179 protein-coding genes, 35 pseudogenes and 2 riboswitches (1 of these 216 cut by a window edge) are annotated in these 230,686 nt (G+C 58.9%); of the genes and pseudogenes, 141 read left to right on the top strand and 73 right to left on the bottom strand.

What is annotated here, in order from left to right; all coding sequences use genetic code 11:
- The 8 genes in view from trbE to IVB01_RS01015 are tightly spaced (at most 51 nt apart) and all read left to right on the top strand, a layout consistent with a single transcriptional unit that may run on beyond the window.
- On the top strand, nt 1–1,884 hold the 3' portion of the coding sequence (trbE, locus tag IVB01_RS01050; RefSeq protein WP_247494203.1) for a conjugal transfer protein TrbE. Its footprint begins 549 nt before the window's first position; only the last 1,884 of its 2,433 coding nucleotides appear in the window; the start codon falls outside the window, past its left edge; it ends in the stop codon at nt 1,882–1,884.
- Complete coding sequence (trbJ, locus tag IVB01_RS01045) at nt 1,884–2,618, top strand: P-type conjugative transfer protein TrbJ (protein WP_247494202.1); 735 nt, start codon at nt 1,884–1,886, stop codon at nt 2,616–2,618. Before trbE ends, trbJ begins: the two co-directional genes overlap by 1 nt.
- Nucleotides 2,619–2,620: 2 nt before the next feature.
- Complete coding sequence (gene trbK-alt / locus IVB01_RS01040; RefSeq protein WP_247494201.1) at nt 2,621–2,992, top strand: putative entry exclusion protein TrbK-alt; 372 nt, start codon at nt 2,621–2,623, stop codon at nt 2,990–2,992.
- 3 nt (nt 2,993–2,995) lie between these two features.
- On the top strand, nt 2,996–4,228 hold the full coding sequence (gene trbL, locus IVB01_RS01035) for a P-type conjugative transfer protein TrbL (protein ID WP_247305796.1): 1,233 nt from the start codon (nt 2,996–2,998) through the stop codon (nt 4,226–4,228).
- A gap of 51 nt (nt 4,229–4,279) precedes the next feature.
- A complete protein-coding gene (trbF, locus tag IVB01_RS01030) occupies nt 4,280–4,960 on the top strand; it encodes a conjugal transfer protein TrbF (RefSeq protein WP_247278012.1) in 681 nt (226 codons plus the stop codon).
- Between the two features lies 1 nt (nt 4,961).
- Nucleotides 4,962–5,936, top strand: coding sequence for a P-type conjugative transfer protein TrbG (gene trbG, locus IVB01_RS01025; protein ID WP_247494200.1), 975 nt, complete (start codon nt 4,962–4,964; stop codon nt 5,934–5,936).
- On the top strand, nt 5,933–7,138 hold the full coding sequence (locus tag IVB01_RS01020) for a TrbI/VirB10 family protein (protein ID WP_247494199.1): 1,206 nt from the start codon (nt 5,933–5,935) through the stop codon (nt 7,136–7,138). The genes trbG and IVB01_RS01020 overlap by 4 nt, the downstream gene beginning before the upstream one ends.
- Nucleotides 7,139–7,143: 5 nt before the next feature.
- Nucleotides 7,144–7,386 carry a DUF2274 domain-containing protein gene (locus IVB01_RS01015; protein ID WP_247334032.1) on the top strand — a complete coding sequence of 81 codons (243 nt, stop codon included), beginning with the start codon at nt 7,144–7,146 and terminating at the stop codon, nt 7,384–7,386.
- A 259-nt stretch (nt 7,387–7,645) separates the two neighbouring features.
- Here the strand turns inward: IVB01_RS01015 and IVB01_RS01010 are convergent, their stop codons facing one another.
- The 3 genes from IVB01_RS01010 to IVB01_RS01000 all read right to left on the bottom strand — a co-directional run bounded on the left by IVB01_RS01010 (nt 7,646) and on the right by IVB01_RS01000 (nt 8,647).
- The gene (locus tag IVB01_RS01010; RefSeq protein WP_346659322.1) at nt 7,646–8,071 is read right to left on the bottom strand and encodes an acyl-homoserine-lactone synthase; all 426 of its coding nucleotides are present in this window, start codon (nt 8,069–8,071) and stop codon (nt 7,646–7,648) included.
- Between the two features lie 116 nt (nt 8,072–8,187).
- A complete protein-coding gene (locus IVB01_RS01005) occupies nt 8,188–8,370 on the bottom strand; it encodes a helix-turn-helix transcriptional regulator (protein WP_247334084.1) in 183 nt (60 codons plus the stop codon).
- A 145-nt stretch (nt 8,371–8,515) separates the two neighbouring features.
- The gene (locus IVB01_RS01000; protein WP_247305808.1) at nt 8,516–8,647 is read right to left on the bottom strand and encodes an autoinducer binding domain-containing protein; all 132 of its coding nucleotides are present in this window, start codon (nt 8,645–8,647) and stop codon (nt 8,516–8,518) included.
- A gap of 559 nt (nt 8,648–9,206) precedes the next feature.
- On the opposite strand from IVB01_RS01000, the gene ald reads away from it, so the two are divergent.
- Nucleotides 9,207–10,319, top strand: a complete 1,113-nt coding sequence (gene ald / locus IVB01_RS00995; RefSeq protein ID WP_247305810.1) for an alanine dehydrogenase — start codon at nt 9,207–9,209, stop codon at nt 10,317–10,319.
- 412 nt (nt 10,320–10,731) lie between these two features.
- On the opposite strand, the gene IVB01_RS00990 is transcribed toward ald, so the two are convergent.
- From IVB01_RS00990 to IVB01_RS00980, 3 genes and pseudogenes are all read right to left on the bottom strand, one after another.
- A complete protein-coding gene (locus IVB01_RS00990) occupies nt 10,732–10,863 on the bottom strand; it encodes an MFS transporter (protein WP_247334029.1) in 132 nt (43 codons plus the stop codon).
- Nucleotides 10,864–11,301: 438 nt separating this feature from the next.
- Nucleotides 11,302–11,790: pseudogene (locus IVB01_RS00985) on the bottom strand (aldehyde dehydrogenase family protein); the annotation flags it as partial.
- 424 nt (nt 11,791–12,214) lie between these two features.
- Nucleotides 12,215–12,829, bottom strand: coding sequence for a hypothetical protein (locus IVB01_RS00980; protein WP_247494214.1), 615 nt, complete (start codon nt 12,827–12,829; stop codon nt 12,215–12,217).
- A gap of 4 nt (nt 12,830–12,833) precedes the next feature.
- Here IVB01_RS00980 and IVB01_RS00975 point away from each other — a divergent pair.
- Nucleotides 12,834–13,096: pseudogene (locus tag IVB01_RS00975) on the top strand (hypothetical protein); the annotation flags it as partial.
- 270 nt (nt 13,097–13,366) lie between these two features.
- On the opposite strand, the gene IVB01_RS00970 reads toward IVB01_RS00975, so the two are convergent.
- From IVB01_RS00970 to IVB01_RS00935, 8 genes and pseudogenes are all read right to left on the bottom strand, one after another.
- On the bottom strand, nt 13,367–14,425 hold the full coding sequence (locus tag IVB01_RS00970) for an EscU/YscU/HrcU family type III secretion system export apparatus switch protein (RefSeq protein WP_247334027.1): 1,059 nt from the start codon (nt 14,423–14,425) through the stop codon (nt 13,367–13,369).
- 5 nt (nt 14,426–14,430) lie between these two features.
- Nucleotides 14,431–15,240, bottom strand: a complete 810-nt coding sequence (sctT, locus tag IVB01_RS00965; RefSeq protein ID WP_247494198.1) for a type III secretion system export apparatus subunit SctT — start codon at nt 15,238–15,240, stop codon at nt 14,431–14,433.
- Nucleotides 15,241–15,318: 78 nt separating this feature from the next.
- On the bottom strand, nt 15,319–15,579 hold the full coding sequence (gene sctS, locus IVB01_RS00960; protein WP_247305821.1) for a type III secretion system export apparatus subunit SctS: 261 nt from the start codon (nt 15,577–15,579) through the stop codon (nt 15,319–15,321).
- Complete coding sequence (gene sctR / locus IVB01_RS00955) at nt 15,576–16,238, bottom strand: type III secretion system export apparatus subunit SctR (protein ID WP_247334025.1); 663 nt, start codon at nt 16,236–16,238, stop codon at nt 15,576–15,578. Before sctR ends, sctS begins: the two co-directional genes overlap by 4 nt.
- Nucleotides 16,235–17,221: a FliM/FliN family flagellar motor switch protein gene (locus IVB01_RS35605; protein ID WP_247334023.1), complete on the bottom strand. Its 987-nt coding sequence runs from the start codon at nt 17,219–17,221 to the stop codon at nt 16,235–16,237. The genes sctR and IVB01_RS35605 overlap by 4 nt, the downstream gene beginning before the upstream one ends.
- Entirely contained in the window at nt 17,218–17,880 is a 663-nt protein-coding gene (locus tag IVB01_RS00945) for a hypothetical protein (protein WP_247494197.1), read from the bottom strand. Before IVB01_RS00945 ends, IVB01_RS35605 begins: the two co-directional genes overlap by 4 nt.
- Before the next feature lie 737 nt (nt 17,881–18,617).
- Nucleotides 18,618–18,973: pseudogene (locus tag IVB01_RS00940) on the bottom strand (IS66 family transposase zinc-finger binding domain-containing protein); the annotation flags it as partial.
- Between the two features lie 582 nt (nt 18,974–19,555).
- Nucleotides 19,556–19,927 (bottom strand): hypothetical protein, encoded by a 372-nt coding sequence (locus IVB01_RS00935; protein WP_247494196.1) that lies wholly within the window; start codon nt 19,925–19,927, stop codon nt 19,556–19,558.
- On the opposite strand from IVB01_RS00935, the pseudogene IVB01_RS00930 reads away from it, so the two are divergent.
- Both IVB01_RS00930 and IVB01_RS00925 read left to right on the top strand, forming a co-directional pair.
- Nucleotides 19,926–21,197, top strand: a pseudogene (locus IVB01_RS00930) (IS256 family transposase). The gene IVB01_RS00935 and the pseudogene IVB01_RS00930 overlap by 2 nt on opposite strands.
- Nucleotides 21,198–21,255: 58 nt before the next feature.
- Nucleotides 21,256–21,463 (top strand): annotated as a pseudogene (locus IVB01_RS00925) (transposase domain-containing protein); the annotation flags it as partial.
- Here IVB01_RS00925 and IVB01_RS00920 read toward each other — a convergent pair.
- The 6 genes from IVB01_RS00920 to IVB01_RS00895 form a co-directional block, all read right to left on the bottom strand.
- Nucleotides 21,430–23,514 carry a secretin N-terminal domain-containing protein gene (locus IVB01_RS00920; protein ID WP_247494195.1) on the bottom strand — a complete coding sequence of 695 codons (2,085 nt, stop codon included), beginning with the start codon at nt 23,512–23,514 and terminating at the stop codon, nt 21,430–21,432. The pseudogene IVB01_RS00925 and the gene IVB01_RS00920 overlap by 34 nt on opposite strands.
- A 143-nt stretch (nt 23,515–23,657) precedes the next feature.
- Nucleotides 23,658–24,191, bottom strand: a complete 534-nt coding sequence (locus IVB01_RS00915; protein WP_247494194.1) for a hypothetical protein — start codon at nt 24,189–24,191, stop codon at nt 23,658–23,660.
- A gap of 140 nt (nt 24,192–24,331) precedes the next feature.
- Nucleotides 24,332–25,432, bottom strand: coding sequence for a hypothetical protein (locus IVB01_RS00910; RefSeq protein WP_247494193.1), 1,101 nt, complete (start codon nt 25,430–25,432; stop codon nt 24,332–24,334).
- 42 nt (nt 25,433–25,474) lie between these two features.
- Nucleotides 25,475–26,458: a hypothetical protein gene (locus tag IVB01_RS00905; RefSeq protein WP_247494192.1), complete on the bottom strand. Its 984-nt coding sequence runs from the start codon at nt 26,456–26,458 to the stop codon at nt 25,475–25,477.
- A 7-nt stretch (nt 26,459–26,465) separates the two neighbouring features.
- Nucleotides 26,466–26,987: a SycD/LcrH family type III secretion system chaperone gene (locus IVB01_RS00900; protein ID WP_247390373.1), complete on the bottom strand. Its 522-nt coding sequence runs from the start codon at nt 26,985–26,987 to the stop codon at nt 26,466–26,468.
- Nucleotides 26,984–27,259 carry a hypothetical protein gene (locus IVB01_RS00895; protein ID WP_247334012.1) on the bottom strand — a complete coding sequence of 92 codons (276 nt, stop codon included), beginning with the start codon at nt 27,257–27,259 and terminating at the stop codon, nt 26,984–26,986. Before IVB01_RS00895 ends, IVB01_RS00900 begins: the two co-directional genes overlap by 4 nt.
- Nucleotides 27,260–28,098: 839 nt before the next feature.
- On the opposite strand from IVB01_RS00895, the gene IVB01_RS00890 reads away from it, so the two are divergent.
- The 7 genes from IVB01_RS00890 (at nt 28,099) to IVB01_RS00860 (ending at nt 32,857) form a co-directional block, all read left to right on the top strand.
- A complete protein-coding gene (locus tag IVB01_RS00890) occupies nt 28,099–28,479 on the top strand; it encodes a hypothetical protein (RefSeq protein WP_247334011.1) in 381 nt (126 codons plus the stop codon).
- A gap of 29 nt (nt 28,480–28,508) precedes the next feature.
- Complete coding sequence (locus IVB01_RS00885) at nt 28,509–28,946, top strand: EscI/YscI/HrpB family type III secretion system inner rod protein (protein ID WP_247494191.1); 438 nt, start codon at nt 28,509–28,511, stop codon at nt 28,944–28,946.
- Between the two features lie 6 nt (nt 28,947–28,952).
- Nucleotides 28,953–29,729 carry a type III secretion inner membrane ring lipoprotein SctJ gene (sctJ, locus tag IVB01_RS00880; protein WP_247494190.1) on the top strand — a complete coding sequence of 259 codons (777 nt, stop codon included), beginning with the start codon at nt 28,953–28,955 and terminating at the stop codon, nt 29,727–29,729.
- Nucleotides 29,726–30,451 (top strand): hypothetical protein, encoded by a 726-nt coding sequence (locus tag IVB01_RS00875; protein ID WP_247494189.1) that lies wholly within the window; start codon nt 29,726–29,728, stop codon nt 30,449–30,451. Before sctJ ends, IVB01_RS00875 begins: the two co-directional genes overlap by 4 nt.
- Complete coding sequence (locus IVB01_RS00870) at nt 30,430–31,056, top strand: FliH/SctL family protein (protein WP_247494188.1); 627 nt, start codon at nt 30,430–30,432, stop codon at nt 31,054–31,056. Before IVB01_RS00875 ends, IVB01_RS00870 begins: the two co-directional genes overlap by 22 nt.
- Before the next feature lie 68 nt (nt 31,057–31,124).
- The gene (gene sctN / locus IVB01_RS00865; protein WP_256464821.1) at nt 31,125–32,432 is read left to right on the top strand and encodes a type III secretion system ATPase SctN; all 1,308 of its coding nucleotides are present in this window, start codon (nt 31,125–31,127) and stop codon (nt 32,430–32,432) included.
- Entirely contained in the window at nt 32,420–32,857 is a 438-nt protein-coding gene (locus tag IVB01_RS00860; protein WP_346658360.1) for a YscO family type III secretion system apparatus protein, read from the top strand. The genes sctN and IVB01_RS00860 overlap by 13 nt, the downstream gene beginning before the upstream one ends.
- 1,156 nt (nt 32,858–34,013) lie before the next feature.
- Here IVB01_RS00860 and IVB01_RS00855 read toward each other — a convergent pair.
- Both IVB01_RS00855 and IVB01_RS00850 read right to left on the bottom strand, forming a co-directional pair.
- A complete protein-coding gene (locus tag IVB01_RS00855) occupies nt 34,014–34,211 on the bottom strand; it encodes a hypothetical protein (RefSeq protein WP_247494187.1) in 198 nt (65 codons plus the stop codon).
- A 75-nt stretch (nt 34,212–34,286) separates the two neighbouring features.
- Nucleotides 34,287–34,459, bottom strand: a pseudogene (locus IVB01_RS00850) (transposase); the annotation flags it as partial.
- A gap of 1,012 nt (nt 34,460–35,471) precedes the next feature.
- On the opposite strand from IVB01_RS00850, the gene sctV reads away from it, so the two are divergent.
- From sctV to IVB01_RS35595, 6 genes are all read left to right on the top strand, one after another.
- Nucleotides 35,472–37,568: a type III secretion system export apparatus subunit SctV gene (gene sctV, locus IVB01_RS00845; RefSeq protein ID WP_346659321.1), complete on the top strand. Its 2,097-nt coding sequence runs from the start codon at nt 35,472–35,474 to the stop codon at nt 37,566–37,568.
- Entirely contained in the window at nt 37,565–38,947 is a 1,383-nt protein-coding gene (locus IVB01_RS00840) for an FHA domain-containing protein (protein ID WP_247494186.1), read from the top strand. The genes sctV and IVB01_RS00840 overlap by 4 nt, the downstream gene beginning before the upstream one ends.
- A complete protein-coding gene (locus tag IVB01_RS00835; protein ID WP_247301451.1) occupies nt 38,944–39,198 on the top strand; it encodes a hypothetical protein in 255 nt (84 codons plus the stop codon). The genes IVB01_RS00840 and IVB01_RS00835 overlap by 4 nt, the downstream gene beginning before the upstream one ends.
- 243 nt (nt 39,199–39,441) lie before the next feature.
- The gene (locus IVB01_RS00830; protein ID WP_247334001.1) at nt 39,442–40,380 is read left to right on the top strand and encodes a LysR substrate-binding domain-containing protein; all 939 of its coding nucleotides are present in this window, start codon (nt 39,442–39,444) and stop codon (nt 40,378–40,380) included.
- Between the two features lie 838 nt (nt 40,381–41,218).
- On the top strand, nt 41,219–42,532 hold the full coding sequence (locus IVB01_RS35600) for a hypothetical protein (protein ID WP_346659320.1): 1,314 nt from the start codon (nt 41,219–41,221) through the stop codon (nt 42,530–42,532).
- Between the two features lie 3,149 nt (nt 42,533–45,681).
- The gene (locus IVB01_RS35595; RefSeq protein WP_346659319.1) at nt 45,682–46,713 is read left to right on the top strand and encodes a shikimate kinase; all 1,032 of its coding nucleotides are present in this window, start codon (nt 45,682–45,684) and stop codon (nt 46,711–46,713) included.
- A 249-nt stretch (nt 46,714–46,962) separates the two neighbouring features.
- Here IVB01_RS35595 and IVB01_RS35590 read toward each other — a convergent pair whose 3' ends face one another.
- A complete protein-coding gene (locus IVB01_RS35590; RefSeq protein WP_346659318.1) occupies nt 46,963–47,289 on the bottom strand; it encodes a hypothetical protein in 327 nt (108 codons plus the stop codon).
- A gap of 185 nt (nt 47,290–47,474) precedes the next feature.
- On the opposite strand from IVB01_RS35590, the gene IVB01_RS35585 reads away from it, so the two are divergent.
- Together IVB01_RS35585 and IVB01_RS35580 are read left to right on the top strand one after the other, a co-directional pair.
- Nucleotides 47,475–47,642: a hypothetical protein gene (locus IVB01_RS35585; protein WP_346659317.1), complete on the top strand. Its 168-nt coding sequence runs from the start codon at nt 47,475–47,477 to the stop codon at nt 47,640–47,642.
- A gap of 91 nt (nt 47,643–47,733) precedes the next feature.
- Entirely contained in the window at nt 47,734–47,904 is a 171-nt protein-coding gene (locus tag IVB01_RS35580; protein ID WP_346659316.1) for a hypothetical protein, read from the top strand.
- Between the two features lie 559 nt (nt 47,905–48,463).
- Here IVB01_RS35580 and IVB01_RS00810 read toward each other — a convergent pair.
- Nucleotides 48,464–49,094 (bottom strand): annotated as a pseudogene (locus tag IVB01_RS00810) (IS5 family transposase).
- A gap of 441 nt (nt 49,095–49,535) precedes the next feature.
- Between IVB01_RS00810 and IVB01_RS00805 the strand changes: the two are divergent.
- On the top strand, nt 49,536–51,836 hold the full coding sequence (locus tag IVB01_RS00805; protein ID WP_247494184.1) for a hypothetical protein: 2,301 nt from the start codon (nt 49,536–49,538) through the stop codon (nt 51,834–51,836).
- On the opposite strand, the pseudogene IVB01_RS00800 reads toward IVB01_RS00805, so the two are convergent.
- A pseudogene (locus tag IVB01_RS00800) lies at nt 51,828–52,081 on the bottom strand (transposase); the annotation flags it as partial. The gene IVB01_RS00805 and the pseudogene IVB01_RS00800 sit on opposite strands and share 9 nt — an antisense overlap.
- Before the next feature lie 65 nt (nt 52,082–52,146).
- Between IVB01_RS00800 and IVB01_RS00795 the strand changes: the two are divergent.
- The 5 genes and pseudogenes from IVB01_RS00795 to xopAG all read left to right on the top strand — a co-directional run.
- Nucleotides 52,147–52,320: pseudogene (locus tag IVB01_RS00795) on the top strand (transposase); the annotation flags it as partial.
- 323 nt (nt 52,321–52,643) lie between these two features.
- Nucleotides 52,644–53,750, top strand: a complete 1,107-nt coding sequence (locus tag IVB01_RS00790) for a phage integrase N-terminal SAM-like domain-containing protein (protein ID WP_247494183.1) — start codon at nt 52,644–52,646, stop codon at nt 53,748–53,750.
- A gap of 33 nt (nt 53,751–53,783) precedes the next feature.
- Nucleotides 53,784–54,234, top strand: a pseudogene (locus IVB01_RS00785) (IS3 family transposase); the annotation flags it as partial.
- 162 nt (nt 54,235–54,396) lie between these two features.
- A complete protein-coding gene (locus IVB01_RS00780) occupies nt 54,397–56,073 on the top strand; it encodes a trehalose-6-phosphate synthase (protein WP_247494182.1) in 1,677 nt (558 codons plus the stop codon).
- Nucleotides 56,074–56,699: 626 nt separating this feature from the next.
- Nucleotides 56,700–58,043 (top strand): XopAG/AvrGf1 family type III secretion system effector, encoded by a 1,344-nt coding sequence (gene xopAG / locus IVB01_RS00775; protein ID WP_247494181.1) that lies wholly within the window; start codon nt 56,700–56,702, stop codon nt 58,041–58,043.
- Nucleotides 58,044–58,247: 204 nt separating this feature from the next.
- Here xopAG and IVB01_RS00770 read toward each other — a convergent pair.
- Nucleotides 58,248–58,871 (bottom strand): annotated as a pseudogene (locus tag IVB01_RS00770) (ATP-binding protein); the annotation flags it as partial.
- A gap of 99 nt (nt 58,872–58,970) precedes the next feature.
- Here IVB01_RS00770 and IVB01_RS00765 point away from each other — a divergent pair.
- Nucleotides 58,971–59,210: a hypothetical protein gene (locus IVB01_RS00765; RefSeq protein WP_247494180.1), complete on the top strand. Its 240-nt coding sequence runs from the start codon at nt 58,971–58,973 to the stop codon at nt 59,208–59,210.
- Between the two features lie 200 nt (nt 59,211–59,410).
- Here the strand turns inward: IVB01_RS00765 and IVB01_RS00760 are convergent, their stop codons facing one another.
- The 3 genes and pseudogenes from IVB01_RS00760 to IVB01_RS00750 all read right to left on the bottom strand — a co-directional run bounded on the left by IVB01_RS00760 (nt 59,411) and on the right by IVB01_RS00750 (nt 62,403).
- Complete coding sequence (locus tag IVB01_RS00760; protein ID WP_247494179.1) at nt 59,411–60,310, bottom strand: bacteriophage abortive infection AbiH family protein; 900 nt, start codon at nt 60,308–60,310, stop codon at nt 59,411–59,413.
- Between the two features lie 644 nt (nt 60,311–60,954).
- Nucleotides 60,955–61,174 (bottom strand): annotated as a pseudogene (locus IVB01_RS00755) (hypothetical protein); the annotation flags it as partial.
- A gap of 1,028 nt (nt 61,175–62,202) precedes the next feature.
- Complete coding sequence (locus IVB01_RS00750) at nt 62,203–62,403, bottom strand: hypothetical protein (protein ID WP_247494178.1); 201 nt, start codon at nt 62,401–62,403, stop codon at nt 62,203–62,205.
- Nucleotides 62,404–62,609: 206 nt separating this feature from the next.
- Between IVB01_RS00750 and IVB01_RS00745 the strand changes: the two genes are divergently transcribed.
- From IVB01_RS00745 to IVB01_RS00735, 3 genes and pseudogenes are all read left to right on the top strand, one after another.
- The gene (locus IVB01_RS00745; RefSeq protein ID WP_247494177.1) at nt 62,610–62,810 is read left to right on the top strand and encodes a hypothetical protein; all 201 of its coding nucleotides are present in this window, start codon (nt 62,610–62,612) and stop codon (nt 62,808–62,810) included.
- A gap of 26 nt (nt 62,811–62,836) precedes the next feature.
- A pseudogene (locus IVB01_RS00740) lies at nt 62,837–63,079 on the top strand (hypothetical protein); the annotation flags it as partial.
- Between the two features lie 720 nt (nt 63,080–63,799).
- Nucleotides 63,800–64,407: pseudogene (locus tag IVB01_RS00735) on the top strand (transposase); the annotation flags it as partial.
- A 904-nt stretch (nt 64,408–65,311) separates the two neighbouring features.
- Here the strand turns inward: IVB01_RS00735 and groEL are convergent.
- A pseudogene (gene groEL / locus IVB01_RS00730) lies at nt 65,312–65,707 on the bottom strand (chaperonin GroEL); the annotation flags it as partial.
- A gap of 55 nt (nt 65,708–65,762) precedes the next feature.
- Between groEL and IVB01_RS00725 the strand changes: the two are divergent.
- From IVB01_RS00725 to IVB01_RS00665, 13 genes and pseudogenes are all read left to right on the top strand, one after another.
- A pseudogene (locus IVB01_RS00725) lies at nt 65,763–66,931 on the top strand (aminotransferase class V-fold PLP-dependent enzyme); the annotation flags it as partial.
- A 21-nt stretch (nt 66,932–66,952) separates the two neighbouring features.
- Nucleotides 66,953–67,144, top strand: a pseudogene (nifT, locus tag IVB01_RS00720) (putative nitrogen fixation protein NifT); the annotation flags it as partial.
- A gap of 413 nt (nt 67,145–67,557) precedes the next feature.
- A complete protein-coding gene (locus IVB01_RS00715) occupies nt 67,558–68,040 on the top strand; it encodes an SIR2 family protein (RefSeq protein WP_247494176.1) in 483 nt (160 codons plus the stop codon).
- A 519-nt stretch (nt 68,041–68,559) separates the two neighbouring features.
- Nucleotides 68,560–68,749 (top strand): annotated as a pseudogene (locus IVB01_RS00710) (nitrogenase cofactor biosynthesis protein NifB); the annotation flags it as partial.
- Between the two features lie 26 nt (nt 68,750–68,775).
- Complete coding sequence (locus IVB01_RS00705) at nt 68,776–69,000, top strand: ferredoxin (RefSeq protein WP_247494175.1); 225 nt, start codon at nt 68,776–68,778, stop codon at nt 68,998–69,000.
- Nucleotides 69,001–69,946: 946 nt separating this feature from the next.
- On the top strand, nt 69,947–70,261 hold the full coding sequence (locus tag IVB01_RS00700) for a nitrogen fixation protein NifZ (protein ID WP_247494210.1): 315 nt from the start codon (nt 69,947–69,949) through the stop codon (nt 70,259–70,261).
- Nucleotides 70,258–70,497 carry a nitrogen fixation protein NifZ gene (locus IVB01_RS00695; RefSeq protein WP_247305696.1) on the top strand — a complete coding sequence of 80 codons (240 nt, stop codon included), beginning with the start codon at nt 70,258–70,260 and terminating at the stop codon, nt 70,495–70,497. The genes IVB01_RS00700 and IVB01_RS00695 overlap by 4 nt, the downstream gene beginning before the upstream one ends.
- Nucleotides 70,498–70,512: 15 nt before the next feature.
- Nucleotides 70,513–70,866, top strand: coding sequence for a DUF3024 domain-containing protein (locus IVB01_RS00690; RefSeq protein ID WP_247305693.1), 354 nt, complete (start codon nt 70,513–70,515; stop codon nt 70,864–70,866).
- Between the two features lie 33 nt (nt 70,867–70,899).
- Nucleotides 70,900–71,169, top strand: coding sequence for a DUF6129 family protein (locus IVB01_RS00685; RefSeq protein WP_247305690.1), 270 nt, complete (start codon nt 70,900–70,902; stop codon nt 71,167–71,169).
- A 563-nt stretch (nt 71,170–71,732) separates the two neighbouring features.
- On the top strand, nt 71,733–71,951 hold the full coding sequence (locus tag IVB01_RS00680) for a hypothetical protein (RefSeq protein WP_247305687.1): 219 nt from the start codon (nt 71,733–71,735) through the stop codon (nt 71,949–71,951).
- Nucleotides 71,952–73,187: 1,236 nt separating this feature from the next.
- Nucleotides 73,188–73,391: a hypothetical protein gene (locus tag IVB01_RS00675; protein ID WP_247333645.1), complete on the top strand. Its 204-nt coding sequence runs from the start codon at nt 73,188–73,190 to the stop codon at nt 73,389–73,391.
- Nucleotides 73,392–73,614: 223 nt separating this feature from the next.
- The gene (locus tag IVB01_RS00670) at nt 73,615–73,938 is read left to right on the top strand and encodes a hypothetical protein (RefSeq protein ID WP_247494174.1); all 324 of its coding nucleotides are present in this window, start codon (nt 73,615–73,617) and stop codon (nt 73,936–73,938) included.
- Nucleotides 73,939–74,369: 431 nt separating this feature from the next.
- Entirely contained in the window at nt 74,370–74,846 is a 477-nt protein-coding gene (locus tag IVB01_RS00665) for an Lrp/AsnC family transcriptional regulator (RefSeq protein ID WP_247354789.1), read from the top strand.
- Between the two features lie 1,348 nt (nt 74,847–76,194).
- On the opposite strand, the pseudogene IVB01_RS00660 reads toward IVB01_RS00665, so the two are convergent.
- The 9 genes and pseudogenes from IVB01_RS00660 to IVB01_RS00630 all read right to left on the bottom strand — a co-directional run.
- Nucleotides 76,195–76,516, bottom strand: a pseudogene (locus tag IVB01_RS00660) (acid--CoA ligase); the annotation flags it as partial.
- A pseudogene (locus tag IVB01_RS00655) lies at nt 76,513–76,738 on the bottom strand (M20 family peptidase); the annotation flags it as partial. The pseudogenes IVB01_RS00660 and IVB01_RS00655, both read right to left, overlap by 4 nt.
- Nucleotides 76,739–76,904: 166 nt before the next feature.
- Nucleotides 76,905–77,918 (bottom strand): anthranilate phosphoribosyltransferase, encoded by a 1,014-nt coding sequence (gene trpD, locus IVB01_RS00650; RefSeq protein ID WP_247494173.1) that lies wholly within the window; start codon nt 77,916–77,918, stop codon nt 76,905–76,907.
- 999 nt (nt 77,919–78,917) lie between these two features.
- Nucleotides 78,918–79,109: a carboxyl transferase domain-containing protein gene (locus tag IVB01_RS35295; protein WP_253075143.1), complete on the bottom strand. Its 192-nt coding sequence runs from the start codon at nt 79,107–79,109 to the stop codon at nt 78,918–78,920.
- Nucleotides 79,110–79,358: 249 nt separating this feature from the next.
- Nucleotides 79,359–79,658: pseudogene (locus IVB01_RS35290) on the bottom strand (carboxyl transferase domain-containing protein); the annotation flags it as partial.
- Entirely contained in the window at nt 79,597–80,037 is a 441-nt protein-coding gene (locus IVB01_RS35285; RefSeq protein ID WP_253075142.1) for a carboxyl transferase domain-containing protein, read from the bottom strand. The pseudogene IVB01_RS35290 and the gene IVB01_RS35285, both read right to left, overlap by 62 nt.
- Before the next feature lie 32 nt (nt 80,038–80,069).
- Nucleotides 80,070–81,116, bottom strand: coding sequence for a biotin carboxylase (locus tag IVB01_RS00640; protein ID WP_346659324.1), 1,047 nt, complete (start codon nt 81,114–81,116; stop codon nt 80,070–80,072).
- On the bottom strand, nt 81,112–81,534 hold the full coding sequence (locus IVB01_RS00635; protein ID WP_247494209.1) for a biotin carboxylase N-terminal domain-containing protein: 423 nt from the start codon (nt 81,532–81,534) through the stop codon (nt 81,112–81,114). The genes IVB01_RS00640 and IVB01_RS00635 overlap by 5 nt, the downstream gene beginning before the upstream one ends.
- A gap of 1,257 nt (nt 81,535–82,791) precedes the next feature.
- Nucleotides 82,792–82,881: pseudogene (locus IVB01_RS00630) on the bottom strand (ATP-binding protein); the annotation flags it as partial.
- On the opposite strand from IVB01_RS00630, the gene IVB01_RS00625 reads away from it, so the two are divergent.
- From IVB01_RS00625 to IVB01_RS00610, 4 genes and pseudogenes are all read left to right on the top strand, one after another.
- Nucleotides 82,855–83,325: a hypothetical protein gene (locus IVB01_RS00625; RefSeq protein ID WP_247494171.1), complete on the top strand. Its 471-nt coding sequence runs from the start codon at nt 82,855–82,857 to the stop codon at nt 83,323–83,325. The pseudogene IVB01_RS00630 and the gene IVB01_RS00625 overlap by 27 nt on opposite strands.
- Before the next feature lie 3 nt (nt 83,326–83,328).
- Complete coding sequence (locus tag IVB01_RS00620) at nt 83,329–83,880, top strand: recombinase family protein (RefSeq protein ID WP_247494170.1); 552 nt, start codon at nt 83,329–83,331, stop codon at nt 83,878–83,880.
- 100 nt (nt 83,881–83,980) lie between these two features.
- A pseudogene (locus IVB01_RS00615) lies at nt 83,981–84,226 on the top strand (recombinase family protein); the annotation flags it as partial.
- Between the two features lie 30 nt (nt 84,227–84,256).
- Nucleotides 84,257–85,273: a zinc ribbon domain-containing protein gene (locus IVB01_RS00610; RefSeq protein WP_247494208.1), complete on the top strand. Its 1,017-nt coding sequence runs from the start codon at nt 84,257–84,259 to the stop codon at nt 85,271–85,273.
- Between the two features lie 99 nt (nt 85,274–85,372).
- Here the strand turns inward: IVB01_RS00610 and IVB01_RS00605 are convergent, their stop codons facing one another.
- The gene (locus IVB01_RS00605; RefSeq protein ID WP_247494169.1) at nt 85,373–86,056 is read right to left on the bottom strand and encodes a sigma factor-like helix-turn-helix DNA-binding protein; all 684 of its coding nucleotides are present in this window, start codon (nt 86,054–86,056) and stop codon (nt 85,373–85,375) included.
- 343 nt (nt 86,057–86,399) lie between these two features.
- Nucleotides 86,400–86,819 carry a hypothetical protein gene (locus IVB01_RS00600; RefSeq protein WP_346659315.1) on the bottom strand — a complete coding sequence of 140 codons (420 nt, stop codon included), beginning with the start codon at nt 86,817–86,819 and terminating at the stop codon, nt 86,400–86,402.
- A 1,061-nt stretch (nt 86,820–87,880) separates the two neighbouring features.
- On the opposite strand from IVB01_RS00600, the gene IVB01_RS00595 reads away from it, so the two are divergent.
- Together IVB01_RS00595 and IVB01_RS00590 are read left to right on the top strand one after the other, a co-directional pair.
- Complete coding sequence (locus tag IVB01_RS00595) at nt 87,881–89,989, top strand: hypothetical protein (protein WP_346659314.1); 2,109 nt, start codon at nt 87,881–87,883, stop codon at nt 89,987–89,989.
- A gap of 909 nt (nt 89,990–90,898) precedes the next feature.
- Nucleotides 90,899–91,126: pseudogene (locus tag IVB01_RS00590) on the top strand (IS256 family transposase); the annotation flags it as partial.
- A gap of 62 nt (nt 91,127–91,188) precedes the next feature.
- Here the strand turns inward: IVB01_RS00590 and istB are convergent.
- Nucleotides 91,189–91,919 (bottom strand): annotated as a pseudogene (istB, locus tag IVB01_RS00585) (IS21-like element helper ATPase IstB).
- Nucleotides 91,920–92,307: 388 nt separating this feature from the next.
- Nucleotides 92,308–93,024 carry a VirK family protein gene (locus IVB01_RS35225; RefSeq protein ID WP_249810837.1) on the bottom strand — a complete coding sequence of 239 codons (717 nt, stop codon included), beginning with the start codon at nt 93,022–93,024 and terminating at the stop codon, nt 92,308–92,310.
- Between the two features lie 237 nt (nt 93,025–93,261).
- Between IVB01_RS35225 and IVB01_RS00575 the strand changes: the two are divergent.
- The 3 genes and pseudogenes from IVB01_RS00575 to IVB01_RS00565 all read left to right on the top strand — a co-directional run.
- Nucleotides 93,262–94,584: pseudogene (locus IVB01_RS00575) on the top strand (S9 family peptidase); the annotation flags it as partial.
- A 323-nt stretch (nt 94,585–94,907) separates the two neighbouring features.
- A complete protein-coding gene (locus IVB01_RS00570; RefSeq protein ID WP_346659323.1) occupies nt 94,908–95,303 on the top strand; it encodes a prolyl oligopeptidase family serine peptidase in 396 nt (131 codons plus the stop codon).
- 178 nt (nt 95,304–95,481) lie between these two features.
- Nucleotides 95,482–95,856 carry a hypothetical protein gene (locus IVB01_RS00565; protein WP_247300228.1) on the top strand — a complete coding sequence of 125 codons (375 nt, stop codon included), beginning with the start codon at nt 95,482–95,484 and terminating at the stop codon, nt 95,854–95,856.
- Between the two features lie 444 nt (nt 95,857–96,300).
- Here IVB01_RS00565 and groL read toward each other — a convergent pair whose 3' ends face one another.
- The 4 genes from groL to IVB01_RS00545 all read right to left on the bottom strand — a co-directional run bounded on the left by groL (nt 96,301) and on the right by IVB01_RS00545 (nt 102,332).
- Entirely contained in the window at nt 96,301–97,941 is a 1,641-nt protein-coding gene (gene groL, locus IVB01_RS00560; protein WP_247494167.1) for a chaperonin GroEL, read from the bottom strand.
- Between the two features lie 85 nt (nt 97,942–98,026).
- Nucleotides 98,027–98,341 carry a co-chaperone GroES gene (gene groES, locus IVB01_RS00555; protein WP_247277985.1) on the bottom strand — a complete coding sequence of 105 codons (315 nt, stop codon included), beginning with the start codon at nt 98,339–98,341 and terminating at the stop codon, nt 98,027–98,029.
- Between the two features lie 2,137 nt (nt 98,342–100,478).
- Nucleotides 100,479–100,772 carry a hypothetical protein gene (locus tag IVB01_RS00550; protein ID WP_346015486.1) on the bottom strand — a complete coding sequence of 98 codons (294 nt, stop codon included), beginning with the start codon at nt 100,770–100,772 and terminating at the stop codon, nt 100,479–100,481.
- A gap of 288 nt (nt 100,773–101,060) precedes the next feature.
- Nucleotides 101,061–102,332 (bottom strand): alanine racemase, encoded by a 1,272-nt coding sequence (locus IVB01_RS00545; protein ID WP_247494166.1) that lies wholly within the window; start codon nt 102,330–102,332, stop codon nt 101,061–101,063.
- A gap of 4 nt (nt 102,333–102,336) precedes the next feature.
- Here IVB01_RS00545 and IVB01_RS00540 point away from each other — a divergent pair, with 4 nt between their 5' ends.
- Nucleotides 102,337–102,759, top strand: a complete 423-nt coding sequence (locus IVB01_RS00540; protein WP_247300984.1) for a flavin reductase family protein — start codon at nt 102,337–102,339, stop codon at nt 102,757–102,759.
- Nucleotides 102,760–103,124: 365 nt separating this feature from the next.
- On the top strand, nt 103,125–103,748 hold the full coding sequence (locus IVB01_RS00535; RefSeq protein WP_247277982.1) for a hypothetical protein: 624 nt from the start codon (nt 103,125–103,127) through the stop codon (nt 103,746–103,748).
- An 81-nt stretch (nt 103,749–103,829) separates the two neighbouring features.
- Here the strand turns inward: IVB01_RS00535 and IVB01_RS00530 are convergent, their stop codons facing one another.
- Nucleotides 103,830–104,888, bottom strand: coding sequence for a pyridoxal-phosphate dependent enzyme (locus IVB01_RS00530; protein ID WP_247277981.1), 1,059 nt, complete (start codon nt 104,886–104,888; stop codon nt 103,830–103,832).
- Nucleotides 104,889–106,957: 2,069 nt separating this feature from the next.
- Here IVB01_RS00530 and IVB01_RS00525 point away from each other — a divergent pair.
- The 20 genes and pseudogenes from IVB01_RS00525 to IVB01_RS00430 form a co-directional block, all read left to right on the top strand.
- A pseudogene (locus IVB01_RS00525) lies at nt 106,958–107,122 on the top strand (HupU protein); the annotation flags it as partial.
- A pseudogene (locus IVB01_RS00520) lies at nt 107,119–107,621 on the top strand (nickel-dependent hydrogenase large subunit); the annotation flags it as partial. The pseudogenes IVB01_RS00525 and IVB01_RS00520, both read left to right, overlap by 4 nt.
- A gap of 341 nt (nt 107,622–107,962) precedes the next feature.
- Complete coding sequence (locus IVB01_RS00515) at nt 107,963–109,054, top strand: hydrogenase small subunit (RefSeq protein WP_247415480.1); 1,092 nt, start codon at nt 107,963–107,965, stop codon at nt 109,052–109,054.
- A 30-nt stretch (nt 109,055–109,084) separates the two neighbouring features.
- On the top strand, nt 109,085–110,875 hold the full coding sequence (locus IVB01_RS00510) for a nickel-dependent hydrogenase large subunit (protein ID WP_247494165.1): 1,791 nt from the start codon (nt 109,085–109,087) through the stop codon (nt 110,873–110,875).
- 16 nt (nt 110,876–110,891) lie between these two features.
- Nucleotides 110,892–111,635, top strand: coding sequence for a Ni/Fe-hydrogenase, b-type cytochrome subunit (gene cybH / locus IVB01_RS00505; protein WP_247354103.1), 744 nt, complete (start codon nt 110,892–110,894; stop codon nt 111,633–111,635).
- 18 nt (nt 111,636–111,653) lie between these two features.
- Complete coding sequence (locus tag IVB01_RS00500) at nt 111,654–112,238, top strand: HyaD/HybD family hydrogenase maturation endopeptidase (protein WP_247494164.1); 585 nt, start codon at nt 111,654–111,656, stop codon at nt 112,236–112,238.
- 25 nt (nt 112,239–112,263) lie between these two features.
- Nucleotides 112,264–112,560, top strand: a complete 297-nt coding sequence (locus IVB01_RS00495; protein WP_247277976.1) for a HypC/HybG/HupF family hydrogenase formation chaperone — start codon at nt 112,264–112,266, stop codon at nt 112,558–112,560.
- 236 nt (nt 112,561–112,796) lie between these two features.
- Nucleotides 112,797–113,240, top strand: coding sequence for a hydrogenase accessory protein (locus IVB01_RS00490; RefSeq protein WP_247494163.1), 444 nt, complete (start codon nt 112,797–112,799; stop codon nt 113,238–113,240).
- Complete coding sequence (locus IVB01_RS00485; RefSeq protein ID WP_247494162.1) at nt 113,237–114,094, top strand: hydrogenase expression/formation protein; 858 nt, start codon at nt 113,237–113,239, stop codon at nt 114,092–114,094. The genes IVB01_RS00490 and IVB01_RS00485 overlap by 4 nt, the downstream gene beginning before the upstream one ends.
- The gene (locus IVB01_RS00480; RefSeq protein WP_247277974.1) at nt 114,091–114,291 is read left to right on the top strand and encodes a rubredoxin; all 201 of its coding nucleotides are present in this window, start codon (nt 114,091–114,093) and stop codon (nt 114,289–114,291) included. The genes IVB01_RS00485 and IVB01_RS00480 overlap by 4 nt, the downstream gene beginning before the upstream one ends.
- Entirely contained in the window at nt 114,288–114,803 is a 516-nt protein-coding gene (gene hybE, locus IVB01_RS00475) for a [NiFe]-hydrogenase assembly chaperone HybE (protein ID WP_247277973.1), read from the top strand. The genes IVB01_RS00480 and hybE overlap by 4 nt, the downstream gene beginning before the upstream one ends.
- Complete coding sequence (locus IVB01_RS00470; protein WP_247354105.1) at nt 114,800–115,894, top strand: nickel-dependent hydrogenase large subunit; 1,095 nt, start codon at nt 114,800–114,802, stop codon at nt 115,892–115,894. Before hybE ends, IVB01_RS00470 begins: the two co-directional genes overlap by 4 nt.
- Entirely contained in the window at nt 115,887–116,228 is a 342-nt protein-coding gene (gene hypA / locus IVB01_RS00465) for a hydrogenase maturation nickel metallochaperone HypA (RefSeq protein ID WP_247277971.1), read from the top strand. Before IVB01_RS00470 ends, hypA begins: the two co-directional genes overlap by 8 nt.
- The gene (gene hypB / locus IVB01_RS00460) at nt 116,228–117,124 is read left to right on the top strand and encodes a hydrogenase nickel incorporation protein HypB (RefSeq protein WP_247494161.1); all 897 of its coding nucleotides are present in this window, start codon (nt 116,228–116,230) and stop codon (nt 117,122–117,124) included. Before hypA ends, hypB begins: the two co-directional genes overlap by 1 nt.
- A complete protein-coding gene (gene hypF, locus IVB01_RS00455) occupies nt 117,121–119,370 on the top strand; it encodes a carbamoyltransferase HypF (RefSeq protein ID WP_247494160.1) in 2,250 nt (749 codons plus the stop codon). Before hypB ends, hypF begins: the two co-directional genes overlap by 4 nt.
- Entirely contained in the window at nt 119,370–119,606 is a 237-nt protein-coding gene (locus tag IVB01_RS00450) for a HypC/HybG/HupF family hydrogenase formation chaperone (RefSeq protein WP_247301001.1), read from the top strand. The genes hypF and IVB01_RS00450 overlap by 1 nt, the downstream gene beginning before the upstream one ends.
- The gene (hypD, locus tag IVB01_RS00445; protein ID WP_247494159.1) at nt 119,603–120,745 is read left to right on the top strand and encodes a hydrogenase formation protein HypD; all 1,143 of its coding nucleotides are present in this window, start codon (nt 119,603–119,605) and stop codon (nt 120,743–120,745) included. The genes IVB01_RS00450 and hypD overlap by 4 nt, the downstream gene beginning before the upstream one ends.
- Nucleotides 120,742–121,782 (top strand): hydrogenase expression/formation protein HypE, encoded by a 1,041-nt coding sequence (hypE, locus tag IVB01_RS00440; protein ID WP_247354107.1) that lies wholly within the window; start codon nt 120,742–120,744, stop codon nt 121,780–121,782. Before hypD ends, hypE begins: the two co-directional genes overlap by 4 nt.
- An 8-nt stretch (nt 121,783–121,790) precedes the next feature.
- Nucleotides 121,791–121,958: a hypothetical protein gene (locus IVB01_RS00435; RefSeq protein ID WP_247449447.1), complete on the top strand. Its 168-nt coding sequence runs from the start codon at nt 121,791–121,793 to the stop codon at nt 121,956–121,958.
- A complete protein-coding gene (locus IVB01_RS00430; protein WP_247449445.1) occupies nt 121,955–122,131 on the top strand; it encodes a formyltransferase family protein in 177 nt (58 codons plus the stop codon). Before IVB01_RS00435 ends, IVB01_RS00430 begins: the two co-directional genes overlap by 4 nt.
- Before the next feature lie 1,686 nt (nt 122,132–123,817).
- Here IVB01_RS00430 and IVB01_RS00425 read toward each other — a convergent pair.
- Complete coding sequence (locus tag IVB01_RS00425; RefSeq protein ID WP_247335134.1) at nt 123,818–124,000, bottom strand: hypothetical protein; 183 nt, start codon at nt 123,998–124,000, stop codon at nt 123,818–123,820.
- Nucleotides 124,001–124,127: 127 nt separating this feature from the next.
- Here IVB01_RS00425 and IVB01_RS00420 point away from each other — a divergent pair, with 127 nt between their 5' ends.
- From IVB01_RS00420 to IVB01_RS00385, 8 genes are all read left to right on the top strand, one after another.
- Nucleotides 124,128–125,513: a sugar ABC transporter substrate-binding protein gene (locus IVB01_RS00420; RefSeq protein WP_247494158.1), complete on the top strand. Its 1,386-nt coding sequence runs from the start codon at nt 124,128–124,130 to the stop codon at nt 125,511–125,513.
- 81 nt (nt 125,514–125,594) lie between these two features.
- Nucleotides 125,595–126,536, top strand: coding sequence for a sugar ABC transporter permease (locus tag IVB01_RS00415; protein WP_247494157.1), 942 nt, complete (start codon nt 125,595–125,597; stop codon nt 126,534–126,536).
- 11 nt (nt 126,537–126,547) lie between these two features.
- The gene (locus IVB01_RS00410; RefSeq protein WP_247494156.1) at nt 126,548–127,408 is read left to right on the top strand and encodes a carbohydrate ABC transporter permease; all 861 of its coding nucleotides are present in this window, start codon (nt 126,548–126,550) and stop codon (nt 127,406–127,408) included.
- Nucleotides 127,405–128,346 carry a ribokinase gene (locus IVB01_RS00405; RefSeq protein WP_247494155.1) on the top strand — a complete coding sequence of 314 codons (942 nt, stop codon included), beginning with the start codon at nt 127,405–127,407 and terminating at the stop codon, nt 128,344–128,346. Before IVB01_RS00410 ends, IVB01_RS00405 begins: the two co-directional genes overlap by 4 nt.
- Nucleotides 128,343–129,113, top strand: coding sequence for an SDR family oxidoreductase (locus IVB01_RS00400; RefSeq protein ID WP_247301011.1), 771 nt, complete (start codon nt 128,343–128,345; stop codon nt 129,111–129,113). The genes IVB01_RS00405 and IVB01_RS00400 overlap by 4 nt, the downstream gene beginning before the upstream one ends.
- Nucleotides 129,106–129,933 carry an HAD-IIA family hydrolase gene (locus IVB01_RS00395; protein WP_247494154.1) on the top strand — a complete coding sequence of 276 codons (828 nt, stop codon included), beginning with the start codon at nt 129,106–129,108 and terminating at the stop codon, nt 129,931–129,933. The genes IVB01_RS00400 and IVB01_RS00395 overlap by 8 nt, the downstream gene beginning before the upstream one ends.
- A complete protein-coding gene (gene ugpC, locus IVB01_RS00390; RefSeq protein WP_247494153.1) occupies nt 129,933–131,045 on the top strand; it encodes a sn-glycerol-3-phosphate ABC transporter ATP-binding protein UgpC in 1,113 nt (370 codons plus the stop codon). The genes IVB01_RS00395 and ugpC overlap by 1 nt, the downstream gene beginning before the upstream one ends.
- A gap of 34 nt (nt 131,046–131,079) precedes the next feature.
- Nucleotides 131,080–132,855 (top strand): phosphoenolpyruvate hydrolase family protein, encoded by a 1,776-nt coding sequence (locus tag IVB01_RS00385; protein WP_256464577.1) that lies wholly within the window; start codon nt 131,080–131,082, stop codon nt 132,853–132,855.
- A 28-nt stretch (nt 132,856–132,883) separates the two neighbouring features.
- Here the strand turns inward: IVB01_RS00385 and IVB01_RS00380 are convergent, their stop codons facing one another.
- A complete protein-coding gene (locus tag IVB01_RS00380; protein WP_247494152.1) occupies nt 132,884–133,498 on the bottom strand; it encodes a hypothetical protein in 615 nt (204 codons plus the stop codon).
- 1,446 nt (nt 133,499–134,944) lie between these two features.
- On the opposite strand from IVB01_RS00380, the gene IVB01_RS00375 reads away from it, so the two are divergent.
- The 10 genes from IVB01_RS00375 to IVB01_RS00330 all read left to right on the top strand — a co-directional run bounded on the left by IVB01_RS00375 (nt 134,945) and on the right by IVB01_RS00330 (nt 146,289).
- Nucleotides 134,945–136,195: a Tm-1-like ATP-binding domain-containing protein gene (locus tag IVB01_RS00375; RefSeq protein ID WP_247494151.1), complete on the top strand. Its 1,251-nt coding sequence runs from the start codon at nt 134,945–134,947 to the stop codon at nt 136,193–136,195.
- Nucleotides 136,182–137,012: a phosphoenolpyruvate hydrolase family protein gene (locus IVB01_RS00370; protein WP_247464233.1), complete on the top strand. Its 831-nt coding sequence runs from the start codon at nt 136,182–136,184 to the stop codon at nt 137,010–137,012. The genes IVB01_RS00375 and IVB01_RS00370 overlap by 14 nt, the downstream gene beginning before the upstream one ends.
- Nucleotides 137,013–137,043: 31 nt before the next feature.
- Nucleotides 137,044–138,822 (top strand): FAD-dependent oxidoreductase, encoded by a 1,779-nt coding sequence (locus IVB01_RS00365; RefSeq protein ID WP_247494150.1) that lies wholly within the window; start codon nt 137,044–137,046, stop codon nt 138,820–138,822.
- Nucleotides 138,823–139,418: 596 nt separating this feature from the next.
- On the top strand, nt 139,419–139,610 hold the full coding sequence (locus IVB01_RS00360) for a hypothetical protein (RefSeq protein WP_247494149.1): 192 nt from the start codon (nt 139,419–139,421) through the stop codon (nt 139,608–139,610).
- A 763-nt stretch (nt 139,611–140,373) separates the two neighbouring features.
- Nucleotides 140,374–141,231: a branched-chain amino acid ABC transporter permease gene (locus tag IVB01_RS00355; protein ID WP_247494148.1), complete on the top strand. Its 858-nt coding sequence runs from the start codon at nt 140,374–140,376 to the stop codon at nt 141,229–141,231.
- 3 nt (nt 141,232–141,234) lie between these two features.
- Nucleotides 141,235–142,455: a substrate-binding protein gene (locus tag IVB01_RS00350; RefSeq protein WP_247464222.1), complete on the top strand. Its 1,221-nt coding sequence runs from the start codon at nt 141,235–141,237 to the stop codon at nt 142,453–142,455.
- Nucleotides 142,456–143,544, top strand: coding sequence for a branched-chain amino acid ABC transporter permease (locus IVB01_RS00345; RefSeq protein ID WP_247494147.1), 1,089 nt, complete (start codon nt 142,456–142,458; stop codon nt 143,542–143,544).
- Nucleotides 143,531–144,265, top strand: a complete 735-nt coding sequence (locus IVB01_RS00340; RefSeq protein WP_247335109.1) for an ABC transporter ATP-binding protein — start codon at nt 143,531–143,533, stop codon at nt 144,263–144,265. Before IVB01_RS00345 ends, IVB01_RS00340 begins: the two co-directional genes overlap by 14 nt.
- Nucleotides 144,258–144,953, top strand: coding sequence for an ABC transporter ATP-binding protein (locus tag IVB01_RS00335; protein ID WP_247494146.1), 696 nt, complete (start codon nt 144,258–144,260; stop codon nt 144,951–144,953). The genes IVB01_RS00340 and IVB01_RS00335 overlap by 8 nt, the downstream gene beginning before the upstream one ends.
- Before the next feature lie 79 nt (nt 144,954–145,032).
- The gene (locus IVB01_RS00330) at nt 145,033–146,289 is read left to right on the top strand and encodes an amidohydrolase family protein (RefSeq protein WP_247494145.1); all 1,257 of its coding nucleotides are present in this window, start codon (nt 145,033–145,035) and stop codon (nt 146,287–146,289) included.
- A gap of 865 nt (nt 146,290–147,154) precedes the next feature.
- Here IVB01_RS00330 and IVB01_RS00325 read toward each other — a convergent pair.
- Nucleotides 147,155–148,150, bottom strand: a complete 996-nt coding sequence (locus tag IVB01_RS00325) for a hypothetical protein (RefSeq protein WP_247494144.1) — start codon at nt 148,148–148,150, stop codon at nt 147,155–147,157.
- Between the two features lie 20 nt (nt 148,151–148,170).
- Here IVB01_RS00325 and IVB01_RS00320 point away from each other — a divergent pair, with 20 nt between their 5' ends.
- Entirely contained in the window at nt 148,171–148,446 is a 276-nt protein-coding gene (locus IVB01_RS00320; RefSeq protein WP_247494143.1) for a hypothetical protein, read from the top strand.
- 37 nt (nt 148,447–148,483) lie between these two features.
- On the opposite strand, the gene IVB01_RS00315 is transcribed toward IVB01_RS00320, so the two are convergent.
- On the bottom strand, nt 148,484–148,930 hold the full coding sequence (locus IVB01_RS00315; protein WP_247494142.1) for a DUF4268 domain-containing protein: 447 nt from the start codon (nt 148,928–148,930) through the stop codon (nt 148,484–148,486).
- Here IVB01_RS00315 and IVB01_RS00310 point away from each other — a divergent pair.
- The 4 genes and pseudogenes from IVB01_RS00310 to IVB01_RS00295 form a co-directional block, all read left to right on the top strand.
- Nucleotides 148,899–149,159 (top strand): annotated as a pseudogene (locus IVB01_RS00310) (transposase); the annotation flags it as partial. The gene IVB01_RS00315 and the pseudogene IVB01_RS00310 overlap by 32 nt on opposite strands.
- A 614-nt stretch (nt 149,160–149,773) precedes the next feature.
- Nucleotides 149,774–149,980 carry a hypothetical protein gene (locus IVB01_RS00305; protein ID WP_247494141.1) on the top strand — a complete coding sequence of 69 codons (207 nt, stop codon included), beginning with the start codon at nt 149,774–149,776 and terminating at the stop codon, nt 149,978–149,980.
- 4 nt (nt 149,981–149,984) lie between these two features.
- Nucleotides 149,985–150,548 (top strand): transcriptional regulator, encoded by a 564-nt coding sequence (locus IVB01_RS00300; RefSeq protein WP_247494140.1) that lies wholly within the window; start codon nt 149,985–149,987, stop codon nt 150,546–150,548.
- 82 nt (nt 150,549–150,630) lie between these two features.
- Nucleotides 150,631–150,846, top strand: coding sequence for a hypothetical protein (locus tag IVB01_RS00295; protein ID WP_247494139.1), 216 nt, complete (start codon nt 150,631–150,633; stop codon nt 150,844–150,846).
- Between the two features lie 210 nt (nt 150,847–151,056).
- Here IVB01_RS00295 and IVB01_RS00290 read toward each other — a convergent pair whose 3' ends face one another.
- Nucleotides 151,057–151,671, bottom strand: coding sequence for a hypothetical protein (locus tag IVB01_RS00290; RefSeq protein WP_247494138.1), 615 nt, complete (start codon nt 151,669–151,671; stop codon nt 151,057–151,059).
- 863 nt (nt 151,672–152,534) lie between these two features.
- Here IVB01_RS00290 and IVB01_RS00285 point away from each other — a divergent pair.
- Together IVB01_RS00285 and IVB01_RS00280 are read left to right on the top strand one after the other, a co-directional pair.
- Nucleotides 152,535–153,260: a hypothetical protein gene (locus tag IVB01_RS00285; RefSeq protein WP_247494137.1), complete on the top strand. Its 726-nt coding sequence runs from the start codon at nt 152,535–152,537 to the stop codon at nt 153,258–153,260.
- A gap of 291 nt (nt 153,261–153,551) precedes the next feature.
- Nucleotides 153,552–154,364: a hypothetical protein gene (locus IVB01_RS00280; protein ID WP_247494136.1), complete on the top strand. Its 813-nt coding sequence runs from the start codon at nt 153,552–153,554 to the stop codon at nt 154,362–154,364.
- Nucleotides 154,365–154,545: 181 nt separating this feature from the next.
- Here the strand turns inward: IVB01_RS00280 and IVB01_RS00275 are convergent, their stop codons facing one another.
- Nucleotides 154,546–155,472 (bottom strand): hypothetical protein, encoded by a 927-nt coding sequence (locus tag IVB01_RS00275; RefSeq protein WP_247494135.1) that lies wholly within the window; start codon nt 155,470–155,472, stop codon nt 154,546–154,548.
- 182 nt (nt 155,473–155,654) lie between these two features.
- Between IVB01_RS00275 and IVB01_RS00270 the strand changes: the two genes are divergently transcribed.
- From IVB01_RS00270 to IVB01_RS00250, 5 genes are all read left to right on the top strand, one after another.
- Nucleotides 155,655–155,924, top strand: coding sequence for a hypothetical protein (locus IVB01_RS00270; RefSeq protein ID WP_247494134.1), 270 nt, complete (start codon nt 155,655–155,657; stop codon nt 155,922–155,924).
- 152 nt (nt 155,925–156,076) lie between these two features.
- Nucleotides 156,077–156,319: a hypothetical protein gene (locus IVB01_RS00265; protein ID WP_247494133.1), complete on the top strand. Its 243-nt coding sequence runs from the start codon at nt 156,077–156,079 to the stop codon at nt 156,317–156,319.
- Complete coding sequence (locus IVB01_RS00260; RefSeq protein WP_247494132.1) at nt 156,316–156,492, top strand: hypothetical protein; 177 nt, start codon at nt 156,316–156,318, stop codon at nt 156,490–156,492. The genes IVB01_RS00265 and IVB01_RS00260 overlap by 4 nt, the downstream gene beginning before the upstream one ends.
- A 102-nt stretch (nt 156,493–156,594) precedes the next feature.
- Nucleotides 156,595–157,530 (top strand): hypothetical protein, encoded by a 936-nt coding sequence (locus tag IVB01_RS00255; RefSeq protein ID WP_247494131.1) that lies wholly within the window; start codon nt 156,595–156,597, stop codon nt 157,528–157,530.
- A gap of 2 nt (nt 157,531–157,532) precedes the next feature.
- Nucleotides 157,533–158,339, top strand: coding sequence for a hypothetical protein (locus IVB01_RS00250; protein WP_247494130.1), 807 nt, complete (start codon nt 157,533–157,535; stop codon nt 158,337–158,339).
- Nucleotides 158,340–158,351: 12 nt separating this feature from the next.
- On the opposite strand, the gene IVB01_RS35575 is transcribed toward IVB01_RS00250, so the two are convergent.
- The 3 genes and pseudogenes from IVB01_RS35575 to IVB01_RS00235 all read right to left on the bottom strand — a co-directional run bounded on the left by IVB01_RS35575 (nt 158,352) and on the right by IVB01_RS00235 (nt 161,367).
- Nucleotides 158,352–159,458 (bottom strand): site-specific integrase, encoded by a 1,107-nt coding sequence (locus tag IVB01_RS35575; protein WP_247494129.1) that lies wholly within the window; start codon nt 159,456–159,458, stop codon nt 158,352–158,354.
- Nucleotides 159,404–160,084, bottom strand: a pseudogene (locus IVB01_RS00240) (DUF6538 domain-containing protein); the annotation flags it as partial. The pseudogene IVB01_RS00240 and the gene IVB01_RS35575, both read right to left, overlap by 55 nt.
- 500 nt (nt 160,085–160,584) lie before the next feature.
- Complete coding sequence (locus IVB01_RS00235; RefSeq protein ID WP_247494127.1) at nt 160,585–161,367, bottom strand: enoyl-CoA hydratase-related protein; 783 nt, start codon at nt 161,365–161,367, stop codon at nt 160,585–160,587.
- Nucleotides 161,368–162,040: 673 nt separating this feature from the next.
- Between IVB01_RS00235 and IVB01_RS00230 the strand changes: the two genes are divergently transcribed.
- Both IVB01_RS00230 and IVB01_RS00225 read left to right on the top strand, forming a co-directional pair.
- The gene (locus tag IVB01_RS00230; protein ID WP_247494126.1) at nt 162,041–163,366 is read left to right on the top strand and encodes an MFS transporter; all 1,326 of its coding nucleotides are present in this window, start codon (nt 162,041–162,043) and stop codon (nt 163,364–163,366) included.
- Between the two features lie 209 nt (nt 163,367–163,575).
- A complete protein-coding gene (locus IVB01_RS00225; protein WP_247494125.1) occupies nt 163,576–166,212 on the top strand; it encodes a CehA/McbA family metallohydrolase in 2,637 nt (878 codons plus the stop codon).
- A 186-nt stretch (nt 166,213–166,398) separates the two neighbouring features.
- On the opposite strand, the gene IVB01_RS00220 is transcribed toward IVB01_RS00225, so the two are convergent.
- Entirely contained in the window at nt 166,399–167,514 is a 1,116-nt protein-coding gene (locus IVB01_RS00220) for a LacI family DNA-binding transcriptional regulator (RefSeq protein WP_247474311.1), read from the bottom strand.
- A gap of 221 nt (nt 167,515–167,735) precedes the next feature.
- Between IVB01_RS00220 and IVB01_RS00215 the strand changes: the two genes are divergently transcribed.
- From IVB01_RS00215 to IVB01_RS00205, 3 genes are all read left to right on the top strand, one after another.
- Nucleotides 167,736–168,944, top strand: a complete 1,209-nt coding sequence (locus tag IVB01_RS00215; RefSeq protein WP_247494124.1) for a CoA transferase — start codon at nt 167,736–167,738, stop codon at nt 168,942–168,944.
- A 256-nt stretch (nt 168,945–169,200) separates the two neighbouring features.
- Nucleotides 169,201–170,355, top strand: coding sequence for a glycoside hydrolase family 88 protein (locus tag IVB01_RS00210; RefSeq protein ID WP_247494123.1), 1,155 nt, complete (start codon nt 169,201–169,203; stop codon nt 170,353–170,355).
- Between the two features lie 249 nt (nt 170,356–170,604).
- Entirely contained in the window at nt 170,605–170,823 is a 219-nt protein-coding gene (locus tag IVB01_RS00205) for a hypothetical protein (RefSeq protein WP_247494122.1), read from the top strand.
- A gap of 686 nt (nt 170,824–171,509) precedes the next feature.
- On the opposite strand, the gene IVB01_RS00200 is transcribed toward IVB01_RS00205, so the two are convergent.
- Nucleotides 171,510–172,439, bottom strand: coding sequence for a DMT family transporter (locus IVB01_RS00200; RefSeq protein WP_247494121.1), 930 nt, complete (start codon nt 172,437–172,439; stop codon nt 171,510–171,512).
- A gap of 1,158 nt (nt 172,440–173,597) precedes the next feature.
- Here IVB01_RS00200 and nodU point away from each other — a divergent pair.
- Together nodU and IVB01_RS00190 are read left to right on the top strand one after the other, a co-directional pair.
- Nucleotides 173,598–175,253 (top strand): nodulation protein NodU, encoded by a 1,656-nt coding sequence (gene nodU / locus IVB01_RS00195; RefSeq protein WP_247494120.1) that lies wholly within the window; start codon nt 173,598–173,600, stop codon nt 175,251–175,253.
- A 1,339-nt stretch (nt 175,254–176,592) separates the two neighbouring features.
- Nucleotides 176,593–177,282, top strand: a complete 690-nt coding sequence (locus tag IVB01_RS00190) for a methyltransferase (protein WP_247334166.1) — start codon at nt 176,593–176,595, stop codon at nt 177,280–177,282.
- A 1,074-nt stretch (nt 177,283–178,356) separates the two neighbouring features.
- Here IVB01_RS00190 and IVB01_RS00185 read toward each other — a convergent pair.
- Nucleotides 178,357–178,653 (bottom strand): helix-turn-helix transcriptional regulator, encoded by a 297-nt coding sequence (locus tag IVB01_RS00185; RefSeq protein ID WP_247494119.1) that lies wholly within the window; start codon nt 178,651–178,653, stop codon nt 178,357–178,359.
- A gap of 156 nt (nt 178,654–178,809) precedes the next feature.
- Nucleotides 178,810–179,079: a hypothetical protein gene (locus tag IVB01_RS00180; RefSeq protein ID WP_247494118.1), complete on the bottom strand. Its 270-nt coding sequence runs from the start codon at nt 179,077–179,079 to the stop codon at nt 178,810–178,812.
- A 976-nt stretch (nt 179,080–180,055) separates the two neighbouring features.
- On the opposite strand from IVB01_RS00180, the gene IVB01_RS00175 reads away from it, so the two are divergent.
- The 9 genes from IVB01_RS00175 (at nt 180,056) to IVB01_RS00135 (ending at nt 192,849) form a co-directional block, all read left to right on the top strand.
- Nucleotides 180,056–181,399 (top strand): NtaA/DmoA family FMN-dependent monooxygenase, encoded by a 1,344-nt coding sequence (locus tag IVB01_RS00175; RefSeq protein ID WP_247494117.1) that lies wholly within the window; start codon nt 180,056–180,058, stop codon nt 181,397–181,399.
- 34 nt (nt 181,400–181,433) lie between these two features.
- A complete protein-coding gene (locus IVB01_RS00170) occupies nt 181,434–183,131 on the top strand; it encodes an ABC transporter substrate-binding protein (RefSeq protein WP_247494116.1) in 1,698 nt (565 codons plus the stop codon).
- A gap of 53 nt (nt 183,132–183,184) precedes the next feature.
- Nucleotides 183,185–184,093: an ABC transporter permease gene (locus IVB01_RS00165; protein ID WP_247494115.1), complete on the top strand. Its 909-nt coding sequence runs from the start codon at nt 183,185–183,187 to the stop codon at nt 184,091–184,093.
- Entirely contained in the window at nt 184,090–184,953 is an 864-nt protein-coding gene (locus IVB01_RS00160) for an ABC transporter permease (RefSeq protein WP_247494113.1), read from the top strand. Before IVB01_RS00165 ends, IVB01_RS00160 begins: the two co-directional genes overlap by 4 nt.
- Nucleotides 184,954–185,058: 105 nt before the next feature.
- A complete protein-coding gene (locus IVB01_RS00155) occupies nt 185,059–186,666 on the top strand; it encodes an ABC transporter ATP-binding protein (protein ID WP_247494112.1) in 1,608 nt (535 codons plus the stop codon).
- Nucleotides 186,667–187,260: 594 nt separating this feature from the next.
- The gene (locus IVB01_RS00150; protein WP_247354143.1) at nt 187,261–187,461 is read left to right on the top strand and encodes a hypothetical protein; all 201 of its coding nucleotides are present in this window, start codon (nt 187,261–187,263) and stop codon (nt 187,459–187,461) included.
- Nucleotides 187,462–187,716: 255 nt separating this feature from the next.
- Nucleotides 187,717–189,096, top strand: a complete 1,380-nt coding sequence (locus IVB01_RS00145; RefSeq protein WP_247494111.1) for an MATE family efflux transporter — start codon at nt 187,717–187,719, stop codon at nt 189,094–189,096.
- Nucleotides 189,097–190,248: 1,152 nt separating this feature from the next.
- A complete protein-coding gene (locus tag IVB01_RS00140) occupies nt 190,249–191,745 on the top strand; it encodes a pentapeptide repeat-containing protein (RefSeq protein ID WP_247494110.1) in 1,497 nt (498 codons plus the stop codon).
- 192 nt (nt 191,746–191,937) lie between these two features.
- Nucleotides 191,938–192,849, top strand: coding sequence for a pantoate--beta-alanine ligase (locus tag IVB01_RS00135; RefSeq protein ID WP_247494109.1), 912 nt, complete (start codon nt 191,938–191,940; stop codon nt 192,847–192,849).
- Nucleotides 192,850–193,305: 456 nt separating this feature from the next.
- Here IVB01_RS00135 and IVB01_RS00130 read toward each other — a convergent pair.
- Nucleotides 193,306–193,917, bottom strand: a pseudogene (locus IVB01_RS00130) (integrase core domain-containing protein); the annotation flags it as partial.
- A gap of 227 nt (nt 193,918–194,144) precedes the next feature.
- On the opposite strand from IVB01_RS00130, the gene IVB01_RS00125 reads away from it, so the two are divergent.
- The 5 genes and pseudogenes from IVB01_RS00125 (at nt 194,145) to IVB01_RS00105 (ending at nt 205,265) form a co-directional block, all read left to right on the top strand.
- Nucleotides 194,145–194,654, top strand: a complete 510-nt coding sequence (locus tag IVB01_RS00125) for a hypothetical protein (RefSeq protein ID WP_247494108.1) — start codon at nt 194,145–194,147, stop codon at nt 194,652–194,654.
- A gap of 1,155 nt (nt 194,655–195,809) precedes the next feature.
- Nucleotides 195,810–196,697 carry a TauD/TfdA family dioxygenase gene (locus tag IVB01_RS00120; protein WP_247494107.1) on the top strand — a complete coding sequence of 296 codons (888 nt, stop codon included), beginning with the start codon at nt 195,810–195,812 and terminating at the stop codon, nt 196,695–196,697.
- A gap of 1,060 nt (nt 196,698–197,757) precedes the next feature.
- The gene (locus IVB01_RS00115) at nt 197,758–197,970 is read left to right on the top strand and encodes a hypothetical protein (RefSeq protein ID WP_247494106.1); all 213 of its coding nucleotides are present in this window, start codon (nt 197,758–197,760) and stop codon (nt 197,968–197,970) included.
- A gap of 2,058 nt (nt 197,971–200,028) precedes the next feature.
- A pseudogene (locus IVB01_RS00110) lies at nt 200,029–201,594 on the top strand (peptidase S10).
- 1,844 nt (nt 201,595–203,438) lie between these two features.
- Entirely contained in the window at nt 203,439–205,265 is a 1,827-nt protein-coding gene (locus IVB01_RS00105; RefSeq protein ID WP_247494104.1) for an ABC transporter ATP-binding protein, read from the top strand.
- A 442-nt stretch (nt 205,266–205,707) separates the two neighbouring features.
- Here IVB01_RS00105 and IVB01_RS00100 read toward each other — a convergent pair.
- A pseudogene (locus IVB01_RS00100) lies at nt 205,708–206,908 on the bottom strand (IS5/IS1182 family transposase); the annotation flags it as partial.
- A 149-nt stretch (nt 206,909–207,057) separates the two neighbouring features.
- A complete protein-coding gene (locus tag IVB01_RS00095; protein ID WP_247494103.1) occupies nt 207,058–207,546 on the bottom strand; it encodes a hypothetical protein in 489 nt (162 codons plus the stop codon).
- Nucleotides 207,547–209,573: 2,027 nt separating this feature from the next.
- Between IVB01_RS00095 and IVB01_RS00090 the strand changes: the two genes are divergently transcribed.
- From IVB01_RS00090 to tnpB (IVB01_RS35570), 4 genes are all read left to right on the top strand, one after another.
- Entirely contained in the window at nt 209,574–209,759 is a 186-nt protein-coding gene (locus IVB01_RS00090; protein WP_247352905.1) for a hypothetical protein, read from the top strand.
- A gap of 441 nt (nt 209,760–210,200) precedes the next feature.
- The gene (locus IVB01_RS00085; protein WP_247494206.1) at nt 210,201–210,467 is read left to right on the top strand and encodes an IS110 family transposase; all 267 of its coding nucleotides are present in this window, start codon (nt 210,201–210,203) and stop codon (nt 210,465–210,467) included.
- Between the two features lie 39 nt (nt 210,468–210,506).
- Nucleotides 210,507–210,884, top strand: a complete 378-nt coding sequence (locus IVB01_RS00080; RefSeq protein WP_247494102.1) for a transposase — start codon at nt 210,507–210,509, stop codon at nt 210,882–210,884.
- A gap of 182 nt (nt 210,885–211,066) precedes the next feature.
- Complete coding sequence (gene tnpB, locus IVB01_RS35570) at nt 211,067–211,210, top strand: IS66 family insertion sequence element accessory protein TnpB (protein ID WP_346659313.1); 144 nt, start codon at nt 211,067–211,069, stop codon at nt 211,208–211,210.
- A gap of 285 nt (nt 211,211–211,495) precedes the next feature.
- On the opposite strand, the gene IVB01_RS00070 is transcribed toward tnpB (IVB01_RS35570), so the two are convergent.
- The 3 genes from IVB01_RS00070 to IVB01_RS00060 all read right to left on the bottom strand — a co-directional run bounded on the left by IVB01_RS00070 (nt 211,496) and on the right by IVB01_RS00060 (nt 216,427).
- Nucleotides 211,496–213,175 carry an MFS transporter gene (locus tag IVB01_RS00070; protein ID WP_247494101.1) on the bottom strand — a complete coding sequence of 560 codons (1,680 nt, stop codon included), beginning with the start codon at nt 213,173–213,175 and terminating at the stop codon, nt 211,496–211,498.
- Between the two features lie 819 nt (nt 213,176–213,994).
- Nucleotides 213,995–214,471, bottom strand: coding sequence for an Lrp/AsnC family transcriptional regulator (locus IVB01_RS00065; RefSeq protein WP_247494100.1), 477 nt, complete (start codon nt 214,469–214,471; stop codon nt 213,995–213,997).
- Between the two features lie 708 nt (nt 214,472–215,179).
- On the bottom strand, nt 215,180–216,427 hold the full coding sequence (locus tag IVB01_RS00060) for a D-amino acid dehydrogenase (RefSeq protein ID WP_247494099.1): 1,248 nt from the start codon (nt 216,425–216,427) through the stop codon (nt 215,180–215,182).
- 63 nt (nt 216,428–216,490) lie between these two features.
- Nucleotides 216,491–216,578, bottom strand: a riboswitch (glycine riboswitch).
- Between the two features lie 3 nt (nt 216,579–216,581).
- Nucleotides 216,582–216,681, bottom strand: a riboswitch (glycine riboswitch).
- A gap of 746 nt (nt 216,682–217,427) precedes the next feature.
- Here IVB01_RS00060 and IVB01_RS00055 point away from each other — a divergent pair.
- The 3 genes from IVB01_RS00055 (at nt 217,428) to IVB01_RS00045 (ending at nt 221,222) form a co-directional block, all read left to right on the top strand.
- Nucleotides 217,428–218,363, top strand: a complete 936-nt coding sequence (locus IVB01_RS00055) for a D-aminoacyl-tRNA deacylase (RefSeq protein ID WP_247494097.1) — start codon at nt 217,428–217,430, stop codon at nt 218,361–218,363.
- A gap of 76 nt (nt 218,364–218,439) precedes the next feature.
- Nucleotides 218,440–219,663: a Xaa-Pro peptidase family protein gene (locus IVB01_RS00050; RefSeq protein WP_247494096.1), complete on the top strand. Its 1,224-nt coding sequence runs from the start codon at nt 218,440–218,442 to the stop codon at nt 219,661–219,663.
- 389 nt (nt 219,664–220,052) lie between these two features.
- A complete protein-coding gene (locus IVB01_RS00045) occupies nt 220,053–221,222 on the top strand; it encodes a M20 aminoacylase family protein (protein WP_247494095.1) in 1,170 nt (389 codons plus the stop codon).
- 166 nt (nt 221,223–221,388) lie between these two features.
- On the opposite strand, the gene IVB01_RS00040 is transcribed toward IVB01_RS00045, so the two are convergent.
- The 5 genes from IVB01_RS00040 to IVB01_RS00020 form a co-directional block, all read right to left on the bottom strand.
- Nucleotides 221,389–222,978 carry an IS66 family transposase gene (locus IVB01_RS00040; RefSeq protein WP_247494094.1) on the bottom strand — a complete coding sequence of 530 codons (1,590 nt, stop codon included), beginning with the start codon at nt 222,976–222,978 and terminating at the stop codon, nt 221,389–221,391.
- A 69-nt stretch (nt 222,979–223,047) separates the two neighbouring features.
- Complete coding sequence (tnpB, locus tag IVB01_RS00035; RefSeq protein ID WP_247494093.1) at nt 223,048–223,401, bottom strand: IS66 family insertion sequence element accessory protein TnpB; 354 nt, start codon at nt 223,399–223,401, stop codon at nt 223,048–223,050.
- Nucleotides 223,398–223,820, bottom strand: a complete 423-nt coding sequence (locus IVB01_RS00030; protein ID WP_247494092.1) for a transposase — start codon at nt 223,818–223,820, stop codon at nt 223,398–223,400. Before IVB01_RS00030 ends, tnpB (IVB01_RS00035) begins: the two co-directional genes overlap by 4 nt.
- 202 nt (nt 223,821–224,022) lie before the next feature.
- Nucleotides 224,023–225,234 carry a glycine C-acetyltransferase gene (locus IVB01_RS00025; protein ID WP_247494090.1) on the bottom strand — a complete coding sequence of 404 codons (1,212 nt, stop codon included), beginning with the start codon at nt 225,232–225,234 and terminating at the stop codon, nt 224,023–224,025.
- A 13-nt stretch (nt 225,235–225,247) separates the two neighbouring features.
- Nucleotides 225,248–226,195 carry an aminotransferase class IV gene (locus tag IVB01_RS00020; RefSeq protein WP_247494089.1) on the bottom strand — a complete coding sequence of 316 codons (948 nt, stop codon included), beginning with the start codon at nt 226,193–226,195 and terminating at the stop codon, nt 225,248–225,250.
- Between the two features lie 1,076 nt (nt 226,196–227,271).
- Between IVB01_RS00020 and IVB01_RS00015 the strand changes: the two are divergent.
- A pseudogene (locus IVB01_RS00015) lies at nt 227,272–227,382 on the top strand (IS110 family transposase); the annotation flags it as partial.
- A 475-nt stretch (nt 227,383–227,857) separates the two neighbouring features.
- Here the strand turns inward: IVB01_RS00015 and IVB01_RS00010 are convergent.
- The gene (locus tag IVB01_RS00010; protein WP_247494088.1) at nt 227,858–229,207 is read right to left on the bottom strand and encodes an IS701 family transposase; all 1,350 of its coding nucleotides are present in this window, start codon (nt 229,205–229,207) and stop codon (nt 227,858–227,860) included.
- A gap of 149 nt (nt 229,208–229,356) precedes the next feature.
- Between IVB01_RS00010 and IVB01_RS00005 the strand changes: the two are divergent.
- Nucleotides 229,357–230,588: pseudogene (locus IVB01_RS00005) on the top strand (IS5 family transposase); the annotation flags it as partial.
- Nucleotides 230,589–230,686 lie beyond the last annotated feature (98 nt).

Below are 230,686 nucleotides of genomic sequence, written 5' to 3'. Positions count from 1 at the left end.
ACGCTGACCTACCTGCATTCGACGGTCTCGACCAAACGGCATCGCGTGCGCGTGCCAGAAATTCCGATGTATCTCGATGCGTTGCTTGCCGATCAATCCCTGACAGGAGGTCTCGAGCCCATGCTGGGCGAGGCGCATCTGCGCGTTCTGACGCTCGTGGGCTTTCCAACCGCGACCACGCCCGGAATTCTCGACGACCTGAACCGGCTGGCATTCCCGTATCGCTGGTCCACGCGGGCGATCATGCTCGACAAGACAGATGCCACAAAGCTCCTCACCAGGATCAGGCGGCAATGGTTTGCCAAGCGCAAGTCGACCGCGGCGATCCTGAAGGAGGTGATGACGAACGAGGCCTCCGCGCTTCTGGATACCGATGCCCACAACAAGGCGATGGACGCCGACAGTGCGCTCCAGGAATTGGGCTCGGATCAGATCGCACAGGTCTTCGTTACGGCAACGGTCACGGTCTGGGACGGGGATCCTCGCGCAGCCGACGAAAAGCTCCGCCTCGCCGAAAAGGTCGTCCAAGGCCGCGACTTCACCTGCATGGCCGAGACGGTCAATGCCGTCGAAGCCTGGCTCGGCAGCCTGCCGGGACAAACTTACGCAAACGTCCGCCAGCCGCCGGTCTCGACCCTGAACCTCGCCCATATGATCCCGCAATCTGCCGTATGGGCCGGAGAGGTGAGGGATCACCACCTCAACGCGCCCCCATTGTTCTTCGGTAAGACTGAGGGTTCCACGCCATTCCGGTTTTCGCTGCATGTCGGAGATGTCGGCCACACTATGGTCATCGGGCCGACGGGCGCCGGTAAGTCGGTGCTGCTCGCGCTCATGGCGCTGCAGTTCCGCCGCTATCGCGAGGCGCAGATCTTTGCGTTCGACTTCGGAGGCTCGATCCGCGCATCGGCCATCGCCACGGGGGGCGACTGGCATGATCTCGGCGGCGCCCTGGAATCCTCAGAATTCGTCTCGCTCCAGCCGCTTGCGGGCATCGACGATGTCGGCGAGCGAGGCTGGGCATCCGACTGGATCGCATCGATCCTGACGCGCGAGCGGATCGAAGTCACCCCTGAGACCAAGGATCATGTCTGGTCGGCGTTGAACTCACTCGCCTCGGCACCAGTTAAGGAGCGGACTCTGACTGGGTTCTCCGTTCTTCTGCAGTCCAACGCTCTCAAGCGCGCGCTGCAGCCCTACTGCCTCGGTGGTCCATACGCCCTGTTGCTCGACGGCGAATATGAACGGCTGGGTGAAGCCTCCGTCCAGGTGTTCGAGACCGACGGATTGATTGGGACCTCTGTCGCGCCCGCAGTTCTGGCCTATCTGTTTCACCGGATCGAGGACCGCTTTGACGGCCGTCCGACACTGCTCATCATCGACGAAGGCTGGCTTGTGCTCGATGACGCCGATTTTGCCGGCAAGCTCCGCGAGTGGCTCAAAACCCTCCGCAAAAAGAACGCCTCGGTCGTGTTTGCGACCCAATCGCTTGCCGATATCGATGGCTCCAAAATCGCGCCTGCCATCATCGAGAGCTGCCCGACCCGCATCCTTCTGCCAAACGATCGCGCCATCGAGCCGCAGATCAAGGCGATTTACCGTCGCTTTGGGCTGAACGACCGGCAGATCGAGATCCTCGCCCGCGCCACTCCGAAGCGGGACTACTACTGCCAATCGCGCCGCGGCAACCGCCTGTTCGAGCTCGGACTTGGCGAAATCGCGCTCGCCTTCGCGGCCGCCTCGTCCAAAGCCGACCAGGCTTTGATTGATCGGGTGCTTGCCGAGCACGGAAGGGACGAGTTCGTCACGGGCTGGCTCAAGGCGCGCGACCTCGGCTGGGCCTGCAATCTCATTCCGCAGTTCGCCAAACAAGGAGCGCTCTGATGAGCTGTATCCGCCCGCTTCTGGCAGCAAGTATCATCGCCATGACCATGATCCAAGCGCCCCGCGAAGCGAAGGCGCAGTGGATCGTGTTCGATCCCAACAACTACGTTCAGAATGTGCTGACGGCCGCGCGTGAGCTGCAGCAGATCAACAATCAGATCACTTCGCTCCAGAACCAAGCGCAGATGCTGATCAATCAGGCGAAGAACCTGGCGAGCCTGCCTTATTCATCCTTGCAACAGCTCGAGAAGTCGATTCAACGCACCCAGCAGCTACTCTCGCAGGCGCAGCGGATTGCCTACGACGTCCAGCAGATCGATCGCGCGTTTTCCACCACCTATGCGCCGGCATCGGCGAGCATGTCCGATGGGCTCCTGGTCGCAAATGCCCAAACACGCTGGCAGAACTCAGTTGCCGGGCTGCAGGACGCCATGAGGGTCCAAGCGAGCGTTGTCGGCAATCTCGACGCCAACCGCATCCAGATGTCCGCCCTCGTGACGGCGAGCCAGGGCGCAGCGGGTGCGCTCCAGGCAAGTCAGGCCGGCAACCAGCTTCTTGCGCTGCAAGCCCAGCAGCTTGCGGACCTTACGGCGACTGTTGCCGCGCAAGGTCGCGCACAGACGCTCGAATCCGCCCAACGGGCTGCAGCGCAGGAGCAGGGTAGGGAGCAGCTGCGGCGCTTTCTCAATCCGGACCAAAACTATCAACCGACAACCGTGCAGATGTTCCACTGATCATGAAAATACGATTTGAACGACTACCTGTCGCGGCAGCAGCTGGTCTTGCTGTCCTGTTGGTTGCCGCCTGCGCCATTCGCCTGCGCACCGACGAGAGCGCGACCCAGTCTTCCGTCTCTCTAGCCTCAAAACCGGATTTGACCGCAGCAAAGCTCGAGCAATGCCGTACCGTCACCTACGAGCAGAAAGACGCTCTGCCTGAATGCCAGAAGATCTGGGCCGAGCAGCGCAATCAGTTCTTAGGCGGAAGCAGGTCAATTGATGGTTCGCATAGCCGGACCGGCGCGGCGCCATTCCCCTCTCCAGTCCCGCGTAAAGACGAAGGTCGCCTCCCGTCCGGCTTTCCCTCCATTCCGAGCCAAAGGGAGTGAGCCATGGGCGGCACGGGCGTCATCGACCAGTTTCTGGAAGCTTTCACCCGCTACATCGATTCCGGATTCGGTCTGGTCGGGGGCGAAGTCGGATATGTCGCCACAACGCTGGCTGCAATCGACATCACCCTGGCTGGCCTGTTCTGGTCATTCGGAACGGACGAGGACATCATCGCCCGGCTGGTCAAGAAAACCTTGTTTGTCGGCGTCTTTGCTTACCTGATTGGCAATTGGAATAACCTCGCCCGGATCGTCTTCGAAAGTTTTGCGGGGTTAGGTCTGAAAGCCTCAGGGACAAGCCTTTCGTCAGCAGATTTCCTAAGGCCGGGCCGCATTGCGCAGGTAGGCCTTGATGCAGGCCGGCCAATCCTGGACTCCATCTCTGGGCTGATGGGCTATGTCAGCTTCTTTGAGAATTTCGTGCAAATCGTGGTCCTGCTGTTTGCTTGGACCGTGGTGCTGCTCGCGTTCTTTATCCTGGCGATCCAGCTGTTCGTGACCCTCATCGAATTCAAGCTGACGACACTTGCCGGGTTCGTCCTGATCCCCTTCGGCCTGTTCGGCAAGACCGCTTTTGCGGCTGAACGGGTGCTGGGCAATGTCATCTCATCGGGGGTCAAGGTTCTGGTCCTTGCCGTCATCGTGGGCATCGGGTCGACCTTGTTCTCGCAGTTCACGAGCGGCTTTGGCGGCAACCAGCCGACCATCGAGAATGCGATGGCACTTGTCCTGGGCGCGCTCGCCCTCTTGGGCCTTGGCATCTTCGGCCCCGGTATCGCCAATGGCATCGTCTCCGGAGGTCCGCAGCTTGGCGCAGGCACCGCCGTCGGCACGGGCCTCGCTGCCGGTGGGGTGATCGCGGCAGGAGCTGGCGCTGCCGCCGGCGCTGCAGGTCTTGCCGCCGGCGCGATTGCGGGCTCGCTGCGCGGTGGAAGCGCGATTGCAAGTGGCGCGACGAACATGTTGCGGGCGGGAAGCTCCGGCGTCGAGGCGAGCGCGCCAGGCGCGGCAAGTCCCTTGCGTTCGCTCGCAGCCGGCCTTGGGCGAGCGACTGGTCATGTCGGTCAGGAGGAGGGGGGCTCCTCGGCCGCCCCCGACAGCCCGCCAGCCTGGGTTCGGCGTATGAAGCGTGCGCAGACCATCCAACAGGGAGCATCAGCGGCCACGCACGCGGTTCGGTCAGGCGATCACGGCGGGAGCGGCGCATCGGTGGACCTCTCACAAGACAATCGCTGAGTTCGCTGTCTCTCCAAAATCCATTTCCAACCATGCCTTGAGGTCAGACAAATGTTCAAACGATCGGCCGTTCACTACGGCCGCACGCCGGAGCCGGTCACGCCCTATCAACGCGCAGCTCAAGTCTGGGATGACCGCATTGGTGCAGCACGAGTCCAGGCCAAGAACTGGCGGCTCATGGCATTCGGCTGCCTGTTCCTCTCCGCGGGCTTTGCTGGAGCTCTGGTCTGGCAATCAGCCCATGGCACGATCACGCCCTGGGTGGTTGAGGTCGATCAATTGGGTGAAGCGAAAGCACTTGCCCCTGCAAATGCTGCCTACCAGCCGACGGACCCTCAAATAGCGTTTCACCTGGCGCGCTTCATCGAGCACGTCCGCGGCTTGCCGATGGACGCGATTGTCCTCCGCGAGAACTGGCTGCGTGCCTACGACTTCACGACCGATCGCGGCGCCGCCGCGCTCAACGACTATGCCCGCAACAACGACCCCTTCGCTAAGCTCGGAAAGTCTCAAATCGCGATCGAGGTCTCGAGCGTCATCCGAGCCTCGCCTGAGAGCTTTCGCCTCGCCTGGATCGAGCGCCGCTACGATAACGGCCAACTTGCCGCAACGGAACGGTGGACTGCCATCCTTACCATCGTCGTGGAAATGCCTCGCGATCTGGATCGCCTACGCAAAAATCCCCTTGGCATCTACGTCAACGCTATCAACTGGTCAAAGGAGCTCGGCTAACATGCCGTCAGGTCTTGTTTTTGTGTCACGAAAAGCGCGGCCGTGCTTGCCTCTGGCTCTTCTGGTCTGTGTCTCGACGCTCGGCGGCTGCACGACCTTCAGGCCGCCGCAAATCAGCTACGACAACGAGCTCCCGCCGGCACCGGACTTGCCGGCGCTTGCCGATGATCGCCCGCGACCGCTACATGTGCCACCGACCTGGAAGGCTGCACGAGGCGGCAAGAGCGCGGAGGCCGAGGAGCCTGTCGAGCGCATCGAAATCGCAAATGACGCTGCACGCGTGCAGCCTCGCAAAGCCGGCTACTACAATGCGGTGCAAGTGTTTTCCTATAGTCCGGGCGCGCTCTACCAGATCTATGCCGCGCCGGGGCAAATTACGGACATTGCGCTCGAGTCCGGTGAGCAGCTGATCGGCTCAGGACCGCTCGCCGCAGGCGATACCGTCCGCTGGGTGGTCGGCGACACCGAGAGTGGCAGCGGCGTCGCCCGCCGCGTTCACATCATGGTCAAGCCAACCCGTCCCTCGATCGAGACCAACCTCGTCGTCAATACTGATCGCCGGACTTACCTGATCGAGCTTCGCGCCAACGAAAAGCCCTATATGCCCTCGGTCGCCTGGTTCTATCCGCCGGATCCTGGCGGGCGAGCTCAAGCTTTACCGCCGGCACCCTTTATTCCGGACCTGCCGGCGCGCCGCTACCGCTACGCCATCGAGGGCGACAGCCCGCCTTGGCGTCCCGTCAACGCTTATGATGACGGCCGAAAAACCTACATTGAATTCTCCCCCGGCGTCAGTCAGGGCGAGATGCCGCCGCTCTTCTTGATCGGGCCCGACGGCAAAACCGAGATCGTCAACTACCGCGCTTACGGAAATGTGCTGATTGTTGACCGGCTGTTCGCGGCCGCGGAACTGAGGCTGGGGGAGGAGCACCAGCAGAAGGTCAGGATCGTGCGAACCGACGGGAGGTCGCTTTGAACGATACGGACCAGGCGATCGATACACCTAAGGAAGCGCCTCGGGGCAAGCCACCGGAAGAGATTGCCGAAACCCTGCGGCTCCGGCCGGATCGGCCAAAAGTTGCGCGCCTCTCGCGGAAAGTCCTTATCGGCGGCAGCGCCCTTGTGCTCGCGCTGATCACTGGCGCGGTGCTCTGGGCGCTGCACGAGAAACGGTCAGGTACTTCAGCACCCGAGGAGCTTTACGCGACTGACCACCATAACGTCGCCGATCAGCTCGCGACCTTACCGAAGGATTACACCGAGATCCCGAAGGACGTGCCGCGCCTGGGGCCGCCTTTGCCCGGTGATCTCGGTCGGCCGATCGTCGCAGCACAGGGATCTTCGACATCCAGCTCGCTCGGTATTGATGCCGAACAGCAGCGTGTCAATCAGGAGAGCGAGGCGGCACGGACCAGCAAGGTATTTGCCAGCACCAATGTCCGGCCACAAGCCCCCGCCACTTCATCGAGCGAAGCCCGTTCGAGCGGCGTGCCATCATCCGACGAAGCATTTGCTCAGAATGGCCAAGACCGAAAGCTTGCCTTCGTCAGTGCAACGGTCGATCGTCGGACGACAAGCTCCGATCGCCTTGTGAGGCCGGCTTCGCCTTTTGTCGTTCAGGCCGGAACGGTCATTCCGGCCGCTCTCATCACAGGAATCCGCTCCGACCTGCCTGGCCAGATCACGGCGCAAGTCACAGAGTCGGTGTACGATTCTCCTACCGGGCGAGCTCGCCTTATCCCCCAGGGAGCAAAGCTGATCGGGAGCTACGATAGCCAGGTCGCATTTGGGCAGTCGCGCGTGCTCCTGGTCTGGACGCGCCTTATCATGCCGAATGGGAGGTCGATTGTTCTGGAACGGCAGCCCGGTGCAGATGCGGCAGGCTTCTCTGGTCTTGAGGACGAGGTCGACAATCATTGGAAGGAACTGTTGGGGGCGGCCGCTCTTTCGACGCTGCTTTCCGTCGGCACGGAGGTGAATTCCGGGGCGGATAACGGCAATACCAACAACGATCTCATTGCCGCCCTCCGCCGTGGAGCTGGGGATTCGATCAATCAAACAGGCCAGCAGGTTGTCCGCCGCAATCTCAACATACAGCCGACTTTGACGATCCGTCCGGGATTTCGGGTACGGGTGATCGTCAACCGTGACCTGATGCTCGAACCGTATAGAGGCTGAGGACGATGACAAAGCTTAAGATCGGAGCAATCGAAGACGACAAGCCGATCAAGATTACGCATGAACTGCCCGCGAGCGTGCACAGGGATCTCGTGGCATATGCCCAGATCCTTGCACAGGAGACCGCTCAGCCGATCGGAGATCCGGCCAAGCTTATCGCGCCCATGCTGGCCCGGTTCATGGCGGCCGACAGGAGCTTCCGGAAAGCGCGCCGCGCGCGTCAGCGACCGATCGAAGGCGAGGAATAGCGCTCGGAGAGGCGAATTTGGCGGACCTTGTCTACCGAAAGCTGCGCAATGGCGCGGGTGCGAGTCGTTTCGAGTTTTCTGCCTATCGGCACGCCGGCAATGAGACCCGGCCCTGCAGGAATTCCTGATGTTGCTCGTCAGTCACGGCATCATCAAAAGGCTGATCAGCATGAAGACAGGAATAAGCCTCGTGCTCGAGTCCGACATAGGTGCTGCCGCTGACCTCGACGGTCCAATCCAGGCGTTGCTCGAAAACGCGCTAGCGCAGCCGGTGCATCTCGGCGAGATCGTGGACGAATTCCCCGAGTTTTCCCACCCTGCCAAGGGGCCATCCGGCCCGGCGAAGAAAGCGCTCCATGCGGGCGTCGGTCACGACGACGATTTCGATCAATTCAATGGAAAGGCCGAATTCAATCATACCCGCAAACAGCTCGTAACTGGCAGCAGCAAGTCCGCCGCTCGCCTTCGGCGCATCCGCGGGAACATCGAGCGCGAATCGGCTGCTCCCCCAGATCCGATCGCTTCGTGGCGCCGGCTGGCCGTCCAGCAGGATCGGGAAGATGTCCCCCAGCATGGTTGGACCGGTCGAAGGCAAAAGCCGGACGCAACCTTGAATTCGTCCGGCTCCCGAGGATCCACCGCTCAAGGACGTCAAACTTGTCGACTTCGTGATGAGCTGCATCATTTTTGCCTCCCTGCTTCGTTTCGGCAACTAAGCAGAAGGCCTAGGCAAGCGCATCCTGTGCAGTTCCACAGGTGTTTATGGAAGGCCGGTGTTTCATTTTCGAGATTTTGATTCGGTCAACCGCACGATCGCTTGACGAAGCGAGCTGACACCAGCTTTGCACGGGCGTTGTCCAGGTGAAATCCCGCGGTTGGCTCTGCGATGCCGAGAATGATCCCGATCTCCCCAGCCGAATTACCGCGCGCGGACCATTCGAGACACTGGTACTCGCGAGGAGACAGCACCACGCCGCCGATCATGCGATCGATCGTCCAGAAGCGTTTTGCATGCTCATGTAAAAACGTTGCGATTAATCGCAGGCTCTGGGCGTGCTCGACAAGCGCGCGCTCGAAACCAGTTCGACGCTCGTCACTTGCAAAGCTCAGCGCGGCGATTGCGCCCTTGTCATCGTGGATAGAATGTAAACCTGCAGCAAATCCCAAATTTTTCGGCTTCTTCGAACAAAGCGCGTTCGGACTCCGACCGATTTCGCGCCTCAAATCCAAGCCCCCATCGGAACGGATTAGGCTGGCGCATTGCCCGACGCACCCCGGATCGACGGATTCGTAGCCACGCTGCAGATAGATGGCGGTCCAGGAGGGGATATGTCGAGATCACGTTGGGAGCACTGCCCGGCTCATGGGAAGAGCTAGATATGCGAAGCACGACAGCTTGAGCGCAGCGGCGACCTCAGCCATGCTCTGCTGAGCTGCGTCTTGATGCGTGCTTTCGGTCAATCGTTCCGCAAACCTTTGAAAAATCCGATCCATCTTTGATGAACCCGCGGGTCACCCTCGCAAGCGCCACTCGTCTTAGCGTATCGAGCATCGTTGCGAATGAGGCAAACAACGAAGAAGTCGATCCAGTCCGGCGTAGATCAATCCTGATCACGAATGCCCGGTTTGGCGCCGGGGCCGCATCAGGTCTTGCCGCCCTGTGGTAGCATCCCTGCCAACTCGGCGGTCTTCGGTCGTCTGTTCGAAATCCTGCAAGCAGGCGGGGCAGATCGCCGGATTACTGCGCTATTTGGCTTCTCGCCTCGCAGGTTTGTACCGCTCTTCCGATTACAACGAACTGCTCACCAAGGAGATTGCAAATGAAGGTCGGTATTCTCAAGGAAATTAAGACGCACGAATACCGCGTCGGCCTGACGCCTGGGGCCGTCCGCGAATACGTTGCAGCTGGCCACAGCGTATTGGTCGAGAGCAACGCCGGCGCCGGGATTGGCGCGACAGATGATAACTACCGCAAGGCTGGCGCGACGATTGCGACCTCTGCTCGCGAGGTATTCGCGTCGAGCGAAATGATCGTGAAAGTCAAAGAGCCACAGCCCTCCGAATGGACGCAGCTTCGAGAAAACCAGATCCTCTTCACTTATCTGCATTTGGCTCCGGATCCGGACCAGGCGAAGGGCCTCATGAAGTCTGGCTGCACCGCAATTGCCTATGAAACTGTGACCGACGCGCACGGTGGCCTTCCACTGCTTGCCCCTATGAGCGAGGTTGCGGGAAGACTTGCGATTGAAGCCGCGGGTGCGGCGCTGAAGCGGTACGCGGGCGGGCGGGGACTGCTGATCGGCGGGGTACCGGGCGTGCCACCCGCTCGCATTGTGGTGATCGGCGGGGGCGTCGTCGGCACTCACGCTGCACGGATGGCGGCAGGCTTGGGTGCTGAGGTCACGATCCTCGACCGTTCGATTCCCAGGCTTCGCGAACTGGATGAGCTGTTCGAAGGGCGAGTACGTACCAGATTCTCGACGATTGAGGCCGTTGAAGAAGAGGTATTTGCGGCGGATGTTGTCATTGGTGCCGTCCTCGTTCCTGGCGCGAGCGCGCCGAAACTGGTCAGCCGCGGTATGTTGAGTTCGATGCGCAAAGGCTCCGTGATCGTGGACGTAGCGATCGATCAGGGCGGATGTTTCGAGACATCGCGGGCCACGACACATGCCGATCCAACCTATGAGGTGGATGGCGTTATCCACTATTGTGTCGCAAACATGCCGGGAGCTGTGCCGCTCACCTCAAGCCAGGCACTCAACAACGCTACGCTGCCTTTTGGTTTGGCTCTCGCCAGTAAAGGATTTGCAGCTGTGCTCGAAAATCCGCATCTGCGCGCAGGCCTAAATGTCTATCGGGGCCGGCTAACCTATAAGGCTGTCGCCGAGAGCCTTGGCCTTCCCTTCTCGCCGATCGAACAGGCCGCGGCCTGATCCTAGAGGTCCCCTACGGGACGTTTCGTCGCAGACTTGGGCCGCTCATCAGAGTGGCCCTTTTTGTGTGCCGAGTATGAGCGACAGCTCGGAGATGGAAGTCCTCTACCCAACTTGATTGACCGCGAAGGCTTAACCAAGCGCAAGGGCGTCAACGTGCCCGAGGTCTTTGAATGCGGGTGCGATGGAACGGATGACAGCTAGTGCCTGCGCCGCGCGCTCAACCAGCAGCTAGAGCTCACTCGCGGCGCGGTCGAACACATTATTTTTCCAGCGTACCGACCCAAGCGGACGCTCCAGCATACGACGGATACGCAGGGGCTCAGGCCCGATATGAAAAGCCATGGCATTCTCGCCTAATGCGCGCTCCGACTGGTTGCGTTGGCGCAAATATCGAGTCATGTCGGCCAGTCTAGCACTCGGTCCACAGCTCGGGGGCGGCGATATCACGCGCAATTGACCAACCATAGGCGCCGTTGCGTTGCCGGTAGAGCTGCACGTCCTGCATGAGGTTGTGGAACGCTCGCTCATTTTCTGAGGCCACGCGATAGTCGAGCTCAATTACCAGTGGGCCGTTCCGGTGGTCAGCGTGAGCCGCACCTTAGGATCGCAAGAATGTCGGCGTCATCCCGCGCTCGGTGATGGTCGGCATGCGCAGCCAGCGCCCAAGCAGCGGCAAGAGCAGCATCAGTCCGGCAGAGACGAGCAGCGTGATGTCGAAAGCGATGGCATCGGTGAGGCGCCCTCAGCCCAAACTGCCAACTGCGAGGCCCCCAGAGAACGCAGCCTACCAAGCGCAACGGATTGGCCCGCAACCAGCGCGGGGCGTAGAGCTGCACGCCAATGTCGAATAGCGTCCACGTCCATACGGCGCCCGCCAAAACCAGAGCTGCGGCTGTCAAGAGCGAATTATGAAACTGAGCACAACCGTCGCGATCGCGCCGCTCATGGACAGTGTGCTGGCACGAACCGCAGCCTCGCGGATCTTTATCGCCGCGACCTTGAGAGCTTCCGCACGAATCCTTATAGATGCCTGCCTGTGCGTAGAGGCGGTTGGCGCAGACGCAGGTCTAGCCCATGTTGCGGTATTTGGAGACGATGGCGCCTTCGATGGCGGCATCGATATCGGGTCGTGGAACACCACGTAAGGCGCCTTACCGCCCACGCCGAGACCGAGCTTCTTCAGGCCGACGGTAGAGGATCTTGCCGACCTCGCTCGAGCCGCCGAAGCCGACAAAGCGGACGCCCGCGTGCTCGCACAAAACTTCGCCGATCGGTCGCGGATCTCCGGTGATGACGTTGAAGACACCTTTGGGCACGCCGGCCTTCTCAGCGAGGGACGCGGGCGCAAGCGCCGAGAGCGGCGTCATGCTGGTTGGCTTCAGCACCGCCGTGCAGCCTGCGGCGGGCGCGCCGGCCATACTTTGCGGGTGATCATCGAATTGGGGAAGTTCCACGGCGTGATGGCGCCGCGTCAGCTCTCCGACGCCCGTGAGGCTCGCCAGGGCTTGGGCGCGATGCTCGGGGTCGTCAAGCCCCTCGGTGAGGACGACGAGGCGCTCATGGAGGGCGGGCGAAAGCCTTGCCACGCCTGATCCGAGGCTCCACACGGCCGAGACGCGATGCTCCGGAAGTCCCTCGGCGAGGACAACGAGGCGCTCTTGCAGCGTGGACGCAAAGTCTCCGATGTGTTCCACGAGGCCCTCGATGGCGGAAACGCGATGCTCGGGGCCGTCAAGCCCCTTGGCGAGGGCAACAAGGCGCTCCTGCTGTGCGCGCGTAAGCTGTCCTGCGCGCGCTCCGAGGCCCAACAAGGCCGAGACGCGATGCTCGGGAGCGTTAAGCTGCTCGGCGAGGGCAACGAGGCGCCCTTGGAGCGTGGGCGCAAGCTCTTCCTAGCGTGCCCCGAGGTCCTCTATGACGGAGACGCGCTGCTCGGGGTCGTTAAGCCCTTCGGCGAGTGCAACGAGGTGCTCCTGCTGCCCCCTGGTCAGGCAATTGACGTTGGGCGCGAGCGTTCGGATCGCACCGGAATTTATCAGCGCACCAAAGCGATCCGCGATGCCTGGGCGAGGCGTCGTCACCCTGTCCCAGACGGATTGAACCCGGATAGCTCTCTGGCGCGTTTCGTGAAGCTCCGGAGATAGCTGGGCGGCATCACGCAGTTGGCGACCTGCCCGCGACGTCATCAACAGATCGATCGGGCTGAGCTGCTCGGCAATCACACCGAGTACGTCCAGCGTCAGATGAGGGCCGCGTCCCTCAACAGGCAGTGCACCAGCATTTGATCCGTGAGGGTCAGAACGTGTCTGCTCCACGGCAGAATGGGATGGGCCGGCTCCTTCGAGGTCAATCGCTGGCCGAGTGGGAGAATCGTCCGCGCTGTCAACTTCGTCAGTGTCATATGCCACGATCGGCGCCTTGCCGCGTTCGTCAATACCCTTCATGATCCACCTCCTGCAAAGCGACAAACTGGATGAGTCCTCGTATTGCTGCACGACGATCATCATCCGGGCTGCCGCCGACAAAGGCGCGCGAGCCGTTCTTCCTAACGATCGCCTTTCGGTCGCTGAAGCACCCAGTCGACAAACATCTCTCCGCGCAGCGTCACCTCGTCGAGTGCTGTCTAGGCAAACTGAAGTAGTTTCGTCGCGTGACAACCCGCAACGCTAGGCTTCCGCAAGCATCTCGCTACCGTCACTGTCATAGCTACGCTGCTATGGCCAATAAATGTTCAAGTGACCGCGAAGAGCATCAACTATTCCGGCTTAAGTTGATATGTATGAGTCGAGGGGCTCTCCAAGAGAGCCCACTCGCGTCGACGTGCATCTTGGCAGCAAGACGTCGAGGCCGATGGGACCGTCGCATTGGGCGGCGCCCATTCCTTTCCCACGTACGTGAAGATAGAGGCTCGCAATCTCCAGAACAAATAGATGTTCGTTATGAAGCAATATCTCTTGCCTATGGCTGCTACAAGAACCGCAGATCCGTCGCACCGGCGGCATGTTTCGGGCTGTTGAAAACTGCGAGCAACCATCAAGCTGAAGTCAGGACCGATAACCGGTCTCAGCCGCCAGTTTTTCGAGCGCCCGCAGAACCGTCGCGAGAGGTACAATCAGGTGCGATGGAATATACTCATCCACCAGGCCGTCCTTCAGGAGCGCGCGCGCTAGCGGAATGTTTGGCATCACCGGCACCCCCGCAGCGGCCGCGGCATCAATCATTTGCTGCGCCAAGCGATCGGTACCTATGGCATCGATCATGGGCAGGGGGGTGCGCTGCCGATCGTAGTAGATCGCCACTGCAATATGTGTGGGATTGGTGATCAACACGGTCGCTCTACGCGACTGCTCAATCGCGTCCTTGGCTAACAATTGCGAATGGAGGCGCCTGCGTCGGTCTTTGATCAGAGGGTCGCCCTCATTTTCCTTAGCTTCTCGTTTCACTTCGTCCAGCGACATCAAATTCTTGTTCGTGAACTGCCATCGCTGGAACGCAAAATCCGCAATTGCCACCACAAGATAGCTCGCCCCCACATAACCAGCAATCCCGAGCAGCAGGTTACCCGTCACGGCACTTAGGCACGATATGCCACAGCTCGGCGTCCACACAAGCGCATGCACACCTTGGCGCAGCACAAGCATTATGACGAGGCCGAGTATCAGCACCTTCACGATCGCCTTACCCAGATCGACGAGATTCTGCAGCGAGACTATCCTTCTGACGTTCTCACCGGGGCTCAGCTTTTTCAGCGACGGTGTGACAGCCTCGGGGGAGAAAATCGCCCCGTTCTGCAGCAGGTTAGCGCCCACGCCAAGGACCAGGACGATGCCGAGGAAAGGTGCGACCATACTTTGTACTTCACCGAAATAAAACTCGAGTAGCTGTCGGCTGACAATTAGGAAGTCCTCTTCAATAAACGGTACGGGCAACAGGATCGTTGCCTTAAGTCGGTCTACTAGGCCAGGCAAAGAGGCGAAGAACAGCGCGAAGAACCCAAGGGTCACGGCCGCCGACACGACTTCCTTACTGTGCGGAACCTGTCCCTTCTTGCGCAAGTCCCGCAGCCTCTTGGGGGTCGGCTTTTCGGTCTTTCTGCCGGTCACGACAATCACCTAGCGATGCGATTGACGATCGCGAAAGGCGACGGCATATGCTTGTCGGCATTGGCCAAAGCAATCGTGAGCGATAGAATCAGCAGCAGAAGGGCGACTGCGCTCTTGACCGGCATGGCGAGAAAGAAGACCTCCAGTTGCGGCGCGAACCGGCTGACCAGAGCCAAGCCCAACTCGCTGAGAAACATCGCAACGATGGCTGGACCGGCGAGAAGCAATGTCAGCAGCATCACGAGGTCTGCAAGATCTAACATACCGGTGACGAAGGCCGGACCAAATGCAGGATGAAAGCTCCACAGCGGCCAGATGTCATGGGAGCGATAGAGCGCTTCTAATAGTTTGGAAAAGCCGCCGCTGACGAACAGCCAAGTAGCGTAAAGCTGAGCTAGGAAGGTCCCAAGCGGCGAGTCCAGATTGAGGTTTCCCGGGCTCAAGAGGCTTGTCATCGTGGCCCCCCTCTGGTGGTCAATGAACGTGCCCGCGGTTTCCACACCCCACATAGTAGCGGCAACTGGCATGCCCAGGAGGCACCCGAGCAAGAGTTCCTTGAGCCCCAGGCCCAGGATCGGTGTTAGACGTGTGATGTCGAGATCCGCAGGCCTCGTTGTCCAAGCAAACACCATTATCGGGAGCGCCAATGCCATGATCACGCCGTTGCGCGCTAGCGCTGTCACCATGCCGCGTCCCAGAAAGGGCATGACCAGCATGATCCCTGTCACGCGCGCCATCGCAAGCGCAAGAACAACAAGGAAAGTATGCAGATGAGCCAGATCAAGTGGCGACATGGCATGGATTGGTCGAGCCATGGACAGCCAGCTGGCGCGATTGCTCCTGTTGCGTGCCGCGCGGTGGGAGGCAATCGAGCAAGTCCCTGGAGCCTTAGCCTAGATCCCGGCGATCTGGTCGAAGATGTTCACCGTATACCGGTTTAGTTCGCCGAACCAATTCGCGGTCGCGACCAGTATCAGGCTCACGCATATCAGCTTCGCCGCGAAGGAGAGTGTCTGCTCCTGAACTTGGGTCAGAGCTTGCACAACACTAACGATCAGTCCGACGCCCGTAGCGACGAGGACTGTGGGCATCGACAGGACAAGTGTCAGCTTGAGCGCGCCAATGGCGATGTTGGTGAGTGTGGCGGTATTCATGGTGCTGCTCCCGTGTAGGAAAAGATGAGGCCATGAATTAGGCGCTGCCACCCGTTCACGGCAACGAACAGGAACAGCTTGAATGGCAAGGATATGGTCATTGGCGAAACCATCATCATGCCCATTGCCAGAAGGATGTTCGAAACGACGAGATCGATGACGATAAAGGGCAGAAACAATAAGAAGCCGATCTTGAACGCGTCCTCCAGTTCGGATGTGATGAAAGTCGGAATCAAGATTATGAATTCGCTGCCCGTTATGGCGGCGGCGTCCTCCTTGCTCCACAATCCCCGAGTCGCATTGACGAAGAATTGCCGTTCCCGTTGCGACGTGTTCTTCAGGAGAAAATTGCGAAGGGGCTCAGCAGCTAGCGTAATCGTTGTCCCTAGTTCGCGGAGATCTTGGGATGCGATTGGCTTGTCGCGCACTGCTTCATACGCACCTTTGGCCACTGGCTGCATGATGTAGGCCGAGAGCAGGATGGCGATCGCATTCAGCGCCATGTTCGGCGGAATGTTCTGAACGCCGAGGGCATTGCGAATGAGCCCAAAGACGACCACGAGCTTCACGTAAGAGGTGACGGTAATCGCAACGAAGGGGGCGATCGCAATGGCTGCGATTAGGAAGATCAGCGTCGTGGGATCAGGCAGCTCCATCATCGTTCTGCTCGTGCTAATCGCAAGTCCAGCACGCGCACACCTGTTCGTTCGGCGATGCGCACCAGTTCACCGGTTGCGACGACCTGGCCATTGACGCGCAAGCTGATATTGGTAGTGGCATCAAAACCAAGATCCAGCACCTGCCCGATAGCCAATTCGCGAAGCTGCCTAAGCGACATGGTCAGGCGTCCAGCATCCACATCAACGGGTAGGTCAATGCTGTCGAAGGTTTCCGGTGCGAGCGGATCCGGTCTATCCATCATACAGTCCACAGCTGAAAGGACGGTAAGGCGGCCATTGCAGATGGAGGCGCGAAAGCAAGGATCGCCAGAGAGGCATAGGAGAACAGTTATGATGCCGTCATTGCCCACCGGGGTGGTATCCAGCAGGATGACGTCACCTGACGCGAGTTGATGCAGATCCGTCAAGATAAGGCTGAGGCGCTCGACCAGCAGAACGAGAGAAAGGGACAGATCATCGAGCGCGGCGCATACGACCGGAAGCCCAGAGCAGCAGTCGGCGATCCATTGCAGTCCGCTGCCATCGAATTCGACCAGCCCGAGGATGTCGTTTGGACGCTCCAAGCGAAGAATCTCAAATGCGTACGGAAACCCTTCAGTGCTTTCGGCCGAAGACCAGATCGGCCGATGCCCACACCATTGTTCCACCTGGATCGCGAGATCTCGGAAGATAATGTCGAACAGGATTTCTCGCAGGCCGTCACCTGGAGGCAATGCGGTAATTTCCGGCCAATGTTGCACAGCCACCGCCGGAAGGAGCGTCGAGTCAATTGCGACTCGAATCCTGTGGCCGCGTGGGCGCATCAAAGCCCGGCAGTAATCCGCTGGAAGCCGCGGAGGTGTCGAGCCTGGCATGACAGCTTCCACGTCGATGCCAGCGATGTTGAAGGGGACTGGCAGACGTGTAGCAAGACGCGAAACGGCGGCAGCCTCACGTGGGCCATAGCAGGCTAGATCGATCACGCGCCCTTCTCAACTTTATAGTAGAATAGCGTCTCAAATGCGCGAGATCGCCGGTTACTGCCTTGTTCGTCCAATATTGAGCTGCAGGCGACGACGACCAGCAGGATGCGCATTTCAAGCTGATCGGACAAATCGCGCGCAAATGGATAGCCATGTACCTGCAGGATAGGCCAAAGCCGCTCGGATTCGATGCAAACCCTCAGGGTATCATGCTGGAAACTGACGATTACACGCGCATTGCCGAACAATTCGCGGTTCAGCATGATCTGCACCCCAGTATTGCCGGCATAGTCGCGGCTGACCAAAGTGCGCTCGGTGATCCTCCTGGTCAACTCGGCGAGTTCAACCGATCGTGACAGCTTTTCGGGCGCTAGCCGGCGCTGTATAGGGCTCGGCATGGCACCGATGATTGAACCGGCAATCAAGGGAGAAGACGTGGCGCTTTCGCTTTCGGCCAGATCATGCGGATCATTGTCGAAATCCTTGCAATTGGGTGCGCGATCGGATCCCTCGCAAGCGTCTAAGTTCGTCTCTTCGATCATTTGCGAGAACCAAGCGATATCCCCGGTACGCACGCACGTCGGCACCGGGGCCGCCACCGCAATTGAACGGTCACGTGGCGTGATGCACGACATCGCAGCCCTTTTCGCTAGTTGCATCCAACTCCCTCCGCTGAGTTTGGCCGCTATGGGAATGGGTTACCTGGCGCAGCCGCGTTGACGCGCTCGGCAGGAAACTTCATTCACCATCACGGCGACTTACCGAACCACAACAGTAGTTTTCACTGGGCCAACGTCTCCAGGATCGTATTTGTCGGAACCTACTTCCTAGGAGAAGAGCAGGCAGCCGCTCAACGGAGTAGCATCCACCTCTCCATCTACTCACGGTCGACCAGAAGCCAATACAATTTCGATATGGGGTCAGCTGATGACGGTATGCCTTTCAGGAACAACATGCTCAGCGTCCGATGGCCGATTTGAATGAGCAGAGACCTGTGCTATTTTCGGAGGTCACTCACACATTCGGCTGATCGGCATGACGTCCCGTGACTGGCAAGGGTCTTCGCGGCGTGCTTGTCTGGTGAGACGCAGGCCATGTTATGTTTGGAGTGCTGGCCGACTAAGATGGACTCGATTTTCGATTCAGAGGCTTGACTGGAAACAGTCGCGCCGTTTGACAGATGGGCCGGTTAGTGTCCCGGCGTCTCGTGTGCGTGGAAAGCAATGATGCTTGCAAGCGAAGCGGATACCGGATGGCTATGATCAGTTCACGATGGCTTGCAGTGCGACCGCTCGTCCGGAGTATCCGCGATCCCGGATGAGGCGTGGTCCATCTTTTTGGTGGCTGAGCTTAATCGAAGCGAAGTGTCCGATCCGTACGGAGTCGAAAGGCGCGCTTCCGTCGGAATGCCTCCTTCAATGATATGGGCCGGCGCCGGCGCCTGACGACGCCGTCCGCGTTCCTGAAGGCGTACTTCGGACGACGCGTGACGATCACACGGAACTTCGCCGGCACCACATCCAGACGCTCCGCCAGACGACGCTCACCGCCTTCGAGGAACTCCTTGGACCAGCCATAGTACCTTGAGGCGGCAATGCCCTCGCGCCGGCACAGCTCGGGAATATTCTCCTCGCCCCGCAGCCCTTCCAACCGGGTCTTCTCTTCAGCTGAATACTGCCCGCGTGTCTGGCGCCGAATGTCCTTTACCACTTGTTCTGCCGGCGCTTTGCGCGGTCCGGATTTCTGCTTCATCTTCGCTCTTGGCGGCTACGATGAACCAGAAATCCGACCCCTCCGCAAAACCGTTCAATTTGTCTCACAAGCCTCTGACGGCGAACACATCGCCGCTGCGATGCTCTGGATTAGAGCCGTCAACGCGACCTAGCTTTCCCAACGCGAATGGGTTTCAACATAGAGCGGTCAGCTTCCAACTAAGAAGCCGGTTCAAGCGGTCCCGCCACGCGGGGTCCATTTCACGGCATCCTATTGCCGGGAGCCGCGGTCGGCGGCATACCGGAACTGGATGTATCGAACATCTGATGCTCATGATGTGCTTTTAAAGCGAGCCATTCCGTCCAGGAAATGGCATCCGCTTCTTACCTGGCGTTCTATGATCTGTGCACATTGCACTTTGTCGGAATTGTGCAACATGTCTGCCAGGGTCATCAGCAGCGTTGTACGCCCCATGCCGCCCCGGCAATGAACATGCAAATGAACATCACCCGTATGAGCGACGTTTCGCAACTCCGATACAAGTTCATTCTATTTCAGCATCGGTGGGGCGCGCATGATCTGGTGTCGGAATGCGCAGATACGCCGCACCCTTTCTTTTAACTAATCCTCTTCCGTTTCTATTTTCACTTTACCGAAGTCGAGAGCCTTTGGAGGCGCCGAAGAAGCCTTTCCCTTTACGACACTCCCGGATTCTATGGTCAGACCAGAAGGAAATTTAGTCGGTAGTTTTGCGAGCTTCTTTGTCTCCTTCGCGGGAATAATGTCAGCAGGCTTTTCCACGTTACCCCAATTGTAATTATCTGCAGCAAACCAGGATATTGGTTCTCCTTGGAACTCTTGCCTAGTATCTATAATGACGAGCCGTTTTGGAGGGGATGTCCCGGGTTCTGTTGAATTTCTGAAGAGGTCGGCGTTGCCCACCTTGAGCCGGTAGGCTCGGGGTGCTGATTCCACAAAGGAGAGCAACGCCATGACGAGAGATATCACACCGGCTGGTTCGCCGGCGACCGGGGCTGTGGACGAAGCGTATGCAGAAGTGCGGGCGAGCTTCGATCGGTTCTGCCTTGCGGCAGGGATCGAGGCGCTCGGCACAATGATGGAGGCGGATGTCACGGCTGCCTGTGGGCCGCGCCACGGTCGCGACGCGGCGCGGCGGGCGCACCGTTGGGGCCGAACGTGGGGGCGGATCGGCTTCCACGGCGGCAAGATCGAGGTCGAGCGCCCGCGGGTCCGGGGCGTGGACGGCCGCGAGGTCACGATCCCGAGCTGGGACGGCTGCGCAGGAGGATTGGCTCGGTCGCTGGGCAATGAACCTGATGCTGATCAATGTGTCGACGCGCCGGTTCGGCCGCGCTGTCCGGCTGCCCGAGGGTGACGTGCCGGCACCGCCCGGATCGGGGGTTTCGAAGTCGGCGGCCTCGCGGAGGTTTGTGGCGCTGTCGGCGGCGCGGCTGGCGGACTTCATGGCTACCGATCTGTCCGCGCTCGACCTTCTCGTGGTCCAAATCGACGGGCTGCATCTTGGCGACGATCTCGTGCTGGTCGCCGCGATCGGGGTTGACGGCGAAGGCAACAAGCATCCGCTGGCGCTGGTGGAAGGGGCGACCGAGAACGCCGCAACGGTTCAGGCCCTGCTGGACAACCTGGTCTCGCGCGGGCTCGACCCAACGGTCCCAAGACTGTTCATCGTCGACGGCGCGAAAGCGTTGTCGAAGGCGATCCGCCGCACCTTTGGTTCGGCCGCTGCGATCCAGCGCTGCCAGATCCACAAGGCGCGCAACATCATGGAACGCCTGCCGAAAGAGCACCATGCGGCCAGCCGTCGGGTGCTACGCCAGGCTTGGGAGCTCGATGACGCCGACAAGGCTGAAAAAATTGATCCGCAATCTCGCGCGTCGACTCGACCAGCAATGGCCCGGCGTAGCGGCCAGCATCCTCGAAGGCCTCGACGAAATCCTGACTGTAGTCCGGTTGAAGCTGCCGAAGGAACTTCGTCGATCGCTCGCCTGCACCAACATCGCCGAGAACATGATGGGCACCATTCGCCGCGCCACGCGCAACGTCAAAAGCTGGCGGGATGCCCGCGTGGCCTTGCGATGGGTCGCGGCAGGCATGATCGAGGCCAACAAGCGCTTCTAACGTTGAAGGCGCATAAGCAATTGTCGGCTCTGCGTGCGGCCCTTCAAGCTCACCACGATCGCAGACAATCAAGCCAGTTGCCCACGTGACGAGGGCCGCGTAACATTCATTCCGGCAACGTCGGCCTGACGTAGTTCAACACCGATCGGGACATCCCCCACAAAAACGCGCCGCTTGCCGGATCCGACGGTGGGACCGAACACTGGACTGTCGTCGCGTCCCTGGTCGAGACCTGCAAGCTTAACGATGTCGATCCGCTTGCGTAACTCTGACGTCCTGATTAACGTCACCAACGGACATCCCAACCGCGACATCGTACAGTTTCTGTCCTGCGCCTACCGCGCCGAAGCCCCCAAAGCCGTGGCGTGAGAACGACGCCCACGTTGGGGCGTCAGGTGGCGGCCGAGATCGGGGGCTAGCGATTCGAACTTCTCCCGCAGTTCCTCAGTCAAAGCCCGCGCATCGGCGCCACTCTCAACCACCCGAGGATTCAGTAACACCAAGAGCTCGGTTCGGTCCTTGGCGTGCTCCGTGCTGCCGAATAGAGGCCCCAACAACGGAATGTCCTTCAGCACGGGAGCCCCAGAATCCATCCGGTTGGTGCTATCCTGCATCAAACCGCCGATCGCGATCGTATCACCGTTTCGTGTCGATACGGTGCTTTGGAGGCGACGTACCGAAATGACCGGGGATTGGACGTTGGTCAGTGTGTTCTTGTTCGCCGTACTGACCTCCTGAAAGGTGTCGAGCGTCACGCTACCCCCGGCGCCGATGCGAGGTGTTACAGCCAAAATGACCCCCGTGTCGCGCAGTTCGACGTCGCTCACGATTGATGAACTCTGGCTTAGCGTGGATTGTGAGGATCGCGTGAGGACCGGAACCTGATCGCCCACTTCAATTGTCGCGGTTTGGTTGTCAACTGTGAGAATACGTGGCGCCGATACGACCTTGACGTCCCCGAGGCCACTTAGCGCGCGTAGCACAACGTTGACATCCCTATTTGGGAACACATAGGACAAACCACCTTGTGCAACGGCACCCAAATCCAGAGAGGAGAGAAGATAGTCGACACCGTATCGCAAATGATCGCTCAACCGCACCTCCGCAACAATGACCTGGATCAGGACCTGCCGCGGCTTGACGTCAAGCCGATGAACTGCGGTTTCGATGATTTTGTCGTCGTTCGGCGTTGCTAAGATCACGAGTGCATTTTGGCTGGGATCCGCCTGGATCCGGACCGGCGCCGACAGGCCAAGACTGACTGCGGAGACCATCGCATCGTCCTTTGCTTGCGTTGTTGACGCGGCCGCATCTGATCTTTCGTCCGACAGGCCGGGAACGTTTAGGGGCAAACTCGATCGATCGGATGCGCTTCCGATTGACAACTTTCCAAACGCTCCCGCGGGCTGCGCGCGAGATATGGCACTGGGCGGCTGAGCGCCAAAGATTTGTGCTAGTACCTGCGCCACTTCCGTAGCCCTTCGGTACCGAAGTGGACGCACGTGAACGTTTGCCGCCGCCGCCGACGTCTTATCCAGCTTGGCGATAACCCGACGAACTTGCTGAAGTACCGCAGGGTCGTCCGCTACCACAAGAATGCCGTTCAGCCGCTCGAGTGGCGCAAGCCGAACGCGCACTCTGCCCTGGTCATTCTGGTTGAACAAGAAACTGAGTTCTCGCTCTACCGCGGCCGGACTCGCCTGAGCCAGCGTATATAGCGCAAAGGATTTGTGAGCCATAGCATCGGTGTCAAGTAAACCGATGAGTTCGCGCACGGAACTCACCGAGCCGGGCGGCCCACTGATGGCAATACCTTGTTCTCCCGGCGCGGGTGTCAGACGCACGCTCTCCTCGACGTTTGGTCGGATCATCTTGATGACGTCGGCTGGATCGACATAGCGAACGGGAATCACTTGAACATCGCTTCGTACTCCGCCGGCGAGGTCGACCAAGCGCCCCACCCGAACTCCGCGGTCAACCACGGCCAGTCCGTAGCCGTACGGTGCTAGCGCTTGGTCGAGCAATCGCGGCACATCACTCACCGGGATTTTGCCCGAGGTCCGAAGTGTCATTTTTCCCCCAACGCCCGGATCGATGATGACGGGCATGCTCATAATCTCGCCCACGACGTCAATCACAACTTGCCGAATATCGGCATTTGCGTAGTCGAGGCTCACGCGAGTGCTATCGGAGGTGACCGGCAGCCGCCGCTCCACCGAGGCGGTGACCGGCCGAGTCGGCGGCTGTGCCAGCAGTTCAAAGCTACGTGCTTGCGGTTTCCCCGCCGAGAGGGAGGGCTCCGACGCATGCCAGCGGACGCTTGGCGAAGACAGCAGAACACCGCGTTCAGCAATCGGGTCGGAGCCGGCACATTGGGTGAGTAGCAGACAAAGGAGGGTTAGCAAAATCCTGTTAGACATTGAGGAAGTAGCGTTCCCGCGAAAGAATGCGCATCCATCCAACTTTCCATCCAGCGCCGCGCCCGCGCTCATTGCGACTGTGAGGACAGTTGGGCAGAACAGGGATGACGACCCCGTCTTGCACTACTTGTTGGTGCGGTCTCTCAACGAGAGTTGCCAATAATCATCTCCTTGATCTTTTGATCTTTCGAAAGAAGGTTGGACATCAGTTCAGCAACCTGATTGAGCTTATCCAGCAGCCCCTGCAGGTAAATCAACGCCATCTGTCCTTCGCTGTTGGCACCGTCAATCGATGCCTTAAGATTCTGGATGGCAGCATCGAATTGAGACTGCACACCTCTCTTGCCGCCATTTTGCGCGTCGTCGAACATAAGTTCGAACCTATCGCTATTAGGGTTTACGCCCCAAGTTAAACTCCTTTTCTGCTGGTCCTCAGTTGCCTCGATGGGAATGCCTTTTTGGCGCATCCATTCAAACACATCCTGGGTCTTGCCCTGCGAATCGACGAAGGTGCCGTAGTCCTTAGCCGTCTTTTCATCGGTCGGGCGATTGGCCCGCAGGGCCGCCAATGCCTTATTCATATCCTTCAGCAAATTGTTTCGCGCTTGCATATCGTCGTATTCGGATCGGACTTGATTCAGGTAGATGTCATGCCGTTCCATCAGAACCAGCATCATGATCGAGCACAAAGGGAGGCCACCCGGGAGAACATTTCCTACGCTGTTGGCCGACGCATACGGCTGGTATCCAGACATTGCATTGATCATCTTACGCCATTCTCAAAGCTCAGACGTTTGTCGTCGAACGTGCATTGCACTCAAGCCATATAGACGATTTTGCTTCTCGCCTCGGTATCGGCACGACGAATTTCAGCAAGCTTGCCCAGAAAGTCTTGAATCACCGTCTCATAGCTTGCCATGAATTCACTCTCGTCCTCCATCTGCGCCCGCGCCTTGGTGCCGTCCGCCTCTAGCTTCGCCTTCTCCTCCTGGTAGTGCGTCGCGCCCATGTTCAGGCCGGCTCCCGGAAGCTTAAAGGCTTCTGTTGCGATTGTGCCCATGCCATTCCATCTCATCGCCGCCTGCTGAGCTGCTGTCTGTGCCTTGACAGCGCGCGTAAACTCAAGAGGGTCCGTCGTGCTATCGGGCGCGTCCAGCCTAAGTGGGTCGCCAGGTGTATTGCCTCTGCTCGATGATGTGCCCCCATCCAGACGTGTCATCTCGATGTTGTCTTCCGAGGGCCGCGCCTCGCGCTCCGGAGCTCGGGTAGATTGCGCTTTGCCATGAGGCGTGTCGTAGAGCTCCGGCCCGCCTTCCGGTTTGTCTAAGCGCTGCGTTCGACATGAAGGGCTGTTCGGGGGCGTCTCCACACTAGACTTCGGGAGCGGCGTCTGGATCTTGGCCTTGTACAGCTCGTCGAAGCGCGCCTGGATCTGGCGAGCACCCTTGAGGTTCACACCGGCGCCTAACATCGCGCCGCCAGAAATGGCTATTGCGCCGAACAACTGGCATAGTCCTGAATTACGAAGCGCCTTGGCTGCAGCTTCCTGCGCAGCGATCTCGACGTTAAGCGCAGCCGACCGGTCCGACCTCGCCGCCTTGCGGAACTCCGCATTGAGCCGAACGATGAGCGCGGCGACTGCTGATATGTCGTTCCCCGTAGCAAAGTCCTTCAGCTTGACCTGGATGTTGGAAAGCTTCTCGTGGATCACAACGTCCGCGAAATTCGGTACACCAACCGATCCCCAACCCCGCGCCCCCTCAACCGGATCTGTAAGAGGGCGAGTGATCTCGCCTTCTGGCGCGTTTCTGCCGCGGACCGTAGCAGAGCTCAGCACGCGCGGAAGTTGTTGATGCGAGGCAGGATCCAACAGGTCGCACCCGCCAACGGTCGTTTCACGCTCGATCGCAAATACCATCGCTACATTCCTCAAGTTCGATAAGTGGCCCCACGCAGCCTGTCAGGCGAAGTGCCTTACGAGATTGGCGTTGGAGTCACTCTGCCTCTCAATCGCCTCGGCAACCCTCTGTGTGATCATCGTCCTGTCGAGAAGCAACTGCTTGATGAAGTCCATTTCATCGTTTTGCAGTGCTCTCAATCTTGCAATGCACTTGCTAATGTCCAACGTTTCCGCTTGGGCGTCCGTTGCCTCCTTCTGTTGGATGCCATTGGCGATACCGGCGCCAGCCTGGCCCAGCGATGCCACTGCCTCGCCGACTCGAGCCGCCGTCGAAACTCTCTGGCCTATCTGAACAGCCTTGACAGAGCTAGACGGTATCAAGGCGGTGATCCGCAATCCACTCGCAGCTCCATTAACGAAGCCGGCGCCGACCGTTAGCACCGAGATAGCAAATATGATGCCAATCGTGATGAGCGCGCCCGAGGTTTTGGCCTTGCCGCCCTCGATTCCGTCTTTCTCGAGACTCTTCACAATTGCCGCGGTCATCCTATCGATGACGCCCGTCTCGATGAGACTCGCCACTCCAACGCTCACTGCCGCCGCCATGACTGCAAGAGTTCCGCCGGTGGCGACGGCAGCCAGGACCGTCAATCCGACCGCCAGCCATCCGAAGAACTTCATGATGCCGGAGCTCTTCTTTGCTTCTGCCAATCTTTTTGCCGCTTCAATGATGCTTTTAGCGGTTTTCTCGTGCAACTGCCTTTGCTGCTCTCCCCAGTGTCGCGCGTCTTCTATTCCGGCTGCGACCTGTCCATCCGTCATCTTGGTCTTCAGAGCCAGAAACGTGGTAAGGAGGTCAATCGCATCGAATGCACGTGGTGCTGGTAAGCTTGGAATCGAACCTGACGCGACAGCCTCTCCGGAAACCGGTTGCAGCAACAGGTTGGCGTCGGTCTTGCGGTCATTGCCCGACAGACCGGTGGCGGAGGCACTGAATGGCAGCGACCCGACTTCAGGGAGTGTTTTGCTCGTCAAAGCCCTCATGTTCACTCTATCCATGGCTGGACCCTAGTTGGGATTTGAGGCGATTAAGCATCATCAGCCCACGCCCGGCCAAAGCCTTGTGTTCGGGCCTTCCGACACTCAGCGCCAAGGCATTTTCGAGTGCGGTGATGGCCGCTGTGGGATGATTTAGTTTGATGAAGCATTCCGCAGCTCGAAGCGGGATCTGCGGGTTCTCACTATCCAGGAGCCTGGCCAGCCGATAGGCGTGCATGGCGTTCTCTGGGTCCCCAAGCATCTGACTACTAGCAGCCAGACCAAACCAGAATCGTGCGTCGATGTGCCGGTGTAGGCACAAGAAGCGAAAGAAATTCCGCGCCTCTTCGTACTTGCCGCAAGAATAGTAGCGATGGCCAAATACATATAGGGCCTCAAGCTCATCGTCCGTGATCCCAATGACGCTAGCTAGGTCCGCGGGCCCTGCCACGAAGTCGATGGCGAGCTGTGCCAGCCGCTCGGTGTCTGTCGCATCACCACCATTCAATAGCTCACCGTCCGCCATCCTCATCATGTCACACTCCGTTGAGACGGCTTGGTGCTTGGAACATGCGACATTGATTGGGGGGCTGGCAGGATGTGACTGAGCGCCGCCTGCTCGTCCGCATACGCCCTTTGAAACGCTTCGTCCTGATCGGCGACAAATGCAGAAATTGAAGCGGCACTCATAGTGGTGTCGCCCAACGGGCAAGCACTACGGCCAAGTTGTTCGCGAGCCCGCGTCAAGAGACTATCCATCTGTGCGATGGTCTGTCGCGCAGCCTCCATCGTGTTATCGAGGTTCATTGCTCCTCCCAGACGGTCTCCTTGGCAACGCACTGTAGCGCTTGCAGGATTCGAAACCGCTTGCGCCACCAGCCCCGCTCAAAGGGGCAACGACCTGCTCTCAGCAACGAGCGCTCAAGGCCACCGACAGGCATCGTCTGCTGCCGATGATAAGATGTGCCAGAATCCCCTTTCTCCTCACGACGAGAACTTTCCCGCAACTGGCCTAATGGCATTCCCCCGTGTCCCGGTTGGATCAACGCCTCCGCACGTCACTACTAGAGGCGGCGCATGGCGCAAAATACTTGATCGCTATGGAGGCATAGGCGCCCGGTATGGATCGGTGCGTCTCGGTGCGAGCGCTTGAGACGGCGGGCTAGCCCTGAAGTACGTGTCGTTGCGTTAAACAGCCGTTCGGCAAGAACTCGTCGCCGTGTAGCACGCATTTTTGGCCTTAAGCAGGTAACGATGAGGATCGCATTGACGGCGGATTTGGTTCTGCAGTCGCCTTGGACGAAACGCCGCGAGCAGCTCACACTTCGTGCCGGACCGAGCGGCTGGCGGAGGGCGCCACTATCCATAGGCTACCGTTATGACTCCATGCCCGTATTGTATTGGCGCCGAGCGAGACGCCGAATTAGATCATTATGAGAATAGATCGCTTGCAGCGCGCAACGCCACTCGGCAGACGGTCTCGTTATGTGGTGGCGAAATGAGTGCTTGGTCGCGGCACGTGTTGCGAGCGTGCGCACTTTCGGAGCTCAGGCGCGATGTTTTCCCGGCGGAGGTCGGTGGCAGGACATGACATGGATGATCGCCAAACGACACATGGCTCGGTTAGGGACAGGGATTCGGTATGTATGTCTTTGTTGTCGACTTGTGCGACACCCGACAGTCGCTCCGGCCTGCTGCGACGTCTCACCGAGGCGGCGTTCTTGGCTTGTGTCACGAACGACGTGGTGAGGGCGAGGCGGATTGCGAAGGGACTTGAGGTCATTGCGCCGGGCAGCCGGGAGTGTGTCATTGCTTATGCGGTTGCAGATCTGACGGCAGGCGATGTTGCAGCAGCGCTGGAACGCCTCGATCCTCTTGCCAAGGCGAATGATGCATATGGGATGGCGTTTCAGGCGCTGGCTCTTGGGCTTAATGGACGTCTAAGCGAACGCGATACTGTGCTCAGGAGCCTGCCAAGCGGCCAGCCCGGCCTCGAGGGGTTCCTCACAGCCTTGGGCCAGACCTAGCCAGCCCATACCGCAGGAAAGGACATCTAATGAGCAGCGTAGGTAGTATCCTCCCGCAAACAGGGCCAGCCTTTTTGGCGGTCGAGATGCCAGTCACATCGAAAGTATCGGCTGAATCCGTCGAGGCGTTTCGAGCCGCACTCGAGCCGCCTGTGCCATCGCAGCGAGCTGACGAACCGCTGATCATGGCTGGAGGCGAGCTGACGGAGGAGGGAGGGGGGGCGGCGCGCGTTCCTCGCCTATCCGATGATATCCTCAGTGGCATGGAAAAACTGAGCGCCGGTTTTGCAGAATCCATGCAAGGCGTGCACAGGGCCGCCGAAGCTATGAACGCGGGGAGCATCCGCTCGGCTGAATGGCTCGATGCGCAGGTCCAGCTGTCAGCTATGGGCCTGCAATACGACATCGTGACCAAGGTGGTTGGGAAGGCGACCCACACTCTTAACACTTTCCTGAGCGGCCAATGAGCCACGGTGACGCGGAGCGTGGTGTTTGTATTGAAGCGGGCGGTGGCACTTCTGGTGCTATTCACGCTGGTCGGCTGCGGATCGAAGATTGAGCTCTATCGCAACCTTTCAGCGCGCGAGGCGAATGAAATGCTTGCATTGCTTATGCGGCAAGGCATCCACGCGGAACGGACGGCCGAAACCGGCGGCACGACCTCGCTCGTGGTGCCAACAGAAGACGTGCCGCGTGCCATGGCTGTGTTGGACAGCGCCGGCTGGCCTCGCGATCATTTCGCCGATATGGGCACTCTCTTCAAGAAGGACCGGATGATCTCATCGGACACAGAAGAGCGTGTGCGCTACATTTATGGCGTCACACAGGAGCTTTCGCAGACTCTGTCCAGTATCGACGGCGTGCTCAATGCCCGAGTCCACGCGGTGTTGCCGGAAAGCGCGAGTGACGATCGTAGTCCACCCGCCCCGCCAACTGCCGCTGTGCTCGTCCGTTACAAGCCTGGTGCCTCGATCGATCAGGTCGTGCCGAAGATCAAGGAGCTGGTCGCAAATAGCTTGAAGGGCCTGTCCTATGATCGGGTCTCAGTTGCCCTTGTGGAGGCAAATCAGGACAATACCACGCTTCGCCGAACGGAAATGACTGCCGGAGCGTTCGAACGTGGCGACTCATCGCGCCTCTTGATCGGCCTCGTCGGCGGCATGGCGGCATCGCTGATTGGCAACGCAGTGCTCGTCTGTCTCATATGGCGGCGGCGCTTTAGCGATAGGAACGGTATGGCAGCGTCATGAACTTCGGCGAAGCGAACAATCCGACTGTGCTCGCAATGAGCTCAGCAACAATCCAGGATGAATGGCTTGATACGTCGTGGGCGGGAGCGATGATGCGCTGCATCGCCGATCCTGCGGCCGATTTCGATGATACAATAGCAACCGATTGGCCCGAATGGATGCCTCTGGACCTTGCTCAGTCCGACCCGTTTATTCGCGTCAAGCTTGGACGTTGGCTGCTTCGTGGCCAAGGTGGTGAAGCGTCGGCGATTATTTCGGCCGGCATCGCACCACGAAGCCGGCTCGCATTTCTGCCGACGCCGGACGCTGCACGCCTTATCAGCTTCGCTGGAGCTTGGACCGGCGTGTCCAGCCTCATCGGCCTTCTTCGGACAGCCGATGTTTTGGCGGCACGCGCCGTTCTCGGAGAAGAGGCTTTGGCATTCGTTTCGCATGCGGCCTTGCTACCGCGACCGACCGCCGAACTGATGTCCGCGGTTAGCGCTTCCGAGATGCCGGCTGGGCCTAATGCATTCCTCTACCGCGGTGCGGCGATGTTCGGCCTTGCGATAGGCGCCATCCCACATGGGCTGCGCGCCCGACTACGATTGCGCCGACCTGCAGCGATCTGGATGGTGGTGGCGGACGCCTGCCGTGACGACAGTGCTGGCGAAGATGGCTTTCGTGCGATGCGGCGCCTGGCCCGCAAAAAGATGCCAACATGGTCGCATTGGTTCAACTGACGTCTGGCAGGGTCCGCATCCTGGGCCGAGGGCGGGTCCTGCCGGCGGAAAACGCACAGACGATCGTCGACGCGGAGCAATTGCTCGCTCAGGCGCGACGCGATGCGGACGCGCTGGTGGATGAGGCACGCGAAAACGCAGGGATGATCGAGACGGCAGCCAAGGAAGCCGCGCTGATAGCGGCGCAAGCGACCATCGAACAACGTTTGACCGCGATCGCCGTGGCGTCTCTGCGGATCATGGAGGAGAATCAAGAGCGGATTGTCGACATGGGCCTACAGATCGCACGTCGGCTAATCGATACCATCGCGCCGGATGATGCGGCGGTGCAGATCGCTTTGAGTAGCCTGAAATTCACGGGTCATAGCTCCCTCGTCCGCTTACGCGTGGCACCGGCGCATGTCGAGACGGTTCGCAGAGAATTGAACGAACTGCTCTCGACGGCGACGTCGCGCGCCGTCGTCGAACTGATTTCTGATCCGCGCGTCAAAGATGCCGGATGCATCCTTGAGACTGATGCTGGACTGGTCGACGCCACGATCGAAAGCCAATTAGCGGCGATCGAAGCCGGCCTGCGCAGCAGCCTAAAGGCCTCTGCAACGTGATTTCCGAGCGACCCGAGCAGCCAACGGCAGTCACCGCCATTCATTCTTCGCACGACGGAATCGATCGCTTGTTCCAGCTTGCTCACACGGTGGTGGCGCAGACGTCGGCAATGAGCGTCCGCGGCCGAGTCCTTCAAATCGTCGGGACAATCATCCGTGCAACCGCACCTGGCGCCCGCATAGGCGACCTGTGCACGCTCCGCAATCCCGAGAACAACTGCGAATTGTCCGCGGAAGTCATCGGTTTCCAGCACGACATCGCCATTCTAACACCGCTTGGCGAAATACAGGGACTCTCTACCCTCACTGAGGTGATCCCGATGGGAGAGCCCCTCACCGTGCCCGCGGGCTGGAACCTGCTTGGCCGGGTGCTTGACGGTCTCGGCCGCCCTCTCGACACATCCACTCATGGGCCCCTGCTTCCAGAAACCCGCGTGCCAGTCCAAAGCGAGGCACCGGGTCCCTTGACCCGGCGCACAATTGATCGCGCTCTTCCAGTCGGCATACGGGCGATCGATGGTCTTTTGACGTGCGGGGAAGGACAGCGCATGGGCATCTTTGCCGCAGCGGGCGGCGGCAAGAGCACACTACTGTCGATGCTGGTGCGTAGCGCGGCGGTCGACGTGACAGTGATAGCGCTGATTGGCGAGCGTGGCCGAGAGGTGAAGGAGTTCATCGAACATGATCTCGGCTCAAAAGGCCGACGTAGATCAGTTCTTGTCGTTGCGACCTCCGATCGTTCCGCGATGGAAAGGGTGAAGGCCGCCTACGTGGCGACGGCGATCGCAGAATGGTATCGAGATCGGGGACAGCGTGTGCTGCTTCTCATGGATTCGGTTACGCGCTTTGCGCGCGCACAGAGGCAGATTGGTTTGGCGGCCGGCGAACCGGCCACCCTGCGAGGTTTCCCGCCTTCGGTCTTTGCAAAATTGCCGCAGCTCGTTGAACGCGCCGGCAACAACGAGCGCGGATCGATAACCGCGTTTTACACTGTGCTCGTTGAGGGCGATGACCTCACCGACCCCTTGGCCGATGAAATCCGTTCCATCCTGGATGGCCACATTGTGCTCTCACGCACCTTGGCGATGTCAAACCACTATCCTGCTATCGATGTTCTGGCAAGCGTCAGTCGTGTCATGAGCACTATCGTGTCGTCGCGGCATGAGAAGTTAGCAGGTCAGCTGCGGGCGCTGCTAGCTAAATACCAGGAGGTGGAGCTATTGATACGGGTCGGCGAATACAAAGAAGGTGCCGATCCGCACGCTGATGCCGCAATCGCCAAGATAGAGAACATAAGGACCTTCCTGCGACAGCCGAGATATGAACAAATTAGCTTCGACGCAATGCTTCATGAGCTTGCCACGTGCCTGGAATAACTCCCGAGGCCGTACATCAATTGCTTGAGTTGAGGAAATTGCGGCGCCGCCGGGCCGATGAGACTCTACGAGTGCGGCAGTCAGCCATCGAGAAATCCGATGCCGCTATCGAAGGGGCAAGGACAATCCTTCGCACATGGCGGCAAGAACGGCCTCGTCTGGAATGCGAGATATACGGTTCGCTGATCGGAAAAAAGGTCGCTCTCAACGATCTTGAGGAGGCGAAGGCGAAGGTGATCTCACTGCGCGAGCACGAACGGCTGCTTGAGCGGCGCCTTGATGAGGCACTGTCGGAAAGCGAACAAGCCAAGCAGGCGCGTGAGGAAGCCCACAACGCCGCACGTAAGGCATATCGGGAGCTCGAGAAATGCGACAATTTGGTGCGTGCCTGGAAAGTCGCGCCGCTGAAGGAGAGGGATCTCTGATCTGTGGATCTAAGGAGCGGACCACCCAAGGGTGCGGGTGCAGTCGGTTGTGGTTGGTGGACTTAGAAGTTTAGGAGCGCCCCTGTAAGAAGTCTGCGATATCAGCGACCAGACCCCACCGAGTCCATCCGCTGAGCTTGCGAAGTTCTCGCCGAACTGGGTGGCAAAACTGGCAATTGCGTTCATGTAACCGATCATCGTCAATCGTCGTCAGCATTCCTGATGGCGAAGGAGCAGCTTTATCGCCGGCTAGCCGTGGGCGGTCGGCATAAGGATTGCTGCTTTCAAACACGACGCGCTGGTCGATTGCGTCAAACTGTTCTTCGCGAGTGACAAGCACATGAGGTCCGCGCTGCACTGGCTGCGTCATCATCGTGAGCCCGGTGCTCCACCTCCTCTCAGGCGAGTACTCCCCTCGGAGCATGACGAGATGCGCATTGACGAGGCGATCAAGCAAGCTGCTAGGCGCCGGAGATGGGAACCGGGAACCGCAGAGTGCTATGCTCGGGTTCTTCGCAGATTGTCGCAGGACCTCGCATCGCGAGGGCAAACGATCGCTGCATTCGATCACAGCGCGTTGGCCGCTCACGCTATGCAGACTGCACCAGAGTTCGAAAAGATAAAGCTTGGCCCGGCTCTGATGGCGCTTCGTGAGTACCGGCAACCATTGGAGGATCTCTCCTCCAAATCCCCGCCAAGCTTTGCTGCGGCGAAACGTTCGAACGCGGCGGATCATCTAGCTCCGTTGCCGGGCGCAAGTTGGAACACCGCAAACGTTTGCCGAGGCGTACCGTCAGCCCACTCGCGAGCTGACAGTGCAAATCAGCCAAGCTCTTTCGGAGTGGGGAGTTCGAGGCATCGAGCTCCAATCCGCCAAATTACCCAGCTTACGACCCCTCTCCGCTGCTTAGTCCATCATCGCACGTCTCTCCACACTTGCAGCACAGCAACCAACAGCCGCAATCAGAGCAGCGCCAGACCGCATACGTAGTCGGCGCAATATCCGCAACTCGCGTCCGGAGGACTCTTCCTCAGGCCGCTCCCGAGGATCAAAAGCTCATCCAAGCAGCGGTCCAGGCCGCTGTTGCACGCCTAAAAATAGGACGGAACACAGCGCGTGATTGCACGAGAGTCCTTCTCAGATTGGCGGATCATCTCAGGGGGGCGCGGCCAGACCCCTGTTGCACTCGATCACGATGCCTTGGTCGCTCACGCCGATCAGGTCCTCAAGTAGAAATTCGTCAACAAAGTCGTGCGAGTTTCTGGAGGACGGAATCGCCGGTCTTATGGCCGCGAGCTGTGTGCCTTCATCGCCGCGCATCGTCAGCATCGTCTTCGAGCGTCCGGTGCGCATCGGGTCTCTCCTTCGATCGGCATATGGCTTATCGCTCACAGACGTAATAACATCCAACGTCAGGTATTGAGCGCACTATCGTGCCGCTGCCGCCGATGGTGAGTGCATCGCTTCGCCGGAAAGCTCAGCCCGTGTCGGTTGTTCGCTCAGGATTGCACAGACCAGGCGAACGATGGCGCCTTCGTTTGGAAAAGCCCGACCATCTCGGTCCGCCGCTTGATTTCATCGTTGAGGCGCTCGATCCGATTGAGTCCGGCGCGGCAAAAACTTGTGTGGCCGAACACGTTGCGTTCGGTCGCACTCGTGAAGGGTAATAAAGTGCACAGTCTGGGTGCGCGGCACTGCCCGCGCCACAACAGCTTCATACTTGCCACCCCACCGCGCAGGCCACTTCGTCGCCTTGACACGCATTTTCAATCACGCGCAACGTGGAACGCTATCTTTGTCTAGTCATGGGTGATCGACAATAACGTGACCTACGTCGGGTGACGGATGAACAGCATCTAAATTCCGCTGATTAGACGGCGGGCACGCCTGCATTCCCGCTGAAGAAAGGTCTCCTGGTCCAAGAACGGGCCGGCATGACATTTGCTACCTTCGGACAAGGTTAAACTGATCTTGAAACGAGCTTCCTACACCGCCGCTGCGGCTTGTCGGCGTGACAAGATCAATCGAGACTTAGGAGACGGCGTCATGCTCCGGCAAAACGGTGGTATCAGTTGGACGATCCTTATTTGCTCGGGGAGCCGATGGTATTGACGCTGGATGCCCCGTGCATCTCCAATCGCTCTGAGGGCGCGAACACTATTGATCGGTTCCCGCCACAACACTGTTTCGAACACGACCATGGGGAGATTGCAAACGTCGATTCGGAGCGATGCTTAGGACGGTCCCGAAGCCTGAGAATTCCACGTGCATACGGTACGCTAGCTTACTTCGTAAGCTCAGCGAATCTCTCAAGAACAAGGCCGCCCGGGGAATCGCAACTGAGCTGCGTGCTGAGGATGCCAGCTGCGACTGACAAATGGATCTCAACGCCCGGGCGCGTCGTACCGCCAAACGCTGAACATTGGGGGGCGCCGACCCATGTAAGGCGGTTTCTACCATTGTCAGGGAACGGCGAGCGGCGATTTCGAATGCCACGGGTATTAGTCAAGATATCTGAGCAAGCATCAGGGCCGAGGCGGGATCCTTTCTGCGGTTCGTCCCGTCGCTAATGCCGGACACGCACCAACAGAGGATCCAGCGCGAGTGGTTAGTGTGAAGTTTCTTGACAGAGTTGGAACGGTCGCGTCCGGCCGTAATGATATTGTTCTGGTGGCGCTACTGATCACGATCATCTTCATGATGATCATTCCACTGCCGCCGGTTCTCATGGATGTTCTACAGGCCGTCAACCTGGGAATCTCGGCACTCCTGCTGATGGTCGCGGTCTATATTAAATCCCCCCTTGCGTTCGTCTCCTTTCCGTCAGTGCTCCTGGTGACGACACTATTTCGGCTGTCGCTTGGCATCGCCGCGACACGCACTATCTTGCTTCATGCGGACGCCGGCCAAATCATCAAGACCTTCGGGGACTTCGTCGTAGCTGGCAATCTCGTGGTGGGCGCGGTGACTTTTTTGATCATGACAATCGTTCAGTTTGTCGTCATCACCAAGGGATCTGAGCGTGTGGCGGAGGTTGCTGCACGGTTTTCTCTGGATTCCATGCCGGGCAAGCAAATGAGCGTTGACGGGGACTTGCGTGCCGGCAGTATAGATATCCGAGAAGCAAGTCGACGACGCGTTGCGATTGAGCGCGAGAGCCAGCTGTACGGTGCCCTGGACGGCGCCATGAAGTTTCTCAAGGGTGACGCCATCGCAGGGCTGATCAGTATTGCCGTGAATATCATAGGTGGAATCGCAATTGGTTCGTTTCAAAAGCAGATGGGATTGTACGAGGCGCTTGAGGTCTATGCGATCCTGACCATCGGAGACGGGCTCGTCGGTCAGATACCGGCTCTCTTCACGGCGATTACAGCGGGATTTATCGTTACGAGGGTTAGTGACGAAGATAACGGTGTGGATCTGGGTAACGAAATCGGCAACGAGGTTATCGCACAACCGCGTGCGCTGATTGTCGGGTCATTCATTCTCTTCCTCTTTTCGTTCGTCCCTGGCTTTCCGACGGGAATCTTCATGATCCTCGCGGTTGTAGTCGGAGGTGGTGGCTGGCAATTACAGCGTAATCGGCGGCTGGCCACACCGGCAATGCGTCGCTACTCGGTGACAGGGGGAGCGCGCTTAAGGGCCTCGGACGAGCCGACCGCCGGGGCTGATGGAGCCGACGACAATGGCATCACGTTCACTGTGCCGCTGATGATCGACATTGGTCACGACATTCAGGCGGCCATCCCTCCTGATCTGCTAACGAAAGCATTGGATGCAGAACGGCACGCGCTCCTTCTTGAGCTCGGGGTCCCTCTTCCAGCGATCAGTGTGCGGGTGAACGACACCTGCAAGGATGGAGCGTATGTCATCATGGTAAATGAAATACCATGCGGCGAAGGGCGACTGCGGTCGCAACATCTTTTGGCGCGCGATACTCCTGAGAACCTCGATCTTGTGGGCATTCCGTATGTTCTGGACAAATCTTTCCTTTCTCAGATCGAGACGGTCTGGGTGGACGCCATACATCGCGAATCATTACGAGCTGCCAGCATCCGTTTCCTGGAATCGGTGCAGATACTTAGCTACCAAACCGGTCAAATCCTGCGCAGGCATGCTGCCGAGTTTGTCGGCATCCAGGAAACAAAAACTCTTTTGAATCGCATCGAGGTGTGGTCGCCGGAACTCGTAAAGGAAGTACTCCGCTCAGCCCCTCTGCAGAAGATTGCAGAGGTCTTTCAACGACTGATCGCGGAGGAGGTTTCACTGCGTAACATGCGCACCATCCTCGCCGCACTGGTCGAACGGGCACAGAACGAAAGAGACGTTGTCCTGCTGACCGAGCATGTGCGCTGTGCGCTGAGGAGGCAAATCTGCATTCCGTATTGTATCGGCATGAACCTGCTGCCGGCCTACCTTCTCACGCCAGAAGTGGAAGATACGCTGCGAAATGCCATTCGGCAGACTTCCGCCGGCAGTTATCTCGCCCTTGACGCGCGAACAACAGGTCAGATCATTGACGCAATACGAGAAGCTATCGGCGACCTTAACCAGCAGCCGCACAAGCCGGTGCTGCTGACTTCGATGGATATACGTCGGTACCTACGCAAGGTCATCGAAACCGACTTCTACGGACTGCCAGTGCTATCCTATCAGGAGCTTCCCCCCGAAATCTCCATACAGCCATTGGGACGGATATCGCTGCAATGAGAAACGCGAACGTAGCGCAAGATGTTCTGACGGGTGATCAGGGCCAACTGATCTTACGGATCCTGTCTGGCCCCAACAAGGGGGCCGAGACATCGCTCAGCGAAGGAGTCTGGCTAATCGGCAGCGACGACGCTGACGACCTTACCTTCGCAGATCCGGAACTGATTGCCTCACATCTTCGCATCGCCGTCGAGGCAGGGCGAATCCAGATCACCGCACTGGCACCGGGTGTGCTCATCGGCGGTAGTGATTGTCCAACAGAGTGCCCGACGACCCTCGATCCACTCACTCCGGTTCAGGTTGGGCGGACGATTTTCAGTATCGGCCCAACTGATGGTAGCTTTCCCGATATGGACTCCTCGGTCGAGCGCAGAAGGTTGCACGCCGAGCATGCCCCCCCAGGTCTCGAAGGAGCGGCGCCCAGGGGGCGAGAAACTCGTCTTGTGGTGAACTCGATGCCTCGGCCATTTCGGCTTGGCGCGGCCGCTTGCGGCCTTCTGGTCATCGTCTATGGAGCTTGTGCCGGGGTGGGGTGGGTTGCGTCCTCTTTCACCCCGGCCGCCGTTCCGGATGCTGACGCGATCAAGATTGCCAGGAACGTCCTTCGCGATTTGAATGTCGGACGCGACGTCAGCATCGCGCTTTCCGACGATAACCTGATCATCGACGGCGACTTGCGACCTGGAGAGGTTACAAGGATCAAATCAGCCCTGCGCGACGTCGGGCTAACTGCAGAGGTAACACCGAAACCGGCGACGGCCACCGCCCCGTCTGATGCAAAGATCATCGACCTGTCAACCACGGTAATGCAGGCATTCGGCATCGAGGGGAGTATTCGCGTGGGAAGCGCCGGAGAGATATCGATAGCCGGATATGGCTCGAGTGATGCAACCGTCAAAGCGGCCCTTCGTCACCTGCAGCAGGATGTTCCCGGAGTCCGCACAATTGATGACACAATCGCAACGCCGGACCGCGCACGAACCTTTCTAGAGACAGCGACGACAGCGGAACTCCGTCGTTCCATTCGCATCGTGGTGAAGCCAGACGTCATCCTCGTTTCTGGGACGCTTACCCCAAGTGCCTATAGCGAATGGAAGACCGTTGCCTCCCACTTCGAGAAGAAGTTCGCGCCTCACATTCGGCTCGAGGCACACTGTTCGCCAGTGGTGTTGCCGATAGCGAGAGGCGTGAACCTCGGCCGGTCTCCGTTTATCGTAGTTCAGAACGGAACACGCCTGAAAGTCGGCGACAATATCGATCATTTCGGCAAGATCATTGTCATCGATCGTGACGGAATGCTTGTGCGTGTCGGAGAGGCCGACGTGCACGTTCCCTACCCGAACAAGCCGGAATGGATAGCAGAGGAGGATCAACTGTGAGCGAGCATCTAGTCAATCTTGAGCTGCAGAAACAGCTGGTAGATGACGTCGACGGCGCGGAGTTATCCGCCGTCGAGAGAGAGTTCGAGAGTTGGAGACAATCGTTGAAACGTGACATGGATGGCGGCGTCACGCGGCATCATTTCGACGCGTTGTGCACATTGCTTGACGCAATAGATGCCGCAACAGACGTTGTTAATTTAACATGGATGCGCCACCACGGCGGTCTATCCTCTGGCTTGGAGAGGTAAGGTGGATTTTAGGACTATAAGCGGCTCCCTTGGCAGATCTGTTGCGGCATCGGAACGCAGCCTAAGAAGTCACGTGGCGACCATGAACCCGGACGACACCATGGATCAGCTCAAGCTTCAGCTCTCAATGAACACACACACTACACTCTTGAGTCTGAATTCGACCGTTATCAAAGCGGTTCACGAAGCGCTGAATGGTATTATCCGGAATATCGCCTGAGCTACGAACGATTCTAGGCTGCTATGTCTTCCAGCTTTATGCAACTACGTCATCTCCGATATTTCACGGGCATCGTGGATGCTGGTAGTTTTTGCCAAGCAGCGGCGACAATCCACGTGGCGCAGCCGGCCCTGAGTCAGCAGATGGCTGCCTTGGAAGCCGAGCTTGGCGTCGCGCTGCTGCACCGTAGCGTTCGCGGCATTCGCCCGACCCGCGAGGGCAAGGTCTTTTATCGTGAGGCCACGTCCATTCTTCAGCAGGTTGACCAACTGCGCAGCATCATCCGCTCTAAGGCAGGAGAACCGGAGGGTGTTGTAAGGCTCGGCATGTCCTCCGCGCTCGCCGCTTCGTTCGCCCGCCTCCTGATGGAAGCCAGCCGGACAGTGCTTCCAAAAGTGCGCCTTCATCTTGTTGCGGGTGACTCTCTTCAGATGAAGCCGCTCATCGTATCACGCGCGCTTGATATCTGCGCTGTGCTTGAGGATGAACCCACTTCAGGTGTTACTCGCCAGTCACTCTTTCAACAGCGACTCCATCTGGTACGTCCTCCCGATACAGGGGAAGCCGCTCGCGCCATTTCGGTTGAGGAATTGGCCGAACTCCCTCTTGTATTGCCGACGCGCCCAAGCACAATTCGCGATGTATTAGATCGGACGTTTGAAGCGGCCGGCGTGATGCCGAACTGCATCGCAGAAGTCGACACCTTCGCCAGTGCGCTCTCTTTGGTCAGGGCGGGTCTCGCAAATGCGATCCTGCCCAAGGGCGAAATTCCCGATATTCCAGGCGACGAAGATTTGAGGCCCTTCGCGATAGATCCACCGGTCCATATGACAGCTTGCCTCATCTCTTCTGGCGACCTCGGTCCCGCCGCCGAAGCCGTGAGCGCCTTGCTGGTTGCGCAGGTGCGAAAAGTGCTTCAAACGAGACCTCTTGCAGGACGCGAGCTGATGACGACACCTTGATCTCGATTCAAGGCTGGGGTCCTATCGGTTGCCGAGTGACAATTCAGTGGCAGGTGGTTTGCGTAAGAGGTGATAGAAAGTGGGTATCACAAATAGTCAATCGGGAACGGTGTTTCAGGCGGTGCAACGCACCGGGATCGCATCACAGGGCTTGATGGTGCACCGCAGCTGGTCGCGGCTAGAGTGGTAGTGTCCTGAACCAGAAGTTCGCAAAGCGTTGTCTTTTACTGGGCACTGTAACTGCAGAAGCGCTCGATGGAAGGAAGTACCGGAATTAGAAGCTCCGTCGTTGTTCGGCTCTCTCCTTGGCAGGGCGACACGAATGTATTGCGAAACTACGATTGGGAACTGTGACTCGATACATAGCTCACGGACCATTTGATCGCGGGCTATCATGACGGGCATTGGCCGAATAGGGAAGCTGCACATTTCAGGCTTTGAAGCCGACGGTACCCGTGGAGCGAGCGCGTCTCGCCCTGACCCCGCTCTGCGCGATGGAGAAGGTAGCCAAAGCTATCCTTCTGTCGTGGGGCGGATGCACGCGGGGCCTCAGAAGGCCTCTGCTCGCGCAGCGTCTTGTCCTAGTGATGTCTTCCGTGACGGGCTTGCCAATCGCTCCGGTGGCTCACATCAAATCCACGCGGCTGCACAATGGGCAGCCGGTGGGAGGCGGGGTGATCCTTTCTCAGTGTCGGAGCGCGGCGTACAATGTGGGGGCGCAAGCTCATCGCGTTCAGGCGATGAACAATGGCGAATCGATGGAGGAGGCAGAAGCTCGCAATCAGGCGCGGTCTCATCACAGAAGCAATCCGCGTCCAAACAGAGGGCTGGACTGGCAATGCAGCGCACCATGGAGGTGGGCGCATACAACCTGCACCTTGCAGACTTGAAGCGACATAGACGTGTAGATCTTGAAGCAAAGCTTCGTAAAGCGCTGCAGGCCATTCAACGCGCTTGTAAGGCCGTGGCAGAACAGGTATCGCGGCTTGATTACCAGCTAATCAAGAAGGTGAAGCCGAGGGCGCTTTCGCTCTTCGCATTCTCATTTGGCCGTCACCCAGGCTCGACTAAAGGCCGCGAAGCAACGACGAAAGTCGCCAAGTCGTATTGCAGCGAAAACAGGGTGCTTGAGGAGCCGAACGGTCAAGATCTGTCATTACTGGTAGACAGCTTCAGCAAGTGGCCGAAAGAACGCTCCTGTCGACAGGCGGGAGCTGCGATCGCCCGTGAGATGCTTTCCCGCAACCTATCCGACTGCAAGCCGCAGGAGCTGGCGTATCTGGTAAACGATTTCAGCAAGTGGCCTGACGAGCCCGGTTGTCGTGAGGCCTCAATCGCAATCGCCGGTGAGGTGCGTCCCGGCGAGCTCTCCCATTTTGAACCGCAGCGCTTGGCGAACCTGGTGAACAGTTTCAGCAACTGGCCCGACGAGCCCGGTTGTCGTAAGGCCACAGTCGCAATCGCTGGTGAGGTGCGTCCCGGCGAGCTCTCCCATTTTGAACCGCAGCACCTGACGAACTTGGTGAACGGTTTCAGCAAGTGGCCGGACGAGCCGGATTGTCGCAAGGCCACAGTCGCAATCGCTGGTGAGGTGCGTAGCGGCAAGCTCTCCCATTTTGATCCGCAGGCCTTGGCGGCCCTGGTGAACGGCTTCAGCAGATGGCCGGACCAGCAGGAGACGCGTGAAGCGACGGTTGCCATCGCCGGCGCGGTGGTTGCCCGGGCCGGCAATCTCGACGGATTCTCGGATCAAGAATTGGCCAATCTGGTGAACGGTTTCGGCAAGTGGCCGGAAGAAGAAAAAGCACGCGAGGCGATCGTTGCCATCGCCGGCGAGCTCAGCTCCAAGGGCCGTCGCTTCAGCACTTTCAGCACGCCTGCGCTAGCTAGGATCGCCAACGGTCTGTCGCGGGGGTATCCAGGGGGGAGAGACCGCCGGCGAAGTCGCCGAACCCGCCTTGCTGAAGGACCGGCTGCATCAGCTGGCGCACTACCTCCAATATGCCGAGGATCGGCTGCAGCAGGCCGATGTCCATTCCATCGCGAGTATATTCAAGGCGTTGGGCAAGGCGCAATTGTTGGACGATCTCGGTGCGCTGGCACAGCCGGGGCTGGACAGGCTCGAGGTGTTACGTGCCGCTCCCGGGTTTAAGCTCGACAACAACCTCGAGACGATGGGCAATCTTTGCGCCTCCCTGCTGCCACTGGCTCGCAGCCCGAAGCCGGTGTTGCGCTGGCACCGCAGGTCGGCGCTGAACCTGCTCAACGCCATCCAGCCGGTGGTCGAACACAAGATCGATGCCCATCTCAAGCCAGGCCAGGCCGAGCGCACCAGCGGCGCCAATGCAAGCCGCTGCCTGGGGCTTTCGATCTATCAGGTGCTCAAGACCCGGGCGGTGCTGGAGACGCTCTACCGGCGGCCCTATGTCGACGGCGACGAGCTCTTGCAGGCCAGGCGGGAAGAGCTGCACGGCAAGACCAGGCAGATCTTGGACAGTGCCCGCGCCCTTATCGAGGCCGACCTTTCCTACATGAGCTGGAACGTGATCGCCGAGATCGAGGCGAAGGAGCCGCTCGAAGCGCTCGACACCTTCATGGCGCAGAACGCATCGAAGGTCCAGGCCCAGCATGCAGCCGCCAGCTTCGATGTCCATCGGGTCCTTCAGGCCATGGACCACGAGCCGAGACCGCCGCAAGGCGATGCCGGACTGATGCGGCTGCCGGTGGTCGACATGCAAGGCCGGCCGCTGGCCGGCGACGCCGAGTTGCGCTATTCTGTTTTCCACCGCTTGACCTCGGGCGCGGTGAAGGTGGTGGCGGTGCAGCTAAAGAAACCTCCGACTGACTTCGAGCTGACAAGCACGTTCGCCGTGGAGGGCGTGCCCTACCGCATGGACCTGTTCGGCGGCAGCAAACTGAAGCCGCGGCAAAAGAGCCTGAACCAGCTTGCCTCTCACCTGCCCGTCGCGGCCGAAGAGGCCCCAGGCGGCAAGCTTTTGGCGATCCCCTATGCCGAGACGGCTCCAGGTACGGCCTTTGAGCAGCTGTCGCGGGCCTGGGCGCCGTTCAAGGAAGCCTATTACTATACCCAGCGCCGCGGATTTGCCGCGCCGCCGGGCATCCCCGACGTTGGCCCGCATGATTATGCGCTGGAAGGGTGCTTCAAGCTGTCCCTTCTGCCCGACCGCCCCGCAGGCGCAGCGCATCCTTTCCGGTTCGAGGGGCGAGACGGCGAGATCGCCTTGCGGCCGCATGACGGCTGCGGCTTCATCAGGGCCTCACTGGCCGAGCGCATGCCGGCCATTGCCCGGGCTCGCCACGGCGCTCCCGAGCGGATGCCTGCCTATGCCGATAATAGGCAATCGGCGGTACCGCCCTCGGCGCTGCAACATTATCCGCGCAGCGTCGAAGTGGCACAGGAGACCCGCGAGAAGGCTCTGGCTTGGCTCGAAACCCATCAAAGCCTCACCGCCGAGGAGCTGTTCCGGACGGTCACGGGCGGGCATATCGAGGGTTCGGGCGCTATCGCCGTGCCGTCCAGCGACGAATGCCTGCATGTGCCGACCGGCAAGAGCAAGACCTTGACCCGTGACGCTGGCGTGCTTGTCGGACGCTCCCCCTATGACAAGCCCAACCTGCGCCCGTTCGCCGCCGACCGGATCAGGTCGGCGCGCGATGGCGATCGGACCGCGGCGTTCCTGGATCGGTGCGTGGCCTTCCAATACAGCTTCAATGTCGCGCACAGGTCGCGGGCTGGGCTTACCGCCGACGATCCGACCTTCTTTGCCAAAGGCATCTTGATCGTTGTGCCCGACGAAATGTGGGCGGCGGACTTCGCCGAGCGCGGGGTGGTGATGTCTGCCGAGGACGTAAAGTGCCATTCGCGCTGGCTGGAGGAAAAGGACCGGGTCAAGGCCGACACCGCGCTCGAGTGCGTCGGCATCCTGCAGGCGACGGAGGTGTTCGCGCTCGGCTCTTTGGTTGCGGTTCCGAGCGCCGAACAAAAAAAGCTCGACGGCGATTTTGACGGCGACACCGTCGTCATCATCGGCGACCGGCCTCGCCTTTACGAGCATGTGCGCCAGTTCGACGCGCAGCTGCAGGCGCGCGGCATCGCCTCGATGAAGCCGCCGAAGTCGCACACGCCGGCCATTGAGAAAGGCGGCTACCAGTTCAGCCGGTCCAAGCAGATCCTGTCGGCCACCGGGCTGGCGCTGGAGACCTACAGCTGCCTGCAGCGCAACGTGCTGGCGCAGCCGCTGGAGGCGCAACGCTGGTTTGCCGAGCGTGCCATCTTCGGCACCTACGAGGGCATTCATCATGAGCTCAAGGCCGACATCCGCGCACTGTTGCAGGAAGATCGACCGGATGGCCTGACCCTCCAGGAGCTCATCGCCAGGGCGAGGGAAGACAGCAAGGCCGCCAGGCATCCGGTGGCCTGCGAACTGGCCGCCTTGCTAGTGGCCGAGCTCCAGGACTGGAACCTGCAGCTCAATAGCGAGCCGGCTCATGAGCAGTCGGACGTCAAGCAGCAGTTAGCGCGATCCGTGACCTCAACCAGCGCGAAGCCTGCCGTCAGCGCCGACGCCGGCGCGCTCTTCCCGAAACTCAGCGAATCCTATCCGGCAACCGCTGACGCCAGGAAGCGCATCGACTTCCTGCTCAACCACTACCAGCCGCGCATCGATCCGCGGCCCGACGGCTACAACCCGGACGATCTGCATGAAAGCGCCATCAATCTGTTGAGCGTCGGCATCAAGGTCGGCACGGACGCCTACAAGTCCGATACCGGTGCGCGGGTGTTCATGCAAAAAGCCACCGAATTGCAGCGGCTCTTGGAGCAGAGGCCGGGCTTCAAGCCGGCGCCCTATGTCAAGACGCAAGTGGCAAAGCTCCACCAGGGCCGGTTCGACGCCGATGGCAGCCTGGCGGTTCTGAAGGACAACCCCACGCTGGCGGCCTCGGTCATGGAGGCCTCGATCAGACTCGCCGTCGAACAGCGCATCCTGCCCAGCGCCTTAGCAATCTCGGCCGACGACGACCCCGCCAGCAGGATAACGCTGAGCAGCGAACGGGCCCTGGAGCGCGCCAGGCTCGAAGCCGCCCCCGCCGAAGCGCAAGAAAGCGCGATTACCGAAACTGTGCACGCGGTTGCCGAGCTTTTGCGGCAGGACGGCATCGAGGTGAAGGTGCCGCATCTCGACCAACGGTCGCGCGGGCAGGTCTGGATAGCCGACGAGTTGACCGGCCAGAGCGTGAGCGCGGCGCCGGAGGCCCAACTGGTCACCCATACCATGCGCCATGTCTTCGAGATCCCGGAGGAGGCTTTTACGCGCGCCTTCAGGAAGGCGGCACTGGCCTTCGAGGAGCGGGACTGCAGCGAGGTCGAGACCACCAACTGGTTCATCAGGATGGACGCGCGGCGTTCACACGGCGTTCAGAACCGCGCAGAACTATCGCTTCGAGGTCGCGTTCCATACGCCGGCCAGTTACCGGGCCGAGCGCGCGCAGAGCGAATGCGAGCTGGTCCCCATTCCCCGTGGTACCTGGGACATATTACACTTTTGCTCGTCAGGAGAAAACAGGTCGAGGGCGGCAGGGACCTCCAGGTGGCGCACCGTCGGAAGACAACAGATTGCGACCGCTCCTCGCTCGCCGCAAGCCGGCGAGATCCTCGCGGCCCTCGGTACGCGGCCGGTGGTGCTCGTCGGCATGCCGGCGAGCGGCAAGTCGACCATCGGCGACCAGCTTGCCAAGGAGTTGGGGGTGGAGTTTGTCGACATCGATAAGCGTATCGTCGCCGAGCACGGCAATCTGATGGAGATGTTCGCCGACCCTGGCCGCGGCGAGGCGCACTTCAGGGACCTGGAGACCAAAGAGCTCGCCAAGCAGCTGGAGAGAGGGCCCATCGTCATCGCAACCGGCGGCGGCTGCTTTGGCAAGGAATCCAATCAGGCCCTGATCCTTGATAAGGCGAGGTCGATCTGGCTCGACACCGAGCTGAAAGAGCTCCGCAGGCGCCTCAAGTGGGACACCACCCGGCCGCTGCTGCAAGGTGCCGACGTCGAGCAGAAGGTTAACCAGCTGTACGAAGAGCGCAGTCCGTTCTACCAAAAGGCCGATATCAGGTTGCCGCTCGTCCCGCCCTTTCAAAAAGCCAAGAAGTACGCCCGCATTTGCGTGAAGGAACTCTTCGCTTTCCTGTGCAGTGACATAGAAGGCGGTCCGCCGGCTGCAGAGATATCACATTCCGCCGGTACTTCCGGGACCGCCATCAGCATGTCTCCGACCGCGCAGCGCATGCACGATGATCATCACAACGGCTGCGATTAGGGGGCGGCGTCGTGGAAGCCATCCAGGCGCCGGCACCAATGAGTGAAGGGGAACGGCGCATCTCGACACCCTCACCGCCGACCCGCAGCCTTTGCTGGCCGGCAGTAACGCACGAGCGGATTTAGCGTTTACCGCGAGAAGCAGAGATCGTTCAACTCCAGGGCGATAAGGGGCAACGATCAAGGGTTCTTTCGCAGGTTTGGTGCAGCAGGGTGGAGACGCGCGGAGACAGCCCTGCTGAAGAATAGCTTACATCGGCTGGCTCATTACCTGCACTATGCCGATGATCGGCTGGAGCAAGCCAACGTTCTGAGCATCGCCATCATTTTCAAGGAGCTGGCGAAGGTCGGGCTGTTTGAGGACCTCGGTTTGCTCGCACCAACAGGGCTGGATCGCCTTAGGGAATTGCATCGTGCCCTTGGTTTTGCCGCGGAGAATAACCTCGAAACCACGGGCAATCTTTGCGCTGCCCTGCTGCCGCTGGCGCGCAGCCCGCACCTGCGCTCGCACCGCAGACAGGCTCTGAACCTGCTGAACGACATCCAACCCGTCGTGGAGCGCAAGATCGAGGCGCATCTCAACGCAAGCGAGGCCGAGCGGACTCGTGGGCCGTTCGCGAGCCGCTGCCCGGCTTTGTCGATCTATCAAGTGCTGAACGCCCGTGCGGTCCTGGAAACGTTGTTCAGGCGGCAGTATGTCGAGCGAAGCAAAATCGATTTGCTCGTACGGCGGGACGAGCTGAGCGCAAGACCAAGGAGATCTTGTACAGCACGCGCGATCTCATCAAAAGCGATCTTTCCAATAGGAGCTGGAACCTGATCGCGCATATCGAGGCGGACGATCCCGTCGACGCGCTGGACTCGTTTATGGGCGCAGGACGCAGCGAGGATCCAGGCGCAACATCCGGCATCCGTCTTCGACACGCATGATGTGCTGCGGGCGATGGACCATGAGCCCAGACCGCCGCAGGGTAATGCGGAGCTAATGCAGCTTTTGGTTGTGTGCCTGCAGGGGCGGCGAGTGGCGACGGAGCCTGAGACACGCTATTCGATTTTCCATCGCCTGACCTCCGGGGCATTGCCGGTGGTCGCGGTGCAGCTGCCGGGAAAGCTCAGCACCTTCATGTTGGCGCGGTCGCTCACCGTCGATGGTAAGATGGAGCAACTAGTCGAGCGCGCGCGAAGTCTGTAAGGTCGTTGCGATACCCGAAGGTGTCAGAACCAATCCCCACTGGTCAATCGAAGGGGCGCGTACAGGTGGCTTACCTCGGACTCCGAGGCCGTCATGCCGAAATTCTGTTCAACGAAGTGGGTGATCTCTGCTCTTGAGCAACGATGAGCATCGACCGACCAGGGACACTCTCGATCTCAAAGCAATGGTGGTCGTGTCGCTCGAGAGGGTTGCGCTTGCTCGGAAGGAACTTTTTTGGATTTCAAGAAGCTCCTCTTCGAGGGAAATGACAAGGAGAATGTTGTTCTTTCCGCGTGCCTGTACGGCGGCTGAGTCGCCCTGGCGAATGACGACCCGGATTCGCCGTACTGCGTTTGATAGCGCTAGTCGTTTATACGCAAACGATTGCTTGCAATTAGTTTCGCGATTTGCATAAATACTATGGAATATCCGAAGCGGAGTTTTGTGAGAATTCCATCTGCCGAAAGAACTGTCTAGCTAAATTACTGTCGTCGGTTTGCGAGCATCGCTACAGTCGGCCACGCAGAATGCGACGGGGAGCCCTAGGCGGTGTGGACACTTATCGCATCCATAAGACGATGGCTGCGAGGGTGACGACGGCGAGGTAGTTTCGTGTGGTTTTTTCGAATCCTTTGCTGCGATGGCTTGGCGCAGGTGATCGGCGTCATAAGCTGTATCGGCCATGAAAACCTCGGCAGGCAATCCCTCGATCAATTCGGCGGCTTGCGGTGCATCGCCCTTCTGGCCTGCGGTGATCGTGAACCGTACAGGACATCCCAAGCCGCGAACGGCCATATGTATCTTGGTGCTCAGGCCGCCGCGCGAACGGCCAATCGCCTGATCTTCAGACCCCCTTTTTTGGCCCCGGCAGCATGCTGATGGGCTCGAACAATGGTGGGATCGACAATCAGGTATTCGAAGTCCGGATCGTCGGACATCGCCTCGAAGATCCGCCACCAGACGCCTTTGGCACTCCATCGGCTGAAGCGCCGGAACACGCTGTTCCAGTCCCCAAACACCTCCGGAAGATCACGCCAGGGAGAGCCCGTACGAGCGATCCACAGCACACCTTCCACGAACATCCGATTGTCGCGCCCAGTCGAGCCCTTCTGGTCAGGCCGACCTATGATCAGCGGCGCCATCCGCTCCCAAGCCGCGTCGCTCAACACCAGCCGATCCATCACACCCAAGACTGCCTCCCGAAAAGCAGCTTTGAATCTGATTTGCTCCTAAAAGGAATCCTTAGAGTCCACACCGCCTAGGGGATCAATCGGATCTACCGACTTTATCGCGAGGAAAGGCTCACCCTGCGGGCTCGCCGCAAGCCTGTCGGGACTCGGGCCCCGATCCTGATCGAGGTGAGGCCTAACGCGCGCTAACGTCTTCGTGGCGCATCACGCTTTGCTTGCCGATAGTCTCGCAAGGCCTGACAGCGAACACGCATCTGGAATCGCCAGCCATAATCCTAAGATATGATCTCAGAGCGAAGATCTATTTGACGCAGTGCATCACTATCTACCAAGTATGGCAGAGCCACAATGCGGGGGTTCGATAAGTGCAGCGCCCCAGACCTGCCTCGCTCTTAGAGCTGAATCGAAGCCAAATATTCGCTGGTCTATAGAAGGTGAATTGTGAGAGCTATAAGGGAGCTTGGCAAGGAGCCGATCCTGGGGTTTGGCGCCCACGAAGCTGAGAGCGCGGACGACTCGCACACGGCGCCAATTGGCAGCCTTGAAGCAGTAAATAGATCACTTGCCGTTGTGGAGCACTGGCCCGCTGAACCTTTGGGATCAAGCGCACCATTATCTCGCAACAACCTTCGCATCATCGGTGACCTTGGTGCACCGCCGGACTTTATTCCACCACCACCGGATTTGCTCCATTTGCCGCCGGATTTACTCAAAATTCTAGTTGAGCAGCTGAGGCTAACCGATCTGGTGAGTCTGTCGCAAACGACCCGCGATCTGCGAACTGATGTCCCCAGGCTCTACGATTCTGATCGTCACAAGATGACCCGGATAGCTATTCGGGTTCAGGCTGTCTGGGACAGAATAGTGACTCCCGCCCCGGGCATCGCGGGCCGGTTTGCCGAGCTATTGATGCATGGTGTAGTCCAATCACTCGCGATCAACATCAATTTTCTGACATTGACGCAGCAGGAGCACCTCGTGGCGCTCGCCGAAGGGCTAAACGCCCCCGAGCATCGCGGGTTGGCGGTGAGAACCCTCGGAAGGTGCCTCAAGGAGCTTGCGCCAGCACTCCAAGAACGTCTTGTCGCCCTGGCCGAGGGGATTGCCCACCCAGCGCATCGTGCCTGTCTCCTCCACGCCCTAGGTGCGTACATAGGAGAGCTTGCACCCGCGCTGCAGGAGCGCCTCGTTGTGCTCGCAAAGGACCTTGGTGATAGGAGGCGGCTACAGGTTATGGAGGGCCTGGTAGAACATGCGGAACGACTTACGCCCGCGCTTCAGGAGCTTCTGGTTGTGTTCGCAGATGAGTGCGTCCTGCCAGAGGACCTCGGCAAGGCTTTGGAGATCCTAGGGCCAGGCGCGGGACAGCTTGCCCCCGCGCTCCAGGAGCGTCTGGTCGACCTCGTGGAAGAATTAGACACGTCCGATCGTGTTAAGGCGCTGTGCGGCTTCGGGCGGCGCATTGATAAGCTCGCGCCCGCACTCCAGGAGCGTCTAGTCGACCTCGTGGGGGCGTTAGACACATCCGATCGTGCTGAGGCGCTGTGCGGCTTCGGGCCGCGCATGGATAAGCTCGCGCCTGCACTTCAGGCGCGCCTTATCATGCTCGTCGTGGGACTAAGCGGTTCATCGGAGCGCGCTAAGGCCTTGATGGCCCTCGCAGAGTGTATAGACCGGCTAGCGCCTCAGCTGCAGGAGCGCCTTGTCGCCATGGTGGACGGCTTCGAGCCCATCGACGTGGCTTGGGCCATCCGAATTCTGGGAAGCGCCCTAGCACGGCTTGCACCGGCGCTCCAGCAACGCCTCGTTGAGCTCACCGAGCAGTTGATCGAGCCAAGGCACCGCATCCTAGCTCTGGCCGGCTTTGGACACGGCATGGCAGGGTTGGCGACCGCGCTCCAACAGCGGCTCGTTGTCATCGCCGAAACATTTAATCATCCAAGAAATCGCACCCGGGCCTTGAGCAGCCTAGGAATAGGCCTGGCGGCTCTGACGCCCCTACTCCAGGAGCGGCTCATTACGCTATGCGAAAGAATTGACGACCCACATTATCGTGCTGAAGCCTTGGCGAGTCTCGGAGCACACCAAGAAACTCTTGCGCTCCCGCTGCAGGAGCGTCTCGTCCTCCTTGCTGAGCGGCTTGGCCCGTCTGAAGCTGGCCTTGCGGCTCTTCAGGGGTTTGGAGAGAGCATTCAGTGCCTTGCCGGGCCCCTTCAGCGACGCCTCGTCGTCCTTGCCGAGCGGCTTGACTCACCTCAAGATCGCATCTTGGTTCTCTACGCGTGGAGAGCGAACATTCAGGGGCTTCCGGCACCCCTTCAGGAGCGCCTCGGCATTCTGGTGGAAGGACTGAACGGCTGCGGCTGGAAGCGCGCCGCGGTATTGGCGCTGGGAGCTCGCGTCGCATGGTTAGCGCCCGGATTCCAAGGCCGCCTGATCACACTTGCCGAGAGGCTTGACAAACCCAAAGATCGTATCGTCGCCCTAGAATGCCTTGGACCAGGGATTGGAGAGATTTCGCCCGAGCTTGAGGCGCGCCTAGCTGCTCTGGCCGACGGGTTCGAGCAGCCCGTGCATCGGGCTCGGGCATTGGCGGCACTGTTGCCGATGGGGCCCGGAGCCATAGCGGATTATCCTCCGGTCCGCCCCCACGATCGAGCTGGCTCGCGGATCGGGGGGGCTTATGACGGCCTGCAGATACGACCACAGCGCGCTTGGCGGGGGGCCCTACCATTTTTTTGAAAGGAGCTCGCAAAGCGCGGCCGCATCGAGCATCTGGTCGGCCAGAAGCCTCTTCAGCTTCGTGTTCTCCTCTTCCAAGGCCTCAGCCGCTTCGCTTCGGAAGCGTCCACGCCACCGAATTTGGCGTTCCAATGTAGATGGTCGCGTCGGAAACACCCTGCTTGCAAGAGGTCGGCTGTCTTCGTCCCAGCCTCATGCCCCTTCAATACCGTAATCTGCTCTCCCGTGAACCTTGCTCGCTTCATCTGTCCGTCCATCTTTTGATCGGAGGCGGGCAAACTGGACCATTTTGGCTAGAGTTTTCGTATCGATTCCCGGTTGGCAGGAGCGAAGGACGACGAAGGCCTCGAGTTTTTCGGACGCCCAGAAGGCGTTCATCCTGGAGCAGGGCTGTGACGGGATTGCGGTGGCGGAGATCTGCCGCAAGTCCGGGATCAGCCAATCGACCTACTTCAACTGGAAGAAGAAGTATGACGGACTGCTGACGACCGAGATACGACTATAACCGCCAATCCCCACAAGGTTGAGGTGTGCACAGGGCGGAATGAGGTGGCGTGAAGGATCGACTGAATGAGGTTCTTCAAGCGTACTATTACGTACCCGCACCGACCCGGCAAGGCTGCGAGCAGTATTACCTGAGCCGCTGGAATTCGATAAGCGCCAAGCGCTTGTGAATGCGGATTCCGATCGATGTCGTCCAGGATTGAACGAACCCGCTACGCGGGAGTGGGAGCAAGCCTGGTGAACTAAGGTGTCCTGTCTGAGAGGATGTTGGTCTTCGCACCCCTCTCAAGACAGGAGACCCAGATGGCTACGATGAGCCCTCTTCGGCAGCGCATGATCGAGGATATGACGGTCCGCAATCTGTCGCCGTCGACTCAGCAATCCTATATCTATGCGATCGCAAAGTTTAGCCGCCATTTCGGCGACGCCCCGGACCGGTTGAGTTTCGAGCAGGTCCGTGCCTACCAACTGCACCTCATCGGCCAAAAGCGTTCGTGGTCCCACATCAATCAGGTGGCCTGCGCGCTGCGCTTCTTCTACGGCGTCACACTCGGGCAGACGGAGGCATTCGAGCGGATCATCGGTGGCCAGAAGCCCGACAAGCTTCCGCTCGTGCTTAGTGCCGAAGAGATCAAGCGTTTTCTGGACGCTGCTACAGGGGTGCGCAACCGCGTCGTGCTGGCGACGGCTTATGCGGCTGACCGCCACGAACATGTCTTCGCGTTGACTCAATCACTGGAACTCTACGACGTTTACCAGGCAAAGATGCTCGACTGTGATCGCAAGCTCGAAGTCCTGATCAGTGCATTGAACACCAAAGGAGCAAGACCGGTCAGAAAGCTAGCCAAGCCACGCGTAAAGACCAAGCAGGTCAACACCCCCACCTTCGATGTCAGGACTGCACTGTACGGCGTGCTCGGCGTCGATTTGACTGAGATCCATGGGTTGGGTCCGTCGCTCGCATTGAAGCTCATCGGCGAGTGCGGCACGGATTTAAGCGCATGGCCGAGCGCCAAACACTTCACTTCCTGGCTCTGCCTCGCACCCGGCAACAAGATCTCCGGTGGCAAGGTGCTGTCCTCGCGCACACGGAGATCCTCAAGTCCCGCAGCTGCGCTGTTGCGGTTGGCAGCCACAACCGTGGGGCGGAGCGAGACAGCGCTGGGAGCATTCTATCGTCGGCTGTCCTCACGTGCGGGTAAATCGAAGGCCGTGACGGCGACCGCTCGCAAGATTGCGGTTTTATTCTACAACACACTCCGGCACGGCATGAGCTACAGGGATCCTGGTGCCGACCAATATGAGCAGCAATATCGTAGCCGCGTCCTCGCCAACCTACAGCGCCGGGCGAAATCGCTAGGCTTCGTGTTGCAGGCCATTCCGGGCGACGCCAATCCGGCTGTTTCTTAGGAAGTCGATCGCAATCTTTGCCGGACCCCGGACATGAGCTTCCGTTTCATCGAGGACCATCGCGACGCCTATCCGGTGCGGCTGATGTGTGCCGTGCTCGAGGTCTCGCCGGCGGTACTACGCTTGGCGAGAGCGCCCGGTGAGCGAGCGCGCGACCGCCAATGCCGCTCTCCTGACCGCGATCAGGCAGGTTCATCAGGACAGCGGCCAGCGTTACGGCAGCCCGCGGGTCCATGCGGTGCTGCGAGCCCAAGGCAGCGGCGCCAGCCGTGGGCGGATCGAACGCTTGATGCACCGGCATGGCATCCGCGCCATCATGGCGCCGCCGCGCCGGGTTCGCACGACCGACAGCCGCCATGGCCTGCCGATTGCCCCGAACCTCATCGCCAGCAACTTCACCGCTGCCGCGCCGGATCGGGTCTGGCTCGCCGACATTACCTACATTCCGACCGCTGAGGGCTGGCTCAATCTTGCCGCCATCATCCTGGATGCAAGCGCCGATGCGGCTATTTGGCTCGACACGTGGTCACCTTCCCGAGAACTAAACCTGCTAGTCCTAAGAGGTAGAAATAAGTGGGGCTGAGAAATAACTGGAGGCAGATCCGCGAACCGCATCAAACTGAAACATCATCAACGGAGCTACGAAATGGATCGAGTCCATGGTGCGCTCAAAGCGGCGACATTGAGCCCCGATGCTACATTACACGCCGCTCAGCAACCTGAAGCGATAGGCCAGGGGGCGTGTGATCAACGCCTGAGCGAAATCCCACTGCAGCTAGAGCAACAAGCCAGCGGAGGTCCTTCCCAACCTGTTATCTCGAACGACCTTAACGATCGTCTCGATTTGGTCGGCCGGCCACCAATAATGAAGCTGGTCGTCATTTCGAACCGCGGCGCTCGCTTCGATCCCAATATACCCCAGACCGGCGGACTTGCAGCCGGCCTCGAGCCAGTCTTGGAATGTTCCGGGGCCATCTGGATGTTCTCCTCGGATATCCGCGGCGAGGGGACTGAGAAGCCCCTGCCGCTCGAGAAGGTTGGCAAAGGTCATGTGGCCAAGCTCGATCTTCCGGTTGAGCACTATCCCGGCTACTATCGAGATTATTCGAACTCGACGTTGTGGCCGGCATTGCACTCCCTGTCCGACCGGATGTCGAGCACGCAAGAGGGGTACCGCAGCTATCGAGAGATGAACGACTTTATCGCGCGCGCGGCGTTTGGCTTGCAGGATAGGGACGCATTCTGGGTGCACGACTATCATTTATTTCCTCTCGCGGCCGATCTGCGTAAGCTCGGCATCGAAGGGCCGACCGGCTTTTTCCTGCATACGCCATGGCCCGCCCCTGACATGATCAAGCTCGTGTCCAATCATCGCGAACTGATGAAGTCGATGTTGGAGTACGATCTGTTGGGTTTTCAGACGAACCGAGACGTGAATAACTTCCTCGCTTGTCTGCGTTCCCATCTCGCGCTGGAGAGCAAGGATGGCGTTGTGATCTCGGAGCGGGGCCAGACGCGATGTCAAAAGTTCCCAATCGGTATCGATCCGAAGCGGTTCGCAGAATACCTGGCTGCAGACTTGTCTCCCGCAGAGCAGGAGAAAGTTTCGTCCCTTCTGAAAAGCGTCGAGGGCACCACGTTTGCGATCGGCGTCGATCGGCTCGACTACACGAAGGGCATCGACCAAAAGGTCGAAGGGTTCAATCAGCTTTTGGTGAAGGCCGAGCCGCGCAGCATCTCGCTGTTGCAGATCGCGCCTCCATCGCGTGCCGACGCTGAAGAGTATCAGAGGTATAGAAACGAGGTAGAGAGCCGGATCAACCAAGTCAATGCCGAGCACGGCACGGACGAGTGGAGCCCGATCCACTACATTAACGAATCGTTCAGCCAGTCGGCACTTGCGCGTCTTTACCGCGCTGCGCGTGTTGGCGTCGTGACGCCGTTGCGGGACGGCATGAATCTCGTCGCGAAAGAATATGTTGCTGTGCAGAATCCAAAGGACCCCGGCGTTCTGGTGCTCTCGAAGTTCGCGGGTGCGGCCGAAGACTTCAACGACAAGGAGGCGCTGCTGGTGGATCCGAACCGTCCTGAAGAAATCAGGGAGGCAATTTGGCAGGCGGTCAACATGCCGCGAGAGGAGCGTATCAGGCGCTGGCGGTCGATGATGGACAAACTTGAAGCGTATACGATCCACCACTGGTCGGCGGACTACCTTCGAGAGTTGGACAAAAGCCAACTTCGCGCCGCTGCAGTGATCGCCTACGACAAGGTCAATCCCGCCCGCACGGAGCTGAGGGGGCGCCTATGCGAGGGGAGTCTTTGAGGCTTTACCGGACCCGGTGAAACACACACAGGATAGCCTTTGGGCGCCGCCGCGGACGACGGCTCCGACCATCGGCCCCAACGGGCAAGAGCCGGCCGCCAGCGACCGATTGGACGAAAAGTAGTGCCCAAGGGCGAGATTCCCGATATTGCCGGTCACGAAGATCTGAAGCTGCTCGTGATAGATCCACCGGTCCATATGACAGCGCCCTCATCTCCTCTGGCCACCTCGCCTCGGCCGCCGAAGCCGTGAGTGCCCTGCTGATTGCGCAGGTGGGGAAAGTGCTTGAAGTAAGACCTCATGTCGGATGCAAACTGATCGCGGTATCTGATCTCTCTTCAAAACCCGAGTCTAATACTGCCAAGTGACAATTCAGTGCGAGCGGGTTCACCTACTGGAGACGATAGGAAGTGCGTATCACAAATAGTCAATTCGGAACGGTGTTTCGGGCGGCGCCACGCACCGAGATCGCACCACAGGGCTTGATGGTTCGGCCGCGCACGACCAAGTCGAATACGACTCCACCGACCAAGTGCCTTGCCACTCGACAGATCCCTCCTGGTCTTCGTGGGTCCAATCAACGCTCGAAATCCAGTGGCGGAGAGGAAGCACGCGGAAACTGCAACTTGCCGGGCTTGGCCTCTCGCGTGATGAAGTATGCTTTTGGCGCGCTCGGAGCGGTCTTTTTTTATGACAAGATGGCCAACGACTTTTTCCTCTCCACTACGTCTTTGCACGACGGAAAAGGGGGCTTCAGCAGCGACACCAGACTTACCAAGGCCGAAAAACAAGCGGAAGAATACTTTCAAATTTATTGCAGCCTTTCCGATGAAGAGAAGAATCGCATTGCCAGCCAGGTCAAAGCCCCTAGACTCATTGGCGCTAACAGGTTTGCATCCATGATAGACTACCGTGCTGCCACCAAGGTTCACATCAAGAACCTAGTAAATACGGAGCAAGCACACATCTCCATCATGAAAAATATCAAATGCCTCAAAGGGGGTCGGATGACAATTGAGGGTATCTCGAAACATGCTCCAACGATCGTGCCGGACAGCGTGGATTTGACGAGTTCACCAGAATACCTGAGGAAGAACAAGTACTCCCTGTCAGGTGTTAGAAATGAACAAACCGGCTCGACCGGTTATGCATCGAGGACGATAACGAAGCCGTTTATTGAGAGAGGGCTGGATCATTTCATTGCAGAAGTTGAAAGCGACAGATCTCTTTCACCCAAGCAAGCCGTCGAGGCACTGGAAGCCCACCTCAATAGCGACAGACGCCTTGGTGAAAACGCCCAGCTGATCGCGGGCCAAGCCTTTTTGATTGTTAGCCGGGCCTATGAGAGCAAGTGGGGAACCGCACACAAGGTTCTGATGCCTTATCTTCATGAAAAGGGATGGCTGTCTCTGGCGGAAAATGAGAAATTAGGCAAGACGAGGCCATTTGCTCGGGAAGATATGGAAAAGGGCTTGCTCAGGAGAAACACCAGCGTGATCGGCCCGTTTTTTCATGATGCGTACGTCCGTGTGCATAGCGCACTTTCTGAAATGGAGCTGGTATCACCAAAAGACTTTTCGCATAGGGAAGTCAGAGAAATGAGATACCTTCCGATTGCTCATTTTAGGCTGAATGATAGCGAAGATGGATTTGAAGACTGCTCGGGTCTAAGCGACTCGTTCACATCGTTCAACATTGCCGTTTGCATCAATCACGCGAGAATGATGAATGGCGACGAGCGTTTGTCAAAGGATGACGTGGTGGCACTTGTTGGATGTCTGAATGCGGTTTTTGATAGTGCGAGCGGAGTGAGGCATACTCTACAGGAAAACGCGAGAGCATGCTTTGCCGGGGCTGGATACGCGACGGAAGACGCAGACGACTTCTACAGAACTGTATGCAAGAATGCGTCTGATGAGTTTTATGGTGGCAAAGCCAGATACGCTAACCGGAGATTTCTTGGGTTCTGAGGCTGTGAAGATCGAATCCAGCAAAGAATTCAATTGCGTGTCGGCTTCGCCTCTGCTTGCGCAGTCAGCGCTCTTGATGCTCGCGGAGGACGCTTCAACTATTTGCGGATCTTCATAGTAGCGAATCCACCTTGGGCTGCTCGCGGAGTGGATCCTGAAATCCAAGTTGGCCTTTGTTACTCCATGGGGACGCGAAGTTTCCGGCGCGTGCCACTGGTCGACCGGGAGTTGGCTGGTGACGAGGGTGGAGCGGCGGCCGTAGCGATCCTCCAGGATCTCCAAGAGGTCGTGGCGGGCGCCGGCATCGAGCGGCTCGAGCCCCCAATCATCGAGGATCAGCAGATCGACACGGTCGAGGCCGCGCGATAGGCGTGGATGGCGGCCGTCGCCGCGCCGCGAGAGCGAGGTCATCGAACAGCCGCGGAACACGTTGATAGAGCACGGTGCGATTGTCCCGGCAGGCCTTGTGGCCGAGCGCCGAGGCGAGCCAGCTCTTGCCGACGCCGGCCGGGCCGCAGATCAGCAGGTTAGCATGGTCGTCGATCCAGCGTCCCTCGACAAGCTTGGCAAACAGTGGGCGGTCGGGGCCGCGCGGGTGCGGTAGTCAATGTCCTCGACGCACGCCTGCTGGCGCAGCTTGGCGTAGCGCAGGCGAGTGGCGAGCCGTTTGTCGTGCCGCAGCGAGGCTTCACGCTCGAGCAGCAGAGCAAGCCATTCGGCGTGACCGAGGCTGCCAGCCTCACCGGCAGCTTCGATGTCGACGAAGGCCTTGGCCATGCCGTGGAGGCCGAGGGCGTTGAGGCGGTCGAGGGTCGGATGGGTGAGCAAGGGATGGGAACCGGAAGAGGCCGCGTCACCCGGGCGACATCATCCCGGAATACTGGGCGAGATCGTCTCGGAACGGATGGGCGACTTCAAATCGGAATAGTGGGCGAGATCATCTCGGAACGATGGGCGACATCGAGCGGAATCCGCAAGCTTACGGTTCTTACCGACACCGATTGCAGTGTCATGCGTGAATCATTTGGGCGCTGTTCGGCTCTGCTCCATAGTCAGCCAGGACAGATCAACCCAAGGCTGGCTGCACCTTCCGTTATCGAAGCCGAGATCGATGCGCTGGAGAAATGGATCGCCGACATCCGGGCCCGCCAAGAGAAAGCTGCTTGATCACGCTCAGAACGGGCATGTCAAAAGCGGCACCAACGGCGCCGCCGCGACCCCAGCCACTACATGAAAAGGCTGGCTGGGTTTGCAAGGCTAGGGGCATCTGGCAACCTGTGGTAGAGAGGAGCTGTCAATCCCTCTCATTTGGCAAACGTGGAAGCCCTGTGACGATGCTCGTGGGCGCCGTCGCTGACGCGCCTCGCTCAAAAGTCAACAAGAAGCGCGTACTCAACAAGTCGGGCATCAATGCCGAGATCGCCGACACGCTTGCGGACCGCAGTCGGCTCACCGAAGTAGCTTACTTTCCAGCGCGACCGACTTGCATCGATGTTACGGATCACTTCTTGGAAATATGGATAGTCGACCTCCGAGACGGAGTGCCCCATGACTAGAATTTTCTCAACCGTCGCGAGCTTGCGGAAGAACGCTTGATACCTCTGAATGATCTCCTCAGTTGGCTTGAATGTCTCTTTGAAATAGGAATCAACCAAGGCTTGGCCTTCCACGACACGTGTATCAGCATTCTCGGGGTCGGTGCTAATCCGATAGGGATCAAGATTGTCGTCGGGCTCCCAGCCGTGTCCAAGCACGAGCAGCGCCTCCGGGTCGCTCGCCGCTCCGTGGATGTGCAGGATGTTTTGATCCGGCACGTTGTAGAGGTGCTGCAGTGATCTGGTATAATTGAAGTTCAAGAAGGAGGCTGATGGATCAATCGGAAGCCGCAGGTTCTCAATTGGCGGAGCGTCTGGGATGCGCAGCTGCCGGATCCAATCTCCAAAACGCGCTCGCAATGTCTTCGAAATCGCATCGACAACTTGCTCGATCTCATACTGGTAATCGTGGTGATAGGCGTCGCTCCATTCTTCGGCGCCATAAGGCATTAAGAAATCGGATGCGTCCTCGATCAACGTATCACTATCGAAGTGCGCGAGCCGTGCCTCGAACTCGGCCCAAAACGCCGCGTTGACGTCGAAATAGCGTTCCACGACCTGATACGTCGCGTGGTCGACCGCCTTCAGGTATTCACCGAATGCCCTGTAAGACGATTGAATTCCGTGATGCAAATCGAACCCATTGCCAATGATGTAGAGTGTGTCGCTCAAACCGTCGTCATCTTTCTCAATAGCGAGCCGTGCCTAGCAGGACTTCGATCAATTCCGCGGCTCGAGCCGAACAGAGTGGATGCGTCAACCCTCTACCCTCTTCGTTGTTCGAGCATCATTCGACTTTTTACGCAACAAGAAGGCAATACATGCTAGCGCCGAAGAGGCGCTTCCACACAACCTGCGTCCGTCGGGAGTGGTTCGAAATCGTGCCGCCCGACATCCTGCCCTTTCTTGCGCGAGCCGGTCGGGGCGAGTTCGTCGCCAAGAACGCTTGATGCCTTCCAGATCGTCGGTTATGAGCGCGCCCGGTCTCGGTGGGTGGAAATGGGCTGACCTAGAGATTGATGATTGCTGTCCCTTCTGGGGATGTCCGTGCGGCATGCATTTTCAGGAAGCCTCACAGATGGGATTACAGCATGCGCTGCGACATGCTGTGCGATTTTTAGAGCTCGGGCTGCACGACGAATATCCGTGGCGATGTCGCTCCTTGCTAGGAAGGGGGCGTGACAACGTCGCGTTTGCATCTAACAGGTGCGGAACCAGCAGTCCCGGTTTAATCTTGCCGTAGTAGAAAACTGCCTTGTGACGGCGGTTTTACAAAAGAGAAAACTATCGGCGCTTTTTGGACGCCAATCGGTGGCTATCGCAAGCAGCCTTGCATCCCGGCGCGGCGAGGGAATCGGTTCGCCATAGATGCGGCGCGTCTCTTCGGTGTAGAACTCGACATAGGCGCCACCGATATCGACTTCGCCCAGCGCCTTGGAGAGCGGCTTGCCCTGCTCGGAGGTGCCGATCGCCAGGTGAGCCGACTCAGGCGCGATCAATGTAGCAGCCCTCCCGCAGAAGTGACGGGTCCTTCAGACGCTAGCGCGGGATGGACGAGCCTTGCGTGGGTTGTGCGGCGGCGGTCGGGGTCGTCGCGTTGCTCCTGGAGGTTTTCAAATCCGCGCAATCAGATCTCGTCGAGCGTGAAAAAAGGCCGCGCGAGACACCGCGCGGCCGAGTCAGGGAGGAAACGCCCCGAAGGGCACTGAATAGGAGCTCGGCAAGTAAATGAACTCACTGGGAACTCCAATCTTGCACGAAACGTCGTCAGATCGTGCAAGCGGATATCGGATACTCATTTACCTGGGAGGATTGGAGGCGTTCGCAGCCATATCTTGCAGTTTTTGTGCGCAGATTTCGTTAAGTTCGCAGCAACTGCTATCGTGAAGCGTTTCTCGCGAGAATATTCGCTTGCGTACTGTTCATTGAGGCCTTCGAACACTCGCTCGGTGTACGCGTCCGTACCCTCGATAGCTCGATTTCAGGATCAATCAAAATAAGTCAGCGCTCGTCAACGAGCGGCAGAGAGACGTTGAGCTCGGCGATTTAGCAGGATAGCTGCGCGACAGTGCGAACCAGCATCGGGCGCGTCCGGACATGTCATTTGAGAGGCAAAATGCACAAAGTCGCGATCAGAGATCGTTGGCCATCATCACCGCGTCGCGGATTCCACGTTGGGCTACTCGAACAGCTGGCACTCCCGGGGATTTCAGGGGGTCATTATCACAGGCGCAATCTGCACTGTCGCACGCTCTACGGGAGCGTGGCGCAACGTGAGTCGAATGCCAGCAACGAATTCAAAGGTCATGTCGTATCGTTGTCATAAACCTTCTTGGAATCCGGCAAATTGCAACCGAACTCGAGCGCAAGCCCAGTCAAAGAATCGATCAAGAAACATGCCGACAATCATTAGCGCCAGCTCGCAGCATCCAGTCGTATTGAGGGATTCGTGACCGATTTGCGCGACGATGACCCCATGAAGGAGGCGACCTCCCTGCGGTCTGTCATCAATCTCTATGCAACACGCTTCCAGAACGTGGTCTCGGCCCAACGAAACCTTGGCTTCAACGAGAATTAAGGAGTTCAATGCCCGAATGGCCGTGCGCGCAGTTGAGCATCGGGTGAGCGAGCTCAATTAGCCTCAGCGCGCGATATTGATGCTGAAGATGCGCCGCCACGAGAAAGAGTTCATGTAACGCGGCGAGGACAAAGCCATCGCGATGAAAATCGTCAAAAAGAGCCTCTTCGGGGCTGGATTCCATCACGGAGGTGGTTCCTCGGCACTGGCGTAGCGGAGCAGGAGCATCACAACTATGCGCCATGAGGAGGACACGGCCGCGACGTTTCAGGTAATCAACAAACAACGGCAACTGTGGTGAAGTTCATAGTCTTGGAATCAGCTAGTAGTTCATTCGAAAGTTTCAGCGTACTTCCTCGTGCTACCATTCTTTGCGCCTTGCGGAGTCGCCAAGTGTTGGACGCAACGACCACTGCGCTTTTGCGTGCTGTTCTTGAGGAGGTTTGCGAGGGTCTGCCTCGCAACGAAACCGGCACTCGGGCCCATGTCGCTTCCAAGATCTTGGACGCCGCCAACAGAGGTGAGATCACGGCGGACGGCCTTAGGCAGGTCGGCATGGAAGCTCTTCGCTCTGCGCCAACAATGTGGCGGTAGGTGCGGACAACAGTGATAGTGCTAATGTGAACTTCCAAGTCACGGTGCTGAAGATCCTTGTGAGCTACCGGGACGGGTTCGCATCGATGCCGGACCTCAAGCGAGACATGGCCATTTTGGCCACGAGCGGTCCCGATTGGGCGGCGCGCACCAAGAGAATGGGCGCCCGCGTGCCCGAGCTCGACCTTTTTTCGCAGCGACTCGTCGAGCGTGTGAATGGAGGGTGGCGCATCACGGACAAGGGACGAGCGGTGCTCGAACTGATGGAGCCGGGCCCTAGCACGCCCCAAGTCCAGGCCAGAGGACCGGAGAGCTCCTGAGCTGCCATCGCCAGTGCCGGCACGATCCCATTCTGTCGAACTACGTCGGTGCCAGCCTGAACGACTGGGGCCGCGCCGGTCCTCGAAGAGCCGAACGTGCGCACCGCATTCTTAGACCGACTATCTAGGCGATTAAGACCGCGCCCGACGATCAGGTTGCCGAAGGAGAATTTTCGATGCCGTTGTGGAGTTCGAGCTTTTTATTTGGAGAGCTGGAACGAGAAGTGCTGATATCTCAGCACATATCAGGGAAAGGTGCTGTTGCTTCGATCAGATCCAAGATCCCGGGATGGCAGTGCGCCATTCATGTATGGACCTCGAGTTTCGGCGCGTGAGCCGTTGGCTGGAGCCACGGCGCAGGCGCGGCCAAGTGGGACGGAGTGCCTGGGAGCCTCGCCGCCTCTCCGGCAACAGTATCTGAGCGCTGATGCCGCTCGGCATAAAGCGATCGATGGCCGACACGCTTGGTTCGCATTGACTCACGTCAATTCGCTCCCGCCTCGTTCTTGAAGCATCCCTCTTAGACCGTCGTCCGTGAACAACGCCTAAGGTGCTGATCAGGATCGGTTTTCCGGACGTTGGCGCGTTTCGGATTGCAGGCTTTGATAGGTTTGAGCATCGGAAGCCTGCAACTTGCAGTTTGAGATTCCGTCGAATCGCGAAAGCCGGATTCGATGGCCGCATCGGAGGAGCCGATGCGAACCGAAGAAGCCGAAAGCGACCGAAGAAGGCGATCTATTTTGTGCCAGGCTCGACCAGATCATCAACATGAAGCACGAGCTGGTGCAGCTCGCCGGCAAGGTCGACTGGGATTGGATCGATGCGCAGATTGCACCGCTGTACAGCGACAAGGGGCCGCCCTGGGATCGAGACCCGCTTCGTGGTTGGGCTGCTGCTGCTCAAGCACATTTATGACCTCTCCGACGAAGTCGCGTGCGATCGCTGGGTCCATGATCCGTATTCCAGCACTTCACCGGCGAGGCGTTTTTCCAGCATGAGTTTCCGCATGAGCGCTCGGATCTCAGCCATTGGCGCACGCGCTTTGGTGCAAGCTCGAGCTTCTGCTGGCCGAGAGCCAGAGGGTGGCGCACTACGCCGGAGCACTGCGCAGGCGCGATCTCAAGCGGGTCACGGTGGATACCACGGTGCAACCCAAAGCCGTCACCTTCCTGACAGACGGCAAGCTGCTGTGCGAAACAGCATCACCCAGGGTCTTGCCAGTCCGGACAGGGCTCGGCCGAGGCGCGCCGAAGCAAAAGGTCTCTCTCCGATCAGCTCCATGAGCTTGGCTTGTGCTGCGCGAGTTAAGTGCCACTGCGCCAACTCGGCACGAAAGACTGGCTGAGCTGCCTCCGCGTAAGCGCAGAGTAACTGCTGGCTAACGAGGCCGCCGCAAGACCAACCTGAACTCTCACGATCTCCGCCGGCCGATGGCCCGTCGGATCTGATTGACCAGATAAGTCCCCCAAATGATCATCATGTCGCCGACACGTTCCGCGCGCTTGCTCTCAAGGAACGTTGACCGGCGGCATGGCCGCGGTCGGGCGCAACACGAAGCGTTCTTGCTGCTGCCCGCGCGCCGCCAAGATGATTGCAAAAACCACAAGGAAAATTAGAGACCCACGCATGACCAAAAACTACCTCCGAACATGAACCCCTCACATCCGGGCCAAACGACACGCATCGCGGGCAGGATGTCGCGCCGCTCTTCAGGTGCCGTTTGCTGAGCCGAAAGCAATAGCGATCATTCGTGCCGTAACACGGCCGAGTAGCCTTGTGCGGTGCTCAAATAATGCATTTTCGAGGCGCAACAGCCGGAATTATGTGCGCAATCAGGATAAGAACTGACCGCGCGGGCGCAGGAAAGGGGCCCGGTTGCAATTCAGGCCGCAACTAGGGGCGCTCATGCGCGAGCATGATTTTGTTTCCGGCCGCCTCCTGGGGGTGACCGCCGCGGGACTTATACTCCTATGTTCCAGCCTATTCGCCTTCGTCTTCTTGTAGAGCTTAAGCAATTTAAGGCCTCGTATCGCCTCTGACGCCAAAGACCATAAGTTTTTTCGACTGCCGACTTGCCACCTTGGCCACCTTGATGTGCCTCGCGAAGAGCTCTTCTGCTTTTTTTCTGCCGGAATGACTTGAAGGCGCCGCTGAGCGGTGTGATCCTGATGCTTTTGGAACAGTGCGCAGGCCCTTGGGCTGCTCGGAGGCACAGAGCAGGGCGACGGCGCTGCCCAGGACGATGCCCTGCTCGATAGCCGCGCGGGTCGCATGCATCGCGTCATCAACGCGATCCTTGCGCTCCTTCGACTTCGGTCGCGCCGCCAACGCGGATCACCGCGACGCCGCCGAGCTTGGCGAGACGCTCCTGAAGCTTCTCAAGGTCGTAGTCCGAGGTGGTCTCCTCGATCTGAGCCTTGATCTGGGCCACGCGCGCCTCGACGTCGGCCTTCTGCCGGCGCCGTTGACGATCGTGGTGTTCTCCTTGTCGATCATCAACTTCTTGGTGCGACCGAGCATGTTGAGCGTGACGTTCTCCAGCTTGACGCCGAGATCTTCTGAGATCGCCTCGCCGCCTTCGCTTGATCCGGGTGGCGGCGCAACCAAGGCGCTCGAATTGAGGGAGGATTAAGTGCTGATCTATCTCGACAACAACGCGACGACACGGACAATCCGTCCATCCTACAAGCCATGTCGCCGTTCTTCTCCGAACAGTTCGGCAATGCCTCCTCCGCCCATGCCTTTGGCCGAGAGGATGCGGAGCTGTGAAGCAGGCGCGTCGCAGCGTGCAAGGATTGTTAGGGAGCGCGCATGATCACGAAATAGTCTTCACATCCGGCGAGAGCGAGGCCAATAACACCAAATTCCTTTCTGCGCTCGCGACGCAGGAGCGCCGCGACGAAGTCGTCACCTCCGTCGAGCATTCCGCCATCCTTGCGCTGGTCGAGCAATTTGGCGACAACGACCGTTAAGACGCGCGTGATCCCTCTACATTCATACGGCCGGCTCGACATCCGGGCGTTTCGATGCGCGCTCGGACCGCGTACTGCGATCGCGTCTGTTATGTAGGCCAACAACGAGACCCGGCACGATTTTTCCGGTGGAGTTTCTAGCCGGGTGACGCGAGAGGCGGGCGCGCTGTTTCATACGGATGCGGTGCAAGCCGTAGGCAGCTGCCCATCAACCTGAAGGACAGTGCCATCGACATGCTGTCGCTGTCCGGGCTCAAATTGCACGGTCCTAAGGGGATCGGCGCGCTCGATTTGCGCAAGGCACAAAAAAATTCAGGCCGCTGATCTCGGGCGGCACACAGGAACGGCGGCGCCGCTGCGGAACCGAGGATATCCCCGGCATGGTCGTCGGGTCTTGAAAAGCCGCAGAGCTTGCGGCGGCTCGGCTCGAGCCGGAGCGCTTTCGCATTGGTGCATTGCGCTACCGCCTCCAGCAGGGGATTTTAGCCACCTCCGACTGCATGGCGCTTGGCGATATCAGCAACCGGCAACCAAGTAGGACAAACATCGTTTTTGACCATCTCGAAAGCGCGCAATTCTCCACCATCTCAATCGTGTGGGCATTGCCGCTTCGCTCGGATCAGCCTGCGGATCCTGCTCAATCGAGCCGTCGCATGTCCTGCACGCCATGGGCTTGCCGGAGAAGAGCCTGCACGGCGCGGTGCGCTTGCCCCTGTCGCGTGAGACAACCCTCGAAGAGGTCGACCAGGTCGTCTCCGTACTGTCAAACATTGTGGCTCAGCTGCGCGCCAACTCGCGGGAGCATGCTAAACCACGCAAGTATACATCGCGGTCCAGAAAAATTGACCTCATGAAACTCTTGAGTCGCCGCTCTCTTGATGCGGGCCGTTCGCAAGAAAGCTCTCGAAGAGCCGATCGTGGAATCCGAGTATGAAACGCTCTCGCGCGGTTGGATCAGAATGGCCAATGGCTGGATGACGATCTGCCCGAGATGACGAGCGACACGCCGCTGCCGATCACAATAAATGCCAGGACGCGGGGGAGGACGGGCGGACTGATGAAGGCGCTCCCGCGAATTGAGTTTGTCAACGCAGCCGACGCGAAGGTGATTCTTACCGATCTTGCGGTGAGGATGAGAGCCTAGCATTGTTCCGTATCTCGGACTTGGCCTCGCCGAGTTGATCGGACCACATATGCCAATGACACAGGAGGCCTTCTGCCTTCTCCAGCAAAGTTGCGCTACCGCGCCAGGCCAAAGGCAATGTCTGGGCGCCGGCGCAGAATGTCGAGAGCGACATACATCGCTCCACCGTGACGGCTTTGATGGTCCAGGCGTTCGCCCGCCGGTGGAGTCGACACCACTGCATCATCATCTAGCATCCTTACTGCCGGTGATAGTCGACTCTTGGTACGACGGCCCGATGCGGACGGCACTCGGTCGACGGATGGGGTGAGATGCAAAGTATCGCGCGCTCCGGCATCCACGTCGATTGCTGGTATCCAATTTACGATCCGGCGAGCCAAAAGGTTGATCATGCCTCGGCGACCCATTGGCCTACTGTGCTGCGCAAGGCGCACGGCAGCGTGCTGCCGGTCAAGAGCTTTCTGATTACTGACGCTGATTATGTTGAGGTTCTGACTGCAATCGGCATCCAGACACCAGTTCCCAACCTCATCAAGGAAAGGCGGAACGGACGGAGCTTCCTCTTCTTCGGCTGTCTCTTCAATGATCGGCTTTTTGCTATTTATGCGCGGCAGATCACCAAACGCTCGGCTGACGTCCATTACGCTGGTCGATCCGCAAGCACTCTCGCGCAACGAACTCTACTTTCTGATCGAGCAACACCTGACACCGATCGCGATATGACTCCCGCACGCGATAGAGATGTTGAGCGCCAAGTAGCGGCGCGAAGTGGGCTGCTCGCCGCGGTCCGCTAGTAGGAAGAGGTCGCATCGCAAACGACGGGTGCGGGTTGGGAGAATTCACGCGAGCTCAATGAGAACCCAGCGGCCATCTCCGTCACAATTGCGACGCCTGTCGCATTTGCGACGTGTGAACTGTCGCTGACGCGTGCACAACTGTGCGGATCACGTCTAGCTAACTCATTCACAGGGCGGGGAATGCCATCGCCATCCGAGATGGCACGAGAGTTGCTAACTCTCGTTCTGTGGCCGCTCAGGCTGTTCGCCAGGTGCACACTGGGCAGAGAATTGAATATGAACGCTGTTGCCGGACGCGGAAAACATGTCAAACATGCTGAGGATAGCGGCGGGATGCGGGTCATCGCCGATTATAAGGGTTCCTGGAGCTCTTCGAAGAATGGCAAACGGAGCTATGGGTCACAGGCTGCCCCAGGCGATCTGCCGTCCGAAATCTCGGACAAAGTTAGGACTCATCCCTGCTATAGCGAAGAAGCTCATCATCCTTACGCTCGCATCCAAAACTCGTCGGGCACCGTCGTGGCCAAGATTGGTGGCTACCCAAGAGACATTCTGATCAATGCTGGGATCGAGCCGATCGATCAATCCGAACACGATCGTCGAGAAATCGGCGATCGGATGGTTCAGGGGCTATCTCCATAAAATCAAGAGCGGTGAGATCCGGCACGTCAAGCGCGGCGACGCCGCGATGCGGCAAGAACCGTGACCTCGGTCGCGTAAGAGGTTGTATCGATGCCATTCAAGATCATCGCCTCGCAATGTACGAGTTCCTCGGCTTGTGAACCCTTGTGCCCGAATGTTGCAATGTCGGTGAAGGCCGGAAACTTCGTAATTGAATCCAAGAAGTGCACCGAATGCATCGTCCATTTTGACGAGCCGCAGTGTGTCCCTCTCTGTCGAGTTGAAAACACCAACGTCATCGACACATCAGTGCCGCGTTACCAGGCGCCTGCCTAAAGGGGTGTGCTCGTGAACTTCATGCCGAGCTCCGTCACTGCAAAGTCGCGAGTATCGCCGTGTGCATCGACGGCTCCGCAGGCGTCGACTTGCAACTTCCTGTCATGGCCATGGATTGCTCAGGATCAATCGCCAACATCGATGCGTAGGCGGCGCCGCGGGGCCCGTAAGAAAGTCATGGAGCGCAACGGTCCAAAGTTGCGCCCCGATGCCGAGCACCCACTAAGCAGCGCTGTCATCGATTTGACCCACGCCGCTGTGCTGACGGGGCTGTTCTTCGCCGGGCCAGGTGCACCGCCTTGCAACGTCGAAGGGGCCACCTGTCAGAGGAGGAAAGCTGTCCATGAACATGGACCAAGTCATTCCACTATCAGGCAGCAAGGGAGCGTTGGTCGCGCACACGCGGCTCGACGAAGCTCTGCTACCCGGAGCCGAGGATCAGCAACAGCAGACCGGACTCTTCTATCACTCTGGACGGAGTGGCCGAAAGCACCTGCTCGAAGCAGAGACGTTGGCTTCTGTCCCGATCGAGCTCTACCGCTCCGACTTCGACAGACTCGCTGGGCCAAGACGTCGGAGGTGGCAAAGCTCTGCATTTTATTGCGGCTGTTGGATCGGGACGCAGCGCATCGAGTCGCGCCGGCTTGGCTGGCTGATGAATGATGAGGCCATTGAGTTTCGCCGCATGGTGGCACGACGTATGCGGCTGCTTGGCATGGTGAACGACCCCGACACCTCCGTGCACCTCGAGTTCGCGCAGCGACTGTCACCTCATTCGGTAACCGCTCTGAACCGCGAACCTGAACGGCATACCCGCTACGAAGTGGCGATTCGCCTCGCGGATGACGAGTCGGTATGTCTCATCGCAGACGAGGACAATATGCTTCAGAAGAGCACCTCTGCTCGCGTCTCCGTGCGCCCTGCAGGTTCGCGAGGGGGGCGGTGCATGAACATGATCGTTCGCGACAGTGATGTGGTCCAGCTAACCGGGCCGCCCGCGTTCAGCTTCGGCGAAAAGGTGCGGGCCAGCAGTACCATCCGCAATGACGGTACCCTTCGCGGTAAGGAGATCGGCGACATTCTGGCCAAGAAGGGCGACGTGGGTTATGTCGTTTCCATCGGCACGTTCCTGCAGAAATTCTATATCTACGGTGTCGAATTTCTTGAAAGTGGCTACCGCGTCAGCATGGGGCGCAAAGAGCTCGACCCGGTCGACGAGGGCGTGGATGATCTGCCATTGCCGGAAGTGGCTGTGTCATGACAGAGCCGCGCGTTCCAAAATATCGATCGGGCCAGCGCGTGAAAACCGCTGTCAAGCTCATCAATGACGAATCAGTTGCCACCGCGCCGCCTGATGGGATCCTGGTCGGCGCCGGTGCTATCGGCGAGATCGTCCGGGTCGCGATGCATACCGAAGCCAGCGTGCCGATCTATCTTGTAGATTTTGGTGAGCGGCTGGTCGTTGGTTGTCTTGAAGAAGAGATCACAATCCTTTGAGGGGATGTTCTCGCAATGAGAGTGTCGAGAGAGGTACCGGTCGGACTGATCCCGCATCCGAACGAGCTAGATCGCAAGCGGATCGAACGTGCTTTGATCTCGCGCAAGCATTATCGCTATGTCTTTCCGAGTGTGACGCCGGTAAAGGCTGGCTATCTCATAGAGAGTCCCTGCTGCTCGCGCAATATCGACAACGATGGCGGTCAGATCGATGTCGCGCTATTTCATTACGATGCCGTGAGCGGGATCTGGAAACTGTTCTTCAAGAATCATGCGCGAGGAAGCTGGAAATTTTACAGCATTTTCCACCGGCTTGCGTCGGCGATCGATGAATTGAACACGGATCCCGAGCGGCTCTTCTGGCAGTGATGCTCACTTGGCAGCAATCATATAGGAGCCACAATGGCACTAGCCACAGAACAATTGATCGAAATTGAACGCCTGCTTGCGACAGCTAACACAGACACTAGCGCCGTTGCTGACCTAAGGCGCCGCTTTCCGCAGCTCACCTTGGTTCGATGTGATGCATCGGATGTGACGCAGCAGCCATTCCGGCGTCTTCCGCAGTTTGACCTGCATCTAATCGATGGATCGGACCACTGCATGCAGATTACGGCCGACCAGGCGCGAGCGACTGGGTTGGTGCTGGCTAGAAGGCATGTTGGGCGGTGATCGGCACTGGACCCGCAGAGAATCGCCTCGATGACGCCGAGGCGGTGAATGCAGTTCCGCTCTCGGATCTTTATATCATTGTTGCCGACTCTCTGCCGTCGAAGCGCTATTGTGTTCGCAGCGAATTTCCAGTCGGTCGACGACTGAGACGCTCGAACGAGCTTTCGGGGTCTATGTTGGCCGCAAGTATAGCGTTGCGGTTCCAAGCGCACGATTGGGCTGCTGCTTGGCCTGTAGGCCCTCGTTATCGAGCGGGAGCAAGAGGTAATCAGCCTCCTCCTATTCGTTTCTCAGACCCTCCATGCCATCAATCTCGCGGACGCGCGGGCGGAGTTTGCCGACATCGACTGTTGGCCCGAAACGTGACTCAAGGCAATGCTGAAGAACGTATGAGGCCTAACACACAGGCGATTGTCGCCGCCAAGCCGAACGGACCACCCGGCACCAATGCAGGTGCGAAGTTCAAGTCGCGGCGCGAGGTCCACCCAAAAGGGGGCGAAACTGAACACGTCACGATCGAGCAGCCCACCGGTCTCTAAACCTGTCAAAAAAACGGGAACGATATGAACCCGCAGATCATCATTCACGTCCGCTTCGCCCCGAATGGCAGAGTGATCCAGATCAGCGAGCGCCCGGCGAGGCTCACGCCCGACCAATGGTTTGATGTTCTCAAGGCCCGAGCCGGCTCTGCCTATCGCCCACTGTCCCGTGGTTGTGGCGTTTTTCGGCTGACCCGGGCCGCAGTTGATACCTTCAAGCAAGAAGCTGTGATGCTGGCATGAGCGAAGAGATCATCGATATCGTGGCTGAGCCATAAGATTGAGGTGTTCGCAGGCTGTCCAGCCGATGCGGTCGAGCGGGTGGCGCTAGCGCGTACAGTCTGTCGCAGATCGAAGACATCGGCGAGGGCCTGCCGGTTACAATTCTTGTGATCCTGACTTTCGGCAATGACACGATTAGGCCAATCGTTGCTGGCACGACGGAGTCTGGCTTAAGATCAGTTACTGCGGGTTGTTCTCCGGATCGGTCATGATTCAGATACAACGGCACGGTGCGACCTTGGAGGTCGACAGTGGGTTTTGCATCGGGGCCCCGGAATGCACACGCTGAGATCGGTTGCACTCCACGCTGTAGTCGACAGTTGGGTCCGAGTGTCCGGGGGTGCGTATAGTCGCGATCCGTCGACTTTGCGAAACACCCACGTGCCGGCGGTCTCGTTCCTCCGATAACCGATCGACAGGCCTCGTCCGATTGATACCAAGACGGGCGTTTTGCGCACCGGCTTGTCCCGCCGCGCACTGCGGCTTTCGAGCGTCTTGTCCCTGATGCGCCTGACCATCGCCGATGCCTCAGCTTCATTGCGAAGTGTCCAGCCGGAGTTCAGTGGACAAGAATGTATACGGGACTGATACTGGCGGACGCCAGCGCACTCGATTCCTTGAGACGGCCGGCAAGTCGAAGATCTCTATAATAGGGCGCCGTGTCCCTCTCTCAGCTGAACAAGAACAAGCGTCGCTCAGAAGCATGCCTTGGCCGCGGAAGGAGCCCATGGGAGGGAGACAAAAGCTCGCTAGCGTTTCTTTCCTGCGGAGCCTTTAGCGCCGTCTTCTTTTCGAAAGCTGTACAAGCGGAAGACACCGATCAGCATATGTTAGGTGAATCATCCCGTTCACGTCGCGATACGCGAGAACCGACAAGTCTGAGTTGACAGCTGAATTAGACGGTTGCGTCTTACAAAGGATATTTTCTCAAAATTACCCAGATTCAGAGTTCGGTCGCCGCGACCAATGCGACCTCATCTGGAATAATCACGATCGGGCAGGGCCGTAAGGTCGAAGCAGAACAGTTCGAGTCATCTCCAAAACGCTGAGCGAAAAACACCGCGTATCCACGGACGACCGCTGGGACAAAGGTCCATCGCTCCGATCTCATTGGCAAAGGCTGCCGCAGAGCCGGAATGATCTCGTGGGATTGCTCATGCCCTGCATCGGAAGAGATAAGGTAAAGCGGGTTATGGCATGAGCTACACCAACGCAGCCTTTAGTTTCTGGTGGACCCGCTGGAACAATAACTACGAAGTCTTCGCGGTGGCTGGACGCCCGATGATTGGTTCGGCCTCTCTTGCAGGCGGCGAACACTGCGAGGACCATTCTCGGATCCTATTATCTGTTCGAGGCGCATCGAATGTTCTTGATGACCTGAGCGAGCCCAAAGATATCTGACCATCAAGAAAATCTGCTTGTTGGACGCCTGCTCATGGCAAATGCAAGGAAATACGCCTATGGCCGCCTCTTCCCAGTCGCACCGGCTTTCACAAACCGGAGTTCGTGCCCTTGAGAGGCAGCGCCGCGTGCTCGAATGCATGATCGACGAGCGCGCCGATGGATCTGCATTCTGGCTCATTGTTCCGAGCAGTTCCTGTTATCGGAGCAGGAGTGCGATATTTTGGTTGATTTGTCCCTGGCTCATGTGGGTAGTCGCAAGGCGGTCATGATCACATGCAAACATTTCAGCACGCAATTTGCAATCGAGCGCGTCCGCTATGCGGCCGCGCGTGGCGCAAGCCTTCTGATGCTGATGCCGCCCTACCACGGCGTGAGCCTCAACGCAGACGCGCCCTCGGTGCTCGATCGTTTCGGCGGCATCGCAGATGCAGCCAAGATTTCGATCCTGGTCCTGAATGCGCTGCTCAGTGGCGTGACGTTAACAATGTCCTTTCTGGTGCGCCTTGCCCGGGAGATGCCGCGCTTTGGTTATTTCAATACGTGACATAGCTGAAGCAAAGTCACCCCGCACTAGCTCGCCCGCGAGGTCAATCCAATGGCGCTCCATTGGTGACGCTAAGCCGCCCACATGTCCGCTCCCGAAGGGACTACATTCAATCAGCTGCCAGGGATCAAGAGAGGTGCGGTACAGACAAATTCACCTCCACCAACAGCGCCTTGAGGAAAAGAGCTTTAGCGGCTTATTGGAATTGGGGAACGCGACCAAGCCGACCGGGCGCGCACAAGGCCGGAACCGGTGGTTGGCTGTCCCCGATAAGGTTTGAGCCTTTCAACTCGTCAGTGCGCGCATTGTCGGCTGAAGACGTCCATTGGTAGAGGTGCTAGGGAGGAGGTTTAGAGATGACCGGGACGCTCAATGGCACTACCTCGCATGCCTGGAGGAGGCGGTCGCGCTCGAGAGTCCGCAATGCAGCCATGGAAATCGACAAAATCGATGCTCGTCTTCTTGATCTCGTTCAACGCAACAATCGCCTAAGCAGTGAAGAACTCGGCGCGAAAGTTGCCCTATCTGCATCCGGAGTTCAGCGCCGACTAAAGCGCCTACGTAAAGAGGGCGTGATAGAATCAGACGTCTCAATCATTTCGCCAAGGGCGATCGGCCGAAACGTGACTATGCTGGTCCTCATTTTCTTCGAGCGCGATCGCGCCGACATCATTGATCGCTTTAAGCGGGGCATCCGCACTATGACGGAGGTGATGAGCGGATTTTACGTCACGGGCCAAGCTGATTTCATCCTGTTGGTGACTGCAAATAACATGGAAGAGTACGAGCATTTCACCCGACGCTTGATAAATGAAAATCCAGATATAAAGCGCCTCGAAACTGTAGTTGTTCTGGACCGAGTCAAAGCCGGTTTCATTTTACCAATGGGGTCTCTGGCATGCTGGTGACCAATCTCGCCGTGACCCTTAACGCCCTCATCTTGGATCAAGCATAATCGCTTTCCACGCGGTGAGAGCGGTAACGACCATCCTCGCACTCTCGGCCCGGGTCGATGCGGTCCGATTAAATGAGGCCGCGTTCCAGCACTTCCATCTGGCTCGGCGCATGCTCCTCAACAGCAATGTCCGAGGCTAACACTATGAGGCTGCACTTGTTGTGCGGTTTCGGACTGCCGAACAAGTCAGGTCAGGTTCAAGACGCCTTGCGATCGACAGGTCGCTAATTTTTCCGGGCATAATCAGAAGCTTTATTCAGCAAGGCGCTGGTGCGGGATTGCTGCAAGCACTCGTCAAGGGCGAGCGTCAACGCAGGCTCGCAAGAGCGATCTCTCCTTTTGAACCCGGACTGGTTCGAATGGCGCGCTACTTATCGGTTGATAGGAAGATTGATACAATCGCGCTCCCAAAGACGGCATGGGCAGTTCGATCACGTCCCAGAATACGCCGGCAGCAACACGGGCAAAGCTCTAACTGACGCGGGCGTCGGCGGCGTCGAGGGGCCAAAAATGATAGACGATCGGAATATCGGCTGAGTGAGGACGGGTACCCCAACTGGCGACGTCGCTCCGGCTCAGCACCTCTATTAACTTCCTGGAAGAGTGCGGCACCTGTGAAGACATGGATGACATCTCGTGCGAACCGTCGACATACGTCGACTGCAACGGCATTTGCGATCTGATTCGCAAGTTCAAAGCGCAGGAGATGTAAATCGCGATATTTGGTGAGAGGATGGCAATGTATGCCGCCAGCAGCATTTCAAGAGACATTCCGAAGCATGCCAGCTCTGGCGTCGTGCAGCTCGGCGGTCTGCTCTGCAGACCGAAAAGGAGGCGCATGGGCCGAGAAGGCTTGTGAGTGCCGCTCTGTTGAGCTCTCTTTCCTTCTCGTCCACGGAGCGTTCTCTCCCGTGCCTGAGGTTTAAATGACGCGTTCTAATGCTTCTCCTTTCAAACGGCACGAGCATCCAGAGATAACAGGCGGCGAATCCTTGACTTACCAATACCGGAATTGGGCCCCCATCTCCCCCTGTGCAAACCACACGGAGACCAAGCCGACTTGGAGGCAAGCGAAAGTTGGGTTGTCGGCAGATCAGAGCCCGACATTTGCGCGGTACCGGCATTCATAATGAGGATCCGCGGCATCAGCGACCTCGGGGCAACGTTATTAGACCGAAAGGCGCCGAAAATGAACAACTCACAGCTGCCGTGTTCGCATAGACGCGGTGACCCGTGGGGTTCTCGCGGCCCTCAGCGGCCATGCCTGCGGGTAAAGGAAATGCCAAACCCGATCGAAATCTTCATTCGCCGTCGTTGTGCTGGCTTGATCGTGTAAGCCCCTTCAGCGCGAAATGCTGGATCTTGCCCAACGCCGTTCGTGACAATTCTTCCGTGAAAATAATTTCGCGCGGCACCTTAAAGCGGGCGAGCTGCGAGCCTGCATGCGCCATTAGTGCTTCCGCGTCAAACAGAACCCCCGGCCGCCTGATCACATAAGCGATCGGCACCTCATCCCAGCGCCGGATCGGGTCGACCGACAACGGCGCAGTCTGCGACATCGGGATGCTCCATAAGCGCGCGCTCTACTGCCGCCGGGTAGATATTTTCTCCAGCCGATGCTATAGCCGCCCAGGCGATTCAACTAGCGAAATGTAGAGCTGCTCATAGTGGGTATGCGCGCCCTTGCCGTCACGGCGAGGCCGTCGAGTCTTGCGGTACGCGACGCTGTAAAATCGCCGTCGGAAACGCCGTTGGTGAAGACGTCGACCAAATCGAAGCCGAGCCCGGCGGCAAGAGTTTGGCATGATCGAAGAGCGCAGCTCCGGCGCTTCACTTCTCATAGGGTGCGCTGCAGCTCCCCGTCGCTTCGAAAGCGGGGCTGCTGCGTCTGTGACGCAACCGCGGTAAGTGCCTCGACGTGTGGCAGAGGCAACTCGCGCTTTGCGCTTGCAATCTCTTCGCGCTCGTTAGCTTCGATGTTGGTGTTAAAAAATGTCGTACATCGGCCGTGTCAAGCATTGGAGATCGCGATCAGGTGTTTCAATCGCGCGGCTGCCGCACCGCTATTAAGGGATTCGTGCCCAAGGGCGACGCCGTCCTTCAAGCTGCTTGCGTGGCCGGCCACGATCATTGCCGCGGCGGCGTTGAGAAGAGCAACATCGCGGTACGGACTTGGCATGCCGTCGAGCACGCTTTGCAGCGCGATTGCATTGGAATCGGCGTTGCCGCCCCTCAGCGCCTCGTTATGGCAGCGCGCGAGGCCCGCTTCTTCGGGGGTGACTTCGAAGGTGCGGATCGCATCTCTCTCTAGCGCGGCAACAAACGTCGGCCCGGTGAGGGTGATCTCATCGAGTCCATCTGAGCCATGCACCACCCAGACGGACTCAGCACCAAGGTTCTTTAACACCTGCGCCAAAGGCTGCACCCATTGCCGCGAAAACACGCCGACGATCTGCCGCTTGACTCCGGCCGGATTTGTGAGCGGGCCGACTAGATTGAAGATCGTGCGGGTTCCAAGTGCGGCTCGGATTCGGGCAACGTGGTGCATAGCCGGATGACGGATGGGCGCAAGCATGAAGCCGATGCCAGCTTCGTGCACACAACGAGCGACGCCTACAGGCGGGAGGTCGACCTTCACACCGAGGCGGGCCAAGACGTCAGCAGCGCCTGATAGTGAGGACACGGCGCGGTTGCCATGCTTGGCCACAGGAACGCCGGCCCCGGCGACGATGAATGAGGCGCATGTCGACACGTTGACTGAGCCCGAAGCGTCACCGCCCGTACCAACGATGTCGACGGGATCGGGGGGCGCACTGACCCGGAGCATTTTGCTCCTCATGGCCGAGGCTGCGCCGGTGACTTCTTCTACGGTTTCGCCACGTACCCGCATCCCCATTAATAATCCTCCGATCTCGGAGGATGTCGCCTGGCCCGACATGATGATTTCAAAGGCCGTTGCGGTCTCCTCGCGGGTCAGCGTGGCACCTGTAGCAACTTTGCTAATGATCGATTTGAGGGCGTTCATTGCTCTACACGTGCTTAGTCGTTCCAATTGGCCTCATTCGAAACGGGCGTTAATGAGGTCATGCAGCTCGGCAACCGGTCCGGCTCGGACCGCGTATGCGTTGTCGAGGCATGCGTGGTGTCAGCTTGAACGTCAGTCGGCTCTGCAATCCTACAACCTGACGCTACGTAGGAATCAAGCTATCCATGGCGTTCAACAAAGGAGCAAGTGTTCTTTGCTCGAGATCAGATCAGACGATTGGACGGCAAGACGGTGGGTGGTTCGATAGTCGAGCATGGCGGGACAACTTCTTCTGCACCCCGCCCGTCGTGGAATAGTTGACTGAGATCGGTATGATGGCTTGCATGTCTCCTCCCAAGGACTGTTATCGGATGATGAATGGACCCAACAATTCATCAGTAGGCGCACCTTAGATCTAATGTGACTGACGCGTTCGTTAGTGGATCAGAGTCAGCAGGGCAGCCCGCGCTTGCATCCATCGCGAACTCCAGATGTCGATGGCTTCGACCCGCAGGAGCCTCGCAATACACTACGCAATGCCAGAAGTGTAACGAGCAGATCATCTCGAGTGTTACGCAATTTGCGTAGTCCCCACGCGAGGTTCGATGCGCGGCCAATCAGGGCTATGCGACCCCAGCTCGGCCTACTTCGGCGCAACCCGTTATCCTGATCGAAAACGTGGTCACCGAATTCAACGCACCACTTAGAAACGGGCTGGTCTAATTTGACCAAGGTCGCGAATTCGAGTTCTGCCCGGAATGTGGACGACACCAATCTGGCTCATGCCGGGGACAGGCCGATGCGTCGATTTGGACCCCAGCTAGGGAGTAGAATCTACAGAGACGGACGTTCGACTCCTGCCGGCTACATTCCGAATACGCCATAATGGGGCGCTTCGATGGGAGCATTCAGCGCGATCGCGAGTACACTTCGGGTATCGACTGGATCAAGAATTCCGTCGTCCCAGATTTCGGAGGTTGCATAGTAGGCGCTGGATAGTTAGCGATACTCGTCGAGAAGGGGACCTCGAATGGCTGCCAGCTCCTGCTCTGCGAGCCGCCCACCGTCACGGGCCAGTTGTCTGGTCTTAACGTGGTTCAGCACACCTGCCGCTTGCTCGGCGCCCATCGCAGAGATCTGAGACTGCGGCCAGGTGAAGACGAACCGAGGATCGAAAGCACGTCCCACCATAGCGTAGGTACCTGCTCCGTGCGAGCTGTTGCAAACGACTGTAAATTTCGGGACCGACGCCCCGAGACGGCCATGATCAGCTTGGCACCATCTTTCGTTATGCCACGGCGCTCGTATTCGCGGCCGACCATGAAGCCCGTCGTATTCTGCAGGAAGAGCAGGGGCGTCCGGTTCTTGTCGCATACGTTGGATGAAGTGAGCGCCCTTCAGCGCACTTTCGCTGAGCAGCACGCCATTATTTGCAAGAATCCCTATTTGATATCCATGAAGCCGCGCGAAACCGCACAGCAGGGACGTGCCGAAACGCGGCTGGTATTCGTGAAATCGGCTACCATCGATCATGCGGGCGATGATCTCCCTCATGTCGAACTGCACTCGAGGGCCCTTTGGAATAATGCCGTATAGTTCCGATGCGTCGTAAGCAGGGGGCTCCGGGGCGGCTTGATCAATCGGAGTCTTCGCGGGACGATGGAATCGGGCAACGATATCACGTGCGATCGCAATGGCGTGCATCTCGGAGCTTGCGGAATAATCGCTCGTGCCCGACACGCTCGTATGCGTGTGGGCGCCCCCCAAGCTGCTGTGCCGATACGTCTTCACCGGTAGCAGCTTTCACGACTGGAGGGCCACCGAGAAATATAGCTCCCGTATCCTCGACCATAATGTTGAATTCGCTAAGCGCCGAGACGTAGGCCGCTCCCGCTGTGTAATGACCCATTGCGATCGCGACCCGCGGTACTTCCATCTTGGAGAGAATGGATTGGTTACGGAGGATCCGACCCGCGAAGTAGCGATCAGCGAAGAACTCTGCCTGAAAAGGGTAGGAATCCTCCGGCGCCGTCGACCGGGGAAATGACTTGGTCGCGCAAGTGAAGATGATAGGAGCCGGATTGGCAGGGTGAAAGCCATAACCGATAATCGACGCCATCAACCTCGACGGAGTGATACACCTCAATTTCTCTAATGGCCGAGCGAAGCGTGAAGCGCGGGCACGGCATCGGCCGATTCGCGGACTTGTCGGGTCAGGAGAGCAGCTGATGCCAAGAATGCCGGTAGGCCGGTAGCAGAGTTACCACCGGCAATGTGCGGGTTTTCCTCCAGATGTCCCGTATGAAACTGTCCGCGGACAAACGACTCGTCGGCAAGGATGCGGGCGAGGAAGCTAGCGTTTGTCTCGCAGCCGAGAAGAATGACCCCCTGAATCGCGTGATTGGCCGTGGCGGTGGCCAATGTGCGCGTCGGCGAATGCGCGATGATCTCTGCGAGCATGGGATCAAACGCAGTGGTGATTGGCTGACCCTGCGTGATGCCGCTGTCAATCCGTACCCCGCTCGGATACTCGAGAAGAAGTACTTTTCCGGACGTCGGAACATAGCCTGGTTCGGGGGCTTCAGCGTACAGCCTTACCTCGATAGCGTGGCCGTTCGAAACGATATCTGACTGAGCAAAACCAAGTTCTCGGCCCGCGGTGGCATAGACCTGTTCGGCGACAAGATCGATGCCGCTGATCATCTCAGTCACGGGATGTTCGACCTGTAGGCGCGTATTCATCTCGAGAGAGTAGAATTCTCCTGCATCGAAAATGAATTCGACGGTTCCTGCGTTTTGATAATCCGCGGCGCGTGCGATACCGACCGCGGTCTCGCAGACGCGTTTCCGTAGTTCTGGCGACAGGGCTGGCGAGGGCGCTTCCTCGATGATCTTCTGGAAGCGGCGTTGCACCGAGCACTCCCGCTCAAACAGGTGTACAATGTTCCCAAAAGAGTCGCCGAGTACCTGCACTTCGATATGCCGCGGGTTCTCAATGTATCTTTCGACGTAAAGCCGGTGATCCCCAAAATACCGTTGCCCCTCAGAGCGAGCCTGCTCAATCGCGCCTTCCAGAGCATCGACGTCGCGTACAATCCGCATGCCCTTGCCGGCCGCGCCCCCTGACGGTTTTACCAGCAAAGGGGTTCCAATTGCACGCGCCCTGGAGACGAACGTCGCTGGATCGTCCTCCTCAATTTGCAGAAGGGACCACTGGAAAGCCGCTCGACTGGACGAAGCTGCGGGCCCGAATCTTATCGCCCATCAGTTCAATAGTTTCGGGTGCGGGGCCGATGAACGCAATGCCGGCCTTTATCACGGCCGTGGCGAATTGAGCCTGTTCGGAAAGAAATCCATAACCTGGACGAACAGCGCCGGCGCCGGCCTTATGAGCGGCGGCAATAATTTGTGCGATGTCCAGATAGCCGCGATCGGCGTGTGACCGCTGATAAGAATCGCTGTGTCGGCCATGGAAGACTGCCGGGCTTCGCGCATCGACCTCGTGGTAGACAACTGCAGAACGAAGGCCCAGCTTTCGCAACGTCTTGATGATCGGGCGGCGATCTCGCCTCTGTTGGCGATAAGGACTGTATCGAAAGGCATTGTGTGCATTCATATCCAAACAAACAACTCAAACGAGACTTCCGTCACTTGCGAGCGGTTGGTCCGCTTTCGATGGCTCCGCTCGCTTATCTGTTGACAGTGAGTCGGCCTTCCACCGCTTAATTATTACCTTGCGGCTCGGTTTGGGGAGCGCCGCGCGGGGACGATCGAAGGTGCAGGATGGTTCGTAGTACCTCAATTCGAGTCTCCTTTTTCTTTGGCGGTATCGCCAATAGAAATCACGTCGCGACATTGATGAATCAAGCTCGCCTGCCTGGCTCAGAGACTGTGCCTTGCGCAGGAACACCAATACCGCAACGTACCGACCTAAAGAGGATATCGTGACGCGCACACAACGAACGCATTGGTTTTTGCGTCCCAAAGCCAAGTGCTGTGCAGTAGTTCTTTTGTGCAACGGCATCTCTGTGGTCGAGTCGGCGGGTGCGCGAGATCAGCCGCCGACCCGCTTGCATGGAGGACGTGTTTCGCCTGGGTAGCACCCACATCCCGGATCGCACCGCCATCACCTGTCTACAGGAAAAAGAGGCCGGAACCGTTCAAGTCTTTGATGGCTCGGAAGTGTTGCTTTGTATGCCAGAACCGAAGGCTGCGATGTGTTGACGATTTACAATCAGCATGCCGATGTCGGCGTAACGCGTGTTGTCTTGCCGGACTCGACCTCGCAAGTTTGCCTGGTTCCGGACGAGCTGATCGAGCAGTTGCACGTCGACAAGGCACTAACGTCTTCCCGACGGCAAAAAAGGCCCGGCCTCATTTTGGAAGCCAGGCGAAGTCAGTCTGGGAGGAGCGACGCTGCTACACATCGTCCCGACCGTCGGCAAGGGAGAGTTGCCGCCGGCTCATTTACGGCGAGCGTTCGCCGCAAATTCGAAATACGACAAGATCGTTATGCCATCGTCCCACACCCTAGGAGTAGCTTACGTTCGTTTGTCAGAGGTCGCGATCTCATTTCATGATCGTACCATGTGACGTTACGTGCGATTCAAGGCCTTTCAACGAAATGATCGCACAAATTTGTCCAAGCTCCTGGCTTCCCGGAAGTAGCCAGGTCCGTACGTAACGCACTATCCATTCTGTCTAGGGGTGGGGGCTTGCCCCGTGTGTCAAACGCCATCCGGAACTGCCCACTTTGCGTCATGAAGAACTGCCCCCACCATCCGGATTGTGATCTCGGTTGAAGGTTGTTTCCGCCGGTGACGGGCCGGAGGGAGGCGGAGCCGACCGGAGGGCCGTCACCGGCGGTCGGCGTCTTGACGAGGCCGCTTTTGCGCTTGGCGCGGAGCCGGTAGCTGTCGCCGCGGATCGTCAGCACATGGCTGTGGTGCAGGAGCCGGTCTACCCGCATCATTTCCTGTTTGGGCAACGGCTTGAGGTGCTGAAGGAGCGGTCGGGGCGCGGTCCCGCCCACGTCGTTGTCGCGCTGCCGGACGGACGGCCGCGGGCGGTTCGGATCGCGTCGACGGATCTTGGCGAGACGCTGATCACGTCCCGCCTGAACGCCGCCGATCTGCCGCGCATCAGTGCACGTACGCTGATCCTATTGATGCAACATTTGAGCGCGAGTCTCAGCCTTCTCGACGAGAAGGTGATTCGCGATGACCCACCGACCGCTTCCAGGTCGCGTTGCGTATCGACCACTGCCGACGTCGGCAAATCCACCCGGCCGACATTCCGCGCCTGTGGCCGAATCTATCGACCGCGACGCAAACCCAGATCGCTCAAATCCTCGCCACGCTGCTGCGGCGAATGCAAGCGGTTGCCGGCACGCCCGGAAGGGGATTGAGCCGTGCTGATCAGCTCGACCGTCGCTGACGAGCGGCTCACGACTGCGCACCGAGCCAAGTTGGCCTATGTCTACGTGCGGCAGTCATCCGTGAACCAGGTGCGCCAGCACCAGGAGAGCACGCAGCTGCAGTACCGCCTCGTCGATCGCGCCATCGGTCTGGGCTGGCCGCCGGAGCGCGTCCAGGTCATTGACGAGGATCTGGGCAAATCCGGTGCTGGCGCTGTGGATCGTCATGGTTTCCAGAAGCTCATTGCCAAGATCGGCCTTGGCAACGCCGGCCTTGTGGTGAGCCTCGACGCTTCTCGCTTGGACCGCAATAACCGGGACTGGCATCAGCTGCTCGAACTGTGCTCGGTGTTCGGCGTGCTCATTGCGGATGGCGAGCGGCTTTACGATCCGCGCGCCTACCACGACCGCCTGCTGTTGGGCTTGTCCGGCATCATGAGCGAGGCGGAGCTGCATCAGCTTCGGATGCGCCTTCACCAAGGGGAACGCCAGAAGGCAACGCGGGGGCGAACTGCGGCTGCCCCTGCCGGCCGGGCTCGCCTATGATCGAGCCGGCAGAATTGTTCTCAATCCCGATGAGGAGGTGCAGGCCCGTCTTCATCTCGTGTTTGCCAAATTCCGGGAACTGCAAAGCGCTCGCCGTGTGATGCGGTACTTGGACAGGAACGGACTATCCTTGCCGGTTCGACCGCTGCTTGGACCATCTCCACACGAGATCGTCTGGCGTGCGCCAGATAGTGCACCCCTCCTTAGTATCCTTCAAAATCCGGCCTATGCTGGGGCGTATGTTTATGGCCGTCGGCAAAAGGATCCGAACCAATGCCGGCCGGGATCGCTGACGGGAACGGTCAAGGTGGCGATCGGGGATTGGGCGGTTTGCCTCCACGCCGCTCACCCAGGCTATATCGGCTGGGAGGAGTTCATGGCCAACCAGGGGCGACTGGCAGATAACATCTTCCGCTATGAGGCAGGACACTCTGGCGTACCGCGCAAGGGGGCAGCCCTGTTACAAGGAATTGCGATCTGCGGCCGTTGCGGACGGCGCATGAGCATGCTCTACACGGGCCCGAATGCCGACTATCCGGTCTATTGCTGCCGCTCGGATCGGGACCAGCTAGGCAGTGCACTATGTCAGGAAGTCCGGGCCTTGGCGGTTGACGCGCTGGTCGAACGGATGCTCCTCGATGCCCTGGTGCCAGATCAGATTGAGATCGCACTCGCGGCGGCGGGCCAACCGGAGCAAGAGAATCGTCAGCTCGAGCGTCAGTGGGCGCTTCGCGTGGAGCGCGCCCGCTACGAGGCCGAGCGCGCCCGGCGTCAGTATGACGCCGTCGAGCCCGAGAACCGTCTTGTGGCGCGCTCACTTGAGCGGGCTTGGGAAGAGAAGCTGCGTGTCGTCGAGACGGTCGAGCAGCAACATGCGCGTTGGCGCGCGCAAGAGCCGCTTCTGATTGGCCCGGCGGAACGCGCAGGGCTACAAGCGCTCGGCGAGAACCTGCCGCGGATTTGGAATGCGGCCACCACGTCGGCAGCCGATCGCAAGCGCATTCTGCGATTTGTCATCCGCGAAGTCGTTCTTGATCAGAAGCGGACCCGAGGTCAGGTGTGGCTCAGGATCGTCTGGCAGACCGGCGCAACCAGCGAGCATCACGTACAACGGCGCGTTCATACCTACCGCAACTATATCGACATTGATCGGTTGCGGCGACGGATCGTCGAGTTGAATGCTGAACACAAAATGGATGGCGAGATCGCGGCAATACTCAATCAGGAGGGCTTTGTCGCGGCCCGAGGCTGTGCCTTCAAAGGCGAGAACGTCTGGCTGTTGCGCACCCGCTGGGGCATTCCCACCGTCAAAATCAACGGCGTGGACAAGAATCCGATGCGCTGGCCCGACGGCAGCTTCTCGATTCAGGGCGCAGCGGCTGAGCTTGAGTAACCCCGCAAACAATCTTCGATTATCTTTCGCGCGGAATGCTGGCAGGTCGTCAGTTAGCCAAAGGCCAGCCATGACAGATCGAGCTCTCAGACGAACAAATCAGTCGGCTGCGCAATCGGATACGACGTACCAAGCGTTCGAAGACGGAGGCATCATGAAGTCATCGGCTCGGCAATGACATCGTGCCATTGCAACACGGGCACCTGAGTCGTGATCAACAGCGATCCCTTGTCGTAGCGATCGGTTGAAGCTGGCCTCGGCATAGGTGTAGTTCGAGGCGCCGAGCTCGGCGACGAAGATCTGCATGCTGCGCGCCTCGCCGCTGAGCCCGTCAACCACCTCCATGGTATGGCCGGAATAGTCGACGAACAGCTTCTCGCCGGCGACATGGACCTGGCGCAGAGTCGGCTTGAGGCGGCCCGTCCACTCCTTGTAGCGTTCGCAGAACCGCGCATAGTTGAAGCTGTCGGAGTTTGCGTCGCAATACTCCTCCCACAACAGCATCAGCGTGACGTTCCTCCGCCGTAGCTCGCGATGCACGAGCGCCCAGTCTGGACGCGGACGCTCGTCGCTGGGCCGATCAGAAGGCGGCGGAAACAGGCGGTTCTCGAGCTGGACGTCGTCATCCAGCTCCGGCGGCAGTGGCCAGGTCAGGCCGGCGCGGCGGGCTCGGTTGAGGTACTTGCTGACCGTGCCCTGGGCCAAGCCCAGGCTGCGGGCAAGGGCGCGTTGCGACATGCCGACGCTGTAGTGCAGGCGTAGAACTTCACGGATGTGGCGCATGGACAGTCTCTCGGTCGGCATCTCGATCCTCTGCGGTTAGGCAAAAGACCAAGCTACCCGGGTGGCAGACTGTCAGCGGCGCGCGCCTCCTAATTGCCCCGATCGCATCGCTGGAAATAGCGATCACGATCGGCTGGAAATGGTGATCACGATGCTCTGGAATGGGTGATCACGATGCCCTGGACTCCGTGATCACGATCGGCTGGAACACGCAGCAATACGCCCAACGACTTGAGTTGTCGGGCGTGTTCGTGAGACGTCACCGTCTAGATCACTGCGTCTCAACAATCTCCGTTAGCTCGGCCACCCCTCGATGATTCGAGCCTCGACGCTCGGGCCGCTCTCAATCGAGTATCGAGGATGAGCATCGCGAGTGCTCTGGGCGCCTGATCTGTCCCACCTGATGGCCGCCGCTAACGTGGTAGCCCTGCGCCAAATCCCGTCCGGCTGGTCCGGGTGCGACCATAGCCGTAAAGCGGATGAACGCCGTAGGGGTAACGACAGTCGCGCCAACGATCGCGAGATCATTTGCCAGGTGGGCGAAGGCCTTCGCCATCTGGGCGATTCCATGCGTCGCGTTGTAACCGGCGAACATGGCGGGCGCGACATAGACAACGGTGATCACGAGCCGGAGCCAAGTAGACGTCACGAAGGCGAGCGCGAGTTGGCCTATACCGAACCTCGCGCCGCCCGCCACGACGGCCACCACGATGCCGCCGAGCGCGCCGGCCCCCGTGTAGAAGGCCCAAAGGCCAATCGTCACGCCTGCGAAGACGGGCAGCGCGAAGACTGCGAGCGTGAAGAGCAGCCAGGCGGAGAAGCCGATGACGAGGAAAACGAGCAGTCTTATTGGCAGTCACAAGCGCTTCATGAACACTGCGCGCCGGCATGCGCGGATGCGCAAGACCTGGACCGCGGCCGGCCGCCATGCTGCGGATAACTGCAAGGCCCTCGTCAGGGTTTTTACAGTCGTGACTACCCGCTGTCTATCGCTGCGACCGCGGCAGCGTTATGCTGGGTCAGCGTCGGTGTATGATGTTCGGGGGACTTCGCATCGATAAAGCGGCGCTGGCCGATCTCTCAGATCGATACTTTCATGCCCTGGAACTTCCAAGCCTGAACGGCCAAAGCTTCGCGCTTACGCCGCTGCCAACACGTCTTTGGTATTCATCGGCGGCGGCGCCTGGCGCATTAAGGTCCTTGAAGCGGCGGTAGATCACCAAGCTGCGAGGATTTGCCGCATCCTGAAACGGGTATGAAAGCCAACCAGGCTCGACGCGACAGCACTGGGGCTTGAAGTCTACGTAGCGTCAGGTTGTACAGTCTGAATCATACATGCGGACTTCGCTCTGAAGCGTCAATCACTAGAAGAGGCTCGTTGGTTGTAGCGAATGTGAGGACGTTGAACTGAAGAACTGATGAGGAAGCAGAGCTTGCAGTGCAAGTATCGAAACCCGGACGCCTTCCATCAGCAATGGGGCGGCCCAATTTCGATCGCGATGTGCCGCATGCGAACTTGCCCGGAAGGAGGGCGGCAACAGGTGGCTTTTGGATTGTGCGAGTATTTGGGTTTCGGTTCTCCTGGATCGTTTTGAGGTTTGGCGAGCGGTTACCTGTTGCCCAGGAAGCCGGGGCGCTCTTCTGCAGCAGCCAAGGCTGGGCAGGTGTGAGTAATGCACGAGCTCGGAGCGGCACTAACGGTCCCTTTTTGTTCAATTTGGCGAATCTTGACGTCCGGCTTTTTGAATCCGGTCTCTGTGGTCAGTGCACCGGAGTGTGGCCGCGGGGCAGCTATGAAGAGTCACCTCATCTAGGGAGAGTCGTGTGGAACCCGTCTATAACAATCCGGACGATTGGATGCGCTGGTACGCCGAGCTGCAGCGGCAACAGACCGACGTTGACCCTGCAGATCAAGCTGGCTTCGAGCAGCAATTGGGCGAGCTGCAACTCCGCTCTGCTGAGGAGAGTTCCGGGGTTAGTTCCCCCGACACTCCAGCCGCACGGTCGCATGAAAACATCCAGCGTACGGACGTTGGTGGTTCGATGCGAATGCGGCCAAGGTCCAACCTGCGGGACAACTCGTTCAGCAGCACGCGTCACAGTGTCGATGTTCCTAGCGCTCACCTTGGCGCGGGTGCGACGGCCTCGCAGTCTAGCTTGCGTGACCAGTTGTTCAGTAGCACGCGCTACACAGCGCCATCGGAACCGCAGCCTGCGGCGCGGACGAAGGATAGCAAAAGCCGTGGACTGTTTTCTCGTGTTAAGTCAGGGTTCGGCAAAGTCTTCGGAGGAAGTGGTGGCGAAAAGTCGTCCGGCGGCTCGACGTCCGAGGTGGCCTCTTCAGAGCTTCGGATGGATTTCGCCAAGCGTGGTCGCCCCGCTGGCCAGGACATGCATCCCGAAGACGAGGCCCGCATCGAGCAGTTCGCGGAAGCAGTCCGAGGATATGAAATTCTCCCCGACGGTAGTACCGGCCGAGGGGACGGAAGGGTTTGCGATGGTACCCTCAGGACCAATTTAGGGCTTCTTAGGGGGTTTGCTCGTTGGCTCCGAGCAGAGAACAGGGGTTCGATGGCTTCTCGGCTTTTAAACGATCCAGAGTCACTAGCCGCTGATATCACGGATTACAGGGCGGGCGGTGGGGACAATCATAACCGTCTCAAGTCGGCACTGTCTCATTTCAGGAGGTTCGCGCCCAACGAGCAAGAACTCCAAGCCGTCGGGCCCGGGCCGCGCCTGATGGGGCGCCAAATACATTATCCTTATCCCGAGGACGCCCACCTCATTGATGGCCTGGCCAATGAAGAGCTGAACAAGCTGGGATCGGATTCGACTTCCCAGAGGAGAGGTGTCTCGGAACGGGCCAGCAAACAACGTAGGTTTAGTGATTGGCTCCAAAGGGAGGGTAGGGGGAACATAGTCAGCCGACTCACCGGCAGTGATCAGCAGCAACGGTCGTTGATGGAGGATTACAGGGCCTTTACCAAAGCCGAGGGAAAAGTGGTCGTGAGTTTCGATCGGCTTCGGCAGTATCTAGGCACCGAGCCCCAATTGAAGCATCATCATCCTTATCCTTATCCCGACGACGCCCGCATGATTGATGGCTTGGCCAACGAAGAGCTGAGCAAGCTCGGACAGGACTCGACTTCCCAGAGGAAAGCTGTCCGGAATATGGCCATAAATCAACGTAGGTTTAGTGATTGGCTGCAAACAAGGGGTAGGGAGAGCATAGCGAGCCGTCTCAACGGCAGTGATCAGCAGAAATGGTCGTTAAAAATAGATTACCAAGACTTCCGAGACTGCACCGAAGCCCTCAGAGGATTTTCCGTGGGTCTCAAGCGGCTTGGGCAGTACCTACAGGTCGTTGAGGCGAACGCGGCGTCGGGGTTGTCCCCTCAGCAGGCAAGTGGGCGGGAATCGGCCGGTCCGGAGGGCCGCTTGGATCAACCTACCGGGTTCGGATCAACCTGGCCGCTGCAGCAGGTTGATCCATCGATTCAAGGCCGCAGCGAATTATCGCTTGGCCCCAAGGATTGGTTGGGCGACGAGCATATCCAGAGGGATTACGAGCTCCTGGAACAGGAGTTGCAGGGGAACAATCCAGATCTCGCCGCCCGGACGCGGTTCGTGGATCCCCTCATAGCCAATTATCATCTGCGCTTGGGCCCCGAGAGCGTCGCGCTAAGCGCATTCCAGCGCGTCGTCCATAATCAGAACGGTAACGACACAGCCGACTTCCTGTTCGTGCCAGTGAACGATGCCAGTGCTACGGATCGTCATCGTCGTGGCACCCATTGGTCGCTGCTGTTCGTTGATCGCAGCGACCGGGAACGGCCGGTTGCCTATCACTATGACTCCTTCCTAGGATACAACGACAAGCTTGCAAAAATGGCGCACAAAGGCTGGGTACGCGTCTGGAGCCTGTCCGCATGACCCGGCAGGGGAACGGTTGGGATTGCGGAGTCTTCGTGGTTGACGGCACGCGGGCGCTTGTTAGGCGACTGGCGCAAAGACGGCCGCCAGCCGTGCTGCACCTCGACAACCTCGTCGCCGATCGGCAGCAACTCCAACGACGTTTGAGGACCGCTCCCAGCAGTGCGCGAGCGGCGGCTGCAGCGGATCGACCGGGACCCTCAACGCAACTTGTCGATTCGCCAGAGTTTTGGCGTGGAGTGGATCAAGCCAGCCAGCCTTCCGCCGATAGCTGGAACACAGCGAACTTCTGGCAGGATTTGTCGTTACCCGCCCATTCGCCAGTGCAAAGCGTCAATCCGCCAAGCCCACCATCATGGGAGCAAAGCTTCGGGACATCGATAGCGGATCGACCGGGACCCTCAACGCAATTTGTCGATTCGCCAGAGTTTTGGCGTGGAGTGGATCAAGCCGGCCAGCCTCCCGCCGACAGCTGGAATACAGCGAACTTCTGGCAGGATTTGTCGTTACCCGCCCATTCGCCAGTGCAAAGCGTCAATCCGCCACCATCATGGGAGCAAAGCTTCGGGACATCGATCTTCGCGCCACAGTACATGCCGCCAGCGCAAGACTTAGGAGGATTCGTCCCTCCGAGTTGGCAACACGGCAATCAACCGGCGCCGGAGAACCTCCGGCGCGGAATGCACTGGCATAACGTGCTGCCGAGCCCGGACCGACCACAGACCCACATCAGGATTCATGATGTGCCCTACACGGCCACTCTGGGGCGATCAGGCAAGCAGAACGACATTCACGTTTTCCTGGAATAGGGAGGAAAAGATCGAGCAATAGATGATAGTCGTCCGTGAAGAACCAAAAGAGCTATCGCCCAAAGTTGGTGACGGCGGGAATCGGAAAGGGCGGCATATCGTGGGGGTGCTTGAGGCCTCCACTTCTCCACCGAAGGAGCGATATGCCTTGTCCAACGATAACGTCATCCATCTGATTCAGCCTGGAATCTTCGACGATCAACTCACAGAAGTCTTGCGCAATGGGGCGCGTGTCCTGCTTGCCCAGGCGGTCTAGGCCGAGGTTGCAGACTTTCTCGGCCAGCATTCCGATTTGAAGACCCGGGACGATCACCAGCGCGTCGTCCGCTAAGGTCACCTGTGCGCATTTGCTGATGGTGAGCAGCGGCTTTGACCGACATGGTGATTGGTTCAGGGGTTTGGGTTGACGCCAAGAGTTTGGTTGCGGCCGTTCTGCTTTCGCATGCTTTCTCCGGAGAGTTGGAGGCGGTGAGCGTTGTGAACGAGGCGATCCAGGATGGCGTCGCCGAGGAGCAACGCTGCGGTTCGACGTGATCAGCATGGCGCCGGTTTCGTAGCGCCGGCTCACCAGTTGGAAGAACAGATGCGCCGCGTCAGGTTTAAGTGGCAAGTAGCCGAGTTCGTCGACGATGAGCAGCTTTGGCTTCGACAGCGCGAGCAGTTTCTCGTCCAGGCGTCGCTCGCCGTGCGCCTTGGCAAGGCCTGCGACCAGCGTCGTCGCAGTGGTGAACTGCACGGTGTATCAGGATCGCCTCTCGCCCCAGAGCGATCGACAAGTGCGTCTTACCTACGCCTGGCGGGCCGAGCAGCAGCACGTTCTCTCCGTTGGCTATCCAACGTGACGCGGCAAGATCGCGGATCTGCTTTGGATCGATTGACGGCTGCGCCTCGAAGTCGAAGCCAGCAAGCTCCTTCACGGCCGGGAAGTGTGCGAGCTTCAGCGCCATCTCGATGCGGCGATGATCCTTGCGCGCGATCTCGCGCTCGCACAGTAGGATCAGCGTCTCACGCGCCGACAGGTTCGCGCGCGCCGCCTCGTCGAGCAGGCTGTCGAGCTGGTCGCGGCCGCTGCGGAACCAGCGCTGACCCAGCGCCTTACCTATGGAGTTGCACCAACTCAGTTGCGCAGATGTGTTCGCCCTAGCGCCTCTCGTTGCGCTTGATGACACCGCGATGAGCGTTATCCAAAATGGCTCCGAGAAGGAGTCTAAAGGATCGTTACGGCAACCTGATCAGGATTTCGAGACAACGTCACCGCCTCCCAAACAGCCGTTCTTCAGGCGGCATGCGATCCACTTAGATTAGGATGAGTGGAGCGAACGCGGAGCCGCGCGCGAACGGCTTTACCGCCGGAATCCATCGATGTGCGCAGGCAGCGGTGAGCACGAACGAACTGGGCATCCTGGTCACTAGCGCTCCTCAGGTAATGTAGCCCGATCGAAGTTGTCATCGGTGCGTGCCGAAGGGGATACCTGTCACATTCCGACGCGGCTAAGAACGGCTCAAGCCTCATTCCAATTTCAAGACGAACTTCGCGCCGTTCCGCAGTTCGCAGACCAATTCCCCCTGGTTCATGATCTTGGCCGGCCCGGCCACCAGCTTTGAGGCCCGCACCGTGAGTTTGCCTTCGCGGCTGAGGCTGTGGCGGATGTATTCCGTCACTGGGTACCCGGAACTGTCCACGGTTTGATGAGCGTTGGAGAAGTTGATGCCGTTCTGGGCAGTCACCCTGAAGGCATTGATAATTGGCCCGCCCGGTGTGGCCGAGCCGGGTTTTGTTGCCCGCCGGTAAGACCAACCTCTCCCTGGCACGCCCCATCGATCTCGGAGGTCGGTGAGTAGCGGATCACCATTGGTGGCCGCTCTTAATGAACAATCAAGAGACGCTGCCCCGACGATTTTGACGAAAGTCGAGAGCCTGTGCTTGATTCGGTGGAGCCAGTTCTTGTTGTTACCCGACGGAACCTGCGCAGGTGATTGGGTATGTGGGCCTAAGGGTGCGTAGCGCTTGCAAATGATTATGATCGATCCCGCGGAGTGCGAGTCACTTCGTGCAATGCCTGCGAATTGCGAGAACGACTGGCGTCTCGGCGGGCTTGTCACTGGATCCTCCGCATTATGACGCGCCGTGCTGACATGTGCTCGCGCTCGCTGCACCAACCAGCGGCAAATTCTCCGCGCGAGGGCCTTTCTTGAGCACGTGCCGTTGCAAGTTAGGCGCGCCATAAATGTTTCTAGCGCGATTACGGACCGGTCTGTGAAATGCCAGAGCAGGGCACCTCTGCTCCATCGGTGAGTAGTGTAAAGCTCATCACAATACTTTCGAAGCTAACACTGCATTGTCAGGTTTGAGCCAAGGGGCGCGACCGAGCGGCTGGAGAACCGCCAATTTTCAGGCGGCACGCTGCTTGCTTCGTTCGGACCGGCGGGCACAGTCCCGCCCATGACCGCTGTCGAAACCGAATGTACGTCTTCTGTCCGCTTTCGGCCAGCTCGCAAGTCGCGCGAGCCGGGCGGCCCACCCAGCCCAGGATTACTCCCATGAAACACTCGCTCCTCGCCGCCGTGTTGCTCTCGCTGACGTGTTTGTCCTTCACGGCGGTGCCCCAGGAGTGGGCCGCTGCGGCCCGGGTGGACGATTCCTTCCTTTGCCTCGAGGAAATCGAAGAGCCACGCGCACTGGATTTGGCCCGCGCCGAGAATGACAAGACGCTCGGCGCGCTCCAATCAGATCCCCGCAATCGCCGCTTCTATGAGGAGGCCATCAGCATCCTTCAGGCCAAAGACCGGATTTCCTATGTTTCGTTGGAACGGCGGGGTCTCAGCAATTTCTCGCAGGACGAGAACCACGTGCGCGGCATCTGGCGGCGTACTACGCTTGACAGCTATCGCGGCCAGGACCCGCACTGGGAGACCATCCTCGATATTGACGCGCTGGCGGTCGCGGGTAAGAAAAGCTGGGTCTTTAAAGGCACTACCTGCCTGCCGCCCCAAGTGCGCCTGTGCCTCGTCCAATTTTCTGATGGCGGTAAGGACGCTGTGCTCGTCCGAGAGTTCGACCCGGACGCCAACGCCTTCGTCACGACCGGTTTCGCTCTTCTGGAGGGAAAGCAGGCCGTCAGCTGGGTCGACCGCCACACGGTCCTCACTGCACGCGATTGGGGAGAACGGACCCTGACGCAGGTTGGCTGCCCTTTCCTCTTGAGGGAGCTCAAGCGCGCTCAGCCGCTCGTTCGAGCGCGCGAGGTCTTCCGTGGGGAGCCGACCGATGCCGTGGCGGCGCCCTTCGTGCTGCGGGATAATGAAGGCAAAGTTCATGCGGCTGGCGCCATGCGCGCCATAAGCTTCTTCGGGCAGGAGTATGTACTCTTTGCGCCCAACGGACCGATCAAGCTAAACCTGCCAAAGAAAGCGAACATCAGCGGCATCGTCAGTGGCCGCCTGCTCGTGACGCTCAATGAAGACTGGATACTGTCCGGCAGCACCCGCTTTGCGGCCGGCTCGATGATCTCATATGGCTTGGACAAATGGAAGCAAGATCCGCTGCGCGCGATGCCATCGCTCGTCTTCGAGCCCGAGCCTCGGCAAGCGCTCAGCGGGTTCGCGGTCACCAAGAACTTGTTGATCCTGGCGATCCCTGACAATGTTCAGAGCAAGGCATTCACCTACAGGTACGACCAGGGCACTTGGCGGGCCACGCCGATCCCGCTCCCTACGAACGAGAACGTCAGCCTCTCTGCCGCTAGCGAAGAAACGGACGTGGTGCTGTTCACCGTCTCCAACTATCCGGGGCCGACCTCCCTCTGGTACTTCGACGCGGCGAGCGAATGGCTTGAAATACTGAGGACGACACCTCCGAAGTTCAACGCGTCCAGGTATGTTGCGGAGCAGTTCGAGGCCACTTCGCTGGAGGGGACCCGGATTCCCTACTTTCTGGTGCGTCCCAAGAACGCGAGGTTCGGAGCGGAGATCGCAGCCCTTCTCAATGGTTATGGCGGATTCCAGGCTTCGCTCCTGCCATCCTATGCGGGAGCGGTGGGGCGGCGCTGGCCCGAGCAGGGCAATGCATATGTCGTCGCGGACCTGCGCGGCAGCGAGTTTGGACCGCGATGGCACGAGCAGTCGGCCCAAGCGGCAACGAAGCAGCGGACATGGGATCATTTCATCGCCTTTGCGAAGGACCTAATCCGCCGGAGGTCACCTCTCCGCGCCGACTGGGCGTGGTCGGCGCCAGCCAGGAAGGTCTGCTGGTGGGCACCGCGATTACTCAGCGCCGGGACCTCTTCAACGCAGCGATCGTGCAGGTGGCGCTGTTCGACATGCTTCGATTCACCAAGTCGGGATGGCGATCCCGCCATCGCGAGCAGCGCGGATGGATCGAGGCCTACTCGCCCTATCAGAAGCTTGTCCCGGGCAAGACCTGCCCAGTCCCCTTCATTCTCACCTCCACCAAGGACAGCCGCGTGCATCCGCCCACGGCCGTCAAGAGGCAGCGTGCGGCATGAGGTTTTGGACCTGTAAAGCGCTCACGGTCAACGCGATCTGTTCCCGGCTACATCAACGTAGCGAGTCGGTTCACGCTGATCACTTGAGCCATGATTGGCATCGTCAGCCGCAGGAAATTTGCGTGCGGGCTTGCGCTCCGACGGACAGGTGAATCACGAAATACAATGGAATCCATTCATGAGCGACATGACAACTCAGATTCATTCGCACGCGGTCGTGTGGATCGACCACCTCATTGCTAAGATATTCTCCATAGGTTTAACGGGCGTCAGCGCGACGGCCGTACGCGCGCATTTGGCGCCCCAGCGTCTTGATTGCAAAGCGCATACTGGCTCTGCCGTGAATGACGATCCGACGTTTGTCGTCAGGGTAGGTCGGGCGCTGAGTAGCTGCACTGATCTGCTGATCATCGGACCGGGAACCGAGAAGACCGAGCTGATGAACTTCCTGAGAGTGAACAGGCCGGATCTCACCCTGCACGTCGAGACAAGTAATCCTCCGACCGACCGGGAAATTGTAGCGGTTGGGCGAAAGATCTTCCGTCTCGATTGAGTTGGCGATGTTCTTCTTCTGATTGTGGACGGTGCAACAGATCGGACCAAATTACGAGAGATGAGGATCGCTCTTCCCGGGGACCACCACCTAGCTCGCGCATCCGTTTACAGCGATTGATAGGCGCGGGGACCGATGCTATTTAAGTCAGTAGCGCCAATGGGTGGCTACCGCGACCGGGCGTTCTCAGGTGTTCGCCTTGACCAGCCGCCGACGTTGAGGCCGCAGGGAAAGACCGTGCAGAACCGCGATCACCCGCTCGTCCTCCCGATGACATGCCTACCAGCAGACTCGCAAAGCCCCAAGCGGAACGACTAGCAACTGCTGATCGTCATTTCCGCAGAGCGCATAGCGCTAGATCAGAACAACGAACTGAAAAAGTCGCGAGCAAAAAAATCCCCCCGGCATTTTTCTGCCGGGGGTCGCATTTTAGAGAGAGTTGGATCAGAAGTCCATGCCGCCCATGCCGCCGCCCGGGGGCATCGCGGGCGCGCCGGTGTTCTTCTTCGGCAGCTCGGCGACCATCGCTTCCGTGGTGATCAGCAGCGCCGCCACCGAGGCAGCGTTCTGGATCGCGGCGCGGACCACCTTGGTCGGGTCGATGATGCCCTTGCTGACGAGGTTGCCATACTCGCCCGTCTGCGAGTCGAAGCCGTAGGCGTATTGCTCCTTCTCCAGGATCTTGCCGACGATCACCGAGCCGTCTTCGCCGGCGTTGATAGCGATCTGGCGAGCGGGCGCGGAGAGCGCCTTGCGCACGATCTCGACGCCGGTCTTCTGGTCGTCGTTCTTGGTGCGCAGGCCCTTGAGCTGCTCGGAGGCACGGAGCAGGGCGACGCCGCCGCCCGGGACGATGCCTTCCTCGACCGCGGCGCGGGTCGCATGCATCGCGTCATCAACGCGATCCTTGCGCTCCTTCACCTCGACCTCGGTCGCGCCGCCGACGCGGATCACCGCGACGCCGCCGGCGAGCTTGGCCAGACGCTCCTGGAGCTTCTCACGATCGTAGTCCGAGGTGGTCTCCTCGATCTGCGCCTTGATCTGGGCCACGCGCGCCTCGATGTCGGCCTTCTTGCCGGCGCCGTTGACGATCGTGGTGTTCTCCTTGTCGATCATCACCTTCTTGGCGCGACCGAGCATGTTGAGCGTGACGTTCTCGAGCTTGATGCCGAGGTCTTCCGAGATCGCCTGACCGCCGGTCAGGATCGCGATGTCCTGCAGCATGGCCTTGCGGCGATCGCCGAAGCCCGGAGCCTTGACGGCCGCGACCTTCAGACCACCGCGCAGGCGGTTCACGACCAGGGTCGCGAGGGCTTCACCTTCCACGTCCTCGGCGACGATGATCAGCGGCTTGCCGGTCTGCACCACGGCCTCGAGCAGCGGCAGCAGCTCGTTCAGCGAGGAGAGCTTCTTCTCGTTGATGAGGATATAGGCGTCGTCCATCTCAACGCGCATCTTGTCCGCGTTGGTGACGAAGTAGGGCGAGATGTAGCCGCGGTCGAACTGCATGCCCTCGACCACGTCGAGCTCGGTCTCGAGCGACTTGGCTTCCTCGACGGTGATCACGCCCTCGTTGCCGACCTTCTTCATGGCGTCGGAGAGGAACTTGCCGATCTCGGCGTCGCCGTTGGCGGAAATGGTGCCGACCTGGGCGATTTCGTCGTTCGAGGTAACCTTCTTGGAGTTCTTGACGAGGTCGGCGACCACGGCTTCCACGGCCAGGTCGATACCACGTTTCAGGTCCATCGGGTTCATGCCGGCGGCAACCGACTTGGCGCCTTCACGAACGATCGCAGCGGCAAGCACCGTTGCGGTGGTGGTGCCGTCGCCGGCCGCATCGGCGGACTTGGAGGCGACTTCGCGCACCATCTGCGCACCCATGTTCTCGAACTTGTCGTCGAGCTCGATCTCCTTGGCGACGGTGACGCCGTCCTTGGTGATGCGGGGAGCGCCGAACGACTTGTCGAGCACGACGTTGCGGCCCTTGGGGCCGAGCGTGACCTTTACCGCGTTGTTGAGAATTTCGACGCCGCGCAACATGCGGTCGCGGGCGTCTACGCCGAACTTGACTTCTTTGGCTGACATGTGGGTTTTCCTGAATGTTTTACTTGGTCTCACCCTTGGCGACGCCCAGCAGGCGCTCCTCAGGATGAGCGGTGCGAGCGATGGTTTAGGCGGCCTTCTTCTTGGCGGACGCGTCCGTGAGAACGCCCAGGATGTCGCTCTCCTTCATGATCAACAGCTCTTGGCCGTCGATCTTGACCTCGGTGCCTGACCACTTGCCGAACAGGACGCGGTCGCCGACCAGGACGTCGATCGGGATCAGCTTGCCACTCTCGTCGCGGCCTCCGGGGCCGACGGCGATGACTTCACCTTGCGAAGGCTTTTCCTTGGCAGTGTCCGGAATGATGATGCCGCCAGCGGTCTTTTCTTCTGCGTCGATGCGCTTGACCACGACCCGGTCGTGAAGCGGACGGAATTCCATACAGATCTCCTAAGCATTTACACCCGTTGAAAATTTCACGATTGCTAGCAATCGCTGCCTGCGAGTGCCAATGCAGGCCCAGCTGAAATAGGACCGATTTTTTGGGGAACAAGTGTTTGTAGCAGGAAAATCGGCTGGGCCCGCGGGATCTCTGTGGGGCTGCCCCAAATCACCTCTTCGAGTTTGCCGCCGAGCGTCGTTCTTCTTCTGAGTGAGTCGTATGGCTCTGTCTCTCGACCTAATGTCATCTACAGTTCAATTCCTCTGCCCTAAATTCGAGATGGTAAAGGCCCGCCGATCTGGTGCCGGTTCAAATGAGAATCGTCGGCCGATTTCGTTCTAAGATTGCGATGCGTTTAGAACCTAACGCGGAGGTCGGGAATTGGAGGTATCGCTCCGCTTGATCGATGATCCGATACTCAGCAACTCGAGGCCAGGCAACGCTGGCTGCGAGAGCTAGCGCAGATCGTTCGGCACCTCGTCCAGTATCAGATCACCTTTGCGCGCCGAAGTCGCTGCTGGGCGGATCGCCCGTGCTCCAGACAGCGTGCGCGCCGATGCCCCGGTTTGCGCGAAAGGGCATGCCGGCATCGCGATAGGTCTATATGCGCAAACAGCTCGCCAAACTGTCCGGCGGCCATGACCTGGCCAAGGCGTTCAACTAAATCCTGAAGCGATGGGCGAGCTGTGAAGACGCCGGTGGCGGCGTGCTGATCAATACCGGAGTCAGCGTAGTTGTGATCTCGACAGGAACAAGAGCTGCACGGAATCTCCGCCCGGTCGCCCCTGGTGCACTTGTCGAAGCCTGGTGAACAGCAGGCTGTGAGCCACCCCGTACCGGCGCGCGACGCCGCAGACCGTCTCGCCAGCCTGCAAGGTCCATCCGACATGACGAACCTTCTCGTCGCAACTCCATCGCCGCCGACCTTCGGCGCCGAACACATCGACTTGCATTCGCCACGTGACCTTAAAGCTAGACTTAAGATGCTGCCTTGTGCTTTGGGCGCGTCTTTAGCTTTGGAGCTTGATAGCATTCATGTTGGACATCGTACACATACTGTGCGCCTCGGATTACCTGCGACACAACCGAGTCGTCCGAAAAGTCTCACACGACAAGCTATCTAAGGCGCTTGAATCGCACCTTACGTCAAAATGTGACGTATCGAAATGGGCGGCGACAGGCTTCGGTACCCGAAGCCCGTCCGAACGAGTGACATAGAGTGCAAATGTCCCAAATCCTAGGCTCATGCAAGATGAGCCCGGTCATCAGCGACTGTCGTGAAGCTCGCTGTGGCTGGTTCATAGAAACGCGCGTCCGACAGATGCGCTTGGCTCACCGCCGGATGGTAAGACGCCGCTCACATTGGGCACAGGCGCGGATATGACGCGGGTTGTCCCCCGGAAGAGCGGGGGCTGCGGGAAAGCCGGCTGCCCGGATCTGTCAGAGGAAAGTCAAATGGTCGCGCTACTCGAGCACGATCATAAGACTAGGGCACGTTGACTGGCGGCATGGACGCGGTCAGCCGCGGCACAAAGCCATCTTGGTGTCGGCCGCGTGCCGCCAACACTATTGTAAGCGCCACAAAAACGATCAGAAGTCCACGCATTCCAAAGAATTACCCACCAATTCCATCGCAATTATGAAACGGCTGACAGCTGATGCGCTTGCTCTAAGCTCGCCGCGAAAATGCCGCCGCGTTCAATGCAGGCTGTTAGGCTTGCAAAGTCGAAAAGATAGGCCCACTCAGTCGCCAAAATCAATATTCCTTGTATTTCCGAGTAAGCCTGCGAACCGGGTGGTCACGCTTGAAAAATGCACCGCGTGCGTATGATGTCCTTGTGGCGGTAAGACGTGGTCCGCTACGATGCCGATCTCGCGATGCCAGCCCATGCACCGGTAAATTCCGGCATAGGGAGCCGTGGCTCCTCGCTCATGATTTTGGTCAAATGGCTCGCTGTTAGACTCGCGCAGATAACGCCCGTTCTTATAGACCGCGATTCGTCATCTCTCGATCGGCTAGCTTAACTTTGCCTAGACTAAAGGCAAAACGGGTGTGAGGTACCCATACACCCAGCGCAAAATGTCGCGATGGGCCCAGGAGCGGTCGTCTCAACTCACCCGCATAGCGAGCTAGCCTCACTCGCGGGAGCGTTCTGGCGGTTGAGGATTGTTGGCAGGATTGCTGTCGAACTTAGATATTTGACTGATGATCCCGCTACGGGCGACCGGCTGCAAGTCCGCTTCTAGCGCGTCAGCAATCTCCCTTTCATAGACCTCTTGATCATCCACGTAGAGCGTAAAGGATTTCAGATATTTTTCCTTCTTCTTCGGATCTTCGATCGTTGCCTTCGTCCACCGATAGAGCGGATAACTTTGACGCCGTTTTCCTCTGCCGCGGCGACATACTCCGCAAAGGCGTCGAACTGACATTTCGGTGCCGCACCATGCGCCGTGAGTATATCGAATAGAGGCCTCAGTGCCGGATCGCGAAAATTTCGACGTATTGATTCCGCTACCGCAGTATCGCGGACATCAAACCTAACTTGATATTGCCACTGCGAGGTCACGAGGCCCTACCGCTTCGCCATGCACTGGCTCATTCTATGCCAGTTCGCTCTGGTTACAAAACGAGACATCGCCAACTTCTGCCACCACAAAGCCCACCAGACTTTATGTGGCGAACTTTAGAATTCACCTGATTAGTATGTTCATGAGCAACTACGCGGCGGGCAACACGGTAAGTTCATCCTGCCCTACAGCCACGATCTTATCGACCGAGAACCCGTTGAATCTCGCCATTTGCGTATAGGCGCCCACATTCTGGAATTCAATCCAATCGCCTTCGTGCAAATCGCGTGGCAGTGAATACGAGAATCCAAGCCTGTCCGTGCCGTCGCAAGTTGGGCCGAAGATGATGAAGTCCTGCCACTCCTCAGTCTGGATCGGCCGTCCCCCACGCCAAGCACGGGCGGGGAGCAGAAAATATTGCCGGGCAGGTGAGAGCCCGCTGTAGATGCCCGCGCCGCAGTAGAGCGCCCCGTCTTTTCTTAAGATCACCCGGCAAAACAAAGAGATGCTATCATGAACCAGTGCTCGTCCGGGCTCACACAAGAGTTCAACACGCTTCAGTGCATCCGTTTCGCGCACAAGTTTCGTGATGTCGGAGAGCATGCTCAAGGGAGACTTATAGGGGACGTTCAGATAATGGCCGGGAAAGCCGCCACCAATATCGAGCGCTGTGGGAGCCGGAGAAACAGCTTCAATAATGTCGACGGCCGCCCGAATGCCATGCAGGTACGGATCGACAACGATCGTTTGGGAACCTGGGTGAAAGGCCAAGCCCGTGGTCCAGCGCGATTGCGCGTTGACGAGACCCAGCAGACGGCTCGCTTCGGCGGGCGAGACACCAAACTTGCCGTTTAAGTCTAAGATGGCGCACGTCCCGCTACACTTGAACCGGACGTAGATTCGTATTTCCGGATCATGCGACGGCAGCACCTCAAGGAGCTTCCGCAGCTCGGCTTCGCAATCGATCACATAGTCGCGAACCCCCAGATCTCGGAACGTCCGTTCGATATCGCGACGAGATTTCACGGGATTCATGAACCATGAACAGGCCCGGGGAACAGTCGAATGGACAAGGCGAGCTTCGGCCAGCGACGCCACGTCGAATCCGGCCACTCCGGCGCGAGAGACCGCGTGAAGAATTTTGGGCAACGGATTCGCCTTCACCGCATACAGCACGCGTCCTGAGAAATGCTCGGTGAATTCGCGCGTGACGGATGCAAGACGCCCCTCATCGAACGTATAGAAGGCATCAACTTCCGCACTTTCCAATGATCTTACCAAGCTCATATTGCACCATTCCTCGCGCGCCAGAAGGGGAGTGGCCAGCGCCGTTGTTGCCGGCTGCGAGAGCAACGACCATGCCAGCGCTCCCCACGCGTTGAACCGCCTGATTACGCTTTGAAACAGCTCGCCATGCGCCACGGTGATGTCTTCTTTCGTACACGGCTGTGAAAAGCCAGACAAAGATCGAGGGGCCGCGCTGGGTCCCCGCAAACTTCAACGGGTTACCTCGCTCAGCGTCGATCCTCCGCAGCTTCTCGTCAACATCAACAGGCAAGCCTCCTCGTTTTCTCTAATTGCGCGCCACAGGACCTTTGGAGCGAATATCCTTGGCGCGGATCAACGCGACATTGCCGCACGCTTCAGTAATGGCCGATTCAAAGGCAAAGAGCGTTTCGACGGTTTCTCCTGGACGAGAGGTGCCAGTGGCGTGCCCTTGCTTGGCGAGGCATTGGCTGCACTCGAATGCGAAGTCGACGAGATCATCGAACGGTATTCGCACGGGATCGTCGTCGGACGCCTCGTCGACGTCGGACTGTCCCAGCGGCTGTCTGGCCTCGCATATTAAAACTCCGAGTATGTCGAGATCGGCTCTCGCCCGATTTCAACCTGATCGCTGCCGCAGGCTCTCCTGTTTGCTCCATGGCGGACCAGCAGGATTTAGATGGTGAAGCGCGCTAAAGCCATCCATTCAGGCGCAGAGTTGATCTGAGAAGCTGAGCCCGCCTTCTGCGAGCGTGCTTGTTTATCTTTCGATAGAGCGCCCGCAGATTGCGGCCTGTGCGGAGGAGCCCGCGCCACCGCGAGTGTACTTAGAGCTATGGCCGCGATCGTATCGTGCGTTTTTTCATTGCCTGTGCAGCGTTAATGCGCCGAGTGCCTGTTGGCGCGGTTAAACATCGATTTGTTGAACGAGATGGACGCTGAAGCGGCATGATCTTTCCCGATATCTTTGTGCGCATGCCAATTACTTTCACATGGACGCTCTTGACCGTCATCTATTATCTCGGCAACGAGAGCTATTATAGATCGAGAGAAAGAATGATGAATGTGATTGATCAAGCGAACGGTTCGGAGTTGCCGCCCGTCTTGCAGAAGTCATCAAGACGCCTTCCGTGGGTTTTTGGATTTATCGCCGTCTTCATCGGGCTATGCGTTGGGGGTGCATTTTACTGGCCCCATATCGACCGAATGATCGAGGCGTTAACGGCACGTGAAGTCGTCCCAATGCCGGCGTTGTCACCTGAAGACAAGGCAGCGCTTTCGGAGATCCGGTCGGGGCAACAGGAGGTGAGCGAGGAGATTTCAGCGCTTAACCGCAACATCGATGCGCAGCAAGCCGATTTGAAACGGATGTTAGATCAAATCGCAGCCCTGACCTCAAGAATTGAGTCTCTGCAGAACATTGCTGCGCCTCTTCCTGCAGATATTCGTCCGCCGGCAGCCCAGGCCGCATCAAAGCCGACTACAAGAGCCACTCGCCCGCCTAAACCAGAAGGGCCGGTTTCCGTCGGGGGCGCGCCGCTGGTTCCGGAGCCGGAGACGGACCGCCGATGATCTAATCATGAAGCCTCGAGCCTGCCAGACATGGCCTCACTGAGAGGATGCAAGTCGAACTAGGAGCGAAGATCGCGGTGCTCACGTTCGGTCCTCCCAGGCGCATTCGGTGAGGAGGACGAGAATGCGGCTCGACCGGTCGAGTCCGAGATCGCTTGTATGGCTCGGGTCTGCGAGCGCAGCCATAGCACCCGCCAGGCCCGCTGCACCGGACGGCGTGGTGGCGAGGCCATCATGGGCGGAGAGTACGCGAACAGCATCCACCAATTCCGCCTCGGGCACGGTGATGGCCCGAGCGCCGTGACGCCTGAGCACCGCAACGGCGGGCGCACTCGCCTGGCCGCAGGAGAGCATCTCCGCGGATGTTCGGAGATCGCCCATCACCCGAATCGGGTGACCGGCCGCGAGCGCGGGCGCAAGACACGCGGCGGTTTCCGGCTCGACCGTCACGATGCATCCCGGAGGTGCCAGCCAGCCCGAGAGGCCCTCGGCGATGGCAGCGGCGAGTCCGCCGACACCAGCTTGTATAAAGACGTGTGTCGGACGCCCATGGCCGGCGAAGTCTACTTGATCGCGGATTTCCGCCGCCGTAACGCCGTATCCCGCCATGACGTCGCAAACGATGGGATCGTTCGGATCGTCGGTCGTGTCGGCGACAAGAATGCCGGCGCCCTGGCAGGCCGCGGCTGCGGCCGCATCAACTGCATTGTCGTAGGTGCCCGGCACCCAGACGATCTCGGCACCCTGATTCTCGATGCGGCGCGCGCGCGCGTTCGGCACGCCCTCGTGCAGGAACACGCGGGCGGGCGCCCCGGCAAAGCGCGCGGCGGCAGCTACCGCGAGCCCGTGATTACCGTCACTGGCGCAGACCAGGGTCGGCTGCCCCTTAGGTCGGGCCGCGAGAAGGTCGGCCAACTGCATGCGCGAGGCCCGGGCGAGCGCGCGCAACCCGGCATAGGTGCCACCAAGCGACTTGAAGCTGCCGAGCATGCGGCGGCCCTCGTCTTTCGCTAGCACCTGCGCCACTCCGAGCCGCTCCGCAAGCGTCGGAAGGTTCAGGAGTGGCGTCGGCGCGTATGCGGGATCGAGGCGGCCAAGCTCGGCTGCGATCGCATTGACTGGTGAAGAGGTGCTGTTCATGCGTTGATCTTGCCCGCTACAGGTGACGGCTGCTGCTGGAGCGTTGCACAGCAACTCTTTCCGCCGATCATAACCAGCTGTACCTGCGAGCACCATCCTCGAGGACTTCGATCGCGCGCTTCTCCCAGGGGCCTTTTCGCGCTCGCGTCCGCCTACGCAAGTTTAAATTGCGGTTGGAGCGATCCCAGCGAAGCTCGACTAAAGGATTGCGGCGATGGCCCTCGCGGGTCCATCTCTGCGACGGAGCCCATCTACACCGACGCGAGCGCCATTGTGTGGGATGCTGCGGATCTTCGCGGATATCACGTCGCAAAACCAGCCGACGTTTCGAGCGAACAGTACTTAGGCTCTTGGGTAGTATTCGCCTGCGTGATCAAGGCGACCGTTTCCGTCATCAAAGTCTGGTCCTCCCTGCATGTGCACTCCGGTATTCGGCAAATGTGTGTTGTGTTCGATTCCGACGCGGTCGTGTTTCAAATGCACGCTCATGTGTCGCGAAAACGACATTCCCGAAGCGAGGCAGTGGCGCTTTACAGATCGAAGGAAGTTCTGTCATATTTTATATGCGTTAAGTTTGGCCTCGGCGTGGGTGGCCGCTACTGGGTCACGCGGACGCTATGACATAGTGAACGAGTCTCCCATCACGTCAGCGAAAAGCGTATCGCCAACCGCGCTACTGTGACGCCAGAAAGCCCGGCCTTCCAGTTCAAATTAATCAATTCGCGCCTCGCGGGCTCCCCCGTGCGACTACCACCTTTCACATCCGTAACAGCCATGGCAGGATTTCTGCACTGTCAGCACGGCGAGACGAGTTAGGATCGTTGGATTGCTCTCGCCCCGCGCGGCCAGAGTTAGAACCTTCTCGGCGAGGCAAGCCTTCAATGAAGACGTCCGCTTTGCTTCAGGCACCATCCGGACAGCATCCTCCAGAGCACCTTTCAGCACAGCATGCAGCTTGGTTTGAGGGGGTGGATATGACATGGCGCAAAATCCTGAAAACTTAGAATCAAACGATGAGGGCCCAGCATGTCCCAGCCTCCTGATGGTCCATCAAGACGGTAACGATGTTTAGTTTTGAGGTGGCGGTCAGTGGCTCAGCTGTGCCCAAAACGAATACAATGACTAGGACCCGTGACAGTGGAGCTTCACCGACAGCTAAATTTTTGTTCTGGTCATTGCTGCGATCTCGACACTAACGCGACCGGAAAGTCGTGCTTCGGCATTGCCGAAGGCATTCTGACGTGGTGACGTCCAGATCAAGCTGAAATGACGCTTGTGCTACGCGGCTTCGTCTTCGAGCCGGACGTGCAGTTGGTGTGTCCCGCGATTGAAGAGGAGTTCGGATCAGCCGAGGCCCGAACGGTCTCTACAGGCAAGCATTGATGGGGCAAGCCACGTCTCTGCATACTATACTCTGGGCTAAGCCGCGGCGATATGTGCCGGCGAGGGGCGCGTTGAGGGTGCGCTAGACACTGCCCCGCGGCGACATAGTGCGTCGGTTCGCGAGGACCTTGCCGATAAAGCGGCTGCCGCAGATCACAAGATCTAGGCATTGACCCCGCTGAGGCCCAGGGCCGCGTTCCAACTTCTTAAGAGCATAAGGTGTCGCCCCTTTGGCCTAGTTATTCGTTAGCGCCCGCTCGAAAGCCGATCACCGCCTCTCGTATGTTGAGTATAGCCGCTGCGCTCTGTTTGCTCACTGAGGCGTCAGGACAGGGCTTGCGGACGGCAGCACGGGCGTGGAGTGCGAACCGGAGTCGCGCCGGCCCTCGCCCTGCTTGAAATTCATCCAAGTGGGCGATGAGCCATTCCAACGTTTGTCCACGTGTCTGTTCGGAGGCGCCTTCGCTTTGCGCTGTTGGAATTCAGGCGTACTCGCCAGCGAAGCGAAAACTGCACATATCGGGCCGATAAGCCAGCTCGGGCACGTGGTTCCGTTGAAGAAGATCTGTCGCGTCAAAAAGCAAGTCGAAGATTGATTGTCTTTCCAACATCGCGCGTACGCACCAGATGTACCGAGGGAGGTCCGCCGGAGCAAGTCGCTTCGCGTTTCACTGTGGAGAGAGACATCCGCAAAGCTTGCCGGCATTCCGGTCGGACTTCCGACCGACATGCCCAAGACCTCGTTCGTGGCGCTCGCGGCCCTGTCGAAGTCGGCGACGCCGCGGCGGGTGCGGCTGAATGCGACCGCTGTCGTGCTGCCCGGCCGCCCGACGGCCAAGCGCACGCCATGACGCGCTTCACGATGGTCCCCTCAACGCGTCGAGGGCGATCTCGAAGTTGGCCTCGATGTCGAGAGTGGGCGGGCCATGCGCGCGTAGGTGACGGCGCCGCCGTGGCGGCTTCGAGCAGATCCTGGAGGCGCGTCCGCCCATCGAAGCGCGGGCGCTGGCGCCGCGGATCTGCGGCATCTGCTCGGTCTCGCAGTCGGTCGCCGCGGCTGTCGCTCTTCGCGATGCGATGGCGGCCGAGGTCGCGCCGAACGGGATTCTCGCCACCAATCTCGCGCATGAGGCGGAGAAGGCCGGCGATCATCTCACGCACTTCTACATCTTCTTCATGCCGGACTTCGCTCGCGAGGCCTGTGCCGCGCACTCCTGGCATGAGGAGACACGGGACCGTTTCGCAGCGACGCGCGGCCTGCGGCACGCGATGTGTTGCCGGCGGGCGCGGCTGCTCGAACCTATGGGTATCTTCGCCGGGAAATGGCCGCATAGTCTGGCCTTCCAGCCGGCCGATGTCGGCGGCCCGCTGGAGCAGGCGCTGATCGGCACTGATGTCGGCGGCGCCGGCGCACGCTCGGTCGCCATCCAGCACGTCGTGCGCTCGTTCGATCCCTGGATGGCGTACACCGCGCATTGAGTGGTCTCTCGCGCGGGGACGGAAACTTCGTTGTCGCCTGAAATCGAATTGTTTCCGTTTTCTCGGTCGGGGCATGCGCGCGCACCGCAATTCGAGCAATTCAAATCTGCAACAATTTGGTATCACTCTACTTTCCTTACGCTCCCGGTGCTTGGCCTGCTTCTTGCTGTCCTTGGCGTCATAGACAAGTCAAAGCCGAGGCGGGACGATTCATGGGCGCGGCGACGGAAACGTTTTACAGCGTGATCAGGCGACAAGGTATCACGCGTCGGAGCTTTCACAAATTTTGCAGCCTGACTGCGACGAGTCTCGGCCTCGGGCCCCTGGGGGCGAGCCGCATCGCGAACGCGCTCGAGACCAAGCCGCGCGTGCCGGTGATCTGGATGCACGGCCTCGAATGCACCTGCTGTTCCGAGAGCTTCATTCGTTCCGCGCACCCGCTGGTGAAGGATGCCGTGCTCTCGATGATCTCGCTCGACTATGACGGCACCATCATGGCGGCCGCAGGCCACCAGGCGGAGGCGATCCTCGAAGAGACCCGCGCCAAGCACAAAGGGCAATACATTCTCGCGGTGGAAGGCAATCCGCCGCTGAACGAAGGCGGCATGTTCTGCATCCACGGCGGCAAGCCGTTCGTCGAGAAGTTGAAGATGGTGGCGGAGGATGCGATGGCGATCATCGCCTGGGGCGCTTGCGCCTCGTGGGGCTGCGTGCAGGCGGCCAAGCCCAATCCGACGCAGGCGACGCCCATCGACAAGGTCATCGCCAACAAGCCGATCATCAAGGTGCCGGGATGCCCCCCGATCGCTGAAGTGATGACCGGCGTCATCACCTTCATCACCACTTTCGGCAAATTGCCCGAGCTCGATCGTCAGGGCCGGCCGAAGATGTTTTACTCGCAGCGTATCCACGACAAGTGCTACCGGCGGTCGCATTTCGACGCCGGCCAGTTCGTCGAGGAGTGGGACGACGAGGCGGCGCGCAAGGGCTATTGTCTCTACAAGATGGGCTGCAAGGGCCCGACCACCTACAACGCCTGCTCGACCGTGCGCTGGAATGGCGGCGTCTCTTTCCCGATCCAGTCGGGCCATGGCTGCATCGGCTGCTCGGAAGACGGATTCTGGGACAAGGGTTCGTTCTACGACCGTCTCACCAACATCAAGCAGTTCGGCATCGAGAAGAACGCCGACCAGATCGGCATGGTGGCGGCCGGAGCCGTCGGTGCGGCAGTCGCCGCGCATGCAGCGGTGACCGCGGTGAAGCGGCTCGCCGGCAAGAGCGAAGACGCGCACCACACCAGCTAAGCGCCAAAGAGATCCAAGAGTAACAAAATCATGGGTATCCAGACTCCCAACGGCTTCAATCGCGACAATTCCGGCAAGCGCATCGTCGTCGATCCGGTGACCCGTATCGAAGGTCACATGCGCGTCGAGGTCAATGTCGACGCCGATAACGTCATCCGAAACGCAGTCTCCAGCGGCACGATGTGGCGTGGGATCGAGGTGATCCTGAAGGATCGCGATCCCCGCGACGCCTGGGCGTTCACGGAACGGATCTGCGGCGTCTGCACCGGCACGCACGCGCTGACGTCGGTGCGCGCGGTCGAGAACGCGCTCGGGATCACCATTCCGGAGAACGCCAATTCGATCCGCAATCTGATGCAGCTTGCCTTGCAGGTGCACGACCACGTCGTTCACTTCTATCACCTGCACGCGCTGGATTGGGTCGATTTGGTCTGCGCGCTTTCGGCCGACCCGCGGGCAACCTCGACGCTCGCGCAGTCGATCTCGAGCTGGCCGCTGTCGTCGCCAGGTTACTTCAAGGACCTGCAAACTCGTCTCAAGAAGTTTTTCGAGTCGGGGCAGTTGGGGCCCTTCAAGAACGGCTATTGGGGCAGCAAGGCCTACAAGCTGCCGCCTGAGGCCAATCTGATGGCGGTCGCGCACTATCTGGAGGCGCTCGATTTCCAGAAGGAGATCGTCAAGATCCAAACCATCTTCGGCGGCAAGAATCCGCATCCGAACTGGCTCGTGGGCGGCGTGCCCTCTCCGATCAACGTCGACGGCACGGGCGCGGTCGGTGCCATCAACATCGAGCGCCTGAACCTGATCTCGTCGATCATCGATCGCCTGATCGAGTTCAACGAGCAGGTCTACCTGCCCGACGTGGCGGCGATCGGTTCGTTCTACAAGGACTGGCTCTACGGCGGCGGTCTTTCCGGCAAGAGCGTACTCTCTTATGGCGACGTGCCGGAACACGCCAACGACTACTCCTCCAAGAGCCTGAAGCTGCCGCGGGGCGCCATCATAAACGGCAATCTCTCGGAGGTGCTTCCCGTCGATCATGCCAACCCCGATGAGATCCAGGAGTTCGTGGTTCACTCCTGGTACAAATATCCCGACGAAACCAAGGGACTGCATCCCTGGGACGGCGTAACCGAGCCGAACTACGTGCTGGGGCCCAATGCGAAAGGTACCAAGACCGCGATCGAGCAGCTCGATGAGGGCGGAAAATATTCATGGATCAAGGCGCCGCGCTGGCGGGGTCACGCCATGGAGGTCGGCCCGCTGGCGCGTTGGGTGGTGGGCTATGCGCAGAACAAGGCCGAGTTCAAGGATCCTATCGACAAGTTCCTGAAGGATATGGACCTTCCGCTATCGGCGCTGTTCTCGACGCTCGGTCGGACGGCGGCGCGCGCGCTGGAGTCGGTCTGGGCCGGACGACAAATGCGTTACTTCCAGGACAAGCTCGTCGCCAACATCAAGGCCGGCGACAGCTCGACCGCGAACGTCGACAAGTGGAAGCCGGAGAGCTGGCCGAAGGAGGCCAAGGGTTTTGGCTTCACCGAGGCGCCGCGCGGCGCACTCGCGCACTGGATCAAGATCAAGGAAACCAAGATCGACAATTACCAGTGCGTGGTGCCGACCACCTGGAACGGCTCACCGCGCGATCCGCAAGGGAACATCGGTGCATTCGAGGCCTCGCTGATGAACACCCCGATGGTCAATCCCGAGCAGCCTTTGGAGATCCTGCGCACGATCCATTCCTTCGATCCGTGCCTGGCCTGCTCCACGCATGTCATGAGTCCGGACGGCCAGGAAATGGCCAGCGTCAAGGTCAGGTGAAGCAGGGGGAAACGCCATGATGGATGTAGCTGCACGTCCGGCGGAAGCCGAGCCGGACCTCTCCGCGATAGCGGCCGATGCGGCCGGCGAACATGGGGTCTGCCGTCCCGCCGTCTATGTCTACGAAGCGCCGGTGCGGATCTGCCATTGGGTGAACGCGTTCTCGATCATCGTGCTGATGGTGACCGGTTATCTGATCGGAACGCCATTGCCGTCGGTCGAGGGGGAGGCCTCGGCGAACTTCGTGATGGGCTATATCCGCTTTGCCCATTTCGCGGCGGGGCAGGTGCTGGCGGTGTTCTTCCTTGCCCGCATTCTGTGGGCCTTCGTCGGAAATCACTATTCCCGGCAGATTTTCTATCTGCCGGTGCATCGCAAGCACTTCTGGAAGGAAGTGCTGCATGAAATCCGCTGGTATGCGTTCCTGGACCGCGAGCCGAAGATGTATGTCGGCCACAACCCGCTGGCGCGGACCGCGATGTTCACGGGCTTCACGCTGTTCGTGGCGTTCATGATCGTTACCGGCTTTGCGCTCTATTCGGAAGGTGCGGGTATCGACAGTTGGCAGCACAAGCTGTTCGGCTGGGTGTTCGCGATTTGGCCGAACAGCCAGGACGTTCACACCTGGCATCATCTCGGCATGTGGGCGCTGGTCGTGTTCGTGATGGTGCACATCTACGCCGCGGTCCGTGAGGACATCATGTCGCGCCAGAGCATCGTCTCCTCGATGATCTCCGGCGAGCGGCAATTCCGCGACTGAGAAACTGGAATGATACCGATGCCGACATCTTCGCAAGCAAACCGCATCCTGGTGCTCGGCATCGGCAACATCCTGTGGGCCGACGAAGGCTTTGGCGTGCGCGCGGTGGAGAAATTCCACCGCCGCTACGCCGTGCCCGACAACGTCACCATTCTCGACGGCGGCACGCAGGGGCTCTACCTCGTGAACTACCTGGAGGATGCGGATCGTTTGATCGTGTTCGACGCGATCGACTATGGGCTCGAGCCCGGGCAGTTGAAGCTCGTTCGCGACGACGAGGTGCCGCGTTTCACCGGCGCCAAGAAGATGAGCTTGCACCAGACCGGCTTCCAGGAGGTCATCAGCGCGGCCGACCTGCTTGGCCGTTGTCCGCGACATCTCGTATTGATCGGCTGCCAGCCGCTCGACCTCGAGGATTGGGGTGGCCCGCTGACAAAGCCGGTGCGCGATCAGATCGCGCCGGCGCTCGAGCTTGGTTGCGAGATCCTGGCCGAATGGGGCGTCGAGGTGATGCCGCGCACCGCGCCGTTGGCAGAATCGGAGCGGCTGCTCGCCAACGACATCGATCATCAGCATTACGAGATGAGGGGGCGGCCGGCCTGACCGGCTGCACCATCGGAGATCCGCCATGTGCCTCGGCTTGCCGATGACGATCGTTGAGACTGACGGGATATCGGCGCTGTGCGAGTTCCGAGGCGAGCAGCGGCGCGTTTCGATGCTGCTGCTCTCGGACCCGCCGGCCGGTGCCAGGGTGCTGGTCCTTATCGACACCGCGGTTCGGCTTCTGCATGAGGCCGAGGCGCGCCTGATCGGCGCCGCGATCGACGGTCTGTGCGCGGCGATCAATGGCGAGGATTGCGATCGCTTCTTCGCCGACCTCATTGACCGCGAGCCGCAACTGCCCGAGCATCTCCGGCTTGATTAGGGCGGCAGCCCGCTCCGCGAGAGCCCGCGTCCTCGCTGGAAGATAAATTTCTATCTGCTAGGTTCATTCATCCGATATGGAAATTAGCTTTCCGTCCTGGGATTGATGCATCTTCTGTCGTGGAAATATATGATTCAAATCAACTAGATAAATTAGGAAAGGTGATAACCGTCCTTGGCACGTACCTTGCTGATCCCTATTCCCAGCAGAATCATAAGCTTGTCAGGGGAGGTCTGATGAAATTGCAGCAGGGAAGGCAGGAACTGGCGCGGCGTGGCTTGCCGGAGGTGGATGCTGCGACGGTCGATCGTTTTCTGAATACGACCGACGAGGCCCGCGCCATCGCCGTGTTGCTGTCGGCAGGAGACCCCGCGCGTTTTCCGGAGGCGACCGACGTCGCGGTCGTGCTGCCGGAGCTGATCGAGGCATTCAAGGGGCGGTTGCGTGCCGCGGTGATCGCCTGCGGTGCCGAGAGCGAACTCGGCCAGCGTTTTGGCGTACGCGTGCAGCCGACGCTGATCTTCGTCGCCAAGGGCGAGACACTCGGGCTGATCGCGAAGATCCAGGACTGGTCGATCTATGTCGACCGCATCACCAAGCTGATCGACCGTCCGCGCGGCACGCGCGGCGTTGTCATGACAACCGTCGTTCCCCAACACCGCCAAGGTGTCGAACTATGAAAGCGGGCTTCTGGACTGCGCCCGAGGGGGCGGAGCAGCCGATCAACGTGTTTCCGATCGGCGATGAGAACCTGAACGCGACGAGCGGCAGCCTGACCGCCCCCGGAGCCTTGGCCAAGCTTGCCACGCTCGACAGCGCGGAACTCGCCAGGATCTGCCCGAACGCCGTCGAGCTGTTGTCGAAGGTGGCCGCAGCGATCGCGAGCCAGAAGGCCGACATGCCGACGCAACTGTTCCGGCTTGCCGATCTCAACGATCTCGAGCGCAAGCTGATTGTCGACGTGATGGGCGAGGGCGAAGTGGCCGCCCTCGTTGCGCTGCCCGATGGATCATTGGCGCAGATCCAGGAATCTGTGCTGGCCGGGATCTGGCGCGTGCGGCTCGACGCCAATCACGAATATCTCGAGGTCGGGCCGATCCCGGAGATCGTGAAGCGCGCGGCTGCCGATCTCACGGCTGCGGATTTCGAGATCGGGCAGGCCCCCGAAGGTGCCATGAACGTGCTGCCGGTGCTTGCGGAAATCCGCGAGCGGGCGCTCGCATGGCGGCCTGGCATCCGCTCGCAGATCATCAATTTCACGCTGCTGCCGATGAGCCCGGTCGACATGAGTTTTCTCCAGGACACGATCAAGAACGGGCCGATCCAACTGGTTTCTCGCGGCTATGGTAGCTGCCGGGTGCTCTCCACGGGCATCCGCAATGTCTGGTCGGTGCAGTTCTTCAACGCCACGGACGCCATCATCCTCGATACGCTGGAGGTCGGCGGCGTGCCGACGGTGGCGATTGCGGCTGACGAGGACTTCGAGGACTCGGCTGAGCGGCTTCAGGAGATCATCGAGACCTATTTCAAATGAGCGGGTTCGAGAAGCGCCAGGACGTCGCCGATGTCACGCGGCTGGAATGCGGCATCTGCTGGACGATCTATGACCCCACTGATGGCGACGGGGTGGCACAGATCGAACCCCGCACTCCGTTCGCGGCGTTGCCGGAAGACTGGCGCTGCCCGAACTGCGACTCTCCAAAATCCAAGTTCATGGCGATCGAGTCATGACGGCTGATGCGCAAATTCCTGCCAGCGCCGCCGACGCCGACGCGTGGGGCGAGCTCTTGGCAGGAAGCTATCGGGAGATCGGCGAGCGCGCGATGCGCGATCTGCCGATCTACAACGACGCGCTCGGCGTCGAAGCGGTCGGTTTCCGCTGGTTCAACGGCACGACCACCGGCATCATGGTCACGCCCTGGTTCATGAACGTGGTGATGCCGGCGAGCGCGATCGCGCGGGATACGTCGGGCCCGAGCCTGCGAATCCGCTTCCCTGCGGGCGATATCGAATTCACTCTCAGCGAGGTCGGACAAATGGGCCTGATCGCGAGCTGCTCGCTGTTCTCGCCGATGTTCCAGTTCGCGGACATGGTCGCGGCGCGGGCGACGGCCGAAGCGACCCTCGCCGAGCTGATGCTGCCGGCCGACAGCGAGGAGGCGGTCCGTCGTCGCGAGCCCGCAACAAGCCCGATCGATCGGCGTAACTTCCTGCGCGGTGTTCTGACGGAGCGGTGCGGATGAGTCTGGCCTTCCGCAACGAGATCGACATCACGGTGTGGCTCGCCGGCGGCACGATTGCCGACGTCGCGATCCGGCCGCGCAGCCGGCCGCCGTTGACGCGCTTGTTCGCGGGAAAGCCGGCCTCGTCACTGCCGTCGGTGCTGTCGCGTCTGTTCTCCCTGTGCTCAATGGCGCATCAGGTAGCTTTCCTGTCCGCGGTCGAGGCGGCGCGGGGCGAGCATGCCAGTCTCGAGATCGAGCACGGTCGCGTCGTCGCTGTCGTCGCCGAACGCCTGACCGAATTGTTGCGCGGCCTGTTCGTTGGCCGTCTCACGCTTGACGGCGCCGGCGCCGCAGCCGTTCGTGCCATGATGGAGGCCACGGCCGTTCTGGGTGGCAGCATCGCCGAGCGCGGGGAGGCGGTCTCGCGCCGTGAGGCGGTGGCGAAGATCAGGGCATCGCTCGCCGCGCTCGGGATCGCGAGCGAGGAGCAAACCCCCGGGGCCGGCAGCGCGCTGGCGGTACATCTTGCGAATTTCGATGGGCATGCCTTGCTGCCGCCGGTGGTCGAAGAGTCATTCCTGTCGGCAGCCGACGATCTCGAAATCGTTATGCGGCTGCTTGCCGATGGCGCGATATTCTCCGATGCGCCTGATCTCCATGGCCGGATTCCGGAGACCGGCGTCTGGGCACGGCGGGTTGGGCGTGAGCCGATCCTGCCGCCGGGCGCGGGGCCCGCCGAGCGTCTGAAGGCGCGGATCGCGGAAGTGGCGCGGCTCTGCGCCTTCCTAGAGGCGGACGATGGGACAGTCGAGGACGCCGTCCTCCAGAGCTACCGGCTGGGGACCGGCAGAGGCGCGGGTGCCGTCGAATGCGCGCGGGGCCGGCTGTATCATGCCGTCGAGCTCGACGATGAAGACCGCATCGTCCGCTTCGAATTCTTGGCCCCGACGGAGTGGAATTTCCATGCCCGCGGGCCGTTGGTTCGCAGCCTCCAGGGATCCGTTCTCGCCGGGGGCCGGCAGGGGCTGCATGCGGTCCGCACGCTCGTCAGCTCGTTCGATCCGTGCGTCGGCTTCAGCCTCAGCTTCCGCGAGATCGGCCATGCATGAGATAGCGCTGTGCGAAGGAATCATCGAGATTATCCAGGAGGAGTCGCGCAAGCGCGCCTTCGCTAGGGTGAACGTCGTGTGCCTGGAGATCGGTGCGCTCAGCCATGTTGCGCCTGAGGCGATGAAGTTCTGCTTCGAGGCCGTCGCCGCGCCCACCATTGCGCAAGGGGCAAGGCTCGAGATCGTCGAGACGCCGGGGGCGGCCTGGTGCATGGCCTGCTCCAAAGGCGTCGAGATCAAGCAGCGCTATGAGCCATGTCCGTCCTGCGGCAGCTATCAATTGCAGGCGACCGGCGGCGAAGAGATGCGCGTGAGGGAGCTGGAGGTCGATTGATGTGCACGGTATGCGGTTGCAGTGATGCCAAAGCGTCCATCGAACACACCCATGATCATTCCCATGATCATTCCCATGAGCACGATCATTCGCATCATCATGGGCACAGCCACGACCATCACCATCATCATGATCACGCGCCCGGTGATAGCGGGCTGGTCGATTGCAGCGCCAATCCGGCAGGCCAGCAGATCGCCGGCATGAGCAGCGACCGCATCATCCAGGTCGATCGCGACATTCTCTGCAAGAACAATCGGCTCGCCGCCGACAACCGCGCGCGCTTCCGAACCGACGACGTGCTCGTCTTCAACCTGGTCTCGAGCCCCGGCGCCGGAAAAACCTCGCTTCTGGTTCGTGCCGTGTCAGAGCTGAAGGACAGCTTTCCGATTGGCGTGATCGAAGGCGATCAACAGACCTCCAACGATGCCGAACGGATCCGCTCGACCGGCGTGCCGGCGATCCAAATCAATACCGGCAAGGGCTGCCATCTCGATGCCGCCATGGTCGGCGAAGCCTATAACCGCTTGCCCTGGCTTAACGGCGGCATCCTCTTCATCGAGAACGTCGGTAATCTCGTCTGTCCCGCGGCGTTCGATCTCGGCGAGGCCTGCAAGATCGTGGTGTTCTCGACCACGGAAGGCGAGGACAAGCCGCTGAAATATCCGGACATGTTCGCAGCCTCCTCTCTGATGCTGATCAACAAGATCGATCTTGCGCCCGTACTCGACTTCGATCTTGCAAGGACGATCGAATATGCGCGCCGGGTCAGTCCGAAGATTGAGGTTTCGACGGTGTCGGCGCGCTCCGGTGAGGGTTTTCCGGCATTCTATGCCTGGATTCGCAAGCGGATTGCACAGATGAAGCCGACCGAGATGGCCGTGTCGGGATCAGCATGAGCGGCGAGGCCATGGCGCGAGACCGAACACGGCTGCGCCTGCATGTGCGCGGCGCCGTGCAGGGCGTGGGCTTTCGTCCCTACGTCTACGGCCTCGCCGCGCGCTATCGGCTCGGCGGCTTCGTTGCCAATGATCCCGGTGGCGTGGTGATCGAGGTCGAGGGCGACCGCGCCGCCGATTTTGTCGATGCGCTGCCGCTGGAAAAACCGCCACTGGCTCGGATAGACGAGATTTCCGTGCAACCGGTCGGCATCACCGAAAGCGACGAGTTCCACATCCGCGTCAGTGAGCAGGGCAAGGTCTCGACCCGGATCGCCGCCGATGCCGCGACCTGTCCGCAGTGTCTGAGCGAGCTGTTTGATCCGGCGAGCCGCTTCCATCTCTATCCTTTCGTCAATTGCACCCATTGCGGCCCGCGCTACACCATCGCCGAGCGGCTGCCCTATGACCGCCGTACCACCGCGATGAGACGCTTCGCGATGTGCACGGCCTGCGCAGCAGACTATGCCGATCCGGCGAGCCGTCGCTTCCACGCCGAAGCAATTGCCTGCCCGCGCTGTGGGCCAAGGATCAGTCATGATACCAAGCAGATCGCCACTGCGATCGCTGATGGAAGGATCGTCGCGATCAAGGGGCTCGGCGGATATCAATTGCTGTGCAATGCCCGTGAAGATGCGGCTGTGTGGCGTCTGCGGCGCCGGAAGCATCGCAATCAGAAGCCGTTCGCCGTGATGGTCGGTTCGACGGATGTGGTCGGCGAGATCGCTGAAATCGATGGGGTCGGGCTCGCGCTGCTGGAATCCTCGCCGCGGCCCATCGTGCTGATGAGATCCCGCGATATGCTCCCGCCCGCGATTGCGCCGGAGCTGTCGCGGATCGGCGTCATGCTGCCCGTCGCGCCGCTGCATCATCTTGTGCTGAAGGCGCTCAATTCGGCGCATCCGCGAGCGGACGGCGCAAGTTGGGCGATCGTGGCAACCAGCGCCAATCCTGGCGGCGAGCCGCTGGTGATCGTCAATGACGAGGCCAAACGGCGGCTTGCCGGCATCGCCGACCTGATCGTCACGCATGACCGCGACATCGTCACCCGCGCGGACGACTCTGTCGTGTCGGTGGTCGCGGGCCGAGCGCAGTTCATCCGCCGCGCCCGCGGCTATATTCCCGAGCCGATTAGGCTCGCGAAGTCCGTCCCGTCGGTGCTTGCGGTCGGCGGCGCGCTGAAGTCGACGGTCACCGTCATCCGCGACAACGAAGCCTTCGTCTCCCAGCACATCGGCGATCTCGACACCGCGGAAGGCATTCGCTTTTTCGAGGAGACGGTGGATCACCTGCTCTCGACGCTGGACATCGAGCCGGTCGTCATCGCCCATGACCTGCATCCGAACATGGCCTCGACCCGTTTCGCCGAAGCCAGCGGGAGGCGGCTGATCGCGGTCCAGCATCACCATGCCCATGCGGCATCCGTGATGGCGGAACATGGCGTCGCAGGGCCAGCGTTGGCGCTGGTGCTCGACGGCTTCGGCTACGGCAGCGACGGTGGCAATTGGGGCGGCGAGTTGCTCTCGTGCGATGGTGCACGCTTCCGGCGGCTCGGACATCTGGCGCCGATGAAGATGCCCGGTGGCGATCGCGCGACGCGCGAGCCGTGGCGCATGGCCGCGAGCGTGCTGCACGCCTTGCGGCGCGGCGACGCGATTGCGAAGCGCTTTGCGATGCAGCCGCAGGCTGCGCGTCTCTGCGCTATGCTCGACCAGCCCGGCCTGGCGACGACGACCAGCGCCGGCCGGCTGTTTGACGCGGCGGCGGCGCTGCTTGGTCTCTGTCCGGTGCAGAGTTACGAGGGCGAAGCCGCAATGAAGCTGGAAGCGCGTGTCCGCACACCGCGCCTCGCGGAGGACGGCTGGACGATCGAGAATGGCGTGCTGTCTCTTTTCCCCTTGCTCGAGCGCCTTGCGGTCGATCCGGTCGATGGGGCCGACCTCTTCCATGGCACCTTCGCCGCCGCCTGCATCGACTGGATCGCGCGCACGGCACTGGAGACCAGCGTAACGACCGTCATCCTGAGCGGTGGCTGCTTCCTCAACGCGATCCTCGCAAGCGAGATCGGGCGCGGCTGCGTCGCCGCCGGGCTCTCGCCGTTGCTACCTCGCCAGGTGCCGTCCAATGACGGCGGCCTTAGCCTCGGGCAGGCCTGGGTCGCCGCGCTCCAACTCCTCGAACAGCAAGGCCCGGAAGGAAACGCCTGATGTGTCTCGCGATACCTGCTGAGGTCACAAAGCTCCTGCCCGACGACATGGCCGTAGTCTCGATCGATGGCGTCAGCAAGGAGATCTCGGTGGCGCTGATCGAAAACCTCGCCGTCGGCGACTACGTGATCATCCATGTGGGCTACGCCCTGACCAAGATCGATCCGGAGGAGGCGCAGCGGACGCTGGGGCTGTTGCGTGAAATCGGCGCCGAAAGCCGGGAGGCCGCGCAATGAAATATGCCGACGAGTTTCGCGACAAGGAGATCGCGCTGGGATTGGCGAAGGCGATTCGCTCGGAGGCCGATCCGGAAAAATCCTATCGTTTCATGGAATTTTGCGGCGGCCACACGCATGCAATCTCCCGCTACGGGCTGGAGGACATGCTGCCGAAGAACGTGCGGATGATCCACGGCCCCGGCTGCCCTGTCTGCGTCTTGCCAGCGGGACGCATCGACATGGCGATCCGGCTCGCCGAGCGGCCGGACGTGATCCTTTGCGTCTACGGCGACCTGATGCGGGTGCCGGGCTCGCAGGGTGGCTCGCTGCTGAAGGCGAAGGCGCGCGGCGGCGACGTCCGTATGGTTTATTCCACGATTGATGCAATCCGTGTTGCGGAAGAAATTCCCGGCCGCGCCGTCGTGTTCTTCGCCATCGGCTTCGAGACCACGACGCCGCCGACCGCCGTGATGATCCGGCTCGCTGAGAAGAAGCAGCTCAAGAACTTCAGCGTGTTCTGCAATCATGTGCTGACGCCGCCGGCGATGCAGAACATCCTGGAAAGCCCCGATATCCGCAATATCGGCCGCGTCGAGATCGACGGCTTCGTCGGGCCGGGCCATGTCTCGACCATCATCGGCACCGAGCCTTACGAGTTCTTTGCCGAAGAATTCGGCAAGCCGGTGGTGATCGCGGGCTTCGAGCCGCTCGACATGATGCAGGCGATCCTGATGCTGGTGCGGCAGGTCAACGAGCACCGGCATGAGGTGGAGAACCAGTATAGCCGCGCAGTGACCCGTGACGGCAATCTGCGCGCCAAGGAGGAGGTCTCCGACATCTTCGAGCTGCGCGATCAGTTCGAGTGGCGCGGTCTCGGCCTAGTGCCTTATAGCGGGCTCAAGCTGAAGCGGGCGTACGCCAAATACGACGCCGAGGTCCGCTTCGACATGAACGAGCTTCGCGTTGCCGACAATCCGGCCTGTGAATGCGGCGCCATCCTGCGCGGCGTGAAGAAGCCGGTTGACTGCCAGCTGTTCGGCACGGTGTGCACGCCGGAGACGCCGATGGGGTCCTGCATGGTCTCGTCCGAGGGTGCATGTGCGGCACACTGGACTTACGGCCGCTTCCGCGATCATCAGCAACGGCGGGCGTCATGAAAGCCGATCAGCGCAAGCTCGACATAAGGAACGGCTGCGTCGACCTGTCCCACGGATCCGGTGGCCGCGCGATGTCGCAACTGATCTCGGGCCTGTTCCACGAGGCCTTCGGCAATGAATGGCTGGCGTGCGGCAACGACCAGTCTGCGTTCGATGTCGGCGCCGGGCGCATGGTGATGACGACCGACGGCTATGTGGTCTCGCCGCTGTTCTTTCCGGGCGGCAATATCGGCTCGCTCGCCGTGCATGGCACGGTCAACGACATCGCCATGGCCGGCGCGCGGCCCCTCTATCTCTCAGCGAGCTTTATCATCGAGGAAGGTTTTCGTTTCTCCGACCTGAAGATGATTGCGGATTCCATGGGCGAGGCTGCGCGAGCCGCGGGCGTCTACATCATCACCGGTGACACGAAGGTCGTCGAGCGCGGCAAGGCCGACGGCCTGTTCATCTCGACAGCCGGGGTCGGTGTCGTGCCTGCCGGGCTCGACCTCTCTGCTGGGAATGCCCGCGTCGGCGATCGTGTCCTGATCTCTGGAACGCTCGGGGACCATGGCGTCGCCATCATGTCCAAACGCCAGAACCTCGCTTTTGAGACCGAGATCGTCTCGGATTCCGCGTCGTTGCATGATTTCGTGGCGAGCATGCTGGCGGCCGGCGGCAAGGGCATCCGTTTGATGCGCGATCCCACCCGCGGTGGGCTCGCCGCGACGCTGAACGAGATCGCCCAGCAGTCCGGCCTCGGCTTCCGACTTCAGGAGGCGGCGATCCCGGTGAAGCCAGGTGTTGCTGCGGCCTGCGAACTGCTCGGGCTCGATCCGCTCTACGTCGCCAACGAAGGCAAGCTGGCAGCGATCGTGGCGCCCGAGGTTGCAGCAGCCGTGCTTGCGGCGATGCGGGTGCATCCGTTCGGCCGTGATGCCGCCGAGATCGGCGAGGCCGTGGCAGACGACCACCATTTCGTGCAGATGGCGACGAGCTTTGGCGGCGGAAGGATCGTCGACTGGCTGTCGGGCGAACAATTACCTCGGATCTGTTGAGGCTCAGGATGCGCATTCTGCTTTTGTCGCATTCCTTGAACAACCTGACGCAGCGGCTGCATGTCGAACTCTGCGAGCGTAGCCATGAGATCTCGGTCGAGCTCGATATCCATCCCGACGTGACCCGCGAAGTGTTGCGCTGTATCCGCCCCACCTCGTTATCGCGCCGTTCTTGAAACGGCCGATCCCGGACGATGTCTGGCGTGGCGTGCGTTGTCTCATCGTGCACCCCGGCCCGCCAGGTGACCGCGGTCCTGCGGCTCTCGACCGGGCCATTCTCGAGGGCGTCGCGGAGTGGGGTGTCACGGTGCTGCAGGCGGATGGCGAGTTCGACGCCGGTCCGATCTGAGTCCTGTTGGCTCGGGCGATTGCGCTGGTTTTCTTCCCTAACCACGGACACGCTGCAGACCGCGTTCAAAGCGTCATTCCGCTGCGATGATTTCAAACATAATCGCCGTTGGCAATCTCGCCCATCTTGCCTCTGTCTCATCGAATGCAGGCGGGGGCTCCCAAGGCGGGATTCGATCTGCTCCGCATGCTTTTCTGACGAAGGCAGGCGCTTCGGCTTCGCCAAAGCAGCCTTCAAAATCTAAAATCTACATCTCACCGACCTCATAGCCAGGGGATATCGGATCTCGCCAGTTAAAAAAGACTGGCGCACCCTGCGCCAGGCGATGCAGCTATACGCGCCCTACTGGCTCGATCTGTTGATTTGCGCCGAGAATGCGGGTCAGAGCGCAGGATTTCACAGTCAAGACCCTGTTTGTTGCATCAATTAAGATTCAGGTATCGTTAGGTTCAGCAGTCACGGCGAAGCACTCAAATTGAATGTTCCGGTCGCCAAGGAGGGCGCACTCAGACTCTTGCGCCAATCGTGCGCCGAGAGGCTTGGCATTGTCGTCCCGTAGGTCAGTGCTGCGGTGAAGAAGATGCAGGAGGCACCCACGTAACGCCGACAGGAGGCGAGAATGCACGATAGCTCTTATCGTTCCCAGCACGGTTCAGTAAAGTTCTGCGCAATGTGCGGTCGAAGGTTTGGGCTCGTACGCTACTACAGCTGGCGAACGGCACTTTGCTCCAAGAAATGCGTCGACCGGTTCAGGGAGCGGCGGGAAGCCGACCATAAATGGCTTCGTCGGTTGCGGACGGCTTGAGACTGGCGAGATCAGTCCACAAATCGATGATATGCACTCGGCCGTAGGTTCCCTCGCAATCCAGAAGATCGGCGGGATCATAAGCCGGGTCTCGGAAATCTCATGGCGATCCCGTCTGCAGTTGAGAGCAGGGGGTAGCCAGCCACGCAAAGGCATTTCCCGAAACGTGCAGCAGGAGCGTAAGGCGGCAGTGGCATGCATTGCCGACGTCAAACGCGGCGCAACGGACGCCTGTTCGGCTTTAAGCCAGCTGCTTGTCTCGGCACAGAGGCTGTCCAACGACAGCGGCGACTGAAGACCCGAGTCGAGAAGTTCCTGATGATGGTTCGCGTACCCTAAAGCTGCCTAGTAGGCGCTTCCACCGTCCTGAAGGAAGATCAACGGGCAGCACAATCCGAAATGAAGGAATCAAATGGATACAGCTGAGACTTCGTCCGAAGTTGCGGGCGCAAACATCATCACTGTTCCGTTCGAGGAGAGAAACCAGATCTCAGAGACCAGGAGACACTGTCAAACATTGCGACGGAGCATCGAGAGTTTGCGCGAATGTCTCAGGACCATTGAGAGCATGACTGGGAGCGTTGATGACCGGCGCGTGCGCGAGAACCTTCAATGCCATATAAACTCGTTGAATGAACTGCTGCTGCTGAGGCTTAGTCAAATTATCGACGATCGATCACGCGTTGAAGGAAACGCTTCGCTCTATGGGGTTGCGGAGCCCGTAGATCGAAACGGGTCCTCGCGTTCAATGGGAGGGCCTGTTTAGGGCCAGGACCTCCGCGAAGGCTGCTTGAGCGCAACTCGAGGAATTGATTTGCACGATCAACCCAACCTCTGACGAGCCTTGCGCTCAGTGCTCTTGAGCAGTTCAGTGGAAGTCATCATAGACGCTCGAGCCGAACCGGCATACGCTGCGCGGCAAGCTGATCATTAGCCTGCCGTTTTGCATGCGCTGAATAAATGTGCAGCATCACTGCTTCCATGCCTCTAACTTCAATACCCGTCTGGCCCGGCGTCCAATCCGCGATTCTGTGCTGAATCATCCACTTTTTGACCTTACTCAATTTTACCCAACCTGAGTTCGAAAAGCCGGTTACGACGGAAGAATGACCGCTAGCGTTCCCGCCACTGCGGCCTTTCGGATGAGGAGGGCGCGTGGTTTACGGGCCAAAGAGCCCATCGGAGGGGATCATGCCAAGGAAGCTCGCCGCTGGTTGCGGCCATTCTGCCGATTTTGTCAGAAAAGCTCTTATATGCTGCACGCTTTTGGTCGCGTCGGCCATGACGTCTACCCACGCCAAGGCGGACGACATCAACTGGCGGCAGTTCGAAGGTGCATCGATCGTCTGGGCCTACGACATTCATCCGTACGCCGACGCGGTCGCAGCCCAGCTGCCTGAGTTCGAGAAGCTCACCGGCATCAAGGTGACGCCGGAGCTTTATCCGGACGACGCATATTGGAATAAGCTGACGATCCAACTGAGCACGAAGTCACCAAGCTGGGACGTCGTGGGCACGGGGATTCAGCCCGCTTGGGATCTCGCGCCGGGCCAGTTGCTTGAGCCGCTCGATCGATATCTGAACGATCCAAAACTCACCGCTGCAGGCTATGATTACAAGGACTTCTTCCCTGCGCTGCGGGATGCCCTGACCTGGAAAGTCAAGGAGGGCCAGATCGAGCCCGGAAGCGGGCAGGTTTGGGCGATCCCGCATGGTTTTGAGAACATCCAGCTGTTCTACCGTAAGGACATCCTCGACAAGTACGGCCTCAAGGTTCCGACGACCCCGCCAGAGATGTCCGCGGCGTGCGAAAAGCTGAAGGCTGCGGACGGCGCGATTACCCCGTTGGGCGTGCGCGGCGTCCGCTTTTGGAGCAGCATCCACACCGCCGCCATCTCGATTGCCAAATCCTACGGCGTACATGATTTCCTCATCAAGGATGGCAAGCTCGAGACAGGTCTGGAGTCGCCAGAGTCGATCGCGTTCCACAAGGACTATGTCGACATGATCAGGAAATGTGCGGCTCCGTCCTTTGCCAACGACAACTGGTACCAAGTGGTCGATGGTATCAACTCAGGACGAACCGCGATGGCGATCGATTCCAACATGTTCGGGTTCTGGAACGACGTGGCCGGCAAGCCAGCCTCGGGGAAGATCGCCTTCGCACCCTCCTTGCGTGCTCCGAACAGCAAGAACTTCGAATCCAACATCTGGATCTGGTCGCTTGCGATGAACGCTTCTTCCCAGAAGAAGGGTGCGGCCTGGCTGTTCATCCAATGGGCAACGTCAAAGCAGGTCGAGCTGAATGGTGCCGTTGCCGGCAAGCTCGTCAACCCTCCGCGCGCCTCCACCTGGGCCGACAAGGCTTGGCTCGAATATGCTGCCAAGCCTGAATTCAACAACTTCGTCGACACGTTCAAGAGCGTGCAGGAGAGGGCTGCATTGGCCTTTACGCCCCGAGTAGGCTTTGCCGAAGCAATGAATGCTTGGGCGGTTGCCATGCAGAAGATGGTCAATGGAGCCGATGTAAAGACAACCTTGGCTGACCTCGCATCAGAGATCCGTTCCTCTATGTGAAGCATAAGCAAGGGGCGGCAGTCGTAATTGCCGCCTCTTCACACGTTAAAGGTCAATGAGATGGACCTTCGAGGATCCGACGTGATCGCGACACTGCAGTCTTCGACCAGCCAACTTGCCCCGTCAAAACATGAGGCGGCAAGGGGCATAGAGGAGGCGCGTCTCGACTGGCGGAGCATTGCTGCGATCGCTCCTGCTATCATCATATTGCTCGGATTTCTTTTCCTGTTCTTCTATGGCGTGTTTCAATCGTTGACTGACCTCAAGTTTGGGCGGCCGCTGGTCCGCTTCATCGGCCTCGACAATTACGCAGCCCTGATCAAGACAGCCGATTTCTGGAACAGCGTCCGCGCGACCGTTGTTTACGCCGGATCGGCGGTATTTGTGCAAGCCGCGCTCGGTCTCGCACTTGCCAAGCTGTTCGCCACGGAAGTCTTCCTTGCGCGCCTGATGAGGCCCGTCATTCTCCTGCCTCTCGTCCTACCCCCAATGAGCGTCGCGCTCATGTGGACGACGATGATGGACCCGCAAAGCGGGATCATGAACTATCTGCTGTCCCTTGCCGGCATCAGCCGTTTTGCTTGGATTTCAGACCCTGCGACCGCAATGTTCTCGCTCGTCCTGATCGACGTTTGGACCTATACGCCGTTCTTCGCGTTGATCATTTTTGCCGGCCTGCAGGGTATAAATGATGAGATCAGGGAGGCGGCGCGCGTCAATGGCGCGAAGGGATGGGCAATCTTCCTGCACATCGAGCTGCCGCTTATCGCTCCCTACATTCTGATCGCCGCGGTGTTTCGGTTGATCGAATCCCTCAATCAATTCGACATCATCTTCGGCACAACGCAAGGAGGGCCCGGCAACAGTACCGCCGTGCTTTCAGTGCGCGCCTACATTACAGCGTTCCAGAATCTCGCCTTCGGGCGTGGGGCCGCAGTTATGGTGGTCAATTGGATGATCGTGCTGGTCGGGACGTTCGCCATGGTTAAGCTGTGGCGCTTCGTTCGGCAGCGCGTCAGCTGAAAAGGCAACACATGCGCTTCAGACGTTCGACTGCCACCAATCTGGTCCTGAACCTGCTCGTCTCACTGTGCGCATTGATCCTGGCCTTTCCACTTGTCTGGATCGTGACGATGTCGTTGAAGCAGCAGGCCGAGGTCATGGCCTGGCCGCCGAGTTTCGTGTTCTCGCCGACATTGGACAACTTTCGTGTCTTGTTCGATGTGGCGAAGGCGGGGGCGACCAGCTACGGAACCATCAAAGTCGATTTCCTGACACCGATCACGAACAGTGTCGTGATAGCGCTCGGCTCCGTTCTCGTCTCCTTAGCTGTGGGAGTTCCTGCGGCGTACGTTCTGGCGAGGCGGGATATACCCTTCAAGGAAGATATCGCCTTCTTCATTCTTGGATTTCGCTTTGCCCCGGTGTTTCTGGTCGTCATCCCGCTCTTCAGCGTTTTCCAGACGGTCGGACTTTATGACACCTATCTCGGCATGATCTGGGTCTATCAGGTCGTCACACTGCCGATGATGGTTTGGCTGAGCCGCTCCTACATTGAAGACATCCCAAAGGATATCGAGGAGGCAGCCGCGATGGATGGCGCGAGACCTTTCCGGGTCATGTTGCATATCGTGCTGCCGCTCTTGAAGCCCGGCCTGATCGGTGCCTCGTTGCTCATCTTTCTGCTTGCCTGGCACAACTTCGCGCTCGGTCTCATCCTCAGCTCGACCAAGGCGCCGGTGACGGTGGCTCTTCTCAAGCTGCTCAACCCCGGCGTGCAGTTCTACCCTGTCATGGCCGCAGGGTTGGTCCTGACAATGATCATTCCCGTCATTTTGATCGTTATCGGCCAGCGTCACCTCGAACGTGGCCTCACCTTCGGTGCCGTAAAATGAGTGTCAGGCCATTGATGTTCTTTGGAACGACAAATATCGATCTCTGCTTCAGTGTCGAGCGACTGCCAACGGCGGGTGAAAGCCTGATGGGCACATTGACCCGCAACCCTGGAGGGAAGGCCGCCAATCAGGCCGTTGCCGCTGCCCGGCTCGGGCTCAAGCCACACTTCTACACGCGTCTTGGCGATGACGAAGCCGGGCACTCCCTGTTGCAGTCGCTGCGCGAGGCCGGTGTTCGCGCGGATGCCATCAAGATCTGTGCGGGCGAGATCTCTGGTTCGGCCATGGTTATGGTCGGTGACGACGGCTCCAATATGATTGTCATCGACCCTGGCGCCAATCTGAACGTGACGCCAGATATGATCGAGGGCGCGGCGCAATTCATAGAGCACGATGCGATCGTGGTCGCCGAAATGGGCATGCCGATCGGAGCGCTCAATCGGCTCTTCGAAATGAAATGCGAGAAGGAATTTAAGCTCATCTTCAACCCGGCGCCGGTGCGGCCGGGGCTTTCATCGGCGGCCTGGCGAAGTGTTGATTTCGTGACGCCGAACCAGGCCGAAGCTTTTGAGCTGACGGGGATCGAGGTGTACGACTTCAACAGCGCCGCGCACGCAGCCATGAGGCTTGTTGATCTCGGGCCGAGTGCCGCGCTGATCACCCTGGGTGCACAAGGCGTATACTATGCCGATGCGGAAACGTCTTTTGCGCTTCGGGCCTTTCCCGTCAAGGTGATTGATACCACGGCCGCGGGAGATGCTTTCAACGGAGCGTTCGCCGCATCACTCGCCCAGCGGCTGCCGTTAAGGGAAGCAGTGAGGAAGGCGCTGGCCGTGGCCTCGCTTTGTGTGACACAGCGCGGCGCTCAAAGCTCCATGCCGAGCGCGGAGGCGGTTGACGAGTTTCTGAAGTCACAAACGATCTTGGAGTTGGAATGACTGAACAGTTCTCAGTTTTAGGTAGAACGGTGCTCGTGACCGGAGCCGGCGGCGGCATCGGGTCTGCCATTGTGAATGCATTTAGGGCAGGAGGGGCGAACGTCCTTGCCACTGACACCAACCTTGCAAACCTCAGAGACACTTTGGCAAGCTTGCGCTATGGCAACGGCGTCCTGCCGATGGCAATGGATGTCACTCGCGAGGAGGACGTCGCCCGGGTCCTCGATGAGATTGCCAAGAACTTTGGCCGGCTCGATGTGCTGGTCAACAATGCCGGCATCAAGTCTGCCCAGCCGCTCCTAAAAGGCAGTGCCGCGACGATCGAGCGCACCATCCAGATCAACTCGGTTGCTGTTCTGCGATGCTCGAAATTAGCGATCGAGCGCTTCATGCAAGCGAGGGGTGGCCGCATCGTCAACGTCGGTTCCTCACTGTCCTCACAGGGGGCAGTCTTCAACTACCAGGCCGGTGGCGCCGACTATTGCTTGTCGAAGGCAATCGTTCACGACGTTACCAAACTGCTTGCCTATGAATGCGCGCCCCTCAACATCAATGTGAACGCAATCGCGCCCGGAATCATCGATACGCCGATGCATGGACGTCCGCGTGAGGAGACCGAAGCTCGCCACAGCGGCCGGATTCCCTTGGGGCGGGTCGGGGTGCCGGAGGATATCGCAGGTCTTGCCGTCTTTCTGGCAAGTCCTGCAGCTTCCTATATGACCGGGCAGATCGTTCACGTGAATGGCGGGATGCTGATGAATGGCTAACACGGGCTTTCGCATCAACTGGCCGCCAATAGAAGGCATCATTTCGGATCTGGATGGCGTGGTCTATCGCGGGAGTGCTGCGATTGCCGATGCTATCCAGGTATTTGGACGATGGCAGGCGGCGGGACTGCCGTTCTGCTTCGTGACAAACAATTCAACGCACACGCCAGAGGACGTCGTCCGCAAACTGGAGGCGTTTGGCCTTGCCATTGCGCCGACAAACGTTGTTACGAGTGCTGTCACCACTGCCGAACTCCTCCGCGCGAAATACCAGGACCTTGCGCGTGTATTTGTCATCGGCGCGCCATCCCTCGTGAAGGCTATCGCCGACATGGGGCTCGAGGTCACCGATCGGAAACCTGATGCCGTCGTCATGGGGCTGGACCGTCAGATCACGCATGAAAAGATGCGGATTGCGGTGGAAGCGATTTTGGACGGAGCGGTGTTCATCGGTACCAACCCCGATCTCCTCTTGCCGACCGCAGGAGGTTTCGAGCCAGGAGCTGGCGCGACGATCATGGCCGTGGCTGCTGTCACGAAAGTTGAGCCCCTGATCGTTGGTAAGCCCGAGCCGCACATGATTGAGACGGCACTTGCGCGCCTGGGCACCGCTCGCAGTGCCACATTGCTGATTGGCGACCAGATTCCGACGGATATTCAAGCCGGGAGCCGTGCAGGGTTGCTGACCGTGCTGGTGACCACCGGCGTTCCGCCTCGAGAGGATTCATCACTGATGCCGCCCGATTTCGTCGTATCCAGTCTGGCGGAGATCGAGGTGGCGCCGGCGCTGGTTGGAAGCTCGCGACAGAGGAGAGCGTGATGGCCGATGTTCGTTTGGAAGGCGTGAGTAAAGCGTTCGGGACCATCCAGATCCTGCGGAACATCGACCTGGCCATCGATCATGGCGAATTCGCCGTCTTCGTTGGACCATCGGGCTCGGGCAAGTCGACGCTGCTACGAATGATCGGAGGGTTGGAGCGCATCAGCGGTGGTCGGCTCTTGATCGACAATGAGGTCGTCAACAATGTTGACGCGGCCGACCGTAACCTCGGCATGGTATTTCAGAGCTACGCTCTCTATCCGCACATGACGGTGCGAGAGAACCTCGCCTTTCCCCTAAGGATGGCCAAGGCTGCGAGGGCCGAGATTGATACCAAAGTCGTTGAGACGGCATCGCTGTTGCAGATCAATCATCTGTTAGATCGTAAACCTCGACAACTTTCAGGGGGACAGCGCCAGCGGGTGGCCATTGGGCGCGCGATTGTACGGGAACCCAAGGTGTTCCTGTTCGATGAGCCGCTGTCGAACCTTGACACGGAATTGCGGGTGCAGATGCGGGTCCAGATTGCCAAGCTGCACAGGCAGCTTGGAAACACCATGATCTATGTGACGCACGACCAGGTCGAGGCCATGACGATGGCCGACAAGATTGTCGTGCTCAAGGACGGCAATATTGAGCAAGTCGGAAGCCCGCATGATCTTTATCACAATCCTGCGTCCCGATTTGTGGCGGGATTCATTGGCTCGCCCAAGATGAATTTTCTCAACGGCCACATCGAGGCTGCACACGAGGCGGGCCTGGACGTCAAACTGGACGCGGGGACGACGGTCTCCGTGCCCGTCCAGCCGGATCAATTGCTCGTCGGCAAGCCGATCACGCTCGGAATTCGGCCTGATGATTTCTCTCCGTCTTCGGCGGTGAGGAAGGAGATCGCAATCGAACTCGACGTCGATTTTGTCGAGCATCTTGGCAGCGTCACATACATCTACGGCAACGCTGGAAATGAAACAGTGGTTGCAAAGGCGCCAAAGGCCGAGCCCCCCAGGGGGCTTGGCAAGGTTCGTCTTGCAGCCTCGCCTGTGGACTGCCATCTCTTCATGGCGAACGGAAAGGCGCTGCGACGGTTGCACGCGCCCGCAAATTGGGGCTAGTTATTGGACCTGCCGTGCAAAAAGCGGGGCCGGTATGCACACGCGGGCGGACCAGGTAAGGGGCGGCGGGATCAGGCAGTTCTTCCGGAACTCCCGTTCGTTTGTGCTGGGAGCGGGAATCGGATCGGGCATGACCGCAAGAGCGGCCGAACGCGCGGGCGCAGATTTCGTGCTCGCGCTTAATGCTGGTCGTTTTCGGGCGATGGGCGGATCGTCACCAGCCTCGATTCTTCCAATACGCAATTGCAATGAATTCGTGGCCGGCTTCGGCAGGACCGAGATCCTGCCTAGCACGAAATTGCCGGTGTTTTTTGGAGCCTGCACCTTCGATCCGCAGCTCGATATCGACCGGTGGCTTGAGCGCATCATCAGATGGGGCTTTTCGGGGGTCACCAACTTCCCATCTGTCATCCATATCGATGACTACAGGAGGTCACTGCTTGAGAAATGCGGCCTTGGCTACGAGCGGGAAATCGAGCTCTTGGTGAAGGCGGCAAAACGCGGCCTGATGACGATCGCCTATACGCGCACCCAATCCGAGGCAAGGCGCATGGTTGAAGCGGGCACTGAAGCCATCTGCATCAACTTCAATCTCAACCGGAGCATCGAAACCGGATCTGCCCCATCGATCAGCCTCGCGGAGCTTGCCGCGCGTGCCAGCGCCGTTGCGCGTGTGGCTCAATCGATTGACAGAAACGCTATCTGCCTGCTTGGCGGCGGGCCAATAACCAAGCCTGACGAACTCTTGGAGATCTGTCGCGAAACGGGTGTCCAGGGCTTTATCGGCGGCTCTTCGCTCGACCGTGTCCCACTGGAAATGTCAGTCCTCGAGGTGACGTCGGGGTTCAAGACCATTCACTTGTTGCGGGAGAAGGTCGATCTCCTGGAGCGCCAGCTTCAGTTAAGTGGGTTCAGACATGGGGTGATCGCACAGTCCTCAGTCATGAAGCGCACCCTGGAGACCGCAAGACGCCTTGGTGCTAGTCCCAACCCTGTGCTCGTTTGGGGCGAGGCGGGATCAGGGAAGCGGAGAATAGCAAGCCTCGTTCATTCCTTTAGCGACCGGAAGCACGTGAACGCGGCGCTGTTTCATTGTCGTCGGGGCCTCGCAATCGATATGATCGGTGCGCTGTTCGGCGCCGAGGCCGATGAGAACAGGAGACGCCAACTGTCGCTCCTGGAAGGCGCAAGCGATTCTGCGCTCTTGCTGACGCATGTCGATCAGCTGTCGCGAGATGGGCAAGAGCGTCTTGCCGACTATCTCGAGACAGGTACCTTCACGCCGCTGAACGGCGCATCCCTTGTAAGGTCAAACGCCCGGATCATCGCAACCGTAACGGTGGCTCGCGGAGCAAGCTTGGAAAGTGTTCTATGTCCCCGCCTTCTTGCCTTCTTTGCTGGGCTCGACATAGAACTACCCGCTTTGCCAAACCGGCTGGAGGACCTTCCGCAGCTCATTCAACATTTCACGGTGGAGGCGAAGGGAGTTTCGAACGCGCAAACGCTCGGGATAGAAAATTCTGCATTCCTGGCGCTCGCCGGCCATTATTGGCCGGGTAACTTGAGAGAATTACGCCAGATCGTCAACCAGCTGGTAATGCTGCCAGGTACCCACATTACAGCTGATGTCCTAAAGCCCCTTTTGAACGCGTCGTCACCCGCTAAGCCCATAAGTGCACTTTCCGAACGCGAGTGGATCATCGACGGTTTGAAACGCAACAGGCTTCACCGCGGAAAGACCGCCCGCTCGCTGGGGCTTTCAAGAAAAACCCTCTACAACAAGATCAAGAAGCTGCGGATATTGGAATAGGCTACTGCTCCTCACGTCCTTCCGGTCCTCACGTCTTTCGTCCCTGAGGCTTCGAACCGGTGCCCTCCAGGAGCGTGTACTTCGGCAACGACGATGCCTGGTCCTTAAAGCTTACCAGCTCCATCTCATCGCCAATTGCGTGGTTGAGAGCTTCTTCCGGAAAATGGATGATACCGAAAAGATGCGAGCCAAGTCGCCGCTCTGCCGCTGTGATCTGGGAATCATCACCGGCGGTGAACAAGGTCTTGAATCCGAGGCTCGCAAACCATTCCATCCGTCGAAGTTCGAGCTCCTGTCCGGTATCAACCGGCCTGCCTGCCGTCGACCGGTCAATGAGGGATGCAGGTGGGAAGTTTATGACCCCCGTGATCCCGGCAGCTTTCAACAAATCGGCAAGATCCTCCCAGCACGAGAAGGGATCGATCATGACGAGCCCCGCATAGACATCAGCGGATGCTTCTTTGTGGAGACTGCGCAGGTCTCGCGAAAGGCAGTCGTTCCAGTCAATGACAGGCAAGGTTGCCATGACGAGTTTGGAGCCTTCTGGAAGGCTGCGCAAAGAGGGCGCATAGATTTCCATGCAGGCGCCCTTGGCTGTACCCGAAAGGTGCGAAACAAGCTTGCCGATCGCTGTCGCCTTCACCGTTTCTACTCAATCTTACCCGTTTGAACGTTTACTGATCTTATACGTGATTTCAGCCCGTCTACACTACTTGTTGTTGGCAATTCGGGAAGGGTGAAGTCCTTTTCAACGAACACGTGTCAATGCCGAAATATTTGGCAGGCTAGCTCCGAAGAGAACCGAAGCCCGACGGGACAACGTGGCGCCGAACGTTAGCCGACTTCTTACCGAATGCGACGGGATCCGCTGGCAGACCGGTTCGTCTGCTTTCTCCCTAAAACTTGAGCCGCTGTTGGAGAGATCCAGCAGCGGCATTTTTTAGCCGTTCGGCAGTGTCATCGGATCGGCGCGGTCACAATGTACCAGGATCTTTTCGCCTTCAAGGCCGAAGGACGTCGAAGCCATCGCAAGCCGCGCGGCGAATCATCCCGCCGGATCGCGACGTGATGCGGCAACTGATCGAACTTGCGGACGAGTGGTTTCGTGTGATCCTCATGTTTGCGGCGTCATCCGCGTGTAGGCAGGTGAGCGTTACGTCGCGGTTCCCTTGCGTTGGCGGCATATCATGTCGAGCGCCGGCAAGTCCTCGCGCCGAAACTCGCGTTGCTACGTTCTGCATAAAGAAGACATCCCCAAGTCCCCGCCGGGGCTCGCGGACCATCTCGCGGCGATGCGTGCTGCGGGGCCTTGCAAGGCTGGCGGCAGAGCGCGCGCTTTCCTCAGGAGTCATGCCACGGTCGACAACGCGCGCGTTCGCGCCATGATCGACATCGCGAGTGGCGACGCGGTCGAGCCCGGCGTGAAGGAGCCGATCTGCCGTTGCTCCTAGATTTTCCCGCACCCAAGCTGCGCTCCTACCTGAGAGACTGTTATAGCGAAAAAAAGCCCTCAACGCGCTAGGCTTCGCCAACAGCCCCTTGAAATACGTCTATGTCGTCTGGATCTTGATCCGCTTACATAAATTCGAGGAGGACTGCTGGCGCGCCAATCAAGGCGACTTTCGAACGGCGCAAGTCCGAGTGCCTCGATGCGGCCCCAATGTGCCGGACCCCGGCTTCCACCGAGGACGCCGGCAAAGGATCAATGGGCAGCATTCACCACGGTCGCGGTCGATCCCGGACCGCTGGAGGATGTGGCCAATACCTTCGCCGAATTCTTGACGCCGCAGACAAAAGCCCATGCGCTGAAGGATGGGGCAGCGGTGTAGTCGGATCGATCATGGTTCTTCTCGATCATCACCATCGGCGGCAGTACATCGTCATCAACATGTCGGTCATGGTCATCACCGACGGGACTGGCTGTGGATGCCCCGCGCGATGTTGAGCAGAAGCGCAGGCTGACAAGTGGCTGGCAAACGCTTTCACCGCCTCTACCCAATCTTACCCAATTGCCCCTTTTACTCATCTTATTAGCGGTTTCAGCCCGGTCTAGACCACCTGTTGTTAAGAATGGTCCGGGAGGAAGATCGTGTCTCACCATTGCACGGACGACCAGGGGTCGATCCGGGACGGTAACCCGTCCGAGCTGGCGGGCGCGGTCGCGATCGTGGCGACCCTGGATACTAAGGGCGCCGAAGCGTCTTACCTTGCAGGTACCATCAAAGAGTGCGGCCGCAAGATCCTCCTGATCGACATCGGTACATCCAACTTGATTGCCGGGGACAAACAGGATGCTGACAGTGCTCGCGTCTCTTCGCCTGCCGAACTCTTGAAAGAGATAGCCGCAAGCACGCGCAAGAAGGTTGCTGGCCTCCTGCAATCAGGCGCGATCAGTGCGATCGTTGGCGTTGCAGGTGGAAAAGGTAGCGCGGCTTTCGGGGAGATCGTATCCGATTTGCCTTATGGCTTTCCCAAGTTGCTGGTCAGCAGCGCAAGGCCAGCCCTGCTCGCAGAATTGGCGATCCACAACGACATCATCATCTATCCGACGCTCGTCGATCTTTTCGGAATCAATGCCTTTACCGATCGGGTGCTGCAGAATGCAGGGCGAGCCATTGCAGCCATGCACTATGCGCCCGCTCAAGGTGCGCACAAAAGAAAGATTGTCGCGATCACAGCCTTCGGCGTAACGACGCCCGCGGCAAATCAGTGCATGGCGCGCCTTGCCGAGGCCGGGGTAGACGCGATTGTCTTTCCTGCCAACGGGGCCGGCGGGCGCAAAATGGAGCAGCTGATCGCGGCCGGTGAATTCGACGCAGTCATTGATCTGACCACAACAGAGCTCGCTGACGAACTCTTTGGGGGGGCCGCCAGCGCTGGACCCGATCGGCTCAAAGCAGCGTCGCAGCAATTGATCCCGCAAGTGATCGCACCTGGCGCGGTCGATATGGTCAATTTTGGTCCGCGCTCGAGCATTCCTGATCAATTTCGCGGCCGCCAGTTCTACTCCCATACGGCCTACACAACGCTCATGCGCACAACGCCTTCCGAGAACGCGAGCATCGGCCGGCTCACGGCCGAGCGGCTGTCGCGGGCAGAGGGGCCTACCATCGTCCTTTGGCCCGCGAATGGCGTTTCCGATTACGACCGCGAAGGCGGCATTTTTTGCAATCCCGAGGCCGACAGGGCTTGGCTGGACGCGCTGAAGGACAATCTTGCCCCGAAGATCGCGGTCCGCGAACTGAACTGCCACATCAACGATCCCGAATTTGCCGAGGCCGCCGCGAGCTGGATCCTCAAACAATTGGGCACGGAGGCTGATTGTAATGCGAATGTTTGAGCGCAATGAAATCCTGTCCAGGATCGCAAGCCAGATCGAAGAACGAAAAGCGGTCCTTGCGGCCGGAAGCAGCTGCGGCCTGGTCGCGAAATGTGCCGTCCTCGGAGGGGCCGACATGCTGGTGGTCTACAGCACCGGGCTGTCGCGCCTTATGGGGCTTCCCACGAGCCGAATCGGCGATTCCAACGCGCGCACGCTCGAGCTTGCGGCCGAAATCCGCAATGTCGTCTCTTCCGTGCCTGTCGTGGGTGGCGTCGAGGCGTGGGATCCTCTCCGGCTCGACCTTGACGCGCTTCTCGACAAGTTCTGGGCGGCCGGCTTCTCCGGCGTCATCAACTATCCGACCATCTCCACCATGGGTGAAAAATGGCGTGAGCGCCGAGGCCGCGTTGGGCTCGGCTTCGAGCGAGAGGTCGAGATGATTGCGACTGCCCGCAAGAAGAACATCTTCTCGCTGGCCTATGTCGCACGCGCCGAAGACGCCAAAGCCATGACGAGTGCAGGTGCCGACTGCATCGTCCCCCATGTCGGGGCAACCCGTGGCGGGCTCATGGGCCATGAGGATGGGCAGTCAATTCAAGAGGCGATCAGGCGCATTAACGACATCAACACGGCGGCACGAACCGTTCGCTCCGATGTCATCCTGCTTTGTCATGGCGGGGCGATCGCCGAGCCGCAGGACACGATCGAGGTCTACCGGTCGACTCAGTGTATCGGCTTCGTTGGCGCCTCCTCCATCGAAAGAATTCCCATCGAACGGGCGGTGAAGGCCGCGGCAGGGGAATTCAAAGCTGTCCCGCTCCCGCGACATCACTGACGTTCATCGGAAATCTTGCAGCGAGGCTGGAATGGATAAGCCGATCGGCCGATCAGGCAACGATAAGACAATCACATTCCCCCGAGGGAACAGGCTGGATCATGATTGGGAGACCGATGTACTCGTGGTCGGTAGCGGTGCGGCCGGACTATCAGCGGCGCTCTATGCGGCAAAGGCCGGATTGCGAGTTACGGTATGTGAAAAATCTCCGCGAATCGGCGGCACCACGGCGCTGTCGAACGGCATGATCTGGGTTCCTTGTTCGCCCCACGCGCGGTCTGCTGAAATCGATGACTCGCTTGCGAAAGCAAAGACCTACCTGCAGCATGAACTTGGCATCCATTATCGGGCAGGCTTTGTTGAGGCCTATCTTGAGGACGGTCCAACTGCGCTCACAGCACTTGAGAACGGGACAGAGGTCAAGTTCACGCTGGCGTCTGTGCCCGATTATCACTCGAGCCAGGTCGGCGGGGTTGACAAGGGCCGGGCGCTCAGCCCTGCACCCTATGATGGAAGGCTTCTAGGCAGCGATTTTGATCTGATAGGCGACCCTATTCGTGTTGTGCTCGGCGGGATGATGATCTCGTCCGGCGAGGTGAGAAGCTTTCTGAACCCGTTCCAATCGTTTGCTTCGCTCAAGCATGTCTTGCGTCGCCTCAGTCGCTACGTAAGGGACCGCCTAAGTTACAGGCGTGGCACCGAGCTCAGCGGAGGCAATGCCTTGATCGCGCGGTTGCTCGCGAGCCTGCGCAAATACGACGTAGAGATTTGGCCGGCCTCGCCTGTTATAGACCTCATCTTGGAAGAGGGGCGCGTCACGGGGGCAGTCGTCAAGCTGATCGATTCTGAGGTTCGCGTGTGCGCCTCGCATGCGGTGATCCTGGCAACGGGCGGTTTTGCTCATAACGCGCAATTGAGAGCCGAGCTAAGCGGCCCTCACCAGCATGACGACACGCTGGCCCATCCCGATGCCACGGGAGATGGCATTAGGCTTGCGACCAGGCGCGGAGCTGCAATTGACAATGATGTGGCCTCTGCCGGCTTCTGGACGCCCGTGTCGATCCTGAAGAGCGGCAGCTGCTCGCAAATTGTCCCGTACGGCTGGCTCGACCGTGGCCGCCCGGGCGTCATTGCTGTGGGGCCAAATGGCAAGCGCTTCGTCAATGAATCCAATTCGTACCACGACATCTGCCTGGCAATTTTCAAAGGTGGATATCCGGCAGACAAGCGATTCTACTTCATCTGCGATCACGACTTCGTCCGCTTAAGAGGCATGGGACATTTGCTCCCCTGGCCCTGGACCTTGAGCATCGACAAATATGCAAGCCTCGGATACATCAAGGTGGGGAAAACGATTGAAGAGCTTGCGAACCGGTTGGGGCTAGACCCTGCTGAGCTTCAAAAGACGATCGAGGAACATAACGCCCACGCCGCCGAGGGGCGCGATCCGCTTTTCAAACGTGGAGAATCGGTTTTCAACCGCACGCAGGGCGATCCTGCCGTGGGAATGAAAAATCCAAATCTTGGAGCAATCAGAAACGCCCCATTTGTCGCGCTGCCGATCGTGCCGGCAACGCTCGGAACAGCGACTGGATTGGCAACTGATACTGACGGCAAGGTCCTGGACGAAAATGGCAGGCCGATCATGGGTCTCTATGCTTGCGGCAATGACATGACCTCGCCAATGCGTGGAATCTATCCCGGAGCAGGCATCACGATCGGTCCGGCCATCGTCTTCGCATACCGCGCCGTGAACAGCATCCTGCTGTCGGCTCATCAGGGGCAAAAGGCTGCGGCTTCTAGAGCTTGACGGTGAAGTTCAGGTGCGTGGCGGCATGTATTCGCTGGGGTCGCGAAAGACATGATCCAGACATCAGTGGCAAGCAGAGATCGCTCTGAACGACGCCTTCGGACGCCCCGTCATACAGAACTCATCTCTGAGCGAGGTGGCACTCTCGGCGTTAGAACAGACGCAACTCTTTGGGATATCCAAAGCTCGTCTGGGCTGCATATCATCTCGCGCTTTGTTATTCCGCAGTGAGCCACGATCTCTAACAACACCAAACAAAAACGCTTCAGCCGCCGCAGCAGTTGAGCAAGAACGTGGACGCGGCTACGAAAGCGGTGACGGCTGCCCAGGCGTCTGGTTCTTGGCGACGTTCACATCCTGGCCAGGGAGTCCGATCAGGATGTCGCTGTCTTGGGCGATGATCTTGTGACCCTTGGAAAGCGAGTCCCGCCTTTGAGCTGAAATGTGAAGCCAAGTTCGTCAAGCCCGTAAAGGCAGTGCATGATCCAGTAGTCCTTTTCAACCAGGGCCGGAGCAATGCCCTCCGTCCGCCACAATCCGAATTAGATCCGCCAACTGCGGATGTTTGTGGAGGAAATCACGCGGCATGTAGTTCGTTGCCCCTCAGCGAACCTTCAAAGAACTTCTTGGCGCGTTCACTTCCGTATGCGCTCACCGCACGACGCAAACGCTTCTGGTCGGACTCGGCGGTTCGCTCCGCCGCGGCGCTTGAGCACTTCATCCTAGGCCTCGGCAAGCTGATCGATGTTGTTGACGAGATCTACGAGCAGGAACTCCTTCGTCAGTGACTTCGGGAAGCGTTGCCTCATGCGAAAAGCAAACTCGCGGTTGCTGAGCTCAAACTCCCTATGGCGCTAATGATTGTAGCTCACGGTTTTGTCGTAGAGCTGCGTCGTGCCCACACCGAGACTGTTGTAGGCGGTTCGGCGAGGCCAGCACAAACGTGTTGTCTTCAGAAACGTCCTTGCAACTTTCTTGTCGTAGGCTGAGCCTGGGAGGCTATTTTCCGCTGTCTTTCAATCATTTTGGGGCAAGGACGGGCGCGCCTGCAACCCGAAGGTCACATGCTTGCGCTTGAGCTCGCGGGCACCAAACAATGAAGCAGTCAGGCTCGGCGACCTTGCGGCGACCAGGCGTCGCGCCAGGCACCCCGCGCAACAATTGCTCCAGCATCGGCACGTTGTCGACCACCTCAATGACTGAGCCATCTTGCAGCACGCACATTACGTAGGTGATATGGCGACAGTTGCTTGCTCGTCGAGAGCTCCGCTACCGCAAGCACAATGCCGCTTATCAATGCCGCATTACCCCATATTACTCAGATTGCGTTGCGCTCCTGCTAGGCGAACTCGCCCTGCATATCGTGAATAAAACGTCGATCGGCGAGCCATCTTAAGAAACGCACCATCGGCCGCACCTTCAGGTGCCGGGATGAAACCTTTCAGGAGCGCCTCGTGTCACCAGCCCTTTGCATGCCAACCGCAGCTCACGCCGTCGATCAATCTGGACCGGAGGATGCGCTCGCAAGTCCGAGGAATGTGACGTAGCGACATGGATACGCTGTTTATCGCCGCGTTCGAAGTCTTGAGCTTCGGCGCCATCGTGGTGCTGGTCGTGCTCGGTCTCGGAATCATTGCCAGCATGATGGGCATCTTCAACTTCGCACAGGGCGAGTTCGTCCTGCTCGGTGCCTACATCACCTATCTCGTGCACAGCATCGGTTTGCCGGTCGCGCTAGGCATGCTCGCCGCGCCTATTGCGGTCGGCGCGCTCGGGCTCGCATTGGAAAGACTCGTGGTGCGACGGTTCTACGCGGCGCCGATCGTCGCCATGCTCGGCACCTACGCGCTCGGGTTAATTATTCGTGAGGTCGTGCGCGGCCTGACTGGCGGCTTATATCTCTCGGTGCCGGAGCCGGTCGGTGGGTCCATCACCATCGGCACGCTGCATTTCGCCACTTGGCGCTGCGTGATCGTTGTCATGACCGTGCTCGTGATGGCCGCCAGCTATGCGCTGATCGCCTACACCTCCTTAGGCCTGCGGGTCCGCGCCTCGCTGGAGAACCCGTCGCTGGCGCGGGCCTCAGGCATCTCCACCGGCATGATTTACAGCGTGACCTTTGCGTTTGGTGCGGCACTCGCGGGTCTGGCCGGCGCGCTGATCGTACCGCTCTTTTCGCTGTTCGCCGATCTAGGCATCCGCTTCGTTATTCAAGGGTTCGTCGCCGTGATGGTAGGCGGGGTCGGGTCCTTTGCCGGCCCTGTCGCCGGCGCCAGCGCAATCGGCACGTTCAGTGCCGCGCTGCCCTGGCTGATGTCGCCGGTGATCGCCGACGTTCTGGTTTTCGTGCTCGCCATCATTTTCATTAAGGTCCGGCCGCAAGGCCTGGTCTCGGGAAGAGGGGTTTAACTGATGATCAACGCCAGCCAACAACTCAGCCGCCGCCGTTTTCTTCGCAATTTCGCCTTCGCCTCTGCCGCTATTGCAATCGGCCCGGGCAGCTGGGTGATCCGCCCGGCCTGGGCCAACGCCGCGGAAGGCCCGATCAGAGTCGGTATCGCCACTGATCTTACCGGTTCACTCGGCTTTGCCGGCAATACCGACGCTAATGTCGCTCGCATGATCGTCAAGGAGATCAATGACAAAGGCGGTCTACTGGGGCGTCCGATCGAGCTCCTTATCGAGGACACGGCCTCCAACGAGTCGGTCGCAGTCGGCAACGTCCGCAAGTTGATCCAGCGAGACAAGGTCGACCTGGTGCTCGGAGGCATTTCAAGCTCGATGCGCAATGCCATAAAGGACGTCATCATCTCTCGTGGCAAGACGCTCTACATCTATCCGGAGGGCTACGAGGGCAAAGAGTGCATGCCCAATCTGTTCTGCACCGGGCCGGTACCGGCTCAGAATTGCGACCAGTTCATTCCCTGGTTAATCAAGAATGGCGGCAAACGTTTCGCGATGCCGAGCTCCAACTATATCTGGCCGCAAACGATCAATGCCTATGCGCGCAAGGTGATCGAGAGCAATGGCGGCGAGGTGATCTTCGAGGAGTACTATCCGCTCGACCAGATCGATTTCTCCTCCACGGTGAGCCGCATCATCTCCAACAAGGTGGACGTGGTGTTCAACACCATCGTCCCTCCCGGCGTCAGCCCTTTCTTCAAGCAGCTCTATGGAGCGGGCTTCTCCAAGAACGGCGGGCGGCTGGGCTGCGTCTACTATGACGAGAACACACTTGTAATGAACCAGGCCAATGAGATTGAAGGTCTCGCAAGCAGCCTTGACTACTACAAGGCTTTGACATCCGAGGATCCGGTGAGCGCCAAGATTCAGGCGGCGTACGACGAACAGTTTCCTGCCAAGTTCCGGTTCTCGGCAGGCAGCGCCGCCACTGGCACTTATCGAGGACTGAAGCTGTGGGAAGCTGCGGTAAAGGAAGCTGGCACGATTGACCGGGTCGCGGTAGCTGCTGCCCTGGATCACGCCAAGATCGAGGAAGGTCCGGGCGGGCCGGCGGAGATGGTGCCCGGCAAGCGCCACTGTAAGATGAACATGTACATCGGTGTGGCGAAGGGCGGCCAATACGAGATCGTAGCCCGTAGCGCCGGCCTGGTCGACCCGAAGGAGTGCTGAATGTCTCAGGTATCGTCGACCAGCACCGGAACCCGTGCAGCGTCCTGCGTGATCGAACCGTCGCAGACCCTCACTATCAGTGCGTCTGCAAACGCCGGCCGCCAAGAGGTGCTTCCAGTTATTGAAGTGGCGGTGCTGATCATCGCCGCGGTCGCGCCGTTGCTGCTGCAGGACTACATCACGGTGTATGCGACGCGGGTGCTTATTCTGTGCCTCTTCGCATTGTCGTTCGACTTGGTGTGGGGCTATGCCGGGATCTTGAGCTTAGGGCAATCGTTGTTCTTCGGCATGGCCGGCTATGGCGTGGCACTGCTTTCACGGGATTTCAACGTGGCGTCGATCTTTGCCGTAATTCCGCTCGGTACTCTGATCGGCTTCGTTGCTGCGTTGCTGCTGGCCGGTTTCCTGCTGCTCGGCCGCCACGCCTCCAGCATCGTCTTCGTCTCGCTCGGCACCATGACCGGAGCTTACGCGGCCGACCGGCTGGCGGGCGGTTCTTATTACCTTGGTGGTCAGAACGGAATCCCTTCGATCCAATCGATGAGCATCGGATCGTATGCACTGAGCGAGGGACCGGCTTTCTATTACTTGGCGCTGGTCATTCTGATACTGGTTTACCTATCGTCGCGCTTTCTGTTGCGCTCGCAGTTCGGGCTTGCGCTGGCGGGATTGCGGGAGAACGAACAGCGCATCGCATTCTTCGGCTACAAAGTTCAACACCTGAAGGCAATCATTTTCGCAATAGGTGGCGCGATCGCAGGCATTGCCGGAAGCCTTTATGCGTTCCATGAGGGCTTCGTCTGGACCACCATGCTGGGGGTCGTGATGTCGACCCAGGTCGTGCTCTACGTCCTGTTCGGCGGCTCTGGGACATTGATTGGTGCCGTGATCGGCACCGCAATCGTCGAGGGCCTTAGTTTCTGGCTCTCCGACAACTATCGCGACATCTGGCCAATCATTCTCGGCGTCTTGCTACTGCTCGTCATCCTGTTCCGGCCGCTCGGCCTGATCAGCCTGGTGCTCGGTGAGCGGGAGCGTGTCGGTACCTTCGGCCCGAGCCCGAAAGAGATACGTAATGCCGCTTCTTGAAGCCGCCGGAATATCCAAGGTCTTCGGCAAGCTCACCGCGCTGGACGGTGCCGCGCTCACAGTTGACGAAAACGAGTTTCATGGCCTCATCGGCCCGAACGGCTCCGGCAAAAGCACGTTGATGAAGTGCCTGGCCGGGGCGGAAGTACCGACACAAGGAAAGGTGAGTTTCGCCAACACCGACATCACCGCGTTCACACCGACAGAGCGTGCAAGGGCGGGTATGAGTCTGAAATTCCAGATCACCTCCGTACTACCGGCGCTGACGCTGTACGACAACATCCTCCTCGCGCTGCAGGCCCAATCCTCGCTGCTCGATCTGGTGTTCTCGCGTACTCGAGGACGACTGCACGATAAGGTCATGATGATGCTTGACCAATTCCGCCTTGCCGATCGAGCCTTTGATGCTGCGGCTGCGTTATCGCACGGCCAGCAGCAATGGCTGGAGATCGCGATGGCGCTCGCAGGCCATCCGCGCCTTCTGCTCTTGGACGAGCCGACCGGCGGCATGAGTCTCGAGGAGCGTCGCGTCACCGGCGAATTGCTGCAGCCGATTAAACAGCATTGCTCGCTTATCATCGTCGAACACGACCTGGATTTCATCCGCGACATTTGCGACCGCCTGACGGTGCTTGATCAGGGCAAGGTCCTGGCGTCAGGTACCGTTGCGCAAATCCAGGCCAACAAAAACGTCCAGGAGATTTATCTGCGCCGTGCCTGAATTCCTCGATATCAAGTATCTCGACGTTGGCTATAGACGCAGCCAGGTCCTGTTTGGCGTCAATATCGCCATTCCCTTGCGCGGTGGTGTGGCTATCCTCGGTCGCAACGGCGCCGGAAAAAGCACGCTCATGAAGGCCATCGTCGGCGAGCTGCCGATCTGGAAGGGCGAGGTGCAATTCGATGGCCGCGACATCAAGCGTTGCCGGACCGACGAGCGGGTGCGCGCCGGCATTGGCTACGTGCCGCAGGAGCATTCGGTGTTTGCGCGCCTCTCGGTGCGCGACAATCTCGCGGTCGGATCGGTTTTCCACCGCGATACATCGGCCGTAGATCGGGTAATGGGAATGTTTCCGAAACTCGGCCAGCGCCTGGATCAGCCGGCCGGAACGCTGTCCGGCGGCGAGCGCAAGATGCTGGCGATCGCGCGCGCGATGCTGGGAAAGCCAAAGCTGCTGTTGCTGGATGAGCCGACCGAGGGTGTCTGGATCGGCGTTGTCGAGGAGATCACCGAGCGCTTGAGCGAGCTTGCCAGGGACATCGCCGTCATCATCGTCGAGCAACACCTCGATCTCGCAATGCGCGTAGCGGATCATACGTATGTGCTCGATCGCGGCCGCGTCGCGCTGTCGGGGCCATCGCAGCAGTTGCGCGGCGACCCCCGTCTTTTGGCGTATCTGGCGCCATAGGAGCATCGCCCCGGCTCTCATCGCGCGGGCGGAGAAGCGGCTTCATCGACTTCCATACAACGACTGTGCGGGACGGACAATGTCTGATGGAATTAACCAATTTGTTAATGCGTGCGAAGTCGTCGATGTGCATGAACATCACATGCCCGAGGTCGCCCTCAGCCGCGACGTAAACCTGCTGAAACTGTTTCAACAGAGCTATGCGGCTTGGACAAACTATGTCCTGCCATCCGAACCTAAGGCGACTAGCAGTATGATATCTGCTGCAACTGAGCCGACCACTTGGGAGGCCCTTGCGCCATTCTTGGAGAAGAGCGGCTCAAACGCATTCGTCCGTAACCTCGTGGGTGGAATTGCTGACCTTTACGGCGTTGCTGACAACGGAATTACGCGTGAAAACTGGGAGGCGGTAGACGCTTCAGTACGCTTACGCCACAAGGATCCGAAATGGCCAAGCGAAGTCATTGGGCGCGCCGCCATCAAGAGGATCGTAACGGACCCTTTTCTCGACCCATTGCTCGACCCGCGCCCGGTCCTTGGCGACAGATACGACGCCGTCCTGCGCATCAACGCATTTGCCTTAGGCTGGCATGCTGAATCTCGCGATCACAATGGAAATTCCGGACATACGTTGCTTGGACGTCTCGGCATGGAGGTGAAAACCTTCGACGATTATTGCGCCGCGATCCGCGAGCTCGTAGCCGGATGCGCCGGGCGCAATCAGATTGCGCTCAAGAACGCGCTCGCCTATGACCGGGATCTAAGCTTTGATGAACCGAACGAAGAGCTGGCTCGGCAGGCGTGGGGGCAAATGTCGCCGTCCCCTGGAGCGCGCAAGGCTTTCAGCGACTTTGTTGTCGACTTGTTCTGTCAACTCGCAGCCGAGGCGGATCTACCCGTTCAAACTCACCTCGGGACCGCGATCATAAGCGGTTCACATCCCTTGCGGATTGCCCCCCTGATTGAGCGTCATCCTCGGACCCGTTTTCTCTTGATGCATTTGGCCTATCCCTGGAGCCGGGATTTATTGGGAATGGCGTTTGTGTACCGAAATGTTTGGTTAGATTTGTGTTGGTCTTTTCTGTTGAGCCCATCTCATTTCAAGCTCGCGCTGCACGAGGCCATTGAAGTCTTGCCGGATGAATCGCGATTGATGCTCGGAGGAGATTGCCTCCACGTTGAGGAGACGTTCGCGGCGATTCAAAGCGCGCGCCAATTGGTTGGCGAAGTTCTGGACGAGAAAATTGCGAGCGGTTACTTTCGATCCCGCAACGCCGAACGATTGGCGGTCAGGATCCTTTGCGAGAACGCGACCGAGTTTTTTGGAATGTCTTGATTATGGGGACGAGTAACAGGTTTTGACGCTGTTTGTCTTGGTTCGAATCTAGGTTCCCCAGCCACATTCCCGGCGTTGTCTTGAGCATTTGCTTATTTGGTTGTTTTCTAGCGGGGGAAACGGCGTACCCCAACGATGCCCGCAAACGCTTGCCCCTAACGCCTCCTCCCTAATAGCTGAAATTCAATGCGCGGCCGGATGAGTGCCGCCGCCAGACCGATCCGGAGTTTTGCAATGCGACTAGTCACGTTACTTGCTCCCTTACTGTCCGTTCTGGCTGTCTCAAGGGGCTTCAGGGAAGGAGTGGGAGGTTTTCGGGCTCAAGCCGAATATGTCGATGAAGGATGCTGCTCCTGTCATGGCCACGGCTTGTGCTAGCAAAATTGACAAACTTCAGCCTCCGACACCCGCCGAGAATTTGGACGTTCGATTTTGCAGGCGGGCCGATGGGGCATCGCTCGAAGTTTGGTTTAGATGCGGAAAGCTATTCTCGACGTTCGTCCGTAAGAGGGTCGACAGTGGCAATGAAGCAATGCGAGCCTTAACCGGTGAATGCCTCCCACCGAAATCAATTGAGAGTGTCGGTGAACGACGGATCAGCTTCGGTTGTTCCGAGAGTGGCTCTGCGACAATTTGAGTTTACTGAGATGGGAGAACGCCTCACTCTAACTCGGAGCTATGTATCGGGAAGCACGACTTGTCCCTGAAGTTCTCCGGGCCACGCCAACTGCAAGGAGAGCGTAGGGCACATGCGAGGGGTTCTCGTTCAAGCCGGCCGCGAAGATGATGACACCGATAGAAACCCCGGTGGATTTGTCGGGGTTGGCTTGGCGTGTGCCTGAGCTCGCAACGGGTGGACACACCGCTAGGGGGCGAGATCACACAGCTTGAGAAACTGCGGGGAGAAGAAGACATCCACCTTCGCGCCGTCCTGGTGAAATTTGTAGCAATGAAGCTCAACCCCGCATTCGCCGACCGCTGCAACGAGCGGATCGCTAGGTGAGCCTGGAAGAAGCAGAATCCGACGGTGACCGGAAAGCCGCGGCAACAACCTGGGATAAAGGGTTAGCTGACCTATGCCCTCGTAAACGTCTGCCGCCGCGACACCGGTTTTAATCTCAAGCAGCAGCTTCCCAGCTTGGGTTTCGACTACACCATCAACCTCGTAGCCGTAAGCGTGCAGGGGTTTGACCAGTTCACGGCCATCCGCGTAGAAGAGGCCCTTCAGCTTCTGCCAGACCTCGCCGTGGATGCGCCATCGCTCTTTGCGGCTAACCGTAGGTTGCCCCACGATCTTGCCGCCTTTCTCGGGCGGACCGAATAACTCGACGAGGCGCTTGGCGTCCTGCTTTGCCGTCGCCGCAGCATCGGGGTTCCTAGCGAGACTGCACCGATCTACAAAGCCCGCCGTGTTCTGACAGATTTCCGCTGCCGGGCGGTCAAGCGCCGTCACTATGAACCAGGCCCGTTTTGCTGGCTTGCCTTCTATCGTTATCGCAGCGGGCTGAAGGCCAGTTCGTTCTTCGAAGTCAGGGCTCTCTATGCGAGCAGATTGGGCATTCTTGTGCAGCGTGCCTTGTCTAAGTAGATAACGTTGCCCGGCTGAATCTCGCGCCACGCCGGACAAGGGATTTTCTGTTCCTTGCTCGGGCTCGTTCAGCTCGACAGTCCAATGATCACCAGTAGGATCTAAACCGAGGTTGATATCATTCCCATTTATGCGGAAGTAGATCTTTCCAGTCGGAAGCCACCAAACGCTAGCGAGCCTCTCGCCGTGCTGCTCCATAGCATTTCGCCAAACCGAGAAAGCATCACGGATGTCATCCAGGTCAGTCAACAATTGAAGCGATTCTTGGACCATTCATCCTCTTGGATTCTACTTTGGCCGCGCGTGCCGATTTCCAGGGAAAGCTGCTGACGCCACCATCCACCACCTCACAAAATCTTCAGACCGTAAGCGAGGTGCCAAGCCGAATTCGTACGAGTTTTCGCACTATCAAGGCACGCCTCACGGTCGATTCCCTCCCGAGCATCCTTGATATTGAACTGCGAACAGGCGCCAATAAAGTTGGCGTAGCGATAATTTTCGAGCCGGACCACTGCCGCCCCGAGCCACACAACCGAGATCATGAGCGCCGCAATCTCAAGAAACAGTAAAGCCTTCCTTTACTGACGTTCCCATGTCGTTCAAATCCTAGACGGAGGGCTGAGCATCGGCTTGGCCGACCTCGATCTCCTGGGCCAGGTTCAGATTTCTTACTCGGGGGCCGAAGGCTTTCCTAAACTTGTCGACCTCATTAACTAGCCGGTCGATGTACTCCGGCCACTTCTCCCGTTCATAAAGGTCTGCCTCGCGAAAAAGCGAGATGATCTTGTCATCATTCTCGGGATTTGGATTCCACTGCAATTTATGGCCGATCTCGGCTTCGACGGCGGAACGATGAGCAAGCAGCTGGGGCAGAGCAGCTTCAGCAACTTTCTCTCCGAGGTACACTCGCACGCCGATGCGGCCGTCAGCTGTGTTCGCAATGTTCGACAGATATATGTTTGAGCTGCTGCCGGTTTGATGGACACCAGGATTTGGTGTTTCATGAAGCCGGAGGTGGGCGATGAAGAGACGGAAGTTCAGTCGCGAGTTCAAGATCGAGGCGGTCAAGCTGGTTAGGGAGCGCGGGGTGTCGGTGGCGCAGGCCGGGCGCGACCTGGATGTTCATGAGAACGTACTGCGCAAATGGGTGAAAGAGTTCGGCTCCGATCCGGTGCAGGCCTTTCCCGGCCACGGGCAAATGAAGCCCGAGCAGCGAGAGATCGAGCGGCTGCGCCGTGAGGTCGCCAAGCTAAAGGCCGAGCGGGATATCCTAAAATGCGGAACGTCTTTGAAGTCAGAGAATTCGTCCTCGACCTTTGGTTTGCAAAGCCACGATATCTCTCGCGCACCCGAGACCAATTAAGCTCTTAGCCGCTCCGCCGTCGGGAGTAGGAGGCACTGGAATGCAGCAGGGTGCGCATAGTCGGAGACAGCGTATCCGAAATGGAGCCTTCCTTCTACTTGGCTTCATGGGGTGGTGCAGGGGCCCATCCTCAATATCAGCCGCACCGCCCGTGTCTGTGCCGAGCCGCCTTAACGCCCATAGGGCTTGGGCAGGCCGGGAAAAGCGCCGAAGGCGGGGCTTGATAACTCATCGGCCGCAGGCGGGACGAAGCCACAACAGGCTCTCAGCCCAAACCGGAGCCGACTAAGGCTCCAACAGCTATCCCGAGTGTCATGTAGATCCCATACGTCAGCTTGCTCATGGACGCGCTCCGTTTGCCCATGGGTCGTGATTTGTGATTCGGCGTCAAGCCTGCGAGGTCAAGCAAAATCGGCATTTTTGCCCTTTTCCCTCAACCGCAATGTTTCATCGGTGGATAGGACTCTCAAGCTTGCGCTTCGGTGAATCCGAGGATGATAGATGGTCTCCGTCTAAAAAACGGAGTGATTCGCATGGAGCAATTGCTGAAACGCTGGTGGGACGGGGAGTATGTGCCGCCGCGCAATGACCCCAACGGTTTGGTTTTCATCCTGCAGGGGGCCTACAAAAGGCACTGGACTTCGAAGGCCGCACACGTTGTGGCCGAGTTCTGGCTGAAGTACTGGCAGTGGTGCATGGGCTTCGGCCTCGCAGTTATCGGCCTTATCTGGAGACATTGAGTTCGTGACTGAAGCGGAAAAGGAGAACCGGCTTGACGCTGTCAGGCGCGTGAGAAAAAGGGTTCTCGCGCTCGAAGAAAAGTATCCCCACCTTCATGGATTTGGGGAATTTCTCGACGACTTCAACAAGGAAACCGAGCGTGGTGCCGCGCTAGCCGCAGCAGCTTTTATCGATGACCTTCTGCAGCGAATATTGGCGGCGTTTCTTGTCAACAAGGCGTCGGCCAACAAATTGCTTTCGCGGTCTAACGCGCCCCTATCGTCCTTCTCTGCTCGAATCGCGGCCGTCCGAGCCCTTGGCTTGCTGTCGGAAACTGAATGCCAAGAATGTGAGTTGATAAGAAAGATCAGGAATGAATTCGCCCACCAAGTCAAGATGTCGTTTGACGACAAAAAGATCCAGGGCTTGTGTTCGTCCTTGACCTACCGAGCAAAGCCCTATGCTGATGTGGCGGTAAGCACGCGGGGCGCATTTACGACGGCTGCTATCGCGCTCATCGTTAACCTGACTAACCGGCCAAACCATGTAGCTCGCCAAAAGCTCACCGCGAAAGATTGGCCACGGTAGAGCAGATGACTCCTTACACGAAAAAGCAGAATCCGCGGACACCGCCGCCGGTGAAGGGGGCCGCAAGGTCATCTTTGACTTCATGGACCTCGGCCTGAACGATATGAAGTACACGCTCGAAGCCACGCATCGTGTATACCAAAATGCTCGCAAGCCTCACGATGAGCTGATGGCGCGGGAGTTTCGACGCTTGGACCGCGAGAACGATCGTAGCAAGAAAAGATCGCAATCTGATATGGACGGGCAGGAGTTCGATGCCCCGCTGGATGCCCGAGGAAATGAAAGAGCTGTGGCTTAAAAGCCCAAACGCCTTCTTGATTGGCAAACGATGAAATGGCCCCGGTGCTGCATTGTGCTCGACCCTAATTCCATACGCGTAGCATGCGGGTCATTGAGGGGTTCGGCGTAACCTGGATTAGCGGTTGGAAAGATGGCCAGAGGTGCGTCTGGACTGACGACGAGGTGACACTGACAAAGTTCACTATGACGTTTGGTTACGCCGCGGAAATCACCGATCGGAAGTAGTAGGCGTTTCTTCCACATGCTCGATGAAGGTCAGGCCGCCTTCGCCGTGGTCCATGGCTTGGAAAACGGTCAGCCCCGAGTTCTCGAACATCACCCTCCAAGCCGCCTCCAGGTCCTCGTAGGCCGCAAGGACGATGTCAGGGGTGCAGGTTTTCTCCCATTCAGGTCCTATGTCATAGCGCTTCCCGTCCAGCGCTCCGATCTCCGCTTCAACGATCTTGTCCATTTCGAAGGTCTGCGGCTTGGCGTGTGCGAACACGTCCCGCAGCTCTTTCAATGCTTTCATGCTGCTAAACGGTCTCACCGACCAGTCGGGCGCCAGCTTTAGCGCCGAAAACACCTGCTTGATCTTGTCATTGATGGCCTGGCGCTCGTGCCATGGTTTGATCAGCTCGGCTCCGAAGAAATTGAGGTAGGCCTCAAAGGCGAACGCGATCATGGTGGAGCACGCCATGCAGTCAAAGAATAGTGCATCGCGCGTATTCGACGCCAGCTTGTCCTTGATGATGTTCTGAAAATAGAAGGCCGCGCTGTCGAGATCGTTGTGCGGACGAACATGCCGGGTCTCCTGAACCCGCGCCCTTATTCTCTTAGCCATTCCCGCCCCCTATTGCGTTGCCAAGCCAACTTGGCCGTCTTCGGCGTCTAGCCGTAAAGATTGCCCCTTTAAACCTGCGCAAAGATCGTTGGGTAGCCTGTGTAATTCTTTCCAGGCGATATCCTTAGGCCACATGCCCGCTCAATCAACTGATGGGCGATCCACGCCCGATCTATTACGGGGCAGTACAGCAGAGATTTTGACAAGAACTGGATCAGTTCATCCTCACTCATCAGCTGCGCACCGTAGAAGTGATACGATTGCCCAGAGTGGGCGAGATAGCCCTTCATCTCCAATGCTTCGGCTATTTGCCGGATAAGCAAGTCATTGTGAGCCGACTCTCTACAGTGGAAGTCAAGCATTGGAATGTGTCGCTTTACTCCATCTGAAACATCGCACCCTCGATGAGAGAGCGAGGGTCGTGCCGCGGGCTAGGGAATCAACAAGCGCAACGAGCCCTTCCACAGTGACTCTTTCTCTCGGTATAAGCTCCGCAGTATCGCTTTGTCGATTGTGCCTTTTCGCGAGGGTGAGTAGCGTCTGGGCTGCAACATCCCTAACGCTGATGAGTTGTAGGAGGCACTCCCAGAAGGGTAGGCATGTGCTTGCTCTCAAATCCAATGCATCCGCTACCAAGATCCGCTCGTCTTCGCTGAGCGCAGCGTTCTCTTGGATTGGTGGCGAGGCGATTGGTTTGAATAGATAGATCGCGTCTACAAGCGAATTGCGCGAGACCAGTTCACATACAAGATCGAGCGCAGTCATCATGGGTTTAGGCTATCCAGCGGATGGTCCGTTCGATATGGCGAAAGTGGGAATAGTCAAAGCTCTCATATCTCTTATTGATTGCGAGCAGTCTGCCAGTGACGCGCACCGAAACCGTTGCCATGCAGGCCAACGCCGCCGCCGGCACGGGCGAAGGCGTCGTTACGGCTGAGCAGCGCCAACGGATCGAAGAGGTGACCGCCGCCTATGGCGCTGCCACCGAGGCCATTGAAAAGGCCACCGTGGCGCAGTCAATCCGGCGCGGCCGGCAGACCTCACTCCTAGATCCTCAAGACGTGCAGATCGCCGAACAGCTTAGGGGCCTCTATTCGGACGTAGGGACCGCCCTGAACTCGGTTGAGGCGTCGGCCATGCGGACCAATGAGGCCATGCGCTCGATCGGCAGCACCATGAGCAGCAGCCTTACGACCGGCCTCGCGGACATCCTGGACGGCACAAAGAGCGTATCGGCCGGGTTCGCGGACATGTCCCGGGCGATCGTCCGCGCCCTGGAAGAGGCCATGATCAAGATGCTGATCGTGCAGCCGCTGATGCGAACTCTGTCTGGAGGCCTTGGCTTTGCAGACGGCGGGCTAGTCGGCGGCACCGCACCGGTTACCAAGGCGTCGGCGGCTACATCGCGGGATCAGGAACGGGCACGTCGGACAGCATTCCGGCGCGGCTCAGCAATGGTGAATTCGTGGTCCGCGCCTCCGCCGTGGCGAAGCATCGCGCGGTCCTGGAGGCGATCAACAGCGATCGCATCCCCCGGTTTGCCGATGGCGGGCTTGTCGGCGGCGCCGGCAGCGGGGCCGCGCCCATGATCGCGCCCTCAAATGTCATCGCGCCGTCGATCAGCGTCACAGTCCAGGGCACCCCCGGCATGTCGGACCAGGACCACCAACGCACCGGGGAGAACGTCGCGCTCTATTGAGCATCAGGTTCGCACCATGATCGCTCAGGAACTCCGCACCCAGCGGCGTCCTGGTGGAGTCCTCCGGTGACGAAACAGCGCGTGATCCTGAATTCGCCCGCTATATCTCTTCACTGAACCCAACCTGAAATGCGAAAGCCACCCGGCGGCGAACCCGGATGGCTTTCTGGAGGACCCGAACGTGCCGTTGCTTAAGAGAACGTCCGAAGATCACCATCTATATAGCGGGACCGTTGCCATTTCGCAGGACAACCGGCCTCAAAAACGGTCGAAAAAAGTCCCCAAGCGGGTTCGGCAATCCGCCTTCAAAGACAAGAAAATCCTCGAAAAAATAGCCGCTTTCCGCGTTCCGGCTCACATGCTGGCCGAAGAGACTTCAGTTGCACACCCCACACCCTCTAATCTTCGTATCGGCAGCTCCGTAACACCCTCCAACGACAACATACCCGTGTGGGCTCTTACCGGTGACGTAGTCAAAGCCGTGGCCGCGACAGCGGCCCTCCAGATCTCAGACAAGCCCGCTTATGCGTTCACCTTCAACCTGACTCAGAAGGCGCGGGAGAAGGCCCTGACTCATCCACAAGGCTTCCTTGAGTCACTGAAGCGGTCTTTTGACAACCAACTCGCCCGGGCTGGCGTTCGGTTGCCTTACTGGTTTTGCATTGATCGTGATTGGGATGGACGCCTGCATATCCATGGCGCCTTCGCTGGCGTCACCGAGAACGAGTTTCTAAAGGAAGCTATGCGAAGGGCCTGGGGTGAATGGCCGGGGCGGGGTAAACAGTTTCAGATCGACATCAAGCCTTTGCGCGATGATGGCTGGGCAACCTACGCCACGCGCAACCTGCGGCGTGTGTCAGCGAAGATCGGCCCAGCCTTCACGGTCACCCGGCCGCTGCAACAGGACGCGAGATGGACCTACAGCGAGATTAGGGAGATCATGTCTTTTTCATCCAAGGCTTCCACGGAGCGTCGTCCGGTTCATCCCAAATAATCTGCGCAACGCCTATAGGGGTTCCCACAGTCTGGGTGGCTGATTGGGCTGCTATTGCAGCTTCCGCCGAAGGGTGAACGATGCCGCTGGGATATCGGCGGCCGTCTTTGTCGGCGAAAATGTTGGTGTAGCCGTTGAAGGTGGTGAACTTCGGCAAACCTTTTCTCCTCTGACTATGCCTCTATGCGCCGGCTGTGACCGCCGCCTCGGGGATGTCCGGCGCTTTAGTGTTACTACCTCCCTCAAGCTGGAGGGGGTGCTGAACACCCTTCCCCGCTTCGGCAATCTCCTGCGCCATCGCTATGATCAGGCTCTCTCCGTTTGCGAACAGCATTCTGGCGTCGCCTTCGGTTAACACGACCCGGGGATGAACGATCGGATTGCGGTAGTCCTCTCTCATCTGATCCAATTCAGTGAGCGTCTTTTTAGACGGGCAGGGAGTAGGTTCCTTTTCGGCGATCTTCTCCAGGGCGCTGATGTAATCCTTCCAACCGTGCAGCGTTGCGCCAGCCCTACCGCTGAACAACTGATAATAGACTTCAAGGCAAGCCTCCACAGCGCGAGCAACGTGGAAGCCCGAGGCGGAAAGAAGATTGAACGCCAAGCACCGGCCAGCCGCTTTCCAATCGTCTTTTGCCTTCTGTGGGATGTGGGGCTGCAAGTCAGCGGGAAAGGTATTGTCGGCAGCATCAACCAATGCTGGCGTATGATAGATGCCACGACGAGGCACGAAGTATGTGGCGGTTTCTCGCATCTCTTCGGCAAAAACAGTCTCAAACTCACTGACTGCGGATCGTATCCAATTAAGCTCCCATTCCTTAATCGGGGGATCCTTCTCATCGGGAAATCGCAGGGAAGACTTACCTTCAGCATCCTTCGTCTGAAATCGTTCATCCCAGAGCGAATTCATGCGCAAATACGCCTCTCTTGCTTTTCCGTCGGTTATGCCGATGGGGATTGGCTGCCCACCGAGGAGGCCCTCCATCTTTACCTTAGCCTGCCACAAGGGCCAAAATACCCGCTGTGACGGAAGCTCACCTGATAGCTCGATCAGCGTCTGTATGGTTTTTCCAAAATCGTAAAAGGAAAACGGATTAATTCTTTCCACTTCACTTCCCCGGTGATTATCGGCCCCTTGGGGAAAAATAATGAGGGATGGATCAACTTGCTACAACTGTTACTTGAGCTCAGCTGTGGATCGCTGGACCCTGCTTGCCATTGTAAGTCAGTGCTGACTTACAATCTTTAGATGAAGCAACGGCTTGACGCCACTTTAGGAACATGAGTCTCATGGCAGCGTGCATCACACCAACCATGGGGCTGATCTTGTCCGCTGCATCTGGAACGTTCATTCCGACCTCCGCCTACAACGATCTCTTCACGGCTCTGAATGAGATCGACAGCCGCAATCTCTTCAGCGAGGGGAGCCGGGCCGCCGGCGAATGCCGCGAGAACGAGATCAAGCTTGTGCTCGGCATGACCGGAGACATCTGGCCGCTCGAGATTCGCGGCGACCTGATCATTGACGCGCTAGAGCATGCGGACAATATGTCGCACTGAAGAGTGTGCGAAGTCCCATATCGCGCTGACTATAGGGGCCGATAAGCGAACACCTCCGTTCGCTTCTCCTCTATCAGTGACACAGCCGGCGGCACAAACCGCCGGCTGAGTTGTCAGGGGAGAAACTCATCTACTGATACGGAGAGAAGTGAATGCCTATCGATCCCTTTAAGCCTATCACATATTCCGCTGCCCGCCGTCGCTACAAGCGTGCGACCGGTCAAAGCCTTTGCACTCTCACCGCGCGCGAGAGTGAATTCCATTCCGGTGCGAAATACGCATTGGTCAATAAGGAAGGCGACATCACTGCAACCGGCAATATCGATACCGTCGAAGCGTGGTGCCGCGGCGAAGGCGTGCTGATGCCGCACGAATTCTTGAAGCAAGCAGCATGACCAGCTTCACCTACGACGACGATCGCCGCACCGGCAGTTACGAAATCCGTTCCGGCATGGTGCGCGTCGCCACCGAATTTGGGACCAAAGCGACCCAGGTCGGCGGCTCGCCACCATTGGTCATCGCCCGAATGCTAGCCCGCGAGTTGACGCAGGCGGCGAAGCTCAAGTGACCGGAAAAGAGGGCGCGGATCACACCGCGCTCTCTTGCTTTTGGGCACCGCCCTATTGCTCAGAATCGTCCTCGCGCTTAGATTGCGCGGGGGGATTCTGGAATGCAGCACGTGGTAATGTTCAGCGCTGGCGCAGGCTCTTGGGCTGCCGCTAAGCGAGTGGCCGAACGTGTTGGCCTCGACCGCCTGCAACTTTTGTTTACTGACACTTTGATGGAAGACCCGGATGCCTATCGATTTTTGATCGAAGGCGCGGCCAATGTCTTCGGAATCTCCCTCTCGGGGAGAATGAAGGTTCCATCATACTCAGAGTTTCCGGACTTCAGGGATCGGCCAAAGTGGAAAAGATACTTGGAGCGTTTGAGCACGGAAGCAGTTGCGACTATCCCTCAACTTGTTTGGTTGAAGGATGGTCGGGACATCTGGGAGGTGTTTTTTGACGAGCGGTTCTTAGGCAATAGTAGACTCGATCCGTGCAGCAAAATTCTTAAACGTCGCGCTGCTGACAGATGGCTTGTAGAAAATTGTGATCCCCGCGATACCGTTTGCTACGTAGGAATAGACTTCACGGAGGCGCACCGCTTCGATGACGGACGTGGTGGAGGTCTGAGGCCAAGACGCGCCCTGGAGGGGTGGACGTATGAGGCTCCGCTGTGTTCGGAGCCCTGGCTAGCCAAGTGGGACGTCATCGAATGGATGCGAGCCGAAAGGATCGCGCCGCCTCGCTTATACGCGCTTGGCTTCAGCCACAACAATTGCTTCGGGTTTTGCATCAAAGCGGGGCACGCGCACTATCGCCTGCTGTTGCAGACGCTGCCCGACGTGTATTCTTATCACGAGCAGAAAGAGCAAGAGATCAGAGAATACCTTGGGAAGGACGTATCTATCCTCGCGGATCGACGGCATGGCAATAAAAAGCGGCCGCTCACGTTGCGCGCTTTCAGAATGCGCGCAACGTCGGAACACGCCTCGTCAAGCGAGGATTCAGATTATGGTGGCTGCGGATGTTTTATCGACCAAACGGCTTCGACGGAGTGATCATGTCCACGGGCGGTGCATTCATACAAGTGGTTGCCAGCACGACCGCGTCCGCCGCGGACGTTTGGACGGCAAAAGACTACGCGACTGTTATTTCTCCGTTGGGCAGTGCAGCGGTCGGCATCGTTGCCCTCATTGTTAGCGCCGTAATGACGACGAAGACGCTTCGCGTGTCCCAGCTCAACAATGAAGCTACGATCTGGCAAAAGGCAAATGAGCTCGAAGTAAAGGAGATTCAGGATAAGCTGGATCGCTTCTATGGCCCATACAGTCAGATGTCTGGCACAAACGCGTTGCTATCCAGAGACCTGCGCAGCCGGCAGCAGGATTCATCCACTTTCTTGTTAATTGAAAAGTTGTTCGACAAGAGTTGGCTGGAGTCTCTCCCAACAGATCAGAAAGCGCTCGTCGGCGAGTTGGTGACCAATGCGGGGAACATGCGCAAGTTTATTCTAGACAATGCGAAAATGGCTGATGCGAAGATCCAGCCATATTTGTCACGCGTTTGCGCGCACTATAGGATTTTGGAGCTGGCGCATGCTGGCCAACTCGGAACTGATCCGAAGCCATACGTAAGTAAATACGTATTTCCCATCCAGATCGAAAAGGTATTGGCTTTGGAAGTTGCGCGCCTCGAGAGCCGCAAGCAGCACTTGCGATCGCAGCCAAGCAAGCAGCCTCCCATGATAGGCGAGCTACTGATACCCGAAGACTTGAAATTGCCGGAGTGGCAGTATCCGAAGCGCCAACACAGGGACGGACTAAATATGCCGATTGTAGACAAGGAGCAGCCTGGGGCGAGCAAATAAGCCGCGCCATTCTCACGAAAAGCTATAGTGAATCGACTCGATCATCGCCATGCGATCCCGCAGAGGTCCTTCCGGCAATACGCCATACCGCCCCGTGGTGCTGGCCTTTGCATGCCCCGGCAGTATGCCATGCTGCTCATCCAGGTAACCCGCCGCGCGGAAGGCGTCGGTGACGTTGTGGCGGAAGCTATGAAAGTTAACGCGCCTGTCCACCTTCACGCCGACAGCTTTGAAGTAGGCATTGAAGAATTTCGAGGCCTCACCGAAATAGCCGCGCTTGTCGCGATCGACTTCGGAAAACAATCGCTGCTCGCCGCGTGCGGCCACGCCTGCATGGTAGTCAAGGAAACCCAACTCGATCAGCCTGGAGTGGACCGGCACCACACGCATTGACCCGTCCGTCTTGGTGGACTTGGTCGAGCTTTCATCCTCGCCGCCAACCTCAGTAATGTGAAATATCCACACGCCATGAAGTTGGCGCACGTCTGACGTCAGCAACTGGCAAAGCTCGCCCAGGCGAGCACCGGAATAGATCGCGATCAGCGGAATCCAATATCGCCAGTCTCGCACCGCCACATTGCCCGGTTTGCTCTCGGCGCCATCGCCTCGGCACGTGCCGAACAGCGGCGAGTTGAAGATCGTCTTGAGCTGATCGACGGTGAACGGGAAGCGGTTCTTCCGTCGCTTGTCGATCGACAGATACATTGCGCTCATCACGTCATCGTCGATATACTCGTTTTGCAAGAGCCATCGTGCGAAACTGCCGAGCGCCGCCAAATATTTGTTGATCGAGTTTTGGCTAATCGTCGGCTTTTTGACCGTCTCGTTCGCCTCAATTACCTTACGGAATGACATTCCCTCGAATGCCTTGCTGTCCGCCGCCTTCACCGGCCAGCGGGCCAGCTCTTGTTTCCAGTTGCGGACGGCTTTGCGCGTGATCACCGAGACGTGCGACGCCTCGCCGACGAATTCGGCGAACAGCTTCACAATCTTGCGGTTCTGATCCCAAGTATCCGGCCGCGCGTCTCCAAGCCGCTCAGTCTTGAACTTGTCGTAAAGCTCCATCAGCGTTTCGCCCGGTGCGGCAACCCGTTTGCCCTGAGTGAGATCGGCGGGCACGACGATCGGATCAGAGGGCACACCGGACCAGTTGCCGGCATCGCGTTCGGCGGCACGCTCCAGAACCTCGATTTGTGCGCGCTGCAATCGCTGGCATAGATCGCGGTAGGCCGGCGAGCCTTGACGACCAGCAGCCGTTCGCTTTGGATCACCTCATCAGCCTTCCATTCGATTAAGGCCGTCTCACCGGTGGCGAGGTGCTTGCGTAGCTCGGCAAGCTGGATCGCCCGCCGCTCCCGGTCGAGCTTCGCCGCGTCCCTCATGACGATCAGATCAATGGTCGCGTTAAGCTGCACCATCGGGTCGCTGGACCAGAGCACGCGGCCCGCCTCGATATCGGTTGCGAGCTTGTCGGTTACCTCACGCAACGCCGCGACTGTCGGCAACGCCGCGCGCGACCGGCCGTCGTGGTCCAGCCCGGTTTCATAGTGGGACCACACCGCCGTCTGGAGATCGGCCGGGGAGGGCTCCCGGCGCTGCTCCATGTCAGCGAAGCGAGCACGGAATGACGCGATCACAGGCGCCGCTCTGTCACGCGCCTGCCTGGGGTCGCTCGTCTTAAGTGACTGCCAAATCTCTTTCCGCTTAGGCACCGGCTGGAGCTTCAGCGGCACGCCGACGCGGACGTAATAGGACGTGCGACAGGACGTTTTTGGATGTTAGTGGCGATCGACATTCGAGTCCTCGTAACCGTGACTCGTAACCACTACTCGTAACCGCTAAGCATGAAAAGCTGTTTTAGATCAAGCGTTTGTTGAATTCGTTGAATTTTTGCTGGGGGTCCTGAGCGTCCAGGTTCCCCAGCCAACCTAAGAGTCCACAGCGGGATCAAGCGACTTTCTGTCGATCGCAGAACCTAGCCTAGTCAATCCACACCTTTGGTCCACTTCGACCGAGAGGGGCTTTGACCTTTGCGCAGGAAGGCCCGGGCGCACCGGCCGAGATGGTCCCTGACAGGCGCCACCGCAAGTTCAATGTACATTGGTGCTCGAAGGGTGGGCACGACAGAATTCTAGATCGCAGCGTTGGCCTGGTCGATCCGAAGGAGTGCTTAATCGGGTGCATCGTGGGCCAGTACCGGCACATGTGGAGCGCCGGCAGCAGCGAAGGCTGGGGATCGCGACGGCTAATTTCCACGATAGTTTGGCGATCGCTTCTCGAAGAACGCGTTCATTCCTTCCTGCTGGTCAGCAGTGTTGAATGCGCATCGAATTGCCTGGCGCTCGAATTCGAGCCCGGCGTCCAGGGTGGTCTGAAAGGCGGCGAGAACGGCCACCTTGGCGAGCTCAGTCGAACGCGGCGGCTTTTGGGCGATCAGTTCGGCGATCTCGAGCGCTCGCGCCTGTGCCTGGCCGCTTTCGACGACTTCAGCGACAAGGCCGGCCTGCATCGCCGCACGGGCAGAAATGGATTGGCCAGTCAGTATCATCAGCATGGCCAGAGATTTGCCTGCCACGCGCGTCAGACGCTGGGTTGCGCCGTCGCCTGGCAAAATCCCGATGTTGATTTCAGGCTGTGCAAACCGCGCTCCTTCGCCTGCTATGGCGATGTCGGCGACCAAGGCCAATTCGTGACCGCCACCGAAGCAAATTCCCTCAACCGCGGCGATAAGAGGCTTTGGAAAATTGGCGATGTCCCGCCACGCAGAACGTCGCGCGGGATTGTCGATTGCCTCAAACCCGCGCTGCTGCATCTCCTTAATATCGGCTCCGGCAGAGAAGAAGGCTTCGTGCCCGCAAAGGACGACGCAACGAACATCCTCATTGAGCGCAGCGTCCCGCAAGCTCGCGCCAAGCTGCGCGATCAGGTCGTTGCTTAAGGCGTTTCGTTTCGACGTCCTGTTCAGCGTCACAACGCGCACATGGGCCCTGGGAGAGGTCGAGAGGATGAGATCGGGCTTGCCGGTCATTGAGGGTGTCTCCTGAAAGAAGTCAGAAAGGCAGCCAATATACTGAAATCGTTTTCCACGCAAAACATGCTTCATTATAGTCAATCCGACTGACCAGGCTTCGAGCTGTTTCTGGCTGCTCAAGAAAGAAATTGCTGGTCAGACGGAGAGAAGGTTCAGGGGCAGCATTTTCCGCGCTTGACTCCGGAATCTAGAGCGCCTACGTTTATGAAATCGATTTCAGAACTGCGATTTTTCTTAGCGAGATGACGGCGTGGTAGCGCGGCGCCGTCCAACAAGAACAACAGCTTCTTCACGAGTGCGCTTTGGCGACAGGAGGGATGGAAACCATGGGAATGGGACACGGGCTCGCGCGCGTTTTGTACGCAGCGCGTTCGGTGGCGTCTGCTCTTGGGCAGCTGCACAGATCGGAATCGCCGCTCGCGATCTCTTTGACTAAGGTCATGCAAGAGCCGGTCGTGCGGCCGCACCTTGCGAATCGCGAACCAAGACGGCCTTATCGGCGGCATGCCGCGTACCCGTTGGCGCCTGCGCCTTCACCGCTACGAGCCGGCCCGCTCAAGTCGCGTTTATCTTAGATAGCGCCGCACTCCGCGCAGTAGAGCCAGCGAGCGGCTGCTCGCCCTTGCTTGACCGCGGCATCATTAACGCCATTGACTGAGCTCGAGGACACATGAACATTATTGCTCAACCCAGTGCCGTATCTGTTCAGCTTGATAATCAGATTGCGAACAGACGGATGACCGTCGGCCTCGGAGGGGGCGTAGCGCTGGAGTGGTACGACTGGAACGTCTACGGCGTGATGGCGGCGTTTCTCTCGCCGCACTTCTTTCCTTCCGATGATCCCACGACCTCGCTGCTTGCGGGGCTAGCCGTGTACGGGGCGGGCTTCTGCGCGCGGCCACTGGGAGCGGCTTTGCTTGGCCCAGTCGCAGATCGCATTAGCCACAAGCGAGTGATGATGATCTCGGTGACGGCGATGGCGGTTTGCTCGCTGCTGATCTCTCTATTGCCGACCTACCGGGACATCGGCGTCACGGCGGCTGTGGCGCTGCTTATCATGCGCCTTATTCAGGGGCTTGCTACCGGGGCCGAGGCGGGTGTCGCCAATGCAATCGCAATTGAACTGGCGCCGCCCGGAGAGGAGGGGCGTTATCTGGGGCTGATCGGTGGCACTTTCATTCAGCTAGGCAACCTTGGATCCAGCCTGGTTGCGTTTCTGGTGAGCGCATCGGTTGCCCCCGAAGCGATGCGCGAGTGGGCCTGGCGCGTACCCTTTGCGGTCGGCGGGGTGCTGGGCCTACTGATCATTTATCTGCGCACGTCGGTACCGGAGACCTTGATCCATCGGGTTATGCATCGCGAGGATGAGTCGTCGCGGATTCAGGAAACCACCGGCGGTGTGTGGAAGACGCTCTGGAGCGTGCGGCTATCCCTGCTTGCGGTCATCCTGGTGATCGGATCGGTGCAGATCGCCAACTATGCCTGGAACACCGGTCTGCCCAATATGGCGAACACAGTGTTCAAGGAGAATAGCACCTCTGTATACGGAATTATGACGCTGATGGTCTTGATCTGGATGTTGGCCGCCCCCCTTGTTGGCGCCTTCGCCGACAAGGTGCGCCCCTCGCGTGCGTTCACGCTGCTGCGCCTACTGCTCATCCCATGCTTTTTCCTGACGCTGCTTTATTCGGAGAAGGGCATCTCCACGTTCTTCCTTGTCACGGTGTTCGGCGGAGCCATCGTGGGGTTCAACATGGCCCTCTATAACTTCATCGCTACCACCCTGATGCCGCGTGCCGTGCGCACCACGGGCGTAGCGCTCGGTTACGCGCTCGGCGTCTCATTGTTTGGCGGGACCTCACCGTATCTTCTTGTGTGGTTGCAACGCGAGCACATGGCCTGGATGTTTCCTGTCTACGGATCGTTGATAGCGCTCTTAAGCGTGGTGGTCTACCACTTCGCCAAAAGGCGTGGCCGCGTCTACATCGGTGACTGAACGCCTTCTGCCTGCCGCTTGCGCCACCCAGCAGAGGCAAAGCCTTCCTTATCAGACGCAAAGCATGTCGACCGGCGAGTATCTCTTGATGCTGGGCAAGAGCATGGGATTGGGACGAGCGCCTTCGCCAGCAGCGGGACACGTGAGCAGTCCTCATCGCATCCAGGGCCGCTTATGGGCGACGACGTCCATGAACTGGAGTCCATCGAATGAAAACGCCATCGTCGCCGCACTTCGCGCCCGTCGACTTGCAGCGATATTTCAACGCCGGTCGCCTGGAACTCGATGAGGGGTTCGGCAGCCGCCCAGGCGACACCGGCTGGATCGATTCGCTTCGAGGACCGCAGACGTATCGAGGCATCCCGTTTCTATTCGGCGCCAACGCCGGAGCGGATGTGCTGGCCTTGCGTCCCGGGGGGCTTCCTGTGGTGATCGCGCTGCCGCCCACATTGGCCAGCTACGTGCTCTTTGTGCAAGTGGTCGCGGACCGCCCACCCGTAAGCCCTCAAGGCTTCGGGGAGATCGGGCCGGCAACGCTGCCTGTGGAGGGCAATTCGCTCGGCGATCGGGTGTCGACATACGTGCTCCGATACGTCGACAGCACCGAGGCCGACGTGCCGGTGCTACGGCGGTTCGCGGTCCAGCAGAACCATATCTCCTGGAGCGCGAGCCCGTTCGCGGCGCTGCCATTACGGGGGCCCATCGTGCACGCAAGCACCGGCGAAAACTGCGCACTCGGCAGAACGGCGGGCGCGAGCTTCTTCCATGGCGAGACCCGCACCGAATCGGGGCGCATGGATCGACAAGGGGAGAACTTGTGGCTTTATGCGCTCCAAAATCCATATCCGGAGAAGGAGCTCACCGCGCTAAGCTTGCGAGCGGAGCAAGAAGTTTCTCTTGTCTTTGCGGTGACCACGACAAGGCTCACCCAGCATCCCCTGCGCCTCCAGGCTCGTCGCAAGCTGAAGATGCGGCTACCGCCCGGAGTGCATCTGAATAAACTTGGCGAGCTCGACGTCGATCATCGGGGCGAACAGATCGGCATGGATCTCGGCACGGTGATCTCCGCCCGCGCGGCGCTTGACTACGCGAGATCGGACTGGCTCGGTGACAAGCACGACGTGCAGCCGGTGCGTTCCGAGGACGAGGTCATCGTCGAGTACTCCGCCCATCCCGACGCAAGGCTGTACCTACGCTCCGACGACGGCCGCTTGCACCTTGCCGATCTTCGGTCGCTGGAAGCTGCCGGGAACGCAGGAGACACCTCGCTGGAGGTGGTGCCCATCGCGCCGGCAACAAGGCCCGTCAAAATCCGCATCGTAGAGAAGGGCAACGGCGTGCGTGTCGCCGCGCGCCTGCATGTGCATGGCGCGGATGGGGAGTATCTGCCGCCCAAGGGGCACCACCGCAAGGTCAATACCGGAAGATTCGAAGACTTCGCCGGGGAGTTTACGAACGGGCTGAACCAGTACGCCTATGTGGATGGCAGCTGCGAGGCGGACTTGCCGATCGGGCCCGTGTTCGTGGAGATCAGCAGAGGCTTCGAGGTGCGGCCCCTACGCCGTATCGTCCAAGTCACCGCGACCACGGAGGAACTCACCTTCGAGCTGGACAGGGTGCTGCGCTGGCGCGAACAGGGCTGGGTCAGCTCCGATACTCACGTCCATTTCCTGAGCCCGCACACAGCCCTGCTAGAGGGCAAGGCGGAGGGGGTCAACGTCGTCAACCTGCTCGCGGCACAATGGGGCGAGTTATTCACCAACGTGGCCGATTTCGACGGGCGCACGACGCTCGGGGCAAAGCACTTCGGCGGGGACGGAGAGTTCCTTGTTCGCGTCGGCACAGAGAACCGTATGCAAGTCCTAGGACACATATCGCTTCTCGGCTACGAAGGCGAGATTATCAGCCCCCTGTCTTGCGGCGGACCCAACGAGGCTTCGATCGGCGATCCTCTGGAAGCGACCATGGCCGATTGGGCGGAGCGCTGCCGCCAGCAAGGGGGCCTTGTCGTGATGCCGCATGCTCCCAACCCGCAAGCCGAGCGGGCGGCGGACATCGTGCTCGGCCTGGTCGATGCCATTGAAATGATGTCGTTCAACCCGCGGACTGCGCAGATCAGCGCATTTGGTCTGGCTGACTGGTACCGTTACCTCAACATCGGTTACCATCTGCCACTGGTCGCCGGCTCCGACAAGATGGACGCTGCCGCGCTCCTCGGAGGCTCGCGGACCTATGTGCAGCTAGGTGCGCGCGATTTCACGTATCGCAACTGGATGGATGCCGTACGCAGCGGAGACACGTTCATCACAGTCGGGCCGCTCGTTGAGGTGATAGTGGAAGGACGTCGCCCCGGGAGCGCGATCGCGCTTCCCCCTTCGGGTGGCACCATCACAATCGACTGGCGGGTCGCATCGGTCAGCGTCGCGCCAACACGGGTGGAGGTGATCCGCAATGGCATCGTCATCGATGAAGTTCGATGTAGCGAGTTGTCGTGCAACAGCCAGCTCGCGTTGCGCATCACCGAGTCCTGTTGGATCGCAATACGCGTTCGAGGCAGTGTGGCGGGGCGCGAGGCCGACATCGCGGCCCACACCAGTGCGGTGTATGTCAAAGTCGGCGACAAACCGGTCTTTGCCACTGCGGACGCGGTGTCGATTCTTGCACAAATCGAGGGATCGATCGCCTATATGGATACGCTCGCTCCCAGGACTGACGAAGCGCGGCACTCGCGCCTGCGAGCTGCCTTGGAGCTTGCACATCATCGTCTGCATCATAAGCTGCACGAACTCGGCGCCATTCACCACCATGGGCCTGTTCACTCCGTTCACACCGAGCGCGAGCACTGAGAAGGGGAAAACGTCGTGTGAGTTGCTCTCCTTTCTCTCGCTCCAGCGCTTGGCGGGCAGCACGGCCGCGGCATGTTCAGCCACGTCCACTTGTGCCACCACCGGTGATATGGTCGCGCAGCGTGGCAGCCCGAACCTTGGAGGAGCGCAGGAGAAATCGATTTCAGTGACAGCGCGTCGGCAGCTTCAGCCCGGGCTGCGCCTGCGACGCGGTGGGCGTTCGCTAGATCTCGGCGGCCCGGTCGATGACCGCATGACCAGTCGATAGGGCAACAGGACACTCCTGGGAAGTGGGCTTCCAGCGATCGCATTGATGAGATAATCGGCGGCTCCTCGGCCAATTTCAGCTGCCGGAACACTGACTGTTGTGAGCGGCGGGTCCATCTGCGCCGCCAGCTCCACATCGTCAAATCCTGTGATGGAAAGCGTAGCTGGCACGGCGACCCCAATTTTGCGGGCCTCTGCCATTGCACCGATGGCAAGGGTGTCGGTGGTGCAGATCACCGCCGTCGTGTCGGGGTGGTCGGTGAGGAGCTGACGAAGAGCGCTGCGACCCTGGGCAAGCGAATAGTCGGCCTTAATGATCTGGGTGGGCCTGAGCGGGAGGCCGGCGTCCGAAAGAGCGCGCTGAATGCCCTCGAGCCTCGCGCGGGATCGGTCGTTGGACGCAGCAACAACATTGGCGATCGCGCCGAAACGGACGTGTCCAAGCCGCAACAGATACTCGGTCATCTCGCGCGTGGCTCTTTCGTTATCGATTCCGATCGCGGGAATGCCGCCAACTGCCTTCGAAACATAGGTCGTGATCACAGGCACACCGGCTTGTTCAATCAGAGCCCTCAGTTCACGTCCATGGGAGCCTCCGACCAGTACAATTCCATCGATGCCGCGCTCGATGAGGCTCTGCAGTTCCTGAAGTTCGCGGCGCTGATCATATTGGGAATTCGCGATGAAGAGCGTATAGCCGCTTTCGCTGAGGCGGTTCTGCAGCGCCTCAACTCCTTCGGCAAAGATGCCGAGCGCCAGCGTCGGAACGATGACTCCAATGGTGCGCATGCGTCCCGACTTCAAGGCTCTCGCCGCGCTGTCTCGCGTGTAGGACAGGTCGGTGATGTGCCGCATCACCTTGTCCCGGAGCTCCGGTCTCACGATTTCGGGATGATTGAGGACGCGCGACACGGTCGCAGGGGACACATTGGCCTTTCGCGCGACATCTTCGATCTTCACGCGCGGTTGCTGGCGTCCTTTGGGCTCGATTGTTGGTTTTTTATCCATCCGGTCTGGTCGCTCAGTCAATGGCATGAGTCCGATCCACGTTAGAACATTGGACAGCCAGCGTTCTCAAGCTCTGTATACGCCCGATCCGTCTTATCCAGTGGAACTCTGGTACATGGGCAGGCGCTGAGTTGGCAGGCCGCCCATTTTGCTTGACTCTGCACATCATGATGCTTATTTCTGAAATCGATTTCAGAGGCCAAGCCAAAATAGAACACCTCTGATCCAAGAAAACTGAAAGCGAGACCATGGTCGATCTTTTGAAGGGCGTTCGCGTCCTGAGCTTCAATCACTTCCTGATGGGCCCCGTGGCTGCGCAGTTTCTCGCCGATCTCGGGGCGGACGTCATTGCCGTCGAGCCACCAGATGGCGCCTTTCAGAGGAAATGGGGCGGAGCAGACAAGCGGGTCGATGGGCAGTCCATGCTGCTGCTCACCGGGAACCGCAACAAGCGAAGTCTCACGCTCGACCTGAAGAAACCTGAAGCCATTGAGATTGCCAGGAAGTTGGTTGCGACCTCGGATGTCATGACTGAAAACTTCCGCCCCGGCGTTCTCGACAAGCTTGGCCTCGGCTACGAGGACGCCAAGAAGATCAATCCGCAAATTATCTATGCTGCGGCCTCAGGCTACGGCCCCGATGGGCCCTACGTCTACCGTCCCGGTCAGGATCTACTGGTGCAGGCAATATCGGGGCTGGCCACGATTACTGGAAGCCGCGAGCAGGGTCCAAGGGCCGTAGGTGTTTCAGCGGTCGATCACCATGGTGCTGCGTTGTTTGCGGCTGGCATTCTGGCCGCGCTTGTGAGGAAAACGCGCACCGGACAGGGGTGCCGGGTTGATGTCAGCCTGTTGTCTGCTGCACTCGATCTGCAGATGGAATCCTTTACTTGTTACCTCAACGGCGAGCGGCCTGACGATGTCCGTCAGCCGGGACCGATCTCCGGTTGGTACTACGGTGCGCCTTACGGCATTTATCCGACGCGTGACGGTCATATGGCGATTTCTCTTGGATCTCTCAGCACAGTGTCGGAGGCGCTCGATGTTCCGGCCGATCAGCGCGTTCCAGACAAGGAGGCGTATCGCCGACGCGACGAGGCATCCGCTGCGATCGCCGCAAATGTCGCAAAGCGCACGACGGCCGAATGCATCGCATTGTTCGAGGACCACGGAATTTGGCACGCCGCGGTCAATGACTATGCAGATGTCGTGACCGATCCGCAGGTCGTGCACAACAAGAACTTCCAGGTCGTCCGCGGGGCGACGGGCGCGCCGATCACGCTCGTCAGCCATCCCGTGCGCTATGATGGCAAGCTGCCCGAAGTCCGACTGCCGCCTCAGAAACTTGGGGCTCAGACCGAGGAAATCCTCAAAGAGCTCGGCTACGACGACCACCAACTTGAAGACCTTTCCAGGAAGGGGGCGGTCGGCGCCTTTACGTCCTCGCGCGCCGCTTGATGACGCTCCCAACGCGCATCACGGCAGGCATGCTAGAGCGCATGTACACACTGGTCATGCGCGTGACGATCGGGCTGAGGCGGATAGGCCCTTGAGCGTTTGCTCGTGATCAGGAGCGATAGCTCGAGAACGCGGCTGCGTGCTCCTGACCCGCTTAAGCCATCGGCTCGGCCGAAGCGAAATCGGTCGGACATTGGACGGTTAGCACCGGGAACGATGCCCTGGGATTTCGGCAAGTGGCAAAGGAGTATCGGATATGAGCAAGTCGCGCTGGGCACACGCAATAGACCTGATGCAAGCACGAGTCGATCAGATGCTTGCCGCGATGAAAATAGAGTTTCCGCATTGGGCAGACAGCTCGACCGGCAAATGGACGACCACGCCGGACGGCGATTGGACGGGTGGCGCATGGCCGGGTATGTTGTGGCTGCTCGCGCGGCGATCTGGCGAGGCGAAATACCTCGATGGAGCTCGGTTCTGGAGCAGCCGCTTGAAGCCGCGCGCGCAGCTGCAAACCGCGTTCAAGGGCTTTGGGTTCTACTATGGGGTCGCTCTTGGCGACGTCCTGTGTCAAGACAAGGACGCAGCTCTCCTGGCACTGGATGCCGCAACCTCGCTCAAGACGCAATTCGATTGCCGGCTTGGCCTCATTCCGCTAGGCCGCGATGCGGAGGAATCGGAAGATGTTGGCAATTCGTTCAGCAGCATCGACTCTCTGCAGGCGGTCCCGCTTCTGTATTGGGCCGCCGCAAGGACAGGCGATTCCTCATACGCTGGCATTGCGGCGCGCCATACCACGCGCGTGCTCGACATTCATATGCGCTCCGATGGCTCAATCGTTCAGTCGAGTGAGCTAAATCCGTCCACCGGCAAGATAGTCCGCCATTTCACCCACAAGGGATTCAGCGACACGAGTGTCTGGGGCAGGGCGCAAGCTTGGGGGCTCGTCTATGCGGCGATCGCGCTTGCTCACCATCCTCATGAGACGCGCTGGATGGAGCAGTTGATGGCGGGAGCGGACTGGTGGCTTTCGCACGTGCCAGCGAGCATGGTCGCGTTCTGGGACTTTGATGATCCTGACATTCCCAACACGGAGACGGACACGGCGGCAACTGCAATCACGTGCTCGGCGCTGCTAAAGCTGGCGCGGCTCGCGCCGACGGCGGCACTGCGCGTCAGATATCGTGAGGCAGGCGAACGGACGGCAAGGGCCCTGATCGAGACCTATCTGACGCCAACAAAGCCGGACGATCCCCGCCCGCCCGGAATGTTGGTCGGCGCCTGTTTCAACAAGCGTCGCGATGCACGCGCTCAGGACTCGGCCAACAATGCAGAGACGATCTTCGGATCCTACTATCTGTTCGAATCATTGAACGTTCTTGATGGACTCATCGAGGCTGAGAAGATTTGACTAGAAGCAGCCCCTATTGCGATCATGGTCCAAGACGCATCGCTCAGCGGCGTGACGCTGACGGTGCCGTTCTTGTTCGGCTTGCACGAGAGGTGCCGCTCGTCAGCTATTTCAAATTAGAGGTACCGCTGCGCGGCGAAGCTGCGTGCGTTGATCGAGGAGGGTGGTGAGGCCCTCGCAGGCCCGCACTCCGGCAACACGAGGCGGTCGGGCCTGACAGGTCAAGGCACCGGGAGAGCGCAGACGTAGATGTGGCGCGACGATCAAGGACGCGATGACGGCGCTATGGGAAGCGTTGGATCGGTATGCGGCAAGCGGCTCAACGTGATGATTCCGGTCTTGCTGCCGGCCCTTGAGCAACATGGGCGATTGAAGCCTGGCCTGGCAGATCGTGATCGTGTTTTCGCGATCACCCCTGCAACCATCGACCGCCTGCGTCGACGTAAGGGTCGCGGCGAGCGGCGGTAGGCGGCGGCGCCGTGCCGGATTCTATTCGACCATCCGACGGAAAGCTCCGATCCGGACGATCAGTGACTGCCCACAGCCGAATTATGCGAAAGCGAAGGTCCGGCGAGAGCGGTTTAGCGATGGGGCTGGCCTCCATCACCAGCCCTCAGAGTGAATCACGATTTGCCGCAAGCGAATCACTTCCGATTCCGTCAGGTAGGAAAATGCTCTAAAGTAATCAAGCGCTATCATGCTCCGTTGACGCCCTATCAGCGCGCGCTGGCGCATGCCAAGGTGACCGCGGCTGTAAAGCGGCGCCTACGTGGATCAGTATCGCTCGCTCCATCCGGTCGGGCTCATGGCCGAGTTTCGCACAAACCACGAGGAACTTGGCAGTTGCGTCGATCGTCGTGCCGGACAGGTGCGCGGCCTGCAACCCGCTTGCACGAGCTCCGCGCCGGCAACCGCAGCGACGTTCGCCAAGAAGCCGTCCGCAGCACGGTGACGGCCGGCGAGGCGCGTGCCACGCACCGAGGCTGCCGTCGGCCTTATAAGACCAGGGTTCGCATGGCCGTCCAAGCTCGACCCGCACATTACTAGGATTGAGGGCTGGCTCGTCGAGGAGCCGCAATTGACTGCGCTCGCAATAACTCACGTTCGACCGCCCGTTCCGGAGTTGACAGCGCGCGCGTTGCCCAGCTCCTTCTTCAAGGCTTTCTCCCGACGGGAGAGTGGGGTGATATTTGCGAGCCATGGGGTTGGGAGCGCAAGGCCAGGGGCATTCCCAGGGCCGAGACAAGAACCGCGACGGCCCCCAGCCACTGTGTTGCGGTCAGAGTTTCCCGAAGGAAGATAGATGCGAAAATGGATGTAAGCACGGGAACGAGCGGTAGCAACAGAGCGGCGGCTGTCGCGCTCATTCGCTGCAGCGCGATCCCGTAGAGGAGGAAGGGGATCGAAAAGAGCAGCAATCCGGATCCGGCCACCGGAACAATATCGCCGATGACCACAGAGAGCGTCGGCAATGGGCGAACGCAAATCCACGCAAATACGACCACTGCAAACGCGACGATCTGGCTCGTTGTCGTAAGGCGCAACGCATCCACGTTTTGCGACATCACACGGACCGCTATGCTGTAGAGTGAGGCGAATAGCACGCCGGCGAGTACGAGAGCGACCCCCAGTCCCGGCGTTGCGGAAGGAGCAGATTCAGAGGTCCATTGCAAAAAGCCGACCCCGGCAAAAGCCAACAAAGAGAGAAAGACGATAGCACGGTTAGGGATCTCGCCAAGGATCAACCACGCAAGAAGTATGACCATCGGCAGTTCAACTGCGAACAGCATCGCCTCTACCGACGCCGGCAGCATCGAAAGTCCGAAGATCGACAGACCAGACGCAAGCGCCGGCTGCAGGATGCCGGCAAGGCCAGCACGCCAATCGCTCAAGCGAGGCGGCGCACCTGAGAAGATCGATAGTACGGTCAGGCTTGCGGCACTCACAGCCAACTGCGCTGTCAGAAGCGAGAGCGGTTCGATGCAGCAGAGCGCGGCCTTGGACAGAACGTTGCCGATGCTCCAGCTGACCGTTGCGAGTGTTCCGCAAAGAAGCGGTAGGAAAAGAGGTGGGCTCTCACTCAAGCTTATGACTCCCTTCGTCGCGGCGATCGGAGTGGGTTCACGGCAATGCACGTTTGAATTCTCGGTTCATGATCTGCCGCCGCCGGATCGCGTGTCGAATCCTGGGCTCTAGTTGTCCTACCCAAGGGCGAAGCCACGAGTATCGCATGCGTTGTTTCTATTAGCCTCGAAGCTTCGTCGTTCCGCACCACTGGCGAATGGCATGGTCGGAGGTAACCGGCGACGCCCTTACGATGATCGTACATGCGTTGTCGATCGCATGAAAACAAGTGAAAGAGCGATAAATCCATACCACGATTTACGTCACCTCCACCCGGGGCAGGCTGCTGCAACCTATGGGGTTGAAGACGGATTGGATCGAGCTGCCGTTCCGCCTTCGAAGGACCTGGATCCGGAGGTGCGTAAGGCGCTCCGGGAGTTTCTAGTCGCATCGCTTGACGGGTACGGCGATTCCCCTCACGTGGTTGATTTCGCAATCCGAGGACGCGCGCCAATGATGATTGGGGAGGACATTATGCCACAACGCAGGGGCCGGCGCTGAGGGCAGGCCTTGCCAAGGCCGTTCAAGGCCTCGGGGCCGCACGCTTCCGCATTTTTCGGAAGCTCGAAAACTGAATCGGTAATCGTAGTCCCTGCTTCTGTCCGAAACCACACGTGCCGAATGTAAGTAAATTGCCAGGGTGTCTGCACACGAGACATTCGGCCGAGAAATTGCGACCAGATTCCTCTGGTTTGCACTGGCCCAAATCATGCTGTGGCTACGGGCGAGAACGCAGAATGGGAGGCGCCTTAGTTGCAACCAGCCATCGAGATGACGTCGGCCACTGAGAATGAGGGCAAAATATAAGTCGTGATCCGAAATCCGATCTCGATCGGGACGGGGCGACCTGATGGTCTTGGAAGTCCCGTCTTAGGTCATGACCTGGCTGAAATGCGCATCCGCAACCTAGATGCGCACGCTCACGCCAGGCGGGCATCTGGTACTCGGATCTGCGTGTGATACCGCTCGAACGCTTGGCGTCATGCCGCTGATGCAGAGATGGTCCGGGAAGCGCTGACGAAGCGTTGATCGTTCGAGTGCGTCTGCTTGCTCGCTGCTTCCGCAGCGAAGACGGTCTTCAAATTAATCGAATTGTCTGGGGCTAACATGGAGGCACTATGCGCATCTGCGGTATCAAGCTGACGCATGACGGATCAATCGCTCTTATCGAGGACGGACGGCTTGCTTTTTGTGTCGAGCAGGAGAAGCGGGACAACAATCCGCGATATCAAAGCATTGACAATCTCGATGCAGTTGTCGTCGCCTTAGCGGAGCAGGGGCTGGATGCGTCGGATGTTGATCAGTTCGTCCTCGACGGCTGGTGGGGAGAGGGGGAGTCGGAATTCCAGGTCCTCAGTGGGGCTACGCCAATTACTCTCAAAGGTGCGCCGTATATTGAAAGTCATGCCGATGGCCTGCTAACGTCGCGCGACGGCACTGGCCTGCTACTGGGCGGCAAATCCTTTCCTTACAGGAGCTATCCGCACGTCACGGGCCATGTGGCCGCCGCATACTGCACGAGTCCCTTTGCGAAAGCAGGACAACCCGCGTTCTGTCTGGTGTGGGACGGCGGCACCTTTCCGCGTCTTTATTATGTAGAACTCCGCGGCGCCCAGTTCATCGAATGCCTGTTCCCAATGATTGGGCACGCCTATGCGGCCGCAGGTTATCACTTCGGACCGTATAAGCAGGCGACGCGCACCAATTGGGACCTCGGTGTTGCCGGCAAGTTGATGGCCTATATCGCACTAGGCTCTGTTGATGAAAACATCGTCATGGTCTTTCAGGAGCTTTACGAGGAGCACTTTGGGACCAATGCAGAGCTCGCCCGTCCTGACAGTCCGGAGTCTGCGCTTGAAGCTGTGCATGATTACGTCGATGCCAGCGCGCAGCGGTTGAAGTCCAAGGCTCCCGAAGATGTGCTTGCATCGTTTCATTGTTTCCATGAGCGTCTGCTCGTTCGCGAAATGGCGCGTGCTTTGCAGCGCCACTCACGTTTTCCGTCGCGCAACTTGTGTATAACAGGCGGCTGCGCTCTCAACATAAAATGGAACAGCGCACTACGCGCCAGCGGCCTGTTCGATGCTGTCTGGGTGCCGCCCTTTCCGAATGACAGCGGATCGGCAATCGGTGCCGCTTGCTCGGCAGTGGCGGCCGACAAAGGCTTCGTGCCGCTACAATGGTCAGTCTATAGCGGTCCAGCCCTGCAGCCGAGCGATGTGCCGACCGAATGGGACGCCGCGCCGTGTAGCATGAGTGAACTCGCGACCATTCTCGCCAGCAACAAGCCGGTGATTTTCTTTGCCGACCGCGCCGAGCTTGGGCCTCGGGCACTGGGTAGTAGAAGCATCCTCGCAGCCGCGACGACGGCGCGAATGAAGGATCATCTCAACGATATCAAACTTCGCGAACACTTCCGGCCGGTCGCTCCGATATGCTTGGAGGATCGTGCCCCGGACATTTTCAGCCCTGGAACGCCGGACCCTTACATGCTCTTTGATCATCAGACACGAGCAGAATGGCGGGACAAAGTCCCCGCCGTTGTACATCTGGACGGAACTGCGCGATTGCAAACCATTCCCAGATCGTCCCAGCACAAAGTCGCCAAGCTTCTCGTCGAATATGAGAAACTTACGGGTATTCCACTGCTTTGCAACACGAGTGCGAACAACCATGGACGCGGTTTCTTCCCGAATGTCGCAACGGCCTGCCAGTGGGGAGGCGTTGAGCATGTATGGTGCCATGGCATGCTGTGGACGAAAACACAGAAGTGAGCGATTCCCGGTCCAACGGCACCTTTCCCGCTAAGAATGAGCGAGATATGACAGCGGGTCGCTGTCTGCCGGATGTCGCCTACGTTGCGCCGGGAGGGGTGCTTCGGGCTGCGAATGGTGCGGCAGGAGGACGATTTTATGTATGGTCCTCGGCACGGCTACCGCCTGATACAGGCATATCACGGTGCTCGGCGAGCCAGTGCCGGCATGCCGCAGAGCCTAATGATAGGCTTGCTGCGCTTAGTGTTCCTGGCACGGCCGTTGCTATTGAGAGGCAGCAACACCGACTGAGGCTGTGCATTCAGACGTGTCAGACAGACGCTCTCTAACGCTGTGTGTCCATTTCCGAGAGAATAGGCGGGGGAGCAGCCGCGGTATCGTTGGGACTTGCCAGTGGGCTCATCAGGATCGCCGGTTGCGATCGGCCAGCCATGATAAGGGCGGTAAGAAGGGCCGAAGGTCCGGGAAAAGCATCTTCCCGCTCGCGAGCGGTCTGGGATCGCCAGAGCGGCAGCAGCGGCCTGGGAAAAGGGCTGATCCCTCAATTTCAAACTGAGACACGGCATTATCGCTCAACACCGTCCGGCGTCCCTGGTGATGGGCGCCGCGAAATGGCGCTGGCGCGACACGGGCTAGTCATCGCACAAGGATGCCGCGATTGGCGGCGACTACCGCATCAGCACCGGACATTTTGCCACAACGTAGCAGTCGGCGCTGAGGACAGGCATAAAGCGAGAATCGGGTCAATGCCCAGAGCCGCAGGCGCTGGGCAGCTTTGGGTAACGCGAAAACTGATCAGGTGAGCGCAGTTCGTGCTTCTGTCGGAAACCAAACGTGACAAATGTCAGTAGAGCGCCAGCGTGTCTGCAAACGCGGACGTTCGGCCGAAAAGTCGCGAGGGATTCCTCTAGCTCGCACTGGCGCATGGTGCGGCAAGAGGACGATTTCATGTATGGTCCTCGGCACGGCTACCGCCTGATACAGGCAGATCACGGTGCTCGGCGAGCGAATGCCAGCATGCCGCAGAGCCTAATCATAGGCCCTTGCTGCGCTTAGCGTTCCTGGCACGGCCGTTGCTATTGAGGGGCAGCAACACCGAGTGAAGCTGTGCATTCAGACGTGTAGAGAGATGTTCTCTAAAGCCGTGTGCCCATTTCCGAGAGAGCAGGCGCGGGAACAGCCGCGCTATCGTTGGCAGTCGGTTGATGGAGAGCGATATGAGGCCGGCTATCCGGCTTCCCAGCTCACCGCTTGCCGGACGCTGAAGCAGTTCGTCCAGACCGGCCTGCTGGCCGCCGGCGTCTCGCGATGTTGTTTTCACCACAAGATGGAGAGTTAGATGAATGCCCCGCTAGGCGCATCTGTAAGGCGCCAAACGACTGACGTAGATGCAATGCTAGCCGAACTGCGATTATGCGAGCGCCCACATGACGTGGAAGTAAGCGGCCTGCCCCTGCACGTCCTGCCTGGTGTTTTGTCACCACGCCTAAGTCACGGTCCCGACGCATTGATGTCGAAGTGGCACATCGAACCTGGCGCGACAGTACTCGATCTGGGATGCGGATCAGGCGTACTAGGGCTTGCAGCGCTCCGTGCCGGCGCAGGCTGTCTAGTGGCACTCGACATAAATCCGCAAGCCGTCCTCACGACGAAGATAAACATCGAGAGGTTAGGTTACTCGGACAAAGCCGAGGCGCGCTATAGCGATACCTATTCTGGGCTGCATTCCGGAGAAAAATTTGACATCATTCTCTTTGCCGCCCCCTATTGGAATCGTAAAGCGAAAGACGACCTGGAGCGCTCTTGCTTCGATGAACATCACAATGTCATGGCCTCGGCTCTCAAAGGTGCGCGGCGCCGCCTAAATGACAAGGGCGTGATGTATGTGCTCTTCTCTGATCAGGGAGATGTCGGGCGCGTCTTGAATTTGATTAATAGGAGTAAGCTGCGCGTCAGGAATATGCATATTTTCCGCCCCTCGATTCCAGAGGGCCACGTCCGGATTATTTGGGAACTCACGGTGCGATGAAAGCTCTTGGCTCTCGAGCGGCGTTCTGGCCGAGCATGGGCCCCTAAAGAAGGCCGAGGCACTGCACCGCCCGCTTTTCAAAAATTATAATGCTCGCGGCAGTTTCCCGGCCGACGAGGCGCGCTCAACGTTTCTCTCGCCGTGACCCACCGCGATGATCACCGAACCTGTGAAAAGTCCGTTCTGGCGCACCTTCACGTAGGAGGCTATCGATCCACGGTTATCACCGGCGCAGCATCGCGGAGCTCGCACTCGCCCTCACCGACGTTTCGATAAAGACGCGCCAAGTAATCCGGGAAGGCTGGGCTCGTCCGTTGCCGCGTACTCAGCATTCAGGAGGACTGGGTCTCTGGTCCTTACGGATCGCAGCCTACGTAATGATACGGAGGTCAGCCGTCGCACTTCCTTGATCTTGGAAATGCATCCTCATCTATATGACACCATACAGACCAATCTACGATCCGCAACTCTGGCGAGCTCGTGCGCAAGCAAACGCGAATCAAGGCGGATTCGCTCGGCCCCGGCCAACCCAGGGACAGGCTCCTGAAAGTCGCCGATGAATACGACAAGCTAGCCAACACGCAGAAAGGGGTGGCGCGCCCAGAACGGACCAAGAGCCAGGTTCGTGTCACGATTTCTGATCGTTATCCGTTTTCTTGACTAAATGCTCGAGCGGCTCGCTCCGAGCCACGACGAATGTCTCGGCCGGTTCTTGGCCAATTGGTTCGGATGGCGGTGGTTCTTCGCCCGCGGATGCCGCGGCCCGCAGCGAATCAGCCGCATCATGCGCGTTGCCGATTCCTTAGGTACGTGCCCACCGGCGCCAATTCCACGGAACGCACACACTTTGGCCGATAACTAATTTCAAAAGGTGAGCCAACATCAGAAGAGACAATCAATATTGATTCAAGCGGAAGAAAGGCGCGAACAGAGTCACACAGTGGGATTGCGTCGACACTCCAACCCGCTGAAGTATTGTTGCCGAAGGCGTATGCGAATATCTCCTGCGTGAAGCCTTTGCGCTTCCGCAGCTTTCGAAATTCCTGTCCAGCAAATTACATTGTTTTAGCGAACTCACGCGAGCAGAGCGCTATTTCTTCTTGTGACGTGGACGAGCCGGCTTGCGACCTTTGCGAAATGCTTATGGGACGTTGCTCCTCTGGGCGGTTGGATAAAGAACTCAGATAAATGGACGCCAAGCGATTTAGCGATCCGATCGAGCAGATCGATTGTTGGATTCGCATCTTGCCTCTCAACAGCGCCCATGTATGAGCGGTCAATGTCCGCATCGTAAGCCAATTGCTCCTGCGGAATACCGAGATCAACGCGGATCCGCCGCACATTCCAGGCCAAAAGCGCACGAGCTTTCATGCGCTAAAGCAGCCATTCGGTGGGCCATCAAACCACTGGCTATAACCGTTCTATTGTTTTCGGTTTCAGCGAACTCGCCGCGTGAGCTTACATGAAAGAGCCGGTCTTAGACCCAGATGCCGGGCACGCCGCGCCGAATGAGTTGGTGCTGACTTTCTATGACGACCAGCATCTGGACGTATTTGGCGACTCCTCGATGCGCAGGCCGATGGCACCAACTGAGAAGAAGTTGCCCGGATAGTATTGCTTCTCGCCGACCTTGCAGCCCCGGTTCACCTTCCGCGGCAGCAACGTCGTGGCGATCCCGGAAGCCGCCTGGAAGGAAGTGGGATTGGCGACGATCCGCGTCCGAGGCAGCGAGGTCGTGTCGCGCGATTTTGACTTGATCTGTGGGCCTAGCAGCGCGGCGTCACGCTGGGTTTTCATGGGTGATCAGCGCACTGGGCTGTGGGCGTCACGCGCTCTCTGGCCTGCGCGGAGCATGTCGCCACCTCTGGGCGGGCAAAAACGTGGCCACGTCAGACACCGCGGTGCGCAGGACCGAATAAAGATACGGAACGCATTGCGAGCTACGAGGGTCCGATAGTGCTGCCAGTTCTCACGCAATACATCGCAAAAAGAAGCGCATTCAATCGCATTATTTGATGTTGCCGTCGGATCCATACTGCCCACGGTTGCAACTATTCGCCAGCGTCAACGTTCTGCTCCACACTGTCGACTCAAATGCACGTCTCACCATCACAAGTTTGTGCATCGATCCTGCCGTTACGCTCGAAGCAAGGTCCGAAAAAACGTAGGTCACAGCATCAGCGGATTTCGCGCAACTTGACCATGTGGCCAATGCATTCAAATGAATCGAACAAGACCTCGTCTTAAGAAAAGGATACCAAGTGGCGGCAGTAGATTGAAATACTCAACTATTGCGTTCATATGCTCGGCACAGCTACACGTGTCCTATAACGAGCTACGCTTTCGTGGGCTGCGGCATCCAAGGACACTGTTTGATGCAATTTGCGATGCAATTGGGAAGCACGGCCTTGCGCACGCAATTGGTCATCATCTCTCGCGCATGTGCGTCCCGCAGACTGTTGCTGCGAGCCCTTGAGTGGAAACCCGAACGAAGCGCGCCGCTGCGGAGCCAGATCAACACCACAATCAGGATCATTCTGGCTTCACCTGATGCCGTCCGCCGTGCCGAGCGGCCGAGTATTGGCCAGCGCAATGCCCAAGTCTTGCCTATGAGGTTGCTGTCTCGAAGCGTGGTCGCTCGCGGCCCTTTCGGGCGCACTCTGGCCAAGCCTCCGCCAGGGGGCGAGGTCAGTAGCCGAACAGCGTGACCAACATCAATTTGTCATTGAAGGCGTTGCCGGCAGCTTCGAGGTCGCCGCATTTGGGAGTGCCTATGTCTTCCGTCATCCGCACGCTTCATCTTGGCCTCAATCTTCACGGCGCGGGCGGTCACTCCGCAGCGTGGCGTTGGCCGGGCACCAACCCAAGCGCCTTCTTCGACATCGAGCATTACGTTCGTGCTGCGAAGATTGCCGAGCGTGGCCTGTTGGATGCGGTGTTTCTAGCGGATACCCCCGCGGTGCCCTTCGACATCACTCGGCAGCCGCCACTCAATGGGCTTGAGCCGATGCTTGTGCTTTCCGTAATCGCGCGGGAGACAACGCGCATCGGGCTGATCGCAACGGCGTCGACGACCTACAATGAACCATACAATCTGGCGCGCCGTTTCCAGTCGCTCGATGTCATTAGTGGCGGCCGAGCGGCCTGGAATGCGGTTACGACATCCAGCCCAGCGACGGTAGCAAACTTTGGTGGTCGCCAGATCGGACGCGAAGAGCGCTACAAGCGCGCCGAGGAGTTCGTTGAAACCGTCCGTGCTCTTTGGCTGAGCTGGGGGGATGAGACCATTGTCGCTGATCAGGCATCTGGAGTTTACGCCAATACCGATCATTTCCGGCTGCTCGATCCCAGCAAGAATGCGTTCGCAATCCGAGGCCCGCTCACCCATCCCGGCTCGCGCCAGGGCTATCCCATCATCGTCCAGGCTGGAGGCTCGGATCCTGGCGTGCGCCTTGCGGCGCGCAGCGCCGATGTCGTTTTTACCGCAGCCGGGGACTTGAAAACGGCAATCGGGGAGTCCGAGCGCCTGCGCGCGCTCTCGCGTCAATTTGGCGGCCGTGCAACTCCACTCATCCTCCCCGGCCTCGTCACCTTCATCGGCGGCACGGAAGAGGAGGCACAACGCCGAAAGAAGGAAATCGACGCGCTGCTTGATCTGACGCGCGCGATGGACGCCCTCGCACGGAGCATGGACGTGCCGGTCGAAAAACTCAGCCTCGACCGGCCCATTCCCGAGGAGCTCTTGCCCGATCCTCACAATGTTGCGTTCTCGGTCGGTCATCACCGCACGTTCGAAGCATTGGCGAGGGAAGGCCGCACGGTTCGCGAGATCATCGGCAGCGTTCAAGCGTTCGGTCATCGCTTGCTCGTCGGTGCACCCGAGCAGATCGCCGATTCGATCGAATCATGGTTTCGCACAGGCGCGGTCGACGGCTTCAACATCATTCCAGACGTGCTGGAAGACGGCGCGACGGCGTTTGTCGATCATGTCGTGCCGATCCTACAGAGCCGCGGTCTGTTTCGCACGGAATACCAGGGGGAGACACTGCGCGAGCACCTGGGAATCCCTCACCACGACGTTGCTGCCAAGACGTTGGCGAGGCCGTCGTCTCTGTGACGCAATGTTTGTCCACATTCACCGGAGTTTGGAGATGTCTGTTATCGAACGCACGAGCCTTTGGCGTCTCGGCATCCAGCCGAGCACTCGAAGAAAGCAAAAGGCGACGGCTGTCCTGTTGGCGGTCTCAACGCTCCTGCAGATCTCGATCATGGCGTGCTGCTCTGCCCAAGAGGCGTCAGCCGGCGGACCGAAACGAGGAGGCATCATTCGCTACGGGCATTTTCAAGAGCCGCCCTGCCTGTTCGGGGGATGGGTGCAGCAGTGGTATCTTCAGCGGCAGTATAGCGACAATCTGGTTGCTCGGAGGGAAGATGGAAAGATTGTGCCTTGGCTCGCAACGTCTTGGACAATCTCCGACGACAGGAAGGTATACATCTTTGAGATCAAGCCAAACGTCAAGTTTACCGACGGGACGCCTCTCGATGCACAAGCTGTTGCCGAGAACATCAACGGATGGCTCGGCAATGATCCGGATCGTCGCAATCCGACTGCCGCTCCTTACCTCGAAGACAGCTTCGAATCGGCGACAGCAATTGCCCCTCTCACGCTGCAGATAACGCTGAAGACGCCATTTCAGCCGTTGCTCAACGTTTTCGCGCAGTCCTCCCAAGGCATTTTGTCACCAACTGCGCTCAAGCGCGGACTTGCCGTGAACTGCAGCAGCCCGGTCGGGTCAGGCCCGTTCATCGTGGAGAAATGGAATCACGGGCAGAACGTCGTGTTTCGCCGCAACCCGGATTACAATTCGGCACCAAGTCACGCCAAGCACCAGGGGCCGGCTTACGTTGATGGCATCAACTGGAGGTTCCTTGCGGATCAAACCGTCCGCTATGGCTCACTGCTGACGGGCGAATCTGATGTCGTCTATGATATTCCGGCAGTTGCCTGGAAGGACGCCAACTCCCGCTTCGCCGTCTTGCGGCATATAACAGGCGGCACCCCTTTACGCCTGGCGTTGTATGCGGCACGGCCCCCCTTTGACGATGTGCGCGTCCGCCAGGCTTTTGCATACGCTGCTGACCGAAGAGCCGCCGTCGAATTGTCCTTCCTCGGCGCTTTGCCATTCGAGGCTAATGGAGCGCTCAGCCAGAGTTCGCCGGAATATATCAGCGGGCTCGGGCGGTCCTATGGGTATGACGTTGGAAAGGCCAATCAGCTCCTCGATCAAGCGGGTTGGACTGAACACAACAAGGACGGCATTCGCCTCAAGAATGGCAAGCCCCTCGTCGTTCGAATCTCCTATTCGAGCGCTTTTCTAAAGCCAGACGGCGAGCAGGCATTGCAGGTCATCCAGCAGCAGGCGAAAGCTGCCGGATTCGAGGTGCGCCTTCAGCCGACCAACCAGGCGGATTTCTTTGCCGGGAAGAATCTCGGTCCGGACGACTACGAGGTCGTGCTCCTCTATTGGGTTGCACCCGGCGCAGAGATCTTCCGCATTTCATGGAAGCCTGATCGGAACGGCGAGCGGAACCGCTTTAATCCGTCGCGCTACCAGGATGAGGCACTGTGGAATGTCGTTCAGACAGCGGAACAGGAGTTCAACGACGGCGGGCGGACGGCGCTTTATCAGCAGGCTGAACGCAATATCGTGGAGAAAGCGGCCGTCCTAGGCCTCACGGTGCTCGATGTCACATTGGCAACCAGCCCAAAGCTGAAGGATGTCTGGCTGGACCGCGGGTCGGTCGGTGAACCCGTCTTTTATGACGCTCATTTCGTCGACGTGAAGTGATGCGTGTGAATAGCGCAGCTCATGTTCGGATAGGCTGGCTTGCGGGCAGGTTCGTGTCCGCTGCGACTGTGGTGTGGCTAGCTGCGACCTTTACGTTCCTTGTTCAATGCCTGATGCCCGGCGACCGTGCCCAGATCATCATCAACATGGCGAGTGGCAACGTTGGAGAGGCCTCTCCAGCAGAGCTCGCGGCGGTCAACGCAAAGTACGGCTTTGATCAGCCACTCGTTCTGCAATACGGCAAATACATATGGGGCATCCTGCATGGGGACCTTGGCTTGTCATACCAGCAGCATCGGCCGGTCCTTGACATCATCGCAGAACAGATTGGGCCAACCATCATTCTGGCGGTTGCGGCGCTCATTGCGGCATGGGTCATCGCGGTTCTGACGACCGTCCTCGTCGCCGGCCAAGACAACATGTGGTCAACCTTGCTCAGCGGAATACAAGTGTTCCTGGCGACAGTGCCGCCCTACTGGCTGGCTACAATCCTCCTCGTTGTGTTTGCGGTGCAGCTTCGCATTGTACCGGTCATCGGGGGCAATTCCCCGATCGGGCTCGTTCTTCCAACGATTGCGTTGGCTTTAGAGTTGTCAGGATTCCTCGGGCAAATCGTTCGCAGCGAATTCACGCGTGTCCTCGAGCAGCCATTTGTCATCTCGGCGCGGGCACGAGGTATGGGTGAGCTCGGCGTCAGGTTTCGCCATGTCCTGCGTCATGCAGCGTTGCCCGGCATCACTTTATCAGGCTGGGCGATCGGAAAGCTTCTTTCCGGTGCGATTCTGATTGAGGCGGTATTTGCGCGTCAAGGCCTTGGTGGAGTCCTTGTCGCTGCGACGTCCTCTCGAGACGTTCCAGTCGTCTCAGGGGCTATTCTGATCTCCGCCGGCCTGTTCACCGTCACCAATATGCTCGTCGATCTCACCTACCGATTCGTCGATCCCAGGATCAAGATGACATGAGCAGGGTAGGTGACTGGAGCGCGTGTTCGCAGCTGATAGAGGCGTCGGCGATCCTCCGTCGTATTCCTCTTCGGGTTCACGTAGCTCTGATCGTTATTGGTTTCTTTATTGTCGCGGCAATCGCGCCGAGTCTGCTGCAGACGCACGATCCGCTCGCGATCGATTTGACGGCACCATTGCAAGCTCCCTCATTCGCGCACTGGTTCGGAACGGACCAATCAGGCCGGGATATTTACTCCCGAATTGTCGAAGGAGCAGGCCAGTCACTCACCATCGGGCTTGGCGCAACTGCGCTGAGCATCGGCATTGGGCTGGTTTTTGGCATCATTGCCGGCCTTGTGGGTGGCGCGTTCGACCATGTTCTCAGCCGGCTTTTGGACGTGCTGTTCGCACTTCCCACGCTGTTCCTCGCGCTTCTGTTCGTGTGCTTGTTCGGTCCATCGGTGCTGACCCTCGTTATAGCGGTCGGAGTTGGCACAGCTCCGGGCTATGCTCGGATGATCAGAGGACAGGTTCTGTCTGTAAAAGGGGCGCCTTATGTGGAGGCTGCCAAGGCCCTCGGCCATCCTTATCCACGTATCCTATGGCGGCATATCATTCCGAACGCGATGAGCCCGCTCACGGCGATGATGACGCTTGGCGTTGGGCAAGCGATCGTCTGGGCGGCGGGTGTTGCGTTTCTCGGTCTCGGCGTCGCTCCCCCGGCGCCTGAATGGGGCGCGCTGCTAAATGCTGGGCGAAACTATGTGATCTTCGCATGGTGGCTTGAGATCATGCCGGGCATTGCCGTGGTGTCGTTTGCTCTCGGCCTGACTGTCGTCGGACGCTATTTGCAGGATCTCCTGGAAGGAAAGATCTAAGTAATGCTCCACGTTCCTAATCGACAAGTGCCCCCGCAGGCGAACCTTCTGACAGTCGATTCACTCTGTGTCTCATTCGGGCGGGATCTTCCTGAGGGAACAGCCGTGCGCGGCGTCTCATTCTCTCTCCAGGCTGGGCGCTGCCTGGCCATTGTCGGAGGGTCCGGCTCCGGCAAGAGTGTGACTTCGCGCGCCATTGTCGGTCTTGCCGGCCGCCGGGCTCATGTCCATGCGCGTCAACTGACCTTCGCCGGCACCGATCTCACAGCTCTCGATGATCGCAGCTGGCGGCGCGTCCGCGGCAAGGAGATCGGCTTCGTTCTGCAGGATGCACTCGTCGCGCTCGACCCGCTACGTCCGGTGGGCAAGGAGATTGGCGAAGCACTGCGTCTCCACCGTGCGGTTGCATCAAGCGAGGAGCTCGAACGGCGCGTCGTCGCACTCCTTGAGCTCGTCGGGGTCCCTGAAGCAGCGGTCAAAGCCCGGCAGCTGCCGCATCAACTATCCGGTGGCCAGCGCCAACGCGCGGTCATCGCTGCCGCTCTGGCCCTCGATCCACGCATCCTGATCGCCGACGAGCCGACCACGGCTCTCGACGTCACCGTGCAGGCGCAGGTGCTGGGATTGCTGGAAGAGACCAAGTTACGGGGTAAGGCGCTTCTCCTGATCAGCCATGATCTGGCGGTTGTCTCCCGGATAGCTGACGAGGTCTTGGTCATGCATGAAGGCAAGGTCGTCGAGCACGGATCGGCAGACCAGGTCTTCCAAGATCCTCAGCACACCTATACCCGCCAGCTTCTAGATGCGGTGCCCTCTGCGCGCCCGCGCGGCTCTCGCCGGTCGTTATTGCCCGCCGCTCGGCCGGCGAGGCCGCCGTTACGGTCTCAGGAGCAATCACCATCAACATTCCCTTCGGTCGTGCTCAGCGCGGCACATCTTGTGAAGCGATTCAAAGGACCAGATGGCGTGCTGCGCACGGCCGTCGATGGTATCTCCTTTGAGCTGCGATCCGGCGAGACTCTGGGCGTCGTCGGGGAGTCCGGATCTGGCAAGTCAACGATGGCACGATTGGCGCTGGCGCTTGACCCGCCCGATGAAGGCGCCGTTCTGTTTCAAGGTCGGGCCTGGACCACGCTCACCGAACGCGACCGCAGGGCGCGGCGCCGGGCCATCTCGGTCATTTACCAGGATCCTCTCAGCTCCTTTGATCCGCGCTGGTCTGTGGGACACATCATTTCCGATAGCCTCGCAAGTGACGTGGAGAGCAGAGACGAGCGCTATGAGCGCGTTGTCGAGCTTCTTGATCTGGTCGGACTATCCCCAGCCCTGCTGGATCGCCGGCCGCTCGAACTCTCGGGCGGTCAGCGCCAGCGCGTTGCGATCGCCCGTGCGATCGCTCCAAGGCCCGCTGTGATCGTCTGTGATGAACCGGTCTCGGCTCTCGATGTCTTGATTCAGGCGCAAGTGCTGGACCTGCTGACCGATCTCAAGGCGCATCTCAATATGAGCTACGTCTTCATTTCGCATGATCTCGGTGTAATCCGCCAGCTCAGCGACCGCGTCATGGTCATGCGCCAAGGGCGCGTCGTCGAGACCGGCACCAGGGACGAGATATTCCTCAATCCGCGCACCGACTATACGCAACGCTTGCTCGCAGCAGTCCCAAGCCTTGCGCGCGGCGGGGTGGCCAATCGTTCATTCAGCCGCGTCTAAGAAGACGCCGGCATAGATGGGCTCGTTTCAATGCTCTGTGATGAACGCCGTTTCGACGATCGGGCCAAGGCCTTTGGCGATTGAAGGCTCGAAGGCGCGTCCTTTAGGCGGCACAGGCGATGCGGGCAAGCTTGTTGGCGAGTGCGATCACCAGCGCCCCCAAAGGTCACGAGCGCCGGGCGCGGAAGTACCTCATCCCCTTCTTCGGCAAGAAGGGCCTCTCAGAAATTACTGGCGTGAACGAGTACCGCATGCAACGGATTGCAGATGCCAAAGAGAGGGTGGGAAAAGCGCGACCTTCCTAGCTCGTCCTCAATGTCTTTCCATATGCTGTTGTAGTCAGTCTATTCGTGCGTTGGTGAGCGGGAGGTTGTCACATCCGCATCCGCCTGTTGGGATTCCTGCGGTGCAAGTTGCCGAGCATCTAAGCGCTTTGGGCTCGTCCATGATGCGACTGTGGGATTTGCGACTATGCTGTCGAGCCCAGGACACGTGCGCTTGAGCAAATAGCCTTTACAAGTCAAGCTCTCGTAGTTGGCACGAGCCTTGAAAAGGAGCTGTCATTCAGCATCGCATGCTCGAGGAATTGCAGTGATGGCTCACAAGATGAAGGCCTCTCAGTTCACCTATGCCGCGCACGGTTCCGTCACCGTGATCGACCAAACCAATATCGCGGTTCGCGCCGGCACCGATCGTCCGATGCCGATGACCGACCGTTCGGCGTGCCAGCCACCTGCTGCGTCTTCTTTGCGCTTAACACGCGCCAAAAAGTCGATGCGATTGCGGAGGCACTGATCAAGTTGCTCATCAGCGGGCGAGCAGCCGTCAGATCCTAAGCCCAACGGCAGGTCTAAGCCGACGCGCGCCTCCTCTGTGAGGCGCAGCTGCCCAGGCGGGCCGCCGGTTTCCGCATCGGTAGGCCATCACGAATTCAGGGCGGGAAAGAGCATCCCTCTCGGCGGAACAACTCGTTTGCGGACGAGGCAGATCGAGCAGCAATCCATGAACAAAATAGTCGAAAGAAAACCAGGATCAGCTTTGCGATACGCAATGACGAGACGAGCGGCTGGCCAACACCTCACTGTCGAGCTCAGCGAAATTGTGAAGCTCGCGTGGCCGATGGTGTTGACCCAGCTTGCGCAGGTCGCGATGATGACGACAGATCTTGCCTTTATCGGGCACATCGGGCCTGAGGCACTCGCCGCGGCCGCCCTGGCCGTGACGCTCTATCTCGTCAGCTTCACCTTTGGCGCGGGCCTGCTCGCGCCGATCGCACCTTTGGCGGCGCAGGCCTATGGCGCCGGGAATCATGCTCTGGTACAGCGCGCACTGCGCACGGGGCTGTGGGCGGCGCTGATGCTATCGTTCCCGATCATCGCGTTTGCGTTTGGCGGAGAGCAAATATTGCTCGCTTTCGGTCAGGCGCCAGACGCGGCGCGGCTCGCCCAGCAATATCTGTTCGGACTGGCCTTGGGCGTGGTGCCGGCGCTATGGCTTCAGGTCATCCGTAATTTCATGAGTGCGGTCGATCGGCCGGAGCCGATCTTGTGGATCACACTGGCGGCTATCCCCCTCAACGCCCTGCTCGTGTATCTGCTGGTCTATGGGAAGCTCGCGCTGCCGCGGCTTGAGCTGTTCGGGGCCGCGCTTGCGAGCACGTTGGTGAACTGTGCGATGTTCCTGGCCGGTTTCTGGTTTGCCACAATGCGTCGTCCTTTCCGTGACTACCACGTGCTTGCAGATCTCTGGCAACTCGATTGGCCCTTCTTGCGGCAGCTGATCGTGATCGGAACTCCGATTTCAATCGCCTCCCTGATGCAGTACGGAGTTTTGTCGGCTGCCGCGCTCCTGGCCGGCCTAATCAGCACCAGTGCACTCGCTGCTCATCAGATCGCGCTTCAGATCACCGTGATTACATCCATGATCGCTTTCGGCATCAGCATGGCGGTGGCCGTGCGCGTTGGCCATGCGGTCGGCCGCAGCGACGGTTCCGGCATCCAGCGGGCGGGCCTGGCCGCGATACTGCTCGGTACCCTCATCGCTGCCCTGCTGACGGTTGCGGTGATCGTCGCGCGTTTTGAGATCGCCGAGCTGTTTCTGGACAAATCGGCCGGAGATGCCGACGCAACGATCGGACTGACTGCAGAGCTCCTTATCGTCGCAGCGAGCCTTTTTGTCACTGATGCAGCGCAGAGCATTGCGGCGGGCGGTCTGCGCGGACTGAAGGACACCCGTGTGCCGCTTCTGTTCGTCGGCATTGCGTATTGGCTGATCGGCTTCTCACTTGGCTACGTGCTTGGTTTGAAGATCGGGCTTGGTGCAATCGGTATCTGGATTGGCTTGTCAATCGGGACAACCATCTACGCGGGGCTCCTCGTCCTGCGGTTCCATCTGCTGGCGAGCAGGCGTGCTCTCAGAGCCGTCACTTGATGGCGTGAATCACGGTTATTGGCGTGATAATCTTAGGAATGCGAGGCTACTTACTTAGTGTGCGCTCCGCCTTCATACCGAGGCAAGCCGTTTGGTTCGGAAGAAGATGCTGAACCGCGTAGTCACCAGGAGCTGCGGGCCTTTCTAAGGCACATCGAAACGAAGGTGCCGGCCAACTTGGCCCCCATCTGGGCAGCACTCCACTGAAGCATCCAAGGTCAGGACCTGGCTCGCCCGATGTCCGCGCTGGCACGTTCACTTCACACCACCCATGCCTCCTGCCTCGATCAGGTCGAACGCTTCTTCACGCTCATCAACTAACGCGCCCATCCGGCACGGCCGACGTCGTAAAAAAAGCGGCAGCTTTCTCCGCGCTTGCGATTTCACGCCCCTTCATGTGGACCGCTAGTCCCAACTCCATCCTCCTGTACATCGCGCGACTTTGTCGGCGAACTTCCGGGACGGAACTGCGTCGCCGGGATGAAAACTGAGGAACGGAAGGCGGGCGGCGATTTGTGGCTCAATGGTCCGACATCTGGAGAATGCGCGTACGTGCATCGAAGGCAACTATTACTCGATCGTCATAGAGAGCGACATTGGCTTTGCGGTCGAAGGCATAGAGAACAAGCGGGACTTGCCGTCTCGAGCGTTGCCAACCATTGTCCGGTTTGTGACGGAGAAGCGAGTGCTGTCAGTTACGAAATTCTGGCGGCGTCCGCCGCGCCGTTTCTGGACACGCATTCAACGTCAATTCAGGATAGGTGAGGGCTGGCACAGACATTGCTATTGAAGTGCGTCGTAAAGGCCGAATGCAGGAATAACGACCGCATGAAATTGTGGAGGTACCCCAAGTTGCGGCTTCTTCGGTCTGCTGTCAACACACTGATAAGTATCCGAATGGGGAAGTCGTGGGGAGATCAACTCCGTCTGCCACAACTCGCTTAGGCTTATGTGGGTGTCGACTCGTGATGGCACAATTCCAAAGGGCCGGCCAGGAAATTTACACCCTGATGAGTGATGATGCCTGTGTCGCAGAAAGAAATCCAACGAGCGCTATGGGGCGCACATCGAGGCTACCTGAAATACGCAGGCGATGCAAAATAACGCCCGCACGGGAGGCTGAGAAAGTGCGCTCGTCATCGAGAATGGAAGATGTCGACAGTGACGCAAGCCACCGATACCAATAGCCAGTTCAGCGTGCACGAGGAGCTGGGAATCCGTCCAACGACGATAAACCAATCCTCGGCAGATGGTGACTTTGTCCGCTACTGGAGCCGAAACAGTGATCGCGCGTCCGCGTTGGCCGCGGTGGGAAAGCGAACCGAGGAAGCTATCAAGAAGACCGGCATCGGCCTGCAGCTATCCTGCGAGAACTTTAACGGTCACGATCTATCCGGATTTCCATTGCGGCGATGCATTCTCAATCGTGCGCAACTTCACGGAGCGAAGCTGGATGGAGCCGATCTGTCCGAGGCCAACCTTATCTGCCCAGGATTGGAGCGAGCAAGTTTCCGCGGAGCCAAGCTCGATTTTGCGTATATGCATGCAATTGCCGCTCAGGTCTGCAGTTTCGACGATGCAAGTTTGCGCAATCTCATCGATGCAACAGGTAGCCTGTTCCACGGATGCAGCATGAGGAGAACGCGTTTCGACAATGCAGTCCTAAGTGGCGTCCTCTTTTATCAGTGTGACGCAAGCCAGGCTGTCTTTGATGGCGCCGAACTGCAAGGATCGACCATCAATGAATGCTACCTGCCTCGCTCGTCCTTCCATTTTGCCAATTTGAGCCAGGTTACAATGACCAAGGCGCATCTCACCGGCAGCTCCCTTCTGCAGTCAAGGGGAGAGTGTCTATCGATCCTGCGCCCCACTTCGGTCGATGGTCTTGTTCTAGAGAACGCTCATCTTCCCTATTTCAGGCTTTCAAAGGCAAGCGGTCGCATCCTGGCCAAAGCGCTGGCCGCCCCCTTTTCGGATTTCAGCCTCTCAAATCTTGCAAAGGCAGAGCTTGAGGAGGCAGACCTATCTGAGGCGCGACTTCTGTCTGTGAATCTAGCCAGCGCCAACCTCGTCGGCGCGGTGCTTAACGGAGTGTCTGTACGCTCTTGCCAGCTCGATGGGGCTGATCTATCTCGCGCATCAGGAGAAACCATTTCGATCACCGAGAGCACGATGCGCTACGCCCGATTGGGCGGCTTTCGTGCGCGCTGTGCGTTTATACGCGACTGCGATCTCGATGATGCAGATTTTTCACAGGCGTATCTCTATCGATCAATGATTACAGGTGATCCTCCGCAATCTATGGCCTTGAATCGCGCCAATTTCGAAGGAGCAAACCTTGTTCAGTCATATATTGCAGCAGGAATGACCGGCAGCAACCTGGAGGCCGCCCGTACCGCATATGTTCGAATGAACCAATCGTCCCTCCGCAAGGCCAACTTGAGGGGAGTTACGCCGTTCCAAGCAAGCTTTGTAAAGACTGATTTTTCGGATGCAGAGATAACGACTTTTGAACCGCCGTTCTTTGCCGACAGGTGTCCTGGGCTCCAGGCCGCTCTGGAGGGGGTGGAAGATCAGAAATACAAACCTTCAGAGTATCTGGCTGACTTCTCATCGCTAATGAGACGCGGTCGAGAGGGATCGAGCTGATTTAAGCCGAAATGCGCATGGCGATCTAGACCAGCTGTCATCCCAGAAGGAAGATGGAAGAGCACGATGCGCCCCGCTGTGGCGGCGCTCCCAGGCGCTCTTGCGCGGCCAGTGTGAGGGTCGCTCTCACCACGCTTCCTGTCTGATCGAGCAGCCCAGCTGCTGTGTAATCAACAAGAGCGGAGCAGGAATATGCATCTAGCGTCTCTTTCAGCTGGCAAGGCCTTCATTGCGGACATGGCAAGGCGAGGTCGAACGATCGGCACAGTACACACTCTGGGTGCATTGCATCAGGGGCACGCGGAATTGATCAGAAGGGCCGCAGTCGAGAACGATGTCGCCATTGTCACGGTCTATCCGAACAAGATCCAGCTCAGCCCGGGTCCTGAATACGAGTTCAATTTGGATGATGACATTGCGCTTGCGCTAGGAGCGGGCGCTTCTGCTGTGATTTCGACGACGGACGCGGAGATGTTCCCGCCAGGATATCGAACGTTTGTGTCTCAAGGGGATTATCCGCTGCGTGCGAACGGGCCTCATGGGCTCCTCATGGAAGGTATCACCGGATGCATCCGATGGATCTGTTTCGCTCGACCATCTCGCAGTTATTTCGGCTTGAAGGATATTGGACAGGCTCTTCTCGTAAAGCGAGCGGTGGCAGATCTGCTTCTTGATTGCGAGATACGATTTGTGCCGACAGTACGATACAAGAATGGAGTTCCTATTTCGTCACGTTTGCGACACTTCAATTGTTCCGAGCTGGACGAGCTTTCGTCCCTCTTCCTGGCGCTGGACCACTTGAGAAAAGAGGCGGCGCGGGGAGTATCTTGCGCCCAAGACCTGATAGACGCGGCAAGACCGCTGATCACATTCCGACGGTTTGAATTGGAATCTCTTCGCATTGTTGGCGCGGACAGCTTTGAAGATCAGAAGCAGATCGAGCTTCCCTTCATAATCAGTGGAGTCGCCCTTGGTCGCGGCCTCCGAGTGCCTGACAATATCTTTGTACCGGATCAAGATTCACTTTTGCATGGTCCTGCTGATATATGGATCGACTTGCCCGAAAGATGGGAGTCTGGCCATCATGCACAGGCGCGGGCTTGAAGAGATCAGCGGCGGTTCGCGCATTGGTCGCCCAATCGGCTAGGCGGCTTCGAAATGTCATTCCAACCTGCTGCCTGTCTCTGGCGAGTTGCTCTCGCTCCAGCCGAAGCTCTTTGGCTTTGCGCGACAGCTGGAAATCCTTAGTTGCCAATTGCTCCTCGAAAGGCTGACGGGTCTCCGGGAGGAGAGAACCGCAAGGACTCTGTGAGGCGAACGATGGTCCTGCCGTGCATTGATTCGGTTGACCGCAGACCTGGTTGGGGGATCAAGTGACGTTGATCGTGCTATTCGCGCACTTCCTCTTTCGCGGCGACTTTCATGACCGAGCAGGTTGCTGACCTATACAGATCGGGGAATTGCAGCATGGGCAGAGTGTCCCCGTTGAAATGTCCCTCCAGTGAAATAGAGCTGGTCCGGGTTGTTTCCGCGTCGATAGATGGGACCGCTGCCGGGGCGTTAGGCTGCCATACGGCATGGCAGCGGGTAAAGTAGGCTTGGTCCGGCGTGCTGCCGCCATGACTGGAATGGGGACGCCTACTGTTATGGAAGTTGAGATATAGGCCGATCGGGCTGCGCGCCCGGCTGACGCTGTCATAGCGGGCACATCTCCTCGTGTTTGACGTTGCTCCAGAGCCGTTCGACAAACACGTTGTCTCGCCATGCGCCGTTCCGTCCATGCTGATCGCAAGACCGTTGTCGGCGAGCACGCCGGTAAAGGCCTGTCCAGTGAACTGAGAGCCTGAGCCGTGTTGAAGATGTCCGGCTTGCCGGGACGAGCCAAGGAATACGCCAGCGTTCGACGCAGAAGTTCATGGTGATCGACAGTCGCCACGACAGACCGCGACGTGCTGCGCAGTCCAACACCGCAGCGAGATCGGCGAAGCCAATCGCCGTCAGAATGTAGGTGATTTCCATCGCCGGACTTGGTTCGGTCGCGTAATCTCCATGACGCGCAGCAGATATGGATGGATCTTGTGGCCGGGCTCGGGTCTGGTGGCGCGCGGATGGCGATAGAGCGTCTATCCCAATCCGCCGCATCGCCGTCTTCACATGCTGGCGGCCGATCTTGCTCTCTGAGCCGTCGTTGATCCCTATGGTCGAATTGATCGAGGTACTCTCCAGCAGCATTGAGCTTCATTCCACCGAGTAGTCGCTTTCCTACCGGGTCGCCTCGAATCGGAAACATGCCGATGTCACTGTGAGGCGCACCCATCCGAACAACAATCGAGGAGCTTGAATCGGCCGTAGGGTCAGGTTGTACAACACGACGGCGGGATATCCGCGGAGCATAGGCAATGAAGCAGCTCTCTCTCTGTATGATACTTTATGTTGTTTGCGGACTGCTTGGGTTGAATGAGATTGCGCTCGCGGACTCAACGCGGCGCTACGGTTGCATCATAGACGGCGCCGATCGAGAGCCGACAGGCGATCGGAATGGGCGCACCATTGTCAGCCTTCAATACACCTGCCGCGTCGCCCATGGTCTGTTGAAGGACGCGGGAATTACGGGACTGTCAGTCAGCCAGTGGGACAGTGAGAAAGGAGGGTACTTGGCTTCTATCGACATTTACCGTGCGCTCCACGGAATTGCGGTTGGTCAGGTGTTGGAGGGGACCGGTTCCTCTATCACGGAGGACAACAGGGCTGTTGGCATCGCAGCTTCCGGCAAGATGGCGTTTAAGTTCGCATCCGGATCGTTGGCGGCTCTCTCAGGAAGAACCGTAAAATTCACGACCAAACCCGTCAGTTCTCGTCAATTCGAGATGGAATTCACAGATTGGCCTGAAGCCGCTCACCCGAAATGACTCGCGTCGCGATAACGGCCATCTCGTTTCTAAAGGTCGAGTCGAGCTGTGAAGTCGCGATGTTTCCATTCCTGGCTCCACGACCAAATAGGGTGGTGAAGTGGAGCTGGCACGTCGTGGCGCGCATTGGCGAACGTAAAAAGAATTTTGTGAGATACAATCAATTCCGAAATAGAACGTCAATGGAAGCCGAGACGAATTAGCACGCCTTGGTGTGCGTTGCGTGCACGGGTCACTGGCCGAGGTCGTCCGCGGCTGGCGGTGCGGGCCGTCTCGGCTTTTCCGAGAAGAGGCTTGTCACGGCGCTCAACGTATCGGACATTTGTGCGAGCGATGCACGTCAAGTCGCGACTTAATTCAATCCTCTAGATTGGCAGCGATGTTGATATCCAAGCTATTGACACAAGTCCCAGTTCACGCTGAGGCATCCTCCTGAAACGGAATCCCGCAAAAGGAGTGATATAGCCCGTTGTTAAACCGCAGCGGGAATTGATATCGCGGATAAGATTGATCTCTCGCTTCGGGTCTGCGCGCCTGCTCCGTATGTGACAGGCGGATGAAGCCGTCGCGCATATTTACTAAATTCAATACGACGAAACAAATCTATTTCTAACTTGCAAATTGCATATGGAAATGTGCTTAACTTGTGGTAGAAAAGTGCTGCGTAGTCGCGCTGATTGATGAGACCGCGAGTTATTATCCGCTTCGTCCTCATAAGCTCGAATGTACCTGTTGCGGACGTGTGAAGAGTTGCCTTCCCAAAAATATCTTTAAGCTTAGCTCCCGGACAGAGCGAACATTTCTTATCGGCGAAAAGAATGCTGGTTTCGTTTCATGGACTGGACATCTGTTGACCGTATGATTGCGATGTAAGAGCGAGGTAATCGATCATGTTGCACGTCGATCCCGGCACCGCTGCCCGTCGACTCGTCCTCCGGTCAGAGGCGATGCAAGAGTCGGAGCTGTGCGCGACAGAGCGGGTCACACGATGGTCGTGGTCTGTAGCCCAAGATGCATTGCAGCCTTTTGTGGCGAGTGCTGCAACACATTGCGACCGAGTAGGGTGCATCACCAGGCCGACTTGGGTGGCTTCTGTTGTCGGTCCCTCGACCGAGTGGTCACGCAGCTTTGTTCGCGCATCACGATAGCGAGAGAATGAGCATGAGCAACATGACAGATAACATTATCCCGCGAGCGGATATCGTCAAATCCACGGCCCGGCTCGGTGCCGAGATCAAGAACGTCAGACTATCAGATGAATTATCAGACGAGATGGTCCGGGCTATTAGCCAGTTACTCCTTGAGCACAAGGTCATCTTCTTCCGTGATCAGGGACATCTCGATGATTTCGAACAGCATCGCTTTGCCCTCAGGCTTGGTTCGCTGGTAACGCCTATAGATATGAAGCCGGATCGTCGCAGCGGTCATGCGGGCCAGGTGCACACGGACGTCAGCTTCGGTGACGAATGTCCGAAGATCTCGGTGCTGCGCGGCGTCGTGATACCGCCTGATGACCGTGACACAGTTTGGTCGAGCACTGCGGCCGCGTATCTTGATCTTCCGGAGCCGCTGCGGATGCTGGCCGACAATCTCTGGGCAGTGCACTGCAGCACCTATGATTGCACCTTGACCAGGCACTCCGCCGAGATGGATGCAAAGCAATTTGGTGATGTCTTCACCGGAACCATCTGCGAGGACGCGCGTCCGGTTGTTCGCGTCCATCCCCAGACGGGCGAGCGCTTGCTCGTGCTCGGAGAGTCCGTGAGGAACTTCGTCGGCCTGGAAAGATATGCGAGCCAGAAGCTGTTTGACCGCCTTCAATCTTACCTCGCCTCGCCCGAGAATAGCGTAAGATGGAGCTGGAAACCAGGCGACGTTGTAATCTGGGATAACCGCGCGGCCCAGCGCTGCGTCATCGGAAAATCCAGTGACCGAGATGGAGTCGAGAGGCGTTCTATCGATGGCGATGTACACCTCAGTATCGCTGGTCCTCGCAGCGTGGCGCGCTCCAAGCCAAAGCTGCAGACGGCCAAGGCTGCCTAGTGTGGCCACTGATGATCTGGTCTATCGTCAAAGAAGGAAGTGATCTGAATTGAGCGTCACCAAGGCTCTCCTGCGCGCAATGAAGCTGAGTAGCTGATGCGTACGCCTTGGCCTGTTGTTTCCGACGTTCACGACGACGATGCCCCACTGAAGCTCGAATGGATTCGCGTAAGGAACACGCATCCAAATTGTTGGTACTCCTTATGTTCGCCTCCGAAACGAGCCGCTCTCTTGCGTGCAGTTCTGAATGAAGTTTGCAGAGAACTCCCGGCTGATGAGACTGGCACCCGAACGCACGTAGCTTCGAGAATCCTTGAAGCTGCGTCACGAGGAGAGACGTCCATTGAGGTCCTCAAGCAAATCGGCCAGACGGCGTTGACCAGCTCTCCGACGATGTGGCCTCAGAAGGGCTCCCACTGTGTTAATCCGGCAGCCGTGGTCGGGGTGGCGAGCTCACAGGAAACCAACATGATATGTGCGCGAAAAGGCGAGCCACCGCGCGACTGATCCGCAGCGACGATTGGCTCGGGATCAGGCAATTGGCTGCCTCCAAGCCAGTAGGGGCTGCCGCATCAGGTGCTGAATTGAACCTCTTCTTCGCCGTTCGTTAAGAAGCTATTTCAGCCTCGGCGAATGATTGGTGGCCGCTATGGCTTCGGCCAAGGCGACGCATCCAAAAACCCTCAGCCAGGCGAAGATGCTATGAAAAGTTCATCCGCGTCACTGCTCAAGATTGACGGCGCAGGTTCGCACATCTGGTCTTGCCGAGCAGGCTCCATTTACAAATCATGTGATCTCCGCTGCGCGTGCTGCGGTCTAGCCGTTCACGAGCAGTGCGCTGATGCCTTGTCACACCGCTCGTACCCGCATTGTATTTATCGCAAATCTCAAAGTCCGGCCCGACCGCAGACAAGTGCGGAGCCGCGGCGAGCCATTCCTCGATGATGGGTTGTAGGGGTCAAGCATCGATGGCACATAGCTGCCCGATGAATGCCCCGCTGCTCACCCTCTTTCCAACCATCGCCGAGCTCTCGGGCTCCGGATCACGTCGGCGCGGACGATGCGCGCGACGCCGCAGCAACTGTCCGCAGTGATCCTTCCGGCGGCGCTTCCGACGATCTTCGTCGGCATTCGCCTCGCGAGCGCCTCGGTCATGCTCGTGCTCGTCGCATCCGAGATGGTCGGTGCCAAAGGCTATTTCATCAGCCAGTACAGCTTTTTGATCCCGCAGATACAGTCGCCGAGCTTACGTTCAGTGCCATCCTGCAGGTGATCGAGGGACATTTCACGCAATTGAAAGCGCTGGCCTCCTTAATGGTCCGCAGAGCTCCGATACAGGGGACGTACGAGCTCGTCGCGCCGTTCTCGAACCGGGTCTGGATGTACCAGCCATGTCACCCACGATCCTGGAGCGCGATCGTATCAGCTGATTGCTTCCGACGACGGAAGCGATGGAAAAAAATAGAAAGTGGGCGATTGGCCTCACTGACTGCGGGATGTGTCCGCGCCCAGTCTGGCCGCACCGGAACGGTGATCGTGGCCAGTGGCACCCACGCTCGTTCGAGCGTCACCGGATCGCGCAACTGGGCGACTGTGTCGGTGCGGATGTCGAGCCACTCGAATGATCGACCATGGACAGTGACAAGCTGAGCGGGCCGGAGTGTGGCGAAATGATCTTGACGAGAAACCCTTATCACTCGACAGACTCGAATTCCATGTTCTTGAGCGAGTTCAAGATGATGTTGCGAAACTGTTCAACTACCGGAAGTAGTGGCTTGACGTCCCTGGCCGGAAGACCGCTAGAGTGGTCGCCCCATGGCACCCCGTTCCTAGAACAGAAACGCTGTAGTGATGGTTTCTTCGTCCAGAAAGGCTTAGTCGGCGTTATTTGCAACGGCAATACTGCCTCTGAGACAACGTTGCGTGCAGCTCCGATTGTCCGGGTACGTCTGACCTTCGACGCGCTTGATGCATGCGATCTGATCTTCAGTCCGCCCACTAGCGTGGGGCGAAGTGATTGCGGCACATCGCCCCACGACGGGACATGCTCGCCCCGCTCACTCGAGAGTGCACCGGAGTTCGTGACGCGACATGCCGCCTTGGACGAGGCGACCACCCGCCTGGATCGAAAGTGATGAGGGCTATGCCTTCCGGTTTCTTTTGCCGGCAGAAAGCTTGGATCAGAACTGGCCTAATTTGGTGTCCCAAACGTTTTCTGGGAAGCTCCTACTGAGCATCAGTCTCTCGCCAGTGGCTGTGGTGCCAGTTCGGCGGAGCAATGCCGCAGAATGCAAGGCTGACAGAGCATAGCCGAGCCCCTGGCAAAATCGGCCTGACCTCGCAATCTGATTTCGCCGCGATCAACCCACTCGCCGCAAACAAAGCGAACGCCGGCGAAAAAGTCCCTTGCGTGTGCAGTGCGGTCGTGTATTGTTGCAGTGCGGTAGCGCCTCGCGCGACCGCCGTCCTCCTTGGGCGTTTCCTCCCTAGACTTGGGCCGCTTGTCATTCGAGCGGCCCTTTTTCTTGCCAATCAATCCCAGCATTTAGCTGGTTTGTCGATCGCCCTTCGCATTTGCGACATAAACCTGGACAAGGTCTGAAAACCCAATTGCCTGAATCCACCATTCTTTGCGAGCGCCTCCTTACCTATGCTGGCGGAAATTATGCTGGCGCGGAGCTTTTTTGATCCCTTATCCCGTTTCGTTCCAGTTGCGGATTGAAACGCCAATCCTCTGGGAGATTAGGAATTCGTGGCGTCAGCCGTACGCTAAAGCGATGGAATTCGCGCCCAACTCACGTCGAAGATCATCCGGCAGGAGCGATCAGGGCAGGTTTCCCAATCTGCTTCCTGAGCGTGCATCAAGCTGGGGCAACACAATGCGCGCTCACGAGTGGTGTCGCGTTGGATCGCGCAATGGCGCCCTCGTATGCAGCGCATAGTTCAACATGCATCTCAGTCGTGAGCAATGTAGCTTGTTGAGTTTGTTCGCCTTGCCGCTTGCCGTGCTACATCGCTCCAGATTTGTCCCAGAAGCCACCGCCTAAGCGGCTATAGCCGAGTGCACGAAACGCATCTATGCGGCGAGATTCAGTTGTTCCGATGCAGGATGCAGCGCGCGTTAGACGCTCTTAAGGCATCCGTTTGCTCGTCGAAAAATGATTGGCTTTTTCAAGCACCGCCTCCTCACTGGCGCTGCTGCTGATCGCCATGGGGTGAATACTACCGGACTTGGTAGGTTTGGTGGTCCTCGATTGTCAGGTAAGTCGTTGGGCCTTCTTGGGAGACACGGTGGTCGTACAAAAGTGCGGCCGGGACGGGAGGAGACTCGATGCAATTCGATTGGACTGCGCTGCGCCGCGCCTCTCTTGCGCTGGCTCTGTTTGCCTGTGGCGTGATCGGGAGCGCTTGGGCCGACAATCCGCCCTCGCGCCCCGAGGCCACAACGCTGGCCGACCAGAAGGGCAGTCCCAGCGCGCGCGGCGGCCAAACACCTGGCACGCCGTCAGCGGCCGAGCAGCACCGCCTTCCGCCGGACTCCACCACCAGGCAAACGCTCGAGCAGCCCGGGCGGACGCTCGCATTCACGGCGACCGCAGGTTCCATCCGCCTGTTCGACGACAAGGGCGAGCCGCAGGCCGACATCGCATACACCTCCTATCAGCTCGACGGTGGCGACCGCGCCACACGCCCCGTCACGTTCTTCTTCAACGGCGGGCCTGGTGCATCGTCGGCCTGGCTGCAGCTCGGCAATGCCGGTCCGTGGCGGCTGCCGATCAATGCCGACGAGGTCACACCATCGACCTCTGCGGAGGTGAAGCCCAATGCGGAAACCTGGCTCGATTTCACCGACCTCGTCTTTATCGATCCGGTCGGGACCGGCTATAGCCGCTTCGTCGCGAGCGGCGAGGATGTCCGCCAGCGGTTCTTTTCCGTAGACGGCGATGTCAGCGCGCCCGCTCTGGTGATCCGCCGCTGGCTCGAGAAGCACGACCGATCGTTGTCGCCAAAGTATGTCGCGGGCGAAAGCTATGGTGGTATTCGCGGGCCAAAGGTGGTGCGCCAGTTGCAGAAGCAGCAAGGTGTCGGCGTCAAGGGCCTGATCATGATTTCACCGGTGTTCGACTTCCGCGACTTCGGCGGCACGAGTCTTCTTCAATACGTCGCAAAGCTGCCGAGCTATGTCGCAATCGCACGCGAAGGGAAGGGACCGGTGAAGCGGGCCGATCTCGTCGAGGTCGAAGCTTACGCACGCGGCGAGTTCTTGACCGACCTGGTCAAGGGCATCGCGGAGAAGGAGGCGGCCACGCGGCTGGCCGACAAGGTCGCCACGCTAACGGGAATAGACCAGGCGGTGAGCCGCCGGCTCGCGGGCCGCTTCGATGTCGCCGAATTCCGCCGCGAGCTCGACCGCAAGAACGGCAAGGTGACCGGCCGCTTCGATGCTTCCGTGCGTGGCCTTGATCCCTATCCGGATTCTAACAGCTCTCGCTTCGGCGATCCCTCAGGGGAGGCGCTTCTGGCGCCACTGACCAGTACCGCCGTCGATCTCCTCACGCGCAAGCTGACTGGCGGCCGGACGGCTCCCATGAGCTAATCAACGGTGCGGTCGGGCAGGCCTGGGATTTCGGCCGCGGTCCCGCGCAGTCGGTGTCGGAGCTGCGCGAGATCCTCGCAACAGACGCGAAGATGACCATACTGGTCGGGCACGGCCTGTTCGATCTCGCAACGCCCTATTTCGGCTCGCAGATTGTGCTCGACCAATTGCCCGCCTTTGCGTCGGCGCCGCGCGTCAAGCTCGCGGTCTATCCGGGCGGCCATGTTCTACTCGCGTGACGCGTCGCGCCAGGCTTTTCGGGCAGAGGTCGAAGCCATGATGAAGCCGGCCCCCGATTAAGTCAAAAAGATACTCTCGTGCGTGGCGTATGTCAGCGTTTTCTTAGCTGCGAGACCACAGCTGCAATCCTGGCGTGAGCTTGTGATTGTTTTGGAGATTCCGACTATGACCCATCTTGTTCGAAGCCGGGGGCTTTTTTGGCGGCGTCACCGGAGCGCAAATAGCCAGCTGGAAGTGCTCCATCGCGCGCGGCCACGTTCTTCATCGCGGATTAGTTCTCGGCCCACCTGAGCGCCTCCTCTTAGAAGCGCAGTGAGGACCCGATCGGAACGCACGAGCATCTGGTCTTTCTTGGCGCGAACCAGATCCAACGCGTGCGGCCTTCGAGTTCACGAGCAAAGGAGGAATTGCCCACCTCCGTCGCAGTTGCGACGTCTGGGAAGTGCTGCGGACATCAAACAAGATCATAGGGAGCGACGCTCTTGTTTTCCGCTATGGAGCTCAAGCAGAACGGCATTTCTGGGCTGCTGTTGTAAGCCGAATTAGTGTTGAGTAGCCCCAGCATCAACGACCTGCTACGCTGGCTTCGCGACAAAGGGAGGGCATGATCATCCACACGCATTTGAGCTTGCGGGCGTTCAAGCTCAGCCGTGCTCGACAGGGTCGTAAGGCATTCTTTCTGGCGCAGATGACCGCAGATCCTGTTTGGTTCCTAACGGCAAGTATGACGACTGTCGCGCTCTAAGCACTAGCTGTCACCCGAGCGGCGTCCGGTTTCCGATCCCAAACAACAGCTTAACACGTTTGCCGAGAAGCTGGCACGGCTGTTGCTACTCAAAGACAGCGATGGCGGCGTAAGAGGGTTGATGCTCTGTTGCAGTTGTTCGGCTTGCGAACATTCGAACCGTCAATTGCATCGTTATGTGCTGCAGCCGGCTGCGAAAAATGCAGTTCGGCTGCACCTCGTTGCATAGTGGTGCTGGAGCAAGAACGAGGCAATGGCCAGACCGAGTAGATCTGTTCCGCTGGAATTATTCGGGCGCGTGCACAGGGCGTCCCATCTGAAAGGAACGCGCGGCTTGTCTCGACATGACACGAATTGTTTGCGTACGCGACATTGTGCACGCAAGAACACAGGCAAGACCAATCTCTTGCTCGACCTCACATCGAGCGCTCGCCAGAAATGGCGTCGAAAACGACGTAACAGGATCAGACTGTTTAAGGGCGTCGGTTGCGCGTGGCTCGGCGCTATAAGCCTAAAGCAGCCATGTCGCACCTGTTTCATTGATGGACGTGTGTGCAAGTCGGTAATGTGCACCTAGTAAAGGTTAGGATGCGATCAGAAGTTCATTCTTGGCTTGCCACAAGGATTGCGCTCGTTGGAAGTGGTGCCGCCAAACCAGCGGATCTTGGGCCTGCAGTGAACATTCCGCCAGGACTATGGAGTTGGAGCGAAAGATCAAATTGCGTGCTCGTCGGCGGCCAGTACGGCCGTAAGTCCTACGGTCCGTCAATCGATCGTAACGTCAGCGATACCTCTGGGCTCTTGCAAGATGGCAAGATCTGCCACAAACGAGGTTGCTGCGGCGGCGATATCACGCGCCGACGACCATTGAGATGGATGTGCTCACGCAGTTCCCATCTTGCAGGTTGCGCCCGATCCATGTGCAAACGGCGCCTCATTCCTCGAATCGGCGACGATCCGCCTCATCGTGTCTTATTCAACCATCGCGCGCCTACTCCCGCTGTCCTTGCAGGATTTTCGGCCGTGCCGTTAATCGCCGGCGTTGATAAAGCCCGTCGTCGAGCTGTTCCAAAGCATCCAACAACCGATTGTTTCAATGACTCATCGTGCGCCAATCCAGATGGAGCCGCTCGCGCTGTGAGTGCGGCCGGATCGCGTCATGAATGTTTACGATGACCAACGACCCGCCGCGATCCGCGAGGTCATGCCGTTTGTATTCCAGCACTGGCTGAAGCAGCCTGTCCGCCTCACGTTCGTTCTCGTCGGTTTCTTAGGCGCACCGATCGCCGACCTGTTCATGCCGCTTTATTCGGGCCATCTCGTTGACGCATTAACGTCGGGTCCGAACGATCTGGCCGCGCGGCATGCGGCGCTGGTTGCATTCGGCAGCATCGTCGCCCTGGGTCTCATCTCGCTGATCCTACGGTTTGTTGGCCTGAAGGCGATTGTGCCGTTCACGCTGAAGACGATCGCCGATGCAACATGCGAAGCCTTCATGCGGGTGCAGCGCTTCTCGACTGATTGGCACGCCAATTCCTTTGCCGGCTCGACCGTTCGCAAGATCACGCGTGGCATGTCTGCGCTCGACCTGCTCAATGCCACCATTCTGATGGCATTATGGCCATCGCTCGCGGTGCTCGTGGGCTCAATGATCCTGTTAAGTCTGCACTGGCCAGGGCTCGGCGGCGTGATCGCACTCGGCGCGGTCATCTATGGCGCGATTACGATAGTGATGACGATCGGCTATATCGCGCCATCGGCACAAGAAGCCAATGCCTGGGATACCAAGGTAGGCGGCACACTGGCGGACGCGCTCACCTGCAACGCCGTGGTGAAATCATTCGGCGCAGAGATGCGCGAGGATGCGCGTTTCAATGGTGTCATCAAGCAATGGCAGGCACGGGTGTTGCGCACGTGGCAGCGTGGGAACGGCTCTTTTATCGTGCAGCACGTGATGCTTTTGTGCTTTCGCTGTTTGGTAATCGGCGGCGCTATCCTGCTGCGGATAGCCGGGCGGGCCTCGGCGGGCGACGCCACCTATATGCTGACGAGCTATTATGTCATCCACGCCTATTTGCGTGAGGTCGGCATGCACATCAACAATCTGCAGCGTTCTGTGAACGACATGACGAAACTTGTTACTATCAATCGAGAGCAGATGGGCATCATCGATGCACCCGGTGCCAAACCGATCGAAATGCGAGGTGGAAGGATTACATTCGAGGATGTGACTTTTCACTATGGGGGTAACCGCGCGCCTTTGTACGATGGCCTGTCGATCGACATCCGCGCCGGCGAACGCGTTGGACTTGTCGGCCGTTCCGGTTCGGGCAAGACTACGTTTATCAAGTTGGTGCAACGGCTCTATAACCTCTCCGGCGGCAGGATCCTGATCGACGGCCAAGATATTGCCAAAGCGACACAGCAATCGCTGCGTAGCCAGATAGCGGTTGTGCAGCAGGAGCCGATCCTGTTTCACCGCACGCTGGCTGAGAACATCGCCTACGGCCGGCCCGAGGCCGACATGGCCGCGATCGAGCAGGCGGCGCGGCTCGCCAATGCGCATGACTTCATCCTGCGGCTGCCGAAAGGGTATGGCACGCTGGTCGGAGAGCGCGGTGTAAAGCTGTCGGGCGGTGAGCGGCAGCGGGTCGCGCTGGCGCGGGCGTTCCTAGCGGACGCGCCGGTGTTGATTCTGGACGAGGCCACCTCGAGCCTCGATTCGGTCTCGGAGGGGCTGATCCAGCAGGCGATGGAACGGTTGATGAACGGACGCACTTCGATCGTGATTGCGCACAGGCTATCGACGGTACGCAACTTCGAGCGCATTCTGGTGTTCGATCGCGGTGAGATCGTGGAGCAGGGCAACCACGGCTCCCTGACTCGGGCGGGCGGCATCTATCGATGGCTGTTCGAACGGCAGGCCACGCACTACCGGTTCGACGAGCCCGTTCAACAAGTCGTTAACGGAGTTGGCACGACCTGATCCGGCTCGAGATCATAAGGACGTCGGGAGCGAAGGGGAGTAAGCTTTGTTCCGAACACACGTGTCCGAGACGTCAGCGGATCGCTACGTTTTTCGTTTGTGAAGGGCTGCCAGCCATTCCGCCTCAGGTAGTGCTGCAGTCTTGCTCTTAAATGAACCAACGTCGTGCTCTTGCGTGTCGGGTAGCCAAGCAGGCAAGAACCACCAACCACCCGGGCGGTAACTCTTGCTGTTCCTTATCGATCCGATGATTCGGACTGTAAACCAGCCGGGATCGACGTTGACCCGAGTTCAGGCAATTCGAGGCCTGCAAGCCAGAAGGACCACCGCGTCAGATGGGTGAATCGAACTTCTACTTAATCGTTCATTAAGAAACTGATTCTAGCTTCGACGAATTATTGGCGGCCGCTATGAGTGCGGTCAGGATGAGGCACCAATGAACCCTCAGCCAAGAAGATGCGGCAGAAGTTGTGTCCGACGTCGAAGAGGATGACGTTGGCGGAATCTCCAGCGCGTCCCTTGAGATAGCAGTGTCCGATGTGACCTTCAGCCGGCATATCCCGATGATGGGCTCGATTGCGGAGCGGCGGCGCAGCTCGCGCCTAATGGATGGACGACGCCGCGCCTCGCCGGAGACGAAGACGCGACGGGAGTTTTTGCGGCGTGGCCGCGGTATCTTTGCCGACATAGGCCCGCTCGATAGGACAGCCCGTGAACGCCTAGGGGTGGTCAATGAAGGCCCGCAAGGTGTGAGCGCCCTAGGGATTATCGGGCAGCGACCTGCATACAGGACGAACAGGCCGGCGGGAGTCCGGCGGTTGTTGATGACGATATAGGACTTCACGGAGCTCGTAGGGCGGCGGCCTTGCCGATGCAATCCACCTCCGGGGCATGGAAGGAATAGAGCTTCCATTCGCCGTGGCGCTGCTGCTGCGGCGGTGACTGGCCCGTCCAAGGGGAAGTGCAGACCCCTTCTCCAAAGCCGCTGACCTTCGATCTTGGGGCGGAGAGTGATCCGGCCGGGCCGGCTGCACAGGATGCGCAACTGCCGCTGATGCCGCTTGAACTGCTTGGCATAAGCGTAACGGCTCCGCAAGATTGCCGAAGCCCGACGCCGTGCCGTCTCACCAGGCACGGATCGCCGCATGCAGCAGCCTGGCGTCAGTCGGCAAGCTGATGGCCTTCGGCTGCACCGTGGTGTCGACGGTGACTCGCTTCAGGTCCTGATTGCGTAGCGCGCCGCCTCCTGCCTCACCCCCAGGCTGTCGGCCAGCAGCAGTTCCAGGTCGTCGCCGAGCCGCTTGCGCCAATGGGGCAGGGGCCAACGCTCGTTCGGGAACGTGCTGGAGACTTAATAGCGGTGAAGTTCGTAGATCCAGTGGCTGCAGTCCCTTCGTCGGAGAGGCTGCAAATGTGTTGAGCAGCAACAGCCCGATCACGAACCGGCTTCCGATCCCGGGTCTACGCTCCTCGCTGTAGAGCGGGTGCGACCTCGCGATCGACCGAGTTCAGTCCATCTTGCCGCTAAGCTACACCAAATCGTGCTTCAGGTTGATGATCTGATCCAGTGTCGCGCGAAGCAGCTCGTCTTCCTCCCTCGCTTCCGTTCTCGCTCGCCTTTCGCTGCGATCGCGTAAATACAGCTGGCGCCTCGAAGACGCGCCCAGCAATCCGACCCGGGCACCTTTATGCTATTGATTGAGCAAATTCACATAGCCGGCAAACCAGAAAACCATCCTTTCCGTTCATGCGATCGACAATCTCGCAAAAAGTCGGCCCTTTGAACAGATCCTTAGACAAGGTTAGGATGGATTTCCCCCAGAACCATGAATAGCAAGGATGAGACCTCTGCGTCGATCAGTTGACGCATCAAATCGACATACTTGCGCCCGACTAGGCCACTGTTCATATAGGTGCCGTCCTCAAAAACATGTACTAGAAAGACTCGGAAATCCAGCGCTTGCAGGTGTCGTAGATCCCGCCCGTTCATTCCTACGAGGCTCGTGGAAATCCGGATGCCATGGCCAGATGCGTGGGCATGCTCAACCATTTCGGTACAATCCGGATTGAGCCAGGGCTCCGAGTATCCCGAAAAGCTGAGGTCGACAGCTGCTGGTACGCGCGCCAGGCATTTCTTGAAATCTTCAACAGAAGATACTTTGCGTGAGATACGGCTCTTTGTCGGGCGGCGAACTTGTCCTGTGGACAATAAGAACATCCGACCACGCAGCCCGTGGTCGTAGTTATTTCCAAGACCTTGCCGTCGGGAATCACAGAACAAGGCAGATCCTGTGAACTCATCGGGTGTGATTTATTCATTCTCAGAGTTCTCCCACACGTCGGGAACTTACAAAAGCCCGACCGAGGACCGCGAACCTTGCCTCGTATAAGGGCTTACTCATGGGCGCCCCGGCAATCACCAGCCAACGCAGGATGAGTGTGCAAGGCTGAACCCATCGATCGGGATGAGCGGTTTACTGCCGTAGCCGCACTCAACAAACCCGCCAAAAGCATCGCGGCAACCGGGCCCATATCAAGGCAGAGCAGCAGAAAACCTCGCACGTCGTCATCGACCGACAGTCCCTCCCTCGCGAACGGCGCCAGTGTCCCCATGCCGAAGCCAGCGACAAAGAAGCGAGACACATCGCAAGCCGGGTGGCAGGCCGATTGGCAGACCTCGTTTAGGATCAGATCCCCCGAGGAAACCGTCGGCGTGCAGGGCTTGGTACTTGCGCTGCACTTTGCACTGCCAAGGTGTGCATTTACGGTGTAGGGCGATCGAAACGGAAGGTCCACCTACTAAGAATGAGGGTTCCCAAGTCACTGCACATCGGCTCTTGATCTCTCAATTTGCAGGCATTGATCCTCTCCACTGGGCCATAGCATTCGGGCCGTTCTACCTGCCTATCAGGCCCTGGTTACTGCGCCGGCTCTGGCTCGTCCGCAAGGAATCGCTCTGACCTCGCCCAGCGCTGAGCCAGTAGATCAGCATGCCGATCACGTTTCAGACTCTGACGCAGATGAGCGTTGTCTCTGGCAGGCTCAACCCGCGTAAGCGCAGCCAATGATCGTCAGGGTACGCCGGCAACGAAGGGCTTCTGCATCGAATAGGCGCGATAGTTCTGACACGCTGGAGTGCAGGCGGCAATGGAGGCAATCAGTGTGCCAGCATTTTGCGGGACCCGCTGATTTGATCCGTCTCGGCACCAGGCCTGCAACAAGGAGGGTAAGCGTCGAATGAACTTGCATTGATCTGCAGTCAAGCTCGCTCAGGATAGGGCAAGCGGGGAGGCGGACAAACTCAACACGCTACGTTGCTCACGATCGAGATGCATGTTGAGAACTTTCCGCTGCATGTGAGGCCGCCGGTCGCGAGAGCGCGATCCAGACGGGCCACGCACTCGTGAACGTTCGCCGCCTCATGGGCCACGGCCGCTTCGATGGCGTCGAGACAGCGCGCGTGATGGGCCGACTCTATTCGGCGGCACGGCTTTACGTCAACTTCTTCCAGCGAAGGGGCTAAAGTGATCAAGCGCTATCATCCCCCGTCGACGCCCTATGAGCGTGCATTGGCGCATCCAAGGTGACTGCGGCCGCGAAGAAACGGCTGCGCAATCAGTATCGCTCGCTCAATCCGGTCGGGCTATTGGCCGAGATTCGTGCAACTCAGGACGAACTCGGTAATCGCGTCGATCGCCGTGCCGGACAGGACCGCAGCGACCTTCGCGAAGAGGCTCGGCAAGACGGCGACGGTCGGCGAGCCGCGTGCCACGCACCGGCGCACCCATCGGCCCTATAAGACGAGGGTTCGCATGCGTCCAAGCTTGATCGCCATATCGCTGTGATTGAGGGTTGGCTCGCCAAGCAACCGCAGCTGATTGCGCTCGCGATTGTCTGCCGGCTGAGCGAAAAATACGCCGAGGAGTTTGGGACGAGATAGCATTCGATCGTGCAGCGTCTGCTGAGGCGAGCTCAGACGGAAGGTTGCCGAACAGCTGGTTGCTCGGGGCCCACTCGACGACGCCACGACCGCAGCCCCATTGCCCGGGGTTGTGGACGGCTCGGGCTATGCAGGGCCGACCCGCCCACAGCCCCTCTTGTCGAACAAGCCGGGAAAGCCACTTGGCGCGGCCGATCAATCGGCATCGGATCGTCATCGGCAATGGCGCCATCAGGGTAACATCTGCAGATGAGGCAATACGGGGGGGCAAATTCTGCAAACGATGACGTAATTGCGATCGGCGCTCGTGAGCCAGGGAGCTCCCGCTATCGTAGAGCTCTCCCAATCAACCGATTCGGAGCGCTACCATGAAGCAATACGTCGGGTTGGATGTCTCACAAAAGGAAACTTCAGTCTGCGTAATCGACGAAAGTGGGCGAATAACGTTCGAAGGCAAGGCCAAATCCGAACCTTGTGCATTGACCGAGCTACTTCGCAAACGTGCGCCAAATGCCGAGCGTATCGGTTTTGAGACTGGAGCGATGACGAGCTGACTTTGGCACGAGCTCCGACGCCTTGATCTTCCTGTCTTCTGTGTCAATGCCCGCCACGCACATGCCGTACTCTCGAGCCGCTTGAATAAAAGCAATCAAAATGACGCCCGAGGACTAGCCGAGCTGGTTAGGGCCGGCTGGTACCGAGAAGTGAAGGTCAAGAGCGAAGAGAGCTAAAGGACCCGGGCCGTTCGGTGGCGCGCCTGGTCGGAATTCGAAGGGACATCGAAAACCAGGTCCGCAGCATCCTCAAAGAGTACGGCCTGCTGTTCTCAAGAGCTATAGGCCTTCAATTTCGGAAGCAGGTCAACGACTTGTCGGGTGATAATCACCACCTGCGTTCCTCTCTTGCTGGTCCATGATCAGGTCTGCGCGCAGCAAAGCAGATTTGACGAAGAGATTCGTCGGCTCGCAAACGCGGATGAAACGACGCGGCGCCTGATGACGGTCCCGGGCGTGGGCGTCGTAACCGCCCTGGCGTTCAGGCACACGGTCGACGATCCTTCACGCCTTCGATGTGCGTCGGCCGTTGGGGCTTATCTGGGGCTTACGCCTCGACGCAACCAGTCCGGCAAGATCGATCAGAACGGCAGAATCTCACGCTGGAGCGATCGACTGCTGCGAACCTATCTCTGCGAAGCCGCAACTGTCCGTATCGCTCCGCTGAGTGCCGCCTTGTTTGACGGACGCGAACGCTGCAGGTCCTAGGGGTAATCCTAGGAGAAGCTGACGATTTCGAGGGCGGAGGTGATCACATCGGTCGAGCGTCGGCGTCGGTGGTCGCAGGATGAGAAGGAACGGCTTGTTGCAGCATCGCTCGAGCCCGGAGCCAGTGTTTCCGAGGTGGCTCGCACGGCTGGCCTTCATGTAGGCCAGCTGTTCAGGTGGCGCAAAGAGCTTTGCAAGCACGGTGAAGTGAGTATAGCGCCGTTCGTGCCGGTCGAGATTGGGCCGTCTGTGCCGCAGCTGGAGGTGGCCGAAGCGCCATTGACGACGGCGGTGCGTCGACGGAAGAGCCAGGGCATCATCGAAATTGATCTTGGTAGCGGGCACCGCATCCGGGTCGATGGCGATGTTGATGGAGATGCGCTACGTCGCGTTCTCGATGCTTTGGTCCGCCGATGATCCCGGTTCCGACGGGCGCGCGAGTGTGGCTCGCGACAGGCTACACGGACATGCGCCGAGGCTTTCCGTCGTTGGCACTCCAAGTGCAGGAGGTGCAAGGACCCGCTCAGCGGTCATCTGTTCGTCTTCCGCGGTCGCCGAAGCGATCTTGTGAAGGTGATCTGGCACGATGGCCAAGGAGCATGCCTGTCACCAAAAGACTCGAGAGAGGGCGGTTCATCTGGCCTTCGGTTGCGGGCGAAGCAGTGACGATCTCGCCGGCGCAGATGAGCTACCTGTTGTCCGGAATCGATTGGCGCGACCCGCAAGAAACCCAGCGTATTTAGCAGATCGGGTTTGATATCCGTCCTCCGTTTCCTCCTATCCTGCAACATCTTGTGACGAAGCGGAAGTTCGTTTGCCACAAGCGCCACTTGCTCCATATGCTGGGCCGGCTAAGCGAGGCGCGGCTGAGTACACTCGGCGTGCCGATGAAGCGGGTTCGACGGAATGAGGAGGTACTTGCAGCAGATGCCGTCATCGGAACCGCTCTCGGTCCAGTGCGGCAGCTCTGGACTGCTGTCAAAGAGGCTGCGCGATGCTCCATCCGTCACATCAGGTTTTGACAGTTACTACGTTCGATTCCGGTTATAATCACCGAGCAAGGACTCGTTGGCGGTACGGTCGGGTACATCGTCCTTCCACCGAACGGAGCCAAAGGGGCGCTCTAGCATGCGCCGGATACGCACGGGCTCTGGACCGACGTGAAAGGACGCCGCTTGACGATCTAGCGCGCGTTCTGAATGCGTCGAGCGGTTGCGTTGACGTAGATAATCAAGCCACGTCGGGCAATGGTAGCGCTCTGTCCACAGTTCAGGATCAGCGATATCGCGAGCAATCGACCAGCCATACGCACCATTCCGCTTTCGGAACAGCTGCACATCTTGCATCACGTTGTGAAAGGCCCGCGCATTCTCTTGTGCCACGCGGTATTCGATTTCAATCACAACCGGTCCACTGCGATGGGTTAGCGCAAGCCGAACATCAGGATGCGCGAGCGCTTCAGCATCCTCGCTTCGCAGGTTAATGCGAGGCATACGGAGCCAGAGCCCCAATAGTGGAGAAATTAACATCAGCACTGCTGATATCAAAAGCGCCGTCTCGACACCGGCAGCATCGGTCAAACGACCCCAGCCCCAGCTACCGACAGCAATGCCTCCTGAGCTTGCTGCTTGGTAGGCTGCGAGCGAGCGTCCCGCAACCCAGCGCGGCGCCGACAGCTGCACGCCAATGTTGAAGAGGGCCCAGGAGATCATCCATACGGCCCCCGTAAGGACAAGAGCGGCCGATGTTAGAATCAGCTCGTGGCTCAACGCCACTGCGAGGAGCGCCCCACCCATTGACAGTGCGCAGGCGCGAATTGCTGCTTCACCGCTCAGGCGCTTCCGTACTTGGGGTACATATAGCGCTCCAATTACCGCGCCAAGTCCGAACGCGCTGAGAGCTATCCCATAGATCTGTGCACCGCCTCCAAGGAGATCACGGGCGATCAGCGGCATTAGCGCGATGATGGCACCTCCGATCACGCCGGTGATCATGGAACGAATCAGCACAATTTTGATCGAGGGCGAGTTAGCGATGTAGCGGATCCCAGAAACGATGGCGCGGTTTAGTTTTTCGGGGGGAAGATATGACGGTTCGGAAATTCGCTTCCACAAGAACAGTACAACAAGCAATGGCAGATATAGCAATGCATTTAGGGCAAACGAAGCTACTGCGCCGGCTGTCGCAACCACCATCCCGCCGATCGCCGGTCCCACGCTGCGCGCGATGTTGTAGCTAATACTGTTCAGCGCGACCGCAGCTGGAAGTGCTTCCGCCGGCACTTGCTCGCTAACTGAGGATTGCCAGGCAGGATCCATCAGAGCCACGCCGCTGCCGATTACGAAACACAGTATCAGCAACAAGTCTGGCGTGACCAGCCCGAGCCAGGTAAGTGTCGTCAGCGCGGTCGCACCAGCTAGCGACATGCCGAGCGCGACAAGCATCACGATCCGCCGATCATACATGTCCGCAATTGCGCCTGCAGGCATCGAAATCAGCGTAACCGGTAGCAAAAACGCGGTCTGGACGAGTGCAACTTTGTCCGCCGACGTTGTCATCTGAGTCATCGCCCACGCTGCGCCGACGGTCCGGATCAGGGCGCCCAGGTTCGTAAGCAGACTTGCGAGCCAGATGCGCCGAAAGGTGAGGTGGCGGAATGGCGCGGTGATACCTTCAGTGCTAATCGTTCGAGGCTTGGAAGGAGTCATCTAGCTTGCTGCCTTACCCCGGATGGTTCGAAGAATGAGGGTGACGACGGGGTGGTGGCAAACCGGCGGGCCCGGTCATTCGATTTGTGCTGCTTAGATGTATGAGAAACCTGAAAAGAGTCAGCTTCACTCCAAGAGTTCAGCCTCGCCCTATGCCGATCCTGACGAGTGAACCTTGCTCTTGGCCTGCAACTGCGCGCTCCAACGACACGGCTCATTCCCTAATCACTCCCTGCAAAATGCCCCCAGCGAAGGCCAGATGTCACTCAACTGAGCCAGAGGTGTTATCCTTTTGGTCATATATTGATCCCAAAAGTTGATTTCCCGCGACAGACTCGGCCGAGCGAGCCGCGGCGTCATTGGCGCCGCAGCTGAAGCGCAGCCGATCTTCTTAGATCTGTTCTATTTTTCGCCAGCGTAAGGGTTAGCATCGATGTGAACGCATATAGACGGAGCCATACTTTGAAACTGCCTGGAAATTCCATCGCGCGTAGCCGCATAGAGCACATTATCGCCGGAAACTTGCAGCGTTTTACTTGCACCGAGCGACAAAAAAGGGCGCTATCGAGCTGTGCTGGCCAAGCCGCCGTCTCTCGTCGGTGAGCGTTTGCAAGTTCATCGACAGAGTCATTCAGCTCGCTCGCGCCACGAAGCGCCCCGATGACCAGTTGGTGTTGCTAGCCTGGAGGGGACGCCACTCAGTCGAAAGTTGCGCACCAATGCGCGAAGACCTGGGCTCGTTTCGTAGCCGGTACCGCGAGACCTTGCCCAACATGGTGATGGAGCAGGTAAGCCGGATCTGGTGGTGAGACACTTTCTTCAATCCTCGGACGGAGCCTCAATTGGAATAGCAAATCCGGTTTTTACCCGATCCATGACCACCATGGTCTTGAACCCCTTGATATCGGGGTTTTCACGAAAAAATCGCCGCGTGAACAGCTCATAGTCGTCCATGGTGCGTGCGGTTATGTATAGGACAAAGTCAGCATCGCCTGTAACGTAAAACCCATTGACGACTTCAACGGATGATTTGATCGCCTTTTTGAATCTGTCGATTATGTCCGAGCGCTCCCGCTCCAATATCACCAGCACAAGCATCTGAATAGGTCTTCCAACCGCCTTGGCCGAAACAATCGAAACGTCCGCCTCGATGATGCCGTCCGAGCGAAGCCTCTTTAGCCTGCGTTGACAGGCGGTAGCCGAAAGCCCGGCCAGTTCGCCGATCGTCTCGGATGTAAGACGGTTATTCTTTTGCACGATCTCCAGGATGCGAGCGTCGATTCGGTCGTATCGCATAACAGGCTCCACGCTAAAGATGATATTCTGCAAAGGTGCGGCGTCCTCCGCAGAAAAACATCTTCCGTCAGGGAAATCTCGTCGAAAAACATCTTTGCGACATCAGTATCGTCGATCTAACGGCAATTACAAGAAATATGCTGCATGGCTTTCAAAATGCGCTTCGAAACGCCCTTCGTCCCGTGACGCAGACGTCACGACGATGAGCGTCAGCTGGGCGAACAGCAGTTGGTGTCGCTCCGCAGCGCTTGGGAGTCGGGAAGATGTTGAGCTTAGCGATGCATCTCAGTTTCTGAGACGAAGAGTCGTTGGATCGGGTTGGTTTTACGCTCGGGTGAGCGGCGCGGAACGGCTTTGGTGCGCCCGATCCGGGCCGCGCAAAGGTGGCTTCCTGCCCTTAATTGCGACGGTACTTCACGGTGTGTACGGCGTGCGACCTGCTAAGCAACGAACATCGCTCATGACCCCACTTGGTCGGCGTCAATTCGGGAACAGTAGCAACAACAGAGTCATACGAAAGGCTTTCGGAAGGAACGGTGCCAAGTGGTTCACACGGGTTTTACCTGAATAATCAATTGCGGGAAGCAAGTCGCCCGGCACTGAAGGTCGTATCACCGAGAGCGACTGCAAAATCCGCTTGGCGCTTTCAAGCGACATGCTCCCGCCCCGATTTCGGCGGGAGCATGGACCAGAACCCACTCAACAGGATCAGGGCACGGATGCGCTCAGCCGAGTGTTGCTGCCGTCTGTCGTAATGACATCAGCGATCATTTCAGCTGTAACAGCGGATAATGTCCAGCCGAGATGACCATGGCCGGTGTTGTAGAACACATTCGCGCGTTTGCCTCGGCCAACCCTCGGCATCATGCTAGGTGTCATAGGACGCAAGCCCGCCCATGGCACCACCTGCGCGGTGCACACATCCGGAAACGATCGCTCTACCCAGCGTACCAGGGGCCTAATTCGGTCCCAGCGGATGTCGCGGTTTTCGCCATTAAACTCGGCGGTCCCCGCGACCCGGAACCGATCTTCTCCTAACCGGCTGGTCACGATTTTGGTAGCCTCGTCGAGCAGGCTGACACGAGGCGCAGCCTTTTGGCTCGTTTCGTCTCGCAGCTCTACCGTGATGGAGTACCCCTTGACGGGATAAATGTTTATGTTGTCCCCCAGCATTGAAGCAATGCGGCGGCTGCCGACTCCAGCGCAGACCACTGCGCGTTCGGCATTGATTTCTTCCTTCAGCGAACCTCGTTTCCAGTGTACGACCACACCGTCTCGGTCGGACCGCATGCCGCAGATCTCTGCCTCAAAGACGAAGCGTACGCCCCCTCGCTCGCAAGCCGCAGCGAGGCCGCGCGTGAACTTGTGAATGTCGCCGGTTGCGTCAGACGGGGTAAAGAAGCCACCATAATACTGATCGCGCAGAGCTGGCTCTATTGTAAGCATTTCAGAGGGCGTCACGGGACGGCGATCCAATCCGCCCTTGAGCAGCAACTGATTCACGCGAGAGGCCGCATCGAAGTCGGGCTTGCTCGAATAAACGTGTAAAATGCCTCGCCGCTCCAAGTCGAAATCGATGCTCTCCCGATCTGCTAGCTCAAAAAGATGCCTGCGAGCGGCTATCGCCAGCTTCGTCGTTTCGATCGTGTTGTGGCGGTAGTTTCGAATCTGGCTTACGAACTCTGCCAGCCAACTATATTTGTGAAAACTGGGGCTTGGGTTCAGCAACAATGGTGCGTCTTTGCGCAGCATCCACTTCAACCCTTTTACGATCGTTGCGACGTTATTCCAGACCTCGGCATTGCTTGCCGATAATTGGCCGCCGTTCGCAAACGAAGTGTCCATCGCCGGATAGCGCTGGCGATCAAAGACTGTAACCGAATAGCCGCGGCGGGCCAGGGCATAGGCAGTTGTAACTCCGGTAATACCGGACCCGATTATGATGATCGTGCTCATCGTGTGCTCCAAGACAGGATTAAATGAACGGTGAAATGGCTTTCGCCACGTCTCCGTCCCCAAATCTGTCCGTGCACCTGAGAGCTTTGTCCGCAATCCTCGTGGATCACGGTCCCCTTCGGTGGGTGCTGACCGGCACCTCTCTCCAGATCGTCCTCGGTGTGCGGTCCTGGGCCTGAGAGTTTCCTTGGGGAGTTGCTCCGTCGGCGGTGATACGCCTTTGCAGGCTTATCGCGCTCTCCCGCACACCATCATCAGACACGATAACACTCTCAGACGTACTCACTACCTGTCAAGCCGTGATGAATCGCCAGACCTCAAAAATGGCGGCATAAGCGACGACGAGATGTTTTCCCACCCAGATTAGCAGGTGGTCTTTCGCCCAATACTATGCTGCACTCGCTTCTGATGATTGCATTTGCCGAATGTCCCAGTGGTTTCAAGCGAGTATCGGCGGCAAGCGCAGAAATACTGCGGGGTCCTCAAAAGAACGCATAATATTTGCGTGGCGACGCTCTAATAAATATTCGGTGGTGTTGGACCCTACGAAGCTGTGCCTTTCATGCATCTCTTTAGTCGAGCCAAAATGGAAGCCTGCACGCCTGAGGCGGTCGCTCTGCTCAATGACGGGCTCTACACCCCACTTGCCTCGACGTCTCTGGTGTATGGGGGCAGGATTCGCTCTTGTTCGTCGCTCAGGCAGGTTAAGTTCGCTGCTGCTGGTCCGGCGATCCGCTGTCGCGATTTTCAATTCGCGCGATTTTCGCTCGCTGCTCCGCCAAACAGGCCAGCCCATAACAGGACACAGTTCGCGAGTGGCGTCCATTTGATGCTATTCGGCCTTGACTCAATCGCCTCCCGCGCGCCCGCTCTCGCCATGCAAACGCGGAATTCGGTTCAAAGAGCAGAGTGTTTTCCGAGAAAGTCGAAAAGACGATGGCGCCAAGTTGAAGATACGTCCTGTGCTCTCGATCTGCTTTGAACTCGGCGGAGGACCTCGATGAGACATGCCGTCTTTGTGTTCTGCGTCGATCGGGAAAGGGACCCGGTCGCGGGGCACGTTCTGGATGCTCTCAAGGCGGAATGCGCTCTTGTTCCACGTTTCGAAGTCGATGGGCACTCCGTCCTCGAAGTCGCTGGCTTGCATGACGCCAGAATTTCGATCGTGGCCACGAACGAGGTCGTAAGTAACGACTATGCGCGGTACGCGCCAATCTTGAATGAACGCTTCGGTGATGCTTGCGTTATTGGCATCGTGAATTGGCACGAGGGCGCCAATGCGCCAAACGCGATCTTCTCGGTTCAAACGACCGGCGATCTGGGCACGGGGACGTTCAGCGCGGTCGACCCCAGGATTACGCGGGGGCTTCTTCTAGGGATCGAAACCGAGCGGGTCACTTCCGGTCTTGACTCCTTTCGCACTTACCTGGAAGCGACTCATTGGTCGGGCGTCAAGGCTGGTGATGCTGGTACCCGTCTCGCTGACCTGCGACCGTCGGCTGTCGATGTCGAGATCGGGAGCTCGCCCGAAGATTGGGCAAATCCTGTTGCGGCTCGAGTGCTGGCGCGATCGCTACTGCAAATTTTCGATCGCATTGAGGAGCCGGTACACTCCGTGCTCTGCGTCGGAGGCGTTCATTTCGAGCCGAGCTTCACGAACGCGGTATTGCAGTCGCGCGATCGACCCCCGATCGCGGCAAGTCACGTCCTACCAAACCACTGGCTAGTGTCGGATGGCTATGACCAGGAAAGTCGTTTGGTCGATCTAAGAGCTTGCGTGCATTCGATTGTAGGCGGAATCCAGAGCATCGTGTACCACGACAAGCTAAAAGCGCCTTTCAAGGGAGTTGCTCGCCTGCTCGCAGAGGAACTCGGTGTTCCGATGCTTTCGCATAAAAAACTGCGCGCGGCTCTTCCGAAGGATATTGTCGAATGAGCGCGCGAAGGCAGCCATCTGCTGTCGAACCGGCATCTAAACTGTCGGTCGTCTTGTGTTTCTCTGGAGAAGAGCGATGAACGATGTGGGGATGGGTTCGATTAGGACCATTCAGTATGATCCGTTTCCCCGGATCGAATACGAAGGCCGGGTCGAGCGTGCGCGGCGTTTGATGAAGGAGCATGCCATTGACGCGGTTCTAGCGACGTGCGAACACAATCTGCGATATTTCATTGGTGAGCCTAGCACCACACCGCAGCAGACAACCCGGCCGCGATTTCTTCTCATTCTTTCGTCAGGTAACCCCGTTGCAGTCGTCCCAGAGGGAATCGACCAGTTTTATAAAGACACAACCTGGGTAAAAAATTGCCGGAGTTGGCCTAGCCCAAATCCGAAAGATGAGGGTGTGTCCGCGCTTGCCGGAGTGTTGCGTGAGCTACTGCCAGAGGACGCCAAAATCGGCGTAGAGCTTGGTGCGGAGAGTAGGCTTGGCTTCCCCGCAGGAGATTTCTTGCGTGCTGCGGATGCGATCAAGCCTCGAACGTTCGTCGACGCATCGGATCCGATTTTCACGCCCCTGCGAATGGTCAAGTCTCCGCTTGAAGTCGGCAGAATTCGAACCGTATGCGGCCTTGTGTCGGACGCATTTGAAGGGCTGGCAACAAAGCTGCGCCTTGGAATGACCGAACGCGAGGCATGTCGCCAGTTCGAATTCGAATGTTTCAGTCGCGGTGTCGAGAAGACAAGCAAGATAGTGGGTGTTTCTGGCCGCGGGGGATATACGCGTCCTTACGGTGTTCCGACCGACAAAATTCTGTCGGATGGAGACGTGCTGTTTATTGATGCCGGCTGCCTGTTCGACTTTTATTGGAGCGATTTCGATCGACACTTTGCTTTCGGTGCGCCTGATCCGCACACGCAGGATGCGTATCAGGTTGTTTGGGATGCCACCGAAGCGGGAATTGCCGCCGCTAAGCCTGGCATTCCGATCTGTGATGTCTGGAGCGCAATGTCAGCCGTACTAAATGGCTCAAACAATCGCGGTAAAGCCACCAACATTGGCCGAATGGGACACTCCATGGGCTTATGGATGCCGGAGTTACCGTCGGTCCAACCGGACGACAAGACAATACTAAAGCCAGGCATGATCATTAATATTGAACCGAGCACCTCATACCCCTCATATTTCGACGGATTACCGAAGCTGATGCTGCATGAAGAGGTGGTTGTCGTAACCGAAACTGGCTCGCAGTTGCTCACTTCTCGTGCTCCGCGAAAAATGCCAGTGGTGGCCATATAACAAATAAGAAGATGGAACGTAGCAGAAAGGAAGGGCATGCCGAGCTCTCGCCGTAAGCCTGAAGCGGCCATGATGTCTCATTGGCGTTTTAGGCCTGCGTCTCAATGGCGGCACGAAAGTGTGGTATATCAGCGAGCCGGTCTACGAGACTGTGGCAATTGGAGTTCACGAGTAGAGTGCAGAAGCCGACACGGTCTGTGCCAAATAGATGCGGCGCTCCTGCCATGACGTCTCTACATTTTGCTTATGGCGTACTCCATTGCGAAAAGGTCAGAATGCGAGCGACAGCAGCAAAAATTGCGCCGGGCCGCTTCACGCGTGCGCACCGAACTCCGCCGCACGCTCGAGCGGCGCTGTGTCGATAATGGATTTGGATTTTAAGGTCTGACATGCATAGTGTTGATCAGTTTCGTGATTTGCAGGGAGAGGTAACCTCGTGGCGCCGCTATCTTCACGAAAATCCCGAGCTCGACTTTCAGGTGCACAATACGGCGAGGTTCGTGGCCGAGAAGCTCGCCTCGTTCGGTATCAATCACATCGAAACGGGGATAGCTGAAACCGGCATCGTTGCATTGATTCAAGGGAAGGGTGGAGACGGTCCCACCATTGGGTTGAGGGCCGACATGGATGCGCTGCCGATCCTCGAGGCCTCAAACAAGCCGTGGTCCTCGAAGGTGCCTGGTAAAATGCACGCATGCGGGCATGATGGTCATACGGCCATGTTGCTGGGGGCGGCGAAATATCTTGCCAGGACGCGCAATTTCAAAGGCTGCGTGGCCTTGATTTTTCAGCCGGCAGAAGAAGTGGAACTTCCCTCCGGCGGCCTGAAGATGCTCCTGGAAGGAATCATGGGCCGTTTCAGCATCTCCAAAGTCTTTGGGATGCACAACGCGCCGGGCACCGAAATCGGCAAGTTCAGCATTTGCGATGGACCGATCATGGCCTCGCAAGACGATTTTGACATTGTCGTGAAGGGTCGGGGCGGCCATGCGGCCAAGCCGCATGAGACCATCGATCCAGTCGTGATTGCCGCACAGATCATCGTCGGCTTGCAAACGTTGGTCTCACGCAACACGAATCCGATCAACTCGCTGGTCATCTCAGTGACCAAATTGAATGCCGCCAACGCCTACAACGTCATTGCCGATCAAGTCGAAATGGCCGGCACCGTCAGAACTCATGTTCCGGAGCTGCGAGACTTTGCCGAACACCAGATCATGGCGGCAGCCCAGGGCATCGCGCGCGGATTTGGCGCGGATATCGAGTTCAAATACCGTCGATCGGTTCCGGTGACCTTCAACCACACCGAGGAGACCAATCTGGCGATCAGGGCGGCACGCAGTCTGGTCGGGGCCGCTTCTGTGGACGAGAACATCAAACCGCGTATGGGGGCCGAGGACTTCGCCTACATGCTGGAGGCGCGGCCGGGCGCTATGATTTTCATTGGAAATGGGCCGACTGCCGGTGTGCACAACCCGGCATATGACTTCAACGATGAAGCGTTGCCATATGGCATCGGCTATTGGGTGAATCTGGTTGAGACAGTGCTGGCTATCTGAATCACCCGGTTTGTCTCGATTCATCTCGCCAACTAAAGGCTTGGCAAGCTATAGCAGATAGAATGCGGCTAGCTTGGATCAGTGAACAAAGTTGCGCTTTAATGACAGAGTGCAATCAGGTGGCGCGTTCGATTTCTACGCGTAGCGTAAGCGCTTAGCCGTGACCCTATTGAGGCTGGCTTGACGTTTTGCGGAATCGCCACGGCATGAGATCATCGATCTTGCTATGGGGATGACCGTCGATGATCGCCTCGAGTGTTTCAGCGATGTAGGCAGCCGGGTTGACGCTGTTGAGCTTGCAGGTAGCGACTATCGACGCCAGCATGGCCCAGTTTTCTGCCCCGATTTCATGGCCCGCGAAGAGCGCATTTTTTCTGGTTAGGCAGACCGGCCGGATGGCGTTCTCGACCGGGTTGGTGTCGAGTTCGAGACGCCCGTCTTCGAGGAAGCGGGTCAACCCCTGCCAGTGATTGAGCGCATAGCGGATGTCCTCGGCGAGCGTTGAGCCGCTGGAGATCATGGAAAGCTGCTTCTCAAACCACGGTTTTAAAGCCGCAATGAGGGGCAGCGAGTGCTCCTTGCGCGCGGCCAACCGGATGTCCGGCGACGAGCCGCGCACCATGGCTTCGATGGCGTAAAGCTGCGCGATCTGCCGGACGGCGGCCTCGGCGATCGGAGACTTGCTGTTGCGCACCAATTTGACGAAGCGCCGGCGCAAATGGCTCCAGCAATGCACGAGCGTCCACGGCCCTTGCGGTCGAACGACTTCGGTCAGCCGGTCATAACCGTCATAGGCATCGCATTGCAGGAAGCGTCCGCAAAAGCCATCCAGGAACTGCTCAGCGAAGGCACCGCTGCGACCGGGGGCATATCGGAACAGCACGATCGGCGGACTTGGGCCGCTGTGGCCGCGGTCGTCTGAGGCGATCGCCCAGAAGTAGCCCTTCTTCGTTTGGCCGCGCCCCGGATCGAGTACCGGCGCCTTGGTCTCATCCATGAACAGCCGATCCGCCATGGCCAGGTGGTGGCGCATGTGGTCCGCGATGGGCTGAAGATGGAAGCAGGCGCGGCCGGACCAGTTGCCCAGCGTCGCCCGATCAAGCCGGATACCCTGGCGCGCATAGATCTCGGCCTGACGGTAAAATGGCGTATGATCGCCAAATTTGGAGACGATCACGTGCGCGATGGCCGCTTCGGTCGGCAGCCCGCCGGGCACGACGTGCTCCGGTGCGTGCGCCTGCACGACGGGGCCCGCGCAGCGGCGACAGATGTATTTCGGGCGGCGCGTGACCAACACCCGCCATTGCGCCGGGATCACGTCGAGCCGTTTGCTGACGTCCTCGCCGATCTTCGCCATGGCACCGCAACCGCACGGACAGAGCGTGCTCGCAGGCTCGATGATCCGTTCCACCCGCGGCAAATGGGCAGGCAAGCAGCCGCGATTGCGATGAGGACCTTGATCCGGCACGTTCCGCGATCGGCCATTGATCACAGTCTCGGCTCTCTCCTGCGCCGCGTCCAGGATGCCTTGCGCGATCTCCACGTCTTCCAGCGGCAAGTGATACTGATCTGGCCGCAGCTTCTCGGACTTCGCGCCGAACTTCTCGCGTCGCAATTCGCCGAGAATGATCTCCAGCCGACGCCGCGCTTCCTCCGACGCCGCCAGCGCCCCCTGATGCTCGCTCAAGGCCGCCTGCGTTTGCGCCAAAAGCGCCTTGAGGCGTTCGTTTTCGCCGCGTAGCGCCGCGATGCTCATGTGCTATTTCGAGCACATCGCCGCCGCGCGTGCCACGCTCAAAATAGCTGCCGAGTCATTCTGCCGCACTTATCCAGCGACCTGCGGGCGCCGTGCTTCTTCCGGGCGGACCAACCTCCAATCCAGCCCCTCGAACAAGGCCGCGAACATCGCCGGCGACATCCGCATCACGCCGTCCGCGATCGTTGGCCTAACGAACTTGCAACCTTCGAGGCGCTTGTGAACCAACACCAGGCCCGTTCGGTCCCACACCAAAATCTTGATTCGGTCCGCTCGTTTCGATCGGAACACGAAGGCTGCCCCGCTGAACGGATCGAGACGAAGCATCTCCTGCACCTTCGCCGCAAGCCCATCGTGGCCACAGCGGAAGTCGATCGGCCGCGTTGCAACGTAAATCTTCAGATCTGCACCGACCGCGATCATCGTGACGCTCGCACCGCGCGGATCACCCGGGACAGCTGCTCGCCATCTATGGCCGTATCCGTCCGCAGAACGACATCACCGATCGCAATCTCAAGCTTGATCGCCGGAACCTGACGCTCCTCCAACGCACCTTCCACGACCAGCGGCGCGAATGTCGGATGCGACGTCTCGCACGGCGGCAACACGCCTCGTTGCCGAAGCCGCCGTCGCCAATCGTAGATCTGCCAGCGCGTCGCTCCGTGCTTGCGCGCCACCTCGGCCACCTGGGCACCGGGCAACAGACTCTCGGCGACGATCCGAGCTCTCTCCGCTTCCGAACGCACGCGGCGCCCCGACGGTCCTTCAAGAACTTCCAACCGGCTCACCGACCCCGCCGACGGGCCGTCTAAATGGACGTCCTTTTTGCTGTCCAATCCCATCTCAAACCTCCGTCCAACCCGGAGGCTTCTTCGCACAGCTATCCCGATCCCGAACCAAGGGCTCCGGCTAAGCGCTTACCGCGTAGCTGACCTTACGGTCCCGCGTCAATATATTTGGGCCATGCCGGAGAAGCGATCTTGCGCCCCCGCCGTGAATTGATCTCTTGCGGATGACTGATGTTGGAACTCCTAGCTAAGGAGCTTAGAGCTCGCGTGTGACAGTTGGCTTGTTAAGGTCCGACTTTGCTGATCGGAATGCTGCAATTACTCTTTCGATGTCGTCCGCACTGTGGGCGGCACTTACCTGCATGCGGATCCGCGCAGCGCCTTCCGGGACAACAGGATACGAGAACGGAACGACGAGAATGCCATGCGCACGCAAGAATTCAGCAATCTGAACCGCCACTGCCGCGTCCCCAGTCATCACGGGCACAATTGGGTGATCGTTGCCCAAAACTTGAAATCCCAGACCGCTCAATCCTTGTCGTAGCTGACCAGTGCGAGCAGAGAGATTCTGCCTGAGATCGTCTGCACTTTCTGCCAAGTCGATTGCGGTCAATGAAGCCTCGCAGATCGCGGGCATCAGTGAGTTCGAAAAGAGATATGGACGCGCACGCTGTCGCAACCAGGAAATCATCTCACCACGGCCTGATACATAACCTCCAGATGCGCCGCCAAGTGCTTTGCCGAGCGTCCCGGTAAGAATGTCAATCTGATCTTCGAGCCCGTACAGCGCTGGCGTTCCACGCCCTTCTGGTCCGATAAACCCCACAGCATGAGAGTCGTCGACCATGACCAAGGCGCCGTAACGTTTTGTTAGCTCGCAGATGCCTGGAAGATTCGCGGCAGCGCCATCCATGGAAAATACGCCATCGGTCACAACGAGCACTGTTCGGTACTGACTTGCCTCGCGTAGAGCGTGCTCTAGTCCGTTCATATCATTGTTGGCATAGCGAAAGCGCTTTGCTTTGCAGAGTCGAATGCCATCTATTATGCTTGCATGATTCAGGCTGTCGCTGATTACCGCATCGTCAGCGTCGAGCAGCGCCTCAAACAGCCCGGTGTTCGCATCGAAGCACGAACCGAATAGGATGGTGTCTTCCGTCCGAAGATAGCGGGAAAGCCTGCTCTCAAGCGCTCGATGAACTGAGTGCGTCCCACAAATGAATCGCACGGACGACATTCCAAAGCCATGCCGTTCGAGACCTGCATGCGCGGCTCGCACCAGGACTGGGTGATTGGCCAGTCCGAGATAATTGTTGGCGCACATGTTCAAGAGATCGCGCTCGCCAAGAGCGCGTAGGTGAATATGCGTAGACTGTGGCGAGGCGATCTCTTGTTCCACTTTCAGGAGTCTTCGCGATGATAGCACACCGAGATTGTCACGAAGTCGCTGACCAAATTGCGAGCGCATGGTTCATTTCCGATCATGGGTAAATGATAGCAGTCGACCATGCGGGATCCGTGTGCTTTTGCCAATAGAGATCCGTGAGCCGGCGGGTGATGGACCCTACCTGGCCTTTGGAGATCGTCGTGTCGTCGATGCGCGTCACTGGCATAATGCCGCCGGCAGTGGAGGTAATGAACACCTCGTCAGCTTTCTTGATATCGTCACGACTGATATCACCAGCAGTGGCGGCGAGCCCAATCTCAGCACAAAGATCGAACACGGTTCGACGCGTGATACCGGGCAACACGCCAAAAGCCGGCGTTCTCAACGATCCATCCTTTACAAGGAACACGTTGAAGCCCGGGCCTTCCGCGATATGCCCATTCGCATCCAGGATCAGCGCCGTCTCGGCGCCTTTGTCGTAGGCGTCGAAAAGACCCTTTACGAGATCCAGCCAATGATAGTTCTTGATCGTGGGATCGACTGAGTTTGGCGGGATGCGGACTGTCTCGCTGATCGCGACGCGCAAGCCTCTTTCCAATTGTTCCTTGTTGGCAACTGAGCCATAAGGCACTGCAAATGCGATAAAGCGGTTCTCTGCTAGACGGGGATCGCGGCTGAATGTCGGCGATGAACCGCGCGTGCAGATCATTTCAACGTAAGCCGATTTATGGCCCGACAAGGCGACGCACTGCTTGAGGATCGACGCGATTTTGGCGCGGTCGTAAGGCTGCTTCATTCGAAGACTTTCGACGCCCGCCAGAAAACGGTCAAGATGCAGATCCAATCGGAAAAACCGCCCGTTCCAGACGTGCACTGTGTCGTACGTCGCGTCCGAGTGCAACAGACCCCAATCCAGCACAGAGATCTTGGCCTCGGACATCGGCAGGTACTGCCCGTCCATGAAAGCGACGCCATGAGGGTAGCGCCGTTTGTCGATGTGATGCTGATCGATTGCTGAAAGTACGGGTGAGAGCTCTGTCATCTGAGTCATTTGCGATAGGGGAAGAGTAGGAATGAAATCTTGCTAGGGCCAACAGGGATCGGAAACAGTGCTCCGTCGATGTCGGGGATCTGCATGGCCGGCCACTAATCTAGCCACTCGAGATATTAACAGCCCCACAAGCCGCATTCCTCCGATGTGGCCCGTCGTCTAGCCTAAATTCTGCGTCTGAACGAAATAGGTGAAGCTTTCGCACGACAAGACCGGCCGATAGGGAAGGGTCTTTGCTTTGCCGATGATCGTTGGTGCTCAAAGTTGGCGACGCCGAACCGCGTACACGTATTCGAGTTGCATACCGGCTGACGGCCCTTTTTGAACACTAGGGGGCGCGTCGCGAGTCAGCGCCTAGGCGGCTACCGTTGTAAGAGTGGAGTCTATTCGAATCTACTGAGGGTAGGGACCGGGTGTTGCTTCATGTCCCAGTCCGTAAGCTGCTGCCGCAAGATAGGTGCGTGGGCGCGTGCCTTCAGCACCTCGCGGCGCAAGCTGGCGTGCCGTTCGACAGAGCCGCGTTCGTCTAAGCGCCGGGCAAGCCGAGGCAGAAAGTCTTCATGGAAAGCTTCGTGTATAGACGGCCCCGCGTATGCAAGGGATTTCAGCTGCACTTTTGATATCGGTCGGGTGCGTTCATTAATGGAGATCGCGGATTGAGGCCTCATCAACGGGGCGCACTTGTTGCGCTTGAGCTCTTCGGGCTTGCTCGATCCCCAGCTCCGCCGGTGCGCATCATGCTGCCATTTGCCCTGACATCAGAAGGTGGCCAACATAAGCGGAAAGTCAGGCCGCGAGGTCAGGCCGATAGTATTTCCCCTCCCCTCATCATCGCCGAGACTCTCAGGGCCAACTTGTTGGCAACGGCGATAGCGACGACCATGGGAGGGCGCCGTTCAGGCAAGGCTTCGATCCAAACGCCTCCAAGCCGGGAACAGCCTTTGGGTACCGAACGACACTACGTGCTCCGATGACAAGCAAGTGCCTGAGATAGCAAACGCCCGGTTTCAAAATTCGGCTGAGCCGATCCTTTCCGTGATGCCACGCGGGATGCTCGCCGCGCCGAGATGCTCGGCAGGCGTCCCTTCAACGTCGTTACGGTCGCGCTCGCTCACAAGACTGCACGGATCGCTTGGGCGATCATGGCCAATGGTGAAGAGTACCGCGCGCACGTATAACTGGAACGCGTTCCGTTTGCGAGGGCAAAAGCGGAGTGATGGCAACCGGTCGGACCGGGGTCGGCCAAGCCCGTTGGACCTATCGAGCTTCAGAGCTCGCAACCTAATTGGGCGCCGATCCGCGGATCTCATCGAGGCTCGTGGGTTTGCCATAAAGCCGGATAGATAGCTGTAAACGATCGTTAGCCGGAATAAAGCAAATGCCTTGCAAAGCGGGGACCGTCCATAGATAGGTCCAAATCCGGCCGGTCCGGGTCTTGCCCTTGGCCAGGACCGGCACCGTGGGGTGAGTAGGCCGGAGCGATTTCTCCTCCAGCACCGGGTCACCGGAGGCGGTCGCCCGCCCCCGGTTCCCACAGAATGTGGCGTGCGGATTTCCCGCACCAACGCTCTTCGACAGTTGGTTCACAGCACTGCAAGCGCCTGCAGCTCCCGATAAGGAAGGCGCAGCTTAGCACTACTGCGCCAGTGTTTTTCAAGGATTTGTTTTCGGCAGTATGGGCACCGCTGAGACGGCGGCCGAAGGATGAGATCGACGTTGGCGTGACGTACGGCGGGCATGGTTGGCTGAGGCGGAGGTCCGTTGATTCTTTTTTTTCCGCCCCGCGTGTGCGAGGCGACGATGCTGCAGGAAGGTGTAGGCAATCATTGTCATCAGGACGTGGCGATGAAGACCCTGCCATGATCGCCCTTCGAAGTGATCAAGTCCGAGCTCCTCCTTCAACTGCTGATGCGCCTGCTCACAAATCCATCTTGCCTTGATGGTGGCGGCAAGTGTGCGCAGATGCGCCGCCGCAGGGAGATTGGCAAGATAGTATTTCTTCTCCCCTGAGGCACGTTGCTCGCCAATGAGCCAAGCTTCGTCGCCCGGGAGATGCTGCTGACCCTTATCCCAAATCCGCTGCGGAGGGCCGTTGGCGGTGCGGACGCGGAGAGCAGCAAATCGGGCTTTCAGCCGACCTTTGGTCCCGCTGCGCCAGCTCACGGCTTTCCATTTGGCGCTGGCCAGCATTTGTTCTGCCGCAATCGATAAGATATCGGGCACGTGGTGCTTTCGTGGTTTCCCGCGGACTTTGGTGATCGGCCAAGTGAGCTTCACATCGACCGGATACACCTTGAGGTGCCGAGGGATGCCGACAGCCCAAGCCCGCCCGCGCTCTGTTAGCCCTTGTCGAAATGGTGCGCTAAGTCCGTATCCTGCATCAGCCAGCACACATCCAAAGCGCACGTTGGCTGCCATCGCACGGTCAATCTCGGCCAAAGCAATTTCCTGCTTGGACCGTGGCGTTCGGTGTTCGACTGGCACGCGAGCACGCTTCGAACGAGACACGTCGCTTGTCCAACTGTCAGGCAGAAAGAGACGTAACGCGACTATCACTGGCACTTCGCCGCGCGCAAACGTCAAGGACACCAGCGTTTGGCAATTTGCCGTTTTGCCGAGAGCCGACGCGTATTGAGCCGCAACACCAACCGAGCGTTCGCCCTTCTTCGGCAGTGAGGTGTCATCAATAACGAGCACCGCATCGCTACCGCCGACAAGTCGGTCCGCCTGGTTGAGCAGCTCCGTCTCCAGCGGCGTCGCGTCCCAGACACCGTCCGCAATGAAATGGTGCAGCTGGTCGTAGTTGCCTGTGGCAAGGCGCTGTGCCATCGGCTGAACGCTCTTGCGATCGCCAGGACCGATCAGTCCCGCAACATACAGAGGACACATCCGCTGCCGCGTCTTATGGCCCAGCCGGGTCAAAAACGGCATCAGCCAGCGTTCAAGTTCGTCTTCCCATCCCGCCATGGTCAGCCCTCCGTGAGCCGACCACCCACGAATCATTGAAAAATTGATTCGGGAATCTTGAGGGTTCTATGAGGTCGCGGGGCAAAGGCCAACTGCGCGCGCGATGGCGCGTGCGACCTCATAGAACCCTCAAGATTCCCCTTCTTTGCGAACCGTGATTCTTGTGACGCATCGGAGGGCGAACGATGCGGCCGAAGAAGCATAGGATGGCGGGCTCGAATGACCTGTTCCGGGCGCGGCTGGACCAGATTATCAACATGAAGCACGAGCTGGTTCTGCTTGCCGGCAGGATCGATTGGGACTGGATCGACGGCGAGATCGCACCGCTCTACAGCGAGAACGGCCGGCCTAGGATCGAGACCCGCTTCATGATCGGGCTGCTGTTGCTCAAGCACATTTACGGGCTGTCCGATGAGGGCGTGTGCGAGCGTTGGCTCCACGACCCCTATTTCCAGTTCTTCACCGGCGAAGAGTTCTTCCAGCACGTCTTCCCCCACGAGCGTTCGGACCTGAGCCATTGGCGCAAGCGGCTCGGCGACAAGCTGGATCTGCTGCTGGCCGAGAGCGTGCGGGTGGCGCACGAGGCCGGTGCGTTGCGCAGCCAGGACCTCAAGCGGGTCACGATCGACACCATGGTGCAGCCGAAGGCATCAGCTTTCCGACCGATGCCAAGCTCTTGCATGCGGCGATCCGGTGGCTGAACCGCCTGGCGAGGAGGCACGGGGTCAGACTGCGGCAATCCTATTGTCGCCTGGCCAAGGCCGCAGCGATGATGGGGGGCCGCTACGCCCATGCCAAACAGTTCAGACGGCATCATCGGCAGTTGCGCCTCCTGCGCAGCCGGCTGGGCCGGATCATCCGCGACATCCGTCGCAAGATCGAGGGCCAGCCGGCGCTGGAGGAGGCATTCGCCCTCCCGCTTGGCCGCGCCAGCCAGATCCGCTCACAGCAGCAGCGCCAGCGCGGCTGGAAGCTGTATTCCTTCCATGCCCCGGAGGTCGAGTGCATCGGCAAGGGCAAGGCCTCAACCCCCTACGAGTTCGGCGTGAAGGCTTCCATCGTCACCAACAATCGCCGTGCTCCCGGCGGCCCGTTCGTGCTGCATGCCAGGTCGCTGCCCGACAACCCCTACGACGGTCACACCTTGCGGAATGTCATCGACCGCACTGAGACCCTCACCGGCCGTCCGATCGAGCGGGCCTATGTCGATAAGGGATACCGCGGCCACGACGCAGAAAGCCCCCGGCGCGTCTTCATCTCCGGCCAGAAGCGCGGCGTCTTCGGCAGCATCAAGCGCGAGCTGCGACGCCGCTCCGCCATCGAGCCCATCATCGGGCACATGAAAGCCGAAGGCCACCTCGGCCGCTGCTATCTCAAAGGCCGCGCCGGCGACGCCGCCAACGTCGTCCTCTCAGCTGCGCGGCGGCGATCAGGGTGAGACTCCAGCGACAATCAAGGTGAGACTGCGCCGATGGGGACGGACCGAAGGGAGGGCGTAGCCCGACCGGAGGACCG

Source organism: Bradyrhizobium sp. 164 (assembly GCF_023073715.1).
GTDB lineage: Bacteria > Pseudomonadota > Alphaproteobacteria > Rhizobiales > Xanthobacteraceae > Bradyrhizobium.
This window is presented reverse-complemented; position numbering and strand designations above follow the sequence as displayed.

Bases quoted from the DNA above. Each gene is read 5' to 3' on its own strand.
- IVB01_RS01005 (WP_247334084.1), bottom strand. From the start codon at position 8,370: ATGATCGGCGGCGTGGTGCTGTCTCCTCGCGAGTACCAGTGTCTCGAA.
- IVB01_RS00385 (WP_256464577.1), top strand. From the start codon at position 131,080: ATGCACACGCGGGCGGACCAGGTAAGGGGCGGCGGGATCAGGCAGTTC.
- IVB01_RS00915 (WP_247494194.1), bottom strand. From the start codon at position 24,191: ATGATGCTGGTTCTGATGGAACGGCATGACATCTACCTGAATCAAGTC.
- IVB01_RS00680 (WP_247305687.1), top strand. From the start codon at position 71,733: ATGAACCCGCAGATCATCATTCACGTCCGCTTCGCCCCGAATGGCAGA.
- cybH (WP_247354103.1), top strand. From the start codon at position 110,892: ATGATGGATGTAGCTGCACGTCCGGCGGAAGCCGAGCCGGACCTCTCC.
- IVB01_RS00205 (WP_247494122.1), top strand. From the start codon at position 170,605: ATGTGGCGCGACGATCAAGGACGCGATGACGGCGCTATGGGAAGCGTT.
- IVB01_RS00210 (WP_247494123.1), top strand. From the start codon at position 169,201: ATGAGCAAGTCGCGCTGGGCACACGCAATAGACCTGATGCAAGCACGA.
- IVB01_RS00890 (WP_247334011.1), top strand. From the start codon at position 28,099: ATGTCTTTGTTGTCGACTTGTGCGACACCCGACAGTCGCTCCGGCCTG.
- IVB01_RS00665 (WP_247354789.1), top strand. From the start codon at position 74,370: ATGGAAATCGACAAAATCGATGCTCGTCTTCTTGATCTCGTTCAACGC.
- IVB01_RS00410 (WP_247494156.1), top strand. From the start codon at position 126,548: ATGCGCTTCAGACGTTCGACTGCCACCAATCTGGTCCTGAACCTGCTC.
- tnpB (WP_247494093.1), bottom strand. From the start codon at position 223,401: ATGATCGCGGTCGGTGCAGATCTGAAGATTTACGTTGCAACGCGGCCG.
- sctR (WP_247334025.1), bottom strand. From the start codon at position 16,238: ATGATGGAGCTGCCTGATCCCACGACGCTGATCTTCCTAATCGCAGCC.
- trbL (WP_247305796.1), top strand. From the start codon at position 2,996: ATGGGCGGCACGGGCGTCATCGACCAGTTTCTGGAAGCTTTCACCCGC.
- IVB01_RS00065 (WP_247494100.1), bottom strand. From the start codon at position 214,471: ATGCGATACGACCGAATCGACGCTCGCATCCTGGAGATCGTGCAAAAG.
- IVB01_RS00185 (WP_247494119.1), bottom strand. From the start codon at position 178,653: ATGAAAGCTCGTGCGCTTTTGGCCTGGAATGTGCGGCGGATCCGCGTT.
- IVB01_RS00780 (WP_247494182.1), top strand. From the start codon at position 54,397: ATGGATCGAGTCCATGGTGCGCTCAAAGCGGCGACATTGAGCCCCGAT.
- hybE (WP_247277973.1), top strand. From the start codon at position 114,288: ATGACGGCTGATGCGCAAATTCCTGCCAGCGCCGCCGACGCCGACGCG.
- IVB01_RS00675 (WP_247333645.1), top strand. From the start codon at position 73,188: ATGAGCTACACCAACGCAGCCTTTAGTTTCTGGTGGACCCGCTGGAAC.
- IVB01_RS00150 (WP_247354143.1), top strand. From the start codon at position 187,261: ATGGCTCACAAGATGAAGGCCTCTCAGTTCACCTATGCCGCGCACGGT.
- IVB01_RS00350 (WP_247464222.1), top strand. From the start codon at position 141,235: ATGATCAACGCCAGCCAACAACTCAGCCGCCGCCGTTTTCTTCGCAAT.
- IVB01_RS35595 (WP_346659319.1), top strand. From the start codon at position 45,682: ATGTCTTCGAGATCCCGGAGGAGGCTTTTACGCGCGCCTTCAGGAAGG.
- IVB01_RS00635 (WP_247494209.1), bottom strand. From the start codon at position 81,534: ATGAATGCACACAATGCCTTTCGATACAGTCCTTATCGCCAACAGAGG.
- IVB01_RS00025 (WP_247494090.1), bottom strand. From the start codon at position 225,234: ATGCGCTCGCAATTTGGTCAGCGACTTCGTGACAATCTCGGTGTGCTA.
- IVB01_RS00685 (WP_247305690.1), top strand. From the start codon at position 70,900: ATGGCACTAGCCACAGAACAATTGATCGAAATTGAACGCCTGCTTGCG.
- IVB01_RS00260 (WP_247494132.1), top strand. From the start codon at position 156,316: ATGACCAGCTTCACCTACGACGACGATCGCCGCACCGGCAGTTACGAA.
- trbJ (WP_247494202.1), top strand. From the start codon at position 1,884: ATGAGCTGTATCCGCCCGCTTCTGGCAGCAAGTATCATCGCCATGACC.
- IVB01_RS00920 (WP_247494195.1), bottom strand. From the start codon at position 23,514: ATGTCTAACAGGATTTTGCTAACCCTCCTTTGTCTGCTACTCACCCAA.
- IVB01_RS00690 (WP_247305693.1), top strand. From the start codon at position 70,513: ATGAGAGTGTCGAGAGAGGTACCGGTCGGACTGATCCCGCATCCGAAC.
- IVB01_RS01010 (WP_346659322.1), bottom strand. From the start codon at position 8,071: ATGATGCAGCTCATCACGAAGTCGACAAGTTTGACGTCCTTGAGCGGT.
- IVB01_RS00510 (WP_247494165.1), top strand. From the start codon at position 109,085: ATGGGTATCCAGACTCCCAACGGCTTCAATCGCGACAATTCCGGCAAG.
- IVB01_RS00235 (WP_247494127.1), bottom strand. From the start codon at position 161,367: ATGACCGGCAAGCCCGATCTCATCCTCTCGACCTCTCCCAGGGCCCAT.
- IVB01_RS00140 (WP_247494110.1), top strand. From the start codon at position 190,249: ATGTCGACAGTGACGCAAGCCACCGATACCAATAGCCAGTTCAGCGTG.
- IVB01_RS00570 (WP_346659323.1), top strand. From the start codon at position 94,908: ATGGCACGAGCAGTCGGCCCAAGCGGCAACGAAGCAGCGGACATGGGA.
- IVB01_RS00125 (WP_247494108.1), top strand. From the start codon at position 194,145: ATGAAGCAGCTCTCTCTCTGTATGATACTTTATGTTGTTTGCGGACTG.
- IVB01_RS00605 (WP_247494169.1), bottom strand. From the start codon at position 86,056: ATGCGCCACATCCGTGAAGTTCTACGCCTGCACTACAGCGTCGGCATG.
- trbK-alt (WP_247494201.1), top strand. From the start codon at position 2,621: ATGAAAATACGATTTGAACGACTACCTGTCGCGGCAGCAGCTGGTCTT.
- IVB01_RS00435 (WP_247449447.1), top strand. From the start codon at position 121,791: ATGCGCATTCTGCTTTTGTCGCATTCCTTGAACAACCTGACGCAGCGG.
- IVB01_RS00480 (WP_247277974.1), top strand. From the start codon at position 114,091: ATGAGCGGGTTCGAGAAGCGCCAGGACGTCGCCGATGTCACGCGGCTG.
- IVB01_RS00250 (WP_247494130.1), top strand. From the start codon at position 157,533: ATGTCCACGGGCGGTGCATTCATACAAGTGGTTGCCAGCACGACCGCG.
- IVB01_RS00400 (WP_247301011.1), top strand. From the start codon at position 128,343: ATGACTGAACAGTTCTCAGTTTTAGGTAGAACGGTGCTCGTGACCGGA.
- IVB01_RS00830 (WP_247334001.1), top strand. From the start codon at position 39,442: ATGTCTTCCAGCTTTATGCAACTACGTCATCTCCGATATTTCACGGGC.
- IVB01_RS00535 (WP_247277982.1), top strand. From the start codon at position 103,125: ATGATCTTTCCCGATATCTTTGTGCGCATGCCAATTACTTTCACATGG.
- nodU (WP_247494120.1), top strand. From the start codon at position 173,598: ATGCGCATCTGCGGTATCAAGCTGACGCATGACGGATCAATCGCTCTT.
- IVB01_RS00330 (WP_247494145.1), top strand. From the start codon at position 145,033: ATGTCTGATGGAATTAACCAATTTGTTAATGCGTGCGAAGTCGTCGAT.
- sctS (WP_247305821.1), bottom strand. From the start codon at position 15,579: ATGAATACCGCCACACTCACCAACATCGCCATTGGCGCGCTCAAGCTG.
- IVB01_RS00355 (WP_247494148.1), top strand. From the start codon at position 140,374: ATGGATACGCTGTTTATCGCCGCGTTCGAAGTCTTGAGCTTCGGCGCC.
- IVB01_RS00290 (WP_247494138.1), bottom strand. From the start codon at position 151,671: ATGGCTAAGAGAATAAGGGCGCGGGTTCAGGAGACCCGGCATGTTCGT.
- ald (WP_247305810.1), top strand. From the start codon at position 9,207: ATGAAGGTCGGTATTCTCAAGGAAATTAAGACGCACGAATACCGCGTC.
- IVB01_RS00705 (WP_247494175.1), top strand. From the start codon at position 68,776: ATGCCATTCAAGATCATCGCCTCGCAATGTACGAGTTCCTCGGCTTGT.
- IVB01_RS00190 (WP_247334166.1), top strand. From the start codon at position 176,593: ATGAATGCCCCGCTAGGCGCATCTGTAAGGCGCCAAACGACTGACGTA.
- groES (WP_247277985.1), bottom strand. From the start codon at position 98,341: ATGGAATTCCGTCCGCTTCACGACCGGGTCGTGGTCAAGCGCATCGAC.
- IVB01_RS00215 (WP_247494124.1), top strand. From the start codon at position 167,736: ATGGTCGATCTTTTGAAGGGCGTTCGCGTCCTGAGCTTCAATCACTTC.
- IVB01_RS00295 (WP_247494139.1), top strand. From the start codon at position 150,631: ATGGACCTCGGCCTGAACGATATGAAGTACACGCTCGAAGCCACGCAT.
- IVB01_RS00365 (WP_247494150.1), top strand. From the start codon at position 137,044: ATGGATAAGCCGATCGGCCGATCAGGCAACGATAAGACAATCACATTC.
- IVB01_RS00255 (WP_247494131.1), top strand. From the start codon at position 156,595: ATGCAGCACGTGGTAATGTTCAGCGCTGGCGCAGGCTCTTGGGCTGCC.
- IVB01_RS35600 (WP_346659320.1), top strand. From the start codon at position 41,219: ATGCAGCGCACCATGGAGGTGGGCGCATACAACCTGCACCTTGCAGAC.
- IVB01_RS00270 (WP_247494134.1), top strand. From the start codon at position 155,655: ATGGCAGCGTGCATCACACCAACCATGGGGCTGATCTTGTCCGCTGCA.
- IVB01_RS00490 (WP_247494163.1), top strand. From the start codon at position 112,797: ATGAAATTGCAGCAGGGAAGGCAGGAACTGGCGCGGCGTGGCTTGCCG.
- IVB01_RS00045 (WP_247494095.1), top strand. From the start codon at position 220,053: ATGCATAGTGTTGATCAGTTTCGTGATTTGCAGGGAGAGGTAACCTCG.
- IVB01_RS00395 (WP_247494154.1), top strand. From the start codon at position 129,106: ATGGCTAACACGGGCTTTCGCATCAACTGGCCGCCAATAGAAGGCATC.
- IVB01_RS00855 (WP_247494187.1), bottom strand. From the start codon at position 34,211: ATGCGCACCGGACGCTCGAAGACGATGCTGACGATGCGCGGCGATGAA.
- IVB01_RS00040 (WP_247494094.1), bottom strand. From the start codon at position 222,978: ATGAGCATCGCGGCGCTACGCGGCGAAAACGAACGCCTCAAGGCGCTT.
- IVB01_RS00120 (WP_247494107.1), top strand. From the start codon at position 195,810: ATGAGCATGAGCAACATGACAGATAACATTATCCCGCGAGCGGATATC.
- IVB01_RS00265 (WP_247494133.1), top strand. From the start codon at position 156,077: ATGCCTATCGATCCCTTTAAGCCTATCACATATTCCGCTGCCCGCCGT.
- IVB01_RS00790 (WP_247494183.1), top strand. From the start codon at position 52,644: ATGGCTACGATGAGCCCTCTTCGGCAGCGCATGATCGAGGATATGACG.
- ugpC (WP_247494153.1), top strand. From the start codon at position 129,933: ATGGCCGATGTTCGTTTGGAAGGCGTGAGTAAAGCGTTCGGGACCATC.
- IVB01_RS00160 (WP_247494113.1), top strand. From the start codon at position 184,090: ATGAGCAGGGTAGGTGACTGGAGCGCGTGTTCGCAGCTGATAGAGGCG.
- IVB01_RS00935 (WP_247494196.1), bottom strand. From the start codon at position 19,927: ATGGCGTTGCTCTCCTTTGTGGAATCAGCACCCCGAGCCTACCGGCTC.
- IVB01_RS00105 (WP_247494104.1), top strand. From the start codon at position 203,439: ATGAATGTTTACGATGACCAACGACCCGCCGCGATCCGCGAGGTCATG.
- IVB01_RS00145 (WP_247494111.1), top strand. From the start codon at position 187,717: ATGACGAGACGAGCGGCTGGCCAACACCTCACTGTCGAGCTCAGCGAA.
- IVB01_RS00625 (WP_247494171.1), top strand. From the start codon at position 82,855: ATGGCTGTGGTGCAGGAGCCGGTCTACCCGCATCATTTCCTGTTTGGG.
- trbF (WP_247278012.1), top strand. From the start codon at position 4,280: ATGTTCAAACGATCGGCCGTTCACTACGGCCGCACGCCGGAGCCGGTC.
- hypB (WP_247494161.1), top strand. From the start codon at position 116,228: ATGTGCACGGTATGCGGTTGCAGTGATGCCAAAGCGTCCATCGAACAC.
- IVB01_RS00055 (WP_247494097.1), top strand. From the start codon at position 217,428: ATGAGACATGCCGTCTTTGTGTTCTGCGTCGATCGGGAAAGGGACCCG.
- IVB01_RS00325 (WP_247494144.1), bottom strand. From the start codon at position 148,150: ATGGTCCAAGAATCGCTTCAATTGTTGACTGACCTGGATGACATCCGT.
- IVB01_RS35295 (WP_253075143.1), bottom strand. From the start codon at position 79,109: ATGGTGGGACGTGCTTTCGATCCTCGGTTCGTCTTCACCTGGCCGCAG.
- hypD (WP_247494159.1), top strand. From the start codon at position 119,603: ATGAAATATGCCGACGAGTTTCGCGACAAGGAGATCGCGCTGGGATTG.
- IVB01_RS00895 (WP_247334012.1), bottom strand. From the start codon at position 27,259: ATGAACCTCGATAACACGATGGAGGCTGCGCGACAGACCATCGCACAG.
- IVB01_RS00085 (WP_247494206.1), top strand. From the start codon at position 210,201: ATGACGGTCCCGGGCGTGGGCGTCGTAACCGCCCTGGCGTTCAGGCAC.
- tnpB (WP_346659313.1), top strand. From the start codon at position 211,067: ATGCCTGTCACCAAAAGACTCGAGAGAGGGCGGTTCATCTGGCCTTCG.
- IVB01_RS00485 (WP_247494162.1), top strand. From the start codon at position 113,237: ATGAAAGCGGGCTTCTGGACTGCGCCCGAGGGGGCGGAGCAGCCGATC.
- IVB01_RS00610 (WP_247494208.1), top strand. From the start codon at position 84,257: ATGGCCAACCAGGGGCGACTGGCAGATAACATCTTCCGCTATGAGGCA.
- IVB01_RS00500 (WP_247494164.1), top strand. From the start codon at position 111,654: ATGCCGACATCTTCGCAAGCAAACCGCATCCTGGTGCTCGGCATCGGC.
- IVB01_RS00170 (WP_247494116.1), top strand. From the start codon at position 181,434: ATGTCTGTTATCGAACGCACGAGCCTTTGGCGTCTCGGCATCCAGCCG.
- IVB01_RS00030 (WP_247494092.1), bottom strand. From the start codon at position 223,820: ATGGGATTGGACAGCAAAAAGGACGTCCATTTAGACGGCCCGTCGGCG.
- IVB01_RS00020 (WP_247494089.1), bottom strand. From the start codon at position 226,195: ATGACAGAGCTCTCACCCGTACTTTCAGCAATCGATCAGCATCACATC.
- hypE (WP_247354107.1), top strand. From the start codon at position 120,742: ATGAAAGCCGATCAGCGCAAGCTCGACATAAGGAACGGCTGCGTCGAC.
- IVB01_RS00305 (WP_247494141.1), top strand. From the start codon at position 149,774: ATGGAGCAATTGCTGAAACGCTGGTGGGACGGGGAGTATGTGCCGCCG.
- IVB01_RS00530 (WP_247277981.1), bottom strand. From the start codon at position 104,888: ATGAACAGCACCTCTTCACCAGTCAATGCGATCGCAGCCGAGCTTGGC.
- IVB01_RS00405 (WP_247494155.1), top strand. From the start codon at position 127,405: ATGAGTGTCAGGCCATTGATGTTCTTTGGAACGACAAATATCGATCTC.
- IVB01_RS00010 (WP_247494088.1), bottom strand. From the start codon at position 229,207: ATGATTCGTGGGTGGTCGGCTCACGGAGGGCTGACCATGGCGGGATGG.
- IVB01_RS00180 (WP_247494118.1), bottom strand. From the start codon at position 179,079: ATGAAAACCCAGCGTGACGCCGCGCTGCTAGGCCCACAGATCAAGTCA.
- IVB01_RS01015 (WP_247334032.1), top strand. From the start codon at position 7,144: ATGACAAAGCTTAAGATCGGAGCAATCGAAGACGACAAGCCGATCAAG.
- hypA (WP_247277971.1), top strand. From the start codon at position 115,887: ATGCATGAGATAGCGCTGTGCGAAGGAATCATCGAGATTATCCAGGAG.
- IVB01_RS00060 (WP_247494099.1), bottom strand. From the start codon at position 216,427: ATGAGCACGATCATCATAATCGGGTCCGGTATTACCGGAGTTACAACT.
- IVB01_RS00885 (WP_247494191.1), top strand. From the start codon at position 28,509: ATGAGCAGCGTAGGTAGTATCCTCCCGCAAACAGGGCCAGCCTTTTTG.
- IVB01_RS00840 (WP_247494186.1), top strand. From the start codon at position 37,565: ATGAGAAACGCGAACGTAGCGCAAGATGTTCTGACGGGTGATCAGGGC.
- IVB01_RS00910 (WP_247494193.1), bottom strand. From the start codon at position 25,432: ATGGTATTTGCGATCGAGCGTGAAACGACCGTTGGCGGGTGCGACCTG.
- IVB01_RS00115 (WP_247494106.1), top strand. From the start codon at position 197,758: ATGCGCGCGACGCCGCAGCAACTGTCCGCAGTGATCCTTCCGGCGGCG.
- IVB01_RS00220 (WP_247474311.1), bottom strand. From the start codon at position 167,514: ATGCCATTGACTGAGCGACCAGACCGGATGGATAAAAAACCAACAATC.
- IVB01_RS35590 (WP_346659318.1), bottom strand. From the start codon at position 47,289: ATGCGCCTCGATCTTGCGCTCCACGACGGGTTGGATGTCGTTCAGCAG.
- IVB01_RS35225 (WP_249810837.1), bottom strand. From the start codon at position 93,024: ATGGCGCGCCTAACTTGCAACGGCACGTGCTCAAGAAAGGCCCTCGCG.
- IVB01_RS00875 (WP_247494189.1), top strand. From the start codon at position 29,726: ATGAACTTCGGCGAAGCGAACAATCCGACTGTGCTCGCAATGAGCTCA.
- IVB01_RS00980 (WP_247494214.1), bottom strand. From the start codon at position 12,829: ATGATGATCGTCGTGCAGCAATACGAGGACTCATCCAGTTTGTCGCTT.
- trpD (WP_247494173.1), bottom strand. From the start codon at position 77,918: ATGAACGCCCTCAAATCGATCATTAGCAAAGTTGCTACAGGTGCCACG.
- IVB01_RS00345 (WP_247494147.1), top strand. From the start codon at position 142,456: ATGTCTCAGGTATCGTCGACCAGCACCGGAACCCGTGCAGCGTCCTGC.
- IVB01_RS00700 (WP_247494210.1), top strand. From the start codon at position 69,947: ATGAACATGATCGTTCGCGACAGTGATGTGGTCCAGCTAACCGGGCCG.
- IVB01_RS00450 (WP_247301001.1), top strand. From the start codon at position 119,370: ATGTGTCTCGCGATACCTGCTGAGGTCACAAAGCTCCTGCCCGACGAC.
- groL (WP_247494167.1), bottom strand. From the start codon at position 97,941: ATGTCAGCCAAAGAAGTCAAGTTCGGCGTAGACGCCCGCGACCGCATG.
- IVB01_RS00175 (WP_247494117.1), top strand. From the start codon at position 180,056: ATGTCTTCCGTCATCCGCACGCTTCATCTTGGCCTCAATCTTCACGGC.
- IVB01_RS00905 (WP_247494192.1), bottom strand. From the start codon at position 26,458: ATGAGGGCTTTGACGAGCAAAACACTCCCTGAAGTCGGGTCGCTGCCA.
- IVB01_RS00370 (WP_247464233.1), top strand. From the start codon at position 136,182: ATGCGAATGTTTGAGCGCAATGAAATCCTGTCCAGGATCGCAAGCCAG.
- IVB01_RS00565 (WP_247300228.1), top strand. From the start codon at position 95,482: ATGAGCGACATGACAACTCAGATTCATTCGCACGCGGTCGTGTGGATC.
- IVB01_RS00540 (WP_247300984.1), top strand. From the start codon at position 102,337: ATGTCTTCTTTCGTACACGGCTGTGAAAAGCCAGACAAAGATCGAGGG.
- IVB01_RS00695 (WP_247305696.1), top strand. From the start codon at position 70,258: ATGACAGAGCCGCGCGTTCCAAAATATCGATCGGGCCAGCGCGTGAAA.
- IVB01_RS00495 (WP_247277976.1), top strand. From the start codon at position 112,264: ATGTGCCTCGGCTTGCCGATGACGATCGTTGAGACTGACGGGATATCG.
- trbG (WP_247494200.1), top strand. From the start codon at position 4,962: ATGCCGTCAGGTCTTGTTTTTGTGTCACGAAAAGCGCGGCCGTGCTTG.
- IVB01_RS01000 (WP_247305808.1), bottom strand. From the start codon at position 8,647: ATGCGCCAGCCTAATCCGTTCCGATGGGGGCTTGGATTTGAGGCGCGA.
- hypF (WP_247494160.1), top strand. From the start codon at position 117,121: ATGAGCGGCGAGGCCATGGCGCGAGACCGAACACGGCTGCGCCTGCAT.
- IVB01_RS00470 (WP_247354105.1), top strand. From the start codon at position 114,800: ATGAGTCTGGCCTTCCGCAACGAGATCGACATCACGGTGTGGCTCGCC.
- sctT (WP_247494198.1), bottom strand. From the start codon at position 15,240: ATGGCTCGACCAATCCATGCCATGTCGCCACTTGATCTGGCTCATCTG.
- IVB01_RS00420 (WP_247494158.1), top strand. From the start codon at position 124,128: ATGCCAAGGAAGCTCGCCGCTGGTTGCGGCCATTCTGCCGATTTTGTC.
- IVB01_RS00945 (WP_247494197.1), bottom strand. From the start codon at position 17,880: ATGCAACTAGCGAAAAGGGCTGCGATGTCGTGCATCACGCCACGTGAC.
- IVB01_RS00900 (WP_247390373.1), bottom strand. From the start codon at position 26,987: ATGATGAGGATGGCGGACGGTGAGCTATTGAATGGTGGTGATGCGACA.
- IVB01_RS00715 (WP_247494176.1), top strand. From the start codon at position 67,558: ATGCAAAGTATCGCGCGCTCCGGCATCCACGTCGATTGCTGGTATCCA.
- IVB01_RS00550 (WP_346015486.1), bottom strand. From the start codon at position 100,772: ATGTCAGTTCGACGCCTTTGCGGAGTATGTCGCCGCGGCAGAGGAAAA.
- IVB01_RS00340 (WP_247335109.1), top strand. From the start codon at position 143,531: ATGCCGCTTCTTGAAGCCGCCGGAATATCCAAGGTCTTCGGCAAGCTC.
- IVB01_RS00870 (WP_247494188.1), top strand. From the start codon at position 30,430: ATGGTCGCATTGGTTCAACTGACGTCTGGCAGGGTCCGCATCCTGGGC.
- IVB01_RS00225 (WP_247494125.1), top strand. From the start codon at position 163,576: ATGAAAACGCCATCGTCGCCGCACTTCGCGCCCGTCGACTTGCAGCGA.
- IVB01_RS00090 (WP_247352905.1), top strand. From the start codon at position 209,574: ATGAAGCAATACGTCGGGTTGGATGTCTCACAAAAGGAAACTTCAGTC.
- IVB01_RS00230 (WP_247494126.1), top strand. From the start codon at position 162,041: ATGAACATTATTGCTCAACCCAGTGCCGTATCTGTTCAGCTTGATAAT.
- IVB01_RS00070 (WP_247494101.1), bottom strand. From the start codon at position 213,175: ATGACTCCTTCCAAGCCTCGAACGATTAGCACTGAAGGTATCACCGCG.
- IVB01_RS00135 (WP_247494109.1), top strand. From the start codon at position 191,938: ATGCATCTAGCGTCTCTTTCAGCTGGCAAGGCCTTCATTGCGGACATG.
- IVB01_RS00050 (WP_247494096.1), top strand. From the start codon at position 218,440: ATGAACGATGTGGGGATGGGTTCGATTAGGACCATTCAGTATGATCCG.
- IVB01_RS35285 (WP_253075142.1), bottom strand. From the start codon at position 80,037: ATGGCGTCGATTATCGGTTATGGCTTTCACCCTGCCAATCCGGCTCCT.
- IVB01_RS00515 (WP_247415480.1), top strand. From the start codon at position 107,963: ATGGGCGCGGCGACGGAAACGTTTTACAGCGTGATCAGGCGACAAGGT.